The organism is Mesorhizobium sp. 2RAF45, assembly GCF_052115225.1.
GTDB lineage: Bacteria > Pseudomonadota > Alphaproteobacteria > Rhizobiales > Rhizobiaceae > Mesorhizobium > Mesorhizobium jarvisii.
Genome location: NZ_JBFRGG010000006.1, coordinates 110781 through 337974 on the forward strand (window position 1 = coordinate 110781; position 227194 = coordinate 337974).

At 62.5% G+C, this 227194-nt stretch carries 207 protein-coding genes, 2 tRNA genes, 2 pseudogenes and 1 riboswitch (2 of these 212 only partly in view); of the genes and pseudogenes, 127 read left to right on the plus strand and 84 right to left on the minus strand.

The window, feature by feature from the left end; translation table 11 throughout:
- Positions 1-427: the 3' end of a phosphoribosylamine--glycine ligase gene (gene purD, locus AB4Z43_RS18170; protein WP_019856953.1), read on the plus strand. 851 nt of this gene lie to the left of the window's left edge; only the last 427 of its 1278 coding nucleotides appear in the window; its start codon lies off the left edge, out of view; its stop codon occupies positions 425-427.
- A 17-nt stretch (positions 428-444) separates the two neighbouring features.
- Here purD and AB4Z43_RS18175 read toward each other — a convergent pair whose 3' ends face one another.
- Positions 445-1557, minus strand: coding sequence for a glycoside hydrolase family 25 protein (locus AB4Z43_RS18175; protein ID WP_441938744.1), 1113 nt, complete (start codon positions 1555-1557; stop codon positions 445-447).
- A gap of 134 nt (positions 1558-1691) precedes the next feature.
- Positions 1692-1928 (minus strand): hypothetical protein, encoded by a 237-nt coding sequence (locus AB4Z43_RS18180; RefSeq protein WP_064983566.1) that lies wholly within the window; start codon positions 1926-1928, stop codon positions 1692-1694.
- A gap of 214 nt (positions 1929-2142) precedes the next feature.
- Here AB4Z43_RS18180 and AB4Z43_RS18185 point away from each other — a divergent pair, with 214 nt between their 5' ends.
- Complete coding sequence (locus AB4Z43_RS18185; RefSeq protein ID WP_441938653.1) at positions 2143-3912, plus strand: acyl-CoA dehydrogenase; 1770 nt, start codon at positions 2143-2145, stop codon at positions 3910-3912.
- Between the two features lie 31 nt (positions 3913-3943).
- Entirely contained in the window at positions 3944-4696 is a 753-nt protein-coding gene (locus tag AB4Z43_RS18190; RefSeq protein ID WP_441938654.1) for a crotonase/enoyl-CoA hydratase family protein, read from the plus strand.
- A gap of 12 nt (positions 4697-4708) precedes the next feature.
- On the opposite strand, the gene pdxH is transcribed toward AB4Z43_RS18190, so the two are convergent.
- Positions 4709-5326 carry a pyridoxamine 5'-phosphate oxidase gene (gene pdxH / locus AB4Z43_RS18195; RefSeq protein WP_441938655.1) on the minus strand — a complete coding sequence of 206 codons (618 nt, stop codon included), beginning with the start codon at positions 5324-5326 and terminating at the stop codon, positions 4709-4711.
- Between the two features lie 40 nt (positions 5327-5366).
- Between pdxH and AB4Z43_RS18200 the strand changes: the two genes are divergently transcribed.
- The 4 genes from AB4Z43_RS18200 (at position 5367) to AB4Z43_RS18215 (ending at position 8583) form a co-directional block, all read left to right on the plus strand.
- Entirely contained in the window at positions 5367-5828 is a 462-nt protein-coding gene (locus AB4Z43_RS18200) for an RT0821/Lpp0805 family surface protein (RefSeq protein WP_027046613.1), read from the plus strand.
- Between the two features lie 261 nt (positions 5829-6089).
- A complete protein-coding gene (locus AB4Z43_RS18205; RefSeq protein ID WP_441938656.1) occupies positions 6090-7019 on the plus strand; it encodes a DnaJ C-terminal domain-containing protein in 930 nt (309 codons plus the stop codon).
- Between the two features lie 105 nt (positions 7020-7124).
- Positions 7125-7943 carry an enoyl-ACP reductase FabI gene (fabI, locus tag AB4Z43_RS18210; protein ID WP_441938657.1) on the plus strand — a complete coding sequence of 273 codons (819 nt, stop codon included), beginning with the start codon at positions 7125-7127 and terminating at the stop codon, positions 7941-7943.
- A 52-nt stretch (positions 7944-7995) separates the two neighbouring features.
- Positions 7996-8583: a histidine phosphatase family protein gene (locus AB4Z43_RS18215; protein ID WP_441938658.1), complete on the plus strand. Its 588-nt coding sequence runs from the start codon at positions 7996-7998 to the stop codon at positions 8581-8583.
- A gap of 10 nt (positions 8584-8593) precedes the next feature.
- Here AB4Z43_RS18215 and AB4Z43_RS18220 read toward each other — a convergent pair whose 3' ends face one another.
- Complete coding sequence (locus tag AB4Z43_RS18220) at positions 8594-8854, minus strand: DUF1344 domain-containing protein (protein ID WP_019856964.1); 261 nt, start codon at positions 8852-8854, stop codon at positions 8594-8596.
- Between the two features lie 184 nt (positions 8855-9038).
- Between AB4Z43_RS18220 and aroC the strand changes: the two genes are divergently transcribed.
- Both aroC and ribB read left to right on the plus strand, forming a co-directional pair.
- Entirely contained in the window at positions 9039-10154 is a 1116-nt protein-coding gene (gene aroC / locus AB4Z43_RS18225; RefSeq protein WP_019856965.1) for a chorismate synthase, read from the plus strand.
- 76 nt (positions 10155-10230) lie between these two features.
- Positions 10231-11331 carry a 3,4-dihydroxy-2-butanone-4-phosphate synthase gene (gene ribB, locus AB4Z43_RS18230; protein WP_441938659.1) on the plus strand — a complete coding sequence of 367 codons (1101 nt, stop codon included), beginning with the start codon at positions 10231-10233 and terminating at the stop codon, positions 11329-11331.
- A gap of 106 nt (positions 11332-11437) precedes the next feature.
- Here ribB and AB4Z43_RS18235 read toward each other — a convergent pair whose 3' ends face one another.
- Positions 11438-12661: an MFS transporter gene (locus AB4Z43_RS18235; protein WP_441938660.1), complete on the minus strand. Its 1224-nt coding sequence runs from the start codon at positions 12659-12661 to the stop codon at positions 11438-11440.
- A gap of 120 nt (positions 12662-12781) precedes the next feature.
- Here AB4Z43_RS18235 and AB4Z43_RS18240 point away from each other — a divergent pair, with 120 nt between their 5' ends.
- Positions 12782-13390, plus strand: a complete 609-nt coding sequence (locus AB4Z43_RS18240) for a TetR/AcrR family transcriptional regulator (protein ID WP_019856969.1) — start codon at positions 12782-12784, stop codon at positions 13388-13390.
- A 95-nt stretch (positions 13391-13485) separates the two neighbouring features.
- The gene (locus AB4Z43_RS18245) at positions 13486-14469 is read left to right on the plus strand and encodes a hypothetical protein (protein WP_019856970.1); all 984 of its coding nucleotides are present in this window, start codon (positions 13486-13488) and stop codon (positions 14467-14469) included.
- A 119-nt stretch (positions 14470-14588) separates the two neighbouring features.
- On the opposite strand, the pseudogene bluB reads toward AB4Z43_RS18245, so the two are convergent.
- Positions 14589-15260: pseudogene (gene bluB / locus AB4Z43_RS18250) on the minus strand (5,6-dimethylbenzimidazole synthase); the annotation flags it as partial.
- Between the two features lie 3 nt (positions 15261-15263).
- A riboswitch (cobalamin riboswitch) is annotated at positions 15264-15443 on the minus strand.
- A gap of 121 nt (positions 15444-15564) precedes the next feature.
- Here bluB and AB4Z43_RS18255 point away from each other — a divergent pair.
- From AB4Z43_RS18255 to AB4Z43_RS18280, 6 genes are all read left to right on the plus strand, one after another.
- Positions 15565-16491: a histone deacetylase family protein gene (locus AB4Z43_RS18255; protein WP_019856973.1), complete on the plus strand. Its 927-nt coding sequence runs from the start codon at positions 15565-15567 to the stop codon at positions 16489-16491.
- 3 nt (positions 16492-16494) lie between these two features.
- On the plus strand, positions 16495-16746 hold the full coding sequence (locus AB4Z43_RS18260; RefSeq protein ID WP_027046614.1) for an exodeoxyribonuclease VII small subunit: 252 nt from the start codon (positions 16495-16497) through the stop codon (positions 16744-16746).
- Between the two features lie 99 nt (positions 16747-16845).
- Positions 16846-17112 carry a DUF2277 domain-containing protein gene (locus AB4Z43_RS18265; RefSeq protein ID WP_023764504.1) on the plus strand — a complete coding sequence of 89 codons (267 nt, stop codon included), beginning with the start codon at positions 16846-16848 and terminating at the stop codon, positions 17110-17112.
- Positions 17113-17152: 40 nt separating this feature from the next.
- A complete protein-coding gene (locus AB4Z43_RS18270; protein ID WP_441938661.1) occupies positions 17153-18073 on the plus strand; it encodes a pirin family protein in 921 nt (306 codons plus the stop codon).
- Between the two features lie 101 nt (positions 18074-18174).
- Positions 18175-20088: a 1-deoxy-D-xylulose-5-phosphate synthase gene (gene dxs, locus AB4Z43_RS18275; protein ID WP_019856976.1), complete on the plus strand. Its 1914-nt coding sequence runs from the start codon at positions 18175-18177 to the stop codon at positions 20086-20088.
- A gap of 148 nt (positions 20089-20236) precedes the next feature.
- Complete coding sequence (locus AB4Z43_RS18280; RefSeq protein ID WP_069091674.1) at positions 20237-20530, plus strand: hypothetical protein; 294 nt, start codon at positions 20237-20239, stop codon at positions 20528-20530.
- Here AB4Z43_RS18280 and AB4Z43_RS18285 read toward each other — a convergent pair.
- On the minus strand, positions 20527-20928 hold the full coding sequence (locus AB4Z43_RS18285) for a GFA family protein (protein WP_019856978.1): 402 nt from the start codon (positions 20926-20928) through the stop codon (positions 20527-20529). The genes AB4Z43_RS18280 and AB4Z43_RS18285 overlap by 4 nt on opposite strands.
- Positions 20929-21101: 173 nt before the next feature.
- On the opposite strand from AB4Z43_RS18285, the gene AB4Z43_RS18290 reads away from it, so the two are divergent.
- The 4 genes from AB4Z43_RS18290 to AB4Z43_RS18305 all read left to right on the plus strand — a co-directional run bounded on the left by AB4Z43_RS18290 (position 21102) and on the right by AB4Z43_RS18305 (position 26326).
- Positions 21102-21866, plus strand: coding sequence for a TlyA family RNA methyltransferase (locus tag AB4Z43_RS18290; RefSeq protein ID WP_441938662.1), 765 nt, complete (start codon positions 21102-21104; stop codon positions 21864-21866).
- Entirely contained in the window at positions 21863-23101 is a 1239-nt protein-coding gene (locus AB4Z43_RS18295) for a class I SAM-dependent RNA methyltransferase (protein WP_441938663.1), read from the plus strand. Before AB4Z43_RS18290 ends, AB4Z43_RS18295 begins: the two co-directional genes overlap by 4 nt.
- Before the next feature lie 141 nt (positions 23102-23242).
- Positions 23243-25813 carry a caspase family protein gene (locus tag AB4Z43_RS18300; protein WP_441938664.1) on the plus strand — a complete coding sequence of 857 codons (2571 nt, stop codon included), beginning with the start codon at positions 23243-23245 and terminating at the stop codon, positions 25811-25813.
- Between the two features lie 243 nt (positions 25814-26056).
- Positions 26057-26326 (plus strand): hypothetical protein, encoded by a 270-nt coding sequence (locus tag AB4Z43_RS18305; protein WP_051112819.1) that lies wholly within the window; start codon positions 26057-26059, stop codon positions 26324-26326.
- A gap of 117 nt (positions 26327-26443) precedes the next feature.
- Here the strand turns inward: AB4Z43_RS18305 and AB4Z43_RS18310 are convergent, their stop codons facing one another.
- The 4 genes from AB4Z43_RS18310 to AB4Z43_RS18325 all read right to left on the minus strand — a co-directional run bounded on the left by AB4Z43_RS18310 (position 26444) and on the right by AB4Z43_RS18325 (position 30077).
- Positions 26444-27118: a transglutaminase-like cysteine peptidase gene (locus tag AB4Z43_RS18310; protein ID WP_171903324.1), complete on the minus strand. Its 675-nt coding sequence runs from the start codon at positions 27116-27118 to the stop codon at positions 26444-26446.
- A gap of 392 nt (positions 27119-27510) precedes the next feature.
- Positions 27511-27867, minus strand: coding sequence for a Sir2 family NAD-dependent protein deacetylase (locus tag AB4Z43_RS18315; protein WP_441938665.1), 357 nt, complete (start codon positions 27865-27867; stop codon positions 27511-27513).
- 64 nt (positions 27868-27931) lie between these two features.
- Positions 27932-29344, minus strand: coding sequence for a metalloprotease TldD (gene tldD, locus AB4Z43_RS18320; RefSeq protein WP_019856987.1), 1413 nt, complete (start codon positions 29342-29344; stop codon positions 27932-27934).
- Between the two features lie 172 nt (positions 29345-29516).
- Positions 29517-30077 carry an invasion associated locus B family protein gene (locus AB4Z43_RS18325; protein ID WP_027046616.1) on the minus strand — a complete coding sequence of 187 codons (561 nt, stop codon included), beginning with the start codon at positions 30075-30077 and terminating at the stop codon, positions 29517-29519.
- Between the two features lie 376 nt (positions 30078-30453).
- Here AB4Z43_RS18325 and coxB point away from each other — a divergent pair, with 376 nt between their 5' ends.
- The 15 genes and pseudogenes from coxB to AB4Z43_RS18400 all read left to right on the plus strand — a co-directional run bounded on the left by coxB (position 30454) and on the right by AB4Z43_RS18400 (position 41362).
- Entirely contained in the window at positions 30454-31338 is an 885-nt protein-coding gene (gene coxB / locus AB4Z43_RS18330) for a cytochrome c oxidase subunit II (protein ID WP_027046617.1), read from the plus strand.
- A gap of 38 nt (positions 31339-31376) precedes the next feature.
- Positions 31377-33029, plus strand: a complete 1653-nt coding sequence (ctaD, locus tag AB4Z43_RS18335; protein ID WP_019856990.1) for a cytochrome c oxidase subunit I — start codon at positions 31377-31379, stop codon at positions 33027-33029.
- Between the two features lie 74 nt (positions 33030-33103).
- Positions 33104-34048, plus strand: coding sequence for a heme o synthase (locus tag AB4Z43_RS18340; protein ID WP_441938666.1), 945 nt, complete (start codon positions 33104-33106; stop codon positions 34046-34048).
- A gap of 2 nt (positions 34049-34050) precedes the next feature.
- Entirely contained in the window at positions 34051-34209 is a 159-nt protein-coding gene (locus AB4Z43_RS18345) for a hypothetical protein (RefSeq protein ID WP_080512128.1), read from the plus strand.
- Positions 34209-34841 (plus strand): cytochrome c oxidase assembly protein, encoded by a 633-nt coding sequence (locus AB4Z43_RS18350; RefSeq protein ID WP_441938667.1) that lies wholly within the window; start codon positions 34209-34211, stop codon positions 34839-34841. Before AB4Z43_RS18345 ends, AB4Z43_RS18350 begins: the two co-directional genes overlap by 1 nt.
- A gap of 1 nt (position 34842) precedes the next feature.
- Positions 34843-35724: a cytochrome c oxidase subunit 3 gene (locus AB4Z43_RS18355; protein ID WP_019856993.1), complete on the plus strand. Its 882-nt coding sequence runs from the start codon at positions 34843-34845 to the stop codon at positions 35722-35724.
- Positions 35725-35815: 91 nt separating this feature from the next.
- Positions 35816-36307, plus strand: a complete 492-nt coding sequence (locus AB4Z43_RS18360) for a L,D-transpeptidase family protein (protein ID WP_027046618.1) — start codon at positions 35816-35818, stop codon at positions 36305-36307.
- Positions 36308-36309: 2 nt separating this feature from the next.
- Positions 36310-36696 (plus strand): DUF983 domain-containing protein, encoded by a 387-nt coding sequence (locus AB4Z43_RS18365; RefSeq protein ID WP_019856995.1) that lies wholly within the window; start codon positions 36310-36312, stop codon positions 36694-36696.
- Positions 36693-37448: an SURF1 family protein gene (locus AB4Z43_RS18370; RefSeq protein ID WP_064983022.1), complete on the plus strand. Its 756-nt coding sequence runs from the start codon at positions 36693-36695 to the stop codon at positions 37446-37448. The genes AB4Z43_RS18365 and AB4Z43_RS18370 overlap by 4 nt, the downstream gene beginning before the upstream one ends.
- 88 nt (positions 37449-37536) lie before the next feature.
- Positions 37537-38544 carry a 4-hydroxy-3-methylbut-2-enyl diphosphate reductase gene (gene ispH / locus AB4Z43_RS18375; protein ID WP_441938668.1) on the plus strand — a complete coding sequence of 336 codons (1008 nt, stop codon included), beginning with the start codon at positions 37537-37539 and terminating at the stop codon, positions 38542-38544.
- Between the two features lie 5 nt (positions 38545-38549).
- Positions 38550-39512, plus strand: a complete 963-nt coding sequence (locus AB4Z43_RS18380; RefSeq protein ID WP_441938669.1) for a homoserine kinase — start codon at positions 38550-38552, stop codon at positions 39510-39512.
- 11 nt (positions 39513-39523) lie between these two features.
- Positions 39524-40057, plus strand: coding sequence for a ribonuclease HI (rnhA, locus tag AB4Z43_RS18385; RefSeq protein ID WP_441938670.1), 534 nt, complete (start codon positions 39524-39526; stop codon positions 40055-40057).
- 40 nt (positions 40058-40097) lie between these two features.
- Complete coding sequence (locus tag AB4Z43_RS18390; protein ID WP_441938671.1) at positions 40098-40676, plus strand: histidine phosphatase family protein; 579 nt, start codon at positions 40098-40100, stop codon at positions 40674-40676.
- 110 nt (positions 40677-40786) lie between these two features.
- Positions 40787-41068 (plus strand): ribbon-helix-helix domain-containing protein, encoded by a 282-nt coding sequence (locus tag AB4Z43_RS18395; RefSeq protein ID WP_441938672.1) that lies wholly within the window; start codon positions 40787-40789, stop codon positions 41066-41068.
- Positions 41058-41362, plus strand: a pseudogene (locus AB4Z43_RS18400) (type II toxin-antitoxin system RelE/ParE family toxin). The gene AB4Z43_RS18395 and the pseudogene AB4Z43_RS18400 overlap by 11 nt, the downstream one beginning before the upstream one ends.
- 8 nt (positions 41363-41370) lie before the next feature.
- Here AB4Z43_RS18400 and AB4Z43_RS18405 read toward each other — a convergent pair.
- The 3 genes from AB4Z43_RS18405 to AB4Z43_RS18415 all read right to left on the minus strand — a co-directional run bounded on the left by AB4Z43_RS18405 (position 41371) and on the right by AB4Z43_RS18415 (position 43319).
- Positions 41371-41847 (minus strand): DUF2938 domain-containing protein, encoded by a 477-nt coding sequence (locus tag AB4Z43_RS18405; RefSeq protein WP_064983017.1) that lies wholly within the window; start codon positions 41845-41847, stop codon positions 41371-41373.
- 95 nt (positions 41848-41942) lie between these two features.
- Positions 41943-42425 (minus strand): peroxiredoxin, encoded by a 483-nt coding sequence (locus tag AB4Z43_RS18410; protein WP_038645430.1) that lies wholly within the window; start codon positions 42423-42425, stop codon positions 41943-41945.
- Between the two features lie 87 nt (positions 42426-42512).
- Positions 42513-43319, minus strand: a complete 807-nt coding sequence (locus AB4Z43_RS18415; protein WP_019857003.1) for a protein-disulfide reductase DsbD domain-containing protein — start codon at positions 43317-43319, stop codon at positions 42513-42515.
- Between the two features lie 171 nt (positions 43320-43490).
- Between AB4Z43_RS18415 and AB4Z43_RS18420 the strand changes: the two genes are divergently transcribed.
- Positions 43491-44099, plus strand: a complete 609-nt coding sequence (locus tag AB4Z43_RS18420) for a YqgE/AlgH family protein (RefSeq protein ID WP_027046619.1) — start codon at positions 43491-43493, stop codon at positions 44097-44099.
- A gap of 21 nt (positions 44100-44120) precedes the next feature.
- Here the strand turns inward: AB4Z43_RS18420 and AB4Z43_RS18425 are convergent, their stop codons facing one another.
- Genes AB4Z43_RS18425 through thrC form a run of 4 tightly spaced genes read right to left on the minus strand, consistent with a single transcriptional unit; the run spans position 44121 to position 50328 of the window.
- Positions 44121-47009, minus strand: a complete 2889-nt coding sequence (locus AB4Z43_RS18425; RefSeq protein WP_019857005.1) for an EAL domain-containing protein — start codon at positions 47007-47009, stop codon at positions 44121-44123.
- Between the two features lie 3 nt (positions 47010-47012).
- On the minus strand, positions 47013-47609 hold the full coding sequence (locus tag AB4Z43_RS18430; protein WP_010914906.1) for a GNAT family N-acetyltransferase: 597 nt from the start codon (positions 47607-47609) through the stop codon (positions 47013-47015).
- A gap of 14 nt (positions 47610-47623) precedes the next feature.
- Complete coding sequence (locus AB4Z43_RS18435; RefSeq protein ID WP_038645432.1) at positions 47624-48916, minus strand: M16 family metallopeptidase; 1293 nt, start codon at positions 48914-48916, stop codon at positions 47624-47626.
- 14 nt (positions 48917-48930) lie between these two features.
- A complete protein-coding gene (thrC, locus tag AB4Z43_RS18440) occupies positions 48931-50328 on the minus strand; it encodes a threonine synthase (RefSeq protein WP_019857007.1) in 1398 nt (465 codons plus the stop codon).
- A gap of 129 nt (positions 50329-50457) precedes the next feature.
- On the opposite strand from thrC, the gene AB4Z43_RS18445 reads away from it, so the two are divergent.
- On the plus strand, positions 50458-51183 hold the full coding sequence (locus AB4Z43_RS18445) for a hypothetical protein (protein ID WP_027046620.1): 726 nt from the start codon (positions 50458-50460) through the stop codon (positions 51181-51183).
- 53 nt (positions 51184-51236) lie between these two features.
- On the opposite strand, the gene AB4Z43_RS18450 is transcribed toward AB4Z43_RS18445, so the two are convergent.
- The gene (locus AB4Z43_RS18450) at positions 51237-51926 is read right to left on the minus strand and encodes an HAD family hydrolase (protein WP_441938673.1); all 690 of its coding nucleotides are present in this window, start codon (positions 51924-51926) and stop codon (positions 51237-51239) included.
- Positions 51927-52102: 176 nt separating this feature from the next.
- Here AB4Z43_RS18450 and AB4Z43_RS18455 point away from each other — a divergent pair, with 176 nt between their 5' ends.
- Positions 52103-53236, plus strand: coding sequence for a site-specific DNA-methyltransferase (locus AB4Z43_RS18455; RefSeq protein WP_019857009.1), 1134 nt, complete (start codon positions 52103-52105; stop codon positions 53234-53236).
- A gap of 40 nt (positions 53237-53276) precedes the next feature.
- Here the strand turns inward: AB4Z43_RS18455 and AB4Z43_RS18460 are convergent, their stop codons facing one another.
- The gene (locus tag AB4Z43_RS18460) at positions 53277-53915 is read right to left on the minus strand and encodes an HAD family hydrolase (RefSeq protein ID WP_019857010.1); all 639 of its coding nucleotides are present in this window, start codon (positions 53913-53915) and stop codon (positions 53277-53279) included.
- A 10-nt stretch (positions 53916-53925) separates the two neighbouring features.
- Positions 53926-55059 carry an A/G-specific adenine glycosylase gene (gene mutY / locus AB4Z43_RS18465; RefSeq protein ID WP_441938674.1) on the minus strand — a complete coding sequence of 378 codons (1134 nt, stop codon included), beginning with the start codon at positions 55057-55059 and terminating at the stop codon, positions 53926-53928.
- A gap of 55 nt (positions 55060-55114) precedes the next feature.
- Here mutY and AB4Z43_RS18470 point away from each other — a divergent pair, with 55 nt between their 5' ends.
- From AB4Z43_RS18470 to smc, 3 genes are all read left to right on the plus strand, one after another.
- On the plus strand, positions 55115-55624 hold the full coding sequence (locus AB4Z43_RS18470; protein WP_019857012.1) for a DUF721 domain-containing protein: 510 nt from the start codon (positions 55115-55117) through the stop codon (positions 55622-55624).
- A 154-nt stretch (positions 55625-55778) separates the two neighbouring features.
- Positions 55779-56522, plus strand: coding sequence for a DsbA family protein (locus AB4Z43_RS18475; RefSeq protein ID WP_027046623.1), 744 nt, complete (start codon positions 55779-55781; stop codon positions 56520-56522).
- 117 nt (positions 56523-56639) lie between these two features.
- On the plus strand, positions 56640-60098 hold the full coding sequence (gene smc / locus AB4Z43_RS18480) for a chromosome segregation protein SMC (RefSeq protein ID WP_441938675.1): 3459 nt from the start codon (positions 56640-56642) through the stop codon (positions 60096-60098).
- A 49-nt stretch (positions 60099-60147) separates the two neighbouring features.
- Here smc and AB4Z43_RS18485 read toward each other — a convergent pair whose 3' ends face one another.
- From AB4Z43_RS18485 to AB4Z43_RS18495, 3 genes are all read right to left on the minus strand, one after another.
- A complete protein-coding gene (locus AB4Z43_RS18485) occupies positions 60148-60516 on the minus strand; it encodes a hypothetical protein (RefSeq protein WP_441938745.1) in 369 nt (122 codons plus the stop codon).
- Between the two features lie 112 nt (positions 60517-60628).
- Positions 60629-60703 (minus strand) — tRNA-Gln (locus tag AB4Z43_RS18490).
- A gap of 128 nt (positions 60704-60831) precedes the next feature.
- On the minus strand, positions 60832-61176 hold the full coding sequence (locus AB4Z43_RS18495; protein WP_038645446.1) for a VOC family protein: 345 nt from the start codon (positions 61174-61176) through the stop codon (positions 60832-60834).
- 225 nt (positions 61177-61401) lie between these two features.
- Between AB4Z43_RS18495 and ppdK the strand changes: the two genes are divergently transcribed.
- Both ppdK and AB4Z43_RS18505 read left to right on the plus strand, forming a co-directional pair.
- Positions 61402-64080, plus strand: coding sequence for a pyruvate, phosphate dikinase (ppdK, locus tag AB4Z43_RS18500; RefSeq protein WP_441938676.1), 2679 nt, complete (start codon positions 61402-61404; stop codon positions 64078-64080).
- A 208-nt stretch (positions 64081-64288) separates the two neighbouring features.
- The gene (locus tag AB4Z43_RS18505) at positions 64289-65029 is read left to right on the plus strand and encodes a polysaccharide deacetylase family protein (protein WP_441938677.1); all 741 of its coding nucleotides are present in this window, start codon (positions 64289-64291) and stop codon (positions 65027-65029) included.
- 31 nt (positions 65030-65060) lie between these two features.
- Here the strand turns inward: AB4Z43_RS18505 and AB4Z43_RS18510 are convergent, their stop codons facing one another.
- The gene (locus AB4Z43_RS18510; protein ID WP_019857019.1) at positions 65061-65450 is read right to left on the minus strand and encodes a DUF427 domain-containing protein; all 390 of its coding nucleotides are present in this window, start codon (positions 65448-65450) and stop codon (positions 65061-65063) included.
- Positions 65451-65581: 131 nt separating this feature from the next.
- The gene (locus AB4Z43_RS18515; RefSeq protein WP_010914922.1) at positions 65582-65938 is read right to left on the minus strand and encodes a hypothetical protein; all 357 of its coding nucleotides are present in this window, start codon (positions 65936-65938) and stop codon (positions 65582-65584) included.
- Positions 65939-66261: 323 nt separating this feature from the next.
- Between AB4Z43_RS18515 and AB4Z43_RS18520 the strand changes: the two genes are divergently transcribed.
- Positions 66262-67890: a fatty-acid--CoA ligase gene (locus AB4Z43_RS18520; RefSeq protein ID WP_202360390.1), complete on the plus strand. Its 1629-nt coding sequence runs from the start codon at positions 66262-66264 to the stop codon at positions 67888-67890.
- Positions 67891-67970: 80 nt separating this feature from the next.
- Positions 67971-68756 (plus strand): DUF1499 domain-containing protein, encoded by a 786-nt coding sequence (locus AB4Z43_RS18525; RefSeq protein ID WP_019857021.1) that lies wholly within the window; start codon positions 67971-67973, stop codon positions 68754-68756.
- Positions 68757-68805: 49 nt separating this feature from the next.
- Here the strand turns inward: AB4Z43_RS18525 and AB4Z43_RS18530 are convergent, their stop codons facing one another.
- Positions 68806-69714, minus strand: coding sequence for an MBL fold metallo-hydrolase (locus AB4Z43_RS18530; protein WP_441938678.1), 909 nt, complete (start codon positions 69712-69714; stop codon positions 68806-68808).
- A 113-nt stretch (positions 69715-69827) separates the two neighbouring features.
- On the opposite strand from AB4Z43_RS18530, the gene AB4Z43_RS18535 reads away from it, so the two are divergent.
- The 15 genes from AB4Z43_RS18535 (at position 69828) to AB4Z43_RS18605 (ending at position 89042) form a co-directional block, all read left to right on the plus strand.
- A complete protein-coding gene (locus AB4Z43_RS18535) occupies positions 69828-70418 on the plus strand; it encodes a biotin transporter BioY (protein ID WP_027046626.1) in 591 nt (196 codons plus the stop codon).
- Positions 70419-70482: 64 nt separating this feature from the next.
- Positions 70483-71502 (plus strand): NAD-dependent epimerase, encoded by a 1020-nt coding sequence (locus AB4Z43_RS18540; protein WP_441938679.1) that lies wholly within the window; start codon positions 70483-70485, stop codon positions 71500-71502.
- A 132-nt stretch (positions 71503-71634) separates the two neighbouring features.
- A complete protein-coding gene (rfbA, locus tag AB4Z43_RS18545; RefSeq protein ID WP_038645459.1) occupies positions 71635-72516 on the plus strand; it encodes a glucose-1-phosphate thymidylyltransferase RfbA in 882 nt (293 codons plus the stop codon).
- 3 nt (positions 72517-72519) lie between these two features.
- On the plus strand, positions 72520-73071 hold the full coding sequence (gene rfbC, locus AB4Z43_RS18550) for a dTDP-4-dehydrorhamnose 3,5-epimerase (RefSeq protein ID WP_019857026.1): 552 nt from the start codon (positions 72520-72522) through the stop codon (positions 73069-73071).
- Positions 73072-73090: 19 nt separating this feature from the next.
- Positions 73091-74161, plus strand: coding sequence for a dTDP-glucose 4,6-dehydratase (rfbB, locus tag AB4Z43_RS18555; RefSeq protein ID WP_019857027.1), 1071 nt, complete (start codon positions 73091-73093; stop codon positions 74159-74161).
- The gene (gene rfbD, locus AB4Z43_RS18560; protein ID WP_441938680.1) at positions 74158-75036 is read left to right on the plus strand and encodes a dTDP-4-dehydrorhamnose reductase; all 879 of its coding nucleotides are present in this window, start codon (positions 74158-74160) and stop codon (positions 75034-75036) included. The genes rfbB and rfbD overlap by 4 nt, the downstream gene beginning before the upstream one ends.
- 300 nt (positions 75037-75336) lie before the next feature.
- Entirely contained in the window at positions 75337-76347 is a 1011-nt protein-coding gene (locus AB4Z43_RS18565) for a glycosyltransferase family 2 protein (protein ID WP_236952108.1), read from the plus strand.
- A 1-nt stretch (position 76348) separates the two neighbouring features.
- On the plus strand, positions 76349-76972 hold the full coding sequence (locus tag AB4Z43_RS18570; RefSeq protein WP_038645467.1) for a class I SAM-dependent methyltransferase: 624 nt from the start codon (positions 76349-76351) through the stop codon (positions 76970-76972).
- Between the two features lie 70 nt (positions 76973-77042).
- A complete protein-coding gene (locus AB4Z43_RS18575; RefSeq protein WP_441938681.1) occupies positions 77043-77915 on the plus strand; it encodes a hypothetical protein in 873 nt (290 codons plus the stop codon).
- Positions 77912-80446, plus strand: a complete 2535-nt coding sequence (locus tag AB4Z43_RS18580; RefSeq protein ID WP_441938682.1) for a hypothetical protein — start codon at positions 77912-77914, stop codon at positions 80444-80446. Before AB4Z43_RS18575 ends, AB4Z43_RS18580 begins: the two co-directional genes overlap by 4 nt.
- Before the next feature lie 237 nt (positions 80447-80683).
- A complete protein-coding gene (locus AB4Z43_RS18585; RefSeq protein ID WP_084791438.1) occupies positions 80684-81238 on the plus strand; it encodes a class I SAM-dependent methyltransferase in 555 nt (184 codons plus the stop codon).
- A 571-nt stretch (positions 81239-81809) separates the two neighbouring features.
- The gene (locus AB4Z43_RS18590; protein WP_038645475.1) at positions 81810-82868 is read left to right on the plus strand and encodes an NAD-dependent epimerase/dehydratase family protein; all 1059 of its coding nucleotides are present in this window, start codon (positions 81810-81812) and stop codon (positions 82866-82868) included.
- A 103-nt stretch (positions 82869-82971) separates the two neighbouring features.
- The gene (locus AB4Z43_RS18595) at positions 82972-84906 is read left to right on the plus strand and encodes a rhamnan synthesis F family protein (protein WP_441938683.1); all 1935 of its coding nucleotides are present in this window, start codon (positions 82972-82974) and stop codon (positions 84904-84906) included.
- Positions 84907-84950: 44 nt separating this feature from the next.
- On the plus strand, positions 84951-86864 hold the full coding sequence (locus AB4Z43_RS18600; protein WP_441938684.1) for a rhamnan synthesis F family protein: 1914 nt from the start codon (positions 84951-84953) through the stop codon (positions 86862-86864).
- 348 nt (positions 86865-87212) lie between these two features.
- Entirely contained in the window at positions 87213-89042 is a 1830-nt protein-coding gene (locus AB4Z43_RS18605; RefSeq protein WP_441938685.1) for a rhamnan synthesis F family protein, read from the plus strand.
- Between the two features lie 94 nt (positions 89043-89136).
- Here AB4Z43_RS18605 and AB4Z43_RS18610 read toward each other — a convergent pair whose 3' ends face one another.
- The 3 genes from AB4Z43_RS18610 to AB4Z43_RS18620 form a co-directional block, all read right to left on the minus strand.
- Entirely contained in the window at positions 89137-90345 is a 1209-nt protein-coding gene (locus tag AB4Z43_RS18610; RefSeq protein ID WP_441938686.1) for a sulfotransferase family protein, read from the minus strand.
- 294 nt (positions 90346-90639) lie between these two features.
- Entirely contained in the window at positions 90640-91341 is a 702-nt protein-coding gene (locus tag AB4Z43_RS18615; protein ID WP_441938687.1) for an ABC transporter ATP-binding protein, read from the minus strand.
- 5 nt (positions 91342-91346) lie between these two features.
- Positions 91347-92234 carry an ABC transporter permease gene (locus AB4Z43_RS18620; RefSeq protein ID WP_236952106.1) on the minus strand — a complete coding sequence of 296 codons (888 nt, stop codon included), beginning with the start codon at positions 92232-92234 and terminating at the stop codon, positions 91347-91349.
- A gap of 406 nt (positions 92235-92640) precedes the next feature.
- On the opposite strand from AB4Z43_RS18620, the gene AB4Z43_RS18625 reads away from it, so the two are divergent.
- Positions 92641-93573, plus strand: a complete 933-nt coding sequence (locus AB4Z43_RS18625) for a glycosyltransferase family 2 protein (RefSeq protein WP_441938688.1) — start codon at positions 92641-92643, stop codon at positions 93571-93573.
- A gap of 197 nt (positions 93574-93770) precedes the next feature.
- Here AB4Z43_RS18625 and AB4Z43_RS18630 read toward each other — a convergent pair whose 3' ends face one another.
- Positions 93771-95222 carry a phosphomannomutase gene (locus AB4Z43_RS18630; RefSeq protein WP_148307352.1) on the minus strand — a complete coding sequence of 484 codons (1452 nt, stop codon included), beginning with the start codon at positions 95220-95222 and terminating at the stop codon, positions 93771-93773.
- 397 nt (positions 95223-95619) lie between these two features.
- On the opposite strand from AB4Z43_RS18630, the gene AB4Z43_RS18635 reads away from it, so the two are divergent.
- Together AB4Z43_RS18635 and AB4Z43_RS18640 are read left to right on the plus strand one after the other, a co-directional pair.
- Positions 95620-97608, plus strand: a complete 1989-nt coding sequence (locus tag AB4Z43_RS18635; RefSeq protein WP_019857043.1) for a nucleoside-diphosphate sugar epimerase/dehydratase — start codon at positions 95620-95622, stop codon at positions 97606-97608.
- Between the two features lie 154 nt (positions 97609-97762).
- The gene (locus AB4Z43_RS18640; RefSeq protein ID WP_019857044.1) at positions 97763-98317 is read left to right on the plus strand and encodes a sugar transferase; all 555 of its coding nucleotides are present in this window, start codon (positions 97763-97765) and stop codon (positions 98315-98317) included.
- On the opposite strand, the gene AB4Z43_RS18645 is transcribed toward AB4Z43_RS18640, so the two are convergent.
- Together AB4Z43_RS18645 and AB4Z43_RS18650 are read right to left on the minus strand one after the other, a co-directional pair.
- Positions 98296-99249 carry an NAD-dependent epimerase/dehydratase family protein gene (locus AB4Z43_RS18645; RefSeq protein WP_441938689.1) on the minus strand — a complete coding sequence of 318 codons (954 nt, stop codon included), beginning with the start codon at positions 99247-99249 and terminating at the stop codon, positions 98296-98298. The two genes, AB4Z43_RS18640 and AB4Z43_RS18645, sit on opposite strands and share 22 nt — an antisense overlap.
- Before the next feature lie 18 nt (positions 99250-99267).
- A complete protein-coding gene (locus AB4Z43_RS18650) occupies positions 99268-100521 on the minus strand; it encodes an O-antigen ligase family protein (protein ID WP_441938746.1) in 1254 nt (417 codons plus the stop codon).
- Between the two features lie 590 nt (positions 100522-101111).
- Between AB4Z43_RS18650 and cysD the strand changes: the two genes are divergently transcribed.
- Genes cysD through cysQ form a run of 3 tightly spaced genes read left to right on the plus strand, consistent with a single transcriptional unit; the run spans position 101112 to position 104759 of the window.
- Complete coding sequence (gene cysD, locus AB4Z43_RS18655; RefSeq protein WP_019857047.1) at positions 101112-102017, plus strand: sulfate adenylyltransferase subunit CysD; 906 nt, start codon at positions 101112-101114, stop codon at positions 102015-102017.
- A gap of 2 nt (positions 102018-102019) precedes the next feature.
- Positions 102020-103957, plus strand: a complete 1938-nt coding sequence (cysN, locus tag AB4Z43_RS18660; protein WP_441938690.1) for a sulfate adenylyltransferase subunit CysN — start codon at positions 102020-102022, stop codon at positions 103955-103957.
- Between the two features lie 10 nt (positions 103958-103967).
- Positions 103968-104759, plus strand: a complete 792-nt coding sequence (gene cysQ, locus AB4Z43_RS18665) for a 3'(2'),5'-bisphosphate nucleotidase CysQ (RefSeq protein WP_019857049.1) — start codon at positions 103968-103970, stop codon at positions 104757-104759.
- 13 nt (positions 104760-104772) lie between these two features.
- Here the strand turns inward: cysQ and AB4Z43_RS18670 are convergent, their stop codons facing one another.
- The gene (locus tag AB4Z43_RS18670; RefSeq protein WP_441938691.1) at positions 104773-105915 is read right to left on the minus strand and encodes a DegT/DnrJ/EryC1/StrS family aminotransferase; all 1143 of its coding nucleotides are present in this window, start codon (positions 105913-105915) and stop codon (positions 104773-104775) included.
- On the opposite strand from AB4Z43_RS18670, the gene AB4Z43_RS18675 reads away from it, so the two are divergent.
- Entirely contained in the window at positions 105914-106171 is a 258-nt protein-coding gene (locus AB4Z43_RS18675) for a hypothetical protein (protein ID WP_441938692.1), read from the plus strand. The two genes, AB4Z43_RS18670 and AB4Z43_RS18675, sit on opposite strands and share 2 nt — an antisense overlap.
- A 7-nt stretch (positions 106172-106178) precedes the next feature.
- On the opposite strand, the gene AB4Z43_RS18680 is transcribed toward AB4Z43_RS18675, so the two are convergent.
- The 3 genes from AB4Z43_RS18680 to AB4Z43_RS18690 are packed head-to-tail and all read right to left on the minus strand — an operon-like array spanning position 106179 to position 108772.
- Positions 106179-107102, minus strand: a complete 924-nt coding sequence (locus tag AB4Z43_RS18680) for a carbohydrate kinase family protein (protein ID WP_441938693.1) — start codon at positions 107100-107102, stop codon at positions 106179-106181.
- Positions 107099-107545 carry an RbsD/FucU family protein gene (locus tag AB4Z43_RS18685; RefSeq protein ID WP_095770827.1) on the minus strand — a complete coding sequence of 149 codons (447 nt, stop codon included), beginning with the start codon at positions 107543-107545 and terminating at the stop codon, positions 107099-107101. Before AB4Z43_RS18685 ends, AB4Z43_RS18680 begins: the two co-directional genes overlap by 4 nt.
- Positions 107546-108772 carry an ROK family transcriptional regulator gene (locus AB4Z43_RS18690; RefSeq protein ID WP_441938694.1) on the minus strand — a complete coding sequence of 409 codons (1227 nt, stop codon included), beginning with the start codon at positions 108770-108772 and terminating at the stop codon, positions 107546-107548.
- Positions 108773-109040: 268 nt separating this feature from the next.
- Between AB4Z43_RS18690 and AB4Z43_RS18695 the strand changes: the two genes are divergently transcribed.
- From AB4Z43_RS18695 to bglA, 10 genes are all read left to right on the plus strand, one after another.
- The gene (locus AB4Z43_RS18695; protein ID WP_394811859.1) at positions 109041-110018 is read left to right on the plus strand and encodes a sugar ABC transporter substrate-binding protein; all 978 of its coding nucleotides are present in this window, start codon (positions 109041-109043) and stop codon (positions 110016-110018) included.
- Positions 110019-110178: 160 nt separating this feature from the next.
- Positions 110179-111240 carry an ABC transporter permease gene (locus AB4Z43_RS18700; protein WP_019857056.1) on the plus strand — a complete coding sequence of 354 codons (1062 nt, stop codon included), beginning with the start codon at positions 110179-110181 and terminating at the stop codon, positions 111238-111240.
- Positions 111237-112019, plus strand: coding sequence for an ATP-binding cassette domain-containing protein (locus tag AB4Z43_RS18705; protein ID WP_019857057.1), 783 nt, complete (start codon positions 111237-111239; stop codon positions 112017-112019). The genes AB4Z43_RS18700 and AB4Z43_RS18705 overlap by 4 nt, the downstream gene beginning before the upstream one ends.
- A 131-nt stretch (positions 112020-112150) precedes the next feature.
- On the plus strand, positions 112151-114619 hold the full coding sequence (locus tag AB4Z43_RS18710; protein ID WP_027046634.1) for a glycogen/starch/alpha-glucan phosphorylase: 2469 nt from the start codon (positions 112151-112153) through the stop codon (positions 114617-114619).
- 106 nt (positions 114620-114725) lie between these two features.
- A complete protein-coding gene (glgB, locus tag AB4Z43_RS18715; protein WP_441938695.1) occupies positions 114726-116945 on the plus strand; it encodes a 1,4-alpha-glucan branching protein GlgB in 2220 nt (739 codons plus the stop codon).
- A gap of 34 nt (positions 116946-116979) precedes the next feature.
- Complete coding sequence (glgC, locus tag AB4Z43_RS18720) at positions 116980-118245, plus strand: glucose-1-phosphate adenylyltransferase (protein ID WP_019857060.1); 1266 nt, start codon at positions 116980-116982, stop codon at positions 118243-118245.
- Between the two features lie 83 nt (positions 118246-118328).
- On the plus strand, positions 118329-119774 hold the full coding sequence (gene glgA, locus AB4Z43_RS18725) for a glycogen synthase GlgA (RefSeq protein ID WP_064982975.1): 1446 nt from the start codon (positions 118329-118331) through the stop codon (positions 119772-119774).
- Between the two features lie 3 nt (positions 119775-119777).
- Entirely contained in the window at positions 119778-121406 is a 1629-nt protein-coding gene (locus AB4Z43_RS18730; protein ID WP_202360377.1) for an alpha-D-glucose phosphate-specific phosphoglucomutase, read from the plus strand.
- A 172-nt stretch (positions 121407-121578) separates the two neighbouring features.
- Positions 121579-123576: a glycogen debranching protein GlgX gene (gene glgX, locus AB4Z43_RS18735; protein ID WP_441938696.1), complete on the plus strand. Its 1998-nt coding sequence runs from the start codon at positions 121579-121581 to the stop codon at positions 123574-123576.
- Positions 123576-125222, plus strand: coding sequence for a beta-galactosidase BglA (gene bglA / locus AB4Z43_RS18740; RefSeq protein WP_441938697.1), 1647 nt, complete (start codon positions 123576-123578; stop codon positions 125220-125222). Before glgX ends, bglA begins: the two co-directional genes overlap by 1 nt.
- A gap of 51 nt (positions 125223-125273) precedes the next feature.
- Here the strand turns inward: bglA and AB4Z43_RS18745 are convergent, their stop codons facing one another.
- Both AB4Z43_RS18745 and AB4Z43_RS18750 read right to left on the minus strand, forming a co-directional pair.
- Positions 125274-127043 (minus strand): hypothetical protein, encoded by a 1770-nt coding sequence (locus AB4Z43_RS18745; protein WP_441938698.1) that lies wholly within the window; start codon positions 127041-127043, stop codon positions 125274-125276.
- Positions 127044-127490, minus strand: coding sequence for a TadE/TadG family type IV pilus assembly protein (locus AB4Z43_RS18750; protein ID WP_019857067.1), 447 nt, complete (start codon positions 127488-127490; stop codon positions 127044-127046). It abuts the gene before it with no gap.
- Positions 127491-127773: 283 nt separating this feature from the next.
- Between AB4Z43_RS18750 and AB4Z43_RS18755 the strand changes: the two genes are divergently transcribed.
- From AB4Z43_RS18755 to AB4Z43_RS18770, 4 genes are all read left to right on the plus strand, one after another.
- Complete coding sequence (locus AB4Z43_RS18755) at positions 127774-129366, plus strand: peptide ABC transporter substrate-binding protein (RefSeq protein WP_019857068.1); 1593 nt, start codon at positions 127774-127776, stop codon at positions 129364-129366.
- A gap of 160 nt (positions 129367-129526) precedes the next feature.
- Positions 129527-130450 carry an ABC transporter permease subunit gene (locus AB4Z43_RS18760; RefSeq protein ID WP_019857069.1) on the plus strand — a complete coding sequence of 308 codons (924 nt, stop codon included), beginning with the start codon at positions 129527-129529 and terminating at the stop codon, positions 130448-130450.
- Positions 130443-131564: an ABC transporter permease gene (locus AB4Z43_RS18765; protein WP_019857070.1), complete on the plus strand. Its 1122-nt coding sequence runs from the start codon at positions 130443-130445 to the stop codon at positions 131562-131564. The genes AB4Z43_RS18760 and AB4Z43_RS18765 overlap by 8 nt, the downstream gene beginning before the upstream one ends.
- A 17-nt stretch (positions 131565-131581) precedes the next feature.
- Positions 131582-133201: an ABC transporter ATP-binding protein gene (locus AB4Z43_RS18770; protein WP_441938699.1), complete on the plus strand. Its 1620-nt coding sequence runs from the start codon at positions 131582-131584 to the stop codon at positions 133199-133201.
- A 46-nt stretch (positions 133202-133247) separates the two neighbouring features.
- Here AB4Z43_RS18770 and AB4Z43_RS18775 read toward each other — a convergent pair whose 3' ends face one another.
- The 5 genes from AB4Z43_RS18775 to AB4Z43_RS18795 form a co-directional block, all read right to left on the minus strand.
- A complete protein-coding gene (locus tag AB4Z43_RS18775) occupies positions 133248-133592 on the minus strand; it encodes a hypothetical protein (protein WP_441938700.1) in 345 nt (114 codons plus the stop codon).
- Between the two features lie 324 nt (positions 133593-133916).
- Positions 133917-134354, minus strand: a complete 438-nt coding sequence (locus AB4Z43_RS18780; RefSeq protein ID WP_441938701.1) for a hypothetical protein — start codon at positions 134352-134354, stop codon at positions 133917-133919.
- Between the two features lie 4 nt (positions 134355-134358).
- A complete protein-coding gene (locus AB4Z43_RS18785) occupies positions 134359-134586 on the minus strand; it encodes a hypothetical protein (protein ID WP_236952102.1) in 228 nt (75 codons plus the stop codon).
- Between the two features lie 582 nt (positions 134587-135168).
- Positions 135169-135450 carry a hypothetical protein gene (locus AB4Z43_RS18790; protein ID WP_019857076.1) on the minus strand — a complete coding sequence of 94 codons (282 nt, stop codon included), beginning with the start codon at positions 135448-135450 and terminating at the stop codon, positions 135169-135171.
- 121 nt (positions 135451-135571) lie between these two features.
- Complete coding sequence (locus AB4Z43_RS18795) at positions 135572-136078, minus strand: hypothetical protein (RefSeq protein ID WP_441938702.1); 507 nt, start codon at positions 136076-136078, stop codon at positions 135572-135574.
- Between the two features lie 170 nt (positions 136079-136248).
- On the opposite strand from AB4Z43_RS18795, the gene AB4Z43_RS18800 reads away from it, so the two are divergent.
- Entirely contained in the window at positions 136249-136464 is a 216-nt protein-coding gene (locus tag AB4Z43_RS18800; protein ID WP_441938703.1) for a hypothetical protein, read from the plus strand.
- Positions 136465-136637: 173 nt separating this feature from the next.
- Here AB4Z43_RS18800 and AB4Z43_RS18805 read toward each other — a convergent pair whose 3' ends face one another.
- The 4 genes from AB4Z43_RS18805 to AB4Z43_RS18820 form a co-directional block, all read right to left on the minus strand.
- Positions 136638-137288 (minus strand): DUF6064 family protein, encoded by a 651-nt coding sequence (locus tag AB4Z43_RS18805; protein WP_441938704.1) that lies wholly within the window; start codon positions 137286-137288, stop codon positions 136638-136640.
- A 33-nt stretch (positions 137289-137321) separates the two neighbouring features.
- Positions 137322-137774, minus strand: coding sequence for a pyridoxamine 5'-phosphate oxidase family protein (locus AB4Z43_RS18810; RefSeq protein ID WP_441938705.1), 453 nt, complete (start codon positions 137772-137774; stop codon positions 137322-137324).
- Positions 137775-138185: 411 nt separating this feature from the next.
- A tRNA-Pro gene (locus AB4Z43_RS18815) sits at positions 138186-138262 on the minus strand.
- 75 nt (positions 138263-138337) lie between these two features.
- A complete protein-coding gene (locus tag AB4Z43_RS18820) occupies positions 138338-139222 on the minus strand; it encodes an NmrA/HSCARG family protein (protein WP_441938706.1) in 885 nt (294 codons plus the stop codon).
- Between the two features lie 101 nt (positions 139223-139323).
- On the opposite strand from AB4Z43_RS18820, the gene AB4Z43_RS18825 reads away from it, so the two are divergent.
- Together AB4Z43_RS18825 and AB4Z43_RS18830 are read left to right on the plus strand one after the other, a co-directional pair.
- Entirely contained in the window at positions 139324-140223 is a 900-nt protein-coding gene (locus tag AB4Z43_RS18825) for a LysR family transcriptional regulator (protein WP_202362359.1), read from the plus strand.
- Between the two features lie 41 nt (positions 140224-140264).
- On the plus strand, positions 140265-142505 hold the full coding sequence (locus tag AB4Z43_RS18830; protein ID WP_441938707.1) for a mannose-1-phosphate guanylyltransferase/mannose-6-phosphate isomerase: 2241 nt from the start codon (positions 140265-140267) through the stop codon (positions 142503-142505).
- Between the two features lie 7 nt (positions 142506-142512).
- On the opposite strand, the gene betB is transcribed toward AB4Z43_RS18830, so the two are convergent.
- From betB to betI, 5 genes are all read right to left on the minus strand, one after another.
- A complete protein-coding gene (gene betB, locus AB4Z43_RS18835) occupies positions 142513-143976 on the minus strand; it encodes a betaine-aldehyde dehydrogenase (protein WP_019857083.1) in 1464 nt (487 codons plus the stop codon).
- 78 nt (positions 143977-144054) lie between these two features.
- Entirely contained in the window at positions 144055-145707 is a 1653-nt protein-coding gene (betA, locus tag AB4Z43_RS18840; RefSeq protein ID WP_441938708.1) for a choline dehydrogenase, read from the minus strand.
- Entirely contained in the window at positions 145700-146701 is a 1002-nt protein-coding gene (locus AB4Z43_RS18845) for a threonine/serine dehydratase (RefSeq protein WP_441938709.1), read from the minus strand. Before AB4Z43_RS18845 ends, betA begins: the two co-directional genes overlap by 8 nt.
- Positions 146701-148230, minus strand: coding sequence for a choline-sulfatase (gene betC / locus AB4Z43_RS18850; protein ID WP_441938710.1), 1530 nt, complete (start codon positions 148228-148230; stop codon positions 146701-146703). Before betC ends, AB4Z43_RS18845 begins: the two co-directional genes overlap by 1 nt.
- Positions 148227-148817, minus strand: coding sequence for a choline-binding transcriptional repressor BetI (betI, locus tag AB4Z43_RS18855; protein WP_064982953.1), 591 nt, complete (start codon positions 148815-148817; stop codon positions 148227-148229). The genes betC and betI overlap by 4 nt, the downstream gene beginning before the upstream one ends.
- A 199-nt stretch (positions 148818-149016) precedes the next feature.
- Between betI and AB4Z43_RS18860 the strand changes: the two genes are divergently transcribed.
- Together AB4Z43_RS18860 and AB4Z43_RS18865 are read left to right on the plus strand one after the other, a co-directional pair.
- Entirely contained in the window at positions 149017-150183 is a 1167-nt protein-coding gene (locus AB4Z43_RS18860) for an acetyl-CoA acetyltransferase (RefSeq protein WP_027046640.1), read from the plus strand.
- 29 nt (positions 150184-150212) lie between these two features.
- Entirely contained in the window at positions 150213-151217 is a 1005-nt protein-coding gene (locus tag AB4Z43_RS18865) for an asparaginase (RefSeq protein WP_441938711.1), read from the plus strand.
- Here the strand turns inward: AB4Z43_RS18865 and AB4Z43_RS18870 are convergent.
- A complete protein-coding gene (locus tag AB4Z43_RS18870; RefSeq protein ID WP_038645525.1) occupies positions 151210-152586 on the minus strand; it encodes a TIGR03808 family TAT-translocated repetitive protein in 1377 nt (458 codons plus the stop codon). The two genes, AB4Z43_RS18865 and AB4Z43_RS18870, sit on opposite strands and share 8 nt — an antisense overlap.
- Before the next feature lie 108 nt (positions 152587-152694).
- Between AB4Z43_RS18870 and greA the strand changes: the two genes are divergently transcribed.
- Positions 152695-153168: a transcription elongation factor GreA gene (gene greA / locus AB4Z43_RS18875; protein ID WP_038645527.1), complete on the plus strand. Its 474-nt coding sequence runs from the start codon at positions 152695-152697 to the stop codon at positions 153166-153168.
- A gap of 16 nt (positions 153169-153184) precedes the next feature.
- Here greA and AB4Z43_RS18880 read toward each other — a convergent pair whose 3' ends face one another.
- From AB4Z43_RS18880 to AB4Z43_RS18890, 3 genes are read right to left on the minus strand one after another with little or no spacing between them, the layout of a single operon-like run.
- Positions 153185-153439: a hypothetical protein gene (locus AB4Z43_RS18880; protein WP_240564685.1), complete on the minus strand. Its 255-nt coding sequence runs from the start codon at positions 153437-153439 to the stop codon at positions 153185-153187.
- 38 nt (positions 153440-153477) lie between these two features.
- Entirely contained in the window at positions 153478-155598 is a 2121-nt protein-coding gene (gene scpA, locus AB4Z43_RS18885; RefSeq protein WP_441938712.1) for a methylmalonyl-CoA mutase, read from the minus strand.
- Complete coding sequence (locus AB4Z43_RS18890; protein ID WP_441938713.1) at positions 155595-157037, minus strand: methylmalonyl-CoA mutase subunit beta; 1443 nt, start codon at positions 157035-157037, stop codon at positions 155595-155597. The genes scpA and AB4Z43_RS18890 overlap by 4 nt, the downstream gene beginning before the upstream one ends.
- Positions 157038-157344: 307 nt before the next feature.
- On the opposite strand from AB4Z43_RS18890, the gene AB4Z43_RS18895 reads away from it, so the two are divergent.
- Positions 157345-158892 carry a helicase HerA-like C-terminal domain-containing protein gene (locus AB4Z43_RS18895; RefSeq protein ID WP_441938714.1) on the plus strand — a complete coding sequence of 516 codons (1548 nt, stop codon included), beginning with the start codon at positions 157345-157347 and terminating at the stop codon, positions 158890-158892.
- A gap of 37 nt (positions 158893-158929) precedes the next feature.
- Here AB4Z43_RS18895 and AB4Z43_RS18900 read toward each other — a convergent pair whose 3' ends face one another.
- The gene (locus AB4Z43_RS18900; protein ID WP_038645533.1) at positions 158930-159967 is read right to left on the minus strand and encodes a LacI family DNA-binding transcriptional regulator; all 1038 of its coding nucleotides are present in this window, start codon (positions 159965-159967) and stop codon (positions 158930-158932) included.
- Positions 159968-160250: 283 nt separating this feature from the next.
- Here AB4Z43_RS18900 and AB4Z43_RS18905 point away from each other — a divergent pair, with 283 nt between their 5' ends.
- The 7 genes from AB4Z43_RS18905 to AB4Z43_RS18935 all read left to right on the plus strand — a co-directional run bounded on the left by AB4Z43_RS18905 (position 160251) and on the right by AB4Z43_RS18935 (position 166354).
- The gene (locus AB4Z43_RS18905; RefSeq protein ID WP_441938715.1) at positions 160251-161258 is read left to right on the plus strand and encodes a sterol desaturase family protein; all 1008 of its coding nucleotides are present in this window, start codon (positions 160251-160253) and stop codon (positions 161256-161258) included.
- A gap of 111 nt (positions 161259-161369) precedes the next feature.
- Complete coding sequence (locus AB4Z43_RS18910) at positions 161370-162350, plus strand: sugar ABC transporter substrate-binding protein (RefSeq protein WP_441938716.1); 981 nt, start codon at positions 161370-161372, stop codon at positions 162348-162350.
- 155 nt (positions 162351-162505) lie between these two features.
- Positions 162506-163510: an ABC transporter permease gene (locus AB4Z43_RS18915; protein WP_441938747.1), complete on the plus strand. Its 1005-nt coding sequence runs from the start codon at positions 162506-162508 to the stop codon at positions 163508-163510.
- Positions 163507-164331: an ATP-binding cassette domain-containing protein gene (locus tag AB4Z43_RS18920; protein WP_019857099.1), complete on the plus strand. Its 825-nt coding sequence runs from the start codon at positions 163507-163509 to the stop codon at positions 164329-164331. The genes AB4Z43_RS18915 and AB4Z43_RS18920 overlap by 4 nt, the downstream gene beginning before the upstream one ends.
- 105 nt (positions 164332-164436) lie before the next feature.
- Positions 164437-164748: a MocE family 2Fe-2S type ferredoxin gene (locus AB4Z43_RS18925; RefSeq protein WP_019857100.1), complete on the plus strand. Its 312-nt coding sequence runs from the start codon at positions 164437-164439 to the stop codon at positions 164746-164748.
- Between the two features lies 1 nt (position 164749).
- On the plus strand, positions 164750-165532 hold the full coding sequence (locus tag AB4Z43_RS18930; protein ID WP_441938717.1) for a TIM barrel protein: 783 nt from the start codon (positions 164750-164752) through the stop codon (positions 165530-165532).
- 9 nt (positions 165533-165541) lie between these two features.
- Complete coding sequence (locus tag AB4Z43_RS18935; RefSeq protein ID WP_441938718.1) at positions 165542-166354, plus strand: 3-methyl-2-oxobutanoate hydroxymethyltransferase; 813 nt, start codon at positions 165542-165544, stop codon at positions 166352-166354.
- An 85-nt stretch (positions 166355-166439) separates the two neighbouring features.
- Here the strand turns inward: AB4Z43_RS18935 and AB4Z43_RS18940 are convergent, their stop codons facing one another.
- Together AB4Z43_RS18940 and AB4Z43_RS18945 are read right to left on the minus strand one after the other, a co-directional pair.
- Complete coding sequence (locus AB4Z43_RS18940; protein ID WP_019857103.1) at positions 166440-167270, minus strand: L,D-transpeptidase; 831 nt, start codon at positions 167268-167270, stop codon at positions 166440-166442.
- Positions 167271-167443: 173 nt separating this feature from the next.
- Positions 167444-168103: a haloacid dehalogenase type II gene (locus AB4Z43_RS18945; RefSeq protein ID WP_019857104.1), complete on the minus strand. Its 660-nt coding sequence runs from the start codon at positions 168101-168103 to the stop codon at positions 167444-167446.
- 154 nt (positions 168104-168257) lie between these two features.
- On the opposite strand from AB4Z43_RS18945, the gene AB4Z43_RS18950 reads away from it, so the two are divergent.
- The 4 genes from AB4Z43_RS18950 (at position 168258) to AB4Z43_RS18965 (ending at position 171474) form a co-directional block, all read left to right on the plus strand.
- Positions 168258-169136, plus strand: coding sequence for a branched-chain amino acid aminotransferase (locus tag AB4Z43_RS18950; protein WP_069091732.1), 879 nt, complete (start codon positions 168258-168260; stop codon positions 169134-169136).
- Positions 169137-169314: 178 nt separating this feature from the next.
- The gene (locus AB4Z43_RS18955) at positions 169315-169914 is read left to right on the plus strand and encodes a superoxide dismutase (protein WP_019857106.1); all 600 of its coding nucleotides are present in this window, start codon (positions 169315-169317) and stop codon (positions 169912-169914) included.
- Between the two features lie 162 nt (positions 169915-170076).
- The gene (locus tag AB4Z43_RS18960; protein WP_038645548.1) at positions 170077-170514 is read left to right on the plus strand and encodes a c-type cytochrome; all 438 of its coding nucleotides are present in this window, start codon (positions 170077-170079) and stop codon (positions 170512-170514) included.
- Positions 170515-170523: 9 nt separating this feature from the next.
- Positions 170524-171474, plus strand: a complete 951-nt coding sequence (locus tag AB4Z43_RS18965; RefSeq protein WP_441938748.1) for a c-type cytochrome — start codon at positions 170524-170526, stop codon at positions 171472-171474.
- 10 nt (positions 171475-171484) lie between these two features.
- Here the strand turns inward: AB4Z43_RS18965 and AB4Z43_RS18970 are convergent, their stop codons facing one another.
- From AB4Z43_RS18970 to AB4Z43_RS18990, 5 genes are all read right to left on the minus strand, one after another.
- The gene (locus AB4Z43_RS18970; RefSeq protein WP_441938719.1) at positions 171485-172288 is read right to left on the minus strand and encodes a serine hydrolase domain-containing protein; all 804 of its coding nucleotides are present in this window, start codon (positions 172286-172288) and stop codon (positions 171485-171487) included.
- Positions 172215-172526, minus strand: a complete 312-nt coding sequence (locus AB4Z43_RS18975; RefSeq protein WP_019857110.1) for a hypothetical protein — start codon at positions 172524-172526, stop codon at positions 172215-172217. The genes AB4Z43_RS18970 and AB4Z43_RS18975 overlap by 74 nt, the downstream gene beginning before the upstream one ends.
- 102 nt (positions 172527-172628) lie before the next feature.
- Positions 172629-173018, minus strand: coding sequence for an SET domain-containing protein (locus tag AB4Z43_RS18980; RefSeq protein ID WP_027046644.1), 390 nt, complete (start codon positions 173016-173018; stop codon positions 172629-172631).
- Between the two features lie 150 nt (positions 173019-173168).
- The gene (locus AB4Z43_RS18985; protein WP_019857112.1) at positions 173169-173795 is read right to left on the minus strand and encodes a LysE family translocator; all 627 of its coding nucleotides are present in this window, start codon (positions 173793-173795) and stop codon (positions 173169-173171) included.
- A complete protein-coding gene (locus AB4Z43_RS18990; RefSeq protein ID WP_019857113.1) occupies positions 173792-175915 on the minus strand; it encodes a S9 family peptidase in 2124 nt (707 codons plus the stop codon). Before AB4Z43_RS18990 ends, AB4Z43_RS18985 begins: the two co-directional genes overlap by 4 nt.
- 114 nt (positions 175916-176029) lie before the next feature.
- Between AB4Z43_RS18990 and AB4Z43_RS18995 the strand changes: the two genes are divergently transcribed.
- Together AB4Z43_RS18995 and AB4Z43_RS19000 are read left to right on the plus strand one after the other, a co-directional pair.
- Positions 176030-176254, plus strand: coding sequence for a hypothetical protein (locus AB4Z43_RS18995; RefSeq protein WP_441938720.1), 225 nt, complete (start codon positions 176030-176032; stop codon positions 176252-176254).
- A gap of 589 nt (positions 176255-176843) precedes the next feature.
- A complete protein-coding gene (locus tag AB4Z43_RS19000) occupies positions 176844-177269 on the plus strand; it encodes a MucR family transcriptional regulator (RefSeq protein WP_019857114.1) in 426 nt (141 codons plus the stop codon).
- Positions 177270-177351: 82 nt separating this feature from the next.
- On the opposite strand, the gene AB4Z43_RS19005 is transcribed toward AB4Z43_RS19000, so the two are convergent.
- Together AB4Z43_RS19005 and AB4Z43_RS19010 are read right to left on the minus strand one after the other, a co-directional pair.
- Positions 177352-177780 (minus strand): SufE family protein, encoded by a 429-nt coding sequence (locus AB4Z43_RS19005; RefSeq protein WP_019857115.1) that lies wholly within the window; start codon positions 177778-177780, stop codon positions 177352-177354.
- Positions 177781-177880: 100 nt separating this feature from the next.
- A complete protein-coding gene (locus AB4Z43_RS19010) occupies positions 177881-178231 on the minus strand; it encodes a DUF5330 domain-containing protein (protein ID WP_019857116.1) in 351 nt (116 codons plus the stop codon).
- 532 nt (positions 178232-178763) lie between these two features.
- Here AB4Z43_RS19010 and AB4Z43_RS19015 point away from each other — a divergent pair.
- The 3 genes from AB4Z43_RS19015 (at position 178764) to AB4Z43_RS19025 (ending at position 181869) form a co-directional block, all read left to right on the plus strand.
- Positions 178764-180527 carry a sensor histidine kinase gene (locus tag AB4Z43_RS19015; protein WP_441938721.1) on the plus strand — a complete coding sequence of 588 codons (1764 nt, stop codon included), beginning with the start codon at positions 178764-178766 and terminating at the stop codon, positions 180525-180527.
- Positions 180502-181314 carry a peptidoglycan-binding domain-containing protein gene (locus AB4Z43_RS19020; protein WP_441938722.1) on the plus strand — a complete coding sequence of 271 codons (813 nt, stop codon included), beginning with the start codon at positions 180502-180504 and terminating at the stop codon, positions 181312-181314. The genes AB4Z43_RS19015 and AB4Z43_RS19020 overlap by 26 nt, the downstream gene beginning before the upstream one ends.
- 207 nt (positions 181315-181521) lie before the next feature.
- Positions 181522-181869, plus strand: a complete 348-nt coding sequence (locus tag AB4Z43_RS19025) for a DUF1491 family protein (protein WP_019857119.1) — start codon at positions 181522-181524, stop codon at positions 181867-181869.
- Here the strand turns inward: AB4Z43_RS19025 and AB4Z43_RS19030 are convergent.
- Positions 181847-182881: a hypothetical protein gene (locus tag AB4Z43_RS19030; protein WP_441938723.1), complete on the minus strand. Its 1035-nt coding sequence runs from the start codon at positions 182879-182881 to the stop codon at positions 181847-181849. The two genes, AB4Z43_RS19025 and AB4Z43_RS19030, sit on opposite strands and share 23 nt — an antisense overlap.
- 210 nt (positions 182882-183091) lie before the next feature.
- Between AB4Z43_RS19030 and AB4Z43_RS19035 the strand changes: the two genes are divergently transcribed.
- On the plus strand, positions 183092-183277 hold the full coding sequence (locus tag AB4Z43_RS19035; protein WP_441938724.1) for a hypothetical protein: 186 nt from the start codon (positions 183092-183094) through the stop codon (positions 183275-183277).
- Positions 183278-183328: 51 nt separating this feature from the next.
- On the opposite strand, the gene AB4Z43_RS19040 is transcribed toward AB4Z43_RS19035, so the two are convergent.
- The 14 genes from AB4Z43_RS19040 to AB4Z43_RS19105 all read right to left on the minus strand — a co-directional run bounded on the left by AB4Z43_RS19040 (position 183329) and on the right by AB4Z43_RS19105 (position 198193).
- Positions 183329-183898: a DUF1254 domain-containing protein gene (locus AB4Z43_RS19040; RefSeq protein ID WP_441938725.1), complete on the minus strand. Its 570-nt coding sequence runs from the start codon at positions 183896-183898 to the stop codon at positions 183329-183331.
- Positions 183891-184475, minus strand: coding sequence for a DUF1214 domain-containing protein (locus AB4Z43_RS19045; RefSeq protein ID WP_019857122.1), 585 nt, complete (start codon positions 184473-184475; stop codon positions 183891-183893). The genes AB4Z43_RS19040 and AB4Z43_RS19045 overlap by 8 nt, the downstream gene beginning before the upstream one ends.
- A 111-nt stretch (positions 184476-184586) precedes the next feature.
- Positions 184587-186740, minus strand: coding sequence for a transglycosylase domain-containing protein (locus AB4Z43_RS19050; RefSeq protein ID WP_019857123.1), 2154 nt, complete (start codon positions 186738-186740; stop codon positions 184587-184589).
- A 238-nt stretch (positions 186741-186978) separates the two neighbouring features.
- Entirely contained in the window at positions 186979-188223 is a 1245-nt protein-coding gene (locus AB4Z43_RS19055; RefSeq protein WP_019857124.1) for a Zn-dependent hydrolase, read from the minus strand.
- Positions 188220-189065 carry a BtpA/SgcQ family protein gene (locus AB4Z43_RS19060; RefSeq protein WP_019857125.1) on the minus strand — a complete coding sequence of 282 codons (846 nt, stop codon included), beginning with the start codon at positions 189063-189065 and terminating at the stop codon, positions 188220-188222. Before AB4Z43_RS19060 ends, AB4Z43_RS19055 begins: the two co-directional genes overlap by 4 nt.
- Complete coding sequence (locus AB4Z43_RS19065; protein ID WP_202360353.1) at positions 189062-189973, minus strand: ribokinase; 912 nt, start codon at positions 189971-189973, stop codon at positions 189062-189064. The genes AB4Z43_RS19060 and AB4Z43_RS19065 overlap by 4 nt, the downstream gene beginning before the upstream one ends.
- A gap of 2 nt (positions 189974-189975) precedes the next feature.
- A complete protein-coding gene (locus AB4Z43_RS19070) occupies positions 189976-190746 on the minus strand; it encodes a glutamine amidotransferase (protein WP_038645574.1) in 771 nt (256 codons plus the stop codon).
- 33 nt (positions 190747-190779) lie between these two features.
- Positions 190780-191868, minus strand: a complete 1089-nt coding sequence (locus AB4Z43_RS19075; protein ID WP_441938726.1) for a phosphotriesterase family protein — start codon at positions 191866-191868, stop codon at positions 190780-190782.
- Position 191869: 1 nt separating this feature from the next.
- The gene (locus AB4Z43_RS19080) at positions 191870-192883 is read right to left on the minus strand and encodes an ABC transporter permease (protein WP_064982915.1); all 1014 of its coding nucleotides are present in this window, start codon (positions 192881-192883) and stop codon (positions 191870-191872) included.
- Positions 192880-193680 (minus strand): ATP-binding cassette domain-containing protein, encoded by an 801-nt coding sequence (locus tag AB4Z43_RS19085; protein WP_019857131.1) that lies wholly within the window; start codon positions 193678-193680, stop codon positions 192880-192882. The genes AB4Z43_RS19080 and AB4Z43_RS19085 overlap by 4 nt, the downstream gene beginning before the upstream one ends.
- Before the next feature lie 92 nt (positions 193681-193772).
- Complete coding sequence (locus AB4Z43_RS19090) at positions 193773-194714, minus strand: ABC transporter substrate-binding protein (RefSeq protein ID WP_019857132.1); 942 nt, start codon at positions 194712-194714, stop codon at positions 193773-193775.
- 141 nt (positions 194715-194855) lie between these two features.
- Entirely contained in the window at positions 194856-195473 is a 618-nt protein-coding gene (locus AB4Z43_RS19095) for a cupin domain-containing protein (RefSeq protein ID WP_019857133.1), read from the minus strand.
- 160 nt (positions 195474-195633) lie between these two features.
- Positions 195634-196566 (minus strand): dimethylarginine dimethylaminohydrolase family protein, encoded by a 933-nt coding sequence (locus tag AB4Z43_RS19100; RefSeq protein ID WP_010915034.1) that lies wholly within the window; start codon positions 196564-196566, stop codon positions 195634-195636.
- A gap of 40 nt (positions 196567-196606) precedes the next feature.
- Entirely contained in the window at positions 196607-198193 is a 1587-nt protein-coding gene (locus tag AB4Z43_RS19105) for an amidohydrolase (protein ID WP_441938727.1), read from the minus strand.
- Between the two features lie 75 nt (positions 198194-198268).
- Here AB4Z43_RS19105 and AB4Z43_RS19110 point away from each other — a divergent pair, with 75 nt between their 5' ends.
- From AB4Z43_RS19110 to AB4Z43_RS19205, 20 genes are all read left to right on the plus strand, one after another.
- Positions 198269-199156, plus strand: a complete 888-nt coding sequence (locus tag AB4Z43_RS19110) for a LysR substrate-binding domain-containing protein (protein ID WP_019857136.1) — start codon at positions 198269-198271, stop codon at positions 199154-199156.
- Positions 199157-199292: 136 nt separating this feature from the next.
- Positions 199293-200387: an ABC transporter ATP-binding protein gene (locus AB4Z43_RS19115; protein WP_010915037.1), complete on the plus strand. Its 1095-nt coding sequence runs from the start codon at positions 199293-199295 to the stop codon at positions 200385-200387.
- Between the two features lie 69 nt (positions 200388-200456).
- Positions 200457-201569 carry an ABC transporter substrate-binding protein gene (locus AB4Z43_RS19120; protein ID WP_069091746.1) on the plus strand — a complete coding sequence of 371 codons (1113 nt, stop codon included), beginning with the start codon at positions 200457-200459 and terminating at the stop codon, positions 201567-201569.
- 20 nt (positions 201570-201589) lie between these two features.
- The gene (locus AB4Z43_RS19125) at positions 201590-202423 is read left to right on the plus strand and encodes an ABC transporter permease (RefSeq protein WP_069091747.1); all 834 of its coding nucleotides are present in this window, start codon (positions 201590-201592) and stop codon (positions 202421-202423) included.
- Positions 202423-203229: an ABC transporter permease gene (locus AB4Z43_RS19130; protein WP_069091748.1), complete on the plus strand. Its 807-nt coding sequence runs from the start codon at positions 202423-202425 to the stop codon at positions 203227-203229. The genes AB4Z43_RS19125 and AB4Z43_RS19130 overlap by 1 nt, the downstream gene beginning before the upstream one ends.
- A 110-nt stretch (positions 203230-203339) precedes the next feature.
- Positions 203340-204062 (plus strand): SDR family NAD(P)-dependent oxidoreductase, encoded by a 723-nt coding sequence (locus tag AB4Z43_RS19135; protein ID WP_019857141.1) that lies wholly within the window; start codon positions 203340-203342, stop codon positions 204060-204062.
- A 245-nt stretch (positions 204063-204307) separates the two neighbouring features.
- Entirely contained in the window at positions 204308-204715 is a 408-nt protein-coding gene (locus AB4Z43_RS19140; RefSeq protein ID WP_038645591.1) for a DUF3168 domain-containing protein, read from the plus strand.
- A 172-nt stretch (positions 204716-204887) separates the two neighbouring features.
- Complete coding sequence (locus tag AB4Z43_RS19145) at positions 204888-205187, plus strand: hypothetical protein (RefSeq protein WP_019857143.1); 300 nt, start codon at positions 204888-204890, stop codon at positions 205185-205187.
- Positions 205188-205258: 71 nt separating this feature from the next.
- Positions 205259-205924: a response regulator transcription factor gene (locus AB4Z43_RS19150; protein WP_019857144.1), complete on the plus strand. Its 666-nt coding sequence runs from the start codon at positions 205259-205261 to the stop codon at positions 205922-205924.
- A gap of 40 nt (positions 205925-205964) precedes the next feature.
- Positions 205965-207335 (plus strand): ATP-binding protein, encoded by a 1371-nt coding sequence (locus tag AB4Z43_RS19155; RefSeq protein ID WP_069093365.1) that lies wholly within the window; start codon positions 205965-205967, stop codon positions 207333-207335.
- Positions 207335-207979: a hypothetical protein gene (locus AB4Z43_RS19160; RefSeq protein WP_441938728.1), complete on the plus strand. Its 645-nt coding sequence runs from the start codon at positions 207335-207337 to the stop codon at positions 207977-207979. Before AB4Z43_RS19155 ends, AB4Z43_RS19160 begins: the two co-directional genes overlap by 1 nt.
- A gap of 172 nt (positions 207980-208151) precedes the next feature.
- Entirely contained in the window at positions 208152-209291 is a 1140-nt protein-coding gene (ccmI, locus tag AB4Z43_RS19165; protein ID WP_019857147.1) for a c-type cytochrome biogenesis protein CcmI, read from the plus strand.
- An 8-nt stretch (positions 209292-209299) separates the two neighbouring features.
- Complete coding sequence (ccmE, locus tag AB4Z43_RS19170) at positions 209300-209743, plus strand: cytochrome c maturation protein CcmE (RefSeq protein WP_010915048.1); 444 nt, start codon at positions 209300-209302, stop codon at positions 209741-209743.
- Positions 209744-209781: 38 nt separating this feature from the next.
- Positions 209782-211773, plus strand: a complete 1992-nt coding sequence (locus AB4Z43_RS19175; protein WP_441938729.1) for a heme lyase CcmF/NrfE family subunit — start codon at positions 209782-209784, stop codon at positions 211771-211773.
- Positions 211770-212237 carry a cytochrome c-type biogenesis protein gene (locus AB4Z43_RS19180; RefSeq protein ID WP_038645598.1) on the plus strand — a complete coding sequence of 156 codons (468 nt, stop codon included), beginning with the start codon at positions 211770-211772 and terminating at the stop codon, positions 212235-212237. Before AB4Z43_RS19175 ends, AB4Z43_RS19180 begins: the two co-directional genes overlap by 4 nt.
- A gap of 134 nt (positions 212238-212371) precedes the next feature.
- A complete protein-coding gene (locus AB4Z43_RS19185; RefSeq protein ID WP_019857150.1) occupies positions 212372-213922 on the plus strand; it encodes a Do family serine endopeptidase in 1551 nt (516 codons plus the stop codon).
- A 355-nt stretch (positions 213923-214277) separates the two neighbouring features.
- Positions 214278-214952, plus strand: a complete 675-nt coding sequence (locus AB4Z43_RS19190) for a response regulator transcription factor (protein WP_027046649.1) — start codon at positions 214278-214280, stop codon at positions 214950-214952.
- A gap of 8 nt (positions 214953-214960) precedes the next feature.
- Positions 214961-216439, plus strand: coding sequence for an ATP-binding protein (locus tag AB4Z43_RS19195; protein ID WP_441938730.1), 1479 nt, complete (start codon positions 214961-214963; stop codon positions 216437-216439).
- Positions 216439-219399 (plus strand): bifunctional [glutamine synthetase] adenylyltransferase/[glutamine synthetase]-adenylyl-L-tyrosine phosphorylase, encoded by a 2961-nt coding sequence (locus tag AB4Z43_RS19200; protein WP_441938731.1) that lies wholly within the window; start codon positions 216439-216441, stop codon positions 219397-219399. The genes AB4Z43_RS19195 and AB4Z43_RS19200 overlap by 1 nt, the downstream gene beginning before the upstream one ends.
- A 139-nt stretch (positions 219400-219538) precedes the next feature.
- Positions 219539-220009 (plus strand): hypothetical protein, encoded by a 471-nt coding sequence (locus AB4Z43_RS19205; RefSeq protein WP_038652367.1) that lies wholly within the window; start codon positions 219539-219541, stop codon positions 220007-220009.
- A gap of 45 nt (positions 220010-220054) precedes the next feature.
- Here the strand turns inward: AB4Z43_RS19205 and AB4Z43_RS19210 are convergent, their stop codons facing one another.
- Together AB4Z43_RS19210 and pepN are read right to left on the minus strand one after the other, a co-directional pair.
- The gene (locus AB4Z43_RS19210) at positions 220055-222376 is read right to left on the minus strand and encodes a PAS domain-containing sensor histidine kinase (protein ID WP_019857156.1); all 2322 of its coding nucleotides are present in this window, start codon (positions 222374-222376) and stop codon (positions 220055-220057) included.
- A gap of 195 nt (positions 222377-222571) precedes the next feature.
- The gene (pepN, locus tag AB4Z43_RS19215; protein WP_441938732.1) at positions 222572-225217 is read right to left on the minus strand and encodes an aminopeptidase N; all 2646 of its coding nucleotides are present in this window, start codon (positions 225215-225217) and stop codon (positions 222572-222574) included.
- 153 nt (positions 225218-225370) lie between these two features.
- Here pepN and AB4Z43_RS19220 point away from each other — a divergent pair, with 153 nt between their 5' ends.
- Positions 225371-227194 carry the 5' portion of a xanthine dehydrogenase family protein molybdopterin-binding subunit gene (locus tag AB4Z43_RS19220; RefSeq protein WP_441938733.1) on the plus strand. Its footprint extends 483 nt past the window's final position, so 1824 of the gene's 2307 nt are visible here — the first part of the coding sequence; it begins with the start codon at positions 225371-225373; its stop codon lies beyond the right edge, outside the window.

Sequence of the window (227194 nt, forward strand, 5' to 3'; positions counted from 1 at the left end):
TACCCGCTTCGGCGATCCGGAATGCCAGGTGCTGATGATGCGGCTCAAGGACGACCTGCTGGTGCTGCTCAACGCCGCCGTCGACGGTCAGCTGGCGCACACGTCCATACGCTGGCGCGATGAGGCAGCACTCACCGTAGTGATGGCGGCGCGGGGCTATCCCGGCACGCCGGAAAAAGGCTCGGTCATCCGCGGCGTCGGGGAAGCGGCGGGCGAAGGCGTCCAGATCTTCCATGCCGGCACCGCCATCAACGGCGGCGCGCTGGTCGCCAATGGCGGCCGCGTCCTCAATGTCACCGCCACCGGCGCCACGGTCGGCGAGGCGCAGAAGCGGGCCTATGCCGCGCTCGACCGGATCGATTGGCCGGACGGATTTTGCCGCCGCGACATCGGCTGGCAGGCCGTGGCGCGCGAGCGGGCGAGCTGAGATTTCGGAGCGGCGGCCTACGGCTGACCGCGATCGATTTCGGTCGAACCGGTGCTCACGGGGTCGGCCGCGGCAAGGGCGGCGTCCAACTGCTCGGGTGAGCGTTGCCCGGTCCGCTTCCAGGCGACATATTGCACGATGCCGAAGCCCGGCCTGCGCGGCACCGTCTTCACAACGGGCATGCGGAACCCGTCGCGGAATTTGGACCAGCGCGAACCGAGCACCGCGACCATTTCCTCGAAGGTCGGCGGCGTTGCCACATCCGCATAGATGAGGGTGGTCTTGCCGGCGAGCGCTGCTTCGCGCGACAGCGGCACCGGCACGCTGGCAAGATAGTCGGATGGCACGTCGATGAGCCCGCCAAAGGGCCATCGCTGGCGCAGCATGGCGGCATCCGCCGGCACGACGTTGACGTCGATGTCATTGGGCGTGCCGGCCACCCTGTAGGGGCAGCGGAAGCGGCCGCAATTGGCTTGCGCGGAAAATTGCCAGAGCGCGTAGCCCTGCCAGTTGCCCATCGGAAAATGCACGTCGATATCAGGCTTGTAGCGTGCGTACCAAAGCGGCAGCCGCGACAAGAGCCGGTACTTGTAGCGGTTGTCGGCGATGTACTGCGCGGTCTTGCCGTTGGTGTAGAGTACCGGGAAGCGGCCGATGCGCCGATGCACCTGGCGCACGAACTCCTCCGCATCGTCGAGCGACATCCATTGCGAGGGATCGATGCCCTCGATGTCGAGCGCCATGAGATCGTCCGGTGCCGGATCGGCGAAATCGAGGAAATTATTGGCCTGCTCGACCGGATTGCCGGGGCGGGCGAGATGATAGGCGCCCCATTTCAGTCCCAGCGCTTTGGCCACGACCCGGCGCGTCTGAAACAGTTCGCGCGTCACCGCATGGCGTTTCCACAGCGCCTTGCAGAGCTTCACGTCGGTGTCGCTGCCGAAACAAAAATAGGGCGGCGGCATGCCGTCCGACGCCTTGTTGATGAAGGCGGCGATGCGCTTGTCGGTGGCCAACTGCGCCCAGTCGATGGAATTGTATTCGTAGGCGTCGATCACCAGCGCGCGGTCGGCGTTCTTCCACGGCTCGGAGAAATCCGAAGCCTTTGACGCCGATATCAGCGCCATCATCGCCGCAAGAGCGATCGCTGAGCGGCGAAGAAGGTGCGCCGGCGTTTTCAAACAGGGGGTCCCCGTTGATCAAACACCGATGGTGAACCGCTATGGTTAAGGAAATGCTTCTCGATGCAGAGGCCGTTGGGAAGCTAGCGCCGGCTGAAGGGCTGAAATTCAAACGGATCGGGCGCGGGCTCCTGCTGCAGCGTGCCTTCGGCGGCGCGCTTGCGGTGGTGGGCAAGAGAACATTGCGGCGAGCACAATATGCCGCGATCCGACCAGTAGGCCGCACCGTGCTCCAACTGGCCGCCATGATGCCAAAACCCTGTCGCTCGGTAAGGCAAGCCGCATTCGATGCAGCGATAGGCGTCGGGTCTGGCGAGCATGGGCTTGTTCCGGTCGGCTGGTTCTGGTCTGTCGCCGGTCGGCTTGATGCGGCGCCTATCGAATTTAATACAGGCCGGCGCGATTGCAAAATCCACGTGACAAAGTTTGACGTTTACGTAAAAAGAAACGGGGAGACCGCCCAAAGGCGGATGGTTTTGCAGCCGCGCCGGCTCTAGGATTGGCGAGGCCGGTGCATCAGGAGGATCGAGCGGCATGTATCGGGCACCGGTCGAGGATATCGCGTTCACGCTGAAGCATGTTGCCGGCATGAAATCCGCCCTTGATGCCGGCAGGTTCGGCGATCTCGGCGAGGACCTGGTCGACGCCGTCCTTGGCGAGGCCGGCCGTTTCGCCACCGAGGAGGTGGCACCGCTCTACAAGATCGGCGACGAGCAGGGTGCGGTGCTTAGGGATGCCGCCGTCACCATGCCGCGCGGCTGGAAGGAGCTTTATCGCCGCTGGATCGATGGCGGCTGGAACGCATTGTCGGGGCCGGAAGAGTATGGCGGCCAGGCGCTGCCGACCATGCTGGGCGTCGCCGCGCTCGAAATGTGGAACTCGGCCGCCATGGCCTTCGGCATCGGCCCGACGCTGACCATGGGCGCGGTCGAAGCGCTCGACAAGCACGCTTCCGAAGCGCTCAAGGCGAAATATCTCGAAAGGCTCGTCTCCGGCGAATGGATGGGCACGATGAACCTGACCGAGCCTCAGGCGGGCTCCGATCTCGCCGCCTTGCGCGCCCGCGCCGAGCCCGCTGGCGACGGCACCTACCGCATCTTCGGCCAGAAGATCTTCATCACCTATGGCGAGCACGATTTCACCGACAACATCATCCATCTGGTGCTGGCTCGGCTGCCCGATGCGCCCGCCGGCACACGCGGCATCTCGCTGTTCCTGGTGCCGAAATTTTTCGTCAACGATGATGGCTCGCTTGGCACCCGCAACGACGTCTTCTGTTCCGGCCTCGAGCACAAGCTCGGCATCCATGCTTCGCCGACCTGCACCATGATTTATGGCGACGGTTTCCAGGGCGCCGGACCCGGCGCCATCGGCTGGCTGATCGGCGAGGAAAACAAGGGTCTCGCCTGCATGTTCACCATGATGAACAATGCCCGCCTGGCCGTCGGCATGCAGGGTGTCGCGGTCGCGGAAGCCGCCACCCAGAAGGCGATCGCCTATGCCAATGAGCGCCGCCAGGGCAAGGCGGCGGATTATGCCGGCGCCGGCATGGCGCCGATCGTCCATCACCCCGACGTGCAGCGCAATCTCCTGACCATGAAGGCGCTGACGCAGACGGCGCGGGCGATCAGTTATTCCTGCGCCCACGCCATCGATATGGCGCGCGTCTCGGATGGTGATCAGGCTGCGCATTGGCGTGATCGCGCCAACCTGCTCACGCCGCTGGCCAAGGCGTTTTCGACCGATGTCGGCGTCGAGGTGGCCTCGCTCGGCGTGCAGGTGCATGGCGGCATGGGCTTCATCGAGGAAACCGGTGCAGCAGCCTTCTACCGCGACGCGCGCATCGCGCCGATCTACGAGGGCACCAACGGCATCCAGGCGATCGATCTGGTCACCCGCAAGCTGCCGCTCGGCGGCGGCGAACATGTGCATGGCTTCATCGGCGAACTGGCCGCCGTCGCCAACGCCGTGCGGACCTCAAACCTGCAAGGTTTCGGCCGCACCGCCGATGCTCTCGACGCAGCCCTTAGCGACCTGACGCAAGCGACGCGCTTCCTGCAGAAACCGTCGGCCGACGGCCGGATGGAAGAGGTGCTGGCGGGAGCGACGCCGTATCTCAGGCTGATCTCGCTTGCCGCCGGCGGCGCCTATCTGGCGCGCGGCGCTCTTGCCGATCAGGATCGCATCGCCCTGTGCCGCTTCTTCGCCGAAAACCTGCTCGGCGAGGCACGCGCCTTGAAGGAGCGTGTCATCGACGGCGCGGAGAGCCTCGCTGCCGCCGGCAAGGCGCTGATATCAGCTTGAATTCTCTTAGCGCTCACCAGGGAAGAAGACCGTGACAGACCATATCCTCGTCGAGCGCCAGGGCGCCATCCAGATCATCCGCATGAACCGCCCGGACAAGAAGAACGCGCTGACGCGTCCCATGTACGCAAAGATGTCGGCGGCGCTTGCCGAGGGTGACGCCGATCCGGCGATCCGCGTCCATGTCTTCCTCGGCGTGCCCGGCGCCTTCTCCTCCGGCAACGATCTTGCCGATTTCATGGTTGTCGCCACCGGCGGTGACGGCGGCACGGAAGTCTGGGATTTCCTGATGGCGCTGGCCAGGGTCGAAAAACCCATCGTCTCCGGCGTCGACGGCATCGCGGTCGGCATCGGCACGACGATCAACCTGCATTGCGACCTGACCTTCGCCACGCCGCGCACCGTCTTCAGGACGCCTTTCGTCGATCTTGGCCTGGTGCCCGAGGCTGGCTCCAGTTTGCTGGCGCCACGCATCCTTGGTCAGCAAGGCGCTTTCGCGCTGCTCGGCCTAGGCGAAGGTTTTTCCGCCGAGCGCGCGAAGGCCGCCGGCTTGATCTACGATGTGGTCGAGGAGGCCGCGCTGGAGGCCTCGGTCCTTGCGGCCGCCAGCCAGATCGCCACTAAGCCGCCGCAGGCGCTGAAGATCGCGCGCGATCTCATGCGCGGCTCGCGCGACGACCTCGTTGCCCGCATCGGCGAGGAAAGCCAGCATTTTCGCGAGCGGCTGAAGTCGGATGAGGCGCGCGCCGCGCTCACCGCGTTCATGACCAGGAAGAAGAGCTGAGGCCTTGCCCTTTCAGGGATAGAGCCGCGTCTTGTCCCAATCGCCTTGGGCGTTGCGGGTAAAGACCACCCGGTCATGCAGCCGGAATGGACGGTCGTGCCAGAACTCGATCGTCTTCGGCACGATGCGGAAACCCGACCAGTGCTTCGGGCGCGGAATCTCGCCGATGGCGTAGCGCGCCGTGTATTCGGCGACAGCTTTCTCCAGTGCGAAGCGGCTTTCCAGCGGCCGTGACTGCTTCGACGCCCAGGCGCCGATGCGGCTGCCGCGTGGGCGCGTCGCGTAGTAGGCGTCGGCCTCGGCATCGCTGACGATCTCCACCGGGCCGCGAATGCGCACCTGGCGGCGCAGCGATTTCCAGTGGAAACACATCGCCGCCTTCATGCTGCCAAGAATCTCCTTGCCCTTCGCACTCTCGAAATTCGTGTAGAAAACAAAGCCGCCTTCATCGAACCCCTTCAGCAGCACCATCCGCACATCCGGCATGCCTTCGGCGTCGACGGTCGCCAGCGCCACGCCGTTGGCATCGTTGATTTCGCTCTTGGTGGCGTCGTCAAGCCATGCGGCAAAGAGGCGAAACGGCTCGGCCGCTTCGGTAAAGTCACTGGTTGTTAACTCTGTGTCACTCATAGTTTTTCTCAAATTGTCACGAAATCAGGGAGGTTGCCGATTGTCGCGTATCGCGCAAGCTTTTGACAGCAGGCAATGGAGCGTTATCGCTTCGGCCAGCGCGAAAGCGGCGATCGTGGCGGCCGCCTTGCCGCTTGCCGCCTGCGGCGCGGGTGGCTTCAGCCTGGAAAAAGCCGAAGTCGACCGCTCGATCCTGACCAGCAGCACGCAGCCTCAATCGGCGCCTGCCGATTCGGATCGCGACTCCGACCAGACGACGATCGGCAATGCGGTGTCCTCCGCCGACATCGAGCAGCTCGGTGGCCAGGCCGTGCCGTGGGCCAATGCCGGCACCGGTTCACGCGGCTCCATCACCGAACTCGCGGAATTGAAGGACCGGGGCCAGACCTGCCGCCGCTTCAAGGCTTCGCGCGAAAGCTTTGACGGCGTTGCCATGTTCGAGGGCGAGCTCTGCCTGGCCAGCGCCGGCGGCTGGCGCATGCAGGGCTTCAAGGCGCTCTGAGCCTGATCCGAAAATCGATCGGGTCGGCTTGGCGGGTCTTTTCGCCGCCCAGCGCGTCGTCGATCTTGCCGATATCCCGATATCGGCTGCGATCGGCTCCTTCCGGATCGGCAAAAATCCCTCGCCAAGCCTCAGCCGCCGACTTTCGGATCAGGCTCTGATTTTCCGCCTTCAATATGGCCACCCGCTACTGGAATTTCTTCCTATCCGAGCGCATATAGGGGGCAAGTATGGACTCAACTCATTTCCAGGGCAGGAAGCATGCGCGACCCGTATGAGGTCCTGGGCGTTGCAAAGAACGCATCGGCCAAGGACATAAAATCGGCGTACCGGAAACTCGCCAAGAAACATCATCCGGACCAGAATCCGAATGATCCCAAGGCGAAGGACCGTTTTGCCGCGGCCAATCAGGCCTATGAGATCGTCGGCGACGAGAAGAACCGTGCCGCTTTCGATCGTGGGGAGATCGACGCCGACGGCAAGCCGCGCTTCCAGGGTTTTGAGGGCGCCGCCGGTGGCGGCGACCCCTTTGCCGGGTTTCGCCGCCAGCAAGGCGCCGGCGGTTCGCGATTCGAATTCCGTTCGGGGCGCCCGGGCGGTGATCCGTTCGACGGCAACAGCGATATTTTCAGCCAGATCTTCGGCGACGCCTTTTCCGGCGCGCGCGGTGCCGGCATGGGCGACCGCCGCCAGCCGGCGACGGCGGCTGATCTGAACGTCACGCTCGACGTCACCATCGAGGAAGCGGCGACCGCCGAAAAGGTGACGGCGATGTTCCCGGATGGCCGCAAGGTGGCGGTCAAACTGCCGGCCTTTGTCGAGGATGGCCAGACCATCCGGCTGAAGGGGCAGGGCGAGCAGGGGCCGGGCCAGCCCGGCGACGCGCTGGTCAAGATCCATATCCGCCGGCATCCGCGCTACCGCATCGAGGGCCGCGACCTGCATGCCGATCTGCCGGTGTCGCTGACGGATGCGGTGCTCGGCGCCAAGGTGCCGGTCGAGACGCCGACCGGCAGGCTGGCGGTCAACGTCCCCGCCTGGTCGAGCTCGGACAAGGTCCTGCGGCTCAAGGGCAGGGGCCTGCCGGAAAAGGCCGGCGGCCACGGCGATCTCTACGCGCATGTCCGCATCATGCTGCCGGAGGGCGGCGACAGCGCTCTCGAAGCGTTGCTGCGTGGTCGAAAAGGCTGATCCAGCGCTCTTGTCCCCCGAACTGTCCGGTTTGAGCGCTTGAAGGGGCTGTGTGCCTGTGCGATAGGCACTCCACAAAGCACAAACCTTGCGGAGAGCGCTCACATGGCGGGTGGACAGGGCCTGATGGCCGGCAAGCGCGGCCTTATTCTTGGCGTCGCGAACAACAGGTCGATTGCCTACGGCATCGCCAAGGCATGCGTCGACCACGGCGCCGAGATCGCGCTGACCTATCAGGGCGAGGCGTTCAAGAAGCGTGTCGAGCCGTTGGCGGCGGAACTGGGCGCCTTTGTCGCCGGCCATTGCGACGTCACCGATCCGGCGAGCCTCGACGAGGTTTTCGCCAATGTCGCCAAGCATTGGGGCAAGCTCGACTTCCTTGTCCATGCCATCGCCTTCTCCGACAAGGACGAGCTGACCGGCCGCTATGTCGAGACGACGCGCGACAATTTCCTGCGCACCATGGACATTTCGGTGTTCTCCTTCACGACCATCGCCAAGCGCGCCGAGGCGCTGATGATCGAGGGCGGTTCACTGCTCACGCTGACCTACTACGGCGCCGAGAAGGTGATGCCGCACTACAACGTCATGGGCGTCGCCAAGGCCGCGCTCGAAGCCAGCGTGCGTTACCTTGCCGTCGATCTCGGCGGCAAGAAGATCCGCGTCAACGCGATCTCGGCCGGCCCGATCAAGACGCTGGCCGCCTCGGGCATAGGCGACTTCCGCTACATACTGAAGTGGAACGAATACAATTCGCCGCTGAAGCAGACGGTCACGCAGGAGGAGGTCGGCGATTCCGGCGTCTATTTCCTGTCCGACCTGTCGCGTGGCGTCACCGGTGAGGTGCACCATGTCGATTCCGGCTATCACGTGGTGGGCATGAAGGCGGTCGACGCGCCTGATATTTCGACGGTCAAGGAATAACGCCCTCCGCCCATCCTCCGCCCAGGCCCTGGCCCGACCTCCGGAAGACCTGATGTACCCGCTGGTTTATATCGTGCGCCACGGCCAGACCGCGTGGAACGCCGAATTCCGGCTTCAGGGCCAGGCCGACACCGATCTCAATGCCCTTGGCCGCGAGCAGGCGACCGGAAACGGGCGTCGGCTGGCCGACCTTGTCGGCGATCCCGGGGAATTCGACTTCGTCGCCAGCCCGATGCGGCGGACGCGCGAAACGATGGAACGCATACGCGCCGCGATGAAACTCGATCCGCTCGCCTATCGAACCGATGTCAGGCTGGTCGAGGTCAATTTCGGCGACTGGCAGAGTTTTACCTTTGCCGAGCTCGAGACACAGTCTCCCGGAGCAAGCCGGTTCCGCGCATTGGACAAATGGAATTTTCACCCGCCGGGCGAGGGGGCGGAAAGCTACCAGATGCTGCTCGAACGGGTGAAACCCTGCTTCGACGAGATCGACCGCAAGACGGTTTGCGTGACGCATGGCGGCGTCATGCGCACCCTGTTCCGTTTCGTGCTCGATATGGCCGAGGACGAGGCCGCGAACCTCGAAATACCACAGGATCGCGTGCTCAAACTCGAAGGCAAGAGCCTGGAGTGGCTTTAAGCCGCCTGACCTAGTTCGTGTCGCTGTCCGGCAACTGCATATCGGTCACGACATTCTCGCCATTGGTCACGTCGTAGGCGATGACGATGTCCATGCCCGGCTTCAGCGAGTCGAGATCGGTTTCGGCGTTCAGCTTGTAGGATTTACCGTCGTCCAGCGTCAGGGTCAGCGCGTCCTTGTCGACCTTCTTGATCAGGCCTTCGGTCTGTCCGGCGAAGGCGGCGGTGGAATAGAGCAGGGTGGCGGCAACAGCGCCAATCAGGGTACGCATGATCGTCCTCTTTGGTCATTGCGCCGGCACTGTGGCGGCGGATCCTCAACGGCGGATGGAAGAAAGCAGAAACCAGCCGAATGTGTCAAAACTTAAACGGCAGGGATGACAGTTTGACCACCGCAAAAAACGCCAATAGAAGGCAGGCTTCAACCGGCTCCGCTGCCGGGCAGGGCACTTTTCCATGTCTCACAACACGTTCGGCCATCTTTTCCGCGTCACCACTTGGGGCGAAAGCCATGGCGCAGCGCTTGGCTGCGTGGTCGATGGCTGCCCGCCCGGCATCCGCTTTACGCGCAACGAAATCCAGGCCGAACTCGACAAGCGCCGGCCGGGCCAGTCGCGCTTCGTCACCCAGCGCCGCGAACCCGACGAGGTGAAGGTGCTGTCCGGTTTCGTCCTCGACGAGGACGGCGAGACGATGATCACCACCGGCACGCCGGTCTCCATGCTGATCGAGAATGTCGACCAGCGATCGAAGGACTATGGCGAGATCGCCCGCCAGTACCGGCCCGGCCATGCCGACTACACTTATGACGTCAAATACGGCATACGCGACTATCGCGGCGGCGGCCGCTCCTCCGCCCGCGAGACCGCCGCCAGGGTCGCCGCAGGCGCGCTCGCCCGTAAGGTGGTGCCCGGCATGGTGGTGCGCGGCGCCCTGGTTTCGATGGGCGAAAAATCGATCGACCGCGCCAACTGGAACTGGAATTTCATCGGCGACGCGGAGAATCCGTTCTTCACGCCCGACCCTGCTTCGGTTCCCGTCTTCACGCAGTATCTCGACGGTATCCGCAAGGCCGGATCCTCGGTCGGCGCTGTGATCGAGATTGTCGCCGACGGCGTGCCGCCAGGGCTTGGCGCGCCAATCTACGCCAAGCTCGACCAGGACATTGCGTCGGGCCTGATGTCGATCAACGCCGTCAAGGGCGTCGAGATCGGCAATGGTTTCGAGGCCGCCCGCATCACCGGTGAGCAGAATGCCGACGAGATGCGCATCGGCAATGACGGCAAGCCGGTGTTCCTGTCCAACAATGCCGGCGGCATCCTTGGCGGCATCTCGACCGGTCAGGCGATCGTGGCCCGCTTCGCCGTCAAGCCGACCTCGTCGATCCTGACGCCGCGAAAGTCGATCGACAAGGACGGCAACGACGTCGAGGTGATGACCAAGGGCCGGCACGACCCCTGCGTCGGCATCCGCGCCGTGCCGATCGGCGAGGCAATGGTTGCCTGCGCGATTGCCGATCACTATCTGCGGCACAGGGGACAGACGGGGAAGGGAATAGGCAGTAGGGAATAGGCAGTAGGCCGCCCGAAACAGCCTTTTTCTTCCCTTCTGCCTACTGCCGAATCCCTGCGAGCGAAGCGAGCATCCCATGCCTTACGATCAGAAGAAGATTGTCGAAGCCATCCGCGCATTCGAACGCGGCGAGATCGTCGTCGTCATGGATGATGACGGGCGCGAGAACGAGGGTGACCTGATCGTCGCCGCCGTTCACTGCACGCCGGAAAAGATGGCCTTCATCGTGCGCAACACCTCGGGCATCGTCTGCACGCCGATGCCGCGTGAGGAAGCCAAGCGGCTCAACCTGCAGCCGATGGTCGCCGACAATGATTCCGCCCACACCACCGCCTTCACCGTCAGCGTCGATTTCAAGCATGGCACGACGACAGGCATTTCGGCCGAAGACCGCACGCTGACCGTGCGCAACCTTGCCAACGGCAATGTCGGCGCCTCCGATTTCGTCCGCCCCGGCCACATCTTTCCGCTGATCGCCCGCGAAGGCGGCGTCCTGATGCGTTCGGGTCATACCGAAGCGGCGGTCGATCTCTGCAAGCTCGCCGGCCTGCCGCCGATCGGCGTCATTTCCGAACTGGTCAACGACGACGGCACCGTCAAGCGCGGCCCGCAAGTGCAGGATTTCGCCGAAGAGCACGGCCTGAAGCAGGTGTCGGTCGCCGACCTCATCGCCTACCGCCAGCGCAAGGAAACGCTGGTCGAGCGTGTCGCCTGCTCCGATATCGACACGCTTGGCGGCAAGGCGCAGGTCTTCACCTACACGCTGCCCTGGGACACGATGCATCACGTCGCTGTCGTTTTTGGCGATATACGCGATGGCGAGGACGTGCCGGTGCGGCTGCATTCCGAGGATGTGGTGACCGATGTCTTCGGCACCAGCCATCGCCTGGACGGCATCATGAAAGCGATGGGCGAGCGCAAGCGCGGCGTCATCGTCTATCTCAGAGAGGGCTCCGTCGGCGTCGCGCACCAGGAGCGCAAGCGTCCGCTGAGCGGCGATCGCGAGGATCACGAAGAGGCGCGGCGCCGCGAAAACGAATGGCGCGAGATCGGCCTCGGCGCGCAGATCCTGAAGGATCTCGGCATTTCCTCGATCAACCTGATCGCCTCGCGCGAGCGTCATTATGTCGGCCTCGAAGGGTTTGGCATCCACATCGCCAAGACAGAGATCCTCTAGCTACCTGAAACCTCCGCGATGTCGTCATCCTCGGGTCTGCGCTCCGCTTCGCGTCGCTCCGCCCGTGGATGACGAAGTCACACTGGCCCAAGCCATTCCGACCGTGTCACTCCGCGGGAACGACCGCAGCGTCGCATCCGTCCAGCTCGCATTTTTGCGTGGCCAGGATGCGCTGGCCGAGCAGCACGGTGGCGAGCGCAATCGTGCCTGATGCCACCGAGACCCAGAACCCGTTCTGGGCGCCGAACGCATCCACCACGGCGCCGGCGGCGAAGGAGCCCAGTGCCATGCCGATGCCGATCCCGGTGGTCACCCAGGTGATGCCTTCGGTCAGCATCGCTTCCGGCACATGCCGTTCGATCAGGCCGAAGGCCGTGATGAAGGTCGGCGAGATCGCCACGCCGCTGATGAAGACGGTCAACGCTAGAAGCGGCACGCTGCTGGCGGTGAGCGGCAGTAGCGTGCCGAGCGTGACGAGGGCGACCGCGATGGCGAGCTGGCGTTGCAGTGGAGCCTTCAGGTTGAGCGCGCCGACAATGATGCCGAGCACGAACGACCCCAGCGCGTAGACGCCGATGACGAGGCTGGCGGCGCCGGGCTGGCCGAGCTCTTTTGTGATGGCCACCGTGCTCACTTCCGTCGTCGCGAAGGTGGCGCCAATGAAGATCAGGGCAAAGGTGATGATCTGCACTGGCCGCAGGCGGATCGCCGAGCCGCTCGAGTCGTGGTCCACCGGGCGCACTTGCGGCTCGGTCGATCTCTGCAGGATGAACGCGGTCGACCCCAAGGCGAGGAACAGTGTGCTCGCCAGCATGCCCGCTTCCGGAAACAGGGCGGCGCTGAGGCCGACCGACAGCGATGCGCCGGCGATGTAGACCAGTTCATCCGCCGCCGATTCGAAGGCGAAAGCGGTGTTCATCTCGGGCCGGCCCCGGAAAAGCTCCGTCCAGCGCGCGCGCACCATGGCAGGCATACTGGGCATGGCCGCCGCCAGCAGCGCCGACACGAACAGCGTCCAAACCGGCCAGTCCTGATTGGCGGCCGCAATGAGAGTGATGAAGGCGAGCACGGAGATGATTGTCGTGGGCACGACGATCCGCGTCTGGCCAAGGCGATCGACCAGTCTTGATATTTGCGGCGCCAGGAATGCGTTGGCCAGAGCGAATGTCGCCGAGACGGCACCCGCCAACCAGTATTCGCCACGCGTCTGCGACAGCATTGCCACGATGCCGATCGGCGCCATGGCGATCGGCAGGCGCGCCATGAAGCCGGCGGCCGCAAAGCCCCTCGCTCCAGGGGCGCGGAAGATTTCTGAATAGGGGTTTTGCATGGGGGTTCCTCGACAAAGGGCGGTTCGACAATTACATACGAAGCGTATGAGGATTAGATAGAGCATACGCGACGTATGTCAATTGGCATACGGAACGTATGTGAATAGGACCAGACGGAAATGCACAGACCCCGCAAGGAAATGATCGCCGAAACGCGCGCCAAGCTGATTGCTGCGGCCCGCCAGGCCTTTGGCACGATCGGATATGCCGAGGCGTCGATGGATGATTTCACGGCATCGGCCGGGCTGACGCGCGGCGCCCTCTATCACCATTTCGGCGACAAGAAGGGACTGCTGGAGGCGGTTATCGCCGAAATCGACGGCGAGATGGCGGCCCGGGTGAATGAGGTGGCGTCGAGAGCGCCGACCCGCTGGCAGCATTTCGTCGACGAATGCACGACCTATATCGAAATGGCGCTGGAGCCGGAAATCCAGCGCATCATGTTCCGCGACGGTCCGGCCGTCTTGGGCGATCCGGCGCAATGGTCGAATGCCAATGCCTGCGTCGGCTCAATGACCGATCATCTGACCGCGCTGCAAGGGGAGGGGGTGGTCGTCCCGGGCGTCGACCCCGAGACCGCCGCACGGCTGATCAACGGGGCGAGCAGCCAGGCGGCGCAGCGGATCGCCAATTCTAACGACCCCGAAGCGACGTCGAAGATAGTGGTTGCGGCGTTCAAGCAACTGCTCGAGGGACTGCTCAGAAAACCGGGTTCGCAACAGAACTAAATCCTCGTTGGGCGCACCGCTGTCCACCGCTCATGATTGACAATCCTCGGGGTGAGCGCATCCTTCCCAGCCATCTCTGAGGGGAGATTCGGGACATGTGGGATTTCGATATCGGCAGGTCGGTGTCCATCATGGTTCGGACCTGGCCTTTCATTGTCTTCCGCATGATCGTCTATTTCGGCATCACGCTGGCCTACATCATGGCGACCGGCACCGGCGCTTCCGTCGGCTATGGCGTCGGCCATATCTCCACCGATCCTGACGGGCCGATGTCCTTTGCCCTGTGGGGCGGGGTGGTCGGCTTCGGCGTGGTTTCGATCGCCGTCTATTGGATCCGCGAATACATCCTCTACGTCGTCAAGGCCGGCCATATCGCCGTGATGGTCCATCTGATTGATGGCCGGGATGTTCCCGACGGCCAGAACCAGATCGCCTATGCCAGGCAGGTCGTGACCGAGCGCTTCGCCGAGGCCAACATCCTTTTCGTCGTCGACCAGCTGGTCAAGGGCGCCATCCGCGCCATCACCGGCCTGCTCGGCGGCATCGCCGCCTTCCTGCCCATTCCGGGGCTGAGCGGCCTGGTCTCCTTCATCAACACGGTGATCCGCCTGTCACTCACCTATGTCGACGAGATCATCCTCGGCTACAACATCCGCATCAATTCGTCCTCACCGTTCGAAACCGCTCGGCAAGGCGTGGTGCTCTACGCCCAGAACGGCAAGACCATGATCAAGAACGCCGTCTGGCTGGCGGTCATCATGTGGGGTGTCTCCTTCGTCATCTTCCTGCTGATGCTGGCCCCGGCCGCCGCCATTCTTTTCCTCATGCCAGGGCAACTCGCCGGCTGGGCTTTCGTGCTCGCCATCGTCTTTGCCTGGGCCTTCAAGGCGGCCTTCATCGAGCCCTTCGCCATCGCCTGCCTGATGCAGGTCTATTTCAAGACCATCGCCGGCCAGGTGCCTGACCCGGCCTGGGATGCCCGGCTGGCCGAGGCGTCGTCGAAGTTCCGAGAGTTGAAGGACAAGGCGCTGGCCTCCTTTGGCGGCTCGCGCTGGGGCACGGCCGGCGCGACGCACTGATCGGCGGGATTCGCCTGCGCAGCAGCAACCGTGTTGAGGTGCGCCACCGCTGACTTGAGTGGCGTCTCTCCTTGCCCGCAAAAAGTCTCGCTCATGATCAGGTCGGGCAGCGGCAGCCGCCGGCCCCAGCCATGCGTTTCCAGGTCCGGTTTGGATGCGAACTCGGAAACCCGGCCGACGCAGAGATATGCGATCGGCGTCACGTGCTCGGGAATGGACAGCAGGCTCTTCAACGCTTGCGGCTCGATGATGCTGACCCAGCCGACGCCGACGCCTTCGGCACGCGCGGCCAGCCAGAAATTCTGCACCGCGCAGACCGTGCTGTAGAGATCCATCTCCGGATTGTGCCAACGTCCCAGCGGCGAGTTTTTTGAGCGCTCGCGGTCGCAGGTGATGCAGATGTTGAGGGCGCTTTCGCAGATGCCTTCAAGCTTGAGCTTGCGGTAGAGCGCCTGTCTTTCCACTTCGATTTCAGGCAATTCCTGCTCGCGCGCGGCCAGGAACAGGTCGCGCACATCAGCCCGTCGCGCGGCGTCGCGGATGACGATGAAATTCCACGGCTGCATGAAGCCGACCGACGGTGCATGGTGGGCGGCAAGCAGAAGCCGCGCCAGCACCGCGTCGTCGAGCCCGGTGGGCAGAAAATGGCTGCGCACGTCGCGCCGCGTGAACATGGCGCGGTAAACCGCGTCGCGCGCCATCTGGTCAAACTCGTCACCTGAAGCAGCGGTCATGTGTTCCGGCATCGCGTGTCCCCTTGCGATCGCTATCAATGCCGTCCGCCTGACCATGCGGATGACGATGCCTGCCAGGCCGGTCTTCTGGCTTGGGATCAACCCGCGTCCGGTGCCTTCCCGTCATCGACAGTGGCATTTACCGGCGCGGTCCCCCTCACAGCGTTGGGCACGCCACGGAATTCAACCGTGTTCCCGATTCTCCCGCTTGCGACGGGCACCAGGCAGTAGCGGCGACCTTACGCCGAAGGCTCGGCCGCGCCAATCCCCGCAGCGACGCCAATGGACGCAGGCGCGATTTTCCCCAGCCATCAAGCTGCAATGCATGGCCATCGCGGCGCCGGGGCACTAGATAGGGAGCATGACAACCCGTCTCTACACGCATCCGATCTTCCTCGAACACATCACACCGCCCGGTCACCCCGAGCGGCCGGACCGCCTGCGCGCCATCGAGCGCGTGCTCGACGACGAGGCTTTTGCCGCGCTCGATCGTGTCAAAGCGCCGGAGGGCGACGAGGCCACCATCCTCTACGCCCATCCCGCCGATTTCGTCGCCCGTGTGCGTGCCGCCATTCCCGAAGAGGGTATTGCCCGCATCGATGCCGACACCACCGCCAGCCCGAAGAGCTGGCAGGCGGTGATCGCCGCGATCGGCGCGGCCAACGCCGCTGTTGACGACGTCTTTGCAGGCCGCGCCGACAATGTCTTCGTCGCCGCAAGGCCGCCCGGCCACCATGCCGAAAAGACCACCGCAATGGGCTTCTGCTTCTTCAACACGGCGGCGATTGCGGCGCGCTATGCGCAGAAGAAGCATGGCGCCGAGCGTGTCGCCGTCGTCGACTGGGATGTCCATCACGGCAACGGCACGCAGGATATTTTCTGGGACGATCCCTCGGTTCTCTATTGCTCGACGCACCAGATGCCGCTTTATCCCGGCACTGGCGCGAAGACCGAGACCGGCGCCGGCAACATCGTCAATGCACCCTTGGCGCCGCAGACCGGCAGTGAGGTGTTTCGCGATGCCTTCCTGTCGCGGGTGCTGCCGTCGCTCGACAATTTCGCGCCCGATCTGATCATCATTTCGGCCGGTTTCGACGCGCATCACCGCGATCCGCTGGCCGAGATCAATCTGACCGAGGACGATTTCGACTGGGCGACCGGCCAGCTGATGCAGCGCGCCGCGCGCCACAGCGGCAACCGGCTCGTCAGCCTGCTCGAGGGCGGCTACGATCTGCAGGGACTGGCATTTTCGGTCGCCGCCCATGTCGGGCGACTGATGAAAGGATGAATGATGGCTGGTGAAACCAACGAAGACGTCAAGGCGATGAGCTTCGAACAGGCACTCGACGCGTTGGAGAAGATCGTCGATGATCTGGAGCGTGGCGACGTGCCGCTCGACCAGTCGATCAAGATCTACGAGCGCGGCGAGGCGCTGAAGGCGCATTGCGACCGGCTGCTGAAGGCCGCCGAAGACAAGGTCGAGAAGATCAGGCTGTCGCGCGACGGCAAGCCGGTCGGAACCGAGCCGCTCGACGCGGATTGAGGCGCGGAGTAGCCTTACCGGTTTTTGGACACGATCAAGGTTGAGGATTAAGCTCGTCCCGATTGAAACGGCTCCAGGACAAGAGGAGATACGGAAGCGATGTGCAGAAACATCAAGACCCTGTTCAATTTTGACCCGCCGGCAACCAATGACGAAGTGCGCGACGCGGCCCTTCAGTTCGTTCGCAAGCTGAGCGGAACGACACGGCCCTCGAAACAGAACCAGCATGCGTTCGATCACGCCGTCGAAGTCATTGCGGCATCGGCGCGCGAACTTCTCGATTCGCTCGAAACCAATCAGCACCCGCGCAACCGCGAAGAGGTGGCGGCCAAACTGCGGGCAAAAGCGGCGATCCGCTTTGCCTGATGCGGCCAGAGCGGTCCTCGACCGCTGACAAGGAGAGCCCATGAGCTTCTTTCCCGGAAAAGACCCTGAAGCCGGCGACGCCTTTGCCAGCGACCAGATCGAACTGATGGTCATCCCGAATGCCAAGGACATTGGCGGCTTCGAGGTGCGCCGCGCTCTGCCGACCGCCAGGCGGCGGCTGGTCGGGCCATTCATCTTCTTCGATCGCATGGGTCCGGCGATCCTGCGGGCAGGCCAGGCTCTCGATGTCCGTCCTCACCCGCATATCGGCCTGTCGACGGTGACTTATCTGTTCGACGGCAAGATCCGTCATCGCGATTCCCTGGGCACCGAAATGGTGATCCAGCCGGGCGACGTGAATTTGATGACCGCCGGCCGCGGCATCGTCCACTCCGAGCGCACGCCGGAGGAATTGCGTGGAGCGCCGATGTCGATCTCCGGCCTGCAAACATGGCTCGCCTTGCCCGATGGCAAGGAGGAAGTGGCCCCGGTCTTCGAGAACACCGCTGCCTTGCGGCTGCCCGAGATCGATGCCGAAGGCGTCCGCGGCCGCATCGTCGTCGGCGATTTTCAAGGGTTGCGCTCCCCCGTGAGAGCCGATTCCGAGACACTGTACGCCGACCTTAGGCTGGCGCCGGGCGCCAGTATAAAGATTCCCGCCGACGCGGAAGAGCGCGCCATCTACACGCTGGAAGGCGAGGTCGCGATTTCGGGCGACGTCTTTCCGGCAGAGCGGTTGCTGGTGTTCCGGCCCGGTGACGAGATCATCATATCGTCGCACATCGGTGCGCATTTCATGCTTTTCGGCGGAGCCTCGCTTGGCTCGCAGCGCTACATCTGGTGGAATTTCGTCTCCTCGTCGAAGGAGCGCATCGAACAGGCCAAGCAGGAATGGAAGACGGGACGCTTCGATATCGTTCCTGGAGATGAGAAAGAGTTCATCCCGCTGCCGGAAAGCTGAGGAAATCGGCGAGGGGATCTGATTGATCCGCGTCACCGACACGCATTTACTTTCGCCGGCCGGCGGCTTATCCCGCCGTTGAACAGAAAGCCTGAGCACCCGTGAACGCAACGCCGCATACGCCGCTTCTCGACAAGGTCCGCATTCCGGCGGATCTGCGCGCGCTTGACGAGAGCGAATTGCCGCAACTGGCGTCCGAGCTTCGCCTCGAACTGGTCGACGCGGTGTCGCGCACCGGCGGCCATCTCGGCGCCGGCCTCGGCGTGGTCGAACTGACGGTGGCGCTGCATTACGTCTTCAACACGCCGGACGATCGGCTGATCTGGGATGTCGGCCACCAGGCCTATCCGCACAAGATCCTGACCGGCCGCCGCGACCGCATCCGCACATTGCGCCAGGAGGGCGGCCTGTCCGGCTTCACCCGCCGCGCCGAAAGCGAATACGACCCCTTCGGCGCCGCCCACTCCTCGACATCGATCTCTGCCGGCCTCGGCATGGCCGCCGCCCGCGACCTCTCCGGCGGCCGCAACAACGTCATCGCCGTCATCGGCGACGGCGCCATGTCGGCCGGCATGGCCTATGAGGCGATGAACAATGCCGGCGCGCTCGATGCCCGACTCATCGTCATCCTCAACGACAATGACATGTCGATCGCGCCGCCGACCGGCGCGATGAGCGCCTATCTGGCGCGGCTCGCCTCGGGCAAGGCTTATGCCGGCCTGCGCGACTTCGGCAAGAAGCTGACATCCTATCTCGGTAAGCGCGCCGATCGTGCGATCACAAGGGCGGTTGAGCATGCGCGCGGCTACGTCACCGGCGGCACGCTGTTCGAGGAGCTCGGCTTCTACCACATCGGCCCGATCGACGGTCACAATCTCGAGCATCTGATCCCTGTGCTGAAGAATGTCCGCGACAATGGCGAAGGCCCGGTGCTGATCCATGTCGTCACCCAGAAGGGCAAGGGCTATGCGCCGGCGGAAGCCGCCGCGGACAAGTATCACGGCGTCAACAAGTTCGACGTCATCACCGGCGCGCAGGCCAAGGCGCCGGCCAACGCACCGGCCTACACCAAGGTGTTCGCCGAGAGCCTGATCCAGGAAGCCCGCGAGGACGACCGCATCGTCGCTGTCACTGCCGCCATGCCGAGCGGCACAGGGCTTGATCTGTTCGGCGAAGTGTTCCCGTCACGGACCTTCGATGTCGGCATTGCCGAACAGCATGCTGTGACCTTCGCTGCCGGTCTCGCGACCGAAGGCTACAAGCCGTTCGCGGCGATCTATTCGACCTTCCTGCAACGCGCCTATGACCAGGTCGTCCATGACGTCGCGATCCAGAAACTGCCGGTGCGCTTCCCGATCGACCGCGCCGGCTTCGTCGGCGCCGATGGCGCCACCCATTGCGGCGCCTTCGACACCACCTTCCTGGCAAGCCTGCCGGGCTTTGTCGTGATGGCGGCGGCTGACGAGGCGGAACTGCGCCATATGGTGCGCACCGCCGCAAGCTATGATGACGGCCCGATCGCCTTCCGCTATCCGCGCGGCAATGGCGTCGGCGTCGACATGCCGGAGCGCGGCTCGGTTCTCGAACTCGGCAAGGGCCGCATCGTCAGGGAAGGCACAAAGGTGGCGCTGTTGTCCTTCGGCACGCGCCTGCAGGATTGCCTGATAGCTGCCGAGGAACTCGGCGCGGCCGGGCTTTCCACCACCGTTGCCGATGCCCGCTTCGCCAAGCCGCTCGACGAGGATCTGATCCGCCGGCTGGCCCGCTCGCACGAGGTTCTGGTCACGGTGGAGGAGGGCGCCATTGGCGGCTTCGCCAGCCATGTGCTGCAGTTCCTTGCCCATGAGGGATTGCTGGAAAGCGGCCTGAAGGTGCGCCCGCTGGTGCTGCCTGACGTGTTCACTGATCACGCCAAGCCGGAAAAAATGTATGCCGATGCCGGGCTCGATGCCACCGGCATCGTCCGCACCGTTTTCACCGCGCTCGATCATACGGCCCGCGCCCAGCGCGCCTGACTCAAAATCTGAAGCGCTTGAATCAGTTTGCCGGCTTGATTTCGTAACGCATTGTTAACACTGCCGTTTGGCGTTTTGCTTACCGTGTCCCTTGGCCGTTTTTCAACGGCGCCCTGCTAGATCGGCGTCAGGCAGGGAGACAAGAACAATGAAGACGCTTCTGTGCGGCGTGGCCCTCTTGGCCACCATAGTCGCGCCGGCCGCCGCCGAGACGCGCTATGATCGCAATCTCGAAAAGGCGGCGCTGGGCATCGTTGCCAGCAAGATGGGTGATATCCGCGGCGGCTTTTCCTACAAGCAGGTGCCGCAGCTTGTGGTCTTGCCGGATCATGTTCCGCCGCCTGCCAATGCCACCGAGCATCCTGCTGTGCAGGCATCGGGGGGTCGCGACGACGGTTTGTCTCCGGCCGTCGAGCGCCAAGTGTCCCGCACCATCTTCTAGAACCACATGTCGCGCACGCAACGCCCGTCGCGGGGCAGGTCGTCATATGTGTCGAGGCCATCGAAATGGTCGATAGGCAGATCGGCGACCGCCTCGGGTGGCGCCAGCCTTACATTGACGGCGATGCGTGTGCGACCAGATTCCTCGGCGCGCAAACCACGCCAGGCGAGCACGCAGGCGCAGGTCGGGCAGAACAGGATTTCGAGCGACGGTGTGGCCTTTCCGGCGCGCGTATAGCTGTCCGTCGGTCCCGAAACGCGAATGCGTTCGTCGACATAGTCGTAGGCCCAGAGCACGCCATAGCGACGGCAGAGCGTGCAGTTGCAGGCCGTCACCGGCCCGGGATCGCCTTCCAGGGTCCAGTGGGTTGCGCCACAATGGCAGGTTCCCGTCAGCATTCGTTCCTCCTCCGAGTTCTGACAGCAAACGGCTCTCCTCCCTAACATTGTGCCGGACCCAAAGCGATTCCAGCAAGCCCCGGGGCGGCTTGACCCATTCGCCTGCGTGCGAGGATGTTCTTCGTCCGTCCCAATGTCCTTGCCTTCGCTGCCGGCTTTCGCCATGAAGGCCGATGAACTCGCCTCTGCCAGCCAGCACACGCCAGCGGCTCGACGACCTGCTCGTCCAGCGCGGCCTGTTTGCCAGCCGTTCGCGTGCCCGCGACGCGGTCGAGCGTGGCACGGTGACGGTTGACGGCACCATTGCCCGTAAACCCGGTCAGAACGTCTCGCCGCAATGCCTTGTTGCCATCGATGATCCGGCGCAAGGCTATGTCTCGCGCGCGGCGCTGAAGCTCATCGGCGGGCTCGATCACTTCAGCCTCGATCCGGCCGGCCGCGAGGCCCTCGACATCGGCGCCTCGACCGGTGGCTTCACCCAGGTGCTGCTGGAGCGTGGTGCCTCCCATGTCACCGCGATCGACGTCGGGCACGGCCAGATGCATCCCGATGTCGGCAAGGACCCGCGCGTGACGGTTATCGAGGGACTGAATGCCCGTGACCTCACCGCCGCGGACCTTGGCGGCCGCATTCCGGATTTCATCGTCTCCGACGTCAGCTTCATCTCGCTGAGACTGGCGCTGCCGCCGGCGCTTGCGATTGCCGAACCTGGGGCTGCCGCGGTCTTTCTGGTCAAGCCGCAATTCGAGGCGGGTCGCGAGGCGATCGGCAAGGGCGGCCTGTTGAAGGACCCCTTCGATGCCGCCCGCGTCGCCGGCCTGCTGCAGGATTGGCTGGACGCCGTTCCGGGCTGGCGTTCGCTCGGCCTGCATCTGTCGCCGATCGAAGGCGGCGACGGCAATCGCGAATTCCTGCTTGGTGGGATCAAGGATCGATGAGCACGCGCTTCACCATCAAAAAGCTTGGCGCCCAGGGTGACGGCATTGCCGAAACCGAAAGCGGCGATCTGTTCATCCCCTTCACGCTGCCCGGCGAGACCGTTACCGCCGCGCGCGAACGGGATCGTGCAGCGCTGATGGCGGTGCTGGCAGCCTCGCCGCTGCGCATCGAACCCGCCTGCCGCCATTTCACCGAATGCGGCGGCTGCGCCCTCCAGCATTTCGAGGCCGAAGCCTATCGCCAGTGGAAGCGCGAGAAGGTGGTGCACGCCCTGAAGGGCATCGATTGCGGCATTGACGAACTGGTCGCCTGCGCGCCGCGCACGCGCCGCCGCGTCGTGCTTGCCGCCCGACGCAGCGAGACGGGCATGCTGCTCGGCTTCAATCGCCATTTGTCACCGGAAATCATTTCCATATCGGAATGTCCGATCTCGCTGCCCGAGATCGTCGCAGCACTCGACCGGTTGAGGGCGCTCGCCGACTTGATATGCGCCACCACCAAATCGTTCCGGATGGCGGTCACGGTGACGGGTTCCGGCCTCGACGTCGCGGTGCATGAGTCCGGCAAGCTCGGCGAACACCAGCGCCGCATCGCCTCCAATTTTGTCCTGGCGCAAGGCTTTGCTAGGCTGTCCATCGATGACGAGATCGTCATCGAGCCGAGGAAGCCCGTGGTGATGTTCGGCAGCGTCGCTGTCGCCGTGCCGCCAGGCGCCTTCCTGCAGGCGACCGAGGCAGCCGAGCAGGCCATGGCCGAGATCGTAGGCACGCATCTGAAACGCGCCAAGAAGGTCGCCGACCTTTTCGCCGGTTGCGGCAGCTTTGCCTTGCGGTTGGCCGCGAAGTCGGAAGTCCATGCGGTGGAAGGCGATGCGGCGGCTCTCTCGGCGCTCGATCGGGGGGCACGATTCGCGACCGGCCTGAAGCGGGTGACGGGCGAGCGCCGCGACCTGTTCCGCCGGCCGCTGACATTCAAGGAGTTGAACGCCTTCGACGGCCTTGTCTTCGATCCGCCGCGCGCGGGTGCCGAAGACCAGTCGAAGCAGATCGCCCGCTCGGATGTTCCCTTCGTTGCCGCGGTGTCCTGCAATCCGGTGACGCTGGCTCGCGACCTGCGCATCCTCATCGACGGCGGCTATCAACTGAAGAGCGTGACGCCGATCGACCAGTTCCTGTGGTCGCCCCATGTCGAGGCGGTCGCCCTGCTGGAAAAGCCCAGGAGAAGGCGCGGCTGAGACCGGCCCGTGATCACGTTTCGTTGAGACCGGGCACTTCGGCCTCTCCCGGCCCAAAGCGGCCGGATTGACGCCGCAAAGCCGCCTTCTTGTGCCAGCCTAGTCCGGTTGGGGCGGAAGATTCGGCACTCTCACTGACGGATGATCGTAATGCGGACGGTCTCGAAACTTCTCGCTTTCTTCCTCGCCCTCTCCATTTTCGCGTTCGGGTCGACAGCCCTGGCGCTGGCGCAAAGCCAGAAGCGCCTTGCCTTCGTCATCGGCAACGCCGCCTATCCGGCGGGCGCGCTGGCGACGCCGGCCAACGATGCCGGCCTGATTGCCCAGACATTGCAAGCGGCGGGGTTCGACGTGGTCGGCGCGCGCGACGTCGACCAGGAATCGCTGCGCGGCGCCTATCGCGATTTCCTCGCCAAGGTGACGGCAGCCGGTCCCGACGCCGTGGTGTTTGTCTATCTGGCCGGCCAGGGCCTGCAGTTCGAGGGCGAGAACTATTTCGCGCCCGTCGATGCCCAGATCGCCAACGCCGCTGACGTGCCGATGGCCGCGGTGCGGATCTCCGACCTCACCAAGCCGCTTGCAGCGCTGCCGACCAAGGTCAACATCGTCGTGCTCGATGCGGCGCGGCCAAACTCCTTCGCCAAATCGAACCAGCCGCTGGCTGGCGGCCTTGCACTGGTCGATCCCGACCCGAACATGCTGATCGCCTTCAACGCCGCCCCGGGCACGGTCGCGCCGGAAGGCAAAGGACCTTACGGCGCCTATGCGCAGGCGCTTGCCGAGATGATCAGGGATGGCGGCCTGCAGCTTGGTGATGTTTTCGACCGCACGCGCCTGCGCGTCAACGAGGTGACGCAGGGTGCGGAGTTGCCCTGGAACGCCTCCAAGATCACGGAGCCTTTCGTCTTCTTCGACCGCGGGCCGGATGCCCCGCCGCAGCAGGTGTCGTCAGCCGAGGTCGGCGCCATGCGGACCAAGGAAATCCGCGACTTCGATGCGCATGATGCCTATATCGCGGCTCTCGATCGCGACACGATGCGTGGCTACGAGGATTTTCTGGTCGCCTATCCCCACGATCCGATGGTCAGGCGCGTGCGCGCGATCCTGGCGGCGCGGCGCGAGGCGATCACCTGGCGCCAGACCTGGCTGAGGGACACGCCCGAAGCCTACTGGTCCTATCTCGATCGCTATCCGCACGGTCCGCACGCCTGGGACGCAAGGCGCAGGCTCGAGCATTTCGACGCCGCGCTTGAACCGCCGCAGGGTTTTACCGTCTACGCCTACGACGTGCCGCCGCCACCGCCCGATGAGATGGTCTATGTCGACCGGCCCGTGCTCTATTTCGACGACCCGGAATTCGATTTCGCGCCACCGCCACCCGTGGCGGTCATCTTCCTGCCGCCGCGGCCGCGCGACTTCATTGAACTGGCACCGCCGCCGCCGCCAGTCGGAATCTTCCTTCTGCCGACGCCTGTTTTCGTGCCGGTGCCTGCCTGGGTGAACCCGCCGCGTGATATCTCCCCGCCGCCGAACGACGTCATCTTCAACAACATCCACAACACAACGATCATCAACAACACGACGATCAACGAGAACAACAACCAGGGCGGTGGCCTCACCACCGGCCAGAAACTGACTGCTGGCGCCGTGGGCCTGGGTGCGGCGGCGCTGGCAACGAAGGTCGCGTTGCCGGCCTTCCTGCAGAAGAAGGAAACCGTGCTGTCCAAGCAGAATCCCGGTGGCCTCCCGTTGAAGCCGGGGCAGGGTGGCCAGCAGCCGGGCGGTGTCACGCCGCTGTCGAAGACATTGCCTGCCAACAAGCTGACGGGTCATGCCTTGCCCGGCGCCGACGGCAACACGCTGCCGCTCGTCAATGGCAAGCCGGTGCTGAATGGGCAGAACCTGCCCAACAACCCGAATCTGCCGAAGCAGAACCCGGGCGGCCTCCCGCCGAAGCCGGGGCAGGGTGGGCAGCAGCCGGGCGGTGTCACGCCGCTGTCGAAGACATTGCCTGCCGACAAGCGGACGGGTCATGCCTTGCCCGGCGCCGACGGCAACACGCTGCCGCTCGTCAATGGCAAGCCGGTGCTCAATGGACAGAACCTGCCGAAGAACAAGTCCAGGAAGCTCCTGAACAATCAGGCCACGGCAGGTGGAAACGCCGTGACCGGCAACCCGGTGGTTAATGGGCAAAACGGGGCCAATGGCCAGGGCAATGGGCAAGGCCAGAATGGTACCGGCAAGACCGGCAAGGATGCCAAGTTGCGCAAGATCCCGGGCGCCAACGGCACGTCCGCGGCGAATGGGGTGAACAACCCACCAGCGCTTATTGGCCAGAATTCAGGCCAGAACCCGCCCAACGGCAAGTTCAAGAAGCTTCACAATCAGGGCGGCGGCCAGACGAACGGTCAGGCCAATGGGCAAGGCAATGGGGCACAGGGCAATGGCAACGGTCCCAAATTCCACAGTTTGCCTGCCAACGGAAATGGTGGTGGCAATGTCCAGCAGAAATTCAAGGTCAACAACGGCAACCCGCAGCTGAAGGTGCAGGGTCAGCCCAGGCCGCAGAGGCCGGAGTTCCACGCCCAGCCGAAGCAGCAAATGCAGCAGCAGGTGCAGCGGCAGGCACGGCCAAGGCCGCCGCAGCCGCAGCCGCCGGCCGTCAAGAAGCCGTCTTGCGGGCACCCCAATGAGCCCGCTTGCAAGAAATAGCGCATGTCGGCCAGAGGTGGTTCGGCCTGGGTCGGGACATGCATGAGACAAAGGCTTGAAACGCGTCGCTGGTCGCGTTGTGTGAGGTAACCGGCTGTGTCGGCCGGCGACAAAAACATGGCTGGCCGTGACGGCTACCCGCGATCAGATCACAACTGCGTGGTTGGCCACGGCCAAGATTGCGCAGTGCCTCGGCCCGCTGGTACCCAGTCTGCGCCGGGGGGCCTCAACGGAGTGAGCACAATGAGGATTGCAAGCGTTCTGACGTCCATCGCCCTGGCCGGGTTCGTTGCGACGGGAGTCGCCGCGGCAGCGACGACAGCAGCGACCACGACTGCCCCGGCCGCTACCACGGCCGCCCCGGCGAAGAAGTCGGCGGCCTCTGCCATGACGCCGGAGAAGACCGCGATTTCCAAGCAATGTTCCGCACTCGCGGACGCCAAGAAGCTCCACGGCAAGGCGCGCGAGAAGTTCCGGGCCGATTGCAAGAAGAACGGTGGCAAGGCCACCTGATCAACAGCTGATTTCGGCTATTGCCGCCAGCCTAGGCTGGCGGCAATTCCTTCATCCCGAGCGCTGAAACTCATCGGACGTCGGTGGCGCCTGGACTGCTACGGCCATAAAGGTTGCTCAATCTACGAGCTTGGCAACGTTCGTGAGGGTCTGCGGCGTGCCGCCCCGCTGGTTGATCGACACCCAGATATTCGGGTTCTGCTGCGACTGGCGTTTCACGAAGTAGTAGCCGGTCGCGTTCCACGGCCTGATTTCGTCGACCAGATTGTCCAGGACCAGATCGCCCTTGTCGGTTTTCACCGTCAGGATGGTGTGGCCTTCATTGTCGAGGTCGTGCACCACGGTCATCAGCAGCGCCTGCCGGGGGAACCCGGCCTCCTGAAGAAGCTTGCGCTTGTAGAGTGCGTAGATCTTGCAGTCACCCTTACCGTCAACCGGGTAATCCCAGTGGTCCGCCATCGTGCCCCAGTGGTCGAAATTGCTGACGGGCTTGATGGAACTGTTCGCCTTTTGATTTATCCGCTTCAGAGTGCGCAGGTTCTGCGCGGTCAGCTTGACGTTTGTGGCCGGCAGAGCGGGCACCTTGCACTCTTTTGGCCGGCGATGGCAGAAATCGACCCAGCCGTAGGGGACGCTGGTAGGACCACCGACCGTGACGGCAGAAGATTGCGTCGATCGTACTTTGAACCACGTCGACTGTGCTGATGCCGGAGCGGCTTGCAGCGCTGTCGCGCCGATCAACGAAACCAAGCCAAGCAGGATTGACGAAGTCAGGACCGAAGAATGCCGCATTGCCGAAACCACCATCGCAACGAGGAACTGGTGCTGCGTCGTGCGCAAAAAGGCAGCCCAGGCAGTTTAACAGTTACTAATTTCCTAATGCGAATTGTGTTCACTTCAAGGTGATGATCGCGGACGATCTGATTGGCATCAATCGCTAACGCGGCGTCGGGATGCTTCGGCGAGCCCCCCGCATCCATTTCTCCCAGCGTCTTCGGTTTGGCCCTCCGGGGCAGGGACGCGAACACGTCCTCAGGCCGCGTTAAAGGAAGGACCGGAGCAGCTTGTGTGACTTGATCATCGGATGCACTGACGGCTTTGAGCTTTTTTCCGTTGACCATCATGGTTCCTCTCTCGATATACGCGGATATTGATCGCCCCGATTTCCGAGGCGACACGGGCTGTCAGCCGACGCCCGAAAGAATCCGCCCCACGAAAGCCGGCACCACTTGTGTCGCCGGTCCTTCCAACTGTTCGTCGAAGCGGGAGGCCCAGCCGGCGCACTTTAGGTTGAGTTCGATCGTCAAGGCGCCGGCGGCGCGCGCCTCCTCGGCGGCGTTCGGCCCGACACCGTCCATCTGCCGCCGCCGCATCTTGTAGAAATCCTGCACCTTGGCGGGGTCGCGAGCAAAGCCTTCGGGCGTCGCAACGTCCTCAAGGTTGAATTTGGCCCAGACGCCATCGGGATCGCGAAAGGTCGCGACGCCCGATTCCGCCGAAATGCCGGCGCCCGTCAGGATGACGATCTTGGATCTGGACATTGTCAGGCCGCCCCAACTCGGAAACATCACTTTGGCGGGCGATGTTACCGGTACGGCTCGAGCCTCAAACCCTGGTGCCGCCCACCGTCATCTGGTTCATCCTGAGATGCGGCTGGCCGACGCCGACCGGCACGCCCTGTCCGGCCTTGCCGCACATGCCGATGCCATTGTCGAGCTTCATGTCGTTGCCGACCATCGAGACGCGGTGCATGGCGTCGGGCCCGTTGCCGATCAGCATGGCGCCCTTGATCGGCTGCGTCACCTTGCCGTTCTCGATCATGTAGGCCTCGGTGCAGCCGAACACGAATTTGCCTGAGGTGATGTCGACCTGGCCGCCGCCGAAGGAGACGGCGTAGATGCCGTTCTTGACCGAGGCGATGATCTCGTCCGGTTCCATGTCGCCTGACGTCATGTAGGTGTTGGTCATGCGCGGCATCGGTTGGTGCGCGTAGCCTTCGCGCCTTCCGTTGCCGGTGGCTTTCATGCCCATCAGTCGTGCGTTCTGCCGGTCCTGCATGTAGCCGACCAGTTTGCCGTCCTGGATCAGCACGTTGCGGGCCGAGGGCGTGCCTTCATCGTCGACGGTGAGCGAGCCGCGCCGCTCCGGGATGGTGCCGTCGTCGACGACGGTGACGCCCTTGGCGGCGACCTGCTGGCCCAGCAGGCCGGCGAAGGCCGAGGTCTTCTTGCGGTTGAAATCGCCTTCCAGCCCGTGCCCGACGGCCTCGTGCAGCATGACGCCCGGCCAGCCGCTGGACAGCACGATGTCGAATGTGCCGGCCGGAGCTGGGATGGCCTCGAGATTGACCAGCGCCTGCCTCAGCGCTTCCTTGGCGGCATGCTTCCAGCTGTCCTCGATCAGGAAGTCGCCGAATGCCTTGCGTCCGCCCATGCCGTAGGAGCCGCTTTCCTGGCGGTCGCCGTCGCCGACGACGACCGAGACGTTGATGCGGACCAGCGGCCTGATATCGCGCACCATCTGGCCGTCGGCGCGCACGATCTCGACATGCTGCCAGGACGCGGCGAGCGAGGCCGTCACCTGGCGCACGCGTGGATCCTCGGCGCGCAGCCAGGCGTCGATTTCCTGTAGCAGCTTCGCTTTGGCCTCGAAGGAGGGCGAGGGGATCGGGTTCTCGTCGCCGTAGAGATGGCGGTTGGTGCGAGCAGGGGCAGCGGCAAGCGTTCCGGAATAGCCGCCCTTGACAGTCGAGACCGCAGCGGCCGCGCGCAGCAGCGAGGCTTCGGAGAGGTCGCTCGAATGGGCGTAGCCGCTGGCTTCACCCGCGACGGCACGCAGGCCAAAGCCCTGGTCGGTGTTGAAATTGGCGGTCTTCAGCCGGCCATTGTCGAACATCAGCGCCTCGCTCTCGCTGTATTCGAGAAACAGTTCGCCGTCGTCGGCGCCGTTGATGGTGTCGGCGACGATCTGCTTGATGCGATCGTCGGAAATATCGAATTGGCCGATCAGGCTGTTCATGGCGCGTCCGTCCGTGGGAAGATTGCTTTCCCCCGATGTAGGCGCGAAGCCGCGCTCGCACAATCGGCAATGACGATCGGCGTCGGCGAATGACGACGGCCAGCCGATGCGGCATTCAGATGCGGCATTCAGGAGAGCTGCGTCAGAACCTGGTTCTGCGCCAAGCTCGGGATCAGGGAAGGGCGGCGAAGCCGTCGGCAAAACCCTTGAGGTCGACAGGGATGCCGATGCCTTCTTCCGGCGTCTGGAAGACGATGAACGTCGCCGACGTGCCGGTCTTCAGCGTGTCGAGCAACGGCTTTTCGAGGATGACCTCGGCATAGCAGCCGTCCTGGAAGCAGCGCACGAAATAGGCGCGGCCAATGTCCTTGCCGTCGACATTGAGGCCGAGCCCGTTCGGCAAAAGCACGCCGAGCGGCGCCAGCACGCGCAGGATCTCGGCCTTGTTGTCGGCGGTGCGCAGCACGACCACCGACAGCCCCATCTCCGGACGGTCCTCGGCGACGACATTTTGCATCATCACGCATTGTTCGGAGGTGGCGCCCGCCGGCGTGTCGCAGATGATCGACCAGGCGCCATGCGTAGAGCGCACCGTGCCGCTCGGCTGGGCGGCATTGGCCTGACCGGCCACGAACAGACCGGCCGCGGACAAAGCGGCAAGAAACATGGCCTTGACCAAGGTGCTCGAAAGCTCCGGTCTCGTATGCCCCAGTCTCGAAAGCCAAGAGTTCATGACGGCTCCATTGCGAATCACGGCACTTTAAGCCGCGCCAATGCCAAGTAAAGGACGAGACCGCTGCCGAACTGTCCCGAAACAGGCAATACAGCGCTTTTCTCTGTCAAATTCGCCTGAATTACGACACATCGCGCACCTCGCCAACATGAGGCGAGCAGCCTGCCGGACATACGCGATTCGCCGCCATCGCCGCTGCCCCGGAAGAGCCGTCTCACCTTGCGCGCAAAAATGCCGCACAGTTTCCTCCGCTCCTTTCTTGCGGAGGGAAAAAGAGTATGGTTTGAACCAGTTTGAGACTGTCGGGATTCCCGTCCCGGCATTGTTCGTTATTCTCGTTGGCACCGCCGCGAGGAACTGGGAGACGAAGAGGGCGATGAGAAATTTCCTAGCAGACGCCAAGTTTCTAGCCAGTGCTGGGGCTGCCACCGCGCTTTTCGCGGTCACGTCCGCCCATGCAGACCAGCCCGTGGCGTGGGAGACGACCTTCCAGGCGCCGGCGACCGACATGATGCGGCAGATCGAATGGTTCGGGAACTACACGATGTGGTTCATCGTCCCGATCACCATTCTGGTGCTGCTTCTCCTCGCCTACTGCATCGTCAGGTTCCGCGCGAGCGCAAACCCGGTTCCCTCCAAGACCAGCCACAACACGCTGATCGAGGTGATCTGGACCGTCGGCCCGGTCGTGATCCTGCTCTGTCTCGCCATCCCCTCATTCCAGCTCCTGACCGCGCAGTACACTCCGCCGGAGGAAGCCAAGCTGACCGTCAAGGCGACCGGCAACCAGTGGAACTGGGACTATGAATACCAGACCGACAACACGCTCTCCTTCAATTCGGCCATCCTCCAGGATGGCGACCGCGCCAAGGCTGGCAAGGAGGATCGCAAGGTCTATCCGCGCCTGCTCGCCGTCGACAATGAGCTGGTGGTGCCGGTCAACACGATGACGCGCGTGCTCGTCACCGCGACCGACGTGATCCACTCCTTCGCCATGCCGTCCTTCGGCATCAAGATCGACGCCATTCCGGGGCGCACCAACGAGACCTGGTTCAAGGCGGAGAAGGAAGGCCTCTATTATGGTCAGTGCTCGCAGCTTTGCGGCAAGGACCACGCCTTCATGCCGATCGCCATTCGTGTCGTCTCCGACGCGCAGTTCAAGACCTGGCTGGCTGCGGCCAAGACCGATCTGCCCGGCGCCAACAAGACGCTGATGGCCGAGGTCGATGGCCAGAACAAGGTAGCGGCCGCCGGCAATTGATGCCGCGGGTTAGCAAGATTTAGGGAACGGAGCGGAACATGGCAGACGCTGCAGCTCACGACAGCCACGACCACAAGCCTTATCATGGCTGGGTGCGCTGGGTCTATTCGACCAACCACAAGGACATCGGCACGCTCTACCTGATCTTCGCGATCATGGCTGGCATCATCGGCGGCGCGCTGTCGGTCGCCATCCGCATGGAGCTGCAGGAGCCTGGCATCCAGATATTCAGCGGTCTGGCGCAGATGGTCTACGGCATGAACGGTGACGCAGCGGTCGACGGCGGCAAGAGCATGTACAATGCCTTCGCCACCGCGCATGCGCTGATCATGATCTTCTTCATGGTCATGCCGGCGCTGATCGGCGGCTTCGCCAACTGGATGGTGCCGATCATGATCGGTGCGCCCGACATGGCGTTCCCGCGCATGAACAACATCTCCTTCTGGCTGCTGCCGCCGGCCTTCATCCTGCTGCTCACCTCGATGTTCGTGCCGAGCGCGCCGGGCGCCTACGGCGTCGGCGGCGGCTGGACGCTCTATCCGCCGCTGTCGACCTCGGGTCAGCCGGGCCCGGCCATGGATCTGGCGATCCTGTCGATCCACATCGCCGGTGCCTCGTCGATCCTCGGCGCCATCAACTTCATCACCACCATCTTCAACATGCGCGCTCCGGGCATGACGCTGCACAAGATGCCGCTGTTCGCCTGGTCGGTGCTGGTCACTGCCTTCCTGCTGCTGCTGTCCCTGCCGGTCCTGGCCGGTGGCATCACCATGCTGCTCACCGACCGCAATTTCGGCACCACCTTCTTTGCCCCCGATGGCGGCGGCGATCCGCTGCTGTTCCAGCACCTGTTCTGGTTCTTCGGCCATCCGGAAGTGTACATCCTGATCCTGCCGGGCTTCGGCATCATCAGCCATATCGTCTCGACCTTCTCGAAGAAGCCGGTGTTCGGTTATCTCGGCATGGCATACGCCATGGTCGCGATCGGCGCCGTCGGCTTCATCGTCTGGGCGCACCACATGTATACGACCGGCCTGTCGCTCGACACGCAGCGCTACTTCGTTTTTGCCACCATGGTCATCGCGGTTCCGACGGGCGTGAAGATCTTCTCTTGGATCGCGACGATGTGGGGCGGGTCGATCTCGTTCAAGACGCCGATGCTGTGGGCGCTGGGCTTCATCTTCCTGTTCACCATCGGCGGCGTCACCGGCGTCCAGCTGGCCAATGCCGGCCTCGACCGCTCGCTGCACGACACCTATTTCGTCATCGCCCACTTCCACTACGTGCTGTCGCTGGGCGCGGTGTTCGCCATCTTCGCCGGCTGGTACTACTGGTTCCCCAAGATGACCGGCTACATGTATTCGCCCGTGATCGCCAACACCCACTTCTGGGTCACCTTCGTCGGCGTCAACCTGATCTTCTTCCCGCAGCACTTCCTTGGCCTGGCCGGCATGCCGCGCCGCACCATCGACTATCCGGACGCGTTTGCCGGCTGGAACTACGTGTCGTCGATCGGCTCTTATATCTCGGCCGTCGGCGTGGTGATCTTCCTCTACGGCGTGTTCGAAGCCTTCCAGAAGAAGCGGATCGCCGGCGCCAACCCATGGGGCGAGGGTGCCACCACGCTCGAATGGCAGCTGCCTTCGCCGCCGCCGTTCCACCAGTGGGAGCAGCTGCCGAAGATCAAGTAAGGCGGCTCCCGCCCGAATACAAAACCGCCGGCCCGCCGGCGGTTTTGGCCAACGGAATGATGGACTGAGTACGCATGGCCCTAGTCGACGAAACCAGCATTGACGAAGCGGGCTTCCGCATGTCGGAAGCGACGGCGGGCGATTTCTTCGCCCTGCTGAAGCCGCGCGTCATGTCGCTGGTAGTGTTCACGGCCTTTGTCGGGCTTGTCGCCGCCCCGGTGACCATCAACCCGCTGCTGGCTGTGATCGCCATCCTGTCCATCGCCATTGGCGCCGGCGCCTCGGGCGCGCTCAACATGTGGTACGACGCCGACATCGACACGGTGATGACCAGGACCGCAAGCCGTCCGGTGCCGTCCGGCCGCATCCAGCCGCACGAGGCGCTCAGCTTCGGCCTGGTGCTGTCGGTGCTGTCGGTGATGACGCTCGGCGTGCTGGTCAACTGGCTGTCGGCGACGCTGCTGGCCTTCACCATCTTCTTCTATGCCGTCGTCTACACGATGTGGCTGAAGCGCTGGACGCCGCAGAACATTGTCATCGGCGGCGCGGCCGGCGCCATTCCGCCGGTGATCGGCTGGGCCGCGGTGACCGGATCGGTCAGCCTCGAAAGCATCGTCCTGTTCCTGATCATCTTCCTGTGGACGCCGCCGCATTTCTGGGCGCTCGCGCTGTTCAAGTCGGGGGACTATGAGCGTGCCGGCATCCCGATGATGCCCAATGTCGCCGGCCACGCGTCGACCCGCCGTCAGATTTTCGCTTATGCACTGGTGCTGGCCCCGGTCGGCGTGGCGCCGTGGCTGCTTGGCTACACGACGCCTTTCTATGGCGTGGCCGCCATGCTGCTTGGGGTTGGCTTTGTCTGGTATGCGTGGAAAGTGCTCGGTATGGCCGACGACGACCGCGCCATGAAGCCGGCCAAGGCGCTGTTCGCCTATTCGTTGCTTTATCTCTTCGCCATCTTCGCTGCCTACCTGGCCGACAGCGTTGTCGAACGCGCGCTTGCCATGGGTGGGGCATGATCATGGTCGAGGAAAAGCTTGAGACGGTCACCTTGACCGAGCGTCAGAGGAAGGCCCAGCGCAGCCGATCCATTGCGATCGGCGTGGCGCTGGCGGTGCTTGTCGTCATTTTCTACATCGCCACGATCATCAAGTTCGGCCACAATCTGGGCACGATGTGATGAGCGTCGAGACGTCCAAAAGACCGACCGGCAAGAACAGCAACCGCATCGTCGCTGCGGTGTGCCTTGCCTTCTTCACAGGCATGATTGGCATGGCCTATGCCGCCGTGCCTCTCTACAAAATGTTCTGCCAGGCGACCGGCTATGGCGGCACGACGCAACGTGTCGAGAAGCAGTATGCCGGCCGTGTGCTCGACCGTGAGATCACCGTGCGTTTCGACGCCAATGTTGCCGGTGTGCCGTGGGAATTCCAGCCGGTCCAGCGCTCAATGACCATGAAGATAGGCGAGACCGTGCAGGCGCATTATCAAGCGACCAACAAGTTCGATCGCCCCGTCACCGGCCGCGCCACCTTCAACGTGCAGCCGGAACTGGCGGGCCCGTATTTCAACAAGGTCGAGTGTTTCTGCTTCACCGATACGTCGCTGAAGCCTGGCGAGACGCTGGACATGCCGGTCCTGTTCTACGTGGACCCCGATATCGTGAATGTGCCGGAACTGAAGGACGTGAAGACGATCACGCTGTCCTACACGATGTTCCCGGCCGAGAAGAACAAGCCGGTTGCCTCTTCGGAGCCGGTACAAGGCACCAGCAAGACAGTTTCAGATACCGAAGCAAATCTCGGGGGTTGATATGGCAGACGCGCACGCAAAACCACAGCATGACTATCATCTGGTCAATCCGAGCCCATGGCCTTTCCTGGGATCGGTAGGCGCACTCGTCACCGCCTTTGGCGGCGTCTGCCTCATGGAGTATTTGAAGGGCGGCTCCTTCCCGATCTTCGGCCACAACATCGCCAATCCGTGGCTGTTCTTCATCGGCCTGGTGATCGTCCTCTACACCATGTTCGCCTGGTGGTCGGACACGATCAAGGAAGCGCATGAGGGCCATCACACGCGTGTCGTGTCGCTGCATCTGCGCTACGGCATGATCATGTTCATCGCGTCTGAGGTGATGTTCTTCGTCGCCTGGTTCTGGGCCTATTTCGACGCCAGCCTTTTTGCCGGTGAGGTGCAGAACTATGCGCGCCACACATTTACCGGTGGTGTCTGGCCGCCGAAGGGCATGGAGGTTCTCGATCCCTTCCACCTGCCGCTCTACAACACCATCATCCTGCTGCTGTCGGGCACCACGGTCACCTGGGCGCACCATTCGCTTATCCATGGCGATCGCAAGGGCCTGATCAACGGCCTGGTGCTGACCGTCGGCCTCGGCATGCTGTTCACCATGGTGCAGGCCTACGAGTACATACACGCTCCGTTCGGCTTCAAGGATTCCATCTACGGCGCCACCTTCTTCATGGCGACCGGCTTCCACGGGTTCCATGTCATCATCGGCACCATCTTCCTGCTGGTTTGCCTGATCCGCGCGATGAAGGGTGATTTCACCCCCAAGCAGCATTTCGGCTTCGAGGCGGCCGCCTGGTACTGGCACTTCGTCGATGTGGTCTGGCTGTTCCTGTTCTCGGCGATCTATGTCTGGGGATCGGCTGGTGCGGTGATCGAAGGCCACTGATCCGGCCTTTGGGATTTTGATTTCAAGAAGGCGGCCGCGGCGACGTGGCCGCCTTCTTCTTTTCGGCGCAATGATCGCCGATCGGTTGCCAATGCGGCAGACAATTCCCTGGGCGATTTGCGCGTTCATCCTCCTGGCATTTCCGGCCTTTGCGGCTGAGCAGGTCGATCTGGTGCGTGTCCACAAGGCGGAGCGGCTACTGGAACTGATCGGCGACGGCAAGGTCGTGCGCCGCTACGGCATTGCGCTTGGCGGGGATCCCGTCGGCCATAAGCACCAGGAGGGCGACCAGCGCACGCCCGAGGGGCGCTATATGCTCGATTGGCGCAACCCCAACAGCATCGCGCACAGATCGATCCACATCTCCTATCCCAGTGCCGACGATCTGGCGGCGGCAAAGGCGCGCAATGTCGACGTCGGTGGCATGATCATGATCCACGGCCAGCCCAATGGTTTCGGCTGGTGGGGCTGGCTGCTTCAATTGGTCGACTGGACTGATGGCTGCATTGCCGTTACGGACTCCGACATGGACGAAATCTGGGCAATGGTGGCCGATGGGACACCGATAGAGATCGAGCAGTAGCGATGAGTGAAGACAAGGCGATCTGGCCTCCGATCGATCCGATTTCGGCCGGCCTGCACGGCCGCTGCCCGCGCTGCGGCGAAGGGCGGCTGTTTTCCGGCTTCCTCACCGTCGGCAAACGCTGCGTCAATTGCGGCCTCGATTATTCCTTCGCCGATGCGGGCGATGGACCGGCGGTCTTCGTCATCCTGATCATCGGCTTCATCATCGTCGGCCTGGCGCTCTGGGTCGAGGTGACGCTGAGCCCGCCGCTGTGGCTGCATCTGCTGGTCTGGATCCCGCTGGCCCTGGTGCTGTGCCTGACGGCGCTGCGGCTGATCAAGGGCGTGCTGCTCACTCTCCAATATGCCAACAAGGCGGCCGAAGGCCGGCTGGACCGCGGCGAATGAGCGAGGCAGCCATCAAAGGTGCCGGCCGTTCGCGGCCACGATCGGCATTGCTGCTCGGCCTTGGCCTGGTGCTGCTTTTGATCCTGCTGGCGCTCGGCACCTGGCAGGTCCAGCGCCTGCACTGGAAGGAAGGTCTCCTGCAGACCATCGACCAGCGCACGCATTCTGCGCCGCTGCCGCTAGCCGAAGTCGAGAAGGAATTCGCCTCCACCGGCGACGTCGACTACACGCCGGTCACGGTCTCCGGCACGTTCCTGCATTCGGGCGAACGGCATTTCTACGCGACCTGGGAAGGTGATGCCGGCTTCAACGTCTACACGCCGCTTGCCCTCGATGATGGCCGCTTCGTGCTGATCAATCGTGGTTTCATACCCTATGATCTGAAAGACCCGGCCAAGCGCGCCAAGGGGCAGATCCCAGGCAAGGTGACCATCACCGGGCTTGCCCGCAATCCGTTGCCGGCAAAGCCGTCGATGATGCTTCCCGACAATGACGTGGCAAAGAACATCTTCTACTGGAAGGACCGCGACGCCATGGCGGCGAGCGCCGGCCTGCCGGCCGGGTTCACGCTGGTGCCGATCTTCATCGATGCCGACAAGACGCCGAATCCCGGCGGTCTGCCGATCGGCGGCGTCACCATCATCGACCTGCCGAACAGCCATCTGCAGTATGCGATGACCTGGTATGGGCTTGCCGCGGCACTGGCCGCAGTGCTCATCCTGCGGCTTCGCCGTCCCGCGAAAGAAGAATGACCGCGCGCGACGCCCCCTTTCTACCGACGCCCTTGACAGGGCAGGGCTAGGCACCTCATTTCGGCGCTGACGAACCGGCCAGGATTTAATGCATCAGACAACCAAGCCTCCGCTGACGATCCGGCTCTGCCAGCCGCGCGGTTTCTGCGCCGGCGTCGACCGTGCGATCCAGATCGTCGTGCTGGCGCTGAAGAAATACGGCGCGCCGGTCTATGTCCGCCACGAGATCGTGCACAACCGTTACGTTGTCGAAGGGCTGCAGAGCCTTGGCGCCGTCTTCATCGAGGAACTCTCCGAGATCCCGGCCGAACACCGGCAGTCGCCGGTCGTCTTCTCGGCGCACGGCGTGCCGAAATCGGTGCCGGCGGACGCGCAGGCGCGCAACCTGTTCTATCTCGACGCTACCTGCCCGCTGGTCTCCAAGGTCCACAAACAGGCGATGCGCCATCAGCGGCTTGGCCGCCATGTGCTGTTGATCGGCCACGCCGGGCACCCCGAGGTTATCGGCACCATGGGCCAGTTGCCGGACGGCGCAGTCACGCTGGTCGAGACCGAGGCCGATGCCGCCAGGCTAGTGCCCGCCGATCCGAAAGCGCTTGGCTTCGTCACCCAGACCACACTATCGGTCGAGGACACCGCCGGCATTATCCGTGCGCTGCGGGAGCGCTTTCCCGATCTGTATGCGCCTGCGGCGGAATCGATCTGCTACGCAACCACCAACCGCCAGGAAGCGGTCAAGGACACCGCCCCTGGCGCAGATCTCTACCTGATCGTCGGCGCTCCCAATTCCTCCAATTCGCGGCGCCTTGTCGAAGTGGCCGAGCGTGCCGGGGCCACAATGTCGCTTCTCGTGCAGCGCGCCGCCGAGATTCCGTGGAATGACATCGGCACCATTTCGACGCTCGGCCTGTCGGCAGGGGCATCGGCGCCGGAGATCATCGTCGACGAAATCATCGACGCGTTCCGCCAGCGCTTCGATGTCACCATCGACCTGGCCATCACGGCCACCGAAACAGAGGATTTTCCGGTCATGCGGGTACTGCGCGATGTCGAACTGACGCCGGCCGATATGGCCTTCGTCAATGGGGCCGCGTAAGGCGGATGGCGGTCTATACCGACGTTGCGGAGGGCGAACTCGGCGCTTTCCTGAAGCACTATCCGGTTGGCGATCTCCTGTCCTACAAGGGCATCGCCGAGGGCACGGAAAACTCCAACTTCCTGCTGCACACCTCCAGCGGCTCCTACATACTGACGCTCTACGAGAAGCGCGTCGACAAGGCGGATTTGCCGTTTTTCCTCGGGCTGATGGGCCATCTCGCCAACAAGGGCGTGTCCTGCCCGCTGCCGGTGACCGCGCATGACGGCAGCGTCATCGGCACGCTGGCCGGCCGGCCGGCCGTCATCATCACCTTTCTCGAAGGGCTTTCGCTGCGGCGCCCGACGGCGACGCACTGCGCCGAGGTCGGCAAAGCGCTGGCCGCCTTGCACCTGGCCGGTGCCGATTTTCCGATGACCCGCCCGAATGCGCTCGCCATCGACGGTTGGCGCAAGCTTTGGAACGTAGCCCGCGACCGGGCGGACGAGGTCGAGCCAGGCCTGGCGGCGGAGGTCGACGCCGACTTCGCCGATTTCGCGCGCAACTGGCCGAAGGGCCTTCCGGCGGGCATCATCCATGCCGATCTGTTTCCGGACAACGTCTTCTTCCTGGGCGAGAAGCTGTCCGGCCTGATCGATTTCTATTTCGCCTGTGACGACCTCTATGCCTACGACGTCGCCACCTGCCTCAACGCCTGGTGTTTCGAGAAGGATTTCTCCTTCAACCTCACCAAGGGCAAGGCACTGCTCGCCGGCTATCAGAGCGTGCGCCCGCTGAGCGAAGAGGAAAAGGCGGCACTGCCCATGCTGGCTCGCGGTTCGGCGCTGCGTTTCATGCTGACCCGGCTCTACGACTGGCTGACCGTTCCCGATGGCGGCCTGGTCATGAAACGCGACCCGACCGAATATATCAGGCGGATGCGGTTCCATCGGGCGATCAAATCTGCTTCGGAATATGGATTGGCCTGATATGGGGTATCATGAGCAAACAGGTTGAAATCTTCACCGACGGCGCCTGTTCGGGCAATCCCGGCCCTGGCGGCTGGGGTGCCATCCTGCGCTTCAACGGCACCACCAAGGAGCTTTCCGGTGGCGAGGCCGAAACGACCAACAACCGCATGGAGTTGCTGGCGGCCATATCGGCGCTGAATGCGCTGAAGGAGCCCTGCACGGTCGAGCTTCACACCGACAGCAAATATGTCATGGACGGCATTTCCAAATGGATCCATGGCTGGAAGAAGAACGGCTGGAAGACCGCCGACAAGAAGCCGGTCAAGAACGGCGAGCTGTGGCAGGCGCTGGATGAAGCCAACCGACGCCACAAGGTCACCTGGAACTGGGTGAAGGGCCATGCCGGCCACACCGAGAACGAGCGCGCCGACGAGCTCGCGCGGGAAGGCATGGCGCCGTTCAAGAAGGGCTCTTTCAAGCCGGCGGTATCAGCGCCGAAGTCGGATGCCCAGCCCAAGCAGCCGGTGGCCACGAAAGCGCGTCGTTCGACCCAAAGCTATTGAGTTCCGGCGGCCGGTCCACTTTCAGGCAGGAACCTCGATCGTGCCGATCCTCTACTATGTCACGCATCCCCAGGTTGAGATCGATGCCGCCATTCCCGTGCCGGAATGGGGGCGGTCCGGCGTCGGGCGGGCGAGAGCTGTTGCCATGCTCGATCAGCCATGGGTCGGTGCAATCCGGCGCATCGTGTCGTCGGGCGAACGCAAGGCAATAGAAACGGCCGAAATCCTGGCAAGTCATCTCCGCCTTGCGGTCGAGGTCAGGGAGCGGATGCATGAGAATGACCGGTCCGCGACCGGCTTCCTGCCGCCGCCGGAGTTCGAAGCAGTCGCCGACCAGTTCTTCGCCAACCCGCACGAAAGCATTCGCGGGTGGGAGCGGGCCATCGATGCTCAGCACCGTATCGTGAGCGAGGTCGCAGTCGTACTCGACGGCAACGACGCTGATGACATTGCTTTTGTGGGCCATGGAGGCGTTGGAACGCTCCTGTTGCTGTCGCTTAACGGGCGGGAGATCAGCCGCGAGGCGGACCAACCGGCCGGCGGCGGCTGCTATTTTACCTACGATATCGGCGCCCGCCGCGTCATCCATGGGTGGCGGCCGATCGACAGGCTACCTTGACCAAGTACGCATAGGGCTAGGACAGTCTCTTTCAGGCACCGTCGCGGTTGCTCAAGGACATGGATGGGAGTAAAATTTCCTACCATAGAGCAATGCCATAAGGACTCAGCATGGCAAACGTGGAAAAAATGAGCGTGGCTGTGACGCCGCAACAGGCAGCTGCCATGCGAGAGGCCGTGGAAGCCGGCGAGTATGCCACCGCTAGCGAGATTGTGCGTGAAGCGGTGCGGGATTGGCAGGCCAAGCGCGAATTGCGGCATGACGATATTCGCCGGCTGAGGCAACTGTGGGATGAAGGCAAGGCAAGCGGCCTACCGGAGCCTGTGGATTTCGACGCGTTGCGGAAGGAAGCCCGGCGAAAGCTGATGGAAGCCTCGTCGAATGGCCGTTAGGCTGGTTTGGTCACCCGCAGCCAGGGCGGACCTCATCGACATCTACGTGACGATAGGCAGCGAAAACATACGGGCGGCCGATCGCTACTATGATCGGTTGGAAGCGCGGGCCATGCAACTGGCAGACCAGCCGCGCATGGGTGTTAGGCGACCGGACATCAGCCCTTCCGCACGAATGCTGGTGGAGGCGCCGTTTGTACTGCTCTACGAAACGATTCCCACACCGACGACGGCCCTGTCGAGTGGGTTGTCCGTGTGGTGGACGGGCGGCGGGATCTGAACCGTCTGTTCTAGCTGTCTAGCTAGCGTATCAGCAGCGCCGTGCCCCAAAGCCCGAGCGCGAAGACCGTGTGCGCCACCAGGTTCAGCGCCCGGATCCGCATCGGATTGGGCCGCCTCGAGGCTGCCCATCCGGCACCCATGCCGGGCGCCAACAGGAACCAGCCGGCGCCGACGGTGACGATGCCGAGGATGAAGGCCGGCAGGAAGGTCGGCGCGGCAAGCCAGCCGGTCCCTGCCAGCACGACCAGGATGATGCCGTAGACGATGCCGACGAAATAGTGAAACGCCCAGCCCAGCGCCACTTCGTGCGCGTAGGGTGCCGCGTCGCCGATATCATCGTGAAAGACCTTGTCGGTGAGATGCCAGACCCAGCGACCGACCGGTCCCCAGTTCGGCCGTGGCTGGCCAAATGCCTTATGGAGCAGGATGGCCCAGAGATCCATCAGCACCGTGGCGCCGATGCCGATCACGACAGCGCGCCAGAAGACGTCGAACATCGTTGGGATCCCCCCCGAAAGCCGGCAGTTCTGGGGTGCAAGCGGTCGTCGGGCGAGGTCAGCCCTGCGGCTTCGCCCGACGCGACCGTTGACGCCTAGAGCTGCCCGAGAATATGAGCCGCGCCGGACTCGTCGACACCCGGCTTGGTCTCGACATTGATCGCGGTGACCTTACCGTCGTCGACGATCATCGAAAACCGCTTCGAGCGCAGGCCCATGCCGGCGGCGGAAAGGTCGTTGTCGAGGCCGACCGCCTTGGCGAAATCGCCGCTGCCGTCGGCGAGGAACAGGATCTTGCCCTCACCGCCGGTGAAGCGCGCCCAGGCGCCCATGACATGGACGTCGTTGACCGAAACGACGGCGATGGTGTCGACGCCGCGTGCCAGGATCGCGTCATGGTTTTCGAGATAGCCGGGCAGGTGGTTGTTGCTGCAGGTCGGCGTGAAGGCGCCGGGAACACCGAACAGGACCACTTTCTTGCCCGGGAAAATCTCGGCTGAGGTGATCGTCTTGGCGCCGTCGTCGGTCATCGTCTTGAAGGTTACCTCGGGCAGCTTGTCGCCGACGGAAATGGTCATGAGTTCCTCGCTTGGGGAATGGGAAAGAAGGATGCATGCTTGCGTAGCGAACTCGGCGGCGTCCTGCAACCGTTCGGGCAAGCTGGATCAAGGGAAAGGCAGCAGCCCTTCGACGGCGCCCGCCGAACTCGTCAGCGTGTAGTGAAGTCCGCCATCCGTTGGCGTTGCCGAGGGGCGGTCGAGGATCGGCACGGTGAAGATCAGCTTGCCGTCCTTTTCGCTGCGGGAAGGGGCGCCGAACATGTAATCCCGCTCGCCGGCGACGAAGAAATCCGCCGCGTCGGGGTCACCGGGAAAATTCGCCTCGACAACCAGCGTCTCGTGATCGCCCGGCAGGACATTGATGCCGAAATCCGATCTCGCGGGCGCCGGCAATGCCGCGAAACTTGCCTTCACCAGGGCTGCATCGTCTGCATTGTCGGGGTCGGAACCAGGGTCGACCGTCAGCCGCGTCTGCACCGGTATGCAGATCGTTTCGCAAATGCCGAGGAAGACGTCGGCGTCGATGACGGCCGAATCCTTCGCTGCCGATAATTTGAACACCACCGGCAGCGAAACCGGATAGTTGTAGCCTGCCCATTTGCCATAACCATCGTCGTGACGTTGGGGTGCCGGAAACGAGAGTGTGGCGTCGGCAATATTGGTGCTGGCCGAAACATCGAGCTGCGGCGGCACACCGGCGTCGCCCGGATCACGCCAATAGGTCTTCCAGCCCGGCTTGAGCGCGATGTCGAGAACGCCCTGGATGCGGCCGGCCTCGTCGGCTTTGCCTGATGTCACCAGCCGCACCTTGCCGCCTTCGCTGTTGTACCAGGCGGACGAGGAGGCCGAGGCGGGGAGAACGCTCGCCGATCCGATGGCGGCGCCGAGCAACAGGATTTTCAAGCTTTGCATGGCGGTGATTTGATCGTCCGTTCGTGGCGGTGCAATGATTTCATGGCCCTGCCGGCATCATATTTGCGTGACCCCTGGTGGCAAGCCATGGCGGCCTGGCGCCATGGGCTTTGGTCGAATMCGGCGCGGCGCATCTTTTCGGCGCCGGGGAAACACGGTACCCTCCCTGTCATGGATTTGTTGCGCCACAAAAAGACGGCTGCTGGACGCGGCTTTCTCGACGATCAGTTCCTGATTGCCATGCCCGGCATGAAGGACGACCGTTTCACGCGCTCGGTCATCTACATCTGCGCCCACAGCGATGAAGGCGCGATGGGCCTGATCATCAACCAGACACAGCAGATGCTGTTTCCGGATCTGTTGGTGCAGCTCGGCATCATGAACGAGCAGGAAGCGATCCGCCTGCCGGCGCAGGCGCGCGATTTCGTCGTGCGCAATGGCGGGCCTGTCGATCGCAGCCGAGGCTTCGTCCTGCATTCGGGCGACTACCGCGTGGAATCGTCGCTGACCGTTTCCGACGATATCTGCCTGACCGCGACGGTCGATATATTGCGCGCTATATCGTCGGGCCGCGGCCCGCGTCACGCGCTGATGGCGCTCGGCTATTCCGGATGGGGCGCCGGCCAACTGGAAACCGAGATCGCCGAGAATGGCTGGCTGACCTGTCCGGCCAGTCCCGAACTTCTCTTCGACGCGGACATCGAGCGCAAATACGATCGCATCCTCGCCTCGATCGGTATCGATCTGGCGCATCTCAGCCTGGCTGCCGGACACGCCTGACCTGTCACGCTAACGCAGCCTCTAAGCCTGCGTCAGCGGATACTGCTCCTTCAACGTCTTCAGCACCTGGTCGCCCGGCATCGGCGCGCCGAACATGAAGCTCTGCACATATTCGCAACCCATCTGGCGCAATTCCAGCGCATCGCGTTCGTCCGAGATGCCCTCGGCGACCACCGACAGGCCGAGTTCATGCGCCATGTTGACCATGGATTTGAGCAGCACAGCGCGCTTCGGCGTGCTGTCATCGACGAAACTCTTGTCGATCTTGATCGTGTCGAACGGGAAACGCGTCAAATAGGCGAGCGATGAATAGCCGGTGCCGAAATCGTCCAGCGACAGGCCGATGCCGAGCTGTTTCAGCTTGGTCAGCACATGGGCGGTCTGCTCGGGATTGTCCATCACCAGGGACTCGGTGAGCTCGAGCCGGAAGCAGCGCGGCTTCAGATTGGCCCGCGCGATGACCGAGCGGACATCGCTGACCAGGTCGCGGCGGATGAGCTGGCGGCTGGACAGATTGACCGAGACCGACAGCGGCGCGTCGCCGATCTGCTTTTGCCATCCGGCCAGGTCCTCGGCCGCCTGCTGCATGGCGAACAGCCCGAGCTGCACGATCAGCCCGCAGCTTTCGGCGACCGGAATGAAATCCGCCGGCGGAATCATGCCGCGGCGCGGATGGTCCCAGCGCAGCAAGGCCTCGAAGCCGGCGACGCTGCCGTCCTCCAGCCGCACGATCGGCTGGTAGGCAAGGGTGAATTCGCGCCGCTCGATGGCGCGCCGCAAATCGGATTCGAACTGCAGCCGGTCGGTGCCGACGGTGCGGAAAGCCGGGCGGAACGGCTCGATCCTGTCGCCGCCGAAACGCTTGGCCTGATGCATGGCAAGTTCGGCGTCCTTGACCATGTCCTCGGCCGAAGTCTGCGCCGAGGTCCAGGTGATCAGGCCGATCGAGGCGGTCAGCACGATCTCGCGCTTGGCGAAGGTGATCGGGTTGTTGATCGCATGCTTGATGGCGTCCGCCACGCCGGCGATGCGGGCGGGGTCCTGTTCGGACAAAAGCATCAGCGCGAACTGGTCGCCGGCAAAGCGCGACAGCGAATCCTTCGGCTTCAACAGCCGGTGCAGGCGCCGAGCGATGGTCAGCAGGATGGTGTCGCCGGCCGAGATGCCGAGCCCGTCATTGACCTGCTTGAAGCGGTCTATGTCGATGACGAAGACTGTCGGACGCACCTTCTCTTCGGTGCGGGCGATCGAGATGATCGCTTCCAGCCGGTTCATGAACAGTTCGCGGTTCGGCAGGCCGGTCAAATTGTCGTGCACGGCATCGTGCAGCAGCCGCTCCTCGGACTTCTTCTGCTCGGTGACGTCGACCATGGTGCCGACGCAGCGGATGACTTCGCCGTCCGATCCTATGACCGGCCGCGCCCGCAAGGCGAACCAATGATAGTGCCCGTCGGCGCCGCGCAGGCGGAAATTCTGCGCCACCCGGCCGCGCCGGTGCTCCAGCACCACGTCGAGCGTCGTGCGGAACGTGTCGCGGTCGTCGGCATGCAGCACCGGCAGCCAGTTGCGCGCGGCACCACCAAGGCTGTTGGGCGCCAGGCCGAGCTGGATGCTGACATCAGGCTTGGTGACGACGCGGTCGCGCAGAACGTCCCAGTCCCACACCGTGTCGCCCGACCCGGCCACCGCCAGCGCCTGGCGTTCGAGGTCGGAGAACAGCCCCTGATGCAGCGCGCCGCCGGCGAAGGCATGCTGCATGACGGTGAAGCCGATCAACAGGATGATCAGGATCAGCCCGCCGCCGAGCGCCGGCTGGGCGATGTCATTGTCGAGCATGCCGGTGATCGCCATCCACGACCCGCATAGCCACAACAGCACCATGACCCAACTGGGCACCAGCATGATGGCGCGGTCATAACCACGAATTCCGAGGAAGATGATCAGGCCGAGCCCGGTCAATGCGGTGGCGGCAAAGGAGATGCGGGCGATGCCTGCGGCGACCGCCGGATCGACGATGGCCACGCCTGCAATCAGCACCAGCCCGAGGATCCAGACCAGCGCGCCATAGCTGAAGTGACCGTGCCAGCGGTTGAGGTTGAGATAGGCGAACAGGAAGACCACAAAGGTCGCCGCAAGCGCCACCTCCGTTCCAGCTCGCCACATCTGCTCGTTGCCGGGCGAGATTTCGATGACCTTGTTGAGGAAACCGAAATCGACGCAGATATAGGCAAGCACCGCCCAGGCAAGGGCCGCGGTTGCCGGGAACATCGAGGTCCCCTTGACCACGAAAAGGATGGTCAGGAACAGCGCCAGAAGGCCCGCAATGCCGATGACGATGCCGCGAAACAGCGTGTAGGAGTTGACCGAGTCCTTGTAGGCTTCCGGCTCCCACAGATAGACCTGCGGCAGCTTGGGCGAGGCGAGTTCGGCGATGAAGGTGATCACCGTTCCCGGGTTCAGCGTCACCCGGAACACATCGGCGTCAGGGCTGGTCTGGCGGTCGAGCGCGAAGCCCTCGCTGGGCGTGATCGCTGCAATGCGGGTTGCGCCGAGATCGGGCCAGAAGATGCCGGAATTGACCAGCCGGAAATGCGGCGCCACGATCAGCCTGTCGAGCTGCTGGTCGGTGGTGTTGGCCAGCGCAAACACCGCCCAGTCGCCGGTCGAACGCGCGTCATTGGCCTCGACCTCGATGCGCCGCACGATGCCGTCAGGCCCGGGCGCGGTCGATACCTGGAAGTTCTCACCCTGGTTGCGGTAGATCTCGAAGGCGCGCGACAGGTCGAGCGCGACGTCGTCGCGGGCAATCTTGATCGGTTCGACGGCAAAGGCCGACGAAGCCGCGCACAGCGTCAGGATTGCCGCGAGGACAAAGGCGAACAGCGGCCCGTTTCGCAGGAAATTCGTCAAAAATCAGTCCTTCGTTCCTGCGTCCAGCGGATCGTCCGCGATCCGGGCGTAGAGGTAATGGTCCTGCCAGATGCCGTTGATCCTGAGATAAGATCTTAACAGTCCTTCGCGCCGGAATCCGGCTTTTTCAAGCACGCGGATCGATCGAATGTTGTCGGGAATACAGGCGGCTTCGATCCGGTGCAACCTCAGCGTATCGAAGGCGAACCGGGCCACGACCTTGACCGCGTCGGTCATCAGGCCGCGGCCGCCGAAGCGCTCGCCGATCCAGTAGCCGACATGGCCGCTTTGCGAGACACCGTGGCGTATGTTGCCGAGCGTGATGCCGCCGGCCAGCTTGCCGCTCGACTTCTCGAAGATGAAGAAGGCGATCGCGGTTCCCTGCGCATAATCTTCGCGGTAGCGGCTGATGCGCAGGCGCCATGCCGTGCGGTCGAGTTCATCGGGGGTCCAGCGCGGCTCCCACGGCTCCAGGAAGGCGCGGCTTTCGCCGCGCAGCGTCGACCATTCCCGATAGTCATTGGTGTATGGCACGCGCAACGTGACGAGATTGCCCTTCAGCGCCGGCAGGTCACGGCGAAAGAAAGGGAGCGCGAACACGGCGCTTGGGGGACTTAGACGGCGAGCCTGCGGGCCGTGGTCTGCGTGCCCGGAAGCGAATCGAGGATCGCCTCATATGGTGCCAGCGTACCCACGGGCCCGACAGCGGTGAGCGTCGGTTTGGTTGAGAACATCCGCGACGACAGGTCTGTCAGCCGCCCCACCGTCAGCGCCGACAGGCGCTCCATCAATTCCTCCTTGGCGATCGGCCTGCCGAATAAAAGCAGTTGCCTTGCGATCTGCGAGGCGCGGCTGGCCGGGCTTTCGGCGGACATGATCAGCCCTGCGCGATACTGCGCGCGCGCGCGGTCGAGTTCTTCCTGCAGGATGTTCTCGCCGGCCTTCTGCAGCTCGTCGATGATGACAGGCACGAGTTCGGCGATGTCGCTCTGGCCCGTCGCGGCGTGGACGCCGAAAATGCCGGTGTCGGAAAAGCCCCAGTGGAAGGCATAGACCGAATAACACAGGCCGCGTTTCTCGCGGACTTCCTGGAACAGGCGCGACGACATGCCGCCGCCGAGGATCATCGACAGCACCTGCGAGGCATAGAAATCGCGCACGTGATAGGCGCGGCCTTCGAAGCCCAGCACGATCTGCGCGTCCATCAGGTCGCGGTCCTCGCGGAAATCGCCGCCGACATATTGCGCATATTGCGGGATGGTGCTGTCGGCCTTGCTGCGGAAGCCGCCGAGCTGCTTCTCCACCTCGCGCACGAAATTGTCGTGCTTGATGTCGCCGGCAGCCACGATCACCATCCGTTCGGCGCCATATTGGCGTTCGATGAAATCGTGCAGCTGCTTGGAGGTGAAGGATTTGACGGTTTCCGGCGTGCCCAGGATCGAGCGGCCGATGGTCTGGTGGCGAAAGGCCGTCTCGGTGAAACGGTCGAAGACGATATCGTCTGGCGTATCGTGGGCGGCGCCGATCTCCTGCAGGATGACGTGCTGCTCGCGCTCGAGTTCCTGCGGGTCGAATTCGGACTCCTGCAGGATGTCGGCGAGGATGTCGACGGCCAGCGGCACGTCGTCGCTGAGCACCCTGGCGTAGTAGGATGTGGTCTCGACACTGGTGGCGGCATTGATCTCGCCGCCGACATCCTCGATTTCCGATGCGATTTCGAAGGCCGTCCGTCGCTTCGTGCCCTTGAACGCCATGTGCTCGAGCAGATGGGCCATGCCATGCTCTTCGTCACGTTCATTGCGGGCACCGGACTTGACCCAGGCACCCAAGGCAACCGATTCGATACTTGGAAGGGTTTCGGTGGCGACTGTCAGGCCGTTCGACAGACGGCTTACCTCAACACCCATATGGTTCGTACTCCCTAACGCGCCGCCCGCGCGCGGCGGCTGACGTAATCTTCCACCATTTTCAGGTCGGATGGAAGTACCGTGTATTTTTCCTCAAATGTCATCAATCCGCCTAGCCATGCGGGCAGGGCCGGCGAGACGCCGCTGGCGGCCTCGACGGCGGCCGGAAATTTGGCCGGGTGCGCTGTGCCCAGCACCACCATCGGCACGGCGCTTGCCGCCTTGCCAGCCGCGACATGCACGGCTGCCGCCGTGTGCGGGTCGAGCAGGTAATTGCTGGCCGCGAGCGTCGAACGGATGGTGGCGGCGACCTCGTCCATGGTGGCGCGGCCGGCGTCGAACTCCGACCGCATCCCATTGATTTCACGGGCTTCAATGGTGAAGGCGCCGGACTGCTTCAGGCCGTCCATGTAGCGTCGCACGGTCGCCGCGTCGCGGTTGGAGGCTTCGAACAGCAGGCGTTCGAAATTCGACGAAACCTGGATGTCCATCGAAGGCGAAGTGGTCGCAAAGACACCCTTGGTGCGGTACTCGCCGGTGGCGAAAGTGCGCGCCAATATGTCGTTGTCGTTGGTGGCGATGACCAGCCGTTCGATCGGCAGGCCCATTTTCTTGGCGGCATAGCCGGCGAAGATATCGCCGAAATTGCCGGTCGGGACGGTGAACGACACCGGTCTGTCCGGCGCGCCGAGCGACAGGGCCGAGGAGAAATAGTAGACGATCTGGGCCATGATGCGCGCCCAGTTGATCGAATTGACCCCCGACAGCGCCACCCGGTCGCGGAAGGCGTGGTCGTTGAACATGTCCTTGAGCAGCCCCTGGCAGTCGTCGAAATTGCCTTCGATCGCTAGCGCATGGACGTTTTCCGCCTTCGACGTCGTCATCTGCCGCTGCTGCACCGGCGAAACGCGGCCATGCGGGAACAGGATGAAGATGTCGGTGCGGCTGCGCCCGGCAAAGGCGTCGATCGCCGCGCCGCCGGTGTCGCCTGACGTGGCGCCGACGATGGTGGCATGCTGGTCGCGTTCGGCAAGCACATGGTCCATCAGCCGGGCGAGCAGCTGCATCGCCACATCCTTGAATGCCAGCGTCGGCCCATGGAAGAGTTCGAGGACAAACGTGTTGGGGCCGGTCTGGACAAGCGGGCAGACCGCCTCGTGACGGAACGTGGCATAGGCTTCGCGCACCAGGCGCTCGAAGACCGGCGCCGGAATTTCGCCGCCAAGGAACGGCGACAGCACGCGGATCGCGAGATCGGGATAGGCAAGGCCACGCATGGCACGGATATCGGAAGCTGAAAACTGCGGCCACTCGCGCGGCACGTAAAGCCCGCCATCGCGTGCCAGCCCCGCCAGCACGGCATCGGAAAATCCAAGCGCGGGTGCTTCCCCGCGCGTACTCACATATTGCATATCTCAGTCCCGTTGCCGCTTGGCTTTTCCGTTCACCACAAGGTGGTTAATTTCTGTGCCGGCTCCAGTCGCATTTTTGCCGCGCCGTTGATATACGTCACCAGCTTTACGAGAGGGAAGTGCAGTTTCATGGCGTTTCGTACATCAAGTGGCCGCTTTTTGGCGGGTCTTGCGCTCACCGGCTTTATGCTCGCCGCCGCCGGCTGCCAATCGGGCGACAATGGCATCCTTAACCTCGGTTTCGGCAAGAAGGACCCGACGGCGCCTCCGCCTCCGCAGGATCCCAAGATTCTGGCCAGCCAGCTGAACGCCTATTGCCCGCGGGTGACGGTGCGCGACGGCACGGCCTTTTTCAACACCTATGCCAACGAGGTCAAGAAGGCCAAGCCGAAGCTCAAGAAGACCGGCGACGCCGCCGCGGATGCCGCGGCGCAGGCCGCGGCTGACGCCGCCGCTGCCACACCGCCTGATGATTCCGCGAGGATCATTTACCAGGCGTCGATTTCCGACGTGACCCGCGATTGCAGCCGTGCCGACGGACAGCTGACGATGAAGATAGCGGTTGCCGGCAAGATCGTGCCGGGAGCGAAGTTTACGCCCGGCACCATCACCATGCCGATCCGCACCGCGGTGATGCACGGCACCGACGTGCTCTATTCGCAGATTCACCAGTACCAGGTCCAGGTCACCGATCCGTCGGTCGCCACCCAGTTCGTCTTCACCGATTCCAATGTCGTCGTGCCGGCACCGACGGCGCAGGATTATCAGGTCTATGCCGGCTATGACGAAACCGCGCCGAAGGCGACGGACAAGCCGAAGAAGACCCACAGGAAGAGGGCCGCGGCGACAAACTAGTCGGGGTCTAGTCCTGATACTTTAAGGGCAACGTGCGTGGCGGCGCACGGTGCTCAGGCGTCGGCCGACCATTCCGCAAGCGCCGCGATCACGCTTTTCAGCTCTGCCCAGCGGCGGATCACCGTTTCGGCGCCGGCCTCGGTCAGCGCGTCGGCATGGCCAGGGTAGCTGTGGCTGGCGCCGGTGAAGCCGATCACCCGCATGCCGGCTGCCTTGGCGCCGGCGACGCCGTGCACGGAATCCTCGATGACGAAAGTGTTGGCTGGGTTCGCGCCGAGTCTTTCCGCCGCGAACAGGAACACGTCCGGCGCGGGTTTGGTCTTTTTGCTCGGTATTTCCAGTGCCGAGAAGATGCGGCCGGCGAAGAAGGTCAGCAGATGCACTTTCTCCAGCATGAATTCTATCCGCTCCGAGCGTGAGTTGGAGCAGATGCAGCGTTGCGCCGTGACCGAGGCGACCGCCTCGCGCACGCCCTCGATGGCACGCACATCGCTGCGCAGTTTGCGGTCGACGAGCTCTTCGGCGCGGTCGATCAGCGACGCCTGGAACGGAATCTTGGACTTCTCCTCGATCCGCATCAGTATGTCCTTGAACGTCAGGCCCGCATAGCTTTCGGCAATCTCCTCGGCCGAGATTTCATATCCGGCGAGCGTTATCAGCTCGGCCTCGACCCGCGCGGCGATGATTTCGGAATCGACGAGCACGCCGTCGCAATCGAAGATGACAAGGTCTGGCTGGGGCATGGTGATCCGGACAAAGAAAGGATGAAGCGGCCAGGAAGGCCTCAGGCGGCGCGGCATACACCAATGGCCCGGCCTTCGCAAACCTGGCAGGCGATCGCGCCGGCCTTCACCGAATATTTACGCTGATCGGTAACCATAACGGGGAGTAAACAGTAACGCGTGCCTTGGGTGTAAAAATGTCTGCCGTGCGTCTTCTCCACGAGTTGTCCCACGCTCCCCAGCAATCCGAATGGCTGGACACGATCCTCAAGGGCGACTGCGTCGCGGCTCTCGACCGCCTGCCCGAAAAGTCGATCGACGTCATCTTCGCCGATCCGCCCTACAATCTGCAGCTCGACGGCGATCTGCACCGGCCCGACCAGTCCAAGGTTGACGCGGTCGACGATCATTGGGACCAGTTCGAGAATTTTGAGGCCTATGACGCCTTCACCCGCGCCTGGCTTTTGGCGGCGCGCCGCGTGCTGAAGCCCAACGGCACCATCTGGGTCATCGGCTCCTATCACAACATCTTCCGGGTCGGCGCCAAGATGCAGGATCTGGGCTTCTGGATCCTCAACGACGTGGTCTGGCGCAAGACCAATCCGATGCCGAATTTCCGTGGCCGCCGTTTTCAGAACGCGCATGAGACGATGATCTGGGCTTCCCGGGACCAGAAGGGCAAGGGCTATACGTTCAACTACGAGGCGCTGAAGGCGTCCAACGACGACATCCAGATGCGCTCCGACTGGCTGTTCCCGATCTGCACCGGCGGCGAGCGGCTGAAGAACGACAATGGCGACAAGCTGCACCCGACGCAGAAGCCGGAAGCGCTGCTCGCCCGCATCATGATGGCCTCGACCAAGCCCGGCGACATCGTGCTCGACCCCTTCTTCGGCTCCGGCACGACAGGTGCGGTCGCCAAGCGTCTTGGTCGCCATTTCGTCGGCATTGAGCGCGAGCAGGCCTATATCGACGCCGCCAACGAGCGTATCGATGCGGTGCGGCCGCTGGAGGATGCTGATCTGACGGTGTTAACCGGCAAGCGCGCCGAGCCGCGCGTCGCCTTCGTCAGCCTTCTCGACACCGGGCTGATGCAGCCGGGCGTCACGCTGTACGACGCCAAGAAGCGCTGGGCGGCCAAGGTGCGCGCCGACGGCACGGTGGCGATCGGCGACAGCGCCGGCTCGATCCACAAGATCGGCGCCGAAGTGCAGGGGCTGGACGCCTGCAATGGCTGGACCTTCTGGCATTATGAGCGCAGCGGCGGGCTGACCCCGATCGACGAACTGCGCCGCATCGCCCGTCTCGGCATGGAGCGGGCAGGGGGCTGACCCCCTGCCGAATTATCGCGTATTGCGTTGAATCAAAATCTCAGCGCATCGCCGCAAGCGATTCAGATCGCGCCTTGATTCCCAAGCGTTCAAGATCTGCTTGAAGCGTCCTGGCATCGGTGAACAGCACGGCTTGCCAGCCCGCGGCCTTGGCGCCGTCGACATTCTTCGGGCTGTCGTCGATGAACAGCGTCGCCGAGGGTTCGAGCCCGAACGCAGCCACGTGATGGTCATAAATGTCACGATCCGGCTTGATCTTGCCGATCTCGCCGGAGATGGTCACGCCGCGTGGCCGATTGAGGAAATCGAAGCGTTCGCGGGCTTCCGCCAGAGTGTCGGAGGCGAAGTTGGTCAGCATGGTCACATCATGGCCGCTCTCGATCAGGCCAAGCATGATGGCGACGCTGTCGTCATAGGCATGCGGCACCATGTCGTGCCAGTGGCGGCGGAAATTGCGGATGTTTTCCGCATGGTCGGGATAGTCCGCAATCAGCAGCGCCTCGGCCTCTTCCCAGCTCCGGCCGCGATCCTGCTCGATGTTCCAGTCATGCGTGCAGATATTGTCGAAGAACCACTTTCTCTCTTCGGCATCGGGGATGAGGCGGCTGAACGGAATGTCTGGATCGTAGTGGATCAGCACGCGGCCGATGTCGAAAACGATGTGGCGAATCTCGGTCATGAAGCCTCTTTCAATGCGGGCGTTGCTTTTTCGTCGCGCCGGGTATCGCAGCCTCGATTGCCTTTTTCATGACAGTGGGCAGGGCCTCTTCGGAAATCTCGTGGGCGTGCGACCAGAAATGCCCTGCCGGCGCAGCACCTTTGATGTGGGCGTGAAAGACTTCGAGCTCGAGCGCGAAATGGGTGAAGACATGCGTGATTGTCCCGGCGCGCCGCCAGTCGCCGGGAAAGGGCGCCGCCGCCTGCGTGGTGGCTCCGTCCACCCGCGCGGTCCAGCCCGTTGTCGGCACCTCGGTCATGCCGCCGAGCAGACCTTTGTCCGGCCGTTTTCGCAGAAGTATGGCCCCGTCCTCGCGCATGGCGACGAAAGCAGCACCGCGTCGCTGCGGCTTGTCGGCTTTGGGCAGCCGCACCGGGAAGTTTTCAGGGTCGCCCGAAACGACGGCACTACAGCTCTCGCGCAGCGGGCACAGCATGCAGCGCGGCCGGCGCGGGGTGCAGATCGTGGCGCCGAGATCCATCATCGCCTGGGCGAAATCGCCCGGCCTCGCCGCCGGCACCATGGCCTCGACATGGGCGCGTATCTCGGTCTTGGCTTCGCTGAGCGGCGTGGTGATCGAAAACACCCTCGATATGACGCGTTCGACATTGCCGTCGACCACGGCAGCGGGGCGGTCGAAAGCGATCGCCGTGATCGCCGCCGAAGTGTAGGCGCCGATGCCGGGCAGGTCTCTCAAACCGGCCTCGGTGTCGGGAAACCGGCCGCCGCGTGCCGCCACCAGATCGGCGCAGGCCTTGAGGTTGCGGGCGCGGGAGTAATAGCCGAGCCCCGCCCAGGCCTTCATCACGTCCTCGGTCGGCGCCGCGGCCAGTGCCTCGACATCGGGCCATTTCTCGACAAAGGCTCGAAAATAGGATTTCACCGCCTCGACTGTGGTCTGCTGCAGCATGACTTCGGACAGCCAGATGCGGTAGGGATCGGGCCGCACGCCGCGTGCATGCTCGCGCGGGCTCACCCGCCACGGCAGCTCGCGATGATGCACGTCGTACCAGGCGAGCAGGCGCGACGCGGTATCGTCCGGCATTGCCTTGCGTGTCTGGGCTTTGCGTGCCTGGGTCTTGCGGGTCTGGTCTGCTGGTGCCATTGATCGTGTATTGGCCTTGCCGGTAATCTGCTGGGGTCGCGGCTGGAGAACGTACATGGCAGGGAGAACGCCCTACGGCAATCCCGTTCCGGTGAGCGATCTTGCCACCAAAATCCTCGACCCGGTGCTGCGCAAACGGGCAGGCATCTCGATTGGTCTCGTCCAGTCCTGGGAAGAGATCGCCGGGCCGCGCCTGGCCAGCCGCTCGCGGCCTGAAAAAATTCAATGGCCACGCCGCCTGCATGAGGACGATCCGTTCGAGCCGGCGGTATTGGTCATTGCCTGTGAAGGCATGGCAGCACTTCATCTGCAGCACGAGACCGGCGAGATCATCAACCGGGTCAACGCTTTCCTCGGCTTTACGGCAATAGGCCGCATCAGGATCGTGCAAAAACCGGTGACGACGGACAAGGGACGGCCTAAACCGACCTTCAGGCCGTTGACGGCGGCGGAGCAGACCAGACTGTCCAGTACGGTCGAACTGATCGAGGATGACGGGCTGCGCGCCTCGCTGGAAAGGCTTGGCGCAACCATTTTGGGTGAAAGGAAGTCAAAAACCCCTTGAAGACAGTCATGGATTTGTCGTCAACATCTCGCATTCGTGATCGCCTTTGTCAGGTTTCACGATTGGATTGGGGATGGAGATGCCTTAATTCGCGCCAACTCTCGCCTTTTCGTGCCTTTGCATTGCAAAATTCAACCCTTGTCAGGTGATTCGTATGAACCGTCCTCCGTTCGGCAAAAGTCTGTCTCGCAGAAACGTCCTGTCTTCGCTGGCCGCCATTCCGGCGGTGGCCCTGCTTGCCGCCTGCAGCGACTCCGGCGAGCAGGCCAAGGCGGCGGATGTGAAGCCCGCGGATCCGGCCGCTCCCGCAAAGCCCGCCACGCCGGCTGCCGCCAAGGTTCCCGAATCCCAGGGCAATGTCGATATGGCAGAACTGTTGAAGCCGGGCGCGCTGCCTGACAAGCAGCTCGGCAAGGATGACGCCAAGGTCACCATCGTCGAATACGCCTCGATGACCTGCCCGCATTGCGCGCATTTCGCCGAAACCACCTTCCCGGACCTGAAGACGAAGTACATCGACACCGGCAAGGCACGCTATATCCTGCGCGAATTCCCGTTCGACCCGAGCGCGGAAGCCGGTTTCATGCTGGCGCGCTGCGCCAAGGACAACTATTTCCCGATGGTGGACGTGCTGTTCAGGCAGCAGGCGAACTGGGTTGGCGTGTCGAACACCAAGGATGCGCTGCTGCAAATCTCGAAGCTCGCCGGTTTTACACAGGAGTCCTTCGAGGCCTGCTTGACGGACCAGAAACTTCTGGACGATGTGAGATCGGTCCAGAAGCGCGGCGCCAATGAATTCAAGGTCGACTCGACACCGACCTTCTTCATCAACGGTAAGACCTACAAAGGGGCGATGTCGATTGAGGAAATGTCGGCCATCATCGACCCTCTGCTCTGACGCTCGCGCAGCGCTGAAGCGGCAGCGCTTCGGCGTGCCCATCCATTTGCCTTGTCGCGGGCTCTATTCGCAAAACCGCGGAACACTTTTGAGGAACCCGCTTGCGGGGCGGCGCGAATGAAGTTTTCGCGCCTTCGCCTCCTCGGTTTCAAGTCCTTCGTCGAGCCCGGCGAGTTCGTCATCGAACGCGGCCTCACGGGTATTGTCGGGCCGAACGGCTGCGGCAAGTCGAACCTTGTCGAGGCGTTGCGCTGGGTGATGGGCGAAAGCTCCTACAAAAACATGCGCGCGTCCGGCATGGACGACGTCATCTTTTCCGGTTCAGGCACGCGGCCCGCCCGCAACACCGCCGAAGTCACGCTTTTCCTCGACAACAGTGATCGTTCGGCGCCCGCTGCGTTCAACGATGCCGACGAGTTGCAGGTGTCGCGCCGCATCGAGCGCGAGGCCGGCTCGCTCTACCGCATCAATGGCAAGGAAGCGCGCGCCAAGGATGTGCAGCTTCTGTTCGCTGATCAGTCGACTGGCGCGCGCTCGCCGTCGATGGTCGGGCAGGGCCGCATCGGTGAACTGATCCAGGCCAAGCCGCAGGCGCGCCGCGCGCTGCTCGAAGAGGCCGCCGGCATTTCCGGCCTGCACACCCGCCGCCACGAGGCGGAACTGCGGCTGAAGGCGGCCGAACAGAATTTGGAACGCCTGGACGACGTCGTCGGCGAATTGGAAAGCCAGATCGAAAGCCTGAAGCGCCAGGCGCGCCAGGCCTCGCGCTTCAAGAACCTGTCGGCCGATATCCGCAAGGCCGAAGCGACATTGCTGCATCTGCGCTGGACGCTCGCCAAGACACAGGAAGGCGAGGCACGTTCCGCGCTGGCTGTTGCCACGGCACTGGTCGGCGACCGCGCCGCCGCGCAGATGAACGCGGCCAAGGAGCAGGGCATCAGCGCTCATCGCCTGCCCGATCTGCGCGACGCGGAAGCCGCCGCTGCCGCCGCCTTCCAGCGCCTGTCGATCGCCAGGTCGCAGATAGAGGAGGAAGCCGGCCGCATTCGCAACCGCCAGGCCGAAATCGAGCGCCGCCTGCAGCAGCTCGACGGCGACATCGCTCGCGAGGAGCGGATGGTGCGCGACAATGCCGATGTCCTCGAACGGCTGCGCACCGAAGAAGCCACGCTGAATTCCGAGAACGCCGGCGCCGCGGAGCGCGAGGCCACCACCCGCGCGGCTTTCGAACAGGCGGCATCGACGCTGGCGCAAAGCGAAGCCAGGCTTGCCGCGCTGACCGCCGAACGGGCCGAGGCCGCCGCTTCGCGCCATCAGATCGAGCGCACGCTGCGCGAAACGGCCGAGCGCCGCGACCGCTTCGCCCGCCAGCTCGCCGAGGTCGACCGCGAATTGTCGGATATCCTCTCCAAGGTCGCCGGCCTGCCGGATCCGGCCGAAAAGCGCGTGCTGGTCGAACAGGCCATGGCGCTGCTGGAAGAATCCGAAGCCGCCGTGGCGCAGGCCGAACAATCGGTCATCGATGCTCGAGCCGCCGAAAGCGCTGCCCGCCCGCCGCTTCAGGACGCCAGGGCCGAACTGGCGCGGATCGAGACCGAAGCACGCACGCTGGCCAAGATCCTCAATGCCGCCAGTGGCGATCTCTTCCCTTCGGTACTGGAGCAAATCAGTGTCGAGCGCGGCTTCGAGACGGCGCTGGGTGCTGCCCTTGGCGAAGACCTCGACGTGCCGCTCGACCGCAGCGCGCCGGCGCATTGGGGCGAAAGCCAGATCCAGCCGGGCGACGCGGCACTGCCGGAAGGCATCAAGAGCCTGGCCAGCGTGGTTCGCGCCCCGGCGCAGCTTGCCCGCCGCCTGGCGCAGGTCGGCATCGTCGAGGCCGCTGACGGCCGCCGGCTCCAGGCGCTGCTTGCGCCCGGCCAGAGACTGGTCAGCCGTGAAGGCGCGCTCTGGCGCTGGGACGGCCTGACCGCCAGCGCCGATGCGCCGACGGCCGCCGCACAAAGGCTGGCGCAGAAGAACCGGCTTGCCGAACTTGATGCCGAAGCAGTGCAAGCGACACTTGTGCTGCGCCAGGCTGAGGAGGCGCTAGCACGGGCCGAGCAGGCGCTTCGCCAGGCAAGCGAGGCCGAACGCAACACGCGCCAGGCTGGACGCGACGCTCAGCACCGGCTGGATGCGGCCCGCAATGCGCTGGCCGAGGCCGAAAAGGCCGGCGGCGAGCTGGCGAGCCGGCGCGCGGCACTCGATGAGGCGCGCGCGCGCATCGTCGACAGCCATGAGGAAACCTCGGCGGCCTTCGTCGAGGCCGAAATGCTGCTGCAGGACGCGCCCGATCTCGGCGACCTGCAATTGCAGCTTGAACAGTCCTCGGCCACTGTCTCCCGCGACCGCGCCACGCTTGCCGACGCGCGGGCCGTCCATGAAGGGCTGCGGCGCGAGGCCGAGGCGCGGACGCGCCGGCTCGATGCCATCGGTGCCGAGCGCAGCAACTGGCTGGTACGCGCCGAAAACGCCTCGACCCAGATTGCCTCGCTCGGCGAGCGCAAGGCCGAGGCCGAGGCCGAGCGCGAACGGCTGGCCGATGCGCCCGATGAGATCGATGCCAAGCGGCGCGCGCTGCTGTCGCAGCTCACCGAGGCCGAGACCTTGCGCAAGGCGGCCGCCGACCGGCTGCAGGAAGCGGAAAACCGGCAGGCCGAACTGGACAAGGGAGCCACATCGGCCATCCAGTCGCTGGCCGAGGCGCGTGAGACCCGTGCCCGCGCCGAGGAAAGGCTGACGGCGGCCGACGAGCGCCGGCTCGAGGTCGAGGCGCGTATCCAGGAAACGCTGAACACGCCGCCGCATCTGGTCATCCGCCATACCGGCCTGGAAGCCGACGACCCGATCCCCGAAATGGCCGAGATAGAACGCCAGCTTGACCGATTGAAGATCGAGCGCGAACGGCTCGGCGCCGTCAATCTGCGCGCCGAGGAAGAACAGAAGGAGCTCTCCGACCGGCTCGAAGCGATCGTTACCGAGCGCGAGGATATCATCGAGGCGATCCGCAAGCTGCGGCAGGCGATCCAGAGCCTCAACCGCGAAGGCCGCGAGCGGCTGCTCGCCGCCTTCGATGTGGTCAACAGCCACTTCCAGCGGCTGTTCTCGCATCTGTTCGGCGGCGGCACGGCGGAATTGCAGCTGATCGAGTCCGACGATCCGCTCGAGGCAGGGCTTGAAATCCTTGCCCGCCCGCCCGGCAAGAAGCCGCAGACCATGACGCTGCTGTCCGGTGGCGAGCAGGCGCTGACGGCGATGTCGCTGATCTTCGCCGTCTTCCTGACCAACCCGGCGCCGATCTGCGTGCTCGACGAAGTCGACGCGCCGCTCGACGATCACAATGTCGAGCGCTTCTGCAATCTCATGGACGAGATGGCCAAGACCACCGAGACGCGCTTCGTCATCATCACCCACAATCCGATCACCATGGCACGCATGGACCGGCTGTTTGGCGTGACCATGGCCGAGCAGGGCGTCAGCCAGCTCGTTTCGGTCGACCTTCAGGCCGCCGAGGCGATGCGCGAGGCGAGCTGAAGCGTTCGGATTGGCGGCTCCGGCCAGCAGAGCAGGGTGCGGTTGGCTATCAGCCTTTGCGGTGCATGACCCAATTTACACACAGCGCGACCACGAGGCCGCCCGCAATGCCGATGCAATCGGCAACCCAGTCGAACATGTCGAGATCGCGGTCTATCAGCGTCGTGCCCTGAAGGACTTCGATGGCGGCCCCGACCAGCGCCAGGAAAATGACCAGCGTGACTATGCGCCTGGGCCAGCCAAGAGCTCCAAGAGCAGCCAGGGTGGCGAATGCGCTGGCGTGATTGACCCTGTCATTTTCGAAACCGATATCGAACCCGAATTCCTGAAGCTCGGGCACTGGCAGCAGTGCGAGGACCAGAACCGCAACGAGCGTGACGATAAAGGCGGTCGATATGGCCACCGAACAAAAGTTCATCTGCTCCAACAATCTTCGAAGAGAGCTGACATCGGTCCGAGGCCTTGAGCCGCAGGACGATCCAGGCCAAGCACGGATCAGGCCTCGGCGCAACCATCCGGTGGCAATGGGATGGCTGGGGCGCCAGGATTCGAACCTGGGAATGTCGGTACCAAAAACCGATGCCTTACCACTTGGCGACGCCCCAATAGCCGTCAGAGTCGCTTGTGCGGCGCGTTATTAGCAGAGCAGCCGAAAAGCACAATGGTTATGAGCGATGGCAGGAACGCCCAAATCGAGCAATCCACAAATGCCACCGGATCCCATTCGGGAAGGCTATTTGCCCCAGACAGCCAGCTCGTTGCCGGCCGGATCGACGAAGTGGAAGCGCCGGCCGCCGGGAAACGGGAAGATCGGCTTGATGATCGTGCCGCCTGCACTTTCGACGGCGCCGAGGGTTTCCTCGAGGTCGTCGCTATAGAGCACTGGCAGTGGCTGGGCAGGTGCTTCCGCGGTATCCGCCTGAAAACCGCCATCCAGACCCTCGGCAAAGGCCGAATAGGTCGGCCCGTAGTCGGTGAACGACCAGGCAAAGGCGGCACTGTAGAAAGCCTTCAACCGGTCCAGCGTGCCGCCGGTCGCCGGCATTTCCAGATAGTCGAGCTTTCCGGTCAGTTTCATGGGGCACCTTTTTGTTCCCTTTATGTTCTAGTCATCAAGTGGTGAGGTGGCAAGTCTTTTTGACGTATGCCGAAGCGAGGCTTTTTCTTAATCGATTGTAGCGGCGGGACGGCTCTGCCGGCGCTTGCCTTTCGCACTGCAGCATCATATCGCTCCAAAGTCGGACCAGGGTGGAACTTTCCGTTTCGCCAATCTTTCCAATCTCCTGCAACCGGAGAGCAAAGCATGACCAAATGGGTTTTCACCTTTGGCGATGGTGCGGCGGAAGGCCGTGCCGGCGACAAGAATCTGCTGGGCGGCAAGGGAGCCAACCTGGCCGAGATGTGCAGCCTGGGCCTGCCGGTGCCGCCAGGCTTCACCATCACCACCGAGGTCTGCAATGCCTATTATGCCAATGGCCGCGCCTATCCGGCGGGGCTGGAAGGCGATGTCGCGGTCGCGCTCGATCACATCGGCCGGCTGACCGGCCGCCGTTTCGGCGATCCTTCGAAGCTGCTGCTGGTGTCGGTGCGCTCCGGAGCTCGCGCCTCGATGCCGGGCATGATGGACACCGTGCTCAATCTTGGCCTCAACGACGAAACGGTCGAGGCGCTGGCCACCGATTCCGGCGATGCGCGCTTTGCCTATGACAGCTACCGCCGCTTCATCCAGATGTATTCCGATGTCGTCATGGGCCTCGATCACGAGGTGTTCGAGGAAATCCTCGAAGACCAGAAGGCAAGCCTCGGCCATGAGCTCGACACCGAACTGACGGCCATCGAATGGCAAGGCGTCATCGCGCTCTACAAGGCCAAGGTCGAGGAAGAGCTCGGCAGGCCGTTCCCACAGGATCCGCAGGAGCAGCTCTGGGGCGCCATCGGCGCGGTGTTCTCGAGCTGGATGAACAACCGCGCCATCACCTACCGTCGCCTGCACGACATCCCCGAAAGCTGGGGCACGGCGGTCAACGTCCAGGCCATGGTGTTCGGCAATATGGGCGAGACCTCGGCCACCGGCGTCGCCTTCACGCGCAACCCTTCGACCGGCGAAAAGCAGCTCTATGGCGAATTCCTGGTGAACGCACAGGGTGAGGATGTCGTCGCCGGCATCCGCACGCCGCAGAACATCACCGAAGCCGCCCGCATCGCAGCCGGTTCCGACAAGCCGTCGCTGCAGAAGCTGATGCCGGACGCCTTCCAATCCTTCGTCACCATTTCCGACAGCCTGGAAAAGCACTATCGCGACATGCAGGACCTCGAATTCACCATCGAGCGCGGCAAGTTGTGGATGTTGCAGACCCGCTCGGGCAAGCGCACCGCCAAGGCGGCGCTGAAGATTGCCGTCGAAATGGCAAGGGACGGCCTGATCACCAAGGAGGAAGCCGTCGCCCGCATCGATCCGGCCTCGCTCGACCAATTGCTGCACCCGACCATCGACCCGAAGGCCGCGCGCGACGTCATCGGCGTCGGCCTGCCGGCCTCGCCTGGCGCTGCCACCGGCGAGATCGTCTTTTCCTCCGGCGATGCGGAAGACTTGAAGGCACAGGGCCGCAAGGCGATCCTGGTGCGCATCGAGACCAGCCCCGAGGACATCCACGGCATGCACGCCGCGGAAGGTATCCTGACCACGCGCGGAGGCATGACCAGCCATGCCGCCGTCGTCGCGCGCGGCATGGGCAAGCCTTGCGTGTCTGGCGCCGGCTCGCTGCGCGTCGACTACAAGGCCGGCACGCTGCTCTCGATGGGGCAGACCTTCCGCAAGGGCGACATCATCACCATCGACGGCGGCAACGGCCAGGTGCTGAAGGGCGCCGTGGCGATGCTGCAGCCCGAACTGTCCGGCGATTTTGCCGCCATCATGGAATGGGCGGACGCCGTGCGCCGGATGAAGGTGCGCACCAATGCCGAAACCCCGCTCGATGCCCGCATGGCGCGTTCTTTCGGCGCTGAAGGCATCGGTCTCTGCCGCACCGAGCACATGTTCTTCGACGGCGCCCGCATCGTCGCCATGCGCGAGATGATCCTGGCCGACACCGAAAAGGATCGGCGCGCCGCCCTTGCCAAGCTTCTGCCCATGCAGCGCTCGGATTTCCTGGAATTGTTCGAGATCATGGCCGGCCTGCCGGTGACAATACGCTTGCTCGATCCGCCGCTGCATGAATTCCTGCCCAAGACCGAGGCCGAAATCGCCGAGGTCGCGGCCGTCATGAATGTGTCGCCCGACAAGCTCAGGCAGCGCACCGAGGCCTTGCACGAATTCAATCCGATGCTCGGCCATCGCGGCTGCCGGCTGGCCGTCTCCTATCCCGAGATCGCCGAGATGCAGGCACGCGCCATTTTCGAGGCCGCCGTCGAGGCCGGCCAGAAGGCCGGCGCGCTGGTCGTCCCCGAAATCATGGTGCCGCTGGTCGGCCTGGTGAAGGAGCTCGACTATGTGAAGGCGCGCATCGATGCGGTCGCCAAGAGCGTCATGGAGGAGAGCGGCGTCAAGATCGACTACCTCACCGGCACGATGATCGAACTGCCGCGCGCGGCGATCCGCGCCCATGTCATCGCCGCTACAGCCGAGTTCTTCTCCTTCGGCACCAATGACCTCACCCAGACCACGTTCGGCATCTCGCGCGACGATGCGGCCTCGTTCCTGGAGACCTACCGCCAGAAAGGCATCATCGAGCAGGATCCATTCGTCTCGCTCGACATCGACGGCGTAGGGGAATTGGTGCGCATGGCCGCGCAAAAGGGCAGGGCGACGCGCCCCGACATCAAGCTCGGCATCTGCGGCGAACATGGCGGCGACCCGGCATCGATCCGCTTCTGCGAGGAGGTCGGGCTCGACTATGTGTCGTGCTCGCCCTATCGCGTGCCGATCGCCAGGCTGGCGGCCGCGCAGGCCACGGTACAGGTGGCGAAAGCGGGGCGCGGATAGGGAGATCAAGGCATTGCGTAATCGCACCGAGATGAAGCGGCAACGCGCTGTCTGAAGGGCAACGGCTCGTCAGGCTGCCGAAATGGCGCGTGCACCAGGGCAGTCAAATTGCCGCGCCATGCATTTTTCTGCTATCCATCGTCCGATTTCCGCCTTCATGCGGGTCTTTGGATGCCGGCTTGAAATCGCCAATCAGGAATTCGGTTTGATGCGTCTGCTGCAAAGACATCTCTGCATGATCGCCATGTCGTTGGTGGCTGTATCCAGCGCCCATGCCGCGACGCTGGTCGAGCCCACGCTGCACATCAAGCCCGCGGCGAGCGGAGCGGGCCGCGTTGCGCTCACGCTTGATGCTTGCGACGGACGGACCGACACACGCATTCTCTCGGCCCTGGTGGAAAACAAGATCCCCGCCACCATTTTCGTCACCGGCATCTGGCTGAAGCGCAATGCCGCGGCCGTCGAGATCATGCGGGCGCATCCAGACCTTTTCGAACTGGAAAATCACGGCGGCCGCCACATTCCGGCGGTCGACACGCCACAGAAGATCTATGGCATAAAGAGCGCCGGCAGCCCGGATGCCGTGCTGGCCGAAGTCGAGTCGGGGGCCGCGGCACTCGCCAGGACCGGCGAGCCGACGCCCAAATGGTTCCGCGGTGCAACTGCCGAATACAGCCCCTCGGCGATCGCGATGATCCGCAAGCTCGGCTTCAAGATTGCCGGCTTCTCGATCAATGGCGATGGCGGTTCGCTGCTCGGCGCCAAGGAAACCGCCAAGCGCATCGCCGCGGCCAAGGACGGCGACGTCATCATCTCACACATCAACCAGCCGACCCACGCCGCCGGCGAGGGCGTGGTGCAGGGCCTGCTGGCGCTGAAAGCCAAAGGCATCATCTTCGTGCGCCTCGACGATGCCGACGGCACAGGCAATCACGGCACCACGGACTAATTCCGCAGGACGAGCTGGAACTGACCCCTACTCAACCCGGCGTGGCTTCGATTGTCACCTTGCTGGCGTAGAAAGCACCGTGGTCGCGGATTTCGGTCATTTCGTCGAAAGGCCGCTCATAGGCCCACATCGCGTTCTGACCGGCTTCGCCGGCAGGCAGCACGCTCCAATAGCTGGCATCGCCCTTGTAAGGGCAATGGGTCGAGTGTTCGGTGCCGCTCAGCCTGTCGAAATCGATGTCGGCGAACGGAATGTAGAAGACGGCGGGATAGGGCGCTTCGCTCAGGACCTTGGCCTTCGTGGACGACGCGATGACCGTATCGCCAGCGCGCACCGTGACGGTGCCGACATAGGGTTCGATGGTGATGATCTTGTCGGGGTTGCGCTGGAAGCCGGGTGCCGGGTTGGCGATCTTGTCCATGCTGGTTCTCCTTGCGTGGCCCCTTAAAGTGTGGCGGGCACAGCTGTTGCGCAAGGTGGGTTCACATCACGAAAACAGGCGCGCCAATCACCAAGGCGTGGCGCTGCAGCGCTTCGAGTGGCAGCCGTGGCTCAGGCGGCGGTCTTGAATGCGTCCATCAGTCCGGCATAGGCGGCCGCGATGCCCGCAACCGGGTTGCTGCTCCTGGAAACGGTCTCGACCTTCAGCGAGCCGCCGCCGGTCGGCAAGGTGAGCAGCAGGAACTGGCGATTGCCTCCAGCGCCGACGGATGCGGCCGCGACGTGCTGGCCTTCCCCCTCGTTCTGGACGCACATCTTGAACAGGAGCGTGCCGCCGACCGCTTCGAGCGCGCCGCCGACAACTTCAACAAATTCGTCTTCGGAAACAGTCTTTTCGTCCGGCACCAGATCGGCCAGGCTTTCGGCAAGTGTGCTCTCAAGGGCTTTGTCGTCGAGCTGCGTGTCCATGCGAACCTCTTTCAGTCGCCAATCGCCCCCTTTACCCGTTAACGAAGCTTAACGCCGACGATGGCCGGATTGTGGCGGATTTCCCAGTCAATTCGTGGGATAGGACACCGTAGCGCCTGCAGTGTTTTCGACCCTCCTGCCATCGCGGTGGCACGAATGCCCAGCAGTCCAAAATCCAAAACATGTCAAAATTCAACTGCTTGCCGTTGCGGCACGGACCCTGAAATTCGTGTGCCGCGCGAGCGGGTGACTGGACAATCCGCCGGTTCGCTTCACAATGCGCCAAAGCTACGACGCAAAATGCGCGAGGGAGGAGGAACCGGATGCTGGGGCTGATGCAGGAATGGCCGCTGCTGTGCCACAAGCTTATCGACAACGCCGAACGGCAGCATGGGGTGCGCGAGATCGTATCGCGCTCGATCGAGGGGCCCATCGTGCGCACCACCTACGCCGACATCCATCGTCGTTCTCTCAAGGTCGCCCAGCGGCTGGAGCGGGACGGCTATGGCTTGGGCGACCGTATCGCCACGCTGGCCTGGAACACGGCGCGCCACCTCGAGGCCTGGTACGGCATCATGGGCGTCGGCGCGATCTATCACACGCTCAATCCGCGCCTGTTTCCCGAGCAGATCGTCTGGATCATGAACCATGCCGAGGACAAGGCGGTCTTCGTCGACCTCACCTTCATTCCTTTGCTGGAAAAGATCGCCGGTGCCGTCAAATCGCTGAAGAAGGTGATCGTGCTGACCGACAAGGCGCACATGCCACAGACGACCTTGCCCAATGCCGTCGCCTATGAGGACTGGCTTGACGAGGCCGATGGTGACTTCGCCTGGAAGGCCTTCGACGAAGGCACCGCCGCCGGCATGTGCTACACATCAGGCACCACAGGCGATCCCAAGGGCGTCGTCTACAGCCACCGCTCGAACGTGCTGCACGCCATGATCGCCGCCATGCCCGACGCGATGGGGCTGTCGTCGCGCGACACGATCCTGCCGGTTGTGCCGATGTTCCACGCCAATGCCTGGGGCCTTGGCCAGAGCGGGCCGATGATCGGCGCCAAGCTGGTCATGCCCGGCTGCAAGATGGACGGCGCCTCGATCTATGAGTTGCTCGACACCGAGAAGGTAACCTTCAGCGCCGCCGTACCGACCGTCTGGATGATGCTGCTGCAATATCTGGAGGAGACCGGCAAGAAGCTTCCCTATCTCAACAAGGTCGTCATCGGCGGTTCTGCCTGTCCACGCGCGATCATGACGAAGTTCCATGACGATTACGGTGTCGAGGTCATCCATGCCTGGGGCATGACTGAAATGTCGCCGCTCGGCACGCTGTGCACCTTGAAGCCGGAATATACCGCTCTCCAGGGCGAGGCTCGGCTTGATATCAAGCAAAAGCAGGGCTACCCGCCCTTCGGCGTTGAAATGAAGGTGACCGATGACGAGAACAATGCGCAACCCTGGGATGGCAAGACCTTTGGCCGCCTGAAAGTGCGCGGCCCGGCCGTCGCTCGCGCCTATTATGGTGGCGCCGGGGCGGAGCAATTCGATGAGGACGGCTGGTTCGATACCGGAGATGTCGCTCACATCGACGCCGGCGGCTACATGCAGATCACCGATCGTGCCAAGGACGTCATCAAGTCCGGCGGCGAATGGATTTCGACCATCGATCTCGAGAATCTGGCCGTCGGCCACCCGGACGTGGCGGAAGCTGCGGCGATCGGCGTCCATCATTCGAAATGGGGCGAGCGGCCCTTGCTGGTCGTCGTTACCAAGCCCGGCAAGGAGCCGACCAAGGCGGATATTCTCCACTTCATGGATGGCAAGGTGGCCAAGTGGTGGATGCCCGACGATGTCGCCTTCGTCGGCGAAATACCGCATACCGCCACCGGCAAGATCCAGAAGATCACCTTGCGCCAGCAGTTCAGGGACTACCGCTTGCCGACGGATTGAGGGGATGTTGCGTGTTTCGGCTTCAAGCCGCCGCGAAAAGGCACTAAACCTCCGTCCGGGTTGGGGCAACGCAGAGAACCATGGTTAGCATTCCCGAACGGCGAACGTCGAAGGCTGCCGGCTGGTCGCGGCGCACGGCCGCGTTTTCAGCGGTGCTTTTGCTGACCGACTTCGCCGGCCACCGCTTCGATCTCGTCGAGACGCCGGTGTTCCTGTGGGTGCTCGGCATCGTCGCGCTGCTCGCGGCGCTGGCGCTGCTGTTCGCCGCCTTTGCCTTTTCGAGACTATGGAAATTCGGCGATCGCGGCGGCCGCGACCTGACCGTCGGCGCCTTGCTGGCACTGCTGGTGCTGGTCCCCTATGGCGTTGCCGCCTACTGGGCGACGATCTATCCGCCGCTCAGGGACATTTCGACCGATTTCGATGAGCCGCCCGCGCTCGACGTCAGCGAGCGGACAAAGGACATGAATGTGCTGTCCCCATCGACGCCGGGCGAACAGAGGCTGCAGGCCGACAGCTATCCATTGGTCACCGCGCGCAGCTACGACCTGCCATTCGAGACCATCGTCAATGCCGTCGAAACCGTGCTCGACCGGCGCAGCTGGGATCTTTCCGAACCCTATCCCGACCTTGCCGGGCAAAGCGACGTGACCATCACCGCTGTCGCCAAGGGTTTCGTGCTCGGCCTTCCGGCCGATGTGGCGATCCGCGTGACGGACGATGGCGATAGCGTGATCGTCGACATGCGGTCGGCCTCGCGTTACGGCCGCTACGACCTTGGTGACAATGCCGCGCGCATCACCGATTTCCTGGCGGAACTGGATCAGGAAGTCGCCGGCCAGGTCGGAGCGGCTCCGGCCGAATAGGCATTTTCCCACGGATCCAGCGCCTTCGGGAGCCCCCCGGGGGCAGGCCCTATCGGGTTGGGATGAAAATGCCGTCGATAGCGGGGGCGGCGTCTGTCGATACCATCCCGCGCGCCACCAGGTCCTCGAGATGGGCAAGTACCGACAGTCCGGCGGCACCATGCAGCCGGGGATCGGTGTCGCGATAGATCGCCTTCACCATGTCGGGAATCGTCCGGTCGCCGGCTCTGACCCGCTCCAATATGGCCCGCTCGCGCATCTTGCGATGGGTCTTCAGTCCCCGCATGAAAGCGCGCGGCTTCGTCACCGGCCCGCCGTGCCCAGGCAGCAGCAGGCGGTCGTCGCGCTCGATCATGCGGTCCAGCGACGCCATGTAATCGGCCATGGCCCCGTCCGGCGGCGCGACAATCGATGTCGCCCACGCCATGACATGATCGGCCGAAAACAGGATGCCGGTTTCTTCCAGCGCGAACACCGCGTGATTGGCGGTGTGGCCGGGGTTCAGAACCGTACGGATCGCCCAGCCGTCGCCGGCGACCAACGCGCCGTCCGGGAGTGCGATGTCGGGAATGAAAGCGGTGTCGGCGCTGGCGTCGAGCGCATTGGTCTCGCCGATATGCAGTGGCCTCGCCGGCCGGTGCGGCCCTTCCGCCATCACCAAAGCACCGGTGCGCTCCTTCAGCCGGGCCGCCAGCGGGGAATGGTCGCGATGCGTGTGGCTGACGAAGATATGGCTGACCGGCCTGCCGGCGATCACACCGAGCAAGGTCTGAAGATGCGCCTCGTCATCCGGCCCGGGATCGATGACCGCCAGCGTGTCGCGCCCGATGACATAGCTGTTGGTGCCATGAAAGGTGAAGGGGCTGGGGTTCCGGACCGTGACGCGCTGCACGTCCGGGCCGACGTTCACGCCCTGGCCGTAGTGCGGATCGAAGCTGGTATCGAATTTGAGAGCCATGTCGGCACATTGTTCCCGGAACGGCAAAACCGATTGCCGCATAGCACGCAAGCCAATATAGGAAAACGCAGGATCGCGATTATAGGATCGCGCTAGACCGAATGGGGAAGACCATGGCAACTGCAACGACGATGCGCCCGCTTGTTTCTCTGGCTTTGCCGCAGGAAGGCGCGGCGCGACTGGCAACACAGCTTTTCCTGGCGATTGCCGGAACGCTGCTGCTGACCCTGTCGGCCAAGACCAAGGTTGTGCTGGGGCCCGTCGACATCTCGATGCAGACGCTCGCCGTCTTGCTGATCGCCGCCGCCTTCGGCCTTCGCCTCGGCGTCGCCACGCTGCTGCTCTACATGGCGGAAGGCGCCATGGGCTTCCCGGTCTTCCAGGGCACGCCTGAGAAGGGCATTGGCCTTGCCTACATGGTCGGCCCGACGGGTGGCTATCTCGCGGGCTTTGTCGTCATGGCGGCGATTGTCGGCTGGGCCGCGGATCGCGGCTGGGATCGCCACCCGATCAAGCTTTTCAACGCTATGCTGGTTGCCGAAGTGGTGATGATGGCGATGGGCTTTGCCTGGCTGGCGTTGCTGATCGGCCCGGAAAAGTCCTGGCAGTTCGGCGTCGTGCCGTTCATCGTCGGCGACCTCATCAAGGTTGCGCTGGCGGCAAGCCTTGTGCCGGCCGTCTGGTCGCTGCTGAAACGCTCCTGAGGTCTGTAGGAAGATTGGCGTGCCATAGACGTCAGGGATCCATTCCCGAGGATGGGCGCTTCCGATGAAGGTTCTGGTCACCGGCGCCGCCGGCTTCATAGGCTATCATGTCGCCAGGCGGCTTCTGGAGCGTGGCGACGAGGTTGTCGGCATCGACAGCGTCAACGACTACTATGACCCGCGGATCAAACAGGCGCGGCTGCGGCTGCTGGCCGAAGCCAGCCAACGCACCAATGCCGGCTATCATTTCCTCCACGGCAATCTTGCAAACAGCGAAATCGTGGACGGCTGCTTTGCCGCTCACGGCTTCGATCGGGTGATCCATCTCGCCGCCCAGGCGGGGGTACGCTACAGCCTGGAAAACCCGCGCGCCTATGTCGAAAGCAACATCGTCGCTTTCACCAACATGCTGGAGGCTTGCCGCAATGCCGGCATAGCGCACCTGACCTATGCCAGCACCTCGAGCGTTTACGGCGCCAACACCGACATGCCGTTTTCCGAGCACCGCCCGGCCGATCATCCGCTGCAGTTCTACGCCGCGACCAAGCGCGCCAACGAGCTGATGGCGCACAGCTACAGCCATCTGTTCGGGCTGCCGACGACCGGGCTGCGGTTCTTCACCGTGTACGGGCCTTGGGGACGCCCCGACATGGCGCTGTTTCTGTTCACCAGGAGCATTCTGGCCGGCGAGCCGATCAAGCTGTTCAACAATGGCAACCATACGCGCGACTTCACCTATATCGACGACATCGCCGAAGGTGTGATCCGGACCAGCGACAGCCCTGCAGCCGGCAATCCCGCCTGGGATTCCGGTCATCCGGATCCGGCAACGAGCAGCGCGCCCTGGCGCATCTTCAACATCGGCAACAACAATCCGGTGAGGCTGACCGCCTATGTCGAGGCGTTGGAAAGCGCGCTTGGCCGCAAGGCCGTCATAGAACTCTTGCCGCTGCAGGCCGGCGACGTGCCGGACACATTCGCCGACACTTCCGCGCTGCAGGAGGCTGTTGGCTACCGCCCCGGCACGTCGGTGTCAGACGGGGTAGGGCGGTTCGTCGAGTGGTACCAGGCGTATTTTGGGTAGGGGTGGCGGAGGTCATGTCCTGGCGTGCGAAACAGACCTCTCCTGTGCCGGGTGCCGCATTGACAAGCCATTGAATGAAACCTAAGCACGGTCGATCAGGGCCGGGGGGCTCAGCATGTCAAGGAGAGCTTCTTGAAAGGAATTATCCTTGCTGGAGGCAGTGGAACGCGTCTTTATCCACTGACATTAGCAGTCTCTAAGCAAATCCTTCCGATATACGACAAGCCGATGATTTATTATCCGCTGAGCGTACTGATGCTCGCGGGAATCCGTGAGATTCTGATTGTTTCGACACCGCGTGATCTGCCGGCTTTTCGTGATTTACTCGGCGACGGATCGGAGTTCGGGCTGGCGTTCTCCTACGCCGAGCAGCCGCAGCCCAATGGTCTTGCGGAAGCTTTCATTATCGGCCGTGATTTCATCGGCAAAGACAGTGTCTCGATGATTCTTGGCGACAACATATATTTCGGTGACGGCCTGTCGCAGCTTTGCCGCGCCGCCGCTGCGCGCGAAGCGGGTGCTTCGGTGTTCGCCTACCATGTCGAGGATCCCGAGCGCTATGGTGTTGTGTCCTTCGACAGGGCAACCGGAACCGCGCTGACGATTGAGGAAAAGCCGCAGAAGCCGAAGTCGAACTGGGCTGTCACCGGTCTCTATTTCTACGACAATGACGTGGTCGACATCGCCCCGACGATCCGCCCCTCGGCGCGAGGCGAGCTCGAGATCACGGCTGTCAACAATGTCTATCTCGAGCGCGGCAAGCTGCACGTGCACCGTTTGGGACGTGGCTATGCCTGGCTTGACACCGGCACGCACGACAGTTTGCACGAAGCCTCTTCTTTCGTGCGCACGATCGAACATCGGCAGGGCATCAAGGTTGCTTGCCCTGAGGAGATCGCCTTCGAGCAGGGCTGGTTGACGGCAGAGCAAGTGCTGCAACGCGCAACTCGGTTGGGCAAAAATGAATATGCCGCCTATCTGCGGCGGCGCGTCGCCGATCTGTTGGAGGGCTAAGCTTTGGAGATCAGGTCCCTCGGCATCGATGGCGTGCTGGAAATCGTTCCCAAGCGACATGGCGATGCACGCGGCTTCTTCATGGAAACCTACAATGCCGAGCGGTTTTCGCAGGCGGGCATCGACTTGGTTTTCGTCCAGGACAACCACTCCTATTCCGCTACGGCAGGCGTCTTGCGAGGGCTTCACTACCAGCTCGAGCCGCGGGCCCAGGACAAGCTGCTGCGCGTCATTCGCGGCAGTATCCTCGACGTCGCAGTCGATATCCGCCGTGGTTCGAAAACCTTTGGGAAGTGGGTCGCCTGCGAGATTTCGGCCGAAAAGGGCAATCAGATTCTGGTGCCGAAGGGTTTCGCGCATGGCTTTGTGACGCTCGTGCCCGACACCGAGGTTCTCTATAAGGTTACCGACACCTATTCGCCCGAGCACGATCGGTCTGTTCGCTTCGATGATCCCATCATCGGCATCGAATGGCCTTCAGTGGCTGGCGGATTCCAGCTTTCGGACAAGGACCTCAAGGCGCCGGTGCTCGCCGAGGCCGAAGTGTTTGCCTGATGGGCATGAGGATAGCGGCATGAATTTTCTGGTGACAGGCGGGGCTGGCTTCATCGGTTCGGCGGTGTGTCGGCATCTGTGCGCCAATCCGGCCTATAGGGTGACCAATCTCGACAAGCTCACCTATGCCGGCAACCTGGCCTCGCTGCGGCAAATCGAGAACGCGCACAATTATCGCTTCGCCCAGGTCGATATATGCGACGAGAAAGCGGTGCTCGACATAATGCGCCGTGACGATATCGACATCGTCATGAACCTTGCCGCCGAGAGCCATGTCGACCGCTCGATCGATGGGCCTGGCGCCTTCATCGAGACCAACATCGTCGGCACCTACCGCATCCTCAATGCGGCGCTCGAATACTGGCGCGGCCTTGCCGACGACAGGAAGGGCCGCTTCCGCTTCCATCACGTGTCGACCGATGAAGTGTTCGGCGACCTGCCTTTCGATGGCGGCATGTTCGTCGAGGAGACGCCTTACGCGCCGTCCTCGCCCTATTCGGCCTCGAAGGCGGCCTCGGACCATCTGGTCCGCGCCTGGCACGAGACCTACGGCCTGCCGGTCGTGCTCTCCAACTGTTCGAACAATTACGGCCCCTATCATTTTCCCGAAAAACTGATCCCGCTCGTCATCCTCAACGCGCTCGACGAAAAGCCGCTGCCGGTCTATGGCGCCGGTGCCAATGTGCGCGACTGGCTGTTCGTCGAGGATCACGCCCGAGCCCTGGAACTGGTCGCCACCAAAGGCACGCCGGGCGAGAGCTACAATGTCGGCGGCAATTCGGAGCGGACAAACCTCAGCGTCGTCGAGACGATTTGCGACCTGCTCGACAGCAGGCGTCCCCGGGCCGGCGGCAAGAGCTACCGTGACCTGATTTCCTTCGTCACCGACCGCCCCGGCCATGACCGCCGCTATGCCATCGACGCATCGAAGATAAGCCGGGACCTCGGCTGGGTGCCCAACGAGAATTTCGACAGCGGCCTGGCCAGAACCGTGGACTGGTACCTCGACAACAAATGGTGGTGGGGGCCGATCCGCGAGCAGAACTATGCCGGCGAAAGACTGGGTGAAGCCCGCAAGGGGGCCGCGTGAGGCTCGTTGTCACCGGACGCGAAGGCCAGGTTGTGTCGAGCCTTCTGGAGGCCGGCCAGCTTGCCGGTGTAGACGTCATCGCCATTGGCCGTCCGCAGCTCGACCTGGCAAACCCCGACACCGTGATCGAAGCCATTGCTGCGGCCAGGCCTGACGTCGTCGTCTCGGCTGCCGCCTACACGGCCGTGGATCAGGCCGAGGATGAGCCCGATCTGGCATTCAGGGTGAACGCCGTCGGCGCCGGCAAGGTGGCGCAAGCCGCGGCGCGGCTTGGCGTTCCCGTCATCCACCTTTCGACCGACTACGTCTTCGACGGCAGCGCTTCCGGTAGCTATGTCGAAACCGATGCGACCGCGCCAGCCAGCGTATACGGCGCTTCCAAGCTCGCCGGCGAACAGGCGGTGGCCGCCGCCAATCCGCGCAACCTGATCCTGCGTACCGCCTGGGTCTACAGTCCGTTCGGCAAGAATTTCGTCAAAACCATGCTTCGGCTTGCGGCCGACCGCGACGAGATCTCAGTGGTGGCCGATCAATGGGGAAATCCCACCTCAGCGCTGGATATCGCCGATGCGATCCTGCATGCCGCGGCCACGCTGCACCGCAACAAGGACTTCGCCGCGTTCGGCATCTATCACCTGGCCGGCACCGGCGAGGCCAACTGGAGCGGCTTTGCCCGTCATATCCTCGACACGAGCCGAGTGTCTGGCGGTCCTTCAGCGCGGGTCCGCGACATTACGACGACGGACTACCCGACCAAGGCGCGACGCCCTGCCAATTCCCGGCTATCGAGCGCGAAGTTCGCCTCCGCCTTCGGCTGGTCTGCGCCGGACTGGCGGCTTTCGACGGAAGCAGTGGTGCGTCGGGTCCTGCCCTGAGAGACGCGAACCCGCGCAAGGCAAAACCGGCCACCGGTGCAGGGCAATACCGGCAAGCTCAGAACAGATGTCGGTCAATGTCGGCGCCCCCGCCATCCGGCTCGTGACCAATGCATAATGGCTCCCTGAGCGAGTTCGCCTGAACGCCATGAACTCGGCGCCGCCCGGAGCTCCTCGCGCCGTTTTTGTCAGCCGCAAAAACAGCTTATTTTGCCAAAGCAGGTAGCGCGCGGAAGCAAAGTTCTTTAGGTCCATATGGAATACGGCAGCCTATCAGCCTTGCGGAAAGAAGAGGGTGGATTGTCAAAGCTTATTATTCAAATCCCATGCTTGAATGAGGAGGGGACGCTCGCCGTCACACTGGCCGATCTGCCGCGTCAGGTCGCGGGTTTCAGCACGGTGGAATGGCTCGTAATCGATGATGGCTCCACCGACCGCACGGTCGAGGTCGCCCGGGAAAACGGCGTCGATCACGTGGTCTCGCTGCCCCATAATCAGGGGCTTGCCAAAGCGTTCATGACCGGCATCGAAACCGCGCTGAAACTGGGCGCGGACGTCATCGTCAACACCGATGCGGACAACCAGTACGATGCCTCCTGCATTCCCGATCTCGTCCGGCCAATACTGGAGAAAAAAGCTCAGATCGTCATCGGCGCAAGGCCGATCAGCGAGATAGAGCATTTTTCACCGGTCAAGAAATTTCTGCAGAAGCTTGGCAGCTTCGTTGTCAAGCTTGCCAGTGGCACGACGGTCCCTGACGCCCCGAGCGGTTTCCGGGCCATTCATCGCGACGCGGCGATACAGCTCAATGTCTTCAACCGCTATACCTATACGCTGGAAACGATCATCCAGGCGGGGCGCAGGAACATCCCGATCACCTCGGTGCCGATCCGCGTCAACGGCGATCTTCGACCCTCGCGGCTGGTCAAGAGCATACCGAGCTATGTGCGGCGCTCGTTGATAACGGTCGTGAGGATTTTTGTCGTCTATAGCCCGCTGCGCTTCTTCTCGACATGTGCGGCAATCGTCGCCGCGCCGGGGGTGATCGGGGTTATTCGGTTCCTTGTCCACTATTTGATGGGCGAAGGCAGTGGCAACATCCAGTCACTCGTTCTGTCCAGCGCCTTGCTCGCGATTGCCGGCATTCTTGCGATGAGCGGCATCATTTCCGAGCTCATCGCGGTCAACAGGCAATTGCTTGAAGAAATAAGGATCAGGCAATTGCAGCAAGAGTATGGTGCAAGGGCCAGGGTCCGGTCGTTTGCGATGGAGAGCAAAATCAAGAAAGAAAGTGTAGGCGGAACGATATAAGATGAATGATACGCCGGTCGCTTACGATAACGTTCCAGGTAATTACTATGATAAGTACAACACCCGGAATCCGGTTGCGCGATATTTGATGGATGGCTTTTTAAGTAGCTTCGATGCGTTGACGGCCGAGACAGGCGTTCGCAATGCCTACGAGGTCGGCTGTGGCGAAGGAAATTTGTCCATTCGACTTCATGATCGGGGGTGGAACGTCCGCGGCAGCGATCTGGAAGGCGTCAGTGTTTCGCAGGCCAATGAGCAATGCGTCAAGCGTGGGATAGCGCCGTTATTTGAAACGCGCTCGCTTTTCGAACTGACGCCGCAGGCGAACTCCGCTGAGTTGGTAATATGCTGTGAGGTTCTCGAGCATGTTCCAAATACGCAACAAGCGCTCTCGGTCCTGAAATCGCTTGGCAAGCCGTATCTCCTTGTCAGCGTGCCGCGAGAGCCGATCTGGAGGGTCCTGAATGTCGCCAGGGGAAAATATGTAACCCAGTTTGGCAACACGCCAGGGCATATCAATCACTGGTCATCCGCGTCTTTCATCGATCTGTTGAGCAAGACGCTAAAAGTCGTGAAAGTCAGCAAGCCTTTTCCCTGGACCATGGTCCTTTGCCGCTGTGACTGAGCCAACGCAGACGGCACAGCCACCCAAAAGCAGCAGGCTCAGGCTAAAGTCTTTCGTTCGCCTTGGAGCGGTGACCGTCAGTCTCGCGGCGCTCGTCTTCGTGGGGCTGGCGATCCATCGCTCCTTCGGCGATGTGCAACGCCAGTTCGTTTCCCCGCTCTTCTTGATCGCCATATTGGGGTGCGCTGTCGCTTATGCAGTCATTCTGCAACTGGTCGGTATCGCCTGGTACCGGTTCCTGGTTCTCGTCGATGGGGCTTCGTTTGGATTGGGTCGTGCGCTTGCCATTTTTGGACGGATACAGGTTTACAAATACCTGCCGAGCAATGTGATGCATATGGTTGGTCGTTTTGCCCTTGCCCGCAACGCCGGGGCGTCGAACAGAGCGCTTGCCGTTGCCCAAATAGGTGAATTGTCCATCACCGTTCTGGCTGCCGGGGCGTTGGGTGCATTGCTGGCGGGGCCGATTTTCCAAAGCGCGTATCGACAGTATGGTCCACACAATCCTACTTTGACTTTGGGATTGGTCGCCGCCGGTCTTTTGGCGCTTGCGATCGGGATGGGACTATTTTTCCGCTTCAGGATGGCCGACATCGGTGGCAGAGCGCTTGTGGTATGTGCTGAAGCGTTTTTCCTTTATGCACTGTTTTTCATTGGCAATGGGCTGCTGATCGTCGCGCTTTCTAGGACCCTGAACGATACGAGCCATATGGCCGAGTTGATCGGCATAGGAGCGGTGGCCTGGCTCATTGGCTTTGTCGTTCCGGGCGCGCCAGGCGGGCTTGGCGTGCGCGAGGCCGTTCTGATCATGGGGCTTGCTGCCGCGGGTCTGCCGGCCCCATCGGCCACCGCGGTTGCCCTCGGCAACCGGCTTGTCACCGTTCTTGGGGATTGCCTGGTCGCCTTGGTAGAGTTGGCTATCCGAAAAGGGAAAAGCGCATGACGCGGCAAATGACGGCGACATCCGTGCAAGACACCCATATGCCGGACCGGGTTCCGCTTTTGCGACACATCATTTCGATGGTGCTTCTTTTCGCTCTTGTCCTGGGGATCGTGGGCGTGAATCCTTTTCGGCAAACGCTGGCGCCGATGGATCTGCTGTTGGCCTATCCAGGATGGGACAATGCCGGGATCGACACTCCACTTGTCAACATAGAGCGTTCCGACGCATTGGATCATCGGCTGCCAAACTGGCGGGAGTTCAGGCGAGAGTTGCGGGAAGGGCATATCCCACTATGGAACCCCCTCCATCAACTCGGTGCGGCTGGCATCCAGGCACCGATTTATGAAGGCCTTTCAATACCTTTTTTAGTTTATGCCCTCACGCCGAACGAGGCTATGGGTTACACGTTCGCAATTCTGTCGAATTATCTCCTGGCTGCTTTCGGCGCCTATTTTCTGTTGTTTTTCATGTTCGGAAATCGTGTGGCCGCGGTTTTTGGTGCCATGGTATTTGCATTTTGCGGTTTCAACATCGCCTGGGCACATTGGCCGCACGTGACGACCGGCGCTCTAATTCCATGGGTGCTCGCTACCCAACTTCGATATTGGCAAACAGGCCGTTTGAGTTGGGCCTTGGGGTTCTCCTTCAGCGTGGCCCTGATGGCCCTGGGCGGCTTTCCATTTGTTGCCCTCCTTGGAACCCTCTCATCTCTGACACTGGCGGTCATACTCCTCTGGACCGAACTCTGGAGCGCCGGCATCAACCAGCTTGCGATCAGGCGAGCTATGGGGCTGGGATGCGCAGGTATTGCCGGTGCGTTCCTCGCCCTTCCAGGTCTCTTGCAAGTCAAGGGCATTCTAGGTTCAACTGATCTATCGAGCCGAACAGGTGGAACGTGGTTCACGCCCTACGATATCATTTATATGTTCGGCTTCGACTTTGTGAATCATTTCCGCGTTGAGCGCATCTTTTCGGCTGGAGCACCTGCCGCTCTCCTTGCTCTTCTTGCACTATGTCTTATTTTTAAGTTTCCTAATCGGTTTGCTTTTTTTGGGCTAATCGTGGCAATATTCATGCTGGCGACTGTTTTTGGGGCGGCGCCCGCCGAGTTAGTGGAGGCAATTCCGGGGTTTGGCTTCAATGCATGGAGCAGAGGGTCAATATTATTCGGAGTGTCGGCAGCTATATTGTCGTCTTACTCACTCTCAATCATATTACCTTCTATGGAGTCTGTATCGCCTTTAAAAATTAATTCGTCTTATAAATTGCATGCAGTGCTATTTCTGTGTGTATTGCAGGCAATTAATCTAGGATATTGGTTCAGGCAGTATAATGCGAGACCTGATATCGATACGTTCTTTCCAATCACTCCATCTTTATCCTATGTTTTATCTAAGATTTTGCCGGGTCAAAGTGTTGTAGCGGATAACAGCTTTCATGTATCTGGTTTTCTATCAAATTATGGATTGCCAGAGTTATTTGCTCATGGCTTTCGTACCGATGCTCAAAGAAAGATAATCGCGGACATATTGCCTTCCTTTCAGACAACATACACGGCATCAGTCATTCAATGCTCCGACATTAATTTCTCCAGCCGAGACATTACCTACGCCGCGATCCGTTTCCTCCTTATTAAAGACAACTGTGTCGACTTGGATTACGAAACCGCTGGCACGGGTCAGCGAGCTACTCTCCCTCTTAACAGCGGTGCCCTTAACGGTGACTTGTTAATCGACAAGTCCATGAACGCTACGAATGTACAGGTGCTGCTCGCAACCTATGATCAGGATTTCGCCCCTTCGGCAGTGACGCTTGATCTTTACCGGGATGCACTCCTCGTAGCCCATGCTGAATTGCCGCCGGAGGCGATACGCAACAACCAATTCGCCACCTTTCGTTTCAATCAAGATATCCCTCTTACGGCCGGAACCTATCGGTACGTCATTTCAATGATCAAGCCGGATAGCGAGAAGCCGCTCAGTGCATGGGCCTTCGAAACCGCTGGAGGAGCAACTTATCGAATTGGGTCGAGTGTATTTCCCGGCATGCCAATGATTAAGATTGGCGACAGGGTTCGTACTCCACGGAATTTCTCGACGGCGTCGGTAGAGCCGGGCATTAGCGTTATCGAAAATCATGCGGTTTCAGGTTCCGCCTATTATGTGAATGATTTGAGCGGACAACCGGACGCGGATTTTGGCCCTGTGCACCTTGCGACATATCGACCGGATGACCTGACGGTGGAATATTCGGGCGCAACCCATGGATGGGTCGTTTTCCCAATTCGCATCAATGAGGATTGGCGAGCCACGCTGGATGGAAAGCCTGTGGAATTGAAGAAGTTTCTGGAGTTTTTTCCCGCTGTGGAGGTGAGCGGACGAAGCAAGATCCGTTTCTATTACGATAGCAGTCACTTGCTGAAAACGCTGGAGCTTTGCATTGCTGGTTTTGCAGCATCAGTCATTCTCCTAATCATGGTAAATCGCAGAACCTCTGGGTCCCAAACGGGTTCTTTGAATGCGGCTGAATGAGCATCGGACTAACGGGCGGCGGAATATGCTTCGCCCCCCTGGGTCAGGGCGTTAGTCTAAACCACAACCTGGTGAGTGATATTACACCACCGCCGGGGACGCGATTCCAACCGAATATGCAGCAGCGACTCTTGACGTTTTTTGTGATGTCAGTTCATTGCCGGACTGTCTGAAGCAGGTAATGTTTGATGACAACAGGGCAAGTTTTGCGACACTCGATATAGGAGGAATTGGGTTTTGGCGGATCAAGCGTCGCAGGGAATATTTTCTCCCGCCCTTCGTTTGGCGAGGATAACCAAGGCTCGGCCTTGGTTGCGTGGCGACACACTTGACGTCGGGTGCGGAAGCGGAGCGCTCGCCTCGTTCGTTGAGGTGGATCAATATTTCGGATACGACTACGATGCGGATTCGGTCGAGTTGGCTCGCCAGTCCTATCCAAAACACCAATTCGGCACTGTACTTCCTGAAGGCCGGCGATTTGACACAGTCATTGCTCTTGCATTGCTGGAGCATCTCGAGGATCCAGCAGATCATCTCAATGAGTGGCGATCGCTTCTTGCTCCGGGCGGTCGCATTGTATTGACAACGCCGCACAAAGCATTCCGGAGGGTTCACGATCTGGGGGCCGCAGTTCGTCTATTCAGCCCAGACGCTGCCGACGAGCATGAGGAAATGTTCGATCGGACTTCGCTAGCGAAGTTGGGCAAAACTTGTGGCATGCGTCTGTCTCATTATGAGCGATTTTTGCTGTGGGCCAATCAGCTGGCAGTCTTCGAGCCGGTTCCCGATTAACTGAATAACGCTGGATTCCAACCGGCAGGTAGAATTACCGCGTTTACACCCAGCACGATGCGCAACAATTCGTGTTCCAAGTTGGGTATCTATAGTTCGTGAAAGCTGGGAGGCCGTCGCCCAGTCGCCAAAATGTGAACATTTGTGGGGCGGCAGAGCCATGACGCTGGCGACGACGCGAACCAAATCAATGCAACTGTCATGCCGAGTATGTCGTGAAACGCAGCAAAAGGCAGCACGTCTTTAGCCCACAAGCCGCCTAAAACGAGCAGATAGCGGACAGCTTTTGATTTTTGCCCTCACCACTTCCTGCGTTGCTGCRACCGCAGTACCTATCCGCCAACAGTGTCGCCACCATTCACCATCCATCGCTGATGAAGGTTTGAATTTGACATTTGAGAAACAGCCCTGCGTAAAGCAGGGCTCAAAACTTCAAATTCACTCACCAGAGCGGATGCCGAACTTGACGTGTGAATCCCGATCCAGCTGGAGCTGGACCTCTTTTGTCTATTCAAATGGGATCGACGCTGATAACGAACGGCCAAGTCAATGAAACGGGAATGCTATCTGAATGTCTAAAACATGCGTGGTGACGGGCGGAGCTGGATTCATTGGATGCGCGTTGTCCGCCAAATTGGCAAACCGTTTCGATCGCGTGGTTGTCATCGACAGTTTGCATCCGCAGATCCACGCAGAGCGAAAGCGTCCCGCCGACCTTGATCCGCGCGTTGAACTCGTGGTTGCCGATGTGACCGAGGCCTCGACCTGGCCGCAGGCACTGGAAACCATCCGACCTGAAGTTGTGGTGCATCTAGCTGCCGAAACGGGCACGGGTCAGTCGCTCACGGAGGCCTCTCGCCACGCGATAGCAAATGTTCTTGGCACCACCCGCATGTTGGATGCTTTCGCCACGGCATCGCACGTTCCTGAGCGTTTTGTCCTGGCTTCGAGCCGCGCGGTCTATGGAGAAGGGGCATGGCGGTCCAGGAAAACAGGCGAGATAACGTATCCCGGTCAGAGATCGAAACAGCAGCTCGAACGCGCGGAGTGGGATTTTGCCGGGCTCGAACCTCTGCCGATGGACGCGGTAACAACGATACCGAACCCAACCAGCATCTACGGAGCAACGAAACTAACCCAGGAACAGATATTGCGGGCTTGGGCCCTTTCGTTCGGAACAGCTGTCAACGTGCTTCGGCTTCAGAACGTATATGGTCCTGGCCAATCGCTGACCAACAGCTACACGGGAATCGTGTCGTTGTTCATCAGGATGGCGAAGGAAGGCAAGAGCATCCCGGTCTATGAGGACGGGGATATCGGACGCGACTTCGTCTTCATCGATGATGTGGCGTCGGCTCTCGACAAGGCCACGGCCACGGATCTGTCACAGTCGCTCGCCTATGATGTCGGCACCGGGTCCAAGACCACGGTTCTTGACCTGGCAAGGATCGTCGCAAAAAGATACGGGGCGCCGGAACCGCACGTCAACGGCATGTTCCGCAACGGCGACGTTCGCTGCGCTGTCGCCAACATCGACAGGACGGTGCGCGAACTGGAATGGCGACCTTTGAAAAGCGTAGACGAGGGGATCGGTCAGCTTTCCGAGTGGATCGATTCACAAATTGGCTAGAATTATGAGATCGTGACAAGGGAAGCGTTCTGCCGTCGAAAATGCTTCCATGGGAGACGTGGTCCCTATACCACGTGGATGTGATATTTGCAGGGACTTGGCGATGCGGCGTGCGGCGATATTTTTCTTCTATGACGAACGCGGCCAGGTTGATGACTATATATTCTACCTTCTAGAAAAATTGCGGCCATTCGTGGAGACGATTATTTTTGTCTCAAACGGGGCAATTTCAAAATCATCGGAAGTCTCACTGCGATCCACGGTTGACGAAACTATCATCCGCGAGAATACAGGATTTGACGTTGGGGCGTATCGCCAAGGGCTCGAGTTCATCGGTTACGACAAGCTCGGCGATTATGATGAAATCCTTTTGCTTAACCACACATTCTACGGACCTGTTTTTCCGTTCTCGGAAATGTTTTCGGAAATGGAACGCCGGGACTGCGATTTTTGGGGCATATCCGGTCACAGGGAAATGGCGCCCAATCCTTTCACAGGGCAAGGGAGCTTGGCTGGCCATCTAAATTCTCATTTCATCGCGATAAGAAGGGCGATGCTTATCTCGATCGCTTTCCGGAATTATTGGGAAAGCATGCCGCAAATTAAAGACTATAAAGACTCGGTGTTGATTCACGAGTCACGTTTTACCAAGTTTTTTGAAGATCTCGGATATTCATCTTCGATATATGTTGAATCGGATGTATACACGTCGAAATATCCGATATTCATTGAAGTCGATGAGACTGTTGCCAACAGGAATCCAATCTTAAAGAGACGGCTTTTCTTTAATGACCCGATTTTTTTGGAGCAGAATGGCATCGATTTGCCGCGTGCTTTGCGGATGCTCAAAGAGAGATCGGACTACGACCTCAATCTGATTTGGCGCAATGTCCTGCGCTCTTCGGAATTGAGAATCCTCAACACCAACGCGGCGCTGATGAGTGTCTTGCCGGACAAGCGGATTAAAGGCGACGGTACTGCTGCCGACTATGGCAAGATCGCTGTCTGCGCGCATATCTACTACACCGATATGCTCGACGAGATACTGGGCCTGACCGGCAATATCCCGGTACCCTATGATTTCATTGCCACCACGAATACGCCGGAAAAAAAAGCCGAAATCGAAACCGTTTTGGCGAAACGCCCTGGCGTGAAGAACGTCATCGTCCGCGTGGTCGAGCAGAACCGCGGCCGTGACATGTCCTCGCTTTTCATCTCCTTGCGAGATCTGCTTGTCGACGATCGCTATGACCTTGTTTGTCGCCTGCATACAAAAAAATCGCCTCAAGTGCAGTCGTCGATGGGCAACCTGTTCAAGCGGCATATGGTTGACAATCTGCTGCATAGCCGTGGCTACGTGCACAACGTGTTGGATATGTTTCTCGACAATCCTTCGGTCGGCCTGGCCATTCCGCCTATCTTTCATATCTCCTATCCGACAATGGGGTTCTCGTGGTTTGCCAACAAGCCAAAGGTTGAGGAAACCGCGCGGCTTTTGAATATCGACGTCAAGTTCGATGAGAGCACTCCGGTGGCTGCCTATGGCACCATGTTCTGGTTCCGGCCACGCGCCTTGCGCAAAATGTTCGAACACAGGTGGAAATGGGAGGAGTTCAATGCCGAGCCGGATCATGTCGACGGCGGCTTCGCCCATGCGCTGGAGCGGCTGATCGCCTACGCGGTTCAGGATGCTGGATATACAACGCAGCACATTATGTGCGCGCATCAGGCGGAGCACAACTACACCATGCTGGAGTTCAAGCTGCAAAAGCTCGCCAGCTTCATGCCATCAGGCGACTTCCCTTGGCAGAGTCATCTGTTGTCCGAGTGGAAGAAGGCCGGCTATCCCTTGGGAAGCCATGTATCGGCCACTGCGGCACCAATGCCGACGTCGGTGAAGCATTCTCTGGCTGAACTCAATTTGGCCGTCAAAAGCTCTTTGAGGTTCAGGGCGCCTATCCTGTTCAAAGCACTAAGACCGATCTATCGCGGCACGAGGGCGGTTTTGAAACCGAACTCTCGGCGTAGTGGCGGATGATGGCGGGCATCAGACAGGTTCACGGTCTAGTCAGGAGCATCAAGGTGCGTCGTATTGCCGTATTTTCTCTCTACAACGAGCATGGAATTGCCGATGACTATGTCATCTTCCTCCTCGAAAAGCTGCGCGAGTTTGTCGAGAGGATTGTTGTCGTATCCAATGGAAATCTTTCCAAGCTTTCGGAAATAGCAATCAAAGCCAGCTGTGATCAGCTTCTGGTCCGGGAGAACGTGGGATTTGATGTATGGGGATACAAGACCGGTATTGACGCTGTCGGCTTTGACGCTCTTTCCGAGTATGATGAACTTATCCTGCTGAATGACACCTGCTACGGGCCTCTTTTCCCGTTTTCGGAGATGTTTTCGGAAATGGAGCGCCGGAATTGTGATTTCTGGGGCAGCGCTGCCCATTCGAAAGTGACGCCAAATCCGTTTACCGGAACAGGCCATCTGCCCCGCCACCTCACAGCAAACTTCATTGCTGTCCGCGAGAAGATGCTGAAATCACGTGCCTTCAAAACATATTGGGAAAATCTGCCGGCGATCAAAACTTACATCGATGCGATCATGCTTCACGAGTCGCAGTTTACCAAGCATTTTACAGATCTTGGCTACTCGGCGGAAGCGTATGTCGATCCGGATAAGTATGGTTCGCAATATCCGGCGTTTATTAACGTTGATGAGACGATCATCAATCGCTTTCCCTTGCTAAAGCGACGTCCGTTTTTTCATGATCCGACGTTTTTGAATGCTCAAGGCATTGATTTGCCGCGCGCTTTGCGAGTTCTTGAAGAGACATCCGACTACGATCTCAATCTGATTTGGCGCAATGTCCTGCGCACTTCGGAATTGAGGAATCTAAACACCAATGCCGCACTGATGAGCGTTTTGCCCGATGAGCGAGCCAAAGACGGCGACGCTCCTTCCGACTACGGCAAGATCGCTGTCTGCGCGCATATTTACTACACCGATATGCTGGAAGAGATACTGGCGCTGACCGGCAACATCCCGGTGCCCTATGATTTCATTGCCACCACGGATACGCCGGAAAAAAGGGCCGAGATTGAAGCCACACTGGCAAAACGCCCTGGCGTGAAGAACGTCATCGTCCGCATCGTCGAGAAAAATCGCGGTCGTGACATGTCCTCGCTTTTCATTTCCTTGCGCGATCTGCTTGTCGATGACGGCTATGATCTTGTCTGCCGCCTGCATACAAAAAAGTCGCTTCACGTGCAGGCGTCGAGAAGCAACCTGTTCAAGCGGCATATGCTTGAGAATTTGCTGAATACGCGTGGCTATGTCCACAACGTGTTGGACATGTTTCACGACAATCCGTCAGTCGGACTGGCCGTTCCGCCTGTCGTTCATATTTCCTATCCGACCATGGGGCACGCATGGTTCTTCAACAAGCCAAAGGTTGAGGAAACCGCACGGCTTTTGAATATCAAGGTCAAGTTCGATCAGGACACCCCGGTGGCTGCCTATGGCACCATGTTCTGGTTCCGGCCACGCGCCCTGCGCAAAATCTTCGAACACAAGTGGAAATGGGAAGACTTCAATGCCGAGCCAAATGATGTTGACGGCGGCTTGGCTCATGTGCTGGAGCGGCTGATCGCCTATGCGGCTCAGGATGCCGGATATACCACGCGGCACATCATGTGCGCGCATCAGGCGGCGCACAACTACACCATGCTGGAGTTCAAGCTGCAAAAACTTGCCAGCCTGATGCCGTCAGGCGACTTCCCTTGGCAGTGCCATTTGTTGTCTGAGTGGAAGAAAGCCGGTTATCCCGTGGCAAACCATCTACCGCCCGCTGCGTCATCGTCGCAGACGTCGGTAACGTCAGTGAAGCGCTCTCTGGGTAAACTCAATTTGGCCATTAAAAACTCTCTGTGGTTCAGAGCGCCTACCCTGTTCAAAATACTGAGACCGATCTATCGAGCTGTGGCCAGGCCCTAAAATCAAACTCCAGGCATGGGGAAAACGCTGTGCGCTTTTTCCTGGAAGGCGGGCATCATTTGGCAAGCCGCATGTCGGCGTCGTGTAGAAGATCGCATGTGGCCGGCCTTTTTTGGCGACACCGAATGGTTTAATGGGTGCGGTCGACGTCCTGCCAGATGGTGCCATTCCAACCAGCGGTCTTGGAATACCTGTTTTTCAACGCTATCACGGGCATCGAGGGCGCAACCTGGAAACACCGCCTCTCGATGATGTTTGCGTGGCAGGATGTGGTTCGGTGCCGAAGGCGATCCCATATCGGAGCGTTCTAATTCTAAGTGCCATCTGCACCAGAGAGAGATTAGGTCGATGAGGCGCCTGGCAATCGCATTTTATTACGATCAAGAAGGCAAGATAGATGAGTATTATTTTCACCTGATTGCATCGATAAGGCCCTTTGTTGAAAAACTGCTGGTCGTTTGCAACGGTCCGGTAGACGACGAGGCCCGATCTCGCCTTTCTGACGCTACCGACAGCTTTCTAATCAGGGAAAACAAGGGGTTCGATGTCTGGGCCTATCGGGCTGCCCTCGAACATATCGGGTGGGATGAGCTTTCACACTTCGAGGAGATATTGTTTTTCAACCACACTTTCTACGGGCCGATCTTCCCCTTTTCCGAAATGTTCGCGGAGATGGACCAACGTCACTGTGACTTTTGGGGAATCTCCGCCCACAAGGCGATAAGGCCCAATCCGATCGACGTCAGAAAATCGGAACTGCCCTTCCATCTCAATTCCCATTTCATCGCAGTGCGGCGGTCCTTGCATCAGTCGAAGGCGTTTCGTGACTATTGGACCCGGATGGTGTCCATCAACTCCTATATGGAGTCAGTTGCGAAGCACGAGACGGTGTTCACAGCGCATTTTCAGGCTTTGGGCTACACCTGTTCGGTATTGCTCGATCCGGAACGATACAGGACGCCATACCCGGTTTTCATGGAGCCGGACAAAACGCTGGAGGACCGGAGCCCGATACTGAAGCGTCGCCTCTTTTTTCACGACACGCTGTCCCTCGAGCGCGCGGCCATCAACCTGCCGCGTGCCTTGGAGATCGTAGAAAACCAATCTGACTATGATTTGTCGCTGATATGGAAAAGCGTTGGCCGCTTGGGCTCGCCTCGTACGCTAAATGGCAATGCCGCGTTGCTCTCCGTCCTGCCGGACATCCATATTGGCGCGCAAAGGAATTGGGACGATTATCGGATAGCAGTTCTTGCGCATGTGTATCACGTTGACATGATCGATGAGGTTCTCGGCTATGCCGAAAACGTGCCGAAAGGCTACGATCTGATCGTCACGACCGACAATGCCAACAAGCAGGCATTGATTCAGCAAGCAGTCGCGAAGGCGACGAACGCCAGGAATGCGGTCGTCCTGGTCGTCCGGAACGATGGCAGGGACACTTCCGCCCTTCTTGTCGGTTGCCGGGACTATGTACTCGAGGATCGGTACGACTTGATCTGCCGGATTCATTCCAAGCGATCTCCCCAAGACGGCCCGAGGGGAGAGTTGTTTAAACTCCACACTTTTGAAAACCTTCTTCATACGCCTGGATATGTCTCGAATTTGCTTGAACTCTTTGCCAACAATCCAGCGCTTGGTCTCGTCATGCCGCCGTTGGTTCATATTGGATATCCGACCATTGGAAATTCATGGGCTGGCAACAAAGCCAACGTAGCGAAGCTTGCCCGACAGTTGGGTTTGATCGTGCATCTGGATGATAGTACACCTGTCGCGCCTTACGGTGGGATGTACTGGTTTCGTCCTGCAGCTCTAAGGAAGCTTTTCGAAGAAAAGTGGGGCTGGAACGATTTTGCCAATATGGATTATCGGGATGGAAGTTTGGTCCACGCCATAGAGCGGATCATAGCCTATGTTGCAATCGACGCCGGCTATACCTTCCGGCACGTGATGACTGCCGGGCATGCTGCTCACAACTACGTAATGCTGGAGGCTAAATTGCAAGCCCTATGCGAGAACGGAGCTCCGGCGGAATTTGGAAACTATGGAGTGGTAAGATCCTTTCGTGGCCTCATCTTCTCGATCAAGAGATCGATTGTAGCCAGATCGCCATTAGCGTTCAGGATTCTCCGGCCACTCTATCGCGGCCTACGAAGGATAATCGCGTTCGGGGATTAGCCAGATCGCGATACAGCAAACTGAGCTCTCTTACGTGGGCAAAGTCGCTCGTGAGGGGCTCCAAGTGCCTCGCGCGTTACTGTCCGCGCCCGCATCAGCCACGGGCGAACAGACCACGTATCAGTCGCAAAGGTGCGGTCAGCCGCCAACTGCGCGACGTGAGTATCGCGTCGCGCTCATTGGCGATGCCGATTATGTCCCGCAGGAGAGCATCGCGTTCGGCGATCAAGCTAGCTTGGGCATTTACGAGGGCATCCCGTTCAGCGATTAAGCTGGCTTGGGCGTTTACGAGGGCATCCCGTTCAGCGATCAGAGTGTCGCGAGTTCCGACGAGGGCATCACGTTCGTCCGCCAAGCCGCGGATTTCAACGGATTGCTGTTCCAGAAAGCTCGCAAGCCTCGAATTCTCTTGACGGACCTGCTCTGTCTCGGTGCTGCGCGCGCTGAGTTCACCACGCAATTGCGCGACCGCCAATTCCTCCGTCGCCATGGCTACCGAAAATGTTTCGCAGGCTTCGTCGAATCTCGTCCGCATAATATCCAGCTGAGCAAGCAAGCCATTGTCTTCATCCCCGGCGGCGATTGTGGTCAGAATTTGATAGGTCTCGCGGACCAGCGACGTAACATCTGGATGATTATGCACATCTTCGAGCGTGGACCTTTCATGATAAAGGTCTGTCGTCAGAAACTGCTCGATCTTGACGTCCGACTGGTCGGGCTGAGCAGGCCAGACGACACCTGTTTTTTCAGCTGCGCGGTCCATATGCTTTCGCCAGTCGACCAGGAACCCTTCATATGACAGAATATATCGCGGCATGTGTCGTGAATGATATTCAGCTTCGAGCACATGCCTGAGCCACAACAGAAGGGACTCTGGCAGTGTGATTTTGTCTCGCCGGTGCAGCGAATATGCGACCTCAAGAGGATTGCGTACCGGCAGAAGGGCGACAGGGCTGACATTCATTTCGTCCAAGATCGACGACATGAACGGAACAAATCTGCATGTCCGCGGGTCTTTGATAACGATCAATGGTTCGTCACCGAACTCGTCGATGAGCAGCTGTTTGATTTTCTGACGACACGGCTCTGTTGCCTTTGAGTTCATCCTTTGCTGATCGAGTTGACGCCAGTCAAGCCAGGACGAGCCTGCTAATGCGAGCAGTTCGTCGTGGGCAAGGGCAAGGGGCGCGCTCTCGAAGAATCCGCGCGGATTGGCCGCGTGCGACGGCAGCGGGGTCTTCGGGCCGGCTGCTCCCAATGCATTGATTACGCCCCCAAGCGCCGAGGTTCCGCTCCTGTGCATTCCCAGGATTAAGATGGCTTGACGCCTCGGTCCCTGTGGCAATCCGGCTGTTGGGGTTATCAAATTGAAGGTGCTTTTCGGTCCGGTTGGTCAACGTTCAGTACGCTTAGACCAGGCTCTATCAAAGCGTCAATTCTATGAAGATCGCATGCGGGGCTGACAGGGTGCACCCGATCTCTGTTGTTCGGCCGTGACTTCGCCAGTGGTTTTGGACCGTTGAAGGCCTGCGGAAAAGGAGGATGCTACGACTATCGAGCCCTCGCTCGACCTCGATATCGAATATCCCGAGACGCCTTAAGCCAGCGACTCCACCCGGCCAGCTCGAAGTGTGAGTTTCTTCGTGCAGACCCGCCGGATGAGCGCATCGTCGTGGCTTGCCAACACGATGATGCCGGCCTTTTCCGCCAGTTCGTCCATGCGTCGCTTGGCTTTTTCCTGGAACGACGCGTCACCGGCGCCAATCCATTCATCCATCAGCAGGATTTCAGGCTCGAGAGTGGTCGCTGCTGCAAACGCCAAACGTGCCGCCATGCCTTGGCTGTACGCCTTGAACGGCAGGTCGATGAAGTCGCCCAGTTCGCTGAAATCGATTATTTCTTCCATTTTCTCTTCGATCTCGGCCGCCGTCCAACCACTGATCAACCCTCTCAGCACGATGTTTCTGCGCCCGGTGGCCTCGGGACGAAACCCTATGTGGATGTTGAACAGGGCATCGACCTTGCCGGTGATCGATATCGTACCACCCGATGGCTGGTAGATTCCGTATAGAACCTTGAGCAGGGTGGTCTTGCCGGCGCCATTCGGGCCGACAAGCCCTAACCGGTCGCCCGCCTTGAGCTCGAAGCTGACACCGTCGAGCGCCTGCACGACCTGTTTGGTGCCCGACTTGGCTATATTGCCGCCGAGAGGGCTCCGACGCCGGCCGGGCGCCGAAAGCGTCAACTTTTCAAACAGTCGATAGACGAGGCTGACATTGTTCAGTGTGATGGAGGTCATGGAACTCAAATCAGGAAAACGATGCGCTTGCGATAAAGGCCCAGCAGCAGCAGCGCAATAGCCCAGAGGCCGAGGCAGAAATAACCTGTCACCGCCAAGGAATGCCCCGGAAATATGCCCGCCGTGATCGGCTCGCGCACGCCCTCCAGGAAATAGGTGAACGGGTTCCAGTGATAGGCATATTCTTGAACGCCCTCTTGCCCACTATAGACCCAGAAGACAGGCGTGAAGAACATGCCCACCCGCATCAGGTTGCCAACGATGAATTCGCTATCGGGAAAGAATGCGCCCAGGAACGCAAAAACCACCACAAATGCAGGGGTTGCCAGGATGAGGAGCAACAATCCCACCAAGGACAGCAGCCAGTTTGTGTTGATTCCGTAACCGCTCAAAAGCAGAATGAGAACGCAACCCGCCAGCGAATAACCAGCTCGAATGATGCATTGCATCGTCAACCGCATCACATACACGAACAACGGCAGCGTCGTGCCCTGAATGAAGCTCGCTTCGCGTTGGAAGAGAGACACGCTCATGGTGATGGTCTCGGTAAGATAGAACCACACCAGCATGCCGATGGCCACATAGGCTATATAGCTTGGGTTGCTTGCGTCCTTGGTCACGAAAACAAAGGCAAATGTGCCGACGAAAGCGAAATAGTTGACCAGCATCCAAAGCGGGCCGAGCGTCGTGCGTCTGTGCTGGTCGCCGATGTCCTCATGGGCAAGCGCGATCCAGACTCGGTGTAATCTCATGGCTTTTGAGATGTCGTCAAAAGCGCCGTTTAGTGCCGCAATCATAGCTGGGAATATCGCAATCCGTTGTTCTGGCGCATTGTCCTTCGCTGGCCATGGCGAACCACCACACCCATCTCTAATAGCCATTTCGACGGGCATATGGCAACGCATTGCGTCGTAACGAGGTCAAGAGCAGAGTCAACTGCGGCAAAACTGGGCACGTGCTGATACCGTGCGGTTTCTTTGTTAGCTGAGACTAATATCAGGCTCGCGGCAATCACCCAAGAATGATGCACCACGCTTCTCCATTGACCGTCCGCTCTTGCCGAAAAAACCTCTGGCTATGACTTCGAGCCCACAGTATGCGATACAAAGCGACGGGCCGGAAATCGCGCTTTGAGAAAACTGAACGGCCATGAGCGATTTTCGTGTTCGCACTTTGCTGGTGTTCACGTCCACGAGCCTGGAGCCTGGTGCCATCCGATGAAGCTGGAATCTGTATTCGGACTTCGGCCACGGATGCGCCTCGCCTTCATGAAGAACTCAAGTAAGGTGTTCGACATTCGTGGATAGGGCAGATCTGCGCATAGCGGTGCTGATGGGCACGAAAGACGGCGCGGCGTTCATTGATGAGCAGTTGCAATCCCTGCTCGCACAGTCGCATCCGCTCATCGACCTCTGGATCTCCGACGATGGCTCCGTCGACGGCACGGTTCCCATCATCGAAGCCTGGAAGTCCCGCTGGACAAAGGGTCGAGTGACGTTGGTGGAGGGGCCGCACCGAGGGTTCGCCGCCAATTTCCGCTCGATGATACTCGACCGGCGTATCGATGCCGACTTCTATGCCTTCAGCGATCAGGACGATGTCTGGGAACCGGACAGGCTGGAAAGTGCCATCCAATGGATGCAGGCGTTCGGCGCGGAAACGCCGTTGATGTTCTGCTCGCGAACCGCGACCATGACCGAAACGGGAAGCCTTGTCGGCCAGTCGCCATTGTTTCGGCGGCCGCCATCCTTCCGCAACGCGCTCGTGCAAAGCATCGCCGGCGGCAACACCATCCTGCTCAACCGCACGGCACGCGATCTGTTGGCAAGGGCTTCGGCACGCACGGGCTTCGTGAGCCACGACTGGTGGGCCTATCTGGTTGTCACCGGCGCCGGCGGCGTTGTCCACTACGACCCGCGGCCCCTGGTGCACTACCGGCAGCACGCGGCGAACCTTGTCGGCGCCAACGTGTCGTGGCTGGCAAGGGTCTCGCGGCTTGGGCGCCTGTTCAAGGGCGAGTTTGCCGACTGGACCGATCTCAACCTTGCCGGTCTGGCGGTCAATCGCGACCTCCTTACGCCGGATGCCGCGGCGTGCCTCGACCTGTTCGCAAGCGGTCGGAAGGGCAGTCTTTTCCAGCGTTTGCGCACTCTGCCCGCAAGCGGTGTCTACCGGCAGACTCTTGCCGGGACCCTAGGGCTTTATCTCGCATTCGTCCTGGGTCGCATCTGAAATCGGATCGCTTCAAGGCGCGTGGTCGAGCGGTGACCTCGTGCTCTATTGGCCCGAGCGTTTCTTCGCTGTTACAAGTTGAGGGCGATACGTCGAGGAACGCCGAGCTGTTCTCGCATGAGGCCAGCGAATGCAGTGACCGCCGTCGGAAGGGGCTTGCGCCAGTGCGAGAACCATCTTCATGAGACGCCCGCGGTTTAATCCGTGGACGTGATCGCCCGCGCCCTCTCAAGCGTCAATGCCACGATCGCCGCCGCTCTGTCCGGGTTTGCAGCCTCCGAATAGCAGCGAAGTTCTGGTGCGTTGCCGGAGGGCCGCAAATGGATGATCTCACCAGTCTGCATTCGCATCCTTAAGCCGTCGGTCTCGTCGACTTCGGCAACGGTCCCGAAAGGCGCCAGGAATTGCTGCAATGCATCCCGATCCGCAAGGCGGCGCATCAAGCTGTGCGAGCTTTCCACCGGGAAGTTTTCAAGTCGCTCGCTTGCGCAAACCGGAAGCTTCCAAACCTCGCGCAGCTGCGACAGCGTTTTTCCTGTCGATGCAACCAGACCCAGGACGGCGAGGATCGGGAGTAGGGAATCCCGTGTCGGTAATGCCGTCAGTGTCTTTCCGCGCAGGGAACAATCCGATCCCAGGAGAACGCCGCCATTGGCCTCGAAGCCGACGACGATGCGACCGGCATGGTATGATGCTTCCATCCCTTCGATAACAAAGGGAGATCCGACCTTCGTTCTCACGACCTCAAAACCGAAAGCTTTCGAAATGCCCGAATTGGAGGTCACCGGCGTTACGACGACGTCTGCCCGCAAGAACAAGGCCGTGGCGAGGCCGATCAGGTCGCCGCGAAAGAGATCGCCATTTTCGTCGGCGATAAGCGGACGATCGGCATCGGCATCTGTCGACACGATGGCATCGAGGTCGAATTCCCCAGCCCAACGCTTGAATTTGGCAAGTGTGGTCGGGCTGACGGCTTCGGTGTCAACGGGCACGAAGGTCCCGGATTTCCCGACAGGCGTCACATGAGCGCCAAGGGATTGGAGAATCTCGACCAGCAGATCCGCCGCCACCGAGCTGTGCTGATAAACGCCGACCCTCATGCCGGAAAGGGAGCTGGGCTCCAATATGATCTCGGCGCGCGCGCGATAGGCGGCGATCGCCTGATCATGGCGTGTCGGCAAGGCCGTTCCTGGCGGAGGCGGAGGGCGATAGGCTCCCGATCTTCCGGCGGCGTATTGTGCCATGGCGGCTTCATCGGCCTTGCTGATCTCGCCGTGCGGGCCGTAAAATTTGATACCGTTGCGGTCAGCGGGAATATGCGAACCCGTCACCATAAGTGCCGCTGCGCCATGCTGCTGGCCGTACAGCGCCAAAGCCGGTGTTGGAATAGCGCCGCAATCGATCGGTTGAAGCCCGCTTGCCGCCAGGGCCGCCATGCAGTTGGCGGCAATGGTGGGGCTGCTGTCGCGTAAGTCACGGCCCACCAGCACCATGGCATTTGGCTGAATCCCGCCGGCAGCCAGGCGCCAGGCGAAAGCCTCAGTATAAAGCCCACTTGGGTTCCCGACCAGTTCCGAAGCCAGGCCTCTGAGGCCACTCGATCCAAATTTCATCACTTCGCTTTGGCTGATGAGAGGGAAGGTTGTCATATTGAGGTAGGTTCCCCTGTTAACCGAAAAGCGCTTTGCCGCCCACCCGAGGTTTCCTCGAGAGCTTGAAAAATAGTGCGTCGCGATGAACGAACGGGCAACGGCAGCGCTGTAGAAAGTGCGTCAGACGGCAGCCAATCGCATCGCCTGACCTGCTCCTGGCAACAGCGTGAACCTTAAACCTCCCCGCCGGTTGCGCGATATCCTGGTCGACACTTGATCCCGATCGAACCGTCTGTGAAGAAATCTCTGGCGATGACCTCACGTCCACGCTATGCGGTAGCGACGGCGGGGGCCGAGGATTTGACGCTGAGAACAGGTGGCCGGTGACGGATGGTATTCGATCTGACGCCGCATTAGTGTTGAAGTTCTCACGCCTGGAGTTCAATACTCGCCAATGACTTCCTATGCAGAAGCCGTGTTCGGATTTCGACCGAAGATACGGCGCGTCATCATCATGGTCCAGGACCTGCTCATGGTCCTGGTTGCGGTGGCGCTTAGTCTCGTCCTCTCCCGGTCAGACCTTTCGTTCGATGCATTCTCCTACCAAGGCCTGGTCACCTGGCTCGGGATCGTTCTCATCAGTCACCTGCTGTTCAGATATTGTGGTCTCTACACCACGATCTGGCGCTTTGCCTCGACTCCGGACTTTTTCAACATTCTGAAGAGCTGTGCGATTCTGACGGTCGTGCTCTATGCTCTTTCGTTGATGTTTCGTTTCATCCAGCCCGTGGCTGGCCTCAACGAACGCCAATTCATCGTCTTTTTCCTCGTTTCCTTTACCATCATATCGGCGCCGCGGCTGTTCTACCGATTTCTTCGCGACGGCGCGAGTTGGGGCATCCTTACCCACAGGGTCGACAAAGTGCAGGCCAGGCGGGCGCTGTTCGTCGGTCGGCTTGGTGAGGCCGACCTGATCATTCGCTTCACGCGCACGGCAGAGCCGACCGATTATTCCATTGCCGGCATCATGGCGACCGAGCGTGGCGCACCGTTGGGTACACGGATTCAAGGTGTTCCCGTGGTGGCGTCCCGGCCACGCCTGATCGATGTCCTGGAGGACTACGCCGCCGGCACCAGGAGCATCGACCTGCTTATTTTCGGCAGCGGTGTCGAGCATGAGATCGAGGAATATTCCGAGCTTGTGCGTGTCGCCCGGCATGGCGGCATAACCGTCTTGCAGTTCTCGAGCCTTTCGCAGCTTGGGCAGGAGGGAAAGATCGTTCTCGACGAAGTCGAGATGGAAACGATCCTGCGCCGCCCGACCGTGCCGTCCGATATCGCGCGTATTGGTGCCTTCGTCGACGGCAAGCGCGTCCTGGTGACGGGAGGCGCCGGATCTATCGGCCGCACGCTGGTCAAGCGGTCGCTGGAGCTGGGAGCAGGGGCGGTGCTGGTCGCCGACAATTCCGAGTTCGGCATCTTCCAGTTGAGCCAGTATGTCGACGAAAAGGACCATGATCGCCTGAAGGTGCGCATTGTCGATGTCGCGGACCGGCGTCAGATGACTCGTGTCGTCACGGAATTCAAACCGGACATCATCTTTCATGCCGCGGCTCTGAAGCACGTTCCGCTGCTCGAGGAGAACTGGGAATCAGCTATCCAGACCAATGTTTTCGGTACGCTTGTCTGCGCTGAGGTTGCCGCCAAATGCGGTGTTCCGCAGTTCCTGCTCATATCGAGCGACAAGGCCGTGGATCCGACCTCGGTGCTTGGCATCACAAAGAGAGCCGCCGAGCAACTCGTCAGTTCCTTGCACGAAAGCCACGCAATCGCGCCGGACGGGCGCCGTTCCGGAACCAAATTCATAGCCGTGCGGTTCGGCAACGTGTTTGGCTCCAATGGTTCGGTGGCGACCATCTTCCAGGCACAAATCGAAGCCGGCGGCCCGGTCACGATTACCGATCGACGCATGACCCGTTATTTCATGACGGTGGCGGAAGCCGTCGACCTCGTCATCATGGCGGCCGCCGACGCCCAGTCGCGTAACGGCAAGGACGACTATGCCATCTATATGCTGGACATGGGCAAACCCGTGCCGATTCTCGAAGTCGCGGAAACCATGATCCGCATGGCCGGCAAGACGCCCTATGCGGATATCCCGATCCGCTTCACCGGTATCAGACCCGGCGAGAAGCTGCATGAGACGCTCCAGGGCGCCAATGAAGAGATCATCACGCTCGACATCGCCAAGATCTTCGGTCTCAGGACCGATGTGGTGGCGTGGCCTAGGGTTCAGGCCTCGCTGGCCGCGTTGCAGGCGGCAATGAAGAGCCAGGACAAGGCTTCCGCCCTTGCCGTGTTGGCGCAACTCCATCTGCCGGAGACGCCAGCGCCCGACACGCGGCAGGAAACTGGTCCGAGAACGGTCGGGCAAGCAGGTTAGATACGTTGCAGCTGACGGTTGAATGGCGGGATTTTGCCTGGATATCGATTCCGCGGCCGGCGGTGTCGGAGCAATTTCCGCCGGGAAAGCGCTTCTGGCTTTTGCTGGGGAAACCGTTTCACACTCTTCCTGGAATGGCTCTAGTGATCAGGGGATGGCCGTGAAGGGACTGAAGCGCGCCTTCGATCTCGTCGCGGCAGTCTTGCTGTTGTTGGTGACATCCCCTGTTCTATTGCTCTGCATGCTTGCGGTGCGGGCATCGTCGCCCGGTCCGGTGATTTTTTCACAGACGCGGGTCGGCCGCGATGGTGTGTTGTTTCGCTGCCACAAATTGCGGACGATGTATCAGGGAACGCCGTCCTTGCCCTCGCACGAGGCGCCAGCAAATGCCGTGACCGCGGTCGGAAGGACCTTGCGGAAGTTCAAGCTCGATGAGCTGCCGCAATTCTGGAATGTTCTTCGGGGCGAGATGAGCCTGGTCGGGCCGCGCCCTTGCCTGCCGACACAGACGGAACTGATCGAGCGCCGCCGGCAGCTGGGGGTTTTGGCGGCACGACCGGGCATTACCGGCATGGCCCAGATCAGGGGCATCGACATGTCCAACCCGCAGCTTCTGGCCGAAACGGATGCCGCCTATCTCAGGACGGCGTCGTTCTCGCTCGACCTTCGCATCCTATTTGGAACGCTCTATCGCCACGGGGGCGATTGAGCGTCTCCGAGCCGCGCTATTTCGGCCAGCCGCTCCAGCGTCCCGGTTTCCGGCAGCCAGCCTTCGGATACGAGCAGGGAAGGGTCGCATATCTGTGTCGCGGTCAGGCTGTCCCAGGACGCCCGCTTGCCCAAGAGGATCGCGGCTGCACGCAACGGCTTGGCGTGCATGGCCACAAGGCGCCTCGGCCGTCCGAAACCGTCGCGAAAGGCGCCGACAATGTCGGCGATCGAAACCGGCGGCACATCGCTGGCGACATAGATCGATCGCAGCCGCCCCGAAAGGCTGAGAAGATGCCATACCGCGCCTGCCGTCGATTGCGATGACAGCAGCGAGCGGGTTCCCGTCAGGGCACCTCTCGGCAGCGGCAGGCCCGTATCGGCCAGGCGCATCAGCGCCGCCAGGTTTCCTTTCATGCCGGCCCCGTAGACTGGGGGCAGTCGCAATACGGTGGCGTCGGAACGGCCATGCGACGCATAGGCGTCCAGCACCCCGATCTCTGCTTCGCGCTTCGAGCGCCCATAGGCGCATTGCGGATGGGGGATCGTGTCCTCGTCGATCGTTGCGCTGACGCGCGCGCCGATCACGGCCCGGATCGAGGAGAGCAGGATGAACCGTCCACTTGCCTGTTCGGCCACAGCCTGCGCCAGCCTTGCGCTCAATTCCGCATTGGCCGCCCGAAAATCGGCTTCGGTGGCGTTGCCTTCATCATTGTTCAGACCCGCGCAATGAACGACATCGGTAACCCCCCTGGCAAGCGCCAGGAAGGCAGCCGCCGGCGCATCGACATCGGGCATCTGCATGGCATCATGTCCCGGACCAAGCCTCTCCGGGTAGCGGGACGCGAGGCGGAGCTCGGTGCCCGCCTCGCGAAGCCGATGCACCACCTGACGACCGATGAAGCCTGTCGCGCCTGTGACCAGGACTTTCATTGGTCTTGCCCCGAACGGCTATTGAGTGAAGCGAAGCGCCCGATGTTCCATCCCTGGAAGAAGGGCGTCTTCCGTCACCGGCGGAAGCACGCGCTCTTCCATCTCGGGCGGAAACGCCTGGTCTTGCGGCAACGGAGCCTGACGGCCCGAGGCGAGATACGTTCCCGACACCAGGAAGACCATCAGCACCGAGTCCAGAATGTCGTGGCCAATCAGGATGCCTGTCATCCCGGACGTGAGATAGGTGATCACCACGATGACAATCATCGTAGCGCCAAAACGCTCGATCGGATCGGTGCTATTTCGCAAAACCACGGCTGCATTCCTGGCGGCAACGACGAAGATCGCCGCCAGCGTCAAGGCGCCCAGAAGTCCTGCCTGCACCAGGGCGGTCAGGAAGCCGTTGTGGAAATGATTGAAGCCTGCATCCATCCCGAACTGATCGTGGAAGCCCTGTTTTATCAAGGCCTGGGTGGCACCCACTCCATGTCCGAACAGCGGCATCTCACGAAACGCTTTCAGACCAATGTCCCACACGGCCAATCGCAATCCTATAGCCGTCGTGTGGTCACCCTTGAGGGCGAGCGCGTCCAAGTCGGAACGCAGAAAGTCGACACGCCCGGATATGGTCTGGAAGCCGACAGCAGCGATCACGGCGCCGGCCGCCAGCAACAGCACCAGCAGGCGAATGGCGTTCCTTCCCTTGAGCCTATGCTGGTTGATCAGCAGAACGGCGATACCGGCAATCAGCAGTGCCAGCCAGACAATTCGGGTGCCGGAGTAGATGATGGCGATCGTCCCGCCAATTGCCGCACAAATGAGGGCGATCCTGTGTCTCTCTGTATCGGACAGAGCGCCTGCCACGCAGACCACCACGGCAAGGCAGAGGACCTCCGCGAACACAATTGCATTCCCGGCCCCACCCTCGGCGCGGATACCAAGCCAATGTTGTTGGAAGACCGCCAGAAGCAGCGCGACAAAACAGGCCGCCATGCTGCTCAGCACGATGATACGGACAAGCGTTGTCTTCTGCGTAATGCTCCAGGTCGAATAGGAGATGGGGAAAAACAGGAAGGTGACAAGCGGGATCAGGTGCAATGCATCCCTGGCGATCGCGTGGTTGACGATGGACGCCACCAGATTGGCCGCGCAATAGGCATAGATCGCGATCGTCATCGCCATCATCGCCGGGTCGATATTGAAGCGCCTTTTCCTGAGAGCGAGCAACAGGACGGACCACAGAGCGCCGCCATTGAACACGAAGCTGACCACCGATCCCAAAACCGGTGGAAAAAAGAAGCAAAGAATGGAGAAGTAGATATTGATCCGCGAAGGCGTGAGTTGCTGTCTTGCAGACGAAAGACCGGTCAAGTTTCGGGCCCGCTATTCTCGAGTAGCTCTATGCGGCACATCCTGTTCGGCGGAACCGAATGTGCTCGCGTTGAAATTTGCCCATGCCTGATAACGCATCTTGCCCGCTTCCGGAGGTTGTATAGCGGCTGGGCTGTCTTTTCGATAGTGCGGTGGAGCTTGTCGTCACCTAAAATCGGCGGCCGGTGCCCGACGATTGGGAATGGGCTCAAGCAGCGTCTGTCGTCATGGTCTGCCGAGCAATTTTTTCCCGGCCTTTTCCCGGCTGCAGGCATTGCGAACAGAAATTTCCGGGTTTTGGCGAAAGCATGGAAAAATCATTCCCGAACTGACTGCTGCCGGGCTCGTCTTGCATTGTTTTGCCGTGCGCCGATCTGCTAGAACGCCCGCACGAAACACTTTGTCCAGAAGCGACGCTTGAACCGGGCACAAAGCTCGATGATTTGACGCAAGGACTTCTGTCGCAAGGCACGAGAGAACGCTCACAGTCTATGATAACAGCGCTTACGCATCTGCAGCGGCTTGAAGCCGAGTCCATCCACATTTTCCGAGAGGTTGCGGCCGCCTTTGCCAAGCCGGTCATGCTCTATTCGGTCGGCAAGGATTCATCCGTGCTGATGCATCTGGCAATGAAGGCGTTCTATCCCGCCAAGCCGCCTTTCCCGTTTCTTCATGTCGACACGACCTGGAAGTTCCGCGAGATGATCGCTTTCCGCGATCAGATGGCGCAAAAACACGGCTTCGACCTTTTGGTGCATGTCAATGAAGACGGTGTGCGCGACAACATCAATCCGTTCGACCACGGCTCGAACACCCACACCCACGTGATGAAGACGGTGGCGCTGCGCCAGGCGCTCGACAAATACGGTTTCGATGCCGCCTTTGGCGGCGCCCGCCGCGACGAGGAGAAGTCGCGCGCCAAGGAGCGCATATTCTCGTTCCGCAATGCCCAACATGTCTGGGATCCGAAGAACCAGCGTCCCGAAATGTGGAAGATCTTCAACACCCGCATCGCATCGGGTGAATCGATCCGCGTTTTCCCGCTGTCGAACTGGACCGAGCTCGATATCTGGCAGTACATCCTGCAGGAGAACATTCCGATCGTGCCGCTCTATTTCGCCAAGGAACGGCCGGTGGTGGAGCGTGACGGGATGCTGATCCTCAAGGACGACGACCGCATGAAACTGCGCCCCGGCGAGACAGTGGAGAACCGCTTGGTGCGGTTCCGCACTTTGGGCTGCTATCCGCTCACCGGCGCCATCGAATCCGATGCCGACACGCTCGAAGCCATCGTCGGCGAGATGCTGACCGCGCGCACATCCGAGCGGCAGGGCCGCCTGATCGACCGTGACGAAGCCGGCTCGATGGAAAAGAAGAAGCGCGAGGGGTATTTCTGACCATGCGTCACATCATGGCAAAAAGCCTCGCCCCCACCGACAGCATCCGCGACTACCTGGCCGCGCAGGAAAAGAAGTCGCTGCTGCGCTTCCTGACCTGCGGTTCGGTCGACGACGGCAAGTCGACGCTGATCGGCCGCCTTTTGTCCGACACCAAGCAGATTTTCGAGGATCAGCTTGCCGCGCTCGAACGCGATTCGCGCAAGCACGGCACCACCGGCGATGACATCGATTTCGCGCTGCTGGTCGATGGTCTCGAGGCCGAGCGCGAGCAAGGCATCACCATCGACGTCGCCTACCGCTTCTTCGCCACGCCGAAGCGCAAGTTCATCGTCGCCGACACGCCCGGCCATGAACAATACACGCGCAACATGGCGACAGGCGCCTCGACCGCCGATCTGGCGATCGTGCTGATCGATGCGAGGCAAGGGGTGCTGCGCCAGACGAGGCGTCATTCGATCATCGCCTCGCTGCTCGGCATCCGCCACATCGTGCTGGCCGTCAACAAGATCGATCTCGTCGATTTCGACCAGGCGGTCTTCGACCGGATCGTCAAAGACTACGGCCAATTCTCGCGCGATCTCGGCTTCCAGACCATCGTGCCGATCCCGATGTCGGCCCGCTACGGCGACAATGTCAGCGGCCGCTCCGACAACATGCAGTGGTATTCCGGCCCGACGCTGATCGAGCACCTCGAGAGCGTTTCGGTCGAAGAGGCTGCCGTCGAGCAGCCGTTCCGATTTCCGGTGCAGTACGTCAATCGCCCAAATCTCGATTTCCGCGGCTTTGCCGGCACGATCGCGTCCGGCGCCATCGTGCAAGGCGACGAGGTCGTCGTCGCCAAATCCGGCAAGTCCTCGCATGTCAAACGCATTGTCGCTCATGGCGGCGATCTCAAACAGGCGGTGGCCGGCCAGGCCATCACGCTTGTTCTCGACGACGAGGTGGAGGTCTCCAGAGGCAATATGCTGGTTTCGCCGGCCGCCAGGCCGCAGGTCGCCGATCAGTTCGCAGCCAACATCGTCTGGTTTGATGAGCATGCGCTGCTGCCGGGCCGCTCCTACATCCTGCGCACCGAAACCGACCAGACCAGCGCCACCGTCACCGACCTGAAATACCGCATCAACGTCAACGACTTCGCCCATGAGGCGGCCAAGTCGCTTGAAATGAACGAAGTCGGCATCTGCAACATCTCGACACGGGCGCCGATCGCCTTCGATCCCTTCGCCGAGAACCGGACCACAGGCGCCTTCATCCTGATCGACCGCATCTCGAACGCCACCGTCGGCGCGGGCATGATCGTGCACTCGCTGCGTCGTGCCGAGAACATCCACTGGCAATCGCTCGATGTCGGCAAGCGCGTGCGCGCCGACATGAAGAACCAGCGCCCTGCCGTGTTCTGGTTCACCGGGCTTTCCGGCTCCGGCAAGTCGACCATCGCCAACCTGTTCGAGAAGAAGCTGTTCGCCACCGGCCGGCACACCTATATTCTGGACGGCGACAATGTCCGTCACGGTCTCAACCGCGATCTCGGCTTCACCGATGCCGACCGCGTCGAGAACATCCGCCGGGTCGCTGAAGTGGCCAAGCTGATGGCCGATGCCGGGTTGATCGTCATTGTCTCGTTCATTTCGCCGTTCAGCGCCGAACGGCGCGTGGCGCGCGAATTGATGGCCGATGGCGAGTTCATCGAGGTGTTTGTCGACACGCCCTTCGAGGAATGCGCCAGGCGTGATCCGAAGGGGCTTTATGCGCGCGCGCTGAATGGCGAGATCAAGAATTTCACCGGCGTGGATTCACCTTACGAAGCACCGGAAAACCCGGAGATCCATCTGAAGACGCTCGGCAAATCGGCGGAAGAGATGGTAGATGCCCTGGAACATTGGCTGAATGAGCGCGACATTGCCGAAGACCAATATGAAAGTGGCGGCGGTATCTGACGATAGGTCGATGCTCGACATCTTCGAGCGGCTGGCCCTGGCAGCTGGACGTGAGGTGATGCGCGTCTTCCACGCCGGCTGCGCCGTCGACCGGAAATCGGACGCCTCGCCGGTGACTGAGGCGGACCGCGAGAGCGAGAAGATCATCCTCTCCGGCCTGCGCGCGGCATTTCCCGACATTCCCTGCGTGGCCGAAGAGGAAGCGGCGGCTGGAATCATGCCGACCGATCTCGGCGAGGCCTTTTTCCTTATTGACCCGCTCGACGGCACCAAGGAATTCGTCAATCGCCGCACCGACTTCACCGTCAACATCGCGCTTGTCCGCCATGGCGTGCCGGAAGTCGGCGTCGTCTTCGCGCCTTGCACCGGCCGCTTCTTTTCGGGACGGCCGGGCAGCGCGGAAGCCCTGGAAATCGATGACGACTATCAGATCATCGGCCGCCGGCCGATTTCGGTGAGGGCGGCCGCGTCACCGCTGGCCGTGGTTGCCAGCCGCTCCCACAACACGCCGGAAACCGAAGCCTATATTCGCGACCTCGGCGCCGCCGAGATCGTTTCCGTTGGGTCGTCCTTGAAATTCTGCCTTCTTGCCAGCGCCGAGGCGGATGTCTATCCGCGCTTTGGACGCACCATGGAATGGGACACCGCGGCGGGCGACGCGGTGCTGCGCGCGGCTGGCGGTACGACACGCACGCTGGACGGCAAGCCCTTGGCTTACGGCAAACGCGACCAGGCCGACGACGAGGATTTCGCCAATCCGCATTTCATCGCCAGCGGCAGGGCAGGAGCGAGCCCCGCCTGAGAGTCGCTGCCTACTACTCGGCTGCGGCCTGCGCCGAGTTCGAGCCGATATAGTTGCGGATCGTCTCGATGATCCGGTCCTGGTCGGCTTCGCTGAGATAGGGGTGCATCGGCAGGCACAGGATGCGCTTCGGCAGCTCCTCCGAGACGGCAAGACCGGTCGGCGTGCGTGGGTAGTCGCTATAGGCGACCTGCGCATGCAGCGGCTTGACGTAGTAGATGACGGACGGAATGCCCTTTTCGCTCAGATGCGCCTTCAGGCCGTCGCGCTTGGGCGTCTCGATGGCGTACTGCGCCCAGGCCGAACGGCTGCCATCGAGGTTGCGGGCTGCGGTGACCATGTCGCCCAGCCCTTCGGCATAGCGGTTTGCCACCACCTGGCGCGCCACCATCTCGTCTTCGAGAATGGCGAGCTTTTCGATGAGGATCGCCGCCTGCAGCGTGTCGAGCCGCGAATTGATGCCGACGCGGATGTTGTCGTACTGCGTCTCGCCCTTGCCGTGGAAGGCAAAGGAACGCAGCTTGTCGGCCATCTCGTCGTCGTTGGTGAACATCGCGCCGCCATCGCCATAGCAGCCAAGCGGCTTGGCGGGATAGAAGCTGGTCGAGCCGACATGGCCGAACGCACCGCACATCTTGCCGTCAAGCGACCCACCCATCGACTGGGCGGCGTCCTCGATCACCAACAGCCCTTCGCGGTTGGCGATCGCCATGATCGCATCGTAATCGGCGGCGAGGCCGAACAGGTCGACCGGGATAATCGCCTTCGGCTTCAGCCGGCCTTCCTTCTTGATCATGGCGATGGCCGCCTCGAGGCTGGCGATGTCGATGTTGTAGGTCACCGGATCGACATCGACGAAGACAGGTTGCGCCTTGGCCAGTGCCACCACTTCGGCGGTGGCGGCGAAAGTGAAGCTCGGCACGAACACGGCATCGCCCGGGCCGATCCCGGCGGCAAACAGCGGCAGCAGCAGCGCATCGGTGCCGTTGGCGCAGGCCACGACATGTTTGGTGCCGATATAGGCAGCAAGCTTCTTCTCGAACTCCGCGACCTGCGGGCCCAGGATGTAACGGCCGTCCTCGACGACATGGTCGATCGCGGCCTTCAGCCGGTCGCGGATGCGTTCGCGCTGTGCGCTAAGATCGATGAACTGCATGTCAGCCTCAAAAACGATTTTTAACCGGGCGGTCTGGCCAAATAACGGCCCGCTGGTACCAGAGTTGCGCTTGCCGAGAAAGCCGGACAGCCAGGGCCGCCAATTGCCTGGGTATCGCAGTCTGTTACCGCCGATTTCCGGCGTATCTTCACAAGATGCCGGAAATCCGGGCTTCGTCGGGCGCAATTGCGCCTATATAGTCCCGCTGGGCGGCCCCGCGAAACATAAAGTGATCGGCTGGCTCAACTTAAATTGAGCGTTACTCAGGCGATTTCATGCCGCCATGGCGGATTGGCGCCCGCGCGCGACACGGTCACCGCCGCTGCCTTGGCACCAAGCGCCAATGCCTTGCGAATGGCGTCTTGCGGAAGGCCGCCGATGGCCGCCTTCGTCAACAGGCCCTGTTCATGCAGCGAGGCAAGGATGCCGGCGTTGAACGTATCGCCCGCGCCGACCGTGTCGACCACCTCGACCTTTTCCGGCATCACGGTGACGGTGTGGTCTTTGGTGTAACCGACGGCACCTTCGCTGCCATGGGTCACGACGATCAGCTTGGGTCCGCGGTCGAGCCAGTTGCGGATGACATCCTCGTGCGAGCCGGCTTCGCCGAACCATTGGAGGTCTTCGTCCGACAGTTTCACGATGTCGGCCATCGCCATCATCTCGCGGATGCGCCTGAGGTGCTTGGCCTTGTCCGGGATGAAGTTCGGCCTGATGTTGGGGTCGAGCATCATGATGCGGCTTGCATGCTCGCGCCGCATGAACTCTTCATAGGCGCCGCCGGCGGGCTCCGAGATCAGGCTGATGGCGCCGAACAGCATGGCCTCGATCTCGTTGCCGAGCGACGGCAGGTCGTCGATCGTCAGCATGCGCCCCGCGGTGTTCTCGTCGTAGAACGTGTAGGTCGCCTGGCCATTGGTGAGCCGCACGAAGGCGAGCGTGGTCGGCCTGGGCGAGGTGTGCGCATAGGTTGAGCTGACCTTGCTCGCTCCGAGCGCGTCCCTGAACTGGCCGCCGAAAAGATCCGACGACAGGCCCGAAAAGAAGCCGGCCGGCGCGCCCAATCGGCCCAGCGCGATCGCCGTGTTGAACACCGCCCCGCCGACATAGGGGGCAAAGGCAGGCTCGCCCTGCGTCGTGATGCGCGGCAGCATGTCGATCAGGGCTTCGCCGCAGCAAAGGATCATGGCGTCTTGGTCTCCGGCGGATAGATCACGCCCTTGCGGATGATGATGTTGGCGTAAAGCCTGGGCTCGCTTGTCGCGACAATGGCATGCGCCGACTTGACCCGTGCATAGAAGTCGGCGCCGGCCAGTGCAACCACCTTGCGGCCCGGTGCGTGCTTGGCGCAGATCGCCTCGATCTCGTGATGGACTGGATCGGCAATCGAGGGATTGCCTTTGACCGAGGCGCGAAACAGGGCTTCCGGAACGGCGTCGTCGACCGGCAGCACGCTCAGGATCGCATCGAGCACGGGAATGAGATGATGACCATCGGCCCGGATCAGGCGCTTTGCCTGCTCCTCGGCCGGATAGTTACCGTCGACCAGGGCGATCTCATCGCCATGGCCCATGGCGCGCAGTGTCGCCAGAAGGTCCGGACCGAGCAGCGCCGGGATTCCGATAAGCATTCAGGCGCTCCTGGAAATGGTCGTCGAGCCGATCAGGAAGCGCTCGGAAAGCGGCAGGCTGGCGCCGCCGAGCGCCCGGGCATGAATGCCGACGGTCCCCTCGCGAACGGCGGGAAGTTTCAGACCTTCGCCGTCGATTGTCGCAATGGCCGCGATGATGGCATCGACCAGCCTGCGGCGCACCGCCTGCGGCATCCAGCCGTCGACCACCGCCGCCTCGAAATCGATGACCGAGGACGCCGCGACGATGGCATAGGCGAGCGCCTGTGAAGCGCTGGCGATCCAGTCGGCGAGTTCGGGACCGATCTCGCCCCAGTCCTCGGGCGAGGTCCATAGATGCGAGGCCTCGACGCCGCGGGCATTGAGCGCTTTTTCCAGCATGGCGATCGACGCCACGTCGATCAGCTGGGTAGGTTTGCCGTCTGGTCCGGGCACCGGCATGGAGCCGAGCGCGCCTGCATTGCCGGTTGGCCCGCCGAACAGCCGGCCGTTGAGCACGATGCCGCCGCCGGCGAAGGCGCCGATATAGAAATAGACGAAGTCACGCGCGCCGCCTGCTTGGCCGAAGACGAGCTCGGCGCCGCAGGCCGAGGTGGCGTCGTTCTGCAGATAGACCGGAAAATCGCATTGCGACTGGATATCGGCCCTGATGTCGCGGTGGCGCCATTCGTCCATGACATCGCGCGGCGCACCGGCGGTGTCGGCCCAGTTCCACAGTTCGAACGGCATGGCGATGCCGAGCCCGGCGATGCGCTTGTCCTGTGCCGGTGTCAGTTCGCCGCGCATCTTCTTCATGCCTGAACTGACGAATTCAACCGTCTCGCGCGGCGCCGGATAGCGATAGGAGTGCTGTAGCATCGAGCGCACGTGCCCAAGAAAATCGATCAGCACCAGTTCCGCGCTGCGGCGGCCGATCTTGAGGCCGATGAAGAAGGCGCCCTCGGGATTGAGCGCCATAGGTATGGAGGGCTGGCCGATCTTGCCGCGCAGCGGCGCCTGGCGCACGAGCAGGCCTTCTTCCTCGAGTTCGCGCATAATGACCGAAACCGTCTGCGCCGAAAGTCCAGTCATGCGGGCGATGTCGGATTTCGCCAGGCTGCCTTGCTGGCGCACCAGCGAGAGCACCAGCCGCTCGTTGTGATCGCGCATGCCGCTCTGGTTGGTGCCGCGGTGAATCAGGCTGTCATTCGCTTCGGGCGAACCGTGCCTCGCAGTGGCGGTCTCCACCCTGTTCCTCCCATCGTTTCCCCTCAATGCTTTTGGGCCAGAATGAGTGAACGACGCAAGGCTGTCAATAATAAATAAGAGTGATTTAATTATTGACAGCGGCTGCGGTCTGGTGTCTGTTGAGGCGGCGTCCACGCTGGGAGAATTTCGTAGGATGCGCCGTAGATGCCGGTTGGTCGGCATCCGGAATGGTTCCACTGGGAGGAAGATCGTGACCAATACAAAATTGTTGAAATCGACCGTGTTTGCCGCGGCTGCCCTGGGTCTGATGGCGTTTGCGTCGTCCGCCTCCGCGGCCGGCGTCGGCGCTTGCCTGATCACCAAGACCGACACCAATCCGTTCTTCGTCAAGATGAAGGAAGGCGCGACCGCAAAGGCCAAGGAACTCGGCGTCGACCTCAAGACCTATGCCGGCAAGATCGACGGCGATAGCGAAAGCCAGGTGGCGGCGATCGAAAGCTGCATTGCCGACGGCGCCAAGGGCATCCTGATCACTGCATCCGACACCAAGGGCATCGTGCCGACCGTGAAGAAGGCGCGTGACGCCGGCCTGCTGGTGATCGCGCTCGACACGCCGCTCGACCCGATCGACGCGGCCGACGCGACCTTCGCCACCGACAATCTCGAGGCCGGCAAGCTGATCGGTGCCTGGGCCGCCGCGACGCTCGGCGACAAGGCCAAGGACGCCAAGATCGGCTTCCTCGACCTGACGCCGTCGCAGCCGACCGTGGACGTGCTGCGCGACCAAGGCTTCATGATGGGCTACGGCATCGACGTGAAGGATCCTAACAAGATCGGCGACGAAACCGATCCGCGCATCGTCGGCCACGACGTCACCAACGGCAACGAGGAGGGCGGCCGCAAGGCGATGGAGAACCTTCTGCAGAAGGACAACACCATCAACGTCATCCACACTATCAACGAGCCCGCCGCAGTCGGCGCCTACCAGGCGCTCAAGGCTGTCGGCCTTGAAAAGCAGGTGCTGATCGTCTCCGTCGACGGCGGCTGCCCCGGCGTGAAGTCGGTGACGGAAGGTGTCATCGGCGCGACGTCGCAGCAGTACCCGCTGCAGATGGCGGCGCTCGGCATTGAGGCGATCGCCGCCTTCGCCAAGGATGGAACCAAGCCGAAGCCGACCGAAGGCAAGAATTTCTTCGACACCGGCGTCAACCTGGTGACCGACAAGCCGGCCAAGGGCGTAAAGTCCATCGACACCAAGGAAGGCCTCGCCAAGTGCTGGGGCTGATGCTGGTCTGACCGGCACTTACAGAACTCGATCGGTCGGGGCTTGATCCCCGGCCGCTTCGGGTGGACGATGGGTCGCGTGACCGCGAACAATCCCGGCGAAAGACCGGAAAGGCGTGGACGGGCGTCGGCGCTAGGCTGACCCCTCACGGGGAGGAAACATGGCTCAAGCTCAGGAATTCGAGAAGGTTCTCTCGGGCAGCGACACCAGCGTTGCCGCGTTCGACGAACACAAATCCGCAGTCAGGCGCGTCCAGCACTTCCTGCATTCGACGCCGGCGGCGGTGCCGCTGATCGTCCTGGTCCTGTCGATCATCATCTTCGGCATCACCATTGGGGGGCGCTTCTTCTCGTCCTACACGCTGACGCTGATCCTGCAGCAGATCGCCATCGTCGGCATTCTGGGTGCTGCGCAGACACTGGTCATCCTGACCGCCGGCATCGACCTGTCGATCGGCGTCATCATGGTGATCTCAGCCGTGATCATGGGCAATTGCGCCGTCAGCTACGGCTTGCCGAGCGTGGTGGCCGTGGCGCTCGGGCTTGCCGCCGGTGCTGCCTGCGGGCTGCTCAACGGGTTGCTGGTCGCCTACATGAAGCTGCCGCCTTTCATCGTGACGTTGGGCACGTGGAACATCGTCATGGCCACGAACTTCATCTATTCGGCCAATGAAACGATCCGTGACACCGACGTCGATACCCAGGCGCCGCTGCTGCATCTTTTCGCCCTGAGCTTCAAGGTCGGTACCGCGGTGCTGACGCTCGGCGTCATCGCCATGGTCGCGCTGGTGCTGCTGCTTTGGTACGTCCTCAACCACACCGCCTGGGGCCGCCATGTCTACGCTGTCGGCGACGACCAGGAGGCGGCCAAGCTGTCGGGCATCCAGACCAAGAAGGTGCTGGTGACGGTCTACACCCTTGCCGGGCTGATCGCCGCTTTCGCCGCCTGGGTCTCCATCGGCCGCAACGGTTCGATCTCGCCGTCGGCGGCCGTCACCGACTACAATCTGCAGGCGATCACCGCGACGGTGATCGGCGGTATTTCCCTGTTCGGCGGGCGCGGCTCGATCCTGGGCACGCTGTTTGGCGCGATGATCGTCGGCGTCGTCTCCATGGGCCTCAACATGCTGGGCGCCGACCCGCAGTGGAAAGTGCTGCTCACCGGTGTGTTGATCATCGGCGCCGTGGCGGTCGACCAATGGATCAGAAAGGTTTCGGCATGACCCAGGACCCCATTCTCACCGCGCGTGGCCTGGTCAAGCGCTATGGCCGCGTCACCGCCCTCGACAATGCCGACTTCGACCTCTACCCCGGCGAAATCCTCGCCGTCATCGGCGACAACGGCGCCGGCAAGTCGTCGCTCATCAAGGCGATTTCAGGCGCTGTCGTGCCCGACGAAGGCGAAATCCAGCTTGAAGGCAAGACCGTTGCCTTCAAGTCGCCGATGGAGGCCCGCGAAGCCGGTATCGAGACCGTCTACCAGAACCTCGCTCTGTCGCCGGCACTGTCGATCGCCGACAACATGTTCCTCGGCCGCGAGATCCGCAAACCCGGCTTCCTTGGCCAATGGCTGCGTATGCTCGACCGTCCGGCGATGGAAAAGCGCGCTCGCGACAAGCTCACCGAACTCGGCCTGATGACCATCCAGAACATCGGCCAGGCGGTGGAAACGCTCTCGGGCGGCCAGCGCCAGGGTGTCGCGGTGGCGCGCGCCGCTGCCTTCGGCAGCCGCGTGGTGATCATGGACGAGCCGACGGCAGCCCTTGGCGTCAAGGAGAGCCGCCGTGTGCTCGAACTGATCCTTGACGTGAAGAAGCGCGGCCTGCCGATCGTGCTGATCTCGCACAACATGCCGCATGTCTTCGAGGTGGCCGACCGCGTCCATATTCATCGCCTCGGCCGTCGCCTCGCCGTCATCGATCCCAAGCAATATACGATGTCCGACGCCGTCGCCTTCATGACCGGCGCCAAGGCGCCTCCGGAGGCAGCACTGGCCGCCTGATTGTCAAATTGCCGCAGGGTAAGCCGGCGCACGTCCATCTAAATCGATTGAATATATGTTGCGATGCGGTAACATGGGCTGGGATGAATGGTGAAAGCCGGTATGATCGTTGCAACCGCACGAGAGGCAGCATGACGCGCGCAATGACATCCGAAACCCTTCCGCCACTGCTCGAAAATCCTGATCCGAAGACGCTCGCAAGGGAAGTCTTGGTGGCCCTCAAATACCGGGTCGGCAAGGACACCACCGTCGCGACCCAGTACGACTGGCTGACGGCCTCGATCAAGGTCGTGCGTGACCGCATCGTCGATCGCTGGATGCAGGCAACCAAAGAGGCCTATGACCAGCAGGAAAAGCGCGTCTACTACTTGTCGCTGGAGTTCCTCATCGGCCGCCTGATGCGCGACGCCTTCTCCAATCTTGGCCTGATGGCCAATATGCGCGAGGCGCTGTCGTCGCTCGGCGTCGACCTCGATCTCATCGCGGCGCTGGAACCCGACGCGGCGCTCGGCAATGGCGGCCTTGGCCGGCTTGCCGCCTGCTTCATGGAAAGCATGGCGACCGTCGACATTCCCGCGCATGGCTACGGCATCCGCTACGCCAATGGCATGTTCCGCCAGGAGATTCACGACGGCTGGCAGGTGGAACTGCCCGAGACCTGGCTCGATCACGGCAACCCCTGGGAGTTCGAACGGCGCGAACGCTCCTTCGAAGTCGGCTTCGGCGGTTCGGTGGAGTCCATCACGTCAAAGGACGGCCGGCTCGAGCGTCACGTCTGGAAGCCGACGGAACATGTCCTGGCTGTCGCCTACGACACGCCTGTCGTCGGCTGGCGGGGTAACCGCGTCAACACGCTGCGGCTGTGGTCGGGCATGCCGGTCGATCCGATACTGCTCGACAAGTTCAATGCCGGCGACCACATCGGCGCGCTCGCCGAAAGCAACAAGGCGGACGCGTTGTCGCGCGTGCTTTACCCCGCAGATTCCCACGTGGCCGGGCAGGAGCTCAGGTTGCGGCAGGAGTATTTCTTTTCGACCGCTTCGCTGCAGGACATTTTGCAACGCCATCTCAGCCAGTATGGCGACCTGAAGTCGCTGCCCGACAAGGCGGCGATCCACTTGAACGATACCCATCCGGCGATTGCCGTGCCGGAGCTGATGCGGCTGTTGATGGATGTCCACGGCATGGACTTCGATCTCGCATGGGACATCACCAAACGCACCTTCGGCTACACCAACCACACGCTTCTTCCCGAAGCGCTGGAAAGCTGGCCGGTGCCGCTGTTCGAGCGGCTCTTGCCGCGCCATATGCAGATCGTCTACGCCATCAACGCGCAGGTGCTTCTGGAGGCTCGCGCCACCGACCAGTTCTCGGACGATCAGATCAGCCGCATTTCGCTGATCCAGGAAAATGGCGACCGCCGCGTGCGCATGGGCAATCTGGCCTTTGTCGGCTCTCATTCGATCAACGGTGTCTCGGCACTGCATACCGAGCTGATGAAGGAAACGGTGTTTGCCGACCTGCACAAGCTCTATCCCGATCGCATCAACAACAAGACCAACGGCATCACGCCGCGGCGTTGGCTGATCCAGTGCAACCCCGGCCTGACCTCGCTCGCCCGCGAGGCGATCGGTGACCGTTTTCTCGACGACATCGACGCCATCAAAGGGCTCGACGGCTTTGCCGATGACAGCGCGTTCCGGGAGAAGTTCGCGGGCGTCAAGCGCCAGAACAAGGCGCGGCTGGCCAATCTCGTCGCCGACCGGCTCGGCATCAAGGTCGACCCGTCGGCGCTGTTCGACATTCAGGTCAAGCGCATCCACGAATACAAGCGCCAGCTTCTGAACATCCTCGAGGCGATCGCGCTCTACGACCAGATCCGCTCGCATCCCGAGCGCGACTGGATGCCGCGCGTAAAATTCTTCGGCGGCAAGGCGGCGCCCAGCTACCACAACGCCAAGCTGATCATCAAACTCGCCAATGATGTCGCCAGGGTCATCAACCGTGACCCGGCGGTGCGCGGCTTGCTGAAGGTGGTGTTCGTGCCGAACTACAATGTCAGCCTGGCCGAAGTCATGATGCCGGCGGCCGACCTGTCCGAGCAGATCTCGACCGCGGGCATGGAAGCGTCGGGTACCGGCAACATGAAGTTCGCGCTCAACGGCGCGCTGACCATCGGCACGCTCGACGGCGCCAATGTCGAGATCAAGGAATGTGTCGGCGACGACAACATCTTCATCTTCGGCCTGACCACGGCCGAAGTCGCCGAGCGGCGCAACAATGGCTACAACCCGCGTGCCGTGATCGAGGGCTCGCCCGAACTGTCGCAGGCGGTCTCGGCCGTTTCCTCGGGCGTCTTTTCGCCTGATGACCCGGACCGTTACCGCGACCTCATCAACGGCCTCTACACCAGCGACTGGTTCATGGTCGCCGCCGATTTCGACGCCTACGCCGCCGCCCAGCGTGATGTCGACGCTGTCTGGCGCAACAGCCCGGACTGGTATGCCAGAGCAATCCGCAACGTCGCGCGCGTCGGCTGGTTCTCGTCCGATCGCACCATCCGCCAATACGCGAAAGAAATCTGGAACGTGCCTGCCTGATGTGATTGCATGAGGCCACGAACAATGTGGTCCCGGTGATTTGGGTTGAATGCCAACTCACATCACCAGAAATAGACACCTGGTGCCCTGGGAGGGACACTGCCCGATGAGGAAGCCGCGCGTGACCGCTGCGACAAGCGGGCCGGACGGACTGGCGCCAGCCAGCGATGTTGCGGCGATTGTCGCCGGCACGCACGGAGATCCGTTCGCGGTCCTCGGTGTCCATGAGGTCGGCAAAGGCCTGTTTGCCCGTTGTTTCGTTCCGCATGCCGAGACCGTCACTGCCTATACGCTGACGGGCATCGAGGCCGGTGCGTTGTCTAGGCGAGACGATGCCGGCTTCTTCGAAGGCACGCTGTCGATCAGGAAGCGGCAGCCGCTGCGCTATCACGCGCGTAATGCCGGCGGTGACTGGTGGCTGACCGATCCTTATTCGTTCGGCCCGGTGCTCGGGCCGATGGACGATTACTATATCGCCGAAGGGTCGCATCTCAGGCTGTTCGACAAGCTTGGCGCGCACGTCATCAAGCACGAAGGCGCCACCGGCGTGCATTTCGCCGTCTGGGCTCCCAACGCAAGACGCGTCTCGGTGGTCGGCGATTTCAACGACTGGGACGGCCGCCGCCACACGATGCGCGATCGCCGCGACACCGGCATATGGGAGGTGTTCATCCCCGACATAGGTGCCGGGCGACCCTACAAATACGAGATCATTGGACCCGATGGCGTCAGGCTGCCGCTGAAGGCCGATCCGTTTGCGTTCAAATCCGAACTGCGTCCCGCCACGGCTTCGGTTGTCGCCGTGCCGCCGGCGCATGAGTGGGGCGACGAGGCGCATCGCAACTACTGGCGCAATGCCGATCCCCGGCGCGAAGCCGTCTCGATCTACGAAGTCCACGCTGGGTCTTGGCAGCTTCACGACGACGGCACGTTCCTGTCATGGGACGAAATGGCCGACCGGCTGATCCCCTATGTGGTCGAGACCGGCTTCACCCACATCGAGTTCATGCCGATTTCCGAGCATCCCTATGACCCGTCCTGGGGCTATCAGACGACCGGCCTCTATGCGCCGTCGGCCCGTTTCGGCGATCCGGACGGCTTTGCCCGTTTCGTCGATGGCGCGCATCGCGCCGGCGTCGGCGTCATCCTCGACTGGGTGCCGGCGCACTTCCCGGTCGACGCGCACGGCCTGGCTCATTTCGACGGCACCGCACTCTATGAACATGCCGATCCGCGCAAGGGTTTTCACCCCGACTGGAACACCGCGATCTACAATTTCGGCCGCCGCGAGGTGGTGTCGTTCCTGGTCAACAATGCGCTGTTCTGGGCCGAGAAATACCATGTCGACGGTCTGCGCGTCGATGCGGTCGCCTCGATGCTCTACCTCGACTATTCGCGCAAGGCCGGCGAGTGGATCCCCAACGAGAAGGGCGGCCGCGAGAACCTCGAGGCGGTCTCTTTCCTGCAGAAGATGAACAAGGAGGTCTACGGCCACCATCCCGGCGTCATGACCATCGCCGAGGAATCGACCTCATGGCCGAAGGTTTCGGCGCCGGTGCATGAAGGCGGGCTGGGCTTCGGCTTCAAGTGGAACATGGGCTTCATGCACGACACGCTGGAGTATTTCTCCAAGGAGCCGATTTTCCGCAAGCACCACCACAACGACCTGACGTTCGGCCTGACCTACGCCTTCTCGGAGAATTTCGTGCTGCCGCTCTCGCATGACGAGGTCGTGCACGGCAAAGGCACGCTGCTGGGCAAGATGGCCGGCGACGACTGGCAGAAATTCGCGACCTTGCGCGCCTATTACGGCTTCATGTGGGGCTATCCCGGCAAGAAGCTTTTGTTCATGGGACAGGAATTCGCGCAGCGCCGCGAATGGAGCGAGGCGCGCGCGCTCGACTGGAACCTGCTCGATTTCCGCCCGCATCGAGGCGTCTGGCAGACCGTGCGCGATCTCAACTATCTCTACCGTTCGCGCCCGGCGCTGCACGGCCGCGACTGCGAACCGGAAGGGTTTTCCTGGCTGATCGTCGACGACAGCCAGAACTCGGTTTTCGCCTGGGTGCGCAACGCGCCGGGCGGCAGCCCGGTGGCCGTCATCTCCAACTTCACGCCGGTGCCGCGCGACAATTATCGTGTGCCGCTGCCGAAGGCCGGCAAGTGGCGGGAGATCATCAACACCGACGCATCCGAATATGGCGGTTCCGGCATGGGCAATGGCGGCATAGTCGAGGCAAGGGCGGAAGGCAAGAACATCTCGGCAACGATGCTTCTGCCGCCGCTGTCGACAATCATGCTCGAACTCGTGACCGAGGCCGACTAACAGGGCGAGACTTGAGTAACTTGGGAGGGTAGAAATGGCAGACTTGAAACGGACCCAGCCGCTGGCGCGCGATGCCATGGCCTATGTACTGGCCGGCGGCCGTGGCAGCCGCCTCAAGGAACTGACCGACCGTCGCGCCAAGCCGGCGGTCTATTTCGGCGGCAAGACGCGCATCATCGATTTCGCGCTCTCCAATGCGCTCAACTCCGGCATTCGCCGCCTCGGCGTCGCCACGCAGTACAAGGCACATTCGCTGATCCGCCACCTGCAACGCGGCTGGAACTTCCTGCGGCCGGAACGAAATGAAAGCTTCGACATCCTGCCGGCCAGCCAGCGCGTCTCGGAAACGCAGTGGTATGAAGGCACGGCCGACGCCGTCTACCAGAACATCGACATCATCGAGGCCTATGGCCCGGAATACATGGTCATTCTGGCCGGCGACCACATCTACAAGATGGACTACGAGATGATGCTGCGTCAGCATGTCGACGCCAATGCCGACGTCACCGTCGGCTGCCTCGAAGTGCCGCGCATGGAGGCGACAGGCTTTGGCGTCATGCATGTCGATGCCAAGGACAACATCATCGCCTTCGTCGAAAAGCCCGCCGATCCGCCCGGCATTCCGGGCAATCCGGACTTCGCCTTGGCCTCGATGGGCATCTATGTCTTCAGGACCAAGTTCCTGATGGAGCAGTTGCGCCGCGACGCCGCCGAGCCGGGCTCAAGCCGCGATTTCGGCAAGGACATCATCCCCTATATCGTCCAGCACGGTAAGGCGATCGCGCACCGTTTCACCAAATCCTGCGTGCGCTCGACCGCCGAGAACGAAGCCTATTGGCGCGATGTCGGAACGGTCGACGCCTATTGGGAAGCCAACATCGACTTGACCGATATCACGCCGGAGCTTGACCTTTACGACCGCGACTGGCCGATCTGGACGTATGCCGAGTTGAAACCGCCGGCAAAATTCGTCCATGACGAGGATGGCCGGCGCGGCTCGGCCGTTTCCTCGCTGGTCTCGGGCGATTGCATCGTCTCGGGCGCTTCACTGAAGAAAAGTCTGATCTTCACCGGCGCGCGCATCAATTCCTATTCGACGCTGGAAGAGGTCGTCATGCTGCCCGACGTTCATGTCGGCCGGAACGCAAAGTTGAAGCGCGTCGTCATTGACCATGGTGTTAGGATACCGGAGGGGTTGGTCGTCGGCGAGGATCCCGCGCTAGACGCAAAGCGCTTCCGCGTTTCGGAGAAGGGCATCTGCCTGATCACACAGGATATGATCAACAAACTCGGGCTCTAGAGCAATTCCGCGAAAAGTGCGAAACGGTTTTCCGTCCGGGAATTGCCTGGAAACGAAGAATTGGACAGGATCGGGATAGACGCATGCAGGTTCTGTCGGTCACGCCCGAGATCTTCCCGCTGATCAAGACCGGCGGGCTTGCCGACGTGACCGGTGCGCTGCCCGTCGCGCTGGCGGCCAAGGGCGTGACCATGCGCACGCTCATTCCAGGCTTTCCCGTGGTGATGGATGCCTTCAAGAAAAAGAAGGCTGTTTACCAATACCCGCTGCTGCAGGGCGGCAAGGCTTCGATCCATGCTGTCCAGATCGCCGGGCTCGACCTTTTCGTGCTCGACGCGCCGCATCTCTTCGACCGCCCGGGCGGCCCCTACGGCAACGCTTCGGGCGCCGACTGGCCGGACAATTGGCGGCGTTTTGCGGCACTGAGCCAGGCCGGCGCCGATATCGCCGGCGGCGCCATCTCGGGCTACTTGCCCGACATCGTCCATGCCCATGACTGGCAGTCGGCGATGACGCTGGCCTATATGCGCTACGGCAAGGCGGTCGGCACGCCGTCGATGATGACCGTCCACAATCTCGCCTTCCAGGGCCAGTTCGGCGCCGGCATCTTCGGCGAACTCGGCCTGCCGGCGGTGGCGATGGCGCTTGACGGCGTCGAATATTATGGTGGCGTCGGCTTCCTCAAGGCCGGCCTGCAGGCGGCCTGGGCGATCACCACGGTCAGCCCGACCTATGCGCAGGAGATCCGTTCGCCGGAATTCGGCATGGGTCTCGACGGCCTGATCAACATGCGCTCCAGCGATCTCTATGGCATCGTCAATGGCATCGACACCGCCATCTGGGATCCGGAGACGGACAAGCATCTGGTGTCGAACTATACGGCCGCGACGCTCAAGGCCCGGACGCCGAACAGGGCGGCCGTGGAGGAGCGTTTCGGCCTCGACCGCGACGACAGACCGATCGTCTGCGTCATCAGCCGGCTGACCTGGCAGAAGGGCATGGACATATTGGCGACGGTGATCGACGGCCTCGTCGCGACCGGGGCGCGGCTGGCCATGCTGGGCTCGGGCGATGCCGGCCTCGAAGGCGCGCTGCTTGCCGCCGCCGCACGCCACCGTGGCCGCATCGGCGTGGTCATCGGCTATGACGAAGGGCTGTCGCACACCATGCAGGGCGGCTGCGATGCCATCATCATCCCGTCGCGGTTCGAACCTTGCGGACTGACGCAACTCTACGGCCTGCGCTACGGCTGCGTGCCGGTGGTCGCCCGCACCGGCGGCCTTGCCGACACCATCATCGACGCCAACGAAGCGGCTATGGCCGCAGGCGTGGCGACAGGGTTCCAGTTTGCTCCCAACAATGGCAGCGCGATGCTGCACGCCATACGCCGCCTGGTCGATGCCTACGCCGACCCCGCGGCCTTCGAGACCATCCAGCGCCAAGGCATGAAGGCCGATGTGTCATGGGACAAGAGCGCGGAAAAATATCTTGAACTCTATCGCCTGCTGCTTTCGAAAAGGGTTGCCTGAAGCATGATACGGACCGTCCCCACCAAGCCCTATTCAGACCAGAAGCCCGGCACGTCGGGCCTGCGCAAGAAGGTGCCCGTGTTCCAGCAGGAGCACTATGCCGAGAACTTCATCCAGTCGATCTTCGACGCGCTGGACGGCTTCAAGGGCAAGACGCTGGTGATCGGTGGCGACGGCCGTTTCTACAACCGCGAGGTCATCCAGAAGGCCATCGCCATGGCGGCCGCCAACGGGTTCGGCAAGGTCATGGTCGGGCAGGGCGGTATATTGTCGACGCCGGCCGCCTCGCATGTCATCCGCAAGTACAAGACCTTCGGCGGCATCATCCTGTCGGCCAGCCACAATCCCGGCGGCCCGCATGAGGATTTCGGCATCAAGTACAATGCCGGCAATGGCGGCCCGGCGCCGGAAAAGCTGACCGACGCGATCTTTGCCAAGACCAAGGCGATTTCGAGCTTCAAGACATCGGACATCGATCCGATCGACATCGATACAACGGGCACCGTCACTGCCGCCGGCATGACGGTCGAGATCATCGATCCGGTCGCCGATTATGCCGAGTTGATGGAAAGCCTGTTCGATTTCGACGCGCTGCGCAGACTGTTCAAATCGGGCTTCCGCATGCGCTTCGACGCCATGCATGCGGTGACCGGTCCCTATGCCAAGGAAATTCTCGAGAACCGGCTCGGCGCGCCCAGCGGCACCTGCCGCAACTTCAAGCCGCTGCCGGATTTCGGCGGCCATCATCCGGATCCGAACCTGGTGCACGCCAAGCATCTCTATGACGAGATGATGGGACCGGACGCGCCGGATTTTGGTGCCGCTTCCGACGGTGACGGCGACCGCAATCTGATCATCGGCAAGGGCATTTTCGTCACCCCGTCGGATTCGGTGGCGATGCTTGCCGCCAATGCCCGTCTGGCGCCCGGCTACAAGGACGGGCTGAAGGGCATCGCCCGTTCGATGCCGACCAGTGGCGCCGCCGACCGTGTCGCCGAAAAACTCGGCATCGGTATCTATGAGACGCCCACCGGCTGGAAGTTTTTCGGTAATCTGCTCGATGCCGGCATGGCGACGATCTGTGGCGAGGAGAGCGCCGGCACCGGCTCCAACCATGTGCGCGAAAAGGACGGCCTGTGGGCGGTGCTGTTGTGGCTCAATATCCTTGCCGCGCGCGGCGAGAGCTGCAAGCAGGTCGTCACCGAGCACTGGGCGGCCTATGGGCGCAACTACTATTCGCGCCACGACTATGAGGAGGTCGAGAGCGACCGCGCCAACGCTCTGGTCGACGAACTCAGGGCCAAGCTCGGCTCGCTGCCCGGCACCAGCGTGCGCGGCCTGAAGATTGCCAAGGCCGACGATTTCGCCTATCACGACCCGGTCGACGGTTCGACCAGCGAGCACCAGGGCATTAGGATCCTGTTCGAAGGCGGCTCGCGCGTCGTCTTCCGGCTTTCCGGCACTGGCACGTCCGGCGCGACACTGCGCGTCTACATCGAGCGCTACGAGCCGGACAAGGCCAGGCACGACCTCGACACGCAGGCAGCCCTTGCCGACCTCATCGCGGCCGCCGACGACATTGCCGGGATCAAGAGCCACACCGGCCGCAACAAGCCGAGCGTGATTACTTGAGGGTGGCGGTGCGCGCTCTTCCTTCTCCCCCTGTGGGAGAAGGTGGATCGGCGCGCAGCGCCGAGACGGATGAGGGGTGCGTGACGGATCGCCGTCTTTCCCAAGCTGGAGCACCCCTCATCCGTCGCCTTCGGCGACACCTTCTCCCACAAGGGGAGAAGGGGGAGCCTGCATGACCCAGCTCGGCGCAGCCGTCACCCGCGAAGGCATCCGCTTTGCCGCCTGGTCCTCGTCGGCCCGTCGCCTCTGGGTCTCGATCTTCGACGGGCAGGGAAACCGCGAACTCGACCGACTGGAGCTGCAGCCGGAAGGCGCGGGGGTGCATGCGCTCGTCGTTCCCGGCCTTGCCGCGGGCACGCGGTATGGCTTTCGCGCCGATGGCGACTATGCGCCCGAGCGCGGGTTGTGGTTCGACCCGGACAAGCTGCTCACCGATCCCTACGCCGTCGAAATCGACCGACCCTATGCCTATCACTGGCGGCTCGCCGCGCGGCGCAACGAGGGCGCCGACACCGCGCCGCTGATGCCCAAGACCGTGGCGAAAGCACTGCCCAAAGCGATGCCAGTGCTGACGCCGCTGTTCCGCCCAGGCGGCCTGATCTACGAGGTGCCGGTGCGCGCCTTCACGAAGCTGCATCCCGACATTCCGCAAGCGCAGCGCGGTACGATCGCGGCACTTGCTCATCCTGTCGTCATCGAGCATCTGCAAAGGCTCGGCGTGTCGGCCGTCGAACTGATGCCGGTGACGGCGTCGATCGACGAGCGGCACCTGCCGCCGCTGGGCCTGAGCAACGCCTGGGGCTACAATCCCGTTACCTTCATGGCGCTCGACCCGCGTCTCGCGCCCGGCGGCCTCAAGGAATTGCGCGACACCGTGGCGGCGCTGCGCAAGGCCGGCATCGGCACGATCCTCGACCTCGTCTTCAACCACACGGGCGAAAGCGACCGGCTGGGGCCGACGCTGTCGCTGCGCGGCCTCGACAACCAGGCCTACTATCGGCACCAACCGGATGGCAGGCTGGTCAATGACACCGGCACCGGCAACACCGTCGCCTGCGATCATCCGGCGGTGCGGGACATGGTGCTCGACACGCTCCGGCATTTTGTCTGCAATGCCGGCGTCGACGGCTTCCGCTTCGACCTGGCGCCGGTGCTGGGCCGCGTCGACGGCGTGTTCGATCCCGCGGCGCCCTTGCTCGCGGCGATCGCCGGCGATCCCATGCTGGCCGATCGCGTGTTGGTCGCCGAACCCTGGGATATCGGTCCTGACGGCTACCAGCTCGGCAACTTCCCGCCGCGCTTCCTCGAATGGAACGATCGCTATCGCGACGATGCCAGGCGCTTCTGGCGTGGCGATGCCGGCGCGGTAGGAGCGCTGGCGACGCGGCTTGCCGGTTCGTCCGATGTTTTTGGCAAGGCCGGCCAGCCGGCCAGCCGCACGGTCAATTTCATCGCCGCCCATGACGGCATGACGCTGGCCGATCTCGTCGCCTATGAGCGCAAGCACAACCAGGCCAATGGCGAGCAGAACCGCGACGGCCACAACGACAATCTGTCCTGGAACAGCGGCGCGGAGGGCGAGACGGACAGCGCCGCGATCACCAAGGCGCGCTTCGACGACCAGTGCGCGCTGCTCGCGACGCTGTTTGCCTCGCGCGGCACCATCATGCTGACAGCGGGCGACGAGTTCGGCCGCTCGCAGAAGGGCAACAACAACGCCTATGCGCAGGACAATGCCATCACCTGGCTCGACTGGGCCGGCCGCGACCAGGCGCTGGAGCGCCACGCATCGGCGCTCGGCATCCTTCGCCGTACCGTCCCCGCTCTGTCGGACACGCATTTCCTGACGGGACAACCGGCCGATGCTTCCGGCATCCCCGATGTCGCCTGGCTGACCGAGACCGGCATGCTGCTTGCCGAGGCGGACTGGAACGACCCCGCCCGGCACCGCCTCGTCATGCTGTTGGGTGACGCAGGCGGCCGCCTTGCTATCATGATCAACGGCGATCGTCGGCAATGCGTCTTCACCTTGCCCGCGCGGGACGGCTTCCAATGGCAGCCGGCGATCGAGACGCAGGCGATCGACCTTGCACGGCCGCTGCCGGGCCGAAGCGTCCATTTCATGCTTGAGCGCGGGACTGCAAAGAGCCGCACCAGAAAGAGGTCGTGATGGCCGACAACAATGCCGACCCTTGGGCGGGGCAGGGGGCCGAATGGTGGCGCGGCTGCGTCATCTATCAAGTCTATCCGCGTTCCTTCCAAGACACGACCGGCAACGGCAGCGGCGATCTTAGGGGTATCACCACGCGGCTTGCCCACATCGCCTCGCTCGGCGTCGATGCCGTCTGGCTGTCGCCCTTCTTCAAGTCGCCGATGGCTGACATGGGCTACGACGTTTCGGACTATCGCGACGTCGATCCGATGTTCGGTTCGCTGGAGGATTTCGACGCTCTGGTCGCCGAGGCTCACCGGCTGGGCCTGAAAATCGTCATCGACCAGGTGCTGTCCCACTCATCCGACAAACACGAATGGTTCATCGAAAGCCGCGCCAGCCGCGACAACCCCAAGGCCGACTGGTACGTCTGGGCCGATACGAGACCCGACGGCAATGCCCCCAACAACTGGCTGTCCGTATTTGGCGGCCCGGCCTGGGAGTGGGATTCGACCCGCCGGCAATATTACATGCACAATTTCCTTGCCTCGCAGCCCGATCTGAATTTCCACAATCCGGAGGTCCAGGACGCGCTGCTGGACACGGTGCGCTTCTGGCTCGAGCGTGGCGTCGACGGTTTCCGGCTCGATACGGTCAACTATTATGTCCATGACCGCTGGCTGCGCAGCAATCCGCCTCTGGCGTCGAGCGTCGCCGGCACCAATGGCGAGACCAACACCTACCTTTACCAGGAGCATTTGTTCGACAAGACGCAACCGGAGAACCTGGCTTTCCTCAGGCGTTTCCGCGCGCTGCTCGACGAATATCCAGACCGCGCCGCCGTCGGCGAAATCGGCGATGAGGGCCGCTCGCTGCAGACGCTGGCAGCCTACACCTCCGGCGGCGACAAGCTGCAGATGTCCTACACCTTCGACCTGCTCGGTCCGCAATTTTCGGCGGCGCACGTGCGCGGCTGTGTCGAGGCCTTCGAACATGCGGTTGCCGACGGCTGGGTCTGCTGGGCGTTTTCCAATCATGACGTGGTGCGCCATGTCAGTCGCTGGACAGGGCCGGATGGCGATGCCGACGCGGTGGCCAGATTCGCGATCATGCTGCTCGCCTGCCTGCGCGGTTCGATCTGCCTCTACCAGGGCGAGGAACTCGGCCTGGAGGAGGCGGAGCTTGCCTATGAGGATCTGCGCGATCCCGTCGGTATCCGTTTCTGGCCCGGTGTGAAGGGCAGGGATGGCTGTCGCACGCCGATGGTCTGGGAAGCCGGCGCCGACAATGCGGGTTTCTCGACAGGAAAACCCTGGCTGCCGGTCCCAGCCAGCCATCGCGCCCGCGCCGCCGATGTGCAGAACGGCAACGAGCAATCGGTGCTGTCCGCCTACCGCTCCACGCTTGCCTTGCGCAGGCGGCATCCGGCGCTGGTCAGCGGTTCGATCCGCTTTCTCGACGCCGAAGGCGACGTGCTGGCCTTCATCCGGGAAGGCGGCGGGCAGAGACTGCTCTGCGTCTTCAATTTCGCTGGAGAGCCGGCGAATTGGCCCTTGCCACCGGATATTGGCGCTGTCGCTGCTGTCCTGGCTGGCACCGCTGCAGGCGAGGAGGAAGCGCTTTCGCTGCCGGCTCTCGGTTGCTTCCTTGGCCGGCTCGACTGACTGGCCGCTCGACCGCGCCTTGGCCAGGCGACCCGCTTGGCCACGAAAACCTTACTGAACGAGCACCGCCCGACCGCAGGTCGCGCCGGTGACGCGCACGTCGGCTTGGCCGACGCCGACTCCCAGCGCTGACAGCACATTGTAGAGCAAGTCGTCGACGGGCGCCGTTACGGTGTTGAGCAGGGTCACCACTGCCGGTTTGACCGTTCCGAGCAGGGAGCTGAGATCAATACCGAGACCAAGCACATTGGCCGAAAGCGACAGGTTGTTGACCAGCGACGTGGTGAGCGACTGCGAGATGTTGCGCGTCGAAACGGTTTTCACCGTCTTGTTGGCGATGTCGGTTGCGTTGAAGGTCAAGGTCTGTGGGCTGTTGTTGGTGATCGCGGTCGCGGCCGATCCCATCACCTGGATCAGCGGGATGTTGATCAGCAGCAGATGGAGGCTCACATCCGCGATGTCGGCATCGGTGAAGGTCTGCGGCTGGCTGAAATCGGCGAAGCCGGAGGGATTGTTGCTGTTGGCGAGGTTCAGTTGGGCAACGCCCGGATGCGCCGCGATCGAAACGCTAATGCTGGAAGGCCCTGCCGGACAGGTGATGTCGGTCAGCTTGGCTTCGGCGTAGGCGACTTCGACATTGAGCGGCAGGTTGACGGCGAGCAGGCTGATGCCGCCGCCGAGGCCGGGCGTGCCGACACCGACGGAGGCCGTCAGTTTGATGCGCGTCTGGGCGGTGCGCACGACAGTGCCGATGCCGTCGACCGCGAGCCACGGCGAGGATTGCGGCGGCTGCCCGATGGCGATGTTGAGCTTGGTCGAGAGCAGTCCCGGGATGGTGGCGCCGAGATCGACCGCGGCCTGGTTGGTGCCGTTGGCGAGCACAGCGGCGGCGGTCAGCATTCCCATGGCGCTTGCATCGACGCCGAAGCCGGACGGCTGTTGCCCGAGGCCCAGGCTGCCGACGGAGCCGAGATCGACAAGGCTGGAGAGCGGGATCTTGACCGTGCTGGTCGACTTGGAGGCGATGGTCTGCAGGGCAACCTTGGCCGTGTTGCCAAGGCCAGGGACGTTGGCCATGGCGGTGGCGATCTGGCCGACAGTCGCTTTCGAGGCCAGTACGTCCGAATAGGTGCCGGCGGTGATGTTCAATTGTGTGGCGAGCGCACTGATGAACGACAAGACGCTGACATCGGCCGAGATCAGCCCGTTATAGTCCATGACACTGAGCGAGATGTTGCCGCCGAGGAGCCCGCTCAGCAAAGCATTGAGGATCCCGCCATTGACGCTGAGCAGTCTCGACCCCACCGAGAATGCCGCCTGCGGCGTCATGCTGGCCGTGGCCTGGGTGCCGATGACCGGAGTGGGGATCAGCGAACTCGCGAAATAGCGGGCGGGCACTTTCGCCAGCGTGACACGCACCGCATTGTAGGGTGTCACGCCCGCCTGGAAGCGCTGGGTGACATTGGTGGTCGTCGAGGCGTATCGGCCTTGCGTGACCGTCACCACCGTCTTGCCGACGGCCGGGGCAATGGTCTGGCCAGAGGCTTGAACGACGACACCCGGCATGCCGTTGTCGGTGAGCGTGGTGACGACCGCGGTGTTGACATTGTTGATGTTCGACGCGGCGGTGATCGCCGCCAGATCGACCATCGCCTGGGCCTGCCGGCGCTCGGAGTATATGGAGGCTTCATCGATGGCCACAGCCGCCAGAGCCAGCGCGACCGGAGCGCTCAGCGCGGTCATCACGGCGAAGTTCGCCCTCCTGTCCCCCACCATCGACCGTGCAAGCCGGCCGATGCCCTTGTCGGCACGCTGCAGCATTCAGATACCCCCAACCCTGATCGTTGACTGACGCTTGATGGTGGTCCCCGGCAAGGCTATGCCCGGGAAGAGATTCCAGATCGGCAGGTTGCGCGCATCGTACGAAATCAACACCACGAACTGGCTGCCGTCGGCCACGCTGTCATTGGCCTGATAGGTCAGTTTGCTGGCGTCCACGAAGGGGTATCCACCGGCATTGTTGGCGAGGAAGGCGGCCACGAGCGTCTGCCGCTCGGTCTGGTTCAGCCCGGCTATAGCCGTCCGGGCGGCATCCGCCGCGATCTGCTGGATCGAGTTGGCGGCACCAAAATAAATACCGTACGCAACCATTCCGAGCAGAAGAAGGATAAAAATCGGCGACAGCAGGGCGAACTCGACCGCCGACGTCCCCGAATTGTCTGTTCGGAACGCGCGTCTTCGGAGCATGGAAATGAGCTTCTGAACCATGATACCAACATGCCAAAGTTCGCATGCAGAAAGCGAAAACTCTCGGTGCAACCTGCAGATGCGTGCGATTGAAAAGGCCGCTCTAATTTAGCTGTTGCTTCTTCGATTCTGAGGATTGACTTAGGGTCAATCAGTACTCGGTTGAAAAGAGCTTACCTCCTGTCTAGTCTCCTGCCACCAGCTGCCGGGGGGAACCGGCGGCGCGCTCAAAGGAACCAGGCATCGGTTCCGGGGCGTCAACACTCAAAGGCGCGCCCACGGCAGCGCCGACAGGGAGAACTTCATGCTGAAAAACATGCTGAAGGCGACGGTATTCGCCACCACCATGGCGGTAGCCGCCGGCGCATTCTACTCGCCGGCGTTCGCCGAGAGCGTCTACAACAGGGGCACCGCCGCCGAATCGGAATCGGTCGACCCGCACAAGACCTCGACGGTCTATGAAGCCAATGTGCTGCGTGACCTGTTCCAGGGCCTGGTCATGCAGGACCAGAAGGCCAACCTCATTCCGGGCGCCGCCGAAAGCTGGACGGTGTCGGATGACGGCACTGTCTACACCTTCAAGCTGCGCAAGGACGGCATGTGGTCGGACGGCAGCCCGGTAACGGCGGACGACTTTGTCTACGCCTTCCACCGGCTGGAAGACCCGGCGACCGGCGCCGAATATGCCTCGATGCTGTATCCGGTGAAGGGTGCCGAGGACGTCAACACCAAGAAGGGCAAGCCCGAGGACATGGGCGTCAAGGCGATCGACGCCACCACCCTGGAAGTGACGCTCAAAGCGCCGACGCCTTACTTCCTGGAGATGCTGACTCACCAGGCGACCTATCCGGTCAGCAAGGCCTCGATCGAAAAGCTCGGCGCCGACTGGATAAAGCCCGGCAAGCTGGTCTCGAACGGCGCCTATACGCTGGCCGAATGGGTTCCTAACGACCACATGAAGCTGGTCAAGAATCCGAAATTCTGGGATGCCGCGACCGTCAAGTTCGACGTGGTCAACTACATCCCGACCGAAGATCGCTCATCGGCGATGAAGCGCTTCGAGGCAGGCGAACTCGACAGCTATGACGATCTGCCGACCGAGCAGCTCGCCGACCTCAAGACCAAGTTCGGCGACCAGATCCATGTCGGCCCGTATCTCGGCACCTACTACTATGCGATCAAGACCGACAAGGCGCCCTGGAACAATCCTGAACTGCGCACCGCCATCTCGATGGCGATCGACCGCGACTTCATTGCCGAAAAGGTCTGGCAGAACTCGATGCTGCCCGGCTATTCGATGGTGCCTCCCGGCATCGAGGGGTACACGCCCGCAATGGCCAAATATGCCGACATGCCGCAGATAGACCGCGAGGACGCAGCCAAGAAAATCCTCGAGAAACTCGGCTACACGCCCGAACATCCGCTGAAGATGGAAATCCGCTACAACACCTCGGAGAACCACAAGAACACCGCGGTCGCCATCCAGGAACAGCTGAAGCCGCTTGGCGTCGACGTCACACTGCTCAACACCGACACCAAGACGCACTACTCCTTCCTCGAGCAGAAGGGCGACTATGACGTGGCGCGTGCCGCCTGGATCGCCGACTACAAGGATCCGGAAACCTTCCTTGGCATCTCGCGCAAGGCGAGCGGCAACAACTACTCGAACTACAACAGCCCGGCCTATGAAGCAGCTATGGACAAGGCAGCCGCCGCCGGCGGCAAGCCCGAGGAGCGTATGAAGGAGCTCTCCGAGGCCGAGCGCATTCTCGTCGACGATGTCGGCCAGATCCCGCTGCTCTACTACAGCTACCACGACATCGTGTCCTCGAAGCTGCATGGCTTCGTCGACAATGTAATGGACGTCCATCCGTCGCGTTTCGTCAGCAAGGATTGATCCCTGGCCAAGCCGCCGCGCACTTCGTGCGCGGCGGCTGGTTTGCCATCGCATCGGCCGGGAAGCGCAATCGATTTTCGGAAAATCCGGTGCGAAGATTTGAAGGCTGGAGCACAATGGTCCAATCGGACAGGCGTGTTCCGGATCAAGTGGGGCACCTATGCTGCGATATGTATTCCGGCGGCTTTTGACCGCCATACCGACGCTGTTCGTCATCGTGACGATGGCGTTCTTCCTGATGCGCGTCGCGCCGGGCGGGCCGTTCAACCAGGAGCGGGGGCTAAGCCCCGAGATCAAGGCCAACCTTGAAGCCCAGTTCGGCCTCAACGACCCGCTCTGGCTGCAATATGTCCACTATCTCGGCAATCTTCTGCGGGGCAATTTCGGCCCGAGCTACAACATGCCGGATTTCACCGTCACCGAACTGTTCGCCAAGGGCCTGCCCATTTCGGTGCAGCTCGGCGCCTCGGCGCTGATCCTGGCACTGCTGCTCGGTTCCGTGCTCGGCACCATTGCCGCGCTCAACCAGAACAAGCTTGGTGACTATACGGTGATCGCTCTGGCCACGGCCGGCAGCACCATTCCCACCTTCGTCATCGCGCCGGTGATCCAGCTTCTCTTCGGGCTGACCTGGAAGCTCCTGCCGATCGGCGGCTGGGGCGATGGCGCCTTCATCAACAAGGTCGGCCCGGTGCTGACGCTTGCCTTGCCGCAGATCGCCATCGTCGCCCGCCTCATGCGCGGCTCGATGATCGAATCGCTGCGATCCCATCACATCCGCACCGCCCGCGCGCTCGGCCTTTCCGACTGGTCGGTTGTGGTCAAACACGCCTTGCGCGGCGCCATCCTGCCGATCGTTTCGTTCACTGGCCCGGCGGCGGCGGCCCTTTTGACCGGCTCCGTCATCGTCGAGACGATTTTCTCCATTCCCGGCGTCGGCCGCTACTTCGTCGATGCCGCGCTCAACCGCGACTACACGCTGGTGATGGGAACGGTGGTGGTGATCGCCATCTTCACCATCGTCTTCAACCTGATCGTCGACGTCATGTACGCGGTCGTCGACCCGAGGGTGCGCTATGACTGACATCGCAGCCACTGCTCCCGCTATCGTCGGCCGTTCGCTGTGGGGCGATGCCTGGGCGCGCCTCAAGGCCAACCGCGCCGCCATGTTCAGCCTCTACTACCTCGCCTTGATCGGGCTCGTCAGCGTGTTCGGCCCCTGGTTCGTGCCGCATCAGTACACGACCATCTATGCCGACTATGTACGCATGCCGCCAAGCCTGTCAGCCTATCCGAAGCCCGACATGATCGAGTCCGCGCTCAATGATGCGATCAAGCGCATGCGGGTCGATATCAAGGAATGGCACCAGGAGGGCGATCACGTCTTCGTCACGGTCAAGTCGACCAAGCCGATCGATGACCGCAATATCCGCTACCTCGACCGCTCCGATGCCTTTGACGACACCAAGATCGAGAGCAAGTCGCCCGACGGGCTCGAAGCGACCATGAGCGCGTCGGTCAAGCAGCAATATTTCCTGTTCGGCACCGACAACACCGGCCGCGATCTGCTGTCGCGCACTTTGATGGCCGGGCGCATCTCGCTGGCCATCGGCCTGCTCGCCGGTGTCGTGGCGGTAGTGATCGGGGTGATCTATGGCGCCGCCGCGGGTTTCTCCGGCGGCAGGATCGACGAGGTGATGATGCGCATCGTCGATGTGCTCTATTCCTTGCCGTTCATCTTCTTCGTCATCATGCTGGTGGTGTTCTTCGGCCGCAACTTCGTGCTGATGTTCCTGGCGGTTGGCGCGGTGCTGTGGCTGGACATGGCGCGCATCGTGCGCGGCCAGGCGCTGTCGATCCGCCGCCAGGAATATGTCCAGGCGGCGGAAGCCATGGGCGTCGGCCAGCGCGGCATCCTGCTGCGCCACGTCATTCCCAATTTGCTCGGCCCGGTCGTCATCTACATGACCTTGCTGGTGCCGCAGGTCATCATCCTGGAGAGTTTTCTGTCGTTCCTCGGCCTCGGCGTCCAAGAGCCGATGACCAGCTGGGGCGTGCTGATTTCGGTCGGCGCCAAGAACATCGGCACTGCCAACTGGCTGCTCCTGTTTCCTGCTTTCTTCCTCGTTTCGACGCTGTTTGCGCTGAACTTCGTCGGCGATGGCCTGCGCGACGCGCTCGACCCGAGAGATCGATAAAGATGGGCACCGCTGACATGGCCACTCCCGAAACGATCCTCAGCGTCAAGGACCTGCGCGTCCGCTTCCGCACGCTCGACGGCGCGGTCGAAGCGGTGAAGGGCATCAACATCCACGTCAATGCGGGCGAGACCGTCGCCGTGGTCGGCGAGTCCGGTTCCGGCAAGAGCCAGACCATGATGGCGGCGATGAGCCTGCTCGCCTCGAACGGCGAGGCCACGGGCAGCGTCGACTATCGTGGCCGCAACCTGCTGACGCTGAGCAAATCCGACCTGAATAAGGTCCGCGGCGCCAAGATCAGCATGATCTTCCAGGAGCCGATGACTTCGCTCGATCCGCTCTATTCGATCGGCAATCAGCTGATCGAACCGATCCGCAGGCATCGCGGCTTGAATGCCGCCGAAGCGCGCCAAGAGGCGCTCAAGCTCTTGCGGCTGGTGCACATTCCCGATCCGGAGCGGCGGATGAAATCCTACCCGCATGAAATGTCCGGCGGCCAGCGCCAGCGGGTAATGATCGCCATGGCGCTCGCCAACGATCCCGACATCCTGATCGCCGACGAGCCGACCACGGCGCTCGACGTGACCATTCAGGCGCAGATCCTGATGCTGCTCGCCGAATTGCAGCGCAAGCTCGGCATGGCCATCGTCTTCATCACCCACGATCTCGGCATCGTCCGGCGCTTCGCCGACCGCGTCTATGTCATGCGCCAGGGCGAGGTGGTCGAGGAGGGCGAGGCGGGAGCGATCTTCGCCAACCCGCAGCACGCCTATACCAAGATGCTGCTGGCGGCCGAGCCGACGGGAAGCAAGGCGCCGCCGCCCGCCAATGCCCCCGTGGTGCTCGAAGGCAGGCATGTCGAGGTCACATTCAGGATCGGCGGCGGGTTTCTGGCCGGCGAGCCGCTGATGCTGCGCGCCGTCGACGACATTTCGATCCGGCTGCAGCGTAACCAGACCATCGGCATTGTCGGCGAATCCGGTTCGGGAAAATCGACCCTTGGCCGCGCCCTGCTGCGGCTGCTGCAGAGCGATGGCTTGATCCGTTTCGGCGATCGCGACATTTCGACCGCCGACCGCCAGGCGATGCGGCCGCTGCGGCGCCAGATGCAACTCGTCTTCCAGGATCCGTTCGGCTCACTGTCGCCGCGCATGACCGTCGGCCAAGTCATCACCGAAGGGCTGCTGGTGCATGAGCCCAATCTTTCGGGCAAGCAGCGCGACCAGCGCGCGGTCGAGGCCTTGCTCGAAGTCGGCCTCGATCCCAACGCCCGCAACCGTTATCCGCACGAATTCTCCGGCGGCCAGCGGCAGCGCATCGCCATTGCCCGCGCTATGATCCTGAAGCCCAAAATGGTCGTGCTGGACGAACCGACCTCGGCGCTCGACCGCTCGGTGCAGAAACAGATCGTCGAACTCCTGCGCAAGCTGCAGGCGGACCATGAACTGTCCTACCTGTTCATCAGCCACGACCTCGCCGTGGTGCGCGCCATGGCCGACTACATCATCGTCATGAAGCAGGGCAAGATCGTCGAGGAGGGGCCGACCGAGGCAATCTTCAGCAACCCGCAAGCGCCCTACACGCAGACGCTGATGAATGCGGCGATCGATGTGACGCGCTTTCGGCTGAGCGCCTGAGACGTCGCTTCAGGTGAGGGCAATCATCACGGCGGCGTCCGTTCGCTCAGCCCGCTGACCTGGAGCATTTGCGCGCCCGCACGGCGCCAATGGCATCCTGCCGCTGTTTCAGCCGATCGATCCTGGCGGTCTCACGATTGGCGACGGCGGTCTTCACGCGCGAACCACCAAGCAGCCAGCGCGGAACACTGGTGTTGGCGACCTTGCCGCGGGTGATGGCGGTTTGTGAGATTTCGATGGCGTTCTCACCCAGCGCGCTGTTGAGCTCGGCGCAGCTCATCTTATCGTACGTCGCCGGATCGGCGGTCCTGCCGATCGACGAACAGCCGGTAACGAGAAGCACTGCAAGCACAAGAGCCGGGGTCGAGGTCGTCGTCGCGATCAAATTCATATCCACACCCGGCTCACCGTTTCACTGGCTTCATCATATCCACCGAACTATCTGGAGCCGACGATTATTTCGTCAAAGATTGGGCTCGCGAAAGGAGCCCTACGGGCGTGGGACCACCGGGCCAGCCGATGTGGGAACGTTCTCGGCCACCTGAAGTTGGTGTCCGTCGAGTGTCTAATTTCAATCACTGGAAACGAAGAGAGTCCGCCCCGGTTGACGCCGGGGCGGCCTTTCCTCGATCCTTGCCCCGGCGCGATCTCAGCGGCTCGCGCTGCTGTGGCGCCCGGCCGTCATGCCGCGCCGTTCGTTCAGCCTGCCTGAAAGTCAGGCTGCTTCGGCGATGAATGCGGTGGGAGCGCAACCGCCCAGCACAGCCTGGGCGATGCCGGTTTCATTTTCATCGACATGCGCCGTCACCAAGACGATGCCCTCGGCAACGCTCCGATCATCCGACCTTGCCGCTGTGGTCAAGAAGGCACCGAGCAGCCCGCCGGCACCGCCGCCGCAGACCGCGCAAACCAGTGCTGTTGCCGGCAGTCCGGCCAGAACAGAACTGACGCCGTAGACCGCGAGGGCGCTCAGGCAAGCCAATGCCGCACCGACGGCACAAAGGATGACACTTGGAGACTTTAGGACTGTTAGTTCGTCCTGGTAGGGCCCGATAATGGCAACCTGAACGCGAGGAACACCGACCGCCACCAGCTCTCCAGCAATCTGGGCGGCTTCGGCGTGGGAATCAAAAAGCTTGCTGATTGTCCGCATGGTCTCAGAACGTTTTCTCGTCCAGGGACATGTCCGCAACGAAGGACGCGGCGATCAAGTCGTCGCCGTCAATTCTGCCTCGTCCGTCGACCATCATGGCCGCGACCTTTTGGAAGGTCTTCATTTCGCTCATGGTAATCCGGGCCTGCCGCATTCTGACCTTGAGGTCAGCTACTCGCACCCCCAAGACATCGGATTGTATGGCCTCACTGCCAGACATGGTGACGTTCATCCAGTTTCGCTTCCTCGTTTGATCGTCCCCGCGCCCAACCACTCGAAACAGGGTCGCAGCGAAAACGTTCCCTAGCTGGGCTTCGGTCCGATAGAGAGCCGGACTTTGGTCCGGCTGCAAAATGCAATGGTCCTGCCTGTGGGTGCTGCTTGGAACAGCCACCGTTCGTGGCCGTTGTCGGCTACACGTTCGGGAGGAAGCTGATGGACAAGAGTGTTGGCCAAGCGCGCTGGTTGCTCGCGGTGGTCTTCGCCATGCCCATCACCTTCATGGCGATTGGAATAGCCTTTGGCTGACCATCCGCGAGTATTTGGCAGATTGGCGCAGCTACGTCCCTTCCTGCGCCAATAGGGTTCGCCCGCCACGTCCGCGTGGCGGGCGAACCCTAAATATCTGCAGGCGCCGTAGCCGGCATTCCAGCCTACGTGGCGAGATTCCTCGACCTTTTTTCGGAGAGGCTGAATGGCATCGTATTCACACGACGGTCCGTTGATGATGCCGTGTGTCGGCACGCCAGGTCACCAGCGACATGTCAGATTCCATGCAGAAGGCCCGGCTGTAACGAGCAGGGCCTTGGGTCGATCAGTAATCGTTGTTTTGGATCACCACGGGGCGGCGGTGATGGTGCTTGTAGACCGAACTCGTAACAACGACGGCGTCGGGGCGATGATGCCGGCGGCCGTGATCGTAGAAAGCCACCGTACCATGGTGGCGGTGATGCAGTCGCTGACCGTCCTCGTTGATGATCCTGACGTTGCTGTGGTGGCGATGGTGAGTCCTGATGATCACGTCGGCTTCGGCCGCCGAAGCGACAGCCGGCAACCCGATGGAAAGCGCCAAAGCGCACATGATCATTGATTTCATTGCAATTTCTCCGTTACCTTGATTAGCCCTTCGTTGGATAACTGCTGCTAGGCCCTTTGGTTCCGGGTATCCCAGGACCGTCGAACCGCCTGCGGCAGACCGAGTGGACGAAGCGTATGGGCTAAGGCTGGGAAGGGGCCGCCTCTCGCTGACGGTACTTGCAAAGGACGAAATGGCTCGATGCATCGGACGCGCTCGCGCCGGGCAGCACGACGATCTGTGCCCAAAAATCGCAATACCTGGCTATCGCTTCCGGCACCTCTTTGGTGGTGACGCCGGAGATGGTGGCGATGTCGCCGTCTCTGCAGTTGGTCTTCCCGGAAAGCAGGGCTGCGGCTGCCATGATCTGGCATGACCGCTCATCGTCCGCCCGAGAGGGCGCGCAATGGCAGGCAAATCCAAATACCGCTGCTGCGAAAACCAGTCCTTTCATATCGGCTCCGATGTCACCGGCGTTCTGGCATTCCTCAGAGAAACATGCAACGCAGCTAATATAAAAGCAATTGCAGGGCCATTTCTCGATCTTGCCAAGCGATGGAACATTAGGCTTGCCTAATAGTTCTCCCTTGCAGGAGACACCATCCCTTGGGGTCTCCTGAAGATCAGTCGGGAACGGCTGGTCGGCCAACGCTCCTCCACCACAGGCGCGGGCTTTTCCAGGCAACGGAGAAAGATCATGAACAATATCATTTGGCTCGTCGGAGCGGTGGTCATCGTCATAGCGATATTGAGCTTCTTCGGCCTGCGATAAGCGCGACGTCAGCTATGTCCATCGACCCTCCGTCGCCGAAGCGGACAATGCGAAAGCGCCGCCGGCTATCGGCAGAAGAGCAAAACGATGGCAAGGAGGTTATTGTCCCTTTTCCACCTGAAGACAGGAGGTTTCGCGTCTGGTTCCTGTCCAGTGAAACAGGCATCAGCGCGGACCAAGCCAGCGAACTCGTAGACAGGATCGAGGCAAATGGCGCGGCGTTGTTGAATGCCGCGCGGCGAATGAAAATTCATTCCCGATGACCGACAGACTGCAGCGGCCTAATGCGTCGGCGTTTTCAACAACCCCACCTGCCGCAATGCGTTGGCGATAACCGGAGGGCGCTGCTCCGGGCTTCCTTGGTTGCCGCCATGTGTTGTTCACAGCGGCAGCTTTGTTCCCGCTCGGCTCGCGCGCTAGGCGGCGAAGCTTTCACTCATCGCGATTGTGGGTATCGCAGCCAGTCGGAAGTGAGACTGACGCTTAGAATAAGGCCCGCTATTGCGAGGCCGAAATCTTCGCGGACTTGAAGCATCAGCGCCGCACCGGTGCCTATCAGGGCCCAGATGACAGGGATCACCGACAGCGGCACCACAGATCGACCTCTAAGCAGCAACAGCAAGCCGATCGTGAAGATCGTGCTTGGACACGGCGCCACTCCGAACAACGGTCCGTTCATCAGGCCATGGCCGGCCGCTATCCCAAGAATTTCGTAGACGAGCGACGAATATAGGATCAGCGCTAAGCCGGCAATTGATTGCCAGCCCGATCGAAGCTCGAATCTGAGTTCTGGAGGACCGATGACGGCATACATAGCGAAGAGAGCGGCCTGGGCAATGAACAGCCCGGCAAATACTTTTGCCACCGGATTGACCGGCGAAAAGAACAGCAACTGATAAGCCACCCCATTCCATGCCCACAGAAATGACAGGACAGCGAAAACGATCCTTTCGCGGGCAGGAGAACGACCGCTCAATATCGCACCGACGGCAAACGCGCCCAAGGCATAGGCGACAATCTGGGTCGGCCAGATCGCCCTGTTGTAAGCGGTGAAGACCGCAAAGAACTGTTCGACACCGAATGGCATGTTCATGTCCAAACTGTGCAGGAAGGCGTTGCGTCAGTAGGCGACAAGGTCCGTGTGTCCAAAGCCCTTGGTGTAGTCGAGCACCGAAACGATCGTCGGCATCACCCGAAATATCCGAACCTCATCCGGGCCTGGCATCTTCATCGGCAAGGGCGGGGCGTCCGGGTATTTCAACGGCAACATGCTGAGAACCTTCTCCGCTTCGGCACGGTCCAGCACGGGTTCGGCGTGGGCTGCCATCGACAGGCCAGTGATCGCCATCAGATCGGCGGTGTCATGGTCAATCGTGAGGGAAAGCCGGTTGTCCCTCGCCAGATTCTTGGCCTTTTGACTCTCAAGACCGCACAGGAAATAGAGGGTCAAGCCATCGTTCACATATCCCACGGTGGTGGCCTGGGGCCAGCCGTCAGGCCGTAAAGTGGCAACCGTCATGATACGGTGCGTGCTCAACAGATTGAGAATTTTGTCTCTGATTTTCTGATCCATGGTCGATCCCCAAAACAGCAGGACGTGGCCATGGTAGTGCAAACGGGGATCGGCCAGCTTTGATGCGGGTCAAATAGACCCAGCGCGGCAGATGAGCTTGCGGCACCAAACTGCCCCGCAACCTATCATGCGTCAGCACGGTATTGGCTGTAAGGCCGGGCGGCGATGACGTTGACCCAAGCGGCAGCTCCGCATCGCAATGGAAGTGATGGATCTCACGGCGTGGATACTGGCGATTCGGACACGCGTCCCATCGAGCACGATCGTGTCGCCGTCCAGAACGATCGGCACACCGCAGAGCAGCATTGCAGAGAGCAGGAAGGAAATAGGGTTACGCTCCCGCTGGGCGCGAAACGCGATCCCAACCTGTGGGGTATCGGGAGAAACAGATATTTAAGTATCTGTTTTTTCTGGTCGGAGTGGCAGGATTTGAACCTGCGACCCCCTCGTCCCGAACGAGGTGCGCTACCAGGCTGCGCTACACTCCGTGACCAGACGGCGGGCTTATAGCCGCCACACTTCATTCCTGCAAGCGGCAATGGCAGCGCTTCTGTCGCATTTCATCAGCTTTCGCTGCGCAGGCCGCTGGCGCTCCAGTCGAACGCGCGCGCCCAGTCGGCAAAACCGTGCCACCGCACCTCGGGAAATTGCCTGCGCAAGGCAGCGATATCGACGTCGTAACCCACGCGATCGAACCATTCGAACATCAGTGCCGCGTCCTCGCTCTGCTGGCGGGCAGCAGCGATCGGGATCTCCTGATAGCGGATCGGACGGCCGATGGCCTCGGTCAGGATTTTTGCCTGCTCCTCGCCGGACAATTCGTCCCCGGCGAAGTCATAGCGCTTGCCGAACACCTGTTCCCGCCGCTCTGCGAGCGCGGCGACGAAGGCGCCGATATCCGCCAGCGCAACCAGTTGGAGGACACGCTTCGGCGGCATGGCGAAGGCAAGAGTGCCTTGGCTGAGCGCACCGGTCGACCATGGTGCGACGGCGTTCTCCATGAAGGCGACCGGCGCGCTGATCGTATGGGGAATGCCAAGCTGCCTGACATGTTGTTCGACCAGATACTTGCTTTCGAAATGCGGAATTCCGGTCTGCTTGTCGGCGTCGGCGACGGATGAATAGATCAGGTGTCCGATGCCGGCGGCCTTCGCTGCATCGGCGGCAAGGATCCCCTGACGGGTCTCCTCCTCAAGTCCGGCCTCGTAGCTGTTACCCATCAGGAACATGGTGTCGACGTCTTTTGCGGCCCGCACGATGGAGGCTGCGTCGGCAAGATCGCCGGCCACGACCTCGGCACCCGCCGCGACCAGTTGCCGTGCGGCATCGCTGTCGGGCTTGCGCGTCAGAGCCTTGACGCGATGGCCCCTGGACAGCAGGGCGCGCGCAACGGCGCCGCCTTGCTGGCCTGTGGCGCCGGTCACAAGAATGCTTCGTTTGCTGGTCATCTCATTTGCTCCTTGTCGGTTTGTCAGGAGCAAAATTAGGTTCTATCTCATTGATGCGTAATTGCCTATAATTGGGAAATGTTGTCTCGATAATGAATACAATGGTCGATCTCAACGATGTCGTCGTATTTGCCCGCGTCGTCGAAGCCGGCAGCTTCACCGCTGCAGCTCGCCTGCTGGCCATGCCCAAGACAACCGTCAGCCGCCGTGTCGCCGCGCTCGAGCGTGAGGTCGGTGTGCGGCTGCTGCAGCGCACCACACGCAGCCTCAACCTGACGGATGCCGGGCGTCTCTACTATGAGCAAAGCAGCCAGGGGCTGCGGACGATCGAGGAGGCGAACCTGCGTCTTGCGGAGGCGAGGGCGGAGCCTTCGGGCACGATCCGCATTTCGGCCCCGGTTGGTTTTGGCGGTCACTTCCTCATTCGCGCCGTGGTCGACTTTCTGACCCTGTACCCGAAGACCAATGTCGAGCTGCGCCTCACCGACGACAAGCTCAACCTGATCGAAGACGGCATCGACCTCGCCTTCCGCACCGGAAGGCTTGAGGATTCGACGCTCATCGCTCGCAAGCTGGGTTCCACGCACAGGCTGCTCTGCGCCAGCCATGACTATCTCGCACGCTACGGGATGCCGGAAGGCCCGGCCGATCTTGCCCGCCATCGATGCGTCATCGCGGGCCCGTCGGTCTCAGGCGCTCATTGGGTGCTGGATGGACCACAGGGCCAGGAAACTGTCGTGGTCGCCGGGCGATTCGCCGCCAATGAGATGCAGGCGGTGGTGGCGGCCGCGCTCGCGGGTTTCGGCATCGCCCAATTGCCCCAGCCGATGGCCGACGGGCTGATCAACGAGGGGCGGTTGCGGCGCGTTCTCGACGGCTACACGACGCCGGCCGGCGGCCTGCACGTTCTCTTTCCCAGCAGCCGGCACCTTTCACCCCTGGTTAAGGCCTTCATCGACCTGGCGGTCGAGCGGATTTCCAATCGGGCGAACACGGCTTAAGCATGTCTGCTACCTCCGACCCACTTCTCAGCGAGACCCCAATGAGTCAGCGCATCGTCAGTTTTGTCATGAGCGGCGGCGTCGGCTCGCGGCTCTGGCCATTGTCGCGCGAGGACAATCCGAAGCAGTTTCACGATTTTTCGGGTGATGGCTCCATGCTGGCCAAGACCTTGCGCCGCCTGGCGGCAAGGCCCGACGGTCAAACTCCGATCTTCCTGATCGCTTCGGAGCGTCACGCCGACCGCGTCCATGCCGATCTCGCCGGCCTCGATCTTGCCGGCGGCGGTCCGCTGTTCGAGCCCACAGGGCGCAACACCGCCGCGGCGGTGGCCCTTGCAACGCTGCGCACCTTGTCCGAATTCGGCGACAGCCTGGTGCTGGTGGTGCCGTCGGATCACGAAATATCGACGGCAGGGCAATTCTGGCAGAGCGTCGAGGCAGGCGCCGAGGCGGCGCGCGCCGGCCGGCTCGTTGTGTTCGGCATCAAGCCGACGCAGCCCGAAACCGGCTATGGCTATATCGAGGTCTCCGCCGAGAAGGGCGGGGTATCAGACGTTTCGCGCTTCGTCGAAAAGCCGGACCTGGCGACCGCGCAGGGTTATCTCGAAGCCGGAAACTTCTATTGGAACACCGGCATCTTCCTGTTTCGCGCCGCTGCCATGCGCGACGCTTTCGCTGTGTTCCAGCCGGACATCTGGCAGGCGACCGAAGCCGCTTACAAGGCAGCGACATCGGATCTGTCCGGCCTCTATATGCCGCTCGAGCTCTACGCGGCCATCCCGTCCAATTCGATCGACTATGCCATCATGGAGCGGGCGCGGGACATCGCTATGGTGCCCGCCGGTTTCCGCTGGAACGATCTCGGCTCCTGGCAGTCGCTGCTCGATGTCGGCCCTGCCGACGACCAGGGCAATGTCATTGTCGGCGATGTCGTCGCCATCGATTGCGAAAACTCCTACATCCGCAGCGAAGGGCGCCTCTTGTCGGCGATCGGCATGAAGGACGTCGCCATCGTTTCGACGGCCGATGCCACTTTCGTCGCCCCGGTCAGCCACAGCCAGCATGTCAAGAAGGTGGTCGAGCAGCTCGAGAAATCGGGCCGGCTGGAAACCCGGTTCACCCCGGCGCACAATCGCGTCATCGAAAGCGGCGCCTGGCGGCGGCGCGTGCACCACTGGCTGTTCCAGGAAACCTTGCCGCTGTGGTCGACATCGGGCGTCGACGAGCGCCATGGCGGCTTCCATGAAGCGCTTGGCTTCGACGGCTCCCCGCTGATGAAGCCGAAGCGCATGCGCACGCAGGCCCGTCAGGTCTATGCCTTTGCGGTTGCCAAGGAGCGCGGCTGGACTGGCCCGGCCGAGCGTCTGATCGCGCATGGCATCGACTTCATGGCAGGGAAGGGCCGCACCGAACGCGGCGGTTGGGTGCGCACGCTGAACGTCGACGGTGCTGTCGCCGACGCCACGGAAGACGCCTACGATCATTCCTGCGTGCTCTTGGCGCTGGCGCATGCGCATATGTCGGGCAATCCCGATGCCTTGCGGCTCGGTGAGGAAACCTTTGCCTTCCTCGACGCACATCTCGAGGACAGCCGCATGACCGGCTTCCTCGAGACATCGGACGGAGAGGGTGCGCGGCGCTCAAACCCACACATGCATTTGCTGGAGGCCTTCCTCGCCTGGTATCAGGCGACCGGCGAGCGCGCCCATCTGCGCCGCGCGGCTCGCATCATCGACCTCTTCCGCAGCCATTTCTTCGACGCCGAGAGCTGGACGCTCGGCGAATATTTCGATGCCGAATGGAAACCGGCCGCCGGCGAAAAAGGGGGCTGGACCGAGCCAGGCCATCATTTCGAATGGGCTTCGCTCCTGGTCGATTTCGCCGAACGCAGCGGCCAGGCCGAACTGAGCGGCTTCGCCAGGAAACTTTACGCTTCGGCCATCGCCAACGGCCTCAACCGGGCCACCGGCCTTGCCTATGGCGCCGTGTCCAGGCAGGGCCTGCCGCTCGACCTGATCTCGCGCAGCTGGCCGCAGGCCGAAGCCATCAAGGCGGCGATCGCGTTGGACGGCTCAGGCGGTCCCGACCTGAAGCCCGAGATCGAAGCCCGTGTCGGCCGGCTTTTCCGCTGGCACATCGACCCGGCGCCGCTCGGCCTCTGGATCGATCGCATCGACGAACGCGGCCGTTCGCTGGCGGCCGACGTGCCGGCCAGCATCTTCTATCATCTGGTCTCCGCCCTGACGCAGTATCTGGATGGGACGGCGAAGAAGGCGGTCTAGGTTCGGCTCAATAAGGGCTCGCCACGTCCCCAGTCTCGACATAAATCGACTTCAGCTGCGAATAGAGAGCCAGCGCCGCCAGCGAATTCTCGCGGCCGATACCGGACTGCTTGAAGCCGCCGAAGGGGATTTCCACCGGCGTCAGATTATAGGCATTGATCCAGCAGGTGCCGGCCTGCAGCTCGGCGATAACGCGGTGGGCGCGCGGCAGGTCGCGGGTAAAGACACCGGCGGCGAGGCCGAATTCGGTGTCGTTGGCGCGGTCAATCACCTCGTCCTCGCCGTCGAATTTCAGCACGCTCATGACAGGTCCGAAAATCTCCTCGCGGGCGATGCGCATCGTGTCGGTGACACCGGTGAACACCGTCGGTTCGACGAAGAAGCCGCCCTGGAAACCCTGCAGCGAAGGCACGTTGCCACCACAGGCCAGAACAGCGCCATCCTGCTTGCCGACCGCGATATAGCCGACGACCTTTTCATGCTGTGCCTTGGAGACCAGCGGTCCCATCTGCGTTTCGGGATCGAGCGGGTCGCCGATGCGGATTTTCTTCGTCCGCTCGACCAGCCGCTCGACGAAGCGGTCATGAATGCCGCTCTGCACGAAGACCCGCGTGCCGTTAGAGCAGATCTGGCCGGTGGAGTAAAAATTGCCGAGCATGGCGCCGCCAATGGCGTTTTCGATGTCGGCATCGTCGAAGACGATCAGCGGCGACTTGCCGCCGAGCTCCATCGTCGCGTGCTTCATCTTCGAACCGGCAAGCGACAGCACCTTGCGCCCGGTCGGCACCGAGCCGGTGACCGAAACCTTGGCGACGACATCGTGGCCGACAAGGCCCGCGCCAACATCGCCATAGCCCTGCACGACGTTGAACAGCCCGTCGGGCAGGCCGGCCTCGCTGTAGATTTCGGCCAGCGCCAGCGCTGACAGCGGCGTGTTTTCCGACGGCTTGAACACCATGGCGTTGCCCATGGCCAGCGCCGGTGCGGATTTCCAGCCGGCGATCTGGATCGGATAGTTCCAGGCGCCGATGCCGGCGCAGACGCCAAGCGCCTCGCGCCGCGTGTAGGCGAAGGGCCCGCCAAGGTCGACGGCCTCGCCATTATAGGCGGCGACCGCGCCGCCGAAATATTCAAGGCAGTCCGCGGCCGATGGTGCGTCCGCCACCAGCGTTTCCTGGATCGCCTTGCCGGTGTCGAGCGTCTCGATGCGGGCGAGATCGGCATTCCGGGCACGCAGAATGTCGGCGGCCCGGCGCAGGATGCGTCCGCGCTCGACCGGCTTCAGCCGCGCCCAGGCCGGCTGCGCGGCCCGCGCGGCCTCGACGGCGAGTTCCAGCACATTCGGCGTCGCCGAACGCAGCATGGCGATGGTCTCGCCTGTGGCCGGATAGATGACCGGCAACGGCGCCCCTTGCTCGTCGTCGATGTAGCGTCCGTTGACATAGTGCGATGCCGTGGGCTGGGCGCGCATGGGTAGTCTCCGAATGTCTGCGCCCCAAAAGGGACGGCTCAATCTAGGGACGGCTCAATCTGACAGGTGGATCATGCTCTATCTGTCCGACACCTGCCAGCGCGGATTGATCCATGGCTCCTGGTTGGACGGCGCCAGCGGCGTGCGGCCAAGGATGTGGTCGGACGCCTTCTCGCCGGTCATGATCGACGGCGCATTGAGATTGCCGTTGGTGACGCGCGGGAAAATCGAGGAATCGGCGACCCGCAGCCCGTCGACGCCGATGACCCGGCATTCCGGATCGACAACACTCATCACATCGTCGGCGCGGCCCATCTTGCAGGTGCCGCAGGGGTGGTAGGCGCTCTCGGCATGGTCGCGGATGAAGACGTCAAGATCATCGTCCGACTGCACATGGCTGCCCGGCGAGATTTCCTGGCCGCGAAAAGCGTCGAACGCCGACTGGCCGAAGATTTCGCGGGTCAGCCGGATGCAGTGGCGGAACTCGGTCCAGTCGTCCGGGTGCGACATGTAGTTGAAGCGGATCACCGGCTTCGCTTTCGGATCCGGCGAGCGCAGCGTCACCGCGCCGCGCGACTTCGACCGCATCGGCCCGACATGGGCCTGGAAGCCGTGCGACTTCGCCGCCGCCTTGCCGTCATAGCGCACTGCCGCCGGGATGAAGTGGTACTGGATGTCTGGATAATCGACGCCGGCGCGCGAGCGCACGAAGGCGGCGGCCTCGAAATGGTTGGTGGCGCCGAGGCCGGACTTGAAGAACAGCCACTGTGCTCCGATCAGTGCCTTGGAGAACGGGTTCAGCACGGAATTCAGCGTGATCGGCTTGGTCGATTCCTGCTGGATATAAAGCTCCATATGGTCCTGTAGATTGCGGCCGACACCGGGGCGGTCGGCGACCACGGCAATGCCGTTTTCGCGCAAATGCTCGGCCGGTCCGATGCCGGACAGCATCAGGATTTTGGGCGAATTGATCGACGAGGCGGCGGCGATCACTTCACGTCGCGCCTTAACGACCTGAATCTGTTTGTGAGCCTCGATCTCGACGCCGATGGCGCGTTGATTCTCGATGATCACCCGACGGGCAAAGCCCTTGACCAGACTCACGTTTTTCCGCTTGAGCGCCGGCTTCAGATAGGCTGACGCAGCCGACCAGCGGCGGCCACCGCTTATGGTCTGCTCCATCGGCCCGAAACCTTCCTGCTTGGAGCCGTTGTAGTCGTCGGTCAGCTCGAACCCGGCCTGACGGCCGGCTTCGACGAAGGCGCCGTAGAGCGGATTTTTACGCGAACCGCGCTGCACATGCAGCGGCCCGCCATGTCCGCGCCAACCGTCCTCGCCGCCGTCATTGTCCTCCATGCGCTTGAAGTAGGGGAGCACGTCGGCGAAGCCCCAACCCGTTGCACCCTCTTCGGCCCAATGATCGAAGTCGCGGGCATGGCCGCGCACATAGACCATGCCGTTGATCGAGGACGAGCCACCGATCACCTTGCCACGCGGCGTCGCAAGGACGCGGCCGCCGAGATGCGGTTCGGGCTCGCTGGCGAAACCCCAGTCGTAGAGGCTCATATTGAGCGGGATCGACAGCGCCGACGGCATCTGGATCAGCGGCCCGATATCGCTGCCGCCGTATTCGATGACGATGACCGAATGCTTGCCGTCTTCCGACAGGCGATAGGCCATGGCCGAGCCGGCCGAGCCGGAGCCGATGATAACGAAATCCGCTTCAAGCATGGTTCATATGCGCCATAAAATCGGCGAGCGAGACATTGCCGCCGGTAGCCACAACAAGGACGGTCTTACCCGCCACGTCCACCTTGCCGCCGAGCAGCGCCGCCAGCGACGCAGCCCCGGACGGCTCCAGCACCAGCTTCATCCGCTCGAAGGCGATCCGCATGGCACGCCGCACCGATTGATCGTCGACGGTGATGCCGCGAACACCTGCGGTCTTGACCGCCGCGAACGGCGCGTCGCCCGGCCGTCGCGACATCAGCCCGTCGCAGATCGACTTCGGGCCTATCGGCATGGTCTCGATGCTGCCATGCGCCAGCGACGAGCCCATGCCATCAAAACCTTCGGGCTCGACGCCGATGATCTCTGTCGCCGGCGACAGATAGTGGAAGGCGAGCGAAACGCCGCCGATCAGCCCGCCGCCGCCGACCGAGCAGAACAGCAGGTCGGCGCTGGCGTCCTTGGCCTCAAGCTGGTCGAGCGCTTCAAGGCCGGCGCCAGCCTGGCCAGCGACGATCTCCGGATCGTCGAAGGGATGCAGCAGGGCCAGCCCTTCCGTTTCCGCGATCTCGCGCGCCTTGGCGGCGGCGACCTCTTCGCGCGCGCGCTCGCCGTGATCGGTCAGCACCACGCGCGCGCCATAGCCCGCCGTCGCGTCACGCTTGGCGGCCGGCGCATCGATCGGCATGACGATGGTGACGGGAATGCCGAGTGCCTGGCCGGCGGCCGCCAGGCCTTGCGCGAAGTTGCCGGAGGAATAGGCGACGACGCCGTTCCTCGCCTCGTCGGCCGACAGCCGCTTCAGCCGCCAATAGGCGCCGCGTATCTTGAAGGATCCGGCCCATTGCAGCGATTCCGCCTTGACGAAGACGCGGGCCGCACCGGTCTCCCTGGCCAGTGCGGTCGATTCCAGCAGCGGCGTGATCTGCGTCGCTCTGGAGGTGACGGCATAGGCCTGTTTGAGATGGGCCAGCGAAGGGACGAGAAGGCCTGCCATCATTCGCCTCGCGGAAAGCGTTTTTGCTCTTCGAGCACGTTGAGATCCATGTGGTTGCGCATGTAGCGTTCCGAGGCCTTCTGCAGCGGCTGGAATTCCCAGGGGTAGTGCGTGCCGTTGCGCAGCGCCGGGTAGACCACCCAGCGCCGCGCCTGGCTGGCGCGCACGGCGGCATCGAAGGCCACCATATCCCAGCGTGCGCGCAGCTTTTCCAGGAAAGCCGCCACCAGACCGGCATGTGCCGGATCGGCGGCAAGATTGCTCAATTCATGCGGGTCGGCTTCGATATCATAGAGTTGCGGCGGATCGATCTCGCAATGGACGAACTTGTAGCGGCCTTCGCGGATCGCCACCAACGGTGCGTTGGAGCCCTCGGCGGCGTATTCCATCAGCACCGGCGCGGTGCGCGGCTTGCCATTGAGCAGCGGCAGCAGCGACTGGCCGTCGGTCCATGGCGCGATCGCACTCATGTCGATGCCGGCGAGATCGCACAGCGTCGGCGTCACGTCGAGATTGGAGACCGGCGCCTCGATCAGGCCGGCGGAAATGTCCTTGCCGGCGATCATCAGCGGCACCCGCGCCGAGCCCTCGAAGAAGCACATCTTGAACCACAGGCCACGCTCGCCGAGCATGTCGCCATGGTCTGAGCAGAACAGGATGATCGTGTCGTCGAGCATGCGCGTGCGTTCCAGCACCGACAGCAGTTCGCCGACCTTGTCGTCGAGATAGGAGATGTTGGCGAAATAGCCGCGCCGCGAGCGGCGGATTTGTTCTGCCGTGATGTCGAAACTGTCGTAGTCGGACGCCTTGTAGAGCCGCTGCGAATGCGGGTCCTGGCTGTCATAGGGGATGAAACCCACTTCGGGTTCCAGCGCCGGGCAATCCCCATAGAGATCCCAGTACTGCCGCCGCGCCACATAGGGATCGTGCGGATGGGTGAAGGAAACCGTCAGGCACCAGGGCCGGTGCGCCGCATCGTCGGAGATGCGCGCGAAATCGTAGAGTTTTTGCACCGCGTGGAAGGCGACTTCGTCGTCGTATTCCATCTGGTTCGAGATTTCGGCGACGCCGGCGCCGGTCACCGAGCCCAGATTGTGATACCACCAGTCGATGCGCTCGCCGGGCTTGCGGTAGTCCGGCGTCCAGCCGAAATCGGCGGGATAGATGTCGGTGGTCAGCCGCTCCTCGAAGCCGTGCAACTGGTCCGGTCCGACGAAATGCATCTTGCCCGACAGCACGGTGTGATAGCCGTCGGCGCGCAGATGATGGGCAAAGGTCGGGATCGACGAGGCGAATTCGGCGGCGTTGTCATAGACCTCGGTGCGCGACGGCAGCTGGCCGCTCATGAACGAGGCGCGGCCTGGCGCGCAGAGCGGCGAGGCGGTGTAATTGTTCCTGAAACGTGCCGACCGCGCCGCGAGCGCTTTGAGGTTTGGCGCATGCAGAAAATCCGCGGGCCCATCGGGGAAAAAGGTCCCGTTGAGCTGATCGACCATGACGATCAGGAAATTGGGTCGCTTCGCTGTCACTGTTTTTGCCGCTCGCCGAGTTTGGTTTCGAGATAGTCCTCGACCAGCGCGATCGCGGTCGCGGCGTTGGGCACGCCATCCTTCAGCGCACGCCTGATGTAGAGCCCGTCGATCATCGCCGCTGTCGCTTCGGCGGCGCGGTCGGCCTCCGCCCTGGGCAGGATGCCCGTCAGCCCGCTCATCAGGTTCGAATGCAGCCGCCGCGCATAGATCTTGAGCAATCGGCGCAACGCCGATGATTTCTGCGCCTCGACGTAGAAGGCAAGCCAGGCGGCGATGGTTTCGGCCTGGAACTGGATGTCGGAGAAGTTGACGGCGACCACGGCGGAAACGCGTTCGCGCGGGGACTTGGCGGATTGCAGGGCGCGGCGCATGTCGATGGCCAGTTCGGCGAGGATGTGCCGCATCGTCGCGAACAGCAATTCGTCCTTGGCGCCGAAATAGTGATGGGCAAGGGCCGAGGACACACCGGCGCGCCCGGCGATCTCGGACATGGTCACGTCAAGCGAGCCGCGCTCGCCGATCGCCGAGATCGTCGCGTCGATGAGCGCCTTGCGGCGCAGTGGCTCCATTCCGACTTTTGGCATGCTGTTCCCGATCTTTGCGCGGAGATTATTTTTTATTGACGGGTCAATCAACAAAAAATCGACGTGAGCGCGACCTGTACCAAGCGATTATCCTGTTCCGGCCCTTCACGTGTGGACGAGAATGTTTATCTTTGAACAATAAAGGCGAAGTGCGCCATGAGCCCGGTATGCTAGGCTGGCGCCAAGGATGGAGACCGCCATGACCGCATGCATCGTTGGCTGGGCGCATTCGCGCTTCGGCAAGCTTGAGGGCGAGACGCTCGAAAACCTGATCGTCAAGGTCGCGACGGATGCGCTCGACCATGCCGGCATCGGTCCGGACGAGGTCGACGAGATCGTGCTTGGCCATTTCAACGCCGGCTTCTCTGCGCAGGATTTCACCGCGAGCCTGGTGCTGCAGGCCGACGACCGGCTGCGCTTCAAGCCGGCAACGCGAGTCGAGAATGCTTGCGCGACGGGATCGGCGGCGGTCCGGCAAGGCATCCGTGCAATCGACGCCAACGCTGCCCGCATCGTGCTGGTGGTCGGCGCCGAGCAGATGACGACGACGCCCGGACCCGAGATCGGCAAGAACCTGCTGAAAGCATCCTATCTGCCTGAAGACGGCGAGACACCCGCTGGCTTCGCCGGTGTCTTCGGCAAGATCGCACAGGCCTATTTCCAGCGTTATGGCGACCAGTCCGATGCGCTCGCCATGATCGCCGCCAAGAACCACAAGAACGGCGTCGACAATCCCTATGCGCAGATGCGCAAGGATTTCGGCTATGATTTCTGCCGGCAGGAGAGCGAGAAGAACCCCTTCGTCGCCGGTCCTCTCAAGCGCACCGACTGCTCGCTGGTCTCCGACGGCGCCGCCGCTCTTATCCTCGCCGATACGGCCACTGCGCTGAAGATGCGCCGCGCAGTTGCCTTCAGGGCCAATGAACATGTGCAGGATTTCCTGCCGATGTCGAAGCGCGATATCCTGGCTTTCGAGGGCTGCGAGCAGGCCTGGACCCGCGCGCTGAAGAACGCCGGCGTGACGCTCAACGACCTGTCTTTTGTCGAGACGCATGACTGCTTCACCATTGCCGAACTGATCGAATACGAGGCGATGGGCCTGGCCAAGCCCGGCGAGGGCGCGAAGCTGGCGCTTGATGGCACGACGGCCAAGGACGGCCGCCTGCCGGTCAATCCCTCCGGCGGGCTGAAGGCCAAGGGCCACCCGATCGGCGCCACCGGTGTCTCCATGCATGTCTTGACCGCCATGCAGCTTGTCGGCGAAGCCGGCGGCATCCAGGTGCCGGGTGCGAAGCTTGGCGGCATCTTCAACATGGGTGGGGCCGCGGTCGCCAACTACGTTTCCATTCTGGACCGGATCAGGTAAACCGCCCCCCAACATTCGTGGGAGGTGGCATGGCAAATCCGGTTCTGATCGAGGTTCTGCGCGGCGCGATCGTCGAGAGCGCGCATCGCGGCACTGTCGCGGTCTTCGATGCCGACGGCAAACCGGTCCTGGAGATTGGCGACACCTCGAAGCCGGTGTTCCCGCGCTCGGCGGTCAAGGCAATCCAGGCCTTGCCGCTGGTGGAAACCGGTGCTGCCGACGCCTATGGCTTCGGCAACCGTGAGCTGGCGCTGGCCTGCGCCTCCCATTCGGGCGAACCGGAGCATGTCGAACTGGCGCGGTCCATGCTGGCCAGGGCCGGGCTCGACGGGTCCGCGCTCGAATGCGGCGCACACTGGCCCTCGAACCATGCCGCCGAGATCGCACTCGCGCGTGCCGGCGGTTCTCCGAATGCGCTGCACAACAACTGTTCAGGAAAACATTCCGGCTTCCTCTGCACCTGCGTCCATTCCGGCATTGCGCACAGTGGCTACGTCAAGGCGGGGCACGCACTGCAAGAGATGGTGCGCGACGCGATGCAGTCGGTCACAGGTGCCGTCCATGGCGCTGATGAGCGGGCGACCGACGGCTGCTCGATCCCGACCTATGCGGTGCCGCTCAGGAGCTTCGCGCTCGGCTTTGCCCGCATGGCCACGACAAATGGCTTCGGCCCCGAGCGGGCCAAGGCGGCAAAGCGGCTGCTGGCGGCCTGTATGGCAGAACCGTTCTTTGTCGCCGGCACCGGCCGCGAAGACGTCGCGCTGATGGAAGCAGCACCTGGGCGGATCTTTGCGAAAGGCGGCGCCGAAGGTGTCCATTGTGCCGCAATTCCGGAGCTTGGCCTCGGTATCGCGCTCAAATGCGATGATGGCGCCCACCGCGCCAGTGAAGCCATGGTCGCCGCCGTCCTCGCCAAGCTGCTGCGCGCGGACCAGGCCCTGGCGGCGAAGCTCACTGAACTGGCAAACGCGCCGATCCAAAGCCGGATCGGAGCCAAGGTAGGCGCGGTGAGGCCGACTGCCGCCCTCAACTGACGCGGTTGCGCTCAACGGTCAAATGCGCAAAACCGCTGCTGCTTAACTGGGTCAGGTCGGCTGTTACCGGCTCGGCCCAGCGCTGGCCGATGACGGCGCCGTTCACCGCGCCGTCGATGACGTTGTCGGAGATGACGGCCGTGCCGGCACCCTCGACCACGCTGACGACGATGCCTGTGCCGGCCTTTCGGATGATGTTGCCGGTGGCCACGACATTGCGCAGATACGGTCCCCAGCCGATCGACATGCCGTAGAGCGGCGCGTTCTCGATGACGTTGTTGGAAGCGATGGTGTCTGCCTCGACGCCGATGCCGACGCCGAAGCCGGGCGGATCGGCTGTGTAGGGGCCGCTGGTCGACAGATTGCGCACGATGTTGCCGGAGCAGACACCCATGCGGCCGCCTTCGTTGAAGTTGACGATCGAGATGCCGTTGGCCGCGCCATCGACGATGTTGTTGCTGATGACCGCACCCTCGAACGAAAATTCGGAATAGACCGCGGTCTCGCCCGAGCGCGAACAGGTATTGCCGGAAATCTGCAAATTGCTGGAGCTGTTGGCGCGGATCGCCGAAAAAGCGCAATCCGAGACGACATTGCCCGAAATGATGACGTTGCCGGCGCGGAAGGCGTTGATGCCATTGCCGTTCTGGCCGGTCCCGCCGCTGCGCGCGCCGATGCGTTCGACACGGTTGCCGGTCACCATCGTGCCGTCTTCGGCCGCCTGCCAGCGATGCACGAGGATGCCGCCATTGGCGCAGTCGGAGACCGTGTTGCCTGATATCGTCAGTCCGGCGGCCTCGACCGAATAGATGCCGGCGTCCGCCGCGCCCGATATGTCGGAGCGTTCGATGCGGCCTGTCGCATGTTCCAGCGCCAGCCCGTTCTTGCCGCTGCCGGTTATCTGGCAATTGTCGACGACGAGATGGCCGACCCGGCGCAGATCGAGCAGCCCTTGCGTATAGTCGCCCATCGAGCGGTTCGAACCGTCGAAGACCAGCCCGCTCAGTTCGATATGGTCGGCCTGTTCGGCCATGAAGAGATGGCCGTCGCCGCCATAGACGATCCGCGTCGCGCCCGGCACGCCGGAAAGGCGCACGCGGCCGGGCAGCGAGAGATTGGACACCACATAGGTGCCCGCCGGCAGGAACACCGGCATGTCCCGGCTGTTCGCGTCGCGCAGCAGCTTGGCGAAAGCCTTGCTCTGGTCGTCGAACGTGCCGGGCTGTACGCCGAGCTCGGTGGCATTGATGGAACCGCGCATCGAGGCTTTTTCGATACCGGTCAGGCCGGCGGCCGCCGCTTTGCCGAGCGCAAGGCCCACAACGGCAAAGCCGGCGGTTCCGGTTAGCAGCGTTCGTCTGTTCAACATCGGCACAGAATCCCAGCGTTCAACCTGACGTCGCAGGAATCGTGCCAAACGTTCCGTTCCTTTTCACAATGACTTGTCGAGCAGCCGCTCGAGGCCTAGGTTCAGGCAATGAGCAGAGCTTTTACCCGCGAAGAAGACAGCGAGAATGCCATTGCCGGCGTCGGCGAGCGGCCGATCAGCACGCACCGCAACCTTGTGACGGAACGCGGCCTGGCGCAGATCGAGGAGAATCTGGCCGATCTGCGCGACGTTCTGGCGAAAGCCGAGAGGAAGGCAGACCGCGAGCGCATCGCGGTGGTGTCACGCGATCTGCGCTACTGGACGGCGCGGCGCGAAAACGCCGAACTGTCCGTGCCGGAGCCCGGCAGCGACGTCGTCCGCTTCGGCATGGGGGTCACGCTGGAAGCCGATGATGGCAAGAAGGTGCATTGGAAGATCGTCGGCGAGGACGAGGCCGATCCCACCAAGGGCAGCATTTCGCATGTTTCGCCGATGGCCGTCGCCCTGTTCGGCAAGAAGGTCGGCGACGTGGCCGCGGTCAACGGCAAGGAATGGGAAATCGTCAAGCTCTCGGACAGCTGACGCCAGTTGGGTTTCCCTATTTGGCCAGCCCTTGCAATGCGACCTCATACTTGTCCATGACATCACGAGCAGCGCGCATCTGCCGTCCGACGTCGTTGCTCTCTACCGGTCTTAGAATGACGCCGTCATCGGTTTCGATGATCTGAAGTTGATCGCCACTTGCAGCTTCAGGGCGTGGAGCATTTCCCGTGGCAAGATCAAGGCGCCTGATCCGTCGTCGAGCTTGTGGATGAGAGTCTTCATTGCCGTTGCCCGTGGTTGCGTCTGTCATTTTGGCACAACCTTTTCCAGCAATACAGAATGTTTTGCTCAGCCCGCCAGCAGCCGGTCCATCAGCCGGTCCGCCGCTTCCGGAATAACCGTGCCCGGCGGGAAGATTTCCGCCGCGCCGGCTTGCAGCACGGCCTCGTAGTCCTGCGGCGGGATGACGCCGCCGGCCACGATCAGCATGTCGCCGTGGCCGAGCTTTTTCAGCGCGTCGCGCAATTCGGGGATCAGCGTCAGGTGTCCCGCCGCCAGCGATGAGGCGCCGATGATATGGACGTTATGCTGGACCGCCAGTTTGGCGATCTCTTCCGGCGTCTGGAACATCGCGCCGACGGTGACGTCGAAGCCGAGATCGGCGAAGGCGGTGGCGATCACCTTTTGCCCACGGTCGTGGCCATCCTGTCCCATCTTGGCAACGAGGATGCGCGGCTTGCCGCCGTTTTTCTTCTCGAAAGCGCTAATCTTGTCCTGCAGCCCGGCGACCACGGGGCTGTCGCCAAGCGCCTTGCGATAGACGCCGGAAATGGTCTGCACCGTAGCGACGTGGCGGCCAAAGGCTCTTTCGAGCGCAAACGAGATCTCTCCGACTGTCGCATTGGCCTGCGCGGCGCGGATGGCGAACTCCAGAAGGTTCTCATTGCCTTGCGCGGCGCGGGTCAGCGCATCGAGCGCGCTTTCCACCGCCGCGACATCGCGCGTGCCCTTCAGCCGTTGCAGCTTCGACAATTGCCGGGCCCTGACCTCGGCATTGTCGATCTTGAGCACATCGACCTCGATGTCGGTCTCGGGGCGATGCGCATTGACGCCGACCAGCATCTGCTCGCCGGAATCGATGCGCGCCTGCGTGCGCGCCGCCGCTTCCTCGATGCGCAGCTTGGGAATGCCTTGTTCGGTCGCGGCGGCCATGCCGCCGAGAGCCTCGACCTCTTCGATATGGCTCAGCGCGCGCGCCGCGAGATCGTGGGTCAGCCGTTCGAGATAGGCCGAGCCGCCCCACGGGTCGATGATGCGCGTGGTGCCGGATTCCTTCTGCAGGATGAGCTGCGTGTTGCGGGCGATGCGCGCCGAATGATCGGTCGGCAGCGCCATCGCCTCGTCGAAGGAGTTGGTGTGCAGCGACTGGGTATGCCCCTGGGTCGCCGCCATCGCCTCGATCATGGTGCGGATGATGTTGTTATAAGGATCCTGCGCCGTCAGCGACCAGCCGGACGTCTGGCAATGGGTGCGCAGCGACAGCGAGCGTTCGTCCTTCGGCGCAAAATTCTTCTTCATCAGCGTCGCCCACAGCAGCCGCGCGGCCCGGAGCTTGGCCACTTCCATGAAGAAGTTCATGCCGATCGCCCAGAAGAAGGACAGGCGCGGCGCGAAGCGGTCGATGTCGAGGCCCGCCGCGACGCCGGCGCGGGCATATTCGATGCCGTCGGCGATCGTATAGGCGAGCTCCAGGTCGGCTGTCGCACCGGCTTCCTGCATGTGATAGCCGGAGATCGATATCGAATTGAACTTCGGCATGTTCTTCGCGGTGTAGGAGAAGATGTCCGACACGATCCGCATCGAGGGTTTTGGCGGGTAGATGTATGTGTTGCGGACCATGAACTCCTTCAGAATGTCGTTCTGAATGGTGCCTGCCAGATCCTTCTGCGCGACGCCCTGTTCTTCCGCCGCGACGATGTAAAGCGCCATGATCGGCAGCACCGCGCCGTTCATCGTCATCGACACCGTCATGTCGCCGAGCGGAATGCCGTCGAAGAGCTGCCGCATGTCGAGGATGGAATCGATGGCGACACCCGCCATGCCGACATCGCCGGCAACGCGCGGGTGGTCGCTGTCATAGCCGCGATGCGTGGCGAGATCGAAGGCGACCGACAGGCCCTTCTGGCCGGCGGCAAGATTGCGCCGGTAAAAGGCGTTGGACTCTTCGGCCGTGGAGAAGCCAGCATATTGCCGGATCGTCCACGGCTGCTGGACATACATGGTCGGGTAGGGGCCGCGCACGAAGGGCGGCAAGCCTGGATAGGTGTCGAGATGCGGCAGGCCCTTGAGGTCGCCCTGATTGTACAGATGCTTGACGACAAGCCCTTCCGGCGTCACCCGCTGGCCCTTGACCTCGACCGACGCGCGGCGCGGCGGCGCCCAGCCGACCTGACTGAAATCCGGGATCAAGAGGCAGCCTCGATGGATTGGTCGATGCGGGCCGGGAACAGCGCTTCGCACAGCACGACGCCTTCGGTGAAGGCAGGCCGCTCCTCCGCATCCAGCGTCTCGACCGGGCGTTCACCTTTCTGCGGATAGAGTGTGGTGCCGATGATGGCCCGCTCACCGGCCTTGAAGGCTGCGTCGCGCCGGGCGGCGGCGGCGCGAACGCGCTGTTGGATGTGTCCGTCCCGAAGGCTCGACAATACGCCTCCTTCGGCCTCGATCGCCTGCAGCTCCGCCCACGCGGCTTCGCAAAGGTCCGCCGTCAGCGCTTCGACCGCGCCGGACCCATAGGCGGGATCGGCGACATGATCGACATGGCTTTCATTGGCCATGATCAGCTGGGCGTTGCGCGCGACGCGGCGGGCAAAAGGCGCCGGCAGGCCGTGCGCGATCGTATGCGGCAGGATGGAGATCGAATCGGCTCCACCCGCCGCCGCGGCGAAGCAACTGATCGTCGTGCGCAGGATGTTGGTTTCGGGATCCAGCGCCGTCATCATGCGGAATGACGTTTCGGCATGGATGTTGGCCGTGGAGTTGGGGATCGAGCAGGTTTCCTGCACGCGTGCCCACAGCCTGCGCAAGGCCCGCACCTTGGCCATGGAGAGGAACTGGTCCTGGTCGACGCTGAGCGCAAAGCCGATATGCGGCGCGGCATAGACAAGAGGCTGCCGCGCCTTCTCGAACATTCTGAGATACGAGACCGCCGAAGCCAGCATGATGCCGAGTTCCTGCGCTTCCGTGGCGCCGGCATTGTGGAAAACGCGACCGTCCGCTTCCAGCAGCACACCGGGAACGCCCATCGAGAAGAAGTGCGCCAGCGACTGGGGCATCGATTCCTGCAGCGCTTCGATCGACATGCGCAGCCGGCCGGTGCCGGCAAGGATCGCCGCCGGGTCGATGCCGAAGGACAGGTTGAGCTTTGCCGGATCGGAGCGGCGCTTGCTCAGGAACGCCACCAGCCAGTCGGCCATCGGGCGGCTCCACGGGTGCGTGTCGATGCGGATCTGGATCCGATTGAGAGGCACGCCCTCCAGCACCGTTTCCAGCGCCTGAGCGGTTCTCGGCAGACCGTAGCCGAAAGCGTTCGGGGCGCCTTCGAAGACGAGCGACAGTCCTGTCGCACCCTGCGCGATATCGTCCAGAACCTGGGCCTTGGCGCGATCGACGTTGGGGTCGTCGACGCGTTGGCTGACGATCCAGGACGATCGGGGATTCGTGCGCACGAGCGGTTCGGCCCCGGTCGCGCGGTCATAAAGGGGCTCGATGCGGATGGCGTCGTCGGTGTGCGAAACCAGCTTTTCCTCGAAGGACGCGCCAGCCAGTGCCTTTTCCGCCAGGGCCAGCCATCGCTGGCGCTCGGCGCCAACTGGTTCAACATCCTTGGTCAAGGCTCCGGCGCCCATCCATCTTCCTCGTTCATATGGCCGCACCAGCCGGGCGGTTCACTCTACGGTTCCCGGTCGGTTATCGCAATGCGCATCCCGAGCCTGAATTCGATCCATCAGATATAGGTCGGCTTGCATGGACGAACCATGAACGATTGCCAAACACCAGCAAAATCCGCAAGTTCCAAAATCCGATTTCGGCGACAGGCCTGATTGGGACGATTGGCCCCGCTCTGGACAATTGGCATTGTCGCTGTGCGACAGCCTCACTATACCTTCGGGCAAAGGCTGGCTTTTGACTTATCAGTTTGCGGAGACCGGACATATGGCTGACGACACCAGTATTTTCATCGGCGCCAGCCGCAAGTCCGACGACAGCTATCAGCGCCCTCAGCAGTTGCTGCTGCAATATGGGAATCGCCATGGCCTGGTGACCGGTGCCACCGGTACCGGCAAGACCGTCACCTTGCAGATCCTGGCTGAAGGTTTTTCGAATGCCGGCGTTCCGGTGTTTTGCGCCGACATCAAGGGCGACCTGTCCGGTATCGGGATGATGGGCACGGCGCAGGATTTCCTGGTCAAGCGGGCCGCGCAGGTCAAACTCGACCCTTACGACTTCCAGGAATTCCCCGTCATCTTCTGGGACCTGTTCGGAGAGCAGGGCCATCCCATCCGCGCGACCATTTCTGAAATGGGACCGCTTCTCCTGTCGCGGCTGATGAACCTGACCGACGCGCAGGAGGGCATCATGAACATTGCCTTCCGCATTGCCGACGAGGAGGGCCTGCTGCTTCTCGATCTCAAGGACCTGCAGGCTTTGCTTGCCAACATCGCCGAGCGGGCCGAGGAGATCAGCGCGCGCTACGGCAATGTCACCAAGCCATCGGTGGGTGCCATCCAGCGCACGCTGCTGGTACTGGAGCAACAGGGCGCGGCCAACTTCTTCGGCGAGCCGGCTCTGCGCATCTCCGACATCATGCGCACCACGCGTGACGGCCGAGGCGCCGTCAGCGTGCTGGCCGCCGACAAGCTGATGATGAATCCGCGCCTCTACGCGACCTTCCTGCTTTGGCTTATGTCGGAGCTGTTCGAGGAACTGCCCGAGGTCGGAGATCCCGACCAGCCGAAGCTGGTGTTCTTCTTCGACGAGGCGCATTTGCTGTTTGACGAGGCGCCGAAGGTGCTGATCGACCGCGTCGAGCAGGTGGTCCGCCTGATCCGCTCGAAAGGCGTCGGCGTCTATTTCGTCACGCAGAACCCCCTGGATATTCCGGAAAAGGTCTTGGCCCAGCTCGGCAACCGCGTCCAGCACGCGTTGCGCGCCTATACGCCGCGTGAGCAGCAGGCGGTTCGGACAGCGGCAGAAACGTTCCGCCCCAATCCCGATTTCGACTGCGCCACCACCATCACCCAGCTCGCCACCGGTGAGGCGCTGGTCTCGACGCTGGAGGCCAAGGGCGTGCCGTCCATGGTGCAGCGTACGCTGATCCGGCCGCCATCCTCGCGGCTTGGACCCATAACCCCCGCCGAGCGGCAAAAGCTGATCGCGGAAAGTCCGGTCACTGGCCAGTACGACCAGGTCATCGACCGCGAATCGGCCTTCGAGATGCTGCAGAAAAAGGCCAAGGACGCACAGGACGCCGAGCAGCAGGCGCAGCAGGCAGGCACAGGCGGCTCGCGCTGGACCATACCGGGCTTCGGCAATGACGATCCCGCACCGCCGTCCGGTGGCCGCCGCGCGCCGGCGCCGCGCCCTTCCAATCGCCAGACTGTGGCCGAGGCCGCGATCAAGTCCGTGGTGCGCTCGGTCGGCTCGTCGGTCGGACGCGCCATCGTGCGCGGGATCCTGGGGAGCCTGTCGAGAGGCCGCTGAGCCGCGCCAGGGCCGGTAGCAAGTCGGGCGCAACCTGCTAGATGTTTTCGCGGGTGTAGATCTCGAAGGGCAGGATGTTTGTAAAATTCCCGCCTTCGTTCGGTGTTGAGACAGCGCGGATCATGCCGGCCAAGGTCTCTTGCGCAATGCGGGCGAGGGGGTGCGAGATGATGAAGGTCAGGGTGCCGTCGAGCAGCGCCGGGCGGGTCGACTCCATCAGTTCATAGCCGACAACAACGAGGCTTCCGGCCCTGCCGGTGGAGCGTAGGGCCGCAATAGTGCCGGTGATGCCACCCCCGGCGACATAAAGCCCAGACAGGTCCGGATTTTCGTTCAGCAGCTTTTCGGTCATCTCCTGCGCAATGGCGCTGGATTCGAAAGTCAGCAGCGGCTCGAGCAGCGTGAAGCCAGGCGCGTGCTCGCGAAAATAGGAGCGAAAGCCACTCTCGTTCATCTCCTGGCAGCGATAGCGGTGGTTGCCGACAAGGATGCCGAGCTTGCCGGGTGCGCGGCAGACATGCTCGAACACCCAGGCCGCGGTGCGCCCGACTTTCCAATTGTCCAGTCCGATATAGCGCACATGCCCGGTCGCCGAAATCTGCGAGATCAGCGCAAAGACCGGCACGTTGCGGGCATGCAATGTGTCCACCGCCTGGGTGACGAGGGGATGAACCGCGGCGACGACGCCAACGGCGTCGCATTCGGCGCCGAGCGCCAGCATCCGCGATGCGACATTCTGCGGTGACAGATCGTCCAGAAACTCCGTGCGCAGCTCGATCTCGCAATCGGGCACCGCTTCGGTTGCCAGGCGCAGCGCCTCGGCCATGTTGCGGTAGAAGGCGCGGCCGGGCTGGTGCAGCAGGAAACCGAACCGGTAGCGCGGCCGGGCGGCCGCCACGCGGCTGCGCAGCGCGCCCATGCCGTAGAAACCGATTTGCTCGGCTGCCAGCCGGACACGCTCTCGCATGCCCTGGCGAACGGCGCCCGAGCCGCTCAGCACCCGGTTGACGGTGGCCACCGAAACATTCGCCTCGGCGGCTACATCCTTGATCGTTGGCCGCTTGCCCTGATCCATTTTATCTCATCAGCCTGTCGCATCTGATACAAAAATATCATTGTCCATGCGAGATTGATATGAATGACACAATCAATTTGGAACAAACATTCTATTCTTGATTCATTTTGGATCAAGATGTTTATCTCGTCAAAAGCAAGCAAGGCGGACGCACCGCCAGCCCAGGGATAGCAGCAGCACAGCGCAGACAGGTTTTCGCCCACCGCTCTCAGGTGTGAGGCAGCGCGCGCGTGCGGCCCATCCCAAGGCGTTGCGGGTGCGGCATTGCGGGTGGAGAAATTGCATGGACGATCTCAAATACGGCGTGCGCGACAAGCGCGGCGACTGGAAGCCGAACGGACGCATCGAGGGCGCGCCGTTATGGAACTGGCCGCCCAGGCTGCCGAAGATCCTGGCGTGGTTGCCGGGCTACATCTGGCCGTGGAATGCCTTCCACATGGTCACGGCGCTGCTCTACTGGTTCTATATCGTCCCCGGCGTAGAGAGGATGAAGACGATCAGTTGGGGCTGGGCACTGTGGCTCTATGCCGTCAATGCGGCGGCGATCCTCGTCTTCTACGGCATCTTCGAGCTGCGCTACTACATCAAGCGCGCCCAGGCGACACGCTTCAAGTACAACCACAAATTCCCAGCCGATGCGCCCTCCGACGTCTTCTGGTTCCAGAGCCAGAACCTCGACAATTTCCTGCGCTCGTTCTTCATCACCATTCCGCTATGGACCGTGGTCGAAGTCATCTTCCTTTGGTGCTTTGCCAATGGCTACGTGCCGTGGGTCGGCTGGCAGGATCATCCGGTGTACCTCGCCGCACTGGTGCTCATCGCGCCGGCCATCCACGAGGTGCATTTCTTCTTTATTCACCGGCTGATCCACTGGGGACCGCTCTATCGCTGGATCCATTCGGTCCATCACAATTCGATCAACCCGTCGCCCTGGTCGTCGCTGTCGATGCATCCGGTGGAAGGGTTCCTCTACCACGCGGTCGCCTTCTGGCACCTCGTTATCCCGTCCAATCCGATCGTCGCGCTGTTCCAGCTGCATGTTGCTGGCTTCGGCGCCGTCAATGGCCATCTCGGCTTCGACAAGCTGGAAGTGACTAAGGACACGGCCGTCAACAGCCATGCCTACACACATTACCTGCACCACAAATATTTCGAGGTGAACTATGGCGGCGACGGGTTGATCCCTCTCGATAAGTGGTTCGGCACCTGGCACGACGGCACCCGAGAGGGTGAAGCCATGATGGACGCCCGCTTCCAGAAAAAGAAAGAACGCATGAACGCCAGGGTGTGAGCAACACCGAGGCGAAGCATTCGTGACGCGCAATCGGGAGAGAGGCGCGCATGGAGCGACGAAGCAGCTGTTTTTCTAATCCGTCTGACGACGGCAACCGGGAGGAATGAAATGAAAACGATCACGAAACTGCTGACGGCGATCATGCTTGCGGGCGTGGCGGCAACATCGGCTACGTCGGCAATGGCAGACGGGGCGAAGATCTTCGTCATAGGCGGCAAGGCGGACGATCCGTTCTGGTCGAAGGTCAAGAAGGGCGCCGACGACGCCGGCAAGGTCGCCGAACTGACCGGCGGCTCGGTGACCTGGCTCGGCCCGCAGAACTACGACAATCTCGGCCCCGACGCGGCCAAGCTGATCCGCACCGCGCTCAGCCAGAAGCCGAGCGCCATTGTCGGCCCCGACTGGGTGCCGGAGGCCATGGACGACGCCTTCAAGGAGGTCGTTGCCGCCCGAGTTCCGCTCATCATCTACAATTCCGGTGGCATGGACGCGGCCAAGCGGCTCGGCGCCATGAACTATGTCGGCAATGAAGAATACGCCGCAGGTCTAGGCGGCGGCACCTACTACGGCAGCCATGGTTCCAAGAACGTGCTGTGCGTCAATACTTTGCCGGGTGCCACCAACACCGAAGACCGCTGCAAGGGCATTGCCGACGCCATTACCAAGAGCGGCGGCAAATCGACCCAATTGCCGCTGCCCTCGTCCAGCTTCGGCAACCCGACCGCGGTCGCCGAGGCGATCAAGGCGGCCCTGCTGAAGGACAACACCATCGACGGCGTCATCACCATCAGCGCCGGCGATGCCAACAGCGCAGCCAACGCCATCAGCCAGGCCAATGCCGGCGACAAGGTGAAGCTCGCTTCCTTCGACATGGATGAGACCGGCCTGCAGCGCATCAAGGCCGGCACGCAGATGTTCGCGGTCGACCAGCAGCCTTATCTGCAGGGCTATCTCGCGGTCTCGCTGCTGAACGGCTTCGCCAACTATGGGCTGGACCTGCCGACCAAGCCGGTGCTGACCGGACCGGGGATCGTCGACGCTGCCAATGTCGACGCGACAATGGCTGGTGCCGCAGCCGGCGCTCGCTAGCTTGCGCGGATTGGTGTCCGGCCCATCCGAGGGCCGGACATCATCTGCCCCGCGCCAGGCTCTCCATTGTTCAAGCCAGGGACATTTCGATGACATCCCAAGCCCACGACCAACTCGCCGCGGCAACTACCGCGCCGCTCTCTCAGCGCTCTTCGATGCCCTCGATCGGCAGTCTCGTACGCCGGCCCGAAGTCGGCTCGCTGATCGGCGTGATCGCCGTTCTGGTTTTCTTCTCGATCTTCGGCGGCGCCAACTTCATGTCGTCCGGGGGGGCCGCGAGCTGGCTCAACGTCGCCTCGGAACTCGGCATCATCGCGCTTCCCATCGGGTTGCTGATGATCGCCGGGAATCTCGATCTCTCCGTCGGTTCGATGGTCCCCGCCAGTTCGATGACCATTGCCATCCTGTCGGGCCATTACGGCCTGCCGATCATCGTTGGCATCCTCGCCGCGCTCGGCCTTGGGCTCGCCGTCGGCTTCGTCAACGGCGTGCTGGTGATTCGCACCAAGGTGCCGTCCTTCGTCGTCACCTTGGCCACGCTGTTCGCGTTGGCCGGCCTGACACTCGGCCTCTCGGTCATCCTGTCCGGCAGCACCAGCGTCGCGCTGAAGAGCGGGCCGATCGCCAAACTCCTGTTCGGCGACTATCTCGGCGGCAAGTTCGAGGTGACGCTGTTCTGGTGGATCGCCGCCATCCTGATCGTCGGCTTCATCCTGAATTTCTCGCGGTTCGGCAACTGGATCCTGGCCATGGGCGGTGACGCCGTCAGCGCTCGCAATGCCGGCATACCGACGGACCAGGTGACCATAGCGCTGTTCATGAGCAGCGGCCTGTGCGCCTCCTTCGTCGGCATGTCGCAGGCCATCCTATACAACAGCGCCCAGGTGGCCGCGGGGCAGTCCTTCATTTTCAATTCGATCATCGCGGTGGTCATCGGCGGCGTGCTGCTCACCGGTGGCTACGGTTCGGTGGTCGGCATCGTGCTCGGCACCCTGACCTTCGCCATCGTCAACCAGGGTATTTTCTACACCGGCTTCGACGCCAACTGGGCGAGCCTGATCATCGGTGTCCTGCTGCTGGCGGCCGTGCTGATGAACAACACCTTCCGCACCATGGCCCTGACCTACGCGCCGCGCACCAAACTGAGTGCACGCCGATGACCACGCCTCTGCTCAGGCTGACTGGAATCAACAAGTCGTTCGGCCCGATCGACGTGCTCCACGACATCTCGCTCGAGGTCTACAGAGGCGAGGTGCTTTGCCTGCTTGGCGACAACGGCGCCGGCAAGTCTACGCTGATCAAGATTCTCTCCGGCGTCCACCGCCCGACATCGGGCACGATGGAAATGGACGGCAGATCGGTCGCCTTCGACACCCCCCGCGATGCCAGTGACCATGGCATCGCCACCGTCCACCAGTTCGGCGGCACGTTCCCGCTAATGAGCATCGGTCGGTCCTTCTTCGTTGGCGCCGAGCCGACGCGGCGCTGGGGGCCGCTCACCATCTACGACCGCAAGCGGGCCAACGAGATCGCCGTCACCGAGATGCGTCAGCTCGGCATCACCCGGATCGACGACGGCGATCGCCTCGTCGGCGGGCTGTCCGGGGGCGAGCGCCAGGCGCTGGCGATCGCACGCGCCGTGCATTTCGGCGCCAGCGTGCTGATCCTCGACGAGCCGACAGCGGCGCTCGGCGTCAAGGAGGCGGCGCATGTGCTGCGCATCGTGCTCCAGGCGCGCCGCAAGGGCATCGCGGTGATCTTCATCACCCACAATGTCGTCCATGCGCTGACCGTCGGCGATCACTTCGCCGTGCTCATCAGAGGCTCCAAGGCCGCCGACTTCCGTAAGGGCGAGAAAAGCCGCGAGGCGATCACCGACCTGATGGCGGGCGGCGAGCAAATGGCCGAGCTCGAAGCCGAGATCGAGAGCTTCTCGGCGGCTGATGACGGGCATGCGCCGCGCGGTGCGAGCCATGTATGATCAGCGAAGGTGCCCATCTCCTCCTCCCCGGCATCTTCCGGTGCGGCCGGCGGGATCCCGCCGGCCGCCTTTTCGACCAACCAAAGAACAGACGGCAAAGTGACAATGGCAAAATGGATTGATGCGTGCGCGACCGATGACATCGACGAAGAGGACGTCATCCGCTTTGATCACGAGGGCCGGACATTCGCCATCTACCACAGCCCCGACGATGCATTCTTTTGCACCGACGGGCTGTGCACGCATGAAAAGGTGCATCTGAGCGATGGGCTGGTTATGGAACACAGGATCGAATGCCCGAAGCACAGCGGCGTGTTCGATTACCGGACCGGCGAAGCGCTGCGCGCACCGGTCTGCGTGAACCTGAAAACCTACAACACGAAGGTCGAGGATGGCCGCGTGTACATCGAGGTCTGACATGTCCGATACCTTCACCCTTGCGGCCTGTGTCGAGATGCTGTGGCGCGACCGGCCGATGGAATGGCGCGTCGAGCGCCTCACCGAGTTGGGCTTCCAGGTCGGCCTCTGGAACTGGCCGGACCATGACCTAGCGATGCTGGAAAGATCCGGCGCGACCTTCTCGATCATGAACGGCTACCTCAGCGGCAGGCTTTCCGATGACGAGGGCGCTGCCGAACTGTTGAAGACGGCGAAGGAGACGGTGGCGGTCGGCAAGCGTCTCGGCGTCGCGCGGCTCAATCTGCACGGCACGGGGCTCGGCGAAGGCGGCCTGCCGGTCACTCCTTGCGAGGCTGTCACCGGTGCCATGTGGCTCAAGGCGCGCGACACGCTGAACCGCATCGCCGACCTCGCCGAGGCGGAAGGCGTGACCTTCACGCTGGAGAATTTGAACCTGCCGGTCGACCATCCCGGCGTGCCGTTTGGACGAGCGGAAGACACGTTAGCGCTAGTGTCTGATGTCAACCGGCCCGGTCTGCGTCTCAACCTCGACCTCTACCATGCGCAGATTGGCGAAGGGAATTTGATCGAGCTGTGCCGCGCCTGCCTGCCCTGGATCGGCGAGGTCCAGGTGGCCGACGTCCCCGGACGCATGGAGCCCGGCAGCGGCGAGATCAATTACCGGGGTATCGCCCATGCGCTGAGGGACATGGGCTACCGCGGGCCGGTGGGCATGGAGGCGTTCGCCTCAGGCGATCCTGAGGCCGCCCTGCAAGCCTTCCGCGAAGCTTTCACCATCTGAGGGAACAAAATGGTCAGCAAAAATACCCGGCCCACCGTCGCCGACATCCGCGCCATGAAGGGCCGCGGGCAGAAGATTTCCATGCTCTACGTCACCTCGCTCGAAGAGGCGGCGGCGGCCGACGCGGCCGGCGTCGACATGCTTTCGATCGAGGGCCGCTTCTTCTCGCCCGAGATGCGCGAGGCGGCCGGCCGCTGCTTCGTGCAGGTCGGGCTTCCCTACGGCCCAGCCGGCAATCTGGTTACGGCGGAGGACTATCTGAAAACCGCCTACCATTTCATGCGCATCGGCGGCGACTGCTTCTACTGCGCCGCCTCGCTCGATATCCAGAAGACGCTGTGCGACAACGCCGTGCCGGTCGTCGCCCATGTCGGCCTGATCCCTTCGCAATGCACCTGGACCGGCGGTTTCAAGGCCGTCGGCAGGACGGCCGAGAGCGCGCGTGCGGTGTGGGATCACGTCAAGCGCCTTGAAACCATCGGCTGCTTCGGCGCCGAGCTGGAAGTGGTGCCGGACCGGATTGCCGAACTGATCACCAGAAGCACGCCGATGATCATGCTTGGCATGGGCGCCGGACCGCATGCCGATGCGCAGTATTTGTTCAGCGAGGACGTACTCGGCCACACCTCAGGCCACAAGCCACGCCACGCCAAGACCTACCGCAACTTCGCCGCCGAGTATGAGCGACTGCAGCGCGAGCGCATCGCCGCCTATCGCGAGTTCATCTCCGATGTGAAGACCGGCACTTATCCCGAGCCGCAGCACGTCGTCTCGATCGCCGACGAAGAACTCGCGGCCTTCAGGGCCCCGCTTGGCCTCTGACGGATACCGCCCTTGAAATCGTTTTAGGCTGCGGCACCGACATGCATGGAAGGAGCGGCGACTGTCCGCCGCTCCATCGACAAACTCAGAAGATCGCGTTCGTCACTGCCTTGACCGGTCCGAGCAGCACCGATCCGTCCGGCACGCCGGCGTCGATCGGGATGGCCTTGTGGTTGGCCGTCGCTGCCGCCGCCATCGGCTGGCTGGCGTCGCTGGTCACGATGACAGGGGTTTTCGACGGCACGCGGTCGTAGAGGTCGATGATGTCCTGGTTCATCAGGCGCACGCAGCCCGACGACACCGATTTGCCGATCGACTTCCATTCCGGCGAGCCGTGCAGGCGATAGAGCGTGTCCACATTGCCCTGGAAGAGATAGAGCGCGCGGGCACCGAGCGGGTTCTTCAGCCCGCCGGGCATGCCGCCATTGTCGGCGCTGTATGGCTTCAATTCCGGCTGGCGGGCGATCATCTCATCCGGCGGCGTCCATTTCGGCCACTTCTGCTTCCACTGGACGACGGCGTCGCCTGACCATTCGAAGCCGGCGCGGCCGAGGCCGACGCCATAGCGGATGGCCTGGCCACCCGGACGAACCAGATAGAGGAAATGGCCTGTCGTATCGACGACGATCGTTCCGGGCTTCTGCCCGGTCGGATCGGGAACGATCTGGCGTAGGAACTGTGGATCGATCCTGTCGAAGGGGATGGCCGGCAGGTCGAAGCCGCCATCGCTGACAGCCGCGTACATCGACGCATAGTCGGCGAGCGGCGGCTCGACATAGGTTGGCTGCGGAGGCTCGACCGGTCCTGGCCCGGTGGTGGCGCATGCGGAAACCGCGATCGATGCGGCGCCCAATGCTGCGGCGTTGAGGAAGCCGCGACGGCTCAGGCGATAGGATTCGATTTCGGCTATGGACATGGCTGCCTTCTTTAGGACTCAAATTGCAACAAAGCGTGAATACGCTTGCCGCTATGCGGGTGCCTGACAACACCTGAGGCGATAGGCGGTTCCGATTCTGGCCCGAACGTGGACAAACAAAGGCGAAGCTGTGACTGCTCGCCACTGTTGCGCCAAGGTCACAGCTGGACAGCTCAGGCGGTGACCAGCGCTTCGAGGGTCGGCAGGATCAAGGCCGGCGGAAAGTCCCGGTATTCCTCGGGCTGGTTGGAGCGGTTGATCCACACGGTGCGAAAGCCGAATTTGGTGGCGCCGGCAATGTCCCAGCGATTGGAGGACTGGAAGGACACCGCGCCTGGATAGAGGCGCCAGCCGGTGGCGACCATGTCGTAGACCGCCGGATCGGTCTTGAAGCGCCGTACCGTATCGACCGAATAGATGTCGTCCAGAACATGGTCGAGCGCGGCCGATTTGACCGCCGCTTCCAGCATTTCGGGCGAGCCGTTGGAGAGGATCGCCAGCCTGGCTCCGGAGGCCTTGAGCGCCTTCAGCACGGCCGGTACCTCCGGGTAGCAGTCCAGCCGCCAGTAGGCTTCCAGCAGTTTTGTCCTAAGGCCGGGATCGGCGGAGGGGACTTTGCGCAAGGCGAAGTCGAGCGCCTGTTCGGTGAGTTGCCAGAAATCGGCATAGGCGCCCATCAGCGAGCGCACCCAGGAATATTCGAGCTGTTTGGCGCGCCAGATTTCGGACAGCAACTGGCCGTCCGGGCCGATCCGGTCGGCATGCCGGCGCACGGCGGCGTGCACGTCGAACAACGTGCCGTAGGCGTCGAAAACATAGGCGGCGTATTGCATGGCGACAGTTTTGAGGCGAGGCGGGGCAAGGTGCAAGCCTTGATTGCATCGCGGCCCCGCTGGCCTCAACAAAACTCCCCGATGCCCGTTGACGGCAGCGGCCAAAGCATCATCCAATGTTGTCACACAAGATTGATCGGAATGGGATAACGCGATGACACTGGCGGCAGCGGCGCAATCCGCGACATGGACTTTCGTCGACGGCGACTGGTACGAGGGCAATGTCGCCATTCTGGGCCCGCGCAGCCACGCCATGTGGCTCGGCACCAGCGTGTTCGACGGGGCGCGCTGGTTCGAGGGCGTGGCGCCCGACCTCGACCTGCATGCCAGGCGGGTGAACGCCTCGGCGATCGCGCTCGGCCTCAAGCCGAACATGTCGCCCGAACAGATCGTCGGGCTGACCTGGGACGGATTGAAGAAATTCGACGGCAAGACGGCGGTCTATATCAGGCCGATGTACTGGGCCGAGCATGGCGGCTACATGGGCGTGCCGGCCGATCCTGCTTCGACCCGTTTTTGCCTCTGCCTTTATGAATCGCCGATGATCTCGCCGACCGGGTTTTCGGTGACGGTATCGCCATTCCGGCGCCCGACGATCGAAACCATGCCGACCAACGCCAAGGCCGGGTGCCTCTATCCCAACAATGGCCGCGCCATCCTCGAAGCCAAGATGCGCGGCTTCGATAATGCTTTGGTGTTGGACATGCTGGGCAACGTCGCAGAGACCGGAAGCTCCAACATCTTCCTGGTCAAGGATGGCCACGTGCTGACGCCGGCGCCGAACGGCACCTTCCTGTCCGGCATCACACGCTCGCGCACGATGACGCTGCTGGGCGAGTACGGATTCAAGACGACGGAAAAGACGCTGTCGGTGCGCGATTTCCTCGAAGCGGACGAAATCTTCTCGACCGGCAACCACTCCAAGGTGGTGCCGATCACGCGCATCGAGGATCGCGATCTGCAACCCGGCCCTGTGGCCAAGAAGGCGCGCGAGCTCTATTGGGATTGGGCGCATTCGGCGTCGGCCGGCTGACGCGCCGCTTCGGCCTTTTTGTCGCTGCGCGCTTGGCCGCAGGAAAACCGTGTGACAGTTTTCCGGAACCCGCTTAGAAAGGGAACCGGCGCTTCACTTCCGGAGTTGTTCCAGCTCAATCCAGTCCTATCTTAATCCGGTATCCATACCGGATTTTTTCCACGAGGGAGTACTACCCATGGCTTTTGAATTGCCCGCTCTGCCCTACGACTATGAGGCCTTGCAGCCTTACATGTCGAAAGAGACGCTGGAATATCACCACGACAAGCATCACAAGGCCTATGTCGACAATGGCAACAAGCTGGCTGCCGAGGCCGGAATGGGTGATCTGTCGGTCGAAGAGGTGGTCAAGCAGTCGTTCGGCAAGAATGCAGGTCTCTTCAACAATGCCGCGCAGCACTACAATCACATCCATTTCTGGAAGTGGATGAAGAAGGGCGGCGGCGGCAACAAGCTGCCGGGCGCGCTGCAGAAGGCCTTCGACAGCGATCTCGGCGGCTACGACAAGTTCAAGGCTGATTTTGTCGCCGCCGGCACGACGCAGTTCGGTTCGGGCTGGGCCTGGGTTTCGGTCAAGGACGGCAAGCTGGCGATCTCGAAGACCCCGAACGGCGAAAACCCGCTCGTTCATGGCGCCTCGCCGATCCTCGGTGTCGACGTCTGGGAACACTCCTATTACATCGACTACCGCAACGCCCGCCCGAAATATCTCGAGGCCTTCGTCGACAGCCTAATCAACTGGGATCATGTGCTGGAACTTTACGAAAAGGCGAAGTGATCGACAGTCAGAAAGGCCCCGGCAATCCCGGGGCCTTTCTTTTTCCGTATCGATATCAGTGGCTGCGAAGGCCCGGAAAAAACCATCCGAGGACAGGGAATATTCCGTCCGCCGCATCCGTTAACGTCGTGTCCCAAATCCCTTCATCACGGAGCCAAATGAATGAGAAAGCTTGTCATCGCCATCTCAATGCTCGCCTTCGCCGGTTCGGCGGCCTTTGCCGATCCGATCATCGACCGGCAGGCTCTGATGAAGGAACGCGGAAAGATCGTCGGCGGCTTGGCGAAAGTTGCCAAGGGCGAGGACTCCTTTGATGCCGCTGCCGTGCTGACGCAGTTGCAGGCGCTGCAGGTGAATGCCGAGAAGTTCGACGTCGACGCTTTGTTCCCGAAAGGCAGCGATGCCGGCGACACCACGGCGGGGCCGAAAATCTGGGAAGACACGGCCGGCTTCAAGGCCGCCGAGGACAAGTATCTCGCCAACGTCAAGGCCGCGGTCGCGGCGGCTCCCGCCGATGTCGACGCGCTGAAAGCGCAAGTCGGCGCCATCGGTTCGGATTGCGGCGCCTGCCATCAGGGTTACAGGATCAAGAAGGGCTGATTGCCTGACATGGCATGGCTGAAGAAGCTGGTCGGCGCGGCCCTCATACTGGGCAGCGTCGGCGCGGCCGGTGGTTGGCTGCTGTCGGCACCGGTCAAGCTGGACGCGACGGCCCTGGCGCAACTCGGGCCGGGCGACGCGACCAAGGGCAAGCGCATTTTCTATGCCGGCGGTTGCACCTCCTGCCACGCGAAGCCCGGTTCGCAGGGCGATGCTCGGCTTCAACTGGTCGGTGGTCTTCAACTCAAGACGCCGTTCGGCACTTTTGTCCCGCCCAACATTTCGCAAGACCCCAAGGACGGCATCGGTGCATGGTCGGTCGAGGACCTTGCCAACGCCATGCTCAAGGGCGTTTCACCGTCCGGCGAGCATTTCTATCCGGCCTTTCCCTACGCGTCCTACGCCCGCATGAAGCCGTCGGACGTTGCCGATCTCTATGCCTTCCTGAAGACGCTGCCCGCCGTCGCCGGCAAGGCGCCGGGCAATTCGCTTGCGTTCCCGTTCAACGTCAGGCGTGGCATCGGCTTGTGGAAGCGCCTCTATCTCAGCGACCAGCCTGTTGTTGCCTTGGCCGATGGCGCGCCCGATCCGGTGGCGTCCGGCCGCTATCTGGTCGAGGGGCCGGGCCACTGCGGCGAATGCCACACGCCGCGTAACTTCGCAGGGGGGACGAAGAAAGGCGAATGGCTGGCGGGGGCCGTGGCGGCCGAGGGCTCGGGCATCGTGCCCAACATCACATCGGGCAAGGGCGGCCTCGCCGACTGGTCCGAAGCCGACATCGCCAACTACCTCGAAACCGGCTTCACGCCCAATTTCGATTCCGTTGGCGGCGCGATGGTCGACGTCCAGCGCAACATGGCCGAGCTGACAGCAGGGGACCGGGCTGCGATCGCCGCCTATCTCAAAGCTGTGCCGCCGCACCCGAACGGCTATCCCGCGCGCAAGCAGGCTGCGAATTGAGCGTTCAGGCTCAGACGATCTTTGCCAGTGCGTCGAACAGAGTGAGATTGAAATCCTTGGCGTCGTCGACGATGGCATCGGGTTGTGATGAAAACTTTGCGAGGACCATCTCTGCCCGCGGATCGACATAGAGCCACTGGCCATGAATGCCGAGTGCGAAGAAGGCGTTGCCTGTCTGGTACCATTTGTTGTGGTAACGGCCTTTCGGCAGCCAGCTCGCGGAAGTGCTTTCGGACCAGGCCTTGGAAGAGCCGCCGGTAGTGGTGTCGTTCACCCAGGCCTGCGAGACGATGCGGCGTCCATCGGCGACGCCGCCCTTCCGCATCATCTCGCCGATGCGCGCGAGATCGCGCGGCGTCATGTTGATGCCGCCGCCCGTGCGCGGCGTGCCGGCTCGATCGACCGTGACATAGGCATCCTGCGTGGCGCCGAGCGGCTGAAACAGGCGCTCCGAAGCAAGATCAGGAAAGCGCCGCCCGGAAGCGCCCTGGATGACGAGGCCCAGAACATCGGAGTTGGGGGAGGCGTAGTGATAGACGCCGCCGTGGTCCCCCCGGCCTTTTTTCAGCCCGGCGATGAAGCCGACGACCGTCTCGGGCTCCTCACCGGGTTCGGAGGGGTCCAGCAGGCCGGCCCGGCGATAGCGCGCGTAGGGGCCGCGCGGATCGTGATAGATCTCCTCGAAATCCAGGCTCACCCGCATGTCGAGGACATCGCGGACCCGCGCATCGCCATCTATGTCACCGGCGCAGAATGGCGCCGGTGACATAGATGGCGACATGGCGATGCGCGCCAATCCCGGCGCGGGTCTCATGCGCTCTGTTCTGCGGCACAACGGCGAACCGGTCCTGCGACAGCCACGTCCCTTCGCGCTGGTCTTCGTGCTTGAGCTCGACCGTTCCATGGCTTGGTAGGATGAACATCAGGCAATCGTGCCAGTGCCACGGCATCGCGTAGGCGCCACTGCCGGCCAAAGCCGCGTGCTCCTCGTCGGCCGCGATCAGAAGATCGGCCTTTGCCGTGTCGCGCAGTTGCTCGAATGACCGCAGCATTTTTGGGCTCTAATTTATCAGGACCCAAACTAGCAGCCCAGACAGGGGCCGGGCAATCGAAGTCTCCGGCCCCGGCTTCTAGGGGCCATGCCCATTTTCAGACTAGAGGTGCCGATCGCCGAGGAAATCGAAGCCCGTCTCGAAGAAATGGTTGTAGTTGCAGGTCAGTTCCTCGCCGGGTGCGATGTCGCGCAAGGCATAGGTTTCCTCAGGTGACGAGACATCGCAATTCGGCTCGTCGTCATGGTTCATGTAGCGGGCGTCGTCGGCTTCGAAGACGATATAGGCCGGATCGCGCCGGTCCGGGTAGGAATAGCGGTCGAGATAGTTCTTCACCGGCCCGCTCTCGCCCTCATAGGTCTCGACGTCGATGATCCGGTCGAAGCGGGGGTCGAGCTTCCAGATCAGCGTGCCCTTGGGGATGTGGTGCTTGGCAAAGACGCCAATGCCCTGGATCGGCGATTTGTCGAGATAGACGTCGACGAGCAGCATAATGGACCCTTGTGCGCGTGTGGGCTTCATCACCCGGGAAAGTCGTGCAGGGGTAACGCGCGACCATCGCAATTGCGAGTGGAAATGAGCAATGCGGAATTCAAAAAGTCATGATCGCTGAACCCAAAAGTGAACGTGCTGTCCGGAGCCTCAGCGTTGCTGCAAGGCCAGGCGCACGCCCAAGGCACAGTAGATTCCGCCGACAACCTTGCCCTGCCATTTCAGCACGGTCGGATTTCGGCGCAGGAAAGAGCCGAGACGACCGGCGCTCACGGCAAAGACGATCGTGCTGAAAAGGCCGAGCACGACGAAGACAATTCCCAGCACGGCCAATTGAAGCATCACCGTTCCGTTTTCGGGCCGTACGAACTGAGGCAGGAATGCCAGGAAAAACAGTGCGGTCTTGGGGTTGAGCACTTCGGTCAGGACGGCCTGCCGAAACGCCTTGTCAGCCGAGATCGCGAGCGCGCCGGCAGCGGGATCGGCCGGCGTTTTCTCAATGATGGCGCGGATGCCGAGATAAACGAGGTAGGCCGCACCGATATATTTTACGATGCTGAACAGCGTCGCCGAGGTGGCGATGATCGCCGAGATGCCGAGCATCGCCATGACAGTCTGAAAAATGTCGCCGGCCGCGATCCCGGCGCCGGTCGCGATCCCGACCTTCGTTCCCGAACTCGTTGCCCGGGCGATCGTCAGCAGCGTGGCCGGACCCGGAATAAAGACAAAGCCGAGCACGACGGCGATGTAGGCGATCAATGTCGACAGATCGATCATCGGAGGGTCTCCTCGATAAGCTGCGCCTTGCCTGTAACCTTCAGCGCGAAGGAATAGGTATAGGCGATCTCCTCCAGCCTTGAAAACCGGCCGGAGGCGCCGGCATGGCCGGAATCCATGTTGATCTTGAACAGCACCGGATTGTCGCCGATCTTGCGGTCGCGCAGCCGTGCGACCCATTTGGCCGGCTCCCAATAGGTGACGCGCGGGTCGGTTAGGCCGGCGAGCGCCAGGATCGGCGGATAGTCGAGGGCCGCGACATTGTCGTAAGGCGAGTAAGCGGCGATGGTGCGGTAGTCGTCGGCCGACGCGACCGGATTGCCCCATTCCGGCCATTCCGGCGGTGTCAGCGGCAAGGTCGCGTCGAGCATGGTGGTGAGCACGTCGACGAAGGGAACCTCGGCGACGATGCCGCCGAAGCAGTCCGGCGCCATATTGGCGATGGCGCCCATCAGCATGCCGCCGGCCGAGCCGCCTTGCGCGACCATGCGGTCATGCGCGCTATAGCGCTCGGCAACGAGGTGGCGCGCACAGGCGATGAAATCCGTAAACGTGTTCATCTTGTGCGCCCGCTTGCCGTCATCGTACCAGCCGTAGCCCTTGTCCTTGCCGCCGCGCACATGAGCGATGGCGTAGACGAAGCCGCGGTCGACCAGCGACAGGCAGTTGGTGTTGAAGGCCGCCGGCACGGTGATGCCGTACGAGCCGTAGCCGTAAAGCAGGCAAGGTGCTGATCCATCTAGCGGCGTGTCGCGATGGTGCAGAAGCGAGATCGGCACCAGCTCGCCGTCGGCGGCGGGCGCCATCAGCCGCCTGGTGACATAATGGTCCGCATCATGACCGGCCGGAACTTCCTGGGTCTTGAGCAGCACACGTTCGCGAGTGCGCATATTGTAGTCGAACACCTGCGCTGGCGTCGTCATCGACGAATAGGAAAAGCGCATGATCTCGGTGTCGTATTCATAGGAGCCCGACAGGCCGAGCGAGAAAGCCTCCTCATCGAGAGACAGAAGATGCTCTTCGCCACTGGTGCGGTCGCGCACGACAATGCGCGGCAGGCCCTCCTTGCGCTCAAGCCGGACCATATGGTCCTTGAAGCCGATCACCGACAGGATCAGCCGGCCCGGTTCATGCGGCACCAGCTCCTGCCAGTTGGCGCGGACCGGATCGCTTGCCGGCGCCGTCATGATCTTGAAGTCCTTGGCGCCGTCCGCATTGGTCAGGATGAAGAAGATGTCGCCGCCTTCCTCCAGCTCATATTGAAGGCCGGTCTCGCGCGCACAAACCAGCCTGGGTTCGGCAAACGGATCGCTGGCGCTCAGCAGCCGATATTCCGAGGTCTCGTGGTCGTTGATGCCGATCATGATCCATTGGTTGTCGCGGGTGCCGTCGACATTCATGAAGAAGCCGGGATCGGTTTCCTCATAGATCAGGCGGTCGGTTCCAGGGTCTTGTCCAAGCGCGTGGAACAGCACTTTCGAGGGCCGGTGGTTGGGGTCGAGACGCGTGTAGAAGAATCCGTCATTGCCCGCGTCCCATACGCCCGAGCCGCCTGTCGCGGGAATCTGGTCCGCCAAGTCCTTGCCATCGGCAAGGTCGCGCACGCACAACGTGTAGAACTCGGACCCCTTGTCGTCGAAGGCCCACAACAGCCTGCGGTGATCAGCCGAATGGTCGACACCGCCGAGCCGGAAATACGCCTTGCCTTCCGCCTCGAGGTCGCCGTCGAGCAGGATCTGCTCGGTTCCGCCGTCGCGCGGCATGCGGAAATAGCGCGGCTGCTCGCCGCCGAGCTTGAAAGAAGATCCATAGGCATAGGGCCCGTCCTTCATCGGAACGGAAGAATCGTCTTCCTTGATGCGGCCCTTCATCTCCTTGAAAAGCTGCTTCCGCAGGTCTGAAGTGTCGGCCATCAGCTTCGACTGGTAGGCATTCTCGGCTTCGAGTTCGGCGCGGATGCCCGCATCGAGCAGGGACGGGTCCCGAAACATCTCCTGCCAGTTGTCGGCCCGCAGCCAGGCATATTCATCGGTTCGCGTGATGCCGTGATGCGTGTCGAAAACCGGCCGCTTCTGCGGTGTCGGCGGGCTGACGATCGGAAATCCGGAAGTCTTGGTCATTGCGTCTCGCTTGGGAATATCTTGAATGATGAGTGAACACGCCGATCAGGGTGGGTTCAAGGGCCGTAACCTAGAGGTGGTGTCGGCTCCATGAGGTGGGTCGGGAGGAAGATGATGACTATTCGATCTCGGATCGCTGCGACTTTCGCCGTCGCTTCGCTGACTCTGGTCTTTGCCGGCCAGTCTCATGCGACCGTATTCGCGGCTTGGCAAGTGGCCAATGTGCCGTTCGGCGAGACGCTCAACGTGCGCAAGTATCCGTCCGGCACCTCCCAGAAGCAGGCCGCATACCCGAACGGCACCGTCCTGCAGATACCGGGCGATGCACCGGCGGCGTAAACCGGCTCGACATCGCCAATCAGCCGGCATGGAAGCAACACCAGACGGTTCGCTATCGCTGGTCTGAGGTCTGGCACGACCCGGCCAAAAACGGCGCTTTCGTCACCGGCCGGGCCTATGGGAAGTACATCACCCCGTATTGCTTGACGGTCGTCGATTGATTGTGATGCGGCCGGTGGGACAGGTCGCCTCGTTGTCTGCGAAAAGATGAGCGGCAACCTATGGTTTTGTGCAAAGTTGTGAACAACCAAGATTGACGGCGCCCTGACAAAGCAAACCAGAGCATTGAGAATTGCTTTGTGAGTTATCGCGAATGTAACGATCAGCTGACCTAACGTCAGGCAGTGCCGGTTTGGCGAACGAAATATCGAAAAATTACATGATGCACGAAAGATTGAAGCTGACTGGCGAATAGTTGATCAGATTTCCTAAATATAATGCAAAGGGCGAATTGACTTACTTGCTCCATGGTCGCATTGATGTGCCCACGACACGAATCGTAGAAACACTACCTGCTCAAAATTCGTGCGATGCCCTGCCTGTAAAAAAGGGCGCATATCGACGTAACTCTTGTTGGGGCCTGAAGACCATGGATATTGTCGAAACACCTTCCAGAAACAACGATGCGCTGATCGAGCTGACCGCCGATGTGGTGGCCGCCTATGTCAGCAACAACCCCGTGCCGGTCGGCGAATTGCCGAACCTCATATCCGATGTCCATGCCGCTCTCGGGCGTGTGGGCGGAACCGCCGAACAGCCCCCCGCCGACAAGCAGAAGCCGGCTGTCAACCCGAAGCGCTCGGTTCATGACGACTACATTGTCTGCCTTGAAGACGGCAAGAAGTTCAAGTCGCTCAAGCGTCACCTGATGACCCACTATGATCTTACGCCGGAGCAGTATCGCGAAAAGTGGAATCTCGACCCGAGCTATCCGATGGTTGCTCCGAACTATGCGGCAGCCCGCTCCCAGCTCGCCAAGAAGATGGGCCTTGGCCGCAAGCGCAAGGCGCGGTAGTCGCTGTTCCCTCAGGTCGACCCGACATCGACGGCGCCTTTGGGCGCCGTTTGATTTTGGGGAACAGGCTGGCCGGAGGGCGTCAGGCGGTCTGCTTGAGTGCCATCTCGGCATCGCGCTTGATGCGCTTGACCATCGAGCGAAGGCCATTGGCGCGCTGCGGCGACAGGTGCTCGTCCAGGCCGAGTGCCTTCAGCGTGGCTTCCGCATCGGTTTTCTGGATTTCGCTGGCGGTCCGTCCGGAAAACAGCGCCAGCATGATCGCGACCAGACCGCGCACGATATGGGCGTCCGAATCCCCCGTGAAAGTGACGACCGGATCGCTGCCCGGTCCCTGTTCGGTGGTCAGCCAGACCTGGCTGACGCAACCCGGGACCTTGTTGGCGGCATTGCGCTCTTCATCGGGAAAGGGAGGCAGCGCCTCGCCGAGCTCGATGACGTAACGATAGCGGTCCTCCCATTCGTCAAGGAAGGAGAAGTCGTCGCGGATCGTCTGGATCGTGGTCGTCATGATCCGGATATAGTCACGCGGCGGCCCCGCGTCACGGAAAAAACAAGGACACCGCGGGCGTCGAGAGGGCAGACGGCCCGCGGTGCGCCGTCGAGACGGCTTAATTCTTGACCGGCAGGTTGACGGTCTCGGGCAGGACGATCTCTTCCGCCACGCTGCCCGTCATTGTCGAGGTATCGGGGCCGGTGGACTTGTCGTCCAGCATGGCGGCCGCGATCTTGGCGGTTTCCTTGGCACGCGCGGTGATGGTGTGCATCGCCGACTTGCCCGTCTCACAGACGTCGGGCTTGCGCTCGCAGATGCCGGCAATGTCGCCCACCGCGTCGCGTGCCGCGAACAGGGCCTGGATCGGCCCGACGCTTTCCTGCCCCGGCTCGTCGGAACCGACACCCAGCGGCAGCGCCAGCAGCACCAGTGAAAACCAGAAAGCCATTCTTATCAGGAAGAACATGCCTGCCTCTCGTCGTGACCGGATCATGCATCATATGGCATGACCTCTTTTATGGGCAGGATGTTGGCACACAGGCACAAAGGACGGCTTGCGCGCACAGCGACAATTTTCCTCAAATTTTAGGCAAATTCGAAACGAAGCGTTTTGCCATGGATTTGTTTCATATCGGGACGATTTTCGTTATCTCTTGATAACCGTTTATCCTGCTGTTTCCATTGAATTTTTCTGGAATTTAGTCGGTTCTCACCTCGTCCATGATCCGGCGACGGCAGGCGTTCGCAGATAACCCTCCATTTACTATGGCGGCATTTGCCCGGGTTTTCGACCGCTGCGATCCCGATATTTGCCACGGGCCGGGCTTTGGTCGGCCCTGCCTTATCCATTCCTTAAACGCTGGATGAGAGTTTCGGAGCCAATCAAAACAATCTGCAAAAGCAGAGCTGTTCACGACGAGTGCGAGTGCGTTGAGTTGATGCCGATCAAGGCCAGATACGCTGAATTGCCTGGCGCGATTGCCGCCGGTTGCGAACGTATGGTCCATCCCTCAATTCTCGGGCAGAGCGGCCGCGAGCGCCAACGCCGTTTCATCGGTGTCATGCTGGCAGCGCCATTCTTCGCCGCGGGTGCCGCGGTCACGCTGGTCACATCAGGCATGGGCGCCGCTGTGACCATGGCCGCTATCTTCGCCGCCTTCGGTCTGTGCTGGTTCGTCGCCTTGCTGGTGGCGGCTACCGGCAAGATGCCCGTGGCGGCACCGGTTGCCCTGGCGATGGCGGCCGTTGCGCTTGGCGGTCTGATCGCCGCCGCCGGCGGGTTGAGTTCTCCCGTCGCCGTGCTTGCCGTGGCGCTGCCCTTCGAAGCCTGGTGGATCGGTGCTTCGCGGCGTGCGGTCCTGTGGGGAGCGGTCTCGGCCATTGCCGCCATCGCCCTTCAGCCTCTGGCTGCGGCCTTCTTGCCCTTCGCGCGCGCGCAGATCGCTGCCTGGCATTGGCTGGTGCCGCTGGCCTGGGCGCTGACGCTGATCCCGCGCCTGTCGGCGTTTCGCGATAGCGCCGGTGCGGCCGATACGCTCGATACCGGCGACCGGCTGGAAGACATCATTGACGCGGTGATCCTGCGCGTCGCCCGCCATGGCGAGGTGCTCGATGCGTCCGCCAAGGCACGCACGCTTTTGAAATTGCCGCCGGAACTGCTTTCCGGAACCGGCTTGTTCGACCGTGTCCACCTGTCGGACCGTGTCTCCTATCTCAGCGCCCTGGCGGATATGCGCGATGGTGCTGCCTCGCGCCGCCTCGAATTGCGCGTCAGGCTGCCCCAGAACGGCAACGGCCAGAATGATACGCGCCAAAGTGACAGTCGCTTGATGGCCGACAATTACCGGCCATTCCTGCTCGAACTGCTGCGTGGCGAGGAGCAGAGCGACGTCTTCACGCTGGTGCTGCGCGAGAATGACGAGACTGCCCGCCTGCGTGAGGAACTGGCGCAGGCCAATGAGACGGCGGCAGCCGCGGAAGTGGCCAAGGGCCGGTTCCTGGCGGTGGTCAGCCATGAACTGCGCACGCCGCTGAACGCCATCATCGGCTTCTCGGACATGCTGCTGCATGAGATGTTCGGCGCCTTCAAGGATCCGCGCCAGAAGGAATATGTCACCCTGGTGCGGGATTCGGGCCAGCATCTTCTGGCTGTCGTGACGTCCATACTCGACGTGTCGAGGATCGAATCGGGCGCCTACACGGCGGACCCGGAGCCGTTCCGGTTTATGGAAGCCGTCGAGATGTGCCAGTCGATGATGCGGCTGCAGGCGCAGGCCAAGAACATCGATTTGCAGACGCAGATCGCTCCCGACGCCGGCGACATCAATGCCGATCGCCGCGCCGTGCAGCAGATGCTGATCAATCTCGTCTCCAATGCGATCAAGTTCACGCCCGACGGCGGCGATGTCGTCGTTGGCGCCAAGCGGATCGGTTCGCGCCTGCATTTCTGGGTCAGGGACACCGGCATCGGCATTGCCGAGGAGGATTTCGCCAATCTCGGCAAGCCCTTCACGCAGATCCAGAACGACTATACGCGCCGTTTCGAGGGGACCGGCCTTGGCCTGTCGCTGGTGAAGGGGCTGGTGGCGCTGCACGAAGGCACCATGTCGATCGAAAGCATGCCGGGCGAGGGCACCACGGTGACCATCAGCCTGCCGGTCAACGGGCCGAAGGGGCGTCCGGCGAACGAGGCAGGGGTGCTGACGATGCCGGTGACGAGGGCGAAAGGGGACAGAAATGGCTCGCTCCGCAAAACAGCCTAAGGCGGTCAAACGCCGCAGCAACGCCTTCCAGGACGGCGCCATGGCCGTCGGCGGGATGATTTCGCGCAATCCGGTCCTGGTCGGCGGATCGACGGCATTCCTGGTGACGCTGTTCTATGTCTCGGCGAATGCGCTGTGGTATCAGCCTTTCCCGCATGCCGGGGCGTTCTTCGCCACCCGCAATTTCCAGGGTTTTCCGCACACTGCCTCCGACGAGCCGGAGACGACGATCAACATCGTGCGGCCCAATGCGGCCCCCGCACCGATGAAGGGTGATCCGGTGGTCGAGCAGGTGCAAGGCATATTGAAGGACCTCGACTTCTATTCCGGCACGGTCGACGGCATTTCCGGCCCCAACACGCGCAAGGCCATACAGGCCTACCAGCAGAAGGTCGGCCTCAACGCTTCCGGCGAGATCGATGCCCTGTTGCTCGATCAGCTTGGTGCAACGCCGAAGACTGCCTCCGTGCCCAAACCGCAGCCGCGCCCGGATACGCAGGCCGCCGTTCCGGTGTCCCTCCAGACAAATTTTGGTCAGACAAATTCTGGGCAAACGAATTCCGGGCAGACGGATGCCGCCCCGACCCAGGGACCCGACCCCCGCATCGTCAAGATCCAGGCCGGGCTCAAGGCGTTCGGCAATGACGACATGCAGTTGGATGGTGTCGTCGGCGCGCGCACCAAGGCGGCGATCAAGGAATTCCAGTCGCTGTTCGGCCTGCCGCAGACCGGCGAGCCCGACGAGATCGTCTACGTCAAGATGCGCGAGATCGGCCTGACCAATTGAGGTCCGGCCAACGAGGCCGAAACGACGGCTCGCCGAGCGGCGGAATTATCGGCAAGCAATTCCAGGAAAAGTTTGAACGGTTTTCCCGGGAAAAGCGCGTAGCGCTTTCCCTAGGGAATTGCGTCAAAACAAAGAGTTAGAGCAGATGGCCGTTTCCTTGAAACGGCCATCTGCTTTAGATAGCCCGCACGCTTTCGGAGCTTTCTTATGCGCGTCACATCGGATCTGTGGGTTTCTGCCTTGGTGCGCCGCGTTTTCGGCGCTGGCGGATTTGCCGCCGTGGTCAACCGTGGCGCGACCGAGGCCGGTGCTGTTTTCGTGCTGGCGCGGGGCAGGCTGGGTGACGTCGCCCTCTACGGGCCGGCGCCGCAGACAAGCTACGATTCGGCCAAGCCCGACGACCGTTTCTTCAGCCTTCTCGCCGCCGAAGACGATCCGGCCGTGCTCGATGCCCGTCTCGAGAGGGAAAAGAAGTTCGATCCCGACATCTGGGTGGTGGAGATCGAGGCCGGCACCGTTCCCGTCGAGGAGCTTATTTCCGTGAAGACGCCTTGAGGGCGGGGGCTGAGGCTTCGTCGCTGTTCGATGCCTTGCGGCTGTCGCTGTTTGCGGGCGACGCGTCGCGAACCATCCTGGAGAGGGCCTCGGCTTTCCATCCCCGCACCCTGTCCAGAGCCACATCGCGATGCAGCAGGCGGTAGCGGTCGAGATAGGTGCGGATGGCCTGCGGATGCGGGAACAGGCTGGGGTAGATGGCGACGGTGATCAGGAAGGCCCTGTCCTCGCTGAAGTCGAGCGATCGTAGCGCCGCGAGCAGTGAGGCATAGTTCTGGCTGGCAGTCAGCGAGCGCGCGGTCGAGAAATCAATGTCGAGCGCGTCCGCAAGCGCGGTCTGGAAGAAAGCGGCGTTTCCCGTCAGCGCCGTCTCGCGCAGTTTGACATAGGTATCCGAGGCGGGGAACGCATCGACCTTCGCCGCCGATGCTTCGTCGCCGGTACGCATCATCGAGCGCAGCCTGCGCCGGGCATTCTCGGCGGCAATGCCGGGAGACTGTTGGCTTGAAGCACTGTCCTCGGCAGCTTCCGCATTCACGGCTGCGACGGTTGGCGCCGCGGGGGCTTGCACGTCCGGTTCCCGCACCCGCACCAGTGTCGGCCGTTCGAGCGCCCGGATCAGATCGGCGATGGTCGGGTTCAGGTCCTTGCGGCGCGCTATGGCCCGCGCGTGCGGCAGCCCGTGCCGGCCGATCAGCGCGATGAGGTCGATATCGCTGACGGCGCGCGAACGGATCAGCAGCGGCGCGGCAATGTCGACCGGTTCCTCGCAGAGGCGCCGCACGAGTGCCGCGGGGGCATATTCGCATTCGGAAAGGGCGGCAGCGACGTAGCGTCGCGATTCGACGGACACATCGTCGAACAGCGGCAGCGTCAGGTCTTCGAGTTGGCCGATCTCGCGGCGTGACGGGCGGGTCAGCGAGCAGAACGCCGACACCGCGGCGCGGAACAGCCTTTCGGCCTTGCCCGATTCCGTCCGTATCGCGATTTGCCTGAAGTCCGAAGATGACACGAAGGATACCCGATACTCGATACACAGCCTTGACCACGCTCAACCGGGACTGTGTCGGTTGAGCGATTGCCCTGGTCAGAACCTGCTGACCTCAAGACAAAGATCAAGTTAGCGGTGATCCGTTAGCGCTCCGTTAACCCTCTGCCGGCCTTAATGATATTTGGAGGCGTTGCGTTGTGCTCCGGGGAAACCGAGAGGAATGCGCGAATCATGGGCATGGTACTGTCTTTCGTGCCGCGTGCGGCACCGACCAATCGAGCCAAGCAAAACACCGAAATACCGGCGGCGGTGATCATCTTTCCAGGCATCCGCTATGAGCGGTCCAGCACCGGGGAAGCTCGGCCTGCCGGGCCCGACAAGCCGGGATCGCCACGGACGCCGGTGCCGCACCACTGAAGCCTTGGTCCGTTCCGTCAGGCTACTAGATCTGGGCCTCTGGCTATTGGTCTAGAAATCCTGCAGCTCGCAGGAACTCTGGTCGAGAAAGCGTGACACGATCGGCTTCCAGCTGTCGTCCGGGACGAAGCTGCGGATGACGAAGATGCCCTCGTCGATCGGTGCTTCGACGAAGATCGCCCCCTGCAGATCCTCGGGCAAATCCTTGCGCACGTCGATCATCTGCGCCGGCGTCAGCACCACGGCATCGAGCTTGCCGCCGGTCGCCGTATGGTCGTTGAAGGAATAGATGTTGTGGCCGTTGCGGTCATAGACCGACACCGACCAGAAGGGGACGTTCCCCGGAGCTTTGATCCGGACCATGCCTTGCTCGAGGTCGAAACGGCAGGCCGTGGCGTAGAACAGCGGGTCGACCGATTTCACCACCGGCGCGCCGCCCGCCTCGGCATCGAGCCGGTTCATCCGGTAGAGATCGGAGGCCATGGACAATCGCGACCAGGCATCGCGTTCCGAAAATTCCGGTACCAGGAGCAGCACCACGATGTGGACAATGCCGGCGCCGACCAGGCCGAGCAGCACAGCGTGGAAAAGACGGCGCAGCGTGGCCAGGACATTACGCATCGCAGCCGGCCTTCACGATCCTGGGCAGCGAGACGTCCGACAGGCCGGTGCTGCTGGCGATCGGCGTGTCGTAGAAGGTCAGGACGAAATACATCCGTCCAGAACCGTCGGTCAGAAGCCAATTGCCGGGCATGGGGTGATGGCCGACCGAGATGGTCACCGAATTGTCGGCCTGGCGCAGCACCTGGTAGGATTGAAGCGCGGCAAGCCGCGGCTTGCCGGTCTCGACGACGCCGAGCGACTGATCGGCGGCGTAGAGCGTCCAGAATCGAGCGGTCGGGAATCCGCCCTCTATCCTGTAGCTGCATTCCCGCTTGAGCTGGTCGCCGGCAGCGTCATTTTCGGCGACGAAGGACAGGCCTTCGGCGCGGCCGAGTGCAAGCACGCCCTCGCGCGCCACGCGGGCCTTCGAGTAGGGGTCGGCTGCTGGAGTGCCGATATCGGGGAAGGCCGTCCATTGGCCGATGCGGATGGCGCCGACGCCGTCCTGGATCTTCAGCGCATACCAGACGCTGGCGCCGCCGCCGCCAATGGCTATGGCAAGCGAAAGCAGCATCAGGAAGGCGTTCTTGAGCATGAAGGGCCGCGTGCGCGAAGGATTGCCGTTCGGGGATATCGCGGCGCGGGGCCCTGTGGCAAGCGGGCGTGATGGATTTGCCTGTTGGCTTGGTCCGCGCCGAGGCCGAAGTCACAGCGCCGAGAGCGTTTCGGGCGAGGCGGCGGCGTTGAGTTTGGGTGCGGATTGGAACAGCTGCGTCATGTCCCTCAGCGTCTGCGTGGTCCGGCCGGACAGCACCGCAGGGCGTTCGGCGGCCGCGTCGGCCGCGGCCTGTTCCTCGCTCTTCTTCTGCGCTTCCGCGGCCTTGGCCGCGATATCCTCGTCGACGAAAGGTTTGTCGATGCCGGGGATCGGCTTCAGGTCGATGTTCTGGTGCGCGTAGACCATCAGGCGTTGCCACACCATCGCCGGCAGCGAGCCGCCGGTCATGTTCTTGGTCGGGGTGAAATCATCATTGCCCAGCCACACGGCCGCCGTGTAGTTGCCGGTGAAGCCGACGAACCAGGCATCACGATAGGATTGCGTCGTGCCGGTCTTGCCGGCGACGACGATGTTGGGAATTTGCGCGCGCCGCGCCGTGCCCATCACCGGCACGGCCGCCAGCATGGTGTTCATGGATTTCAGCGCCTGCTCGGACAGCACCCGGTGCGGCGGCGGCGCATCCTTGGTCCAGTCATAGACTACGTCGCCGGTGCGGGTGACGAGCTGGGTGATGCCGTGCCGGGAGCCGACGAAGCCGTTTTGGGCGAACACGCTGTAGCCCGTCGCCTGGTCCATCACGGTCATGCCCGAAGTGCCGAGCACCATCGTCTTGTGTGCCTCTAGCGGCGATTCCACGCCCATCGCCTCAGCCATCGCCTTGATCGGCGCGATGCCGAGATGGTCCTTGGCCAGCCGCACCGGGACGGTGTTGATCGACTTGGCCATCGCCATGATCAGCGTGATGTTGCCGGCTGATTCGCCGCTGTAATTGTGCGGTGACCAGTTGCCCCAGCTGATTGGCCCGCCGGAAATGATGGAGTTGGGCGTGAAGCCGTGTTCCATCGCCGTGGCGTAGACATAGGGTTTGAAGGACGAGCCGGTCTGGCGCAGCGCCTTGGTGGCGCGGTTGAACTGGCTGGCGCCGTAGTCGCGGCCGCCGACGATGGCGCGGACCGCGCCATTGGTCTCGATGACCACAACGGCACCTTCGGTGACGTTGTACTCCTTGCCGAACTGGCGCAGGTGGAACTCGACGGACTCTTCCGCCGCCTTCTGGATGTTGGCGTCGAAGGTGGTATGGGCAACCAGCGAATGCTGGCCGGGCTTGGCGATCTTCTTGACCTCGTCGAAGGCCCAGTCGAGGAAATAATCGGGGCTCTTCTGTTCGCCGCGGTCGACGACGTCGGCCGGATGCAGCCTTGCCTGCAGCACCTGGCCTTCGGTCATGAAGCCGGAATCGACCAGGTTCGACAGCACCACATTGGCGCGGGCGCGCGCTGCCGGCAGGTTGATGTGCGGGGCGTATTTGGTCGGTGCCTTGAACAGGCCGGCCAGCATCGCCGCTTCGGCCAGGTTCAAGTCCTTGACGCTCTTGCCGAAATAGAAGTCCGCCGCCGCCTCGATGCCGAAGGTGCCGCCGCCCATATAGGCGCGGTCGAGATAGAGTTGCAGGATTTCCTTTTTCGACAGATTGGCTTCGAGCCACAGCGACAGGAAGGCTTCCTTGATCTTGCGCTCGAAGGTGCGCTCATTGGTCAGGAACAGGTTCTTGGCCAGCTGCTGGGTGATGCTCGAGCCACCCTGGACGACCGAGTTCGCCCGCACATTCTCGAAGATCGCGCGGGACAGGCCGAGTACGTCGATGCCGTAGTGGTCGAAGAAGCGTCGGTCCTCGGTGGCCAGCACCGCCTTGATGACATGGTCCGGCATCTCGTCGACCGGCACGGAATCGCGCTGGATGATGCCGCGCTGGCCGATCTCGTTGCCATAGCGGTCGAGGAAGGTGACGGCGAAATCGCCTTGGGCGCGCCAGTCGCCGGCCGTATCCTGGAACGCCGGAATGGCCAGCGCCAGCATCACCACGATGCCGCCGGCGCCGAGCGTGAAACCTTCGCTCAAAATCTCGATGATGCCACGCCGCCAGCCCTTGAGACGGAAGCGCCGCGAGAAGATCGTCGCCGCTTCCCAGAACTGCCGCGCCTTGAACCCGATCTCATAGAGCGAGGAATCGATCCAGGCGTCCAGCGCCAGAAGGCGCGACGCGATCGGACCTCTTCTCTTGCGCGGTTCAGGGCTGACCATTCAAAAACCCGGCTCGGCTGTGGCGTGACCTGAAAACCGCAAGCCGGCAATTTCAGGGCGGCGCCCTGTCCTGACTATTCATCCATTTTATGGGTGCCCACAAGGGCTGCGAGGACACAGCTGCAAGGTTTGTCGACGAGGGGGCAGGGACAACCATCATTGGCGACGGTCGCCACCTCGAAACCGCGTTTGGTCGGCTGACTGCGATCAGCCTGTCAGAGACGGGTGCCATGAATGGTCATCGCGGCGAGGCGGCCATGATGGCCGTCCGCAGCAGAACGCGTGCGCCGGTCACTGCGTCGGCAGGTTCCACATACTCCGCCTCGTTGTGGCTAAGCCCGTCACGGCATGGCACGAAGATCATTGCGGCAGGCGCGACGCGGGCGAGAAACAGCGCATCATGGAACGCGCCCGATATCATCTGCTTGTGCGGAAGCCCCAGGGAATTGACGGCCTCCTCGACGAGGTTGACCATATCGGGCGAGAAGGCCGCCCCGGGCATGTCGAACGATCGCTTGATCATTGCCGTGCAATGCTGGGCCTCTGCTTCCGCCGCGCAGACCTGGCGGACCTCGGTCTCTATGACATCGAGCTGCTCTGCCAGCGGATGCCTGATATCGACGGTGAAGGCCACCGATTGCGGTATGGCGTTGATCGATCCCGGCCTGGCGGCGATCCGGCCCACCGTCAGCCGCGCGCTGCTGTCGAGCGGCATGATTGTCGTCTGCAGCCTGTGGATCGCGGCAATCGCTGCGACCATCGGATCCCTGCGGTAGGCAAGGTCTGTCGTGCCCGCATGACCGGCAGTGCCCTGGGTCGTGACTTCCAGCCAGCGCGTGCCCTGGACGGCGGTCACGACACCGATCGGCAACTGCTCCTTTTCCAGCGATGGCCCCTGTTCGATGTGGAGCTCGATATAGCCTGATATCGGTATGCCGGTTGGACGGAGGGCAGCCTCCGGCAAGGCGGTGATCGTCGCGACCAGCTCAGCCGCGAGGAGCGCACCGTCGGCGCCGACAACGGATTTCCACGTAGCGGCATCCGCGCCTGTGAAAGCCATGGAGCCCATGACGCCCGGCGCGAAGCGGCTGCCTTCTTCATTGGCCCAGGCGACGACCTCGACCGGCATTCGGGTTTCAGCCTGTGCGTCCTCCAGCGCTTCGAGCACCTCGAAGGCGCAAAGCGTGCCGAGCGCACCGTCGAAGCGGCCGCCTGTCGGCTGGCTGTCGAGATGGCTGCCGATCAGGAGCGGTGGCAGCGTGGCATCCGTACCCTCGCGGCGAATGAAGAGGTTCGCGATACCGTCCTGAAAGACCGTGAAGCCACGCTCCAGCGCCAGCTCAGCCAGGAGGCGCCGGGCCCTGCGATCCTCGACGCTGAACGCCTGCCGGTTGACACCGCCGGCTGGTGTCGCCCCGATCCCAGCGAAAGCATCAAGCCGCCCGAGCAGTCTGTCGCCGTCGATCCGAGGCGTCAAACTCATCGCTTGAGGCCGCTGATGAAGGCCTTCACCCGCAGCGGATCGACTTGATTCCACCAGACGCCATCATGTTTCAGCGAGCTGGCCACGATGACGCCGTCGACAATGTCGAGAATGTCGTTGGCATTTTCGGGCGTCACGCCGCTGCCGACAAGCGTCGGCAACCCGGCGGCCTGCTTGATCATCCTGATATAGCCGAGGTCGGCGGCGTGGCCGGTGCGCTGACCGGTGGCGATCACCGCATCGGCATCGAAGAACACCAGGTCCTTGACCTGTTCCTCGACCGGCCGGTCGCCGACGATCGCATGGGCGCCATGCTTGACATGGGCATCGGCGAAGATGCGGATGCCGTTGGCGCGAAGCCTGGCACGGAAGCGCATGGCGCGCGCCGCCTCGCCTTCGATAAAGCCCTCATTGGCGACATAGGCGTTCGCCCACTGATTGACGCGCACGAAGGAGGCACCCGAGGCGCTGGCGATCGACAGCGCGGGGATGGAGGCATTGGCGAGCACATTGATGCCGATCGGCCGGCCGAGTTCCCTGCGGATGCGGTCGGAGACGACGGACATGTAAGCGGAGGTCTCTGGGCCGATATCGTCCGGCTTGGCGAAGGGCACGTCGCCATGGTTTTCGACGATCACGCCGTCGCAACCGCCATCGAGATAGGCTTTGGCATCGTCGAGGCCGCGCTGGTAGATGGTCTCGACCGCCTCGCCATCGTAGCGCGGCGCGCCCGGCAAGGGCGCCAGATGAACGACGCCGATGACCACTTTCTTTCGGCCGAAGATCGACTGCAGCGCGTCGACGCCCTGCTTGGAGCCGATGGAGTTGGGGGATTTTGTCATGCGGTTTCCGCTTCCGTCGTTTCCATGAGTATCTTCATCTCCTGCCTGTCGGGGCAGGAGCCGAGCGTGCCGGGGCGACCGACCGAAATGGCCGCGGCTCGTACCGCGATCCGCGCGGCCGCGGCGAGGCTGATGCCAGCCGCAAGGCAGCCTGCGAGGCAGCCGCAAAAGACATCGCCCGCGCCGCTGGTGTCCACCACGTCCACTTTGGGCGCCGCGAACCGGTCGATCCGTCCTTCGCGGTCGGCAACCAGGCAGCCGGCCGCACCAAGCGTCACGATCGCGCTGTCGGCGCCTTGACGGATCAATTCGCGGGCCGCCGCGGCTGCATCGCCGGTTCCGGTCAGTTGCTCTGCTTCGCCTGCGTTGACGACAGCGAGGCGCACGGCGTCCATACACGGTGTCGAACCCACCGCAAGCGGACTTGGATTGAGGATCGTCATGGCGCCCGCGCTGCGCGCCGCTTGCAGGCAGGCTGTCGTTACATCGGGAGGAAGATTGCCTTGCATCACCGCAATGTCGCCGCGTTCGATCGACGTCGCGAAACCGCCGTCGGCCAGCGGATCGAAGGCGGCGGCGCAGCTGGCGCCGGTGACGATGAGGTTTTCGCCCCGCACATCGACGATGATCGTCGACCGGTCGCTGGGTAGTGCCAGCATCGTCAGATGGCTGGCGTCGAGGTCGCGGCTCAACTGTTCCCGTATCCAAAGGCCGGCGGCGTCGTCGCCGATCGCCGCGTGGAAGCGGACATCGGCTCCGGTGCGGGCGGCGGCCACCGCCTGGTTCGCCCCTTTGCCGCCAAGTCCGTCAATATGACTGGACGCGTTCAACGTCTCGCCCGGCCGCGGAAAGCGGCCCAGCTGAAACGTCGTATCGACGCAGACATTGCCGACGACATGGACGCGCATGGCTAATCCCTGGCTGTCGCCCAGCCCAGCATCTGTTCGAAGAGTGTCTTGTAGCCATTCCAGGCGATGAAGCCCGGCGGCAGCCAGTGTGGCCCGACATCCGATGTCCAGGCGACGGTGCGGCCCTTGCCATATTTGCCGGTCACCAGCAGGGGCATGGAACGGTAGTCGGAAGACACGGTGGCGAGGACTTCGGCGCCCTCCTTGACCGTGACCTCGTTGAAGCCGAGCAGGATCGGCCAATCCTTGCCCAGGCCCTTCAAGATTGGATGGCTCTGAGGGCCGACAACGACCGGCGCATAGCCCTCGGGCACCTCGACGCGATCGTCCACCGGCAGGCAGGTCACCGGCAGAACGTCCTCGACCGGCGTCTTGTGGTAGCGTGCGCCGCCGTTGATGCCCTGGAAGCTGTAGTAGCCGCCGAACATCAGGAGGCCGCCGCCATTGCCGACATAGTCGCGCAGCAGCCGCAGCCGGTTCGGCGTCGGCTTGGAGTGGACCCAGGTGTCGGGGTGAAGCAACAGCGTATTGGCGCCAAGGTCGGAAAGCACCACGGCGTCATAGGCCGAAAGCGTCTCCATGGTCTGGGGAAAATTCCGCTGCGCTTCGTGCGCGGGCATGAAGGTGACGTCGAACGGACCATCCTTCAGCGCCGCCAGCAGTTCATCGGCGCCGGTGTGATAGGTCACGGTCGGAAACTGGTCGAAGCCCTTGATGTGGGTCGCGGTCGAGACCCAGGACTCGCCGGCGAGAAGAACTTTCTTCCTGGACATGTAAACTCCCTGTTTTTTGCTGTGGCCGGCGGTTCAGAGGCTCGCGGCGAACACGGTCTTTGGGTTGTCGACGAGCATGCGGTCGATTGCCGATTGCTCGACACCATGGCGTTTCAGCCTTGGCACGAAATGTTTGAGGATGAAGCCGTAGCCGAAGCCGCCGAAGCGCGTCAGCATGATCTTCAGGAAGACGTCCTGCGACAGCAGGATCCTGTCGACCAGCCCCATGTCGATCAACGAACGGATCGCCTGCGCGTTCTGCTCGTCGGAAGGCGATTGCGCATCCTGGTCGGCATAATAGAAATCCATGCCGATCATGTCGTATTCCAGGAAGGCGCCACGCGCAGCGAGGCTTCTCTGGTAGGCAAGATCATTATGGCTCGGATTCATATGGCAGAGGACAGTGTGTCTGAGATCTGCGCCTTCCGCCTCGACCACGTCTAGCACGTCATGCGCCAGCCGTTCCCAGCCGGGCAGATGGATGGTCAGCGGGACGCCGGTGATCCTGGCCGCGCGCGCTGAAGCCCGCAGCGACTTGCGTTCCTCTTCGGTGAAATCCTTGCTGACGCCGACCTCGCCGATGATGCCGGCCATGATCTCGGGCTGCGTCGGGCCGCCGCCGACATCGTTGACGAGAAATTCTGTGACGGCGTCGACGTCCATCGCCTTCAGCCAGTCGGGATGGGTGTGCTGCAGATAGAAGCCCGTGCCCATGACGATGCGCAATCCGGAGGCGCGGGCAATACGCGCCAGCTTCACCGGATCGCGGCCGATGCCGATATTGGTCGCGTCGACAACCGTATGGCCGCCAAGCGCCCGGTACCTGGCGAGCTCGGAAAGCGCCAGGTCGCTGTTGTCGAGCGAGACATTGTCGCGATTCATGTAGGGGTTCATCCGCAATTCGCCGATGATCTCCATGCTGACCGGCTGCTGGGCGATCTTCCGGTCGTCGGGATGGCAGGGGCATTTCCAGGATGTCGAACCATCGAGCAGGATATGTTCGTGCATCAGCGTCACGCCCATGTCGGCGATCGCGGCCGGGCCGGCAACGGTCATCACGGTGCCGGAGCGAACACCGATCGGCACCCTTTGCCTTGGCGTGTTGTCGAACAAATGATCCATGTCAGCGGCTCCGCGTCGCGCCCTTGAACAGGCGGAAATTCAGCCAGATGGCAACGAGGATGATTGTGCCGGTGACGATCGGCGTCAGGAAGGGCGACATGTGCGCCAGGATCAGGCCGTTGCCGATGACAGCGACGGTCAATGCGCCGAGCACGGTGCCGATGATCGTACCGCGCCCGCCGAACAGGCTGGTGCCGCCAAGCACCACGGCGGCGATGACATCGAGCTCGAAGCCCTGGCCGGAATTGGACGAGCCGGAGCCCAGCCGCGCGGCCAGAATGACGCCGGCCGACGCTGCCGCCATGCCCGACAGGACATAGACGAAGAGCGTCATGAAGCGCGTATCGACACCGGCGCGGCGCACAGCCTCGGCGTTGGCCCCGATGCCGGTCACATAGCGGCCGAACGGCGTCTGGTTGAAGGCGAGATAGGCGATGGCCAGGACGACAAGGGCGAGCAATGCGGGTACCGGCACACCGAGGAACCAGGCCCTGCCGATGTTGACGAAGAAGCTCGTCGGCTCGACCGGGATCGAATAGCCGCCGGTGATCAGCAGCGCCACGCCACGGATGACCGAGAGCCCGGCAAGGGTGACGATGAAGGCCGGGATGCGCTCATAGGCGATGAAGAAACCCTGCAAGGCGCCGATCGCCGCGCCAAGCGCCAGCATGCCGACAACGACCAGCGGCCATGGCAGGCCGGCCTGCAGCGCAACGGCCGAAAGTGTCGCCGTCAGCGCCAGCACGGACCCAACCGAAAGATCGATGCCTCCGGTGGTTATGACGAAGGTCATCGCCGCCGCCACGATCAGCAGCGGCGCCGATTGGCGCACGATGTTGAGCAGATTGGGCGTCGTCAGGAAGGAACCGGTGACCAGCGAGAAGACCACGCAGACGACGATGAAGAACAGCGCGATGGAGACGACGCTGCCATTGGCTAGCGCCCCATCCTTCCAGGTGCTGTTGTGGGCACGTTTGGGCGGCGAGGCGCCGACACCGGCGGAGGTGACGTTCATGGCTGTACCCCCTCGTCGCGGCTGGCGCGCGCCGAGCGCGCGGTGAATTTCCGGCCGACGATCAGGTTGACGACCTCCTCGATGCTGGTGTCGCCGATCCTGCGTTCGGCGACGTTTCGGCCCTCATACATGACCTGGATGCGGTCGCAGACCAGGAACAGGTCTTGCAGCCGGTGCGTGATGAGAATGACGCTGACGCCGCGGGCGCTGACGGCGCGGATGAGGTCCAGCACCGCCTCGACTTCCGCCACCGCAAGGGCGGCTGTCGGTTCGTCCATGATCAGCACCGATGGATCGAAGGAGGCGGCGCGGCCGATAGCGATCGACTGGCGCTGGCCGCCGGACAGGTTCTCGACCTTGAGCCTGGTGTCGGCGATGACGATGCCGAGCCGGTCGAGCATCTCGCGCGTCTGGTCATGCATGCGTCTGTTGTCGAGAAAGGGGAGGCCGAGTACGTGGCGGCGAGGCTCGCGGCCAAGGAAGAGATTGCCCGCCACATCCACCGTGTCGCAGAGCGAAAGGTCTTGGTAGACCATCTCCACCCGTGCGGCGCGGGCATCGGCCGGCGAGGAAAAGGACACGGCCTTGCCATCGATCTCGATCGTGCCGGAATCCGGAATGACCGCTCCGGACAGAACCTTGCTCAAGGTGGATTTGCCGGCGCCATTGTCGCCGACCAGGCCAAGCACCTCGCCAGGTTTCAGGTTCAGCGAAACATCATCCAGCGTCTGGATAGGCCCGTATCGTTTGGAAATACCGGTCATCCTGACGCGGTAGGTCTCGCCATCGCTCATCATGGTTCCAGTTCTCAATGCGGCATGTTCAAACGGTCGCCGGGCTGCGCAACGACCACAAAGTCAATGCGCGGCCCGGCGGTCTGGGGAGGATCTTACTTGAACATGTCCTTGAACTGGCCGACATTTTCCTTGGTCACGATGGTGATCGGAACATTGATGATCGGATCGATCTTCTCGCCCTTCTTGAGCTTGCCGAAGGCTTCGATGGCAGCCTTGCCTTCACCGGCCGGATCCTGCTGGACGACGGCGATTACCCAGCCCTCTTCGAGGCCTTGCACCGCGGACTTGGTGAGATCCCAGCCGAACACTTTGACGTCGCCGGTACGGCCCTGGCTGGTGACGGCCGAAACGGCGCCGAGCAGGGCCGGCTCGCCGGTCGCATAAAGCGTCGTCATGTCGGCATTGGCCGTCATCAGGTTTTCGGAGGCCGACAGCGCCACGTCCTGCACGTTCTGGCCATCGACCGTGTCGAGGAAGGTCACCTTCTGGCCGCTCTCGGTGACAGCCTTCTTGAAGCCGTCCAGGCGCTGGTTCTGGATGAACGAATTAAGCGCGCCGACAACGCCGATCTTGGCGGTTCCGTTCAGCTTGGTCTTGACGTAGTCGGCGTAGAACTTGCCGATATCCTCGCCGGCCTTGGTGTTGTCGACGCCGACGAAGGCGACATTGTCGCCATTCGGAATCTGCGCGTCGATGGCAATCACCGGAATACCGGCGGCCTTGGCCGCGGTGATCGCGGGCTTCACGCCGTTGACATCGATGGCGACGAGAATGATGCCGTCGACTTTCTGGGTGATGTAGTTCTCGATCGCGTCGTTTTGCGCGCTCGGCACATTGTTGGCGTTGAAGATGACGAGGTCGACGCCGGCGGCCTTTGCCGCGGCCTTGGCACCGTCGTTGATCTGGTTGAAGAACAGGGCTTGCTGGTTGATGGTGACCAGCGCATAGGTTTCGGCCATGGCCGAGGCGGAGCCAAGCGCGAGGGTCATGGCGATGGCTGCGGCGCAGCCTGAAAGGATCTTGATAAGACGCATTCCGGTTCCCCTTGGTTTTGCGGAAAAGGCCCTTGATCGGGCTCATCTGGCGCTGAGCGCAGACGCATAATTCAAGATACTTGATTTCTTGTCAAGTGACTTGAATTAGCGTCGGCGAAAGGAGAAAGGGGGCTGGCCAGATCAGAATGTCGCCGGCGTATTCACCCAGAAAATGCTGGCGCGTTCGTCGCCGACATTGCGGTACCAGTGCGGCAGTTCCGAGTTGAAAACGAAGGAATCGCCAGCGGTCAGGCGAAACGTCTTTTCACCGACCATCAGTTCGATGGCGCCTTCCAGGAGATAGCCGACTTCCTCACCGGCATGCTGGATCGGGCCGGCGCTTTCTCCGCCCGCCTCGATATGATGGATATTGCACTGCAGAAGGTGGCCCGGCGAATAGGGAATGACGCGCTCCAGCGATATGCCTTCGCCGCGCCTGAGCGGATCGAGCGCGATCAACGGCCGTGCTCCGGCGCGAAAGACGATGCCTTCCTCGCCATCGGCTTCCTCGAACATCCAGCCGATGTTGGTGCCGAGCACCTCGACCAGCCGGTGAAGCATGGGCAGCGAGGGTGAGACCTTGCCGTTCTCGACCTTGGAAAGCAGGCTTTCGGAGCAGTTGGCTGCGGCGGCTAGCGCCTTCAAGGTCAGGCCACGCGTCTGCCGGGAGAGCTTCAACCTTGTGCCGAGCCGTAACAGGCTGGTGGCGGTAGAGCGCTCGTCGCCGCCCTTGCTGTTGTGGGTATCGATCTTGTTCATTGGGGGGCGCGAACATCTCCGCTGGTCGGGCTGACTCGTAAAACCGATCCCGGGCGTTGTCCATCCTTGCGAAAAACGGACGATGCATCGGATCGAGCCTAGAACCCGTCCAGGGCAGTCTCCGCGCCCGCCGTATAATACCGGCGGGGCGGTGATCTTCTTACGCGGCTTCGCGCTTCAAGGCCTGCGCCATGCAGTGGATGCCGCCGCCGGTCTTGGAGATTTCGCTCATGTCGACGGCCGCGACCTCGAAGCCACGCGCCTTGAGCTGGCCGATCAACGTCTGGCTAGAGGTCGGTGCGATGACCCTGTCCTTGCCGAGCGACATGAAGTTGCAGCCGAGCGCCATCGTGTCCTGGAAGGGGACATCGATGATCTCGTGACCCTTGCCCTTCAGCCAGTCGACGATGCCGGGTTCGGTGCAGGCTAAGCAGACCGCTGTGAGCTTTTCGGCGATCGGCACCACCATCAGGTCGATATGGACATAGTACTCGTCGATGAAGGCGATGCGGGTTTCCCAGCCCTCCTTCTCGAACCAGGCCTGCACCTGGCGGGCGCCTTCTTCCTGCGTGCGGGCGCCGCCGCAGCCGATCAGCACCACGCCGTCCTCGATGACGTTGAAGTCGCCGCCCTCGAAGGTGCCTGCCGTGACCATGTCGTAGATCGGGATGCCGAGCTTCTCGTAGGTGCGGATGGCGGCATAGTTTTCGCCGCGCCGCCACCAATTGGCCATGGCGGTGATGATGGCGCCGTAAGGCGTCATGACGCTGGAATCGCGGGAATAGACCTGCATCGGCAGTTCCGGCGTCGGCTCGTGCCAGTGGATGTTGACGCCGAAATGCTCATAGGCGGCGACCAGGTCCTTGTGCTGCGCCTGCGCGATCTGGACGTTGCAGGGCGCCTCGCGCAGATGCTTGCGCGACAGCGAGCTGGTCGACAGATGCCGCAGGAAATTCGGCGACCCCAGCAGCACGTCGGTCAGCACGTCGGTTTCGTTGGCGAAGCCCCATGATGTCAGCGGCTTGGTGCCGCCGGCCGGGTTGCGGCGCTGCAGCGAAAACGGCTCGGCGACGATGCGGTCATGAACGGTCATGCGGTTCTCCTCGTGGGCTTGTTCTCAAGAGTTGGTCGGGTCATGCGCTGTTCGGGATCCACCAGTCGCGGCCGCGCACCGTGGTGACATATTCCGGCCAGCGGAAGTTGATCGGCGGTTCGTAGTCGCAGAGCGGCGCGATCCAGTTAGTGCCGCCAATGCCGCCGCCGGTGCGGGTGACGAACTCGTCCATCGCCGCATCGCGGGCTTTTTCGTCCTCGAGCAGGCGCAGCGCCGCCAGCGCGACCGTCTTGGCCGCACAGGCAACCATCGGGTCGATGGTGGCGGAAATGCCGCCCAGCGCATTCATCACCCAAGAGGGATAGGTATGGCCATTCGTCGAGCGCAGCGCCGGACGGGCGACGTAAAAGCGCGAGGTCGGCGCGTGCCAGCTCATGTCGGTGTAGTCGTCAGAGGTTGAATTCACCTGCGAGGGCGGCAGGTCGCGGCGCAGGATCGCTTCCGCCTCCTGTGGTGCGATCAACCGCTCCAACTCGTCGATGAACGGGTTCTCGGTCGCGGTACCACCGGCATTGACTTGGATTTCGCGCCCGATCGCCCTGGCGGCCTCGTCCCAGCGGGGCGGCCCGACCGTCGATAGCGCCTCATAGGCAATCCCGGCCATGGCATGATTGGCCAAGCCGGGCCGCGACTTCGACACCCAGTGGCGCTCGTAACGGCAGCCGCTGATCGCGGCCGCCGCCGCCGCGTTGCGGTCGAGCACGGCTGTCACCTGCTCGGCCATGCCAATGGTCGGCACGCGGATCATGTACTGGATTTCTGCCAGCCCCGCCGGCAGATTATCGGCGGTCGCCTGGCCGGCTGTCAGGATCGCCTCGCTGACCGACCAGCCGCCCTGGTGCGGCAGCATGGAATCGCGCAGCGCCTTGGAAGCCATGTACATCGTCATCAGCGCGTCGTTGGCGCCGGGGGCGCGGACCGCCGAATGCGCCTGCGGGATCGGTGCGCCGTCGCCTGCGCGAACCCAGTTTTCGGGTTCGTCGCACACAAAGCGGTAGATCATGGCGTAGGCTGCCCCACAATGCGTGTCCCAGCGCGCCGTATTGCAGAGTGGCAGCATGTAGAAAGGGTGGAACGAGATCATGCCGGCAAGGCCGTCATAATAACCCTTGGCCGCATGGATCGGTTTCGATCCGCGCACCTTTTCAGCCGGCTCGCCGGTAAAGCGCAACGTGCCTGGGATGCCGTGGTGTTGCATCGCCGCCTTGGTGGCCAGCAGGCCGCCGAGGCTTGCCATGCCCAACCCCGAATGCGGATCGGTGTGGCCGCCGGCCTCGACGCCAAGGCCGGGCCGCGGTTGCTTCACCGTCACCGCATCCTGGCAGTTGCCGGGCACGGCATCATATTCGGCATACAGGCCGATCGTCGGTCCGGCGCCATTCGTCCAGTGGGCGCAGAGGGCGGTCGGCATGCCGCCGGAACCTTCCTCGACGGTAAAGCCTTCCCGCTTCAGTCGCTCCACATACCATGCGGCCGACTGGTATTCGCGCCAGGCGGTCTCGCCGAAATCGAAGATGGTGCGCGTCCACGCCGACAGCAGCGGCTGGATGCCGTCGAGGCAGGCAAGGGCGGTCTCTTGCGCCGATGTCGTCACCGGTTTGTCCATGCATCAAAGAAAGCAGTGAAGCGGCTCGCCAAAAAGTGATATGTTTTCCCGGTTCATGCAAATTCGGTTCACCTCTTGAGAATTCCATCCACGCAGGCGCTGCGCGCCCTCGACAGTTTCGCCCGGCATGGCAGCGTCTGGCGTGCCGCCGACGAACTGCACCTCACCCGCAGCGCTGTGAGCCACCAGTTGCGGTTGTTGGAGCGCGATCTCGGCTTCGATCTGCTGCAGCGCATCGGCAAGGGGGTGGCGCTGACGCCGCGCGGCCAGCGCTACGCCGCCGATGTCAGGAAGGCGCTGACCGTGCTCGGCGACGCGGGAGCGCAGACGAACGGCGCCGGCGTCGGCGGCTCTTTCGCCATTTCCTGCCCGCCAGGCTTCGCCTCCATGTTCCTGTGCACCCATATCGGCGAGTTCCAGCAGATGTACCCTGACGTGGCGCTCTCGGTGCTGACGCCGCGCCGGCTCGATGACGTCTCGAACCCGGACGCCGACGCCTTCATCGCCTTCGGCGTCGGCAACTGGCCGAACCGGGCGGTGGAGCTGCTCTGCGAAGTCCACTTCACGCCGCTCTGCAGCCCGACATTGCTCAACAAGGTCGGCGGCTTTTCCAAACCGGCGGACGTGCTGCGCGCCAACCTTCTGCATCTCTCCGACACCGAGGACTGGGCGCGCTGGCTGGCGCTGTCCAAGGTGGAAAACCCGGATACCGAAGGCGGCATCTTCTTTTCCGACATGAACCTCGTCTTTTCGGCGGCGGTCGCCGGCCAGGGAATTGCCATGGGCGACGAGCTGACCGGCCGGCGGGCGCTGAGCGAAGGCCGGCTGGTCAAGCCGTTTGAAGCTTCCGTGCCCTCGCCACGCTCCTATTTCCTGGTCTTCGAGCATGCCAAGGCCAGTCATCCCGTGCTCAACGCCTTCAGCGACTGGCTCAGGGCGAAGCTGTCGGAGAGCCGACTCTAATCTCCCCCGGAGGGGAAGATTAGACGCGTCCCAACTGCCAGACGTGAATCAAATTTGCCGATCAGGCGAAAACTATTCGGTTGCGGTGAGCCGCCAGCCTGCCTACGATTTCACCTGGGACTGAGGAAGAGGCAGGATGCAGCAACCCGGCCGGGCCGCAGAGATCAAGGCAATCGGAATCGGCAAGAGCTTCGGCTCGTTCCGTGCGTTGGACAATCTGTCGCTCAATATCGGCCGCGGCGAGTTCCTGACGCTGCTCGGCCCTTCTGGTTCGGGCAAGACCACCTTCCTGATGATCCTGGCCGGCTTCGTCCAGCCGACCGAAGGCAAGCTTTTCAGCGACGGCACCGACATCACCGACCGCCCGGCCGAGCAGCGCGCCGCCGGCATGGTGTTCCAGGGCTATGCGCTGTTCCCTCATATGAGCGTCGAGGCCAACATCGCCTTCCCGCTCAAGGTGCGCAAGAAATCGGCCGCAGACATCAAAAAGCGCGTCGGCGAGATGATCGAGCGCGTCGGCCTGATCGGCCATGAGAAGAAACTGCCCTCGCAGCTCTCCGGCGGCCAGCAGCAGCGCGTCGCGCTGGCCCGCGCACTGGTGTTCGAGCCGGGCGTGCTGCTGCTCGACGAGCCGTTCTCGGCTCTGGACAAGAGCCTGCGCGGCCAGATGCAGGCCGAGATGAAGCGCCTGCACCAGGAAACCGGCACCACTTTCGTCTTCGTCACCCACGACCAGAGCGAGGCGCTGGCGCTGTCCTCGCGCGTCGCCATCTTCAACCACGGCAAATTGCTGCAGGTCGGTGCGCCGGACGAAGTCTACGACCGGCCGGATAACCGCTTCGTCGCCGAATTCCTCGGCGAGATCAACATGCTGCCGCTTAAGGGGGTCAAGCCCGCCGACAATGGCTCGACGGGCCTTTGCGAGGACCGCGCGGTCAATATGCACTGCAAGGCTGAAAAGGTCCGTGGTGACGCCATCCTGGCGATCCGGCCCGAGCACATGTCGATCGCGCGCGAAGCGGCCGCCGGCGAAAACGGCATTGCGGCGACCGCCATCGCCTCCACCTATCTGGGTGCCGCCACCAAGCTCGATCTGACCACACGCCAGGGCGCGAAGGTGACCGTCTCGGTGCCGAACGAGGTCGCCGCCGCAGCACTCAGCAAAGGCAATTCCGTCTGGCTGACCTGGCCGGCGGAAAAGGGTTTCCTCCTTCCGGACGGAGGACAATGAGCGCCGGCGCGGCCTGATCCGGCGCACCGGCTTCCGGACTGAAATCAACGAAAACAAAGGGGAACTGACATGAACGACACCAAGAAAAACGCCATCGACACGCTGTCCGAAAGGGCCAGACGCGGCGAGATCTCGCGCCGCCAGTTCACGCAGCTGGCAGCCCTCGTGCTCGCCGGCACGCCGATGCTGCTGCGCTCGACCGGAGCCTTTGCCGCGGCCAAGGAACTGGTGCTGGTCAACTGGGGTGGCGACGCCATCACCGCCTATGATGCGGCCTACGGCCAGGCCTTCACCAAGGACACCGGCATCACCGTCAAGATGGACGGCTCGGGCCCGACCGAGGGCGCCATCTCGGCGCAGTTCAAGAGCGGCGCGCCGACCTGGGATCTTGTCGACGTCGATCCGTTCTCGGCGATCACGCTCGGCGCCCAGGGCGCACTCGAGCCGATCGACTACAAGATCGTCGACAAGACGAAGATGCGCCCCGGCTTCGGCTGGGAGTATGCCGCCTCGACCTACTTCTTCTCCTATGTCATCGCCTATGATTCCGAGAAATACGGCAAGGACGCCCCGACCGGCATGGCCGACTTCTTCGACGTGAAGAAGTTTCCCGGCAAGCGTTCGCTCTACAAATGGGGCGTGTCGAGCTGGGAGGCGGCGCTTTTGGCCGACGGCATCGCGCCGGCTTCGCTCTATCCGCTCGACCTCAAGCGGGCGCATGACAAGATCGCCGCCTTCAAGGAAAATGTCGTCGCCTACTGGGGCGGCGGCGCCGAGAGCCAGAGCGTGCTGCTCAATGGCGAAGCCTCGATGGCCATCGTCTGGTCGACCCGCGCCTCACTGATCGAGCAGGATTCCGGCGGCAAGATCAAGTTCATCTGGGACCAGGGCCTGATCTCGCCCGGCGCGCTGGCCGTTCTCAAGAACAATCCCGGCGGCAAGGACGCGGCGATGAAGTTCATCGCCAGCGCACAGGATCCGCAAAAGCAGCTCGTCATGTTCGACAAGCTCGGCCAGGGCCCGGCCAACCCGGCGGCCGATGCGCTGATCCCCGCCGACAAGAAGCGCATCAACCCGGTCGATCCCGAAAACATGAAGAAGCAGATCGCACTCGACATGGATTGGTACGCCAAGAACTACGGCGCGGCGCTCGACGAATACACCAAGATCATCTCCGCCTGAGAGCGGGATGCTGATCTGAGATGAGAGGCGTTCTCTCCGACAGGATGGGCGCGGCGCTGTTGATGGCGCCGCTGCTCCTGTTCCTCGTCCTGGCCTATGCCTGGCCGTTTCTCGGCGTGGTGAAGTGGAGTTTTACTCTGCCGACGCCGGGGCTTGGCCAATATGATGCCTTGCTCACCGACGATCTGGTCCAGTCGGTGTTCATCCGCACGCTGCGCATCGCGGCGATCGTCACAGTTGTTTCCGTCGCCGCCGCCTACGCCATCACGGTCGTCTGGGTGCGTGGCAGCCCGGCGCAGCGCCTCATCGCCGAATTCTGCATCCTGGTGCCGTTCTGGATCTCGGTGCTGACCCGGGCCTTCGGCTGGGTGGCTCTTTTGTCCAATCGCGGCCTGATCAACACCTGGCTGCAATCGATCGGTTTCATCTCCGAACCGCTGACCTTGGTGCGCAACGAGTTCGGCGTCGTCGTCGGCATGGCGCATTTCCTCATTCCTTTCGCGGTCTTCCCGCTGGCATCCGCCATGCGCAGCCTCGACGACCGCGTGCTGCTTGCGGCGCGCGGGCTTGGCTCCAGCCGTACGCGCACCTTCTGGACGGTGTTCGTGCCGATGACACGCTCCGGCATCATCGGTTCGGCGCTCATCGTGTTCGTCTTCTCGCTCGGCTTCTTCGTCACGCCGGCAATCCTCGGCGGCGGCCGCAGCGTGATGATCGCCGAACTGATCTATCTCAGGATCTTCCAGAGTCCGGACTGGGGGCTGGGGGCTGCGATCAGCGTCGTGCTGGTGCTGTTCGTCGGCGCGCTGATGGCGCTGCTGTTCCGCTATGTCAGACCGAAGCAGTTGATTTGATGCCGACCTATCGCCCCGGTCCCGTCTCGCTGATCCTCGCCGCCCTTGTGGCGCTGTTCCTGCTGATGCCGCTGCTTGCGGTCATCCCGGTGTCGCTGACGCCGAGCCGCATGCTGGCGATGCCGACGGGCGAACTGTCGCTGCGCCACTATCGCTCGCTGATCGAGGATCCGCGCTGGCTCCAGTCGATCCTGCTGTCGATCCGTATCGGCATCGTCAGCAGCGCGATTTCCACAGTGCTGGCGCTTTGCTTCAGCCTCGGTGTGTGGATGTTCCAGCCCCGCTTTACCGCGGCACTGGTCGGTTTCGTGCTGTTGCCGATGGTGGTGCCGCCGGTGGTGTCGGCGATCACGCTCTACTTCCTGCTGACCTCGATCTCCGGCTTCAGCTCGTACTTCGGCTACGACACCTGGCTCGGCGTCGCCATGGCCCATTCGGTGATGACGGTGCCCTTCGCCACCGTGTTGATCCTGGTCTCGCTCAGCCAGCTCGACCGCCGCATCGACCTTGCCGCGCGCGGCCTTGGCGCAACTGTCTGGGAGCGTGCTACCCGCATCATCATGCCCAACATCAAGTTCGGCATCATCACAGCTGCGCTTTTGTCCTTCGTACTGTCCTGGGAAGAAATCGGCGTCACGCTGTTCATCACCTCGGTCAACGCCATCACGCTGCCCCGCCTGATGTGGATGGGCCTGCGCGACAACATCGACCCGGCGATCGCCGCCCTTTCGGTGATCCTAATCATCATCACGGTGCTGGTGCTGGCGGTGCGCAGTGTGATGACCAGGCAGCGCGCCGGGCCCTAGACAAACCGCACCGAGATGCGGCCGAGCCTCGCCCGTCTCCTCGACTTCATTCACGATACGGCGCTAAATATACTAAATATATACAAAGCACTGGCGTTTCATGGGAGGTGATGATGTCGGTGACGTATGATTTTTCGGGCCGAACAGCAATCGTCACAGGAGGCGCCCGTGGTATCGGTCGAGCGATAGCCCACAAGCTCTCTTTGAGTGGAGCGGACGTCTGGATCTGGGATATTGAGCCCGTCGAGCTTGAAGGCACACGATCTCTTTCAGTGGACGTGACGAAACGCGATAACGTCATGCAAGCGCTGACCATCATGGGTGAAGTCGGGGTCGACATTCTCGTCAACAATGCGGGGTGGCTGGGTGGCTATAAGCCGTTCGAGGAATTCGAACCGGCGGAATGGCAGAGAATCCTGCAGGTCAACCTTCTTGGCACGTTCGAAGTAACGCATCGCGTGCTCCCGCTTATGCGACGAGCGGGAAAGGGTCGTATCGTCAACATGGGATCCCTTGCCGGGAAAGAGGGACTGCCGAGCCTTGCGGCCTATTCCGCGGCCAGCGCCGGTGTCATCGCTTTTACCAAAGCACTGTCGCGTGAGATCAGCGATACCGATATTCGCGTCAACTGTATCGCTCCGGGACCGATCGATACGCGCCTTATCCGCGATCTCGGCAATGAAACCGTCGATGCGATGATATCGGCAAGTCCGCTGAAGCGGCTCGGCGATCCGAACGAGGTAGCGGCGCTCGTGGTGTGGCTTTGCTCGGATGCCAGTGCGTTCAACACCGGCGCTGTTTTCGACATGTCGGGCGGCCGAGCCCGATACTGACAGAGATCGCGGGAATCAAAGTATCCCCGGGCAACATGCCGGCTGAGCAGATCGGCTCTCCAAGGTTGCTCGGCATGGCAATCTGTTCATCACAGGGGTCGTATTTTCGAGATCATCGGCGATCATGATCGCGACGAGACGAATCATGCGATATGGCGCAGGCTTGACGAGCCGGTACGCTGCGCGTGAATTTGCCAATATGACGAACCGCTTGCTCAAGGCATGACAGGCGAGGGGGACGAAAAATGACCGCGCCCGGCGATTTGCTGCAGGCACTTTTTCTGAGGCTCAAAAGCGATAAGTCGCTGTCTGCGCTGCTTGGTGGCGCCGGGCTGCTTGAGCGGGCGACCGAGAATGCCGCCTTTCCCTACGTGACTTTTGGTCAGACCAGTGCCTTTGACTGGGACACCGGCGCCGAGAACGACGACGATCAGTTGATTACGCTGCATGTCTGGTCGAAAGCCCATGGTGAAGACGAAACCCTTGCCATCATGGCCGCCATCAAGGCCCGCCTTGCCAACGCCGCACTGGTGGTCGGCCGGCGCGGCAAGACGCGGCTGTCGCTTGAATTCACCGAGGCCCGTTACGACGAGGAACTCCTCGTGCATCACGGGCTGCTGCGGTTTCGCGCGCTAACGCAGGAAAATGCCTGACACGCTTTCAATCTGACCGAAACGGAGTCTAGACTGGCGTCTGCGGGATTTCTGCGGGTCGGGGCGTCGAAATGGCAATCGGTCGTCTGGCGTTCAGGGGTGTAGCGGGCATGGTTTTCGCATCGATCACCGTTCATTTCACGTTCAGCACCGATGCGTTACAACGCCGACCATGAAAACGCTTCGCTCCCACTTTCGAACCGCGACCCTGGCGCTCTGTGCGGCCGGGCTGTTGGCGTCGCAGGCGACGGCGATGTCGGTGATCGCACCCGACCAGTCCAGCCCGATCGTCCTGGCCGCATCCGACTGCTACGCGATCGGCCAGCAGGTGGCCGAGCAGAATGGCGGGACGCTGGCCAAGGCCTCGCAGTCGACACGCGGTGGCCAGCCGGTCTGCGTCATCGTCGTGCTGGTGCCTGGCAAGGACGGGCAGCGTCCGCGCCGTTCCGAGATCGTCGTTCCGCAGAACTGACCCACCCGTTTCCCAGGCTGCCGGAATCGGCCTATATCTGAACAAGTCCTTCAAAAGGTATCGATCTCCGCATGCGCGTACTCGTCGTCGAGGATGACAAGGATCTCAACCGGCAGATAGCGGACGCGCTGGTCGACGCCGGCTACGTCGTCGACCGTGCTTTCGACGGCGAGGAAGGCCATTTCCTCGGCGACACCGAACCCTACGACGCCGTCGTGCTCGATATCGGCCTGCCGCAGATGGACGGCATCAGCGTGGTCGAACGTTGGCGCCGTGGCGGCCGCAAGATGCCGGTGCTGATCCTGACCGCGCGCGACCGCTGGAGCGACAAGGTCTCCGGCATCGATGCCGGCGCTGACGACTATGTCACCAAGCCCTTCCACATCGAGGAGGTGCTGGCGCGGCTGCGGGCGCTGATCCGCCGCGCCGCCGGCCATGCCTCGTCGGAACTCACCTGCGGGCCGCTGCGCCTCGACACCAAGGCCTCGAAAGCCGATGTCGACGGCGTGCCGCTGAAGCTGACCTCGCACGAATTCCGCCTGCTTGCCTATCTGATGCACCATATGGGCGAGGTGGTCTCGCGCACCGAACTGGTCGAGCATCTCTACGACCAAGATTTCGACCGCGATTCCAACACCATCGAGGTCTTTGTCGGGCGGCTGCGCAAGAAGATGGGCATCGACATGATCGAAACCGTGCGTGGCATGGGCTACCGCATGCGCGAGCCGGAGGCGTAACTCGGAACCGCTCAAACCAACCGCAAGGGCGCCGCTTTCGCTGCGTTTGTGGCCGCGTTCGCTGACGTTCCGCGTGATCGCCTTTTCCACCGTGTGGGCGATCCTGACCCTTGTCGTCATTTTCACCCTGATCACCACGCTCTACCGCCAGGCCAGCGAGCGCGGCTTCGACAGCCTGCTTTCGGCGCATCTGTTCAACCTGATCGGGTCCATCGGCATTTCCGACACCGGTGCGCTCACCGGCGCCCCGGACCTTGGCGACCTCCGCTTCTCCGAGCCGAATTCCGGTTGGTACTGGTCGGTCGAGCCTGCCTCGGAAGGTGTGCATGGTGACCTTCATTCGTCGTCGATGACGAGCAAAATTCCGTCGCCAAGCGTCGCCGAGGTGCCCTTCAATGCCAGCTTCCAGCGCAGCTATTCGGCCGAAGGGATAGACGGCGAGCAGCTCGAAGTGTTCGAGAGCGAATTCGTGCTCGATGCCAAGAACCGCGCCGCGCGTTTTCGCGTGATGGGCAACCAGAGCGAACTCGAACAGGAAATCGCCACCTTCCAGCGCCGCCTGCTGACCTATCTCAGCCTGTTCGGCGTCGGCATGATCGCCATCAACGCCATTGCCATCCTGCTCGGCCTGCAGCCGCTGCGCCGGGTGCGCAACGCCCTTGCCATGGTGCGCGAAGGCACCGCGCAGCGGCTCGACGGCCGCTTTCCTGCCGAGATCGAGCCGTTAGCTAACGAAACCAACGCCTTGATCGAAAACAACAAACGCATCGTCGAGCGCTCGCGAACCCAGGTCGGCAATCTCGCCCATTCGCTGAAGACGCCGCTTGCGGTGCTGCTCAATGAGGGCCGGGCGCTTGGCGGCGCCAAGGGACAATTGATCGCCGAGCAGGCCGCCTCGATGCAGAAGCAGGTCGACCATTATTTGCAGCGCGCCCGCGTCGCGGCGCAGCGCGACAGCGTCGTCTATCGTACGCCGGTAGCGCCGCTGGTGCAGCGCATGGTGCGGGTCTTGCAGAAGCTCAATCCGCAGACCAGCCTGTCGCTGTCCCTGCCGGCCACCGAGATCGTCTTTGCCGGGGAGCGCGAGGACCTCGAGGAACTGCTCGGCAATCTTCTCGAAAATGCGATGAAATGGGCAAAAAGCGCGGTCTCGGTCACGGTGGCGCCCCTGGCCGGCAAGGACGACAATCTTTTCGAGATCAGCATCGACGACGACGGTCCTGGCATTCCCGAGGACAAGGCGCGCGATGCGCTGAAGCGTGGAAGGCGTCTGGACGAGACAAAACCGGGAACAGGTCTGGGACTTGCCATTGTCGCCGACCTCGTCAACGAGTATGGAGGCGTTCTCGCGCTCGAACGGTCCGACCTGGGTGGATTGAAGGCAGTGGTGCGCTTGCGGAGCCTTCAGTGATGATCCCGGACCAATCGACAGCGATGGAAGGCGTTTGTCATGGCGGCATATCGATTGATCCCGGAGCAATGCCGATTACTCTCGAACTTGCCGGCAGCGGCCAAATTTCCGACAAATATCAATACTATGGCCACGCCTACTTCTCCGATGACGCGGCCCCCGGCGCATCCATGGCAGGCTCCAACTCAAGAAAACCGGTTGTTGGCATGAAGATTCGCGTCGCGCTTGTTTCCGCATTGCTGGCCGTCTCCGGCTGCACCACCTTGAGCGGCAAGGGCCCTACCGTGACTCCGACACCGGCCTCGACGCCTCCGACAAGCGGCAAGGTCACCAAGTCGATCATTTCGGCGATGGACGGCGGCCTCGTCGGCGGCTCGATCGGCAATGGCCTCAGCGACGCCGAGAAGCGCAGTGCGCTCGAGGCCGAATACAAGGCGCTTGAATATACGACGAGCGGTCAGAAAGTGGCGTGGAAGGGCGATCAGGCTTCGCACTATGGCGAGGTGGTTCCGGCCCAGCCCTATCGCGTCGGTTCGCAGGACTGCCGCCAATACACGCAGACGGTGTTCACCGGCGGCGCCGGGGTGACGGCGCGCGGAACCGCTTGCCGCAATGCCGATGGCAGCTGGACGCCGCTAACCTGACAGCTGCATGTCGCCCAAAAGTGCGCAGCGGTTTTGGGACAATGACATGCACCAAAAACGGACCGGCCCAGCTCCGGTTGATGTCGATCAAGGACGTCAGGCGCGCTGACCGTCAAAGCGTCGCAGGATGCCTGTGTTGGCAGGGCGGGGCTCTGTCGTTATTGGAAGAACCATGCTGTTCTGGGTCATAGCCGCGATACTGACGCTCGGCGCGAGCCTGGCGGTGCTGCTGCCGCTGGCCGCGGGAGCCAAGGGCACGTCGTCGAGTGGCGATCACGATCTGGAAGTCTATCGCGACCAGTTGTCCGAGCTTGACCGCGACGCCGGGCGCGGCCTGATCCAGCCGGTGGAAGCGGCCGAGGCGCGCGCCGAAATCGCGCGCCGCATCCTGCGCCTCGACAATGCCGATACGGCCGGCAAGGCATCGGCCCGGCCGGCTTCGGTCACGGCGCGGCTTGTCGCGACCGTGGCCGTGCTGGCGGTCCCGCTGGTCAGCTGGGGTGTTTACAGCCAGATCGGCTCGCCTGACTTGCCGGCGCAGCCGCTCAGCCAACGGCTGACCAAGAACCCGGCCGACAGTTCGGTCGACGAATTGGTTGCACGCGCCGAGGCCCACCTTGCCGCCAACCCGTCCGACGGCAGGGGGTGGGACGTGCTGGCCCCGGTCTATCTGCGCATGCAGCGCTTCTCCGACGCGGTCGCCGCGTACCGCAATGCCATCCGCCTCGCCGGCGACAGCGCTGTTCGCCAGGCCGGCCTCGGCGAGGCAATCGCCGGTGCCGCGGGCGGTATCGTTTCCGCCGATGCCCAGGATGCCTTCGAGGCGGCGCTGAAGCTCGATCCCGCCAATGCCAAGGCCAGCTTCTACCTGGCCGTGGCCTTGGCGCAGGAGGGGCGCAACAAGGAAGCGACCACGGCCTGGCAGGCGATGCTGGGCACTTTGCCGCCGGATTCGCCATGGCGCAGTGCCGTCGAGCAGGCACTGGCAAAATCCGCTAGCCCCGAAGTCGCTTCCGGCGCGGCCGCGAAGGGCCCCGATGCCGCAGATGTCGACGCGGCATCCTCCATGTCGCCGCAGGATCGCGAAGCCATGATCAACACCATGGTCGCCGGCCTCGACGAAAAACTGCGGCAAAATCCGCGAGACACGGAAGGATGGATGCGGCTCGTTCGTTCCTATGTCGTGCTGGGCAAAACCGATCAGGCGCGCGAGGCGCTCGGTCGCGCCATCGCCGTCTTTGGCGCCGGCAGCGACGAAGCCAAGAAATTCACCGCCTTTGCCGCCTCGCTCGGCCTGACGGCGACGGAGTAAAACGTGTCATGACACGCAAGCAGAAGCGATTGTCGGTCATCGTGGGCGGATTGGCTTTCCTGGGTGCCGCCACCGGGCTGACCTTCTACGCGCTTGGCCAGAAGGCCTCCTACTTCTACATGCCGGCCGACCTCACCACGGCGAGCGTCCAGCCCGGCCAGCGCATCAGGCTCGGCGGTTTGGTCGAAAAAGGCACCATCCAGCGCGGGCAGGGCGCGACGGTCGCCTTTTCGGTCACCGACACGCACAAATCGGTCAAGGTCACCTATACCGGAATCTTGCCCGACCTCTTTCGCGAGGAGCAGGGCGTCATCACCGAGGGCAGTTTCGGTCCGGACGGCGTCTTTGTTGCCGACAGCGTGCTTGCCAAGCATGATGAGCGCTATATGCCCAAGGAAGTGGCCGACGGGCTGAAGGCCAAGGGCGTCTGGCAGGAGAGCAAGAGTGAATAGCCCTGGCGGGAGAGCAAGAGTGAATTGCGGAAACAACCATGGTTGAGACCGGACATTTCGCCCTGGTCCTGGCGTTTGCGCTTTCGCTGGTGCAGACGATCGTGCCGCTGTTCGGCGCACGCCTCAACAACCAGCGCCTGATGGCTGTCGGCGGTCCTGTCGCCGTGACCGGCTTCGCGCTGACGGCGCTGTCCTTTGTCGCATTGGCGAGCGCCTATGCGAACTCCGATTTCTCCGTGGCGAGCGTCTGGGAAAACTCGCATTCGCTGCAGCCGATGATCTACAAGATCACCGGAACCTGGGGCAATCACGAAGGCTCGATGCTGCTCTGGGTGCTGATCCTGACCTTCTTTGGCGCGCTTGTCGCCGCTTTCGGCTCCAATCTGCCGGCGACGCTGCGCGCCAATGTGCTGGCCGTCCAGGGCGCTATCGGCGCTGCCTTCTTCCTGTTCATCCTGGCGACGTCCAATCCTTTCATCCGGCTCAATCCGGCGCCGATCGAGGGCCGCGACCTCAACCCGGTCCTGCAGGATCTCGGCCTGGCCATTCATCCGCCGCTGCTCTATCTCGGCTATGTCGGCTTCTCCATCTGCTTTTCCTTCTCGGTCGCCGCCCTGATCGAGGGGCGCATCGACGCCTCCTGGGCGCGCTGGGTGCGGCCATGGACGCTGGTCGCCTGGATGTTCTTAACTGGCGGCATCGCCATGGGGTCGTACTGGGCCTATTACGAACTCGGCTGGGGCGGTTTCTGGTTCTGGGATCCGGTCGAGAACGCCTCCTTCATGCCGTGGCTGGCGGGCACCGCGCTGCTGCATTCGGCGATCGTCATGGAAAAGCGCTCGGCGCTGAAGATCTGGACGCTGCTGCTCGCCATCCTCACCTTTTCGCTGTCGCTGCTCGGCACCTTCCTGGTCCGTTCGGGCGTGCTCACCTCGGTGCATGCCTTCGCCACCGATCCGGCGCGCGGCGTCTTCATCCTGTGCATCCTGACGCTGTTCATCGGTGGCTCGCTGGCGCTGTTTGCGCTGCGCGCCTCGAGGTTGACCGCCGGCGGCCTGTTCCATCCGATCTCGCGTGAAGGCGCGCTCGTCCTCAACAATCTGTTCCTGACCACTGCGACCGCCACAGTGCTCGTCGGCACGCTCTATCCGCTGGCGCTGGAGGCGCTCACCGGCGACAAGATCTCGGTCGGGGCACCGTTCTTCGACCTGACCTTCGGCCCATTGATGCTGCCGCTTCTGGTCCTCGTGCCGTTCGGCCCGCTGCTCGCCTGGAAGCGCGGCGACATCATCGCCGCGTCTCAGCGTCTGATGGCGGCCTTTGCCACGGCGCTGGCGGCGATGCTCGTCACCGGCCTGTTTATCGACGGCGCCTCGGTGTTCGCCGCCCTCGGCATCGGCCTTGCGGTCTGGCTGGTCGCCGGTGCGCTCACCGACCTTGCCGTCAAGTCCGGCGTCGGATCGGTTGCGCCGGCCGTCATGGTCAGGCGCTTTGCCGGCCTGCCGCGCTCGGTCTTCGGCACGGCATTGGCCCATCTCGGCCTCGGCCTGACCTTGCTCGGCATCGTCGCCACGCTCTCTTTCGGCACCGAGAAGATCCTCACCATGCGCGCCGGCGAGACGGTGGAATTGTCTGGCCATACGCTGCGTTTCGTCGGGCTTTATCCGGCGCAGGGGCCAAACTACAGCGAGGACCGTGGCCGCTTCGAGCTGATCGGTGTCAGCGGCAGTCCTGTCGGCGAAATCAGTTCCGCCAAGCGTTTCTATCCGGTGCGGCAGACGACGACGACGGAGTCCGGCATCAAGACCCTTGGTCTTTCCCAGCTCTACCTATCGCTTGGCGACGAGGCCAAGGACGGCACGGTCGTGGTGCGCCTGTGGTGGAAGCCGCTGGTGACACTGATCTGGGGCGGCGGTCTGGTGATGATGGCGGGCGCCGCCATGTCGCTGATGGACAGGCGTCTGCGTGTCGGCGCGCCCTCGCGCCGGCGCAAGCAGGCGAACGTCGTGGCGCCCACGGTCCTGCCATGAAGGCAAGGTTCTGCGCCGCGTTGCTCGTCCTGATGCTGGCGCTCGGCTTTGCCGGCACGGCGCTGGCGGTGAAGCCTGACGAGATGCTGGCCGATCCGGCGCTCGAGGCGCGGGCGCGGGCGCTGTCGGAAGGCCTGCGCTGCATGGTCTGCCAGAACCAGTCGATCGACGAATCCGATGCCGACCTTGCCCGCGACCTGCGCATCCTGGTGCGCCAGCGCCTCGTCGCCGGCGATACCGACCAGCAGGTCATGGACTATGTGGTTTCGCGCTACGGCGAATTCGTGCTGCTGAAGCCGCGCTTCGACCTGCGCAACGCACTGCTTTGGGGCACGCCGGCGCTGTTGCTGCTGGTCGGAGGCGTGTTCATCGTGCTGACCGCGCGCTCGCGCCGACCCCTGGCGACAAAGAGCCTGTCCGCCGATGAACAGGCGGCATTGGACGCTATCCTGCACCGCGACTGACGGCTCCCTTCGACCGCCAACATTACCAAAGTTTCATGCGTCGGAAATGGCGCGGTAATGTGCGCCGCTCTAATTCTCCTTTCCTGAGGATGCCGATCAAGCCGCGTCCCTTTTGAAAGAGGATACGAGACCCCATGAATATTGCCCCCAATTCATACTCCCGCACCCGCAAGCGTCTCCTGGCTGCCGCCGCTTCCGTCGCCGTTGCCGGCGTGATCGGCGTTGGCGCGCTGACCAGCGGAACCAGCCCCGTTCTGGCCGATGCCGTACGCGTCGAGGCGCCGCAGGTGCAAGGTTTCGCCGATGTCGTCGAGCGCGTGTCGCCCGCCGTGGTCAGCGTCAAGGTGAAGGCCAAGATCCAGCCGACCGCCGATGATGGCTCCGATGGCCAGGACGGCTTCGACAATCTTCCCAACAATCCGCAACTGCGCCGCTTCTTCAAGGAATTCCGGGGCTTTGGCGACCAGGGCGGCCAGGATGACGAAGGCCATCGCCGCTTCGGTCACCGCGACCACAGCAATGACCAGCCGCGCCCGGTGGCGCAGGGCTCCGGCTTCTTCATCTCCGAGGACGGCTACCTCGTCACCAACAACCACGTCGTCGAAGAGGGCACCGCCTTCACCGTGGTGACCAATGACGGCAAGGAACTCGACGCCAAGCTGGTCGGCACCGACCCGCGCACCGATCTCGCCGTGCTGAAGGTCGAAGGTGGTGGCAAGTTCACCTATGTCGACTTCGCCGACGATTCCAAGGTTCGCGTCGGCGACTGGGTCGTGGCAGTCGGCAATCCGTTCGGCCTCGGCGGCACCGTCACCGCCGGCATCGTATCGGCGCGCGGCCGCGATATCGGCGCCGGCCCCTACGACGATTTCCTGCAGATCGACGCCTCGGTCAACCGCGGCAATTCGGGTGGCCCGACCTTCAACCTCAACGGTCAGGTGGTCGGCATCAACACGGCGATCTTCTCGCCCTCGGGCGGCAGTGTCGGCATCGCCTTCGACATTCCTGCCTCGACCGCCAAGCAGGTTGTCGAGGACCTGATGAAGAGTGGCGCGGTGCAGCGCGGCTGGCTGGGCGTCGAAATCCAGCCGGTTACCTCGGACATCGCCGAATCGCTCGGTCTGAAGTCCAACAATGGTGCGTTGGTGTCGAGTGCCCAGGACGAAGGTCCCGGCAAGAAGGCCGGCATCACGGCTGGCGACGTCATCACCCAGGTCGACGGCAAGGATGTTGCCTCGCCGAAGGAACTCGCCCGCCTGATCGGCGCCTATTCGCCCGGCAAGTCGGTTGACGTCACCGTCTGGCGTGGCGGCAAGAGCCAGACGATCAAGGTCGATCTCGGCAAGCTGCCGGCCAGCGACAAGCAGGCCTCGAACGATCAGCAGCAGCCACCCGCCGCTCCGGCGAAGCCTGATACGCTGGCCGATCTCGGCCTCACCGTCACCAAATCCGAAAACGGCAAGGGCCTTGTGGTGACCGATGTCGATCCCGACAGCGCTGCGGCCGACCGCGGCATTCAGCCGGGAGACATCATCACCGCGGTCAATTCGAACGAAGTGAACGGCACCGAGGATGTCACCAAGGCGATGACCGACGCGGTGAAGTCCGGCCGCAAGGCGGTGCTGATGCAGGTAACCCGCGACAACAACAACCGTTTCGTCGCGCTGCCCGTCGCCAAGGGCTGACAACGACTTTTCCGGTGCGGCGGTATCAAACACCCCCGAGCCGCCGCACGGGAAAGCATGGAGCCGGGTACGTTAGTCAGTCATCGTGCTCTCCTCCAGCGGCAGCGGGCCTCCCATCGCCCGCTGCCGCACATTCTAAAAGCCGCCCAAAAACGCTGCCTCGGGCCTGAGCCGAGAGAATGTGATGATTTGCCCGATCATGCCTCGAAGCGGGCGTGTCCAGGATGAAGACAATCACAGAGTAAGATTCTTCCGCGCGGGACCTCGATCATCTTGATCGCGATGCGCTTTGGCAAAGGCTAAAATGCAGATGTCTGCCACTCAACCTTCCAGCGAAATCGCGTATAACGGCCCTATGAAGATTCTCGTCATAGAAGACGATCGCGAGGCTGCCGATTATCTGCAGAAAGCCTTCACCGAGGCTGGTCATACCGCCCATGTCGCCGGTGACGGCGAGACCGGTTTTGCGCTTGCGGATGCCGGCGACTATGACGTGATGGTCATCGACCGGATGATGCCGCGCCGCGACGGTCTGTCGGTCATTGCCGGTCTTCGCTCCCGCGGCAACACCACGCCCGTGCTGATCCTGTCGGCGTTGGGCGAGGTCGATGACCGGGTCACCGGCCTGCGCGCCGGCGGCGACGATTATCTGACCAAGCCCTATGCGTTTTCCGAACTTCTGGCTCGCGTCGAGGTGTTGAACCGCCGTGCCAGTGCCAAGGAAGCCGAAACCGTCTACCGGGTTGGCGACCTTGAACTCGACAGGCTGTCGCATTCGGTGCGCCGGGCGGCGCGCGAGATCACCCTGCAGCCGCGGGAGTTCCGCCTGCTCGAATATCTGATGCGCCATGCCGGCCAGGTGGTGACGCGCACCATGCTGCTCGAAAATGTCTGGGATTATCATTTCGACCCGCAGACCAATGTCATCGATGTCCACGTCTCGCGGCTGCGCGGCAAGATCGAAAAAGGCTTCGACAAGCCGATCCTGCATACGGTTCGCGGCGCCGGCTACATGCTGAAGGGCGGCTAGGCGACAGCATGGCTCTCTCCGTGCCGGCCATCATGAGGACGACGGCAGCGCGGCTTTCGGCGCTTTACCTTCTGCTCTTCGCGCTCTGCGCCGTGCTGCTCGTCTTCTACATGACCTCGCTTTCGGCGCGCATGCTGACGGCGCAGACGCAGGAGACCATCAACGACGAAGTGCTGGGCCTCGCCCGCGCCTATCAGCGCGGCGGCCTGCCCGTGCTGGTGCGCGTGGTCGAAAACCGCTCCCGCCAGCCTGGGGCCAACCTCTATCTCATCGCCGATGCCAACGGCCAGATTCTAACCGGCAACGTACAGAGCCTCGAGCCGGGGGTGATCGACACCGAGGGTTGGACGACCGAGCCGTTCTCCTACAAGCGCTTTGGCGAAGGCGAGCTTGATCGCCTTCGCAGCGGAACGTCAGACCAGACGCCGCCGCCTGCGACCGGCGAGAACGCGGTGCCGGCCGAAGGCGAGAAGGGCCACAACGCCATTGCGCTGGTGCTGCGGCTGCCTAACCAGATGATCATGCTGGTCGGCCGCGATCTTGGCGAACCGGAGCGCTTTCGTGCCGTCATCCGCCGTGCGCTGACGCTGGCGCTCGGCATGATGGGGCTCGGCGGACTGCTAATCTGGTTCTTTGTCGGCCGCGCCGCGCTGAAGCGCATCGACAGCGTGTCGGAGGCCAGTCGTCGCATCATGGGCGGTGATCTCTCGGGCCGGCTGCCGGTGACCGGCGCCGGCGATGAATTCGACCGGCTTTCGGAAAATCTCAATTCCATGCTGGCCAGGATCGCCACGCTCAACGAAGGCCTCAAGCAGGTTTCCGACAACATCGCGCATGATCTGAAGACGCCGCTGACCCGGCTGCGCAACCGCGCCGAAGCGACACTTTCGGGCAAGCACAAGCCCGCCGATTACCGCCAGGCGCTGGAAGGCACCATCGCCGAGTCCGACCAGCTGATAAAGACCTTCAACGCCATCCTGATGATCTCCCGGCTCGAGGCCGGATATTCGTCAGAGCACACCGATCGCGTCGATCTGGCGGCGGCCGTGCGTGATGTCGCCGAGCTCTACGAGCCGGTGGCGGAAGAGGCTGGCGTTTCGCTCGAAGCCGACGTGAATGGCGCTTTTCTTGTCGACGGCAACCGCGAGCTGATCGGCCAGGCGCTGTCCAACATCGTCGACAATGCGATCAAATATTCGACGGACTCCACATCCAAGCCGGCCGTTCGCGTGACGCTCGAGCGGACCCATGGCGAGATCAGGCTTTGTGTCGTCGACAACGGCCAGGGCATTCCGGACGATGCCGATCGGGCCCGGGCGACCGAACGTTTCGTGCGGCTGGAGAAGAGCCGTTCGCAACCGGGCTCCGGCCTTGGCCTCAGCCTCGCCAAGGCGGTCATGAGTTTCCATCATGGAAGGCTTGATCTCTTGCCTGGCAATCCGGGACTATCCGTGGTCATGAGTTTCCCCGCACGGGAGGATCACTGATGGCTGCGGTTGCGAAGCGGACGGTCACGGACTGGCAGTTGAAGCCTGCCCTTGGGCTCGCCCCTCTCGACGAAGCCAGGTCGCGGCAGGAACTGGCCGAAATCGCCGCGGCGGCACGCGAAGAAGGGTTGACGCGGCTGGCCAAATTCCTGGCCGGCAAGGGGGAGGGCCGGGATTTCTTGGCCGCAGTCTTCGACCTCTCGCCGTTTTTGCGTGACGCGGCGCGGCGACGGCCTCGTATCCTGGATGCCCTTTTCGACCAGCCGGTCGAGGCGCGCCTGGAGGCGATCACCGCCGCGATCGAACAGGCGCCGTTGGCCGAGGCGGTCTCCGAATCCAGCCTGATGATGGAACTGCGCCAGTGCAAGGCCGAGGCACATTTCCTGATCGCGCTGGCTGACCTTGCCGGTGAGGCGGAAACGTCGCTGACCGTGCGGCGGTTGAGTGATCTTGCCGAGGCTTGCTCTCGCGCGGCCGTCGACTTCCTGCTGCGCGACGCGCATGGCCAGGGCAAGCTCAAACTGCGGGATCTCGACAACCCGTCGCTGCAATCGGGCTGGATCCTGCTCGGCATGGGCAAGCTTGGCGCGCATGAGCTGAATTTCTCCTCCGACATCGATCTTGTCGTCTTCTTCGATCCGGAAGCGCCTGCCGTGGTCGACCCGCTCGACGCCACGGAGCTGTTTTCGCGGCTGACGCGGCGCTTGGTGCGCATCCTGCAGGACCGCACCGAGCACGGCTATGTCTTCCGCACCGATCTCAGGCTGCGTCCCGATCCCGGTTCGACGCCGCTGGCGATTCCGGTTGAAGCGGCTCTGCGCTATTACGAAGCGCGCGGCCAGAACTGGGAACGCGCGGCGATGATCAAGGCGCGTCCGGTGGCCGGCGATCTGGCTGCGGGTACTGCATTCCTCAGGGAACTCCAGCCCTATATCTGGCGCAAATACATGGACTACGCGGCGATTGCCGACGTCCATTCGATCAAGCGCCAGATCCACGCCCACAAGGGCCATGGCGAGATCGCCGTGAAGGGCCATAACGTCAAGCTCGGCCGAGGCGGCATCCGCGAAATCGAGTTCTTCGTCCAGACCCAGCAGCTCATCGCCGGCGGCCGCTTCCCCGAACTGCGCGGCCGCGAAACGGTGCCGATGCTTGGCCAGCTCGCCGCGCGCGGCTGGATCACCGCCGATGCGCGTGACGCACTCGCCCGCCAATACTGGTTCCTGCGCCGTGTCGAGCATGCCGTTCAGATGGTGGCGGACGAGCAGACGCACACGCTGCCGGAAGACGATGAAGGGCTGGAGCGCATCGCCCACATGCTGGGCTTTGCCGATGCGGCGGGGTTTTCCCTGGCATTCCGCGCCTCGCTGCAGCAGGTCGAGCGCCATTATGCAGCCCTTTTTGAAACGGCCCCGGAGCTTTCGGCGGGGATCGGCAATCTGGTCTTCACCGGCGATGTCGATGACCCCAACACGCTGCAGACCTTGCAGGGTCTCGGCTTCCAGCGGCCGAGCGACATCTGCCGCGTCATCCGCGGCTGGCATTTCGGCCGCTATCGCGTCACCCAGTCGGCGGAAGCGCGTGAGCGGTTGACGGAATTGACGCCAGCGCTGCTCAAGGCCTTCGGCCAGACGCGCCGGGCGGACGAAGCCTTGATCCGTTTCGACGAATTCCTTGCCGGCCTGCCTGCCGGCATCCAGCTGTTCTCGCTGTTGCAGTCCAACCCGGCGCTGCTCAAGCTGATGGCGACGATCATGGGCGCCGCGCCTCGGCTGGCGGCGATCATCACGCGCCGGCCGCATGTTTTCGACGGCCTGCTCGACCCGGCCTTGCTGACTGAACTCCCCGACCGCGCCTATCTCTCGGCACGGCTTTCCGCCTTCCTTGAAGGCGACAGGGCCTATGAGGAGGTGCTCGACCGGCTGCGCATCTTTGCCTCGGAACAAAAGTTTCTGATCGGCGTGCGGCTGCTTGCCGGTTCGATCGATCCGGCCCGCGCCGGCCGCGCCTTTTCCGATCTCGCCGATCTCACCATCGAGGCGGCGTTGCAGGCGGTGACCGCCGAATTCGCGGCGCGCCACGGCACGATCGCCGGCGGCGTGGTTTCGCTGCTCGGCATGGGCAAGCTCGGCAGCCGCGAATTGACCGCGGGATCGGACGTCGATCTCATCCTGCTCTACGACCATGACGCGGACGCCGAGGACTCCGACGGCGACAAGCCGCTGGCGCCTTCCCACTACTACACCCGCATGACGCAGCGGCTGATCTCGGCCGTATCGGCGCCGACGGCGGAAGGAGTGCTCTACGAACTCGACCTGCGGCTGCGGCCGTCCGGCAACAAGGGGCCCGTGGCCACCCACATCGATGCCTTCAAGAAATACCAGCGCCAGGAGGCCTGGACCTGGGAACACATGGCGCTGTCGCGGGCACGCGCCGTTGGCGGCGATGCCGGCCTGTGCGCCGAGGTCGAAGCGGAAGTCGCAGCCGTGCTTGGCCAGCCGCGCGACGCGGCAAAGGTGAAGACCGAAGCCTCGGACATGCGCGCCATGATCGAGAAGGAAAAGCCGGCACGCGATCTCTGGGACATCAAGCTGATTCCCGGCGGGCTGATCGATCTCGAATTCATCGCCCAGGTGGCTGTCATCACCGGGAAGGTCGAGGCCGGGCCGCGTGTCACCGGTACGGCGGAGATCCTGTCCCGCCTCGCGCCTGGCTTCGCCGGTGCCGGGGTCAGGCAAGAGCTTGGTGCCGCCTTCGCACTCTATCTGGCGCTGACCCAGATGACCCGGCTGTGCCTCACCGGCCCGTTCGAGCGCGACGACGTTCCGCCGGGGCTTTCGGATCTGCTTCTGGCGGTCACCGACCTGCCGGATTTCGGTGTGCTGGAAGCACATCTCAAGGAGACGTCGCAGAAGGTCAGGAAGGACTTTGATCTTTTGCTTCATGCCGGACGACCATGAAATAACTGTCGAAGCATCGGACCCAAAAGTGGAAGCCGGTTTTGGGAAAATCCGATGCTCGAACAATGAGATAGAGCGGCAACAGGATCGAAGATCCGCCGCTCTCGCATCGGGGGTGACGATGCAACAGGAGAAGACCATGAGAAAGTCAACCAAGCTTGCCCTCGCCTTCGCAGCACTTGCCGGCGCCGTCGGCACCACCGCCTATGCCGAAAACAATGCCAGCGCGAAAATGCGCGACGGCATGATGGCCCGACTCGACAAGGCGATGAGCTATTCAGGCGGCGCCATCACCTTCGACCAGTTTTCCGACGCCATGAACGCGCGGCTGAAGAAGCTCGTTGCCGACAATGGCGGCAAGCTGACCGTCGCCCAACTCGCCGACGCGCTGGAGAAGGCGCGCTTCGAGCGGATGGCCAGGCGCATCATCGCCCGCTACGACACCAAGGGCGACGGCACGCTGACCACGGATGACATCACCGGTCGTGAGAAGAAGGTGTTCGCCATGCTCGACAAGAACAATGACGGCAAGATCGAGAAGAGCGAACTGCCGAAGGGCCATCGCCTTGGCCATCACCGCCAATCGGATGATGACGACGGCGTCCAATAACATTGTTTGATCAAGGCTCCGGCGATATCGCTCGGAGCCTGCTGCTCAAGCGGCGGCCCTGACGGCCGGCGGCGCCTTCTTCACCGGAATGCGCACCGACACGATCGTGCCGACACCTTCGGTCGAACGGATCTTCAGCGCGCCGCCCTGGAGCTCGGCCAGCGAACGTGAGATGGCGAGACCGAGACCGGACCCAGCATGGTTCTTGGAGAACTGGTTTTGCACCTGTTCGAAGGGTCGGCCGAGCTTGCCGAGCGCCTCTTTCGGGATGCCGCAGCCATTGTCCTCGATGGTCAGCACCAGCGCGCCCGATGTGTTGCGGGCCCTGACCGATATATGGCCGCCCTGGCCGGTGAACTTCACCGCGTTGGACAGAAGGTTGATGACGATCTGCTTGATCGCCCGGCGATCGGCGAACAGACTCAGAGCGTCGGCGATGCGCGTTTCCACCGTGATCGCCTTTTGCGCTGCCTGCAACGAGACGACGCGCACCGTCTCGCTGATCAGCGGACCGAGGTCGATCTGCTCCTGGTCCAGCGAGAACTGGCCGGCCTCGATCTTGGACATGTCGAGAATATCGTTGATAACGCCGAGCAGGTATTTGCCGCTGCTGTTGATGTCGGTGGCGTACTCCTCGTAGCGCGCCGACCCCAGCGGACCGAACAGCCGCTGTTCCATCAACTCGGAGAAGCCGATGATGGCGTTCAGCGGCGTGCGCAACTCATGCGACATGTTGGCCAGGAATTCGGACTTGGCCCGGTTCGCCGCCTCGGCGCGCTCGGTTTCCTTCATGTATTTGCGGTTGAGGTCGACGAGTTCGCGCGACCGCTCCTCTTCGGCCCGCCGCGCGAGGCTGAGATCATGGATCGTCGCCATCAGCCGCCGTTCGCTGTCGACCAGCTTCTCCTGATGCAGCTTGATCTGGGTGATGTCGGAGCCGACCGAGACGATGCCGCCGTCCCGGGTCCGAAGCTCATTGACCTGCAGCCAGCGGCCGTCGGACAGCTGCCGCTCGAAAGTGGCGCCACCTTGCGGACCATTGGTGTTGGCAAGCCGGCGTTCGGACGCAAAGGCCAGCATCCGCCCTTCCAGCGAAGCGCGTGTCACACCCGGCATCACGTCGCGATCCGACAGTCCGTTGTCCTGCTGGTATTTGGAGTTGCACATGATCAGCCGCTGCGCCGAATCCCACAGCACGAAGGATTCGTTGATGTTCTCGATCGCTGTTCTCAGGCGAAGGTCGGCGGCTTCGGACCGCAACGCCAGATGGCGCTGTTCGGTGACGTCGACGGCGATGCCGATCAGCTGGATTTCCGGCGCCTCCGGATCCATGACCTGCGCACGAGCACGCATCCACACCCATTGGCCATCGGCATGCCGCATCCGGAACACCTGGTCGATGTGGTCGATTTCGCGAGCGACGATTCTGTTGGCGAGCTCGAACAGGTCGCCATCTTCGGGATGGATGATCTCGTCGACCTCGCCGAAGGACAGCATCGTATCGCAGGGCTCGTAGCCCAGCATGTCGTACATGGAACGCGACCAGTACATCTTGCCGCGCACCATGTCCCAGTCCCACAGGCCGCAGCGGCCACGCACCAGCGCCATGTCGATGCGCTGATGCGCTTCGAGGTAGATGCGGTCGGCGGCCTGGGCGCGCGCCGCCTGCCCGAAATAGGCGTAGAGGATGATGATCAGCACGCCGGCCGTCAGCACGAACAAGGTGACGTTGAGCGAGACGGTCTTGCGCCACGTGTCGAAGACCGCCTCTTGCGGCACCAGCGCCGCCGCGGCTCCCTTGCGATCCTTGGCCACGCTGACCGCGGCGTACCAGTCCTGGCCGCCGATGTTGACCTCCATGACGCCGGCACGGTCGCCGAACATGAACAGCGGCTGGCCGCCCTGGACGAGGCCGTCGAGCGAATGGCCTTGCCAGGGCATCGAGCGCGGCGTCACCGCGGTGATCCTGAAAGCGCTGTCGGTGATGACGAGCACATGGCTGCGGCCCATCGCGCCCTGGCGGCTTGTGGTCTCCAGCAGGTCCTGGACAGCGCCGGGCACGGTGTCCGAGGTGGTGGCCAGCGAACTGGCCAGCTGGCCCGCCGCCAGCGTCAGGATCGCCTTGGCGTCGCGTTCGACATCGTCGCGCTCATTCATCAGCGACAGCACGCGCAGCGCCGCGATGACGAGCAGGAAGATGATGATGAGGGCCGGTATCGACCGGCGCAGCAGCGGTTCGGCGGCCAGAAGCCGCTTGTAGGCCGGTTCGGCAATGAGCCGCGTATTCCCGGCAAGGCCGTCGCTGCGCGCCTCGCGACGCGCAAAAACCATCCCACCGGGCGCGCCCCACGCGTCCGCCTTTGCCATAAATGGCACTCCCCGAATTGCCTATGCTGCTTTGTGATCCGGCAAACGCCGCACTTCCGAATCGTCAGTAAAGAATCAAACGTGATTCGCCTTGTCCAGTGGCCCGGCGAAAAAAGATTAAAAATCGACTAAAATAATGCGCTTCTGCTGGTGCGGCGGCTGGGCCTTCTCCCACACGGGAGAAGGCAAGGACGCCTAGGCCAGCGTGCGCTCGACAATATCGCGCAGGTCCGCCGACAGGTTTTCGGCATTGGCGATCGAAAGCAGCGCCTCCCTGGCCTTGGCCTGCCGGCCCGGCTCGAGCGAACGCCACGACCGCAGTGCCGTCGCCAGCCTTGCCGCCACTTGCGGATTGCGCTTCTCGACCTCGAGCACCGTTTGCGCGAAGAACCGGTAGCCTTCGCCGTCGGCGCGGTGGAAGCCGGTCTGGTTGGCGCTGGAGAACGTGCCGATCAGCGAACGCACCCGGTTCGGATTGGCCATCGAGAAGGCCGGATGGGCGGTTAGAGCCCGGACCGTGTCCACAGCCTGCGGCCCCGGCACGCTGGCCTGGATCTGGAACCATTTGTCCATGACCAGCGGATCGGATGCATAGGTCTTTTCGAAAGCCGCCAGCGCCTTGTTTGCCTCCGGCGAGGCGTGGTGGCGATGCGCGAGCACGGCAAGGGCGGCCGCGCGGTCGGTCATGTTGGTCGCCGACTGGAAATGCCCGGCCGCCAATGCCGCTCCGCCCGGCAGCAGCGAGAGATAGTCCAGCAAAGTGTTGCGCAGGGCGCGTCGTCCCGCGCTCGCCGCGTCCGGGCTGAAGGGGGCCTTGTCGGCAAGGCTGTGGTAGAGTTCGGAAAATGCCTCGCCATTGGCCGTAGCGATCGCCAGCGCAAGGGTCTGCCGGGCTGCATGAATGGCATCGGGGTCGATGTTCTTGCCGATGTCGCGGGCGATGTCGGCATCGCCCGGCAGTGCCAGCGCAAGCGCCCGGTAAGCAGGCTCCAGCGTCTCATCGCCGGCGATGCTGCCGGCGAGCTCCGTCAGTCGTGTCGCGAAGACCGGATGCTTGCCGCCAAGGAACTCGCGGAAGGCAACGATCAGCGCATCGGTGAGCAGCGTGTTGAAGGCTTGCCAGCGCGAAAAGGCATCGCTGTCATGGCGGGCAAGGAAGAACTGGTCGTCGGCCTTCTGCTCGACCGACAGCGTCACCGGCGCCGAAAAGCCGCGGTTGAGCGACACCGCCGGACGTTCAGCAACGCCCGAGAAACGCACCATATGGCGGCGCTTGCGTAGATGGATGACGCCGTCCTCGACGCTGGCGCCCTCGACGCCGCTAAACGCGACAGGCTTGCCGCCGGCGCCAATCAGCCCGAAGGCGAGAGGAATATGCATCAGCCGCTTACGGCTTTCGGAGGGTGTCGGCGGCACCGACTGCTCGATTTCGAGCGTGAATTCCTGCGCGGCCTGATTGTGCGTCGAACTGACCGTCAGATTGGGCGTGCCGGCCTGATGGTACCAGAGCGCGAACTGCGACAGGTCGCGGCCGGATGCATCCTCGAACACTTTGATGAAATCCTCGATGGTCGCCGCTTCGCCATCATGCCGCTCGAAATACAGGTCCATGCCGGCGCGAAACGCATCTGCTCCCAGGATGGTGCGGATCATGCGCACCACTTCGGAGCCCTTTTCGTAGACCGTCGCCGTGTAGAAATTGTTGATCTCACGGTAGCGGCGCGGCCGCACCGGATGCGCCAGCGGACCCTGGTCCTCGGGAAACTGGTGGGCGCGCAGTGTGCGCACCTCGGCGATGCGCTTGACCGCGCGCGAGCGCTGGTCGGCGGAGAATTCATGGTCGCGGAACACCGTCAGGCCTTCCTTCAGGCAAAGCTGGAACCAGTCGCGGCAAGTGATTCTGTTGCCTGTCCAATTGTGGAAATACTCATGCGCGATGATCGCCTCGATATTGGCGAAATCGGCGTCGGTCGCGGTCTCCTCGTCGGCCAGCACATATTTGTCGTTGAAGATGTTGAGGCCCTTGTTCTCCATCGCGCCCATGTTGAAGTCGGACACCGCAACGATGTTGAAGACATCGAGGTCGTATTCGCGGCCAAACGCCTCCTCGTCCCATCGCATCGACCGCTTCAGCGCGTCCATGGCGTAGCCGGCCAGCTTCTCCTTGCCGCGCTCGACATAGATGCCGAGTTCGACCTCGCGGCCCGACATTGTGACGAAACTGTCGGCGACCTGGCCAAGATTGCCGGCCACCAGCGCGAACAGGTAGGATGGCTTGGGGAAGGGGTCATGCCAGACGGCATAATGCCAACCGTCGCCGATATCGCCCTTGTCTCCCGGATTGCCATTGGACAGGAGCAGCGGCGCCTCGTCACGGAGCGCCTCGATCCGCACGGTGTAGACGGACAGGATGTCGGGGCGATCGAGGAAATAGGTGATGCGGCGGAAGCCCTCGGCCTCGCATTGCGTGCAATAGACGTTGTTCGAGCGGTAGAGACCCATCAGGGCCTCGTTACCCGCCGGGGCTAGCTCGGTCTCGATCAGCAGTTGGAAGCGCCGCGCGCCCGGCGGCTTGAGAATGGTGAGCTGATCAGGTGTCACCAGCAGGTCCGCCGGTTTTGCCTTCTTGCCGTTGATCTCGACGCGCTTGAGCGTCAGCCCGTCGCCGTCGAGCACCAATGGCGCCGCCGCGGCTCCGCCGTCGCGGCGTTCGACCGTCAGTGTCGCGGTGACGATCGTGGCCTCGGGCGAAAGGCGGAAGGTGAGGTTGGTCTGCGGAATGAGATAATCGTTGGGGCGATAGTCTTCGAGCTTGAAGACCTGGCCGGTGTCCGTGCGCATTCCGTTGTTTTTCCTGTCGATTGCGTTGGACACGGGGGTTCCCGCTGGTCCAAGAAATTTGAAGTCCGCGCTCTTTACACGAAATGGTCCCTCGACAAAACTCGGCCGATGCCTATTTCAGGCATTCGTTCTCCACATCCCCGCGAGGCAGCCATGACCGTCGTCACACCGAAATTCGGCATGGGCGCTTCCGTGCTGCGGCGCGAGGATACCGCCTTCATCCAGGGCCAAGGCCGCTACACCGACGATATCAAGCCGGACGGCGTGCTGCACGGCTATGTCCTGCGCTCGCCGATCGCCAAGGCGAGCTTCACCATCGGCTCGATTGAGGCGGCGAAGGCGGCACCCGGCGTCCATCTCGTGCTGACCGGTGGGGATCTCACCCATCTGCGCGATCTCAAGTCCGGCGTCATGCAGGCACAGCCGGACGGCACCAAAGCGCCGACGCGCGACATTCCGATCCTGTGCCGGGACCGCGTCAACTATGTCGGCGATGCGGTTGCCTTTGTGGTCGCCGACAGCCGTGCCTTGGCGCAGGATGCCGCCGAACTGATCGAGGTCGATTATGACGGCGAGGACGCCGCCTCCGGCACTGCGACGGCGCTTGCGGAGGGCACGCCGCTGGTCTGGCCGGAACTCGGCTCCAACCGCGCCTTCACCTATCATATCGGCGACAAGAGGAAGACGGACGCGGCCTTCGCCGGGGCCGCTCACGTCACGCGCATCGAATTCGTCAACAATCGGCTGGTCTGCAACTACATGGAGCCGCGCTCGGCGATCGGCGAATGGAATGTCGGGGAAAACCGCTTTGTGCTGACCACCGGGTCGCAGGGCGTGCATTCCATGCAGTACATCCTGGCCAGCGTGTTCAAGATCAAGAAGGACCAACTGCGCGTCATCACGCCCGATGTCGGCGGCGGTTTCGGGCCGAAGAGCTTCGTCTACCGCGAATATCCGCTGGTGCTAGAGGCGGCGAAGCGGCTTGGCCGCCCGGTGAAGTGGGCTGGCGACCGCACCGAGCACTTCCTCACCGACGCCCAAGGCCGCGACAATGCGGTGACGGCCGAAATGGCGCTCGACAAGGACGGCCGCTTCCTCGGCATGAGGGTCGAGCTGCTTGCCAATATCGGCGCCTATATCTCGCAATATGGCCCTTTCATTCCCTATATCGGCGTCACCATGTCGACCGGCGTCTATGATATCAGGGCGCTCGATGTCTCGGTGACCGGCCTCTACACCAACACCTGCCCGGTCGACGCCTATCGCGGCGCCGGGCGTCCCGAGGCGGCGTTCCTGTTGGAAAAACTGGTTGACGCCTGCGCTCATGATCTCGGCCTGCCTGTCGAAGAGATCCGCCGCCGCAACTTCATCCGGCCCGAGCAGTTTCCCTATCGCACGCAGACGGGCCGTCTCTACGACAATGGCGAATTCGAAGGCCATATGGACCGCGCCATCGAACGGTCGCAGTGGAAGGCGTTTCCGCAGCGGCTGGAACAGTCCAAAGCCGGCGGCAAGATCCGCGGCATCGGCATGGCCACCTATATCGAGGCCTGCGCCTTTCCGGGCTCGGAGCCGGCCTTTGTCGAGCTCAATGGCGACGGCACGGTGACGCTGAAGATCGGCACCCAGACCAACGGCCAGGGGCATGCCACCGCCTATGCGCAGTTCCTGTCGGAAAAACTCAATCTCGATATCGACAAGATCCATGTCCGCCAGGGCGACACCGACGAATTAAAGGCGGGCGGCGGCACAGGCGGCTCGCGCTCCATTCCGCTGGGGGGTGTCTCGGCTTCCCGCGCCGGCGAGGATCTGGCCAACAAGATCAAGCGCATCGCCGCCGACGAGCTTGAGGCCTCGGCCGGCGATATCGAATTGTCCGATGGCGTTGCCCGCATCGTCGGCACCGACCGGAGCATCGATTTCTCGAGCATCGCCAAGGCCGCGAAGACGCCGGATGACCTTAAGGGGTTCGGCGAG

Bases quoted from the DNA above. Each gene is read 5' to 3' on its own strand.
- AB4Z43_RS18175 (WP_441938744.1), bottom strand. From the start codon at position 1,557: ATGATGGCGCTGATATCGGCGTCAAAGGCTTCGGATTTCTCCGAGCCG.
- AB4Z43_RS18180 (WP_064983566.1), bottom strand. From the start codon at position 1,928: ATGCTCGCCAGACCCGACGCCTATCGCTGCATCGAATGCGGCTTGCCT.
- AB4Z43_RS18185 (WP_441938653.1), top strand. From the start codon at position 2,143: ATGTATCGGGCACCGGTCGAGGATATCGCGTTCACGCTGAAGCATGTT.
- pdxH (WP_441938655.1), bottom strand. From the start codon at position 5,326: ATGAGTGACACAGAGTTAACAACCAGTGACTTTACCGAAGCGGCCGAG.
- AB4Z43_RS18205 (WP_441938656.1), top strand. From the start codon at position 6,090: ATGCGCGACCCGTATGAGGTCCTGGGCGTTGCAAAGAACGCATCGGCC.
- fabI (WP_441938657.1), top strand. From the start codon at position 7,125: ATGGCGGGTGGACAGGGCCTGATGGCCGGCAAGCGCGGCCTTATTCTT.
- AB4Z43_RS18215 (WP_441938658.1), top strand. From the start codon at position 7,996: ATGTACCCGCTGGTTTATATCGTGCGCCACGGCCAGACCGCGTGGAAC.
- AB4Z43_RS18220 (WP_019856964.1), bottom strand. From the start codon at position 8,854: ATGCGTACCCTGATTGGCGCTGTTGCCGCCACCCTGCTCTATTCCACC.
- aroC (WP_019856965.1), top strand. From the start codon at position 9,039: ATGTCTCACAACACGTTCGGCCATCTTTTCCGCGTCACCACTTGGGGC.
- ribB (WP_441938659.1), top strand. From the start codon at position 10,231: ATGCCTTACGATCAGAAGAAGATTGTCGAAGCCATCCGCGCATTCGAA.
- AB4Z43_RS18235 (WP_441938660.1), bottom strand. From the start codon at position 12,661: ATGCAAAACCCCTATTCAGAAATCTTCCGCGCCCCTGGAGCGAGGGGC.
- AB4Z43_RS18240 (WP_019856969.1), top strand. From the start codon at position 12,782: ATGCACAGACCCCGCAAGGAAATGATCGCCGAAACGCGCGCCAAGCTG.
- AB4Z43_RS18245 (WP_019856970.1), top strand. From the start codon at position 13,486: ATGTGGGATTTCGATATCGGCAGGTCGGTGTCCATCATGGTTCGGACC.
- AB4Z43_RS18255 (WP_019856973.1), top strand. From the start codon at position 15,565: ATGACAACCCGTCTCTACACGCATCCGATCTTCCTCGAACACATCACA.
- AB4Z43_RS18260 (WP_027046614.1), top strand. From the start codon at position 16,495: ATGGCTGGTGAAACCAACGAAGACGTCAAGGCGATGAGCTTCGAACAG.
- AB4Z43_RS18265 (WP_023764504.1), top strand. From the start codon at position 16,846: ATGTGCAGAAACATCAAGACCCTGTTCAATTTTGACCCGCCGGCAACC.
- AB4Z43_RS18270 (WP_441938661.1), top strand. From the start codon at position 17,153: ATGAGCTTCTTTCCCGGAAAAGACCCTGAAGCCGGCGACGCCTTTGCC.
- AB4Z43_RS18280 (WP_069091674.1), top strand. From the start codon at position 20,237: ATGAAGACGCTTCTGTGCGGCGTGGCCCTCTTGGCCACCATAGTCGCG.
- AB4Z43_RS18285 (WP_019856978.1), bottom strand. From the start codon at position 20,928: ATGCTGACGGGAACCTGCCATTGTGGCGCAACCCACTGGACCCTGGAA.
- AB4Z43_RS18290 (WP_441938662.1), top strand. From the start codon at position 21,102: ATGAACTCGCCTCTGCCAGCCAGCACACGCCAGCGGCTCGACGACCTG.
- AB4Z43_RS18295 (WP_441938663.1), top strand. From the start codon at position 21,863: ATGAGCACGCGCTTCACCATCAAAAAGCTTGGCGCCCAGGGTGACGGC.
- AB4Z43_RS18300 (WP_441938664.1), top strand. From the start codon at position 23,243: ATGATCGTAATGCGGACGGTCTCGAAACTTCTCGCTTTCTTCCTCGCC.
- AB4Z43_RS18305 (WP_051112819.1), top strand. From the start codon at position 26,057: ATGAGGATTGCAAGCGTTCTGACGTCCATCGCCCTGGCCGGGTTCGTT.
- AB4Z43_RS18310 (WP_171903324.1), bottom strand. From the start codon at position 27,118: ATGCGGCATTCTTCGGTCCTGACTTCGTCAATCCTGCTTGGCTTGGTT.
- AB4Z43_RS18315 (WP_441938665.1), bottom strand. From the start codon at position 27,867: ATGTCCAGATCCAAGATCGTCATCCTGACGGGCGCCGGCATTTCGGCG.
- tldD (WP_019856987.1), bottom strand. From the start codon at position 29,344: ATGAACAGCCTGATCGGCCAATTCGATATTTCCGACGATCGCATCAAG.
- AB4Z43_RS18325 (WP_027046616.1), bottom strand. From the start codon at position 30,077: ATGAACTCTTGGCTTTCGAGACTGGGGCATACGAGACCGGAGCTTTCG.
- coxB (WP_027046617.1), top strand. From the start codon at position 30,454: ATGAGAAATTTCCTAGCAGACGCCAAGTTTCTAGCCAGTGCTGGGGCT.
- ctaD (WP_019856990.1), top strand. From the start codon at position 31,377: ATGGCAGACGCTGCAGCTCACGACAGCCACGACCACAAGCCTTATCAT.
- AB4Z43_RS18340 (WP_441938666.1), top strand. From the start codon at position 33,104: ATGGCCCTAGTCGACGAAACCAGCATTGACGAAGCGGGCTTCCGCATG.
- AB4Z43_RS18345 (WP_080512128.1), top strand. From the start codon at position 34,051: ATGGTCGAGGAAAAGCTTGAGACGGTCACCTTGACCGAGCGTCAGAGG.
- AB4Z43_RS18350 (WP_441938667.1), top strand. From the start codon at position 34,209: ATGAGCGTCGAGACGTCCAAAAGACCGACCGGCAAGAACAGCAACCGC.
- AB4Z43_RS18355 (WP_019856993.1), top strand. From the start codon at position 34,843: ATGGCAGACGCGCACGCAAAACCACAGCATGACTATCATCTGGTCAAT.
- AB4Z43_RS18360 (WP_027046618.1), top strand. From the start codon at position 35,816: ATGCGGCAGACAATTCCCTGGGCGATTTGCGCGTTCATCCTCCTGGCA.
- AB4Z43_RS18365 (WP_019856995.1), top strand. From the start codon at position 36,310: ATGAGTGAAGACAAGGCGATCTGGCCTCCGATCGATCCGATTTCGGCC.
- AB4Z43_RS18370 (WP_064983022.1), top strand. From the start codon at position 36,693: ATGAGCGAGGCAGCCATCAAAGGTGCCGGCCGTTCGCGGCCACGATCG.
- ispH (WP_441938668.1), top strand. From the start codon at position 37,537: ATGCATCAGACAACCAAGCCTCCGCTGACGATCCGGCTCTGCCAGCCG.
- AB4Z43_RS18380 (WP_441938669.1), top strand. From the start codon at position 38,550: ATGGCGGTCTATACCGACGTTGCGGAGGGCGAACTCGGCGCTTTCCTG.
- rnhA (WP_441938670.1), top strand. From the start codon at position 39,524: ATGAGCAAACAGGTTGAAATCTTCACCGACGGCGCCTGTTCGGGCAAT.
- AB4Z43_RS18395 (WP_441938672.1), top strand. From the start codon at position 40,787: ATGGCAAACGTGGAAAAAATGAGCGTGGCTGTGACGCCGCAACAGGCA.
- AB4Z43_RS18405 (WP_064983017.1), bottom strand. From the start codon at position 41,847: ATGTTCGACGTCTTCTGGCGCGCTGTCGTGATCGGCATCGGCGCCACG.
- AB4Z43_RS18410 (WP_038645430.1), bottom strand. From the start codon at position 42,425: ATGACCATTTCCGTCGGCGACAAGCTGCCCGAGGTAACCTTCAAGACG.
- AB4Z43_RS18415 (WP_019857003.1), bottom strand. From the start codon at position 43,319: ATGCAAAGCTTGAAAATCCTGTTGCTCGGCGCCGCCATCGGATCGGCG.
- AB4Z43_RS18420 (WP_027046619.1), top strand. From the start codon at position 43,491: ATGGATTTGTTGCGCCACAAAAAGACGGCTGCTGGACGCGGCTTTCTC.
- AB4Z43_RS18435 (WP_038645432.1), bottom strand. From the start codon at position 48,916: ATGGGTGTTGAGGTAAGCCGTCTGTCGAACGGCCTGACAGTCGCCACC.
- thrC (WP_019857007.1), bottom strand. From the start codon at position 50,328: ATGCAATATGTGAGTACGCGCGGGGAAGCACCCGCGCTTGGATTTTCC.
- AB4Z43_RS18445 (WP_027046620.1), top strand. From the start codon at position 50,458: ATGGCGTTTCGTACATCAAGTGGCCGCTTTTTGGCGGGTCTTGCGCTC.
- AB4Z43_RS18450 (WP_441938673.1), bottom strand. From the start codon at position 51,926: ATGCCCCAGCCAGACCTTGTCATCTTCGATTGCGACGGCGTGCTCGTC.
- AB4Z43_RS18455 (WP_019857009.1), top strand. From the start codon at position 52,103: ATGTCTGCCGTGCGTCTTCTCCACGAGTTGTCCCACGCTCCCCAGCAA.
- AB4Z43_RS18460 (WP_019857010.1), bottom strand. From the start codon at position 53,915: ATGACCGAGATTCGCCACATCGTTTTCGACATCGGCCGCGTGCTGATC.
- mutY (WP_441938674.1), bottom strand. From the start codon at position 55,059: ATGGCACCAGCAGACCAGACCCGCAAGACCCAGGCACGCAAAGCCCAG.
- AB4Z43_RS18470 (WP_019857012.1), top strand. From the start codon at position 55,115: ATGGCAGGGAGAACGCCCTACGGCAATCCCGTTCCGGTGAGCGATCTT.
- AB4Z43_RS18475 (WP_027046623.1), top strand. From the start codon at position 55,779: ATGAACCGTCCTCCGTTCGGCAAAAGTCTGTCTCGCAGAAACGTCCTG.
- smc (WP_441938675.1), top strand. From the start codon at position 56,640: ATGAAGTTTTCGCGCCTTCGCCTCCTCGGTTTCAAGTCCTTCGTCGAG.
- AB4Z43_RS18485 (WP_441938745.1), bottom strand. From the start codon at position 60,516: ATGAACTTTTGTTCGGTGGCCATATCGACCGCCTTTATCGTCACGCTC.
- AB4Z43_RS18495 (WP_038645446.1), bottom strand. From the start codon at position 61,176: ATGAAACTGACCGGAAAGCTCGACTATCTGGAAATGCCGGCGACCGGC.
- ppdK (WP_441938676.1), top strand. From the start codon at position 61,402: ATGACCAAATGGGTTTTCACCTTTGGCGATGGTGCGGCGGAAGGCCGT.
- AB4Z43_RS18505 (WP_441938677.1), top strand. From the start codon at position 64,289: ATGCGTCTGCTGCAAAGACATCTCTGCATGATCGCCATGTCGTTGGTG.
- AB4Z43_RS18510 (WP_019857019.1), bottom strand. From the start codon at position 65,450: ATGGACAAGATCGCCAACCCGGCACCCGGCTTCCAGCGCAACCCCGAC.
- AB4Z43_RS18515 (WP_010914922.1), bottom strand. From the start codon at position 65,938: ATGGACACGCAGCTCGACGACAAAGCCCTTGAGAGCACACTTGCCGAA.
- AB4Z43_RS18520 (WP_202360390.1), top strand. From the start codon at position 66,262: ATGCTGGGGCTGATGCAGGAATGGCCGCTGCTGTGCCACAAGCTTATC.
- AB4Z43_RS18525 (WP_019857021.1), top strand. From the start codon at position 67,971: ATGGTTAGCATTCCCGAACGGCGAACGTCGAAGGCTGCCGGCTGGTCG.
- AB4Z43_RS18530 (WP_441938678.1), bottom strand. From the start codon at position 69,714: ATGGCTCTCAAATTCGATACCAGCTTCGATCCGCACTACGGCCAGGGC.
- AB4Z43_RS18535 (WP_027046626.1), top strand. From the start codon at position 69,828: ATGGCAACTGCAACGACGATGCGCCCGCTTGTTTCTCTGGCTTTGCCG.
- AB4Z43_RS18540 (WP_441938679.1), top strand. From the start codon at position 70,483: ATGAAGGTTCTGGTCACCGGCGCCGCCGGCTTCATAGGCTATCATGTC.
- rfbB (WP_019857027.1), top strand. From the start codon at position 73,091: ATGAATTTTCTGGTGACAGGCGGGGCTGGCTTCATCGGTTCGGCGGTG.
- AB4Z43_RS18570 (WP_038645467.1), top strand. From the start codon at position 76,349: ATGAATGATACGCCGGTCGCTTACGATAACGTTCCAGGTAATTACTAT.
- AB4Z43_RS18580 (WP_441938682.1), top strand. From the start codon at position 77,912: ATGACGCGGCAAATGACGGCGACATCCGTGCAAGACACCCATATGCCG.
- AB4Z43_RS18590 (WP_038645475.1), top strand. From the start codon at position 81,810: ATGTCTAAAACATGCGTGGTGACGGGCGGAGCTGGATTCATTGGATGC.
- AB4Z43_RS18595 (WP_441938683.1), top strand. From the start codon at position 82,972: ATGCGGCGTGCGGCGATATTTTTCTTCTATGACGAACGCGGCCAGGTT.
- AB4Z43_RS18605 (WP_441938685.1), top strand. From the start codon at position 87,213: ATGAGGCGCCTGGCAATCGCATTTTATTACGATCAAGAAGGCAAGATA.
- AB4Z43_RS18610 (WP_441938686.1), bottom strand. From the start codon at position 90,345: ATGCACAGGAGCGGAACCTCGGCGCTTGGGGGCGTAATCAATGCATTG.
- AB4Z43_RS18615 (WP_441938687.1), bottom strand. From the start codon at position 91,341: ATGACCTCCATCACACTGAACAATGTCAGCCTCGTCTATCGACTGTTT.
- AB4Z43_RS18620 (WP_236952106.1), bottom strand. From the start codon at position 92,234: ATGCCCGTCGAAATGGCTATTAGAGATGGGTGTGGTGGTTCGCCATGG.
- AB4Z43_RS18630 (WP_148307352.1), bottom strand. From the start codon at position 95,222: ATGACAACCTTCCCTCTCATCAGCCAAAGCGAAGTGATGAAATTTGGA.
- AB4Z43_RS18635 (WP_019857043.1), top strand. From the start codon at position 95,620: ATGACTTCCTATGCAGAAGCCGTGTTCGGATTTCGACCGAAGATACGG.
- AB4Z43_RS18640 (WP_019857044.1), top strand. From the start codon at position 97,763: ATGGCCGTGAAGGGACTGAAGCGCGCCTTCGATCTCGTCGCGGCAGTC.
- AB4Z43_RS18645 (WP_441938689.1), bottom strand. From the start codon at position 99,249: ATGAAAGTCCTGGTCACAGGCGCGACAGGCTTCATCGGTCGTCAGGTG.
- cysD (WP_019857047.1), top strand. From the start codon at position 101,112: ATGATAACAGCGCTTACGCATCTGCAGCGGCTTGAAGCCGAGTCCATC.
- cysN (WP_441938690.1), top strand. From the start codon at position 102,020: ATGCGTCACATCATGGCAAAAAGCCTCGCCCCCACCGACAGCATCCGC.
- cysQ (WP_019857049.1), top strand. From the start codon at position 103,968: ATGCTCGACATCTTCGAGCGGCTGGCCCTGGCAGCTGGACGTGAGGTG.
- AB4Z43_RS18675 (WP_441938692.1), top strand. From the start codon at position 105,914: ATGTCAGCCTCAAAAACGATTTTTAACCGGGCGGTCTGGCCAAATAAC.
- AB4Z43_RS18670 (WP_441938691.1), bottom strand. From the start codon at position 105,915: ATGCAGTTCATCGATCTTAGCGCACAGCGCGAACGCATCCGCGACCGG.
- AB4Z43_RS18680 (WP_441938693.1), bottom strand. From the start codon at position 107,102: ATGATCCTTTGCTGCGGCGAAGCCCTGATCGACATGCTGCCGCGCATC.
- AB4Z43_RS18685 (WP_095770827.1), bottom strand. From the start codon at position 107,545: ATGCTTATCGGAATCCCGGCGCTGCTCGGTCCGGACCTTCTGGCGACA.
- AB4Z43_RS18695 (WP_394811859.1), top strand. From the start codon at position 109,041: ATGGCGTTTGCGTCGTCCGCCTCCGCGGCCGGCGTCGGCGCTTGCCTG.
- AB4Z43_RS18700 (WP_019857056.1), top strand. From the start codon at position 110,179: ATGGCTCAAGCTCAGGAATTCGAGAAGGTTCTCTCGGGCAGCGACACC.
- AB4Z43_RS18705 (WP_019857057.1), top strand. From the start codon at position 111,237: ATGACCCAGGACCCCATTCTCACCGCGCGTGGCCTGGTCAAGCGCTAT.
- AB4Z43_RS18710 (WP_027046634.1), top strand. From the start codon at position 112,151: ATGACGCGCGCAATGACATCCGAAACCCTTCCGCCACTGCTCGAAAAT.
- glgB (WP_441938695.1), top strand. From the start codon at position 114,726: ATGAGGAAGCCGCGCGTGACCGCTGCGACAAGCGGGCCGGACGGACTG.
- glgC (WP_019857060.1), top strand. From the start codon at position 116,980: ATGGCAGACTTGAAACGGACCCAGCCGCTGGCGCGCGATGCCATGGCC.
- glgA (WP_064982975.1), top strand. From the start codon at position 118,329: ATGCAGGTTCTGTCGGTCACGCCCGAGATCTTCCCGCTGATCAAGACC.
- AB4Z43_RS18730 (WP_202360377.1), top strand. From the start codon at position 119,778: ATGATACGGACCGTCCCCACCAAGCCCTATTCAGACCAGAAGCCCGGC.
- glgX (WP_441938696.1), top strand. From the start codon at position 121,579: ATGACCCAGCTCGGCGCAGCCGTCACCCGCGAAGGCATCCGCTTTGCC.
- bglA (WP_441938697.1), top strand. From the start codon at position 123,576: ATGGCCGACAACAATGCCGACCCTTGGGCGGGGCAGGGGGCCGAATGG.
- AB4Z43_RS18745 (WP_441938698.1), bottom strand. From the start codon at position 127,043: ATGCTGCAGCGTGCCGACAAGGGCATCGGCCGGCTTGCACGGTCGATG.
- AB4Z43_RS18750 (WP_019857067.1), bottom strand. From the start codon at position 127,490: ATGGTTCAGAAGCTCATTTCCATGCTCCGAAGACGCGCGTTCCGAACA.
- AB4Z43_RS18755 (WP_019857068.1), top strand. From the start codon at position 127,774: ATGCTGAAAAACATGCTGAAGGCGACGGTATTCGCCACCACCATGGCG.
- AB4Z43_RS18760 (WP_019857069.1), top strand. From the start codon at position 129,527: ATGCTGCGATATGTATTCCGGCGGCTTTTGACCGCCATACCGACGCTG.
- AB4Z43_RS18765 (WP_019857070.1), top strand. From the start codon at position 130,443: ATGACTGACATCGCAGCCACTGCTCCCGCTATCGTCGGCCGTTCGCTG.
- AB4Z43_RS18770 (WP_441938699.1), top strand. From the start codon at position 131,582: ATGGCCACTCCCGAAACGATCCTCAGCGTCAAGGACCTGCGCGTCCGC.
- AB4Z43_RS18775 (WP_441938700.1), bottom strand. From the start codon at position 133,592: ATGAATTTGATCGCGACGACGACCTCGACCCCGGCTCTTGTGCTTGCA.
- AB4Z43_RS18780 (WP_441938701.1), bottom strand. From the start codon at position 134,354: ATGCGGACAATCAGCAAGCTTTTTGATTCCCACGCCGAAGCCGCCCAG.
- AB4Z43_RS18785 (WP_236952102.1), bottom strand. From the start codon at position 134,586: ATGAACGTCACCATGTCTGGCAGTGAGGCCATACAATCCGATGTCTTG.
- AB4Z43_RS18790 (WP_019857076.1), bottom strand. From the start codon at position 135,450: ATGAAATCAATGATCATGTGCGCTTTGGCGCTTTCCATCGGGTTGCCG.
- AB4Z43_RS18800 (WP_441938703.1), top strand. From the start codon at position 136,249: ATGCGAAAGCGCCGCCGGCTATCGGCAGAAGAGCAAAACGATGGCAAG.
- AB4Z43_RS18805 (WP_441938704.1), bottom strand. From the start codon at position 137,288: ATGCCATTCGGTGTCGAACAGTTCTTTGCGGTCTTCACCGCTTACAAC.
- AB4Z43_RS18810 (WP_441938705.1), bottom strand. From the start codon at position 137,774: ATGGATCAGAAAATCAGAGACAAAATTCTCAATCTGTTGAGCACGCAC.
- AB4Z43_RS18820 (WP_441938706.1), bottom strand. From the start codon at position 139,222: ATGACCAGCAAACGAAGCATTCTTGTGACCGGCGCCACAGGCCAGCAA.
- AB4Z43_RS18825 (WP_202362359.1), top strand. From the start codon at position 139,324: ATGGTCGATCTCAACGATGTCGTCGTATTTGCCCGCGTCGTCGAAGCC.
- AB4Z43_RS18830 (WP_441938707.1), top strand. From the start codon at position 140,265: ATGAGTCAGCGCATCGTCAGTTTTGTCATGAGCGGCGGCGTCGGCTCG.
- betB (WP_019857083.1), bottom strand. From the start codon at position 143,976: ATGCGCGCCCAGCCCACGGCATCGCACTATGTCAACGGACGCTACATC.
- betA (WP_441938708.1), bottom strand. From the start codon at position 145,707: ATGCTTGAAGCGGATTTCGTTATCATCGGCTCCGGCTCGGCCGGCTCG.
- AB4Z43_RS18845 (WP_441938709.1), bottom strand. From the start codon at position 146,701: ATGGCAGGCCTTCTCGTCCCTTCGCTGGCCCATCTCAAACAGGCCTAT.
- betI (WP_064982953.1), bottom strand. From the start codon at position 148,817: ATGCCAAAAGTCGGAATGGAGCCACTGCGCCGCAAGGCGCTCATCGAC.
- AB4Z43_RS18860 (WP_027046640.1), top strand. From the start codon at position 149,017: ATGACCGCATGCATCGTTGGCTGGGCGCATTCGCGCTTCGGCAAGCTT.
- AB4Z43_RS18865 (WP_441938711.1), top strand. From the start codon at position 150,213: ATGGCAAATCCGGTTCTGATCGAGGTTCTGCGCGGCGCGATCGTCGAG.
- AB4Z43_RS18870 (WP_038645525.1), bottom strand. From the start codon at position 152,586: ATGTTGAACAGACGAACGCTGCTAACCGGAACCGCCGGCTTTGCCGTT.
- greA (WP_038645527.1), top strand. From the start codon at position 152,695: ATGAGCAGAGCTTTTACCCGCGAAGAAGACAGCGAGAATGCCATTGCC.
- AB4Z43_RS18880 (WP_240564685.1), bottom strand. From the start codon at position 153,439: ATGACAGACGCAACCACGGGCAACGGCAATGAAGACTCTCATCCACAA.
- AB4Z43_RS18890 (WP_441938713.1), bottom strand. From the start codon at position 157,037: ATGGGCGCCGGAGCCTTGACCAAGGATGTTGAACCAGTTGGCGCCGAG.
- AB4Z43_RS18895 (WP_441938714.1), top strand. From the start codon at position 157,345: ATGGCTGACGACACCAGTATTTTCATCGGCGCCAGCCGCAAGTCCGAC.
- AB4Z43_RS18900 (WP_038645533.1), bottom strand. From the start codon at position 159,967: ATGGATCAGGGCAAGCGGCCAACGATCAAGGATGTAGCCGCCGAGGCG.
- AB4Z43_RS18905 (WP_441938715.1), top strand. From the start codon at position 160,251: ATGGACGATCTCAAATACGGCGTGCGCGACAAGCGCGGCGACTGGAAG.
- AB4Z43_RS18910 (WP_441938716.1), top strand. From the start codon at position 161,370: ATGAAAACGATCACGAAACTGCTGACGGCGATCATGCTTGCGGGCGTG.
- AB4Z43_RS18915 (WP_441938747.1), top strand. From the start codon at position 162,506: ATGCCCTCGATCGGCAGTCTCGTACGCCGGCCCGAAGTCGGCTCGCTG.
- AB4Z43_RS18920 (WP_019857099.1), top strand. From the start codon at position 163,507: ATGACCACGCCTCTGCTCAGGCTGACTGGAATCAACAAGTCGTTCGGC.
- AB4Z43_RS18925 (WP_019857100.1), top strand. From the start codon at position 164,437: ATGGCAAAATGGATTGATGCGTGCGCGACCGATGACATCGACGAAGAG.
- AB4Z43_RS18930 (WP_441938717.1), top strand. From the start codon at position 164,750: ATGTCCGATACCTTCACCCTTGCGGCCTGTGTCGAGATGCTGTGGCGC.
- AB4Z43_RS18935 (WP_441938718.1), top strand. From the start codon at position 165,542: ATGGTCAGCAAAAATACCCGGCCCACCGTCGCCGACATCCGCGCCATG.
- AB4Z43_RS18940 (WP_019857103.1), bottom strand. From the start codon at position 167,270: ATGTCCATAGCCGAAATCGAATCCTATCGCCTGAGCCGTCGCGGCTTC.
- AB4Z43_RS18945 (WP_019857104.1), bottom strand. From the start codon at position 168,103: ATGCAATACGCCGCCTATGTTTTCGACGCCTACGGCACGTTGTTCGAC.
- AB4Z43_RS18950 (WP_069091732.1), top strand. From the start codon at position 168,258: ATGACACTGGCGGCAGCGGCGCAATCCGCGACATGGACTTTCGTCGAC.
- AB4Z43_RS18955 (WP_019857106.1), top strand. From the start codon at position 169,315: ATGGCTTTTGAATTGCCCGCTCTGCCCTACGACTATGAGGCCTTGCAG.
- AB4Z43_RS18960 (WP_038645548.1), top strand. From the start codon at position 170,077: ATGAGAAAGCTTGTCATCGCCATCTCAATGCTCGCCTTCGCCGGTTCG.
- AB4Z43_RS18965 (WP_441938748.1), top strand. From the start codon at position 170,524: ATGGCATGGCTGAAGAAGCTGGTCGGCGCGGCCCTCATACTGGGCAGC.
- AB4Z43_RS18970 (WP_441938719.1), bottom strand. From the start codon at position 172,288: ATGAGACCCGCGCCGGGATTGGCGCGCATCGCCATGTCGCCATCTATG.
- AB4Z43_RS18975 (WP_019857110.1), bottom strand. From the start codon at position 172,526: ATGCTGCGGTCATTCGAGCAACTGCGCGACACGGCAAAGGCCGATCTT.
- AB4Z43_RS18980 (WP_027046644.1), bottom strand. From the start codon at position 173,018: ATGCTGCTCGTCGACGTCTATCTCGACAAATCGCCGATCCAGGGCATT.
- AB4Z43_RS18985 (WP_019857112.1), bottom strand. From the start codon at position 173,795: ATGATCGATCTGTCGACATTGATCGCCTACATCGCCGTCGTGCTCGGC.
- AB4Z43_RS18990 (WP_019857113.1), bottom strand. From the start codon at position 175,915: ATGACCAAGACTTCCGGATTTCCGATCGTCAGCCCGCCGACACCGCAG.
- AB4Z43_RS18995 (WP_441938720.1), top strand. From the start codon at position 176,030: ATGACTATTCGATCTCGGATCGCTGCGACTTTCGCCGTCGCTTCGCTG.
- AB4Z43_RS19000 (WP_019857114.1), top strand. From the start codon at position 176,844: ATGGATATTGTCGAAACACCTTCCAGAAACAACGATGCGCTGATCGAG.
- AB4Z43_RS19005 (WP_019857115.1), bottom strand. From the start codon at position 177,780: ATGACGACCACGATCCAGACGATCCGCGACGACTTCTCCTTCCTTGAC.
- AB4Z43_RS19010 (WP_019857116.1), bottom strand. From the start codon at position 178,231: ATGTTCTTCCTGATAAGAATGGCTTTCTGGTTTTCACTGGTGCTGCTG.
- AB4Z43_RS19015 (WP_441938721.1), top strand. From the start codon at position 178,764: ATGGTCCATCCCTCAATTCTCGGGCAGAGCGGCCGCGAGCGCCAACGC.
- AB4Z43_RS19020 (WP_441938722.1), top strand. From the start codon at position 180,502: ATGGCTCGCTCCGCAAAACAGCCTAAGGCGGTCAAACGCCGCAGCAAC.
- AB4Z43_RS19025 (WP_019857119.1), top strand. From the start codon at position 181,522: ATGCGCGTCACATCGGATCTGTGGGTTTCTGCCTTGGTGCGCCGCGTT.
- AB4Z43_RS19035 (WP_441938724.1), top strand. From the start codon at position 183,092: ATGGGCATGGTACTGTCTTTCGTGCCGCGTGCGGCACCGACCAATCGA.
- AB4Z43_RS19040 (WP_441938725.1), bottom strand. From the start codon at position 183,898: ATGCGTAATGTCCTGGCCACGCTGCGCCGTCTTTTCCACGCTGTGCTG.
- AB4Z43_RS19045 (WP_019857122.1), bottom strand. From the start codon at position 184,475: ATGCTCAAGAACGCCTTCCTGATGCTGCTTTCGCTTGCCATAGCCATT.
- AB4Z43_RS19050 (WP_019857123.1), bottom strand. From the start codon at position 186,740: ATGGTCAGCCCTGAACCGCGCAAGAGAAGAGGTCCGATCGCGTCGCGC.
- AB4Z43_RS19055 (WP_019857124.1), bottom strand. From the start codon at position 188,223: ATGAGTTTGACGCCTCGGATCGACGGCGACAGACTGCTCGGGCGGCTT.
- AB4Z43_RS19060 (WP_019857125.1), bottom strand. From the start codon at position 189,065: ATGACAAAATCCCCCAACTCCATCGGCTCCAAGCAGGGCGTCGACGCG.
- AB4Z43_RS19065 (WP_202360353.1), bottom strand. From the start codon at position 189,973: ATGCGCGTCCATGTCGTCGGCAATGTCTGCGTCGATACGACGTTTCAG.
- AB4Z43_RS19070 (WP_038645574.1), bottom strand. From the start codon at position 190,746: ATGTCCAGGAAGAAAGTTCTTCTCGCCGGCGAGTCCTGGGTCTCGACC.
- AB4Z43_RS19075 (WP_441938726.1), bottom strand. From the start codon at position 191,868: ATGGATCATTTGTTCGACAACACGCCAAGGCAAAGGGTGCCGATCGGT.
- AB4Z43_RS19080 (WP_064982915.1), bottom strand. From the start codon at position 192,883: ATGAACGTCACCTCCGCCGGTGTCGGCGCCTCGCCGCCCAAACGTGCC.
- AB4Z43_RS19085 (WP_019857131.1), bottom strand. From the start codon at position 193,680: ATGATGAGCGATGGCGAGACCTACCGCGTCAGGATGACCGGTATTTCC.
- AB4Z43_RS19090 (WP_019857132.1), bottom strand. From the start codon at position 194,714: ATGCGTCTTATCAAGATCCTTTCAGGCTGCGCCGCAGCCATCGCCATG.
- AB4Z43_RS19095 (WP_019857133.1), bottom strand. From the start codon at position 195,473: ATGAACAAGATCGATACCCACAACAGCAAGGGCGGCGACGAGCGCTCT.
- AB4Z43_RS19100 (WP_010915034.1), bottom strand. From the start codon at position 196,566: ATGACCGTTCATGACCGCATCGTCGCCGAGCCGTTTTCGCTGCAGCGC.
- AB4Z43_RS19105 (WP_441938727.1), bottom strand. From the start codon at position 198,193: ATGGACAAACCGGTGACGACATCGGCGCAAGAGACCGCCCTTGCCTGC.
- AB4Z43_RS19115 (WP_010915037.1), top strand. From the start codon at position 199,293: ATGCAGCAACCCGGCCGGGCCGCAGAGATCAAGGCAATCGGAATCGGC.
- AB4Z43_RS19120 (WP_069091746.1), top strand. From the start codon at position 200,457: ATGAACGACACCAAGAAAAACGCCATCGACACGCTGTCCGAAAGGGCC.
- AB4Z43_RS19125 (WP_069091747.1), top strand. From the start codon at position 201,590: ATGAGAGGCGTTCTCTCCGACAGGATGGGCGCGGCGCTGTTGATGGCG.
- AB4Z43_RS19130 (WP_069091748.1), top strand. From the start codon at position 202,423: ATGCCGACCTATCGCCCCGGTCCCGTCTCGCTGATCCTCGCCGCCCTT.
- AB4Z43_RS19135 (WP_019857141.1), top strand. From the start codon at position 203,340: ATGATGTCGGTGACGTATGATTTTTCGGGCCGAACAGCAATCGTCACA.
- AB4Z43_RS19140 (WP_038645591.1), top strand. From the start codon at position 204,308: ATGACCGCGCCCGGCGATTTGCTGCAGGCACTTTTTCTGAGGCTCAAA.
- AB4Z43_RS19145 (WP_019857143.1), top strand. From the start codon at position 204,888: ATGAAAACGCTTCGCTCCCACTTTCGAACCGCGACCCTGGCGCTCTGT.
- AB4Z43_RS19150 (WP_019857144.1), top strand. From the start codon at position 205,259: ATGCGCGTACTCGTCGTCGAGGATGACAAGGATCTCAACCGGCAGATA.
- AB4Z43_RS19160 (WP_441938728.1), top strand. From the start codon at position 207,335: ATGATCCCGGACCAATCGACAGCGATGGAAGGCGTTTGTCATGGCGGC.
- ccmI (WP_019857147.1), top strand. From the start codon at position 208,152: ATGCTGTTCTGGGTCATAGCCGCGATACTGACGCTCGGCGCGAGCCTG.
- ccmE (WP_010915048.1), top strand. From the start codon at position 209,300: ATGACACGCAAGCAGAAGCGATTGTCGGTCATCGTGGGCGGATTGGCT.
- AB4Z43_RS19175 (WP_441938729.1), top strand. From the start codon at position 209,782: ATGGTTGAGACCGGACATTTCGCCCTGGTCCTGGCGTTTGCGCTTTCG.
- AB4Z43_RS19180 (WP_038645598.1), top strand. From the start codon at position 211,770: ATGAAGGCAAGGTTCTGCGCCGCGTTGCTCGTCCTGATGCTGGCGCTC.
- AB4Z43_RS19185 (WP_019857150.1), top strand. From the start codon at position 212,372: ATGAATATTGCCCCCAATTCATACTCCCGCACCCGCAAGCGTCTCCTG.
- AB4Z43_RS19190 (WP_027046649.1), top strand. From the start codon at position 214,278: ATGAAGATTCTCGTCATAGAAGACGATCGCGAGGCTGCCGATTATCTG.
- AB4Z43_RS19195 (WP_441938730.1), top strand. From the start codon at position 214,961: ATGGCTCTCTCCGTGCCGGCCATCATGAGGACGACGGCAGCGCGGCTT.
- AB4Z43_RS19200 (WP_441938731.1), top strand. From the start codon at position 216,439: ATGGCTGCGGTTGCGAAGCGGACGGTCACGGACTGGCAGTTGAAGCCT.
- AB4Z43_RS19205 (WP_038652367.1), top strand. From the start codon at position 219,539: ATGAGAAAGTCAACCAAGCTTGCCCTCGCCTTCGCAGCACTTGCCGGC.
- AB4Z43_RS19210 (WP_019857156.1), bottom strand. From the start codon at position 222,376: ATGGCAAAGGCGGACGCGTGGGGCGCGCCCGGTGGGATGGTTTTTGCG.
- pepN (WP_441938732.1), bottom strand. From the start codon at position 225,217: ATGCGCACGGACACCGGCCAGGTCTTCAAGCTCGAAGACTATCGCCCC.